The sequence below is a fragment of the Massilia sp. KIM genome (assembly GCF_002007115.1).
GTDB lineage: Bacteria > Pseudomonadota > Gammaproteobacteria > Burkholderiales > Burkholderiaceae_D > Telluria.
Window position 1 is genome coordinate 2,838,835 of the sequence record NZ_MVAD01000001.1, and the last position, 228,170, is coordinate 3,067,004.

The window sequence follows — 228,170 nt, forward strand, 5'->3', positions numbered from 1 at the left end:
AGCGAGAACGGGTCGGGCATGCCGCCGGTGCGCGTGATCGGCAGCATCAGGAAGGACAGCACCACCGCCAGCAGGGCCTTGACCGGGACCGGCACCATGCCCTCGCCCAGCACCGGGGCGGTCATCATCATCGCCATGATGCGTGCGAAGGGCCACCACAGGGCGCCCAGCAGCGGCAGCAGGAAGCCGACCAGTTCCATCGCGGCTCAGGTGGCCAGCGTCGCGGCGCGCTGGAACACCGAGATGCAGTAATCCATCAGGGTGGAGGTCATCCAGTGGCCGGCCAGGATCACCGCCAGCAGGGTGACGATCAGGCGCGGCAGGAAGCTCAGGGTCTGCTCGTTGATCTGGGTGGCGGCCTGCACCAGCGCCACCACCAGGCCCATGATCAGGCCGGGGACCACCAGCACCATCACCAGCAGCAGCACGATCTGCAGGGCTTCGACCACCAGGTCGACAGCGACATCGGGACTCATCGTTCGGTATCCGTTCGGTTCAGGGGCGCTAATAGCCGTGGATGCTGCCCACCAGGGTGTTCACCGTGAGGGTCCAGCCGTCCACCAGCACGAACAGCAGCAGCTTGAAGGGCAGCGAGATCACCAGCGGCGAGAGCATCATCATGCCCATCGCCATCAGCACCGAGGAGACCACCAGGTCGATGATGAGGAAGGGGATGAACAGCATGGCGCCGATCTGGAAAGCGGTCTTCAGTTCCGACAGCACGAAGGCCGCCAGCTTCACCGGGAAGCTGCGCTCCTCGGGTTTCATGTTCTCGGGCTCGCCCGCCAGGCGCGCGACCTGGGCCAGCGCGGTCTTGCTGGTCTGGGCCAGCATGAAGCGCGACACCGGCACCTCGGCGATCTTGAGGGCCTGTTCCAGGCCGATCTTGTCGCGGTCGTAGGGCAGGAAGGCGTCGCGCCATACGGCTTCGCCCACCGGACGCATCACCAGCAGGGTCAGGATCAGGGCGATGCCGGTGATGATGCGGTTCGGCAGGCCCTGCTGCAGGCCCAGGGCCTGGCGCAGCAGCGACAGGATGATCACGAAGCGGGTGAAGCTGGTCATCATCATGACCATCACGGGCAGCAGCCCGAGCAGGGTCATGAGGACCAGGATCTGCGACTTGACCGTCATGCCCTGGGTCGAACCGGGGATCACCCCGGGCAGCACGTCCCCCTGCTGGGCCAGCGCCGGCCAGGAGGCCAGCAGCAGCGCGCCGGCGAGCGGCGCGGCGCGGCGCAGAACAGCGCCGCTTCGCGACCGCGTCATGGAGCCAGCATGTCCAGGTTCAGGCCGTCGAGGTCGATGACCTTGAGGCCGTACTGCTCGCCGGCCACCACCACTTCGGCGCGGCCGATCGGGGTGCCGTTGACCTTGATGACCAGCGGCTCGCCGGCCATGGCGTCCAGCGGGACCACCGAGTTGGGGCCGATCGCCATCAATTCCTGCAGCGAGACGCGGGCCGAACCCACTTCCAGGGTCAGGGTCACCGGGATGCGCCGCATCATCTGCGGCAGCTGGCGGCCGGCCTTGTGGCCGGCGGCGGCGGTGGCGGCCTCGATCCCGTCGAGGTCGTCGATGATGACGTCGGCGCCAGTCAGTTGCTCATTCAGGTTCATGTCCATTATTCGGCGTCTTCAAAAGAAGTTAAACAGAGTTTGCCCTTGTGCTCGGCGACAAAGGCCGTGAACAGGCGCGATTCGTCCAGCAGCACGTCGGCGCGGCCGACCGACACCGGGATCACGTCCCCGACCTTCAGCTCGAACAGCGCGGCCAGGGTGATTTCCTTGCTCACCAGGCGTCCGTCCAGCTTGACGCTCAGGCTGGCGGCCAGGGGTTCGGCGCGCGGCTGCTTGCCACGTGCGCCGCCCTTGTCCGCCATCAGGCCGGCCAGCACGTGGCCCATCAATTCCTGGTCCAGGCCGATCCAGAACAGGCTGTCCTGCTCGGCCTGGGGAGCGCGCAGCGCCACCCGGATCACCCAGCCGGCCCGGCCCGGCGCGCTGGCCGGCACCACGGCGCCAACCGGCGCCGCGGGGACCTCGGCGGCGGCGCCGGCCGCGGCCAGGCCCTCGGCCACCTGGGCGTCGAGCAGCGCGGCCAGTTGCTGGGTCAGGCTCGCCGCCAGGCGTTCCTCGGTGGCGGTGACGCGCTCGGCCGCCAGGTCGCGCTGGGCCGGCGCCGGATTACGGCGCAGGTAGCGGCCTTCCAGCAGGCCGAGCAGCAGCACGCGCTCGAAGGCCACGGCGGCCATGCCGAAGCGGCCCGGGGCGCCCAGCCAGCGCAGGCCGGGGCCCTCGGGAGCGCGCTCGAAGGCGAGGCTGATCAAGCGGTAGGCGCCCCAATAGCGGCGCCCGGCCGGCGAGCCCATGGCTTCGCCCAGGGCGTCGGCGAAGCGCGCGGCGAAGGTCGGCAGCAGGTGCACGGGCCGTCCCAGCAGGCTGGGATCGAGCACCTGGACATCACGCGAACGGTCGGGTGGGTTGATGGGCATGTTTATTAGTTACGTAGTAACGGGGGATGACGATTTTTCATTCCCTAGGGCAACTATTATACAGGGATATTAGCGTACGACACTTTGACATTCTCCTTTGATTTCCTACTTGCCGTACGGTAAGATCACACCATCGCATCGCAGCATCAAGGGCCTCTCCCCTCTGGCCCATAGAGTGAAACCGAGCCGGAGGAAGCAGAATGAAACGAGCGTTCGTAGCAACGGATTTAACACTTTCGACCCTCATCGACGCTGCAAGCCGACAAAAACACGTCACACTTTGTCGTCTCCAAACAACACAGAATCTGAACGGGAACCGCAATGGCATCTGAACTCGCCGGCCTTATCAGGGCTGACCTGGCGCAACTGACCAACGAAGCAAACCGTCTCGCGATCCAGCCAGCGGCCGATTTCGCGGCCCAGGGCGCTCTCCCGAATGGCGGGGGCAATGCCTTTTCCTTCGCCCAGAGCATGAAGAATGCGATCGCCAGCGTGGACGCGGAAGACCGCGCCGCCGGCGAGCGCATGGCCGCCGTCGACGCCGGCAAGAGCGACGACCTGGTCGGCGCCATGCTGGCCTCCCAGCAGGCCAGCCTGTCCTTCCAGATGCTGATGCAAGTACGCAACAAAGTCATGGGCGCGGTCGACGAACTGCTCAAGCTCCCGGTCTGACCCCTTCTTAATAGATAACGAGACCTGCCAGTGATCTCTACCCTCAAGTCCGCATTCGGCGGCAAGCTCGCCGCGCCGGCGCTGCCGCCGGCCCTGCGCAACAACCTGCCCCTGCTGCTCGGCCTGGCCGTGGCCATCACCGCCGCCGTCATGATGTACCTGTGGCAGGACCAGTCCAGCTACAAGCCGGTGTTCGGCGCACGCGAGAAAGTCTCGTCCAGCGACATGATGAGCGTGCTCGAAGCCGAGCAGGTGCCCTACCGCGTCCACCCGGAAAGCGGCCAGGTGCTGGTGCCGGCCTCCGACCTGGGCCGGGTGCGCATGCTGCTGGCGGCCAAGGGCGTGACCGCCCAGCTGCCCTCGGGCCTGGAACTGATGGACCGCAACGACCCGCTGGGCGTGTCGCAGTTCGTGCAGGACGTGCGCTTCCGCCGCGGCCTGGAAGGCGAGCTGGCGCAAAGCATCCTGACCCTGGACGCGATCGCCTCGGCGCGCGTGCACCTGGCGATCGCCAAGACCAGCTCCTTCGTGTCCGGCGCCGGCGACCAGTCCTCGGCCTCGGTGGTGGTGGCCCTGAAGCCCGGCCGCAGCCTGTCGAACGAACAGATCGCCGCGATCGTCAACATGGTGGCCGGCAGCGTGCCGAACCTGGCGCCGACCCGCGTCTCGCTGGTCGACCAGGCCGGCAACTACCTGTCCGCACGGGTCGACCTGGCCGACGGCTTCGATGGCGCGGGCCAGGGCGGGGGCAGCGACGCCGCCAAGCGCTACACCGACGCGGTGCGCGCCAACGTCAACGAACTGCTGGCGCCCATCCTCGGCGCCCACAACTTCAAGGTCAGCGTCACCGCCGACGTCGACAACGACAAGATCGAAGAGACCCAGGAAAAATACGGCGAAGCGCCCAAGGTCACCAGCGAAGCGATGCGCGAGGAGATGGAGCGCAACCGCATGGCGCTGGGCGTGCCGGGCACCCTGTCGAACCGTCCGCCGCAGCAGGCCGACCCGGCCGACGCCGCCAACGCCGCCAATGCCGATCCGGCCGCCGCCAAGCCGGACGACGGCAGCGCGCGCAAGAACGCCACCACCCGCCAGTACGCCTACGACCGCGCGATCACCCAGATCAAGCGCTCGCGCGGCCGCCTCAAGAAGCTGTCGGTGGCGGTGGTGCTGAACAACGCCGTGGCGGCCAACGCCAAGGCCGGCTACACCCCGGCCGAACTGGCCAACATCGAGAAGATCCTGCGCGGCGGCCTGGGCATCGACGCCGCCCGCGGCGACGTGCTGGCCGTGTCGAGCCTGAACTTCCCGGCCCCGCCGGCGCCCCAGGAATGGTGGCAGGAGCGCGACAACGTGGTCGACATGACCAGCTGGGGCATCTATGCCCTGGGCGCCCTGCTCGCCTACTTCCTGCTGGCCCGCCCGCTGCTGCGCGCCGTGACCACCCGCCTGGCGCCCCAGGCCCCGCTGGCCCCGGCCACTCCGGCCCTGGCCGGCATGCCGGGCGCCGCCGCCGGCCTGCCCGGCGCGGACGGCGCGGTCCCGGCCCTGCCGGCTGGCGCCGCGCCCGCCCTCGGCGCCCCGCAAGGCGCGCCGGTGGCCGGCGGCCCGGGCGCCATGGTGCCCCTGCTCGAAAACTACGACCTGCCCCCGGCCGGTTCCCCGGTCGACGTCATGGTCGACCACCTGAAAGTCCTGGCCGGCAAGGAGCCTGAGCGCGTTGCCGAAGTCGTCAAACAATGGGTACAGAAAAAACATGGCCGAACTGAATAACTTCGATGGCGCCGAAGCCACGGTCCTGAGCCCGGTCGAACAGGCCGCCATCGTGCTGCTGTCGATCGGCGAGGAAGGCGCGGCCGCGGTGCTGCGCTGCCTCGAGCGCGACGAACTGCTGGAGCTGACCCAGGTGATGTCGCGCATGAGCGGCATGAAGGTCGACACCGTCAAGACCGCGATCCAGAACTTCTTCGACGACTATCGCCAACAGAGCGGCCTGCACGGCGCCTCGCGTTCCTACCTCAAGCGCTCGCTCGACCTGGCGCTGGGCAGCGACATCGCCAACAGCGTGCTGAACACGATCTATGGCGACGCCATCCGCCCGATGATGGCGCGCCTGCAGTACGCCTCGCCGAAGTGGCTGGCCGAGTTCATCTCGTCCGAGCACGTGCAGATGCAGGCCGTGTTCCTGGCCTTCCTGCCGCCGGCCCTGGCCTCGCAGATCCTGGAGGCCCTGCCCCAGGAAGGCCGCGAGATCGTGCTGCTGAACATGGCGCGCCTGGACGAGATCGACCGCGACGTGCTGAACGAACTGGAAGACCTGGTGGGCCGCTGCATGTCCGCGCTCGACACCCAGAGCGCCAGCGTGGAAGGCGTGCGCCAGGTGGCCGAGATCCTCAACCGCCTGCAGGACAACCGCGCCGGCATGGTCGAGCTGCTGCGCGCCCATGATCCGGAAGTGGTGTCCCAGATCGAGATGTCGATGTACGACTTCTTCATCCTGTCGCGCCAGACCGAGCAGGTCATCACCCGCCTGCTCGACGAAGTGCCGCTCGAGCAGTGGGCGATCGCGCTCAAGGGCGCCGAGCCGGCCCTGCGCGACGCCATCCTGACCGCGATGCCGCGCCGCCAGGCCCAGAGCTTCGAGGACCTGATGCGCCGTTCCGGCCCGGTGCCGATGTCGCGCATCGAGCAGACCCGGCGCGAGATCATGGTCACCGTCAAGCAGCTCGCCGACGCCGGCGAGATCGACATCCAGCTGTTCGCCGAGGCGACCGCGGAATGAAGCAGTTCCGGCCTTATCACTTCCCGCCGCTGCACCAGTTCACCAGCGCCCTGCCCAAGGGCGCAGGGACTGGCGGCGGCGCCGGCTCGCCCGAGGAATGGCAGGCGGCGCTGGCCGACGGCTATCGCCAGGGCCAGCGCGAAGGCTATGAGGCGGGCCTGGACCAGGGCCGCGCCGACGGCTTCCCGGTCGGCCAGGCCGAGGGCCTGCAGCGCGGCGTCGAGGAAGGCCGCGCCATGGCGCTGGAAGGGCTGGAGCAGCTCGGCCGGCCGGTCGACGCCATGCTCAAGAGCCTGAAGAAACTCAAGACCGAGATGCGCGCCGCCCAGCGCAAGGAAGTCGTGGACCTGGTCGGCAAGATCGCGCGCCAGGTGATCCGCGCCGAACTGGCCCTGCAGCCGGTCCAGCTCCTGACCCTGGTCGAGGAAGCCCTGGCCGTGATGCCGCCTTCGCGCGAGCAGGTCGAGGTCTTCCTCAATCCGGAAGAGCTGCGCCGCGTGATGGAACTGGATCCCAAGCGCGCCAAGAAATGGACCCTGCTGCCCGACCCCGAGCTCGAGCCGGGCGAATGCCGCGTGCGCTCCGGCGACCATGAGGTCGACGCCGGCTGCCAGGGCCGCCTGACGGCGGTGATGGACCAGGTGCGCGACCAGCTGCTGGTCGACGAGGAAGAGGAGGAGGAAGCGTGACCGCCCTCGCCCAGCGCCTGCGTTCGGTCGAACTCGGCGCCGTCCCGGTCGCCACGCCCACCGGCCGCCTGGTCGGCGCCCAGGGCCTGCTGCTCGAATCGAGCGGCTGCCGCCTGCACACCGGCCAGCGCTGCCGCATCGAGACCGTCGACGGCGGCTGGCTGGACGCCCAGGTGGTGGGCTTTCGCGAAAAGATCTCCTACCTGATGCCGTTCAAGAAGGCCAGTGGCCTGGTGACCGGCGCGCGCGTGATCCCTAGCCAGGAAAAGAGCGACCTGATGATCGGGCCGTCCTGGCTGGGCCGCATGGTCAACGGCCTGGGCGAGCCGATCGACGGCCTGGGCAAGCTGGGCGGCGACCAGCCGCTCTCGCCCACCCCGCCGCGCGTCAATCCGCTGCGCAAGGCCCCGGTCGAGGAACCGCTGGACGTCGGCGTGCGCGCGATCAACGCCATGCTCACCATCGGCAAGGGCCAGCGCGTCGGCCTGATGGCCGGCTCCGGCGTCGGCAAGTCGGTGCTGCTGGGCCTGATCACCCGCCAGACCGTGGCCGACGTGATCGTGGTCGGCCTGATCGGCGAGCGTAACCGCGAGGTGCGCGAATTCGTCGAGAAGTCGCTCGGCGCGGATGGCTTGAAACGCGCGGTGCTGGTGGTGGCCCCGGCCGACGAATCGCCCCTGATGCGGGTGATGGCGACCGAGATGTGCCACGCCGTCGCCGCCCACTTCCGCGACCGCGGCCAGAACGTGCTGCTGCTGTGCGATTCCCTGACCCGCTACGCGATGGCGCTGCGCGAAGTCGCGCTCTCGCTGGGCGAGCCGCCGGCCACGCGCGGCTACCCGCCCTCGGTGTTCTCGAACCTGCCGCAGCTGGTGGAATCGGCCGGCAACGGCGAGAACCCGAAAGGCAGCATGAGCGCCATCTACACGGTGCTGGCCGAAGGCGACGACCAGCAGGACCCGGTGGTCGATTCGGCGCGCGCGATCCTGGACGGCCACATCGTGCTGACCCGCGAGCTGGCCGAGCGCGGCCACTATCCGGCGATCGACGTGGCCCAGTCGATCTCGCGCTGCATGGCCCAGGTGGTCAGCCCCGAGCATTCGCTGGCCGCGCGCAAGCTCAAGGCCGCGATGGCGCGCCACGCGCGGGTGCGCGACCTGATCCCCCTCGGCGCCTACGTGCCGGGGGCCGATCCCGAGACCGACCGCGCGGTGCGCCTGCAGCCCCAGATCGAGGCCTTCCTGTGCCAGGGCACGCGCGAGGAAGCGCCGCTCACCGGCTGCGTCGACCAATTGAAAGCGATGATGGCATGAGCGCGAACGAGACCCGGCAGAACATGATCGCCAGCCTGGGCACCATGGTGCAGCTGCGCAGCACCGAGGTCGACCGCCTGCAGGCCGACCTGGCGAGCCAGGAAGCGACGCGCACGCGCTACCAGAACAACCTGGCGCGCCTGGCTGCGCTGGCCGAGGGCAGCGGCGCCTCCGGCAGCCTGGCCCGGGGCAATGCGCTGGCGCTGGCCCTGAACTGCGGCGCCTACAAGCAGAACGTGCTGGCCATGGCCGACGCCCACCGCGTCGACCTGCAGCTGCACGAAGCCAACATGGCCGTCGCCCAGCGCAAGCTGAGCGAGGCCTGGACCCGACGCGAACTGCTGGGCAAGGTGCTCGAGCAGAAGCAGGAACTGGTCGCACGCGACCAGGAACGCGCGCTGCGCAAGCGCGAGGACGACATCGCCACCCAATCCTGGATGGCAGGACGGGCGGCGTAAGCCGCAGGACACGACAAGGAGAACGACATGGCAACGGCAATCACCGCACCCACCTACGACCCGACCACCACCGCGCAGGCGCTGGCCGAGAAGTACGTGCTGGCGCGCCAGCAGATCCTGGATGCCCAGGGCAAGCAGGCGAGCGCCACCGAAGCGGCGCTCAACCAGCTGAGCTCGGCCATGAGCGCCTTCCAGACCAGCCTGGCCGCCCTGACCGGCATCGGCAAGACCGTGTACGCCCAGTCGGCGACCTTCAGCGACACCGCCATCGGCAGCGCCACCGCCTCCCCCAGCGCCGTCGCCGGCAGCTATTCCTTCTTCGTCAAGCAGGTGGCCACCGCCAGCCAGGTGTCCTTCACCGGTCTGACCGACAACGCCGGCGTGAGCGGCGACCTGAAGATCAACATGGGCGGCAACCCGGCCTTCACGGTCAACCTGGCGTCTGCCGACACCGACGCCAACGGGACCCTGTCGCCGCGCGAGCTGGCGGCCGCGATCAACGGCGCCACCGGCAACAACTCGAAGATCACGGCTTCGATCGTCACCACCGGCGGCACCTCGGAACTGGTGCTGACCTCCAAGGACACCGGCGCCAACACCGCGATCACGATCGACACCAGCGCGGTCAGCGTGTCCAACGATCCGGACACCGGCAACCCGCGCACCTGGAGCCTGATCCAGGCCAACGCCGACCCGGCGCGCCGCCGCACCCTAGTGGCGGCCCAGGACGCCATCATCCACGTCGGCAGCGAAGGCGGCACCCAGATCAGCCAGGCCAGCAACACCTTCACCGCCGTCGACGGCGTCAAGATGAGCTTCACCAAGGCCCAGGCCAGCGGCAGCGCCCCGGTCACCCTGACCGTCGGCGCCGACAACGCCGGCACCACCGCCAACGTCCAGGCCTTCGTCGACGCCTTCAACAAGCTCAAGGGGGTCCTGAACAAGCTGACCGACCCGGGCGACCCGTCCAAGAACGTGGCTGGCGGCGTCTTCGCCCACGACGGCGGCATCCGCGCCCTGAACGAGCGCCTCAATGGCCTGCTGCGTCCGACCGGCGGCGATTCGCTGGCCAGCTTCGGCATCATCGGCACCCGCGAAGGCACGCTCGAACTGAACTCGACCCGCCTGCTGAGCCAGCTGGCGCTCAAGCCCACCGGCCTCGACACCCTGATCGGCAGCAGCTCGGCCACCACCCCGACCGGCATCGCCGGCGCGCTCGACAAGTACCTCAAGACCTGGAGCAACAGCGTCGACGGCCAGATCAAGCAGCGCAAGGAAGCGACCAGCAAGCTGCAGTCCGAGCTCTCCAACCGCCAGGTGCGTCTGGACGACCAGTACGAATCGGCGCGCAAGCGCTACCTGGCCCAATTCACCCAGCTGCAGACCATGCAGGGCCTCATGAACCACAACGTCACCCTGTTCGACGCCCTGTTCAGCAACAGCAAAGACTGAAGAGAACACCCATGTCCTATCAAGAAGCCTACGGCAGCTATCACGCCGTCAACCTGGACGCGCAGACTTCGCGCGCGTCTCCGGTGGAACTGGTCCTGCTGCTCACCGACGGCCTGCTCGACGAGCTGGCCCGCGCCAGGGCCCACATCGTGGCCAGGCGCTACGAGCAGAAGGCCGCGAGCATCGACAAATGCGTCCAGATCATCAACGGCCTGTCGAGCTCCCTCGACTTCGACCAGGGCGGCGAGACCGTCGCCAACCTGGCGCGCATCTATGATTTCTGCGCCACCCACCTGCAGGGCGCGGGTATCAAGCTCGACCCCGACATGGTGGACGAGGTGATCCGCATCCTGAGCACCATCCGCCAGGGCTGGAAAGGCGTCCAGGAACGCAATGGCTAGGACCCGCGCCATCGACGGCCTGGCGGCCAGCCTGCAGGGCGCCGCCGCCCGCGCCGACTGGGACGGCCTGCACGCCGCCCTGCGCGAACTCGGTCCGCGCCTGGAGGCGCTGGCCGGCTCCGGTCCCTGGAGCGCCAGCGAGCGCGCCGCCCTGGCCCGCCTGCGCGAGGCGCACGAGCGCGCCCGCGCCGGGGTCGACGGCGCCGCCCTGCAGGTCCAGGCCAGCCTGAGCGACATGGCCGACAACAAGGAAGGCTGGATGGCCTACGCCCTCGCGGGCGAACCCGAACCCGAACAGAACTGACATGCAGATTTCAATGAACAGCGCCTTTACCGCAAGTCCGGCCGCCGCCGACAATCCGGCGCTCGCCGCCGTTCCGGGCGAGTTACCGGCAACGTTCCCGGTCACGGTCCCGGTCCCGGGCACGGTCACGGACGCCGCCGCCCAGGCGCCGGTGTTCGCCTTCGAGCAGTGGCTGGGACTCGAGCAGCCGCCCGTGGACGCCACGGTCCCGGCCGAGACCGGGCTGCCTTCCGGTGAACAGGCCACCCCGGCGCCCGAGGGCGCCGACACGGCGTCCAGCGGCGCCGAGCCCCTGCTGGCGGCCATGGCGCTGCCCCTGAATCCGGCTTCGCTGCCGGCCATGATGATGGCGATGCCGGGCGCGGCCCGCAATGCCGCGACCGGCCAGGACGTCGCCGCGCAGGCCGCCGAGGCCGGAACCGGTACCGCAAGCGGTACCGCAACCGGCGCCGCCGTGCCGGCCGCCGCCGCGCCGCAGCCGCAAGCCGCCCTGCCGCAAGGCGGCGCGCTGCCCTTCCCGGCCGCGCTTGCGGCCGCCATGCCGCAGCCGGCGTCCTCCGCCCAGCCGGCGCCGGACAGCGCTCCCGCCGCCCCTGCCGCCCAAGCCAACCAAGTGGCCGCCGCGCCGGCCGCCGCCCTCGCGCGCGACGCCCAGGCCGCCCCCGACGGCGCCGCCGGCGCCCCGTCCTGGCAGGTGAACGCGCCCGCCGCACCGGCCGCCCCGCGCGCCGAAAGCAGCGTGACCCTGGCCGGCCCGCCCACCGCCTGGCGCCAGACCCTCCAGGAAGCCCTGGGCGAGCGCCTCAACCTGCAGGTCGGCCGCGGCATGGAGCAGGCCACCATCCGCCTCGAGCCGCCGATGCTGGGCCGGATCGAGATCGCGATCCGCCACGCCGCCGGCAGCCTGGAAGTGAACATCACCGCCACCCATGCCGAGGTGCTGCGCCAGCTGAACACCGTCAGCGACAACCTGCGCAACGACCTGGCCGGACGCCAGTTCAGCGAGGTCTCGGTCAACGTCGCCGCGGCGCCGCGCGCCGCCGCCAACGCCCAGGCCGGCGGCCAGGCCGGCGCCGACTCCCAGGGCCGCGGCCGCCAGCCGGGCCAGGAGCAGGACGAGCGCACGCCCGGCCAGGCCCTGGCCGAGGCCAACGCCGCGCGCAAGGACAAGCCTTTTTCACTGAATGGTCGCAGCTAAGCGCCACCGGACGCCACGAGCCCCTATGAAAGCCAAACTGATCATCGCATTCGCCGGCGTCGCGCTGGCCGCCGCCGCCGCCGCGGGCGGCGCCATGTGGTACCTGAGCCCGGCCCCGGCCGGAACCGCCGCCGCCGAACAAAAACCCGCGCCGGAGAAGAAGCTCACCAAGTACGTCACCCTCGACAAGGTGATCGTCATGCTGCGCCGCGCGCCCAACGAGCAGGCCGCCCACTACCTGTCGGTCGACCTGGTGCTGGCCACCACGCCCGAGCTGGAAAAGGAAACCAAGGAGCACCTGCCGCTGCTGCGCAGCGTGGCGGTCGCGGCCCTGTCGCCGCGCACCCTGTCGGAAGCGTCCGCCATGACCGTGGACCAGTACGCCGAGCAGCTGAACAAGACCTTCGACGCCGCCTATGCCAAGGAAAACCACATCAAGCCGTTTTCCGAAGTCATGATCGGCAAGCTGATCATCGAGTGAGCACGCCAGCACACGAGGACCGACGTGGCCTATTCCGCCGACTACCTTGACACCGCCGCCGGCGACTACGGCGACGCCGCCGCCGGCGCCGGCATGAGCCCGCGCGAAGAGCAGCAGCACCTGCTGGCCTACGCGCCGCTGGTCAAGCGCATCGCGCGCCAGCTCAACTCGCAGGCGTCGAGCGTGATGTCGCGCGAGGACATGGAACAGATCGGCCTGATGGGCCTGCTGGAAGCGCTGCGCCGCTACGGCACGCCCGACACCGGCTTCGGCAGCTATGCCTCGCTGCGCGTGCGCGGCGCGATCCTGGACGAGCTGCGCCGCCAGGACTGGCGGCCGCGCGCGGTGCGCCAGGACAGCCACAAGCTGCGCGACGGCCTGCGCGCCCTGACCCGCCGCCTGGGCCGCGAGCCGAGCGAGAAGGAAGCGATCGAACAACTGGGGGTCGACCCCGAGGATTACCGCCAGCTGCTGCTGGACGAGAGCGCCGAAGAGATGCTGAGCTTCGACGAGGTGCTGCAGGAGGCCACCGAGCATGCGCACAGCGCGCCCGGCCCGGAGGACGCCTACCTGGTGCGGCGCAGCCTGGAGCAGGTGCTGGCCGGCCTGAACGAGAAGGAACAGCGGGTGATCCAGATGATCTACGAGTTCGAACTCAGCTACAAGGAAATCGCCGCCGTGCTCGACCTGTCGGACGCCCGCGTCTGCCAGCTCAACAAGAGCGCGCTTGCCAAGATGAAGGCCGCGCTGCAGCGCGCCTGACCACAAACAACAACCGAACGCCAGAGAGAGGCAAAACGTCATGCAGCAATTACTAGGAATCGCAATCGTGCTCGGCTGCGTGTTTGGAGGCTTCACCCTGATGGGTGGCACCTTCTCCGCGATCTTCCACCCGACCGAGCTTTTGATCATCGGCGGCGCCGCCCTCGGCGCCCTGGTGCTCGGCAATCCCAAGCACGTGCTGGCCGAACTGGCCCACCAGCTCAAGTCGATCGCCGCGCGCAAGAAGCACGACTCGGAATTCCAGCGCCAGCTGCTGCTCCTGATGTACGAACTGCTGCAGACCGCCGCCGGCGGCCTCAAGGCCCTGGACGCCCACGTCGAGGCCCCGGCCGAGAGCCCGCTGTTCCAGCGCTACCCGCGCATCCTGGACGAACCCAAGCTGCTGGCTTTCATCGTCGACAACTTCCGCCTGATGGCCATGGGTAAGATCAACGCCCACGAACTGGAAGGCGTGCTGGAACAGGAACTGGACGCCATCCACGAGGAACTGACCCAGCCGGCCAAGTCGCTGCAGAAGATCGCCGAGGCGATGCCGGGCTTCGGCATCCTGGCCGCGGTGCTGGGCATCGTGATGGCCATGTTCTCGGTCTCGGGCGGCGCCGATTCGGGCGAGATCGCCGAGAAGATCGGCGCGGCCATGGTCGGCACCTTCATCGGCATCTTCTTCTGCTACGGCCTGCTGGAACCGCTGGCCAACATGATGAAGCAGCTGGTGAACTCGGAAGCCTCGACCATGGAAACCGTGAAAGTGGTGCTGTGCACCCACGTGGCCGGCAAGCCGGCCCTGCTGGCGATCGACGCCGGCCGCCGCCTGATCCAGCTGAACACCAAGCCCAGCTTCGCCCAGCTCGAACAGTGGATCAACGCCATGGGCGGCGAGGATGAATCGCAGAACAAGCGGCGCCGCACCAGCGACCGCATGACGGGGTAATCGTGTCCGCGACCAAGAACGACAAGCACGAAGCCACCATCGTCAAGCGCGGCGGCGGCAAGCACGCGCACGACGAGCACGGCGGCGCCTGGAAAGTCGCCTTCGCCGACTTCTGCCTGGCCCTGATGGCCCTGTTCCTGGTGCTGTGGCTGATCGCCGCGCGCGAACAACAGAACCTCAAGAAGATCGTGCGCGACGCCACCGACAGCGGTATGCTGGAGGGTCTGGGTTCCAAGCCCCAGGTGGCTTCGGAGCAGACCGGCAGCATGATCGAGCGCTTCCAGCTGCCGATGGCCGGCCAGGGCGGCACCGGCGACCCGGGGGCGCCGAGCGCGCCGCGGGTGGCCTACGAGACCGCCTCCGACCTGGCAGCCCTGTCCAAGGCCCTGGGCGAGATGAGCGCCGAAGCCGGCCTGGCCTCGAACCTGGCGACCGTGGTCACGCCCTACGGCCTGCGGGTGATGCTGCACGATACCGACAAGCAGGGCATGTACATGCGCGGCAGCGCACTGCCCACCGGGCGTTTCGCGCGCCTGCTGCGCAAAATGGGGCCGCTGTTCGCCCAGATGAAGAACCAGATGCTGATCGTCGGACACACCGATTCCTCGCGCTTCGCCGGCCCCGACAGCGGCGGCTACTCGAACTGGGCGCTGTCGACCGACCGCGCGCTGTCGGCCCGCGCCGAGCTGCTGGGCGGCGGCATGCGCGCCGAGAGCGTGCTGCAGGTGGTGGGCATGGCCGACCGCGGTCCGCTCAATGCCGAGGAACCGCTGGCGGGCGTCAACCGCCGCATCGAGCTCCTGATACTGACCAGCGCCCAGTCGCGCGCGGTGTCCTCGATGTTCGGCACCCCGGGCAAGCCGGAAGCCCTGGGCAAGGAGGCTGCGATCGCCCTGCCCGACGCGGCCGCCCTGGAAGAACTGCGCCGCCAACTGCCGAAGTAAACATGACGATCCAATCGAAAACCCGAGCCAGCCGCATGAAGATCACCGGCACCACCGTCAGCACCGTCAATGTGGGCGGCCAGAGCGTCGCCGCTCCGGTCCAGCAGGAAGCGCCCCAGGCGAGCGCTCCCGCCCTCCAGTCCGAGGTCCTGAAACCGGCCGCCGAAGCCCTGGGCAGCCTGCCCGACTTCGACGCCGCCCGCGTGGCCGAACTGCGCGACCAGCTGGCGCGCGGCGAGCTGCCCTTCGATCCGGCGCGCCTGGCGGGCCTGATCCAGAAGTTCCACGGAGGCCGCTGAGATGGCCAAGCTCACCCGCCCCCAGGCCAATGCCCTGCTGCTCGACGGCGTCCAAGCCGACCTGCGCGACGGCCAGGAGGTCGCCGTCCTGCTCGAGCGCCAGTTCGAGGCCGCCGTGCGCCACCGCACCGCCGAGCTGAGCGAACTGGCCGGCCAGCTCACGCCCCTGCTGGACGCGATGGAAGCGCGGCGCCAGCAGCGCGTCTCGCTGGTGCGCGCCCTGCTCGGGCAGGACGCGGGCATGGACGCCTTCTTCGCCAGCCTCGAGCCAGGTGCGCGTGCGGCCGGCGAAGCGGCCTGGCGCGCACTGGAAACCCTGATCCTGGCCTGCAAGGCGGCCACCACCCGCAACGCCAGCCTGCTGGCCGAGCAGTATTCGGTGATGCAGCGCGTGCTGCACGGCGAGGACGACATCTATGCGCCCCGCTGAGATGCCGCGCATCGACGCGCTGGCGCCGACCGAAGCCACCCGCCCCACCGCCCCGCTCGCCAACGGTGGGGCCGGCGCCGGCTTCGGCCGCATGTTCGGCGAGCTGCAGGCCGAAGTGGCGGCCTTTATCCAGCACGGCGACGGCGCCGGCACGGGAGACGGCGGCGCCGGCGCGCTGAGCCCCGAAGGCGCCCTGCTGCGCGCCCGCGCCAACGGCCTGATCATGGGCGCGGAAGAGAACGACGAAGCGGCGCCGGTCGGCGGCGCCGGCCTGGAGTCGCCGCAGCAGCGTGCATTCCTGGACAGCATCGCGCCCTGGGCGCGCGAAGCGGCCGGGCAGCTGGGCGTGGCCCCGGAACTGGTGGCCGCCCACGCGGCGCTGGAATCGGGCTGGGGCCAGCGCCCCTTGAGCACCGCCGCCGGCGCCTCCAGCCACAACCTGTTCGGCATCAAGGCCGGCTCGAACTGGAACGGGGCGGTGACCGATTCCGCCACCACCGAATACGTGAACGGCAGCGCGCTCAAGACCCGCGAGCGCTTCCGCGCCTACCCGGACGCCGGCGCGGCCTTCCGCGACTACGCCCAGATGCTGATCGATAACCCGCGCTACCGCGGCGCGCTCAACGTGGGCGGCGACGCGCGCGCCTTCGCCCAGGGCCTGGCGCGCGGCGGCTACGCCACCGATCCGAACTATGCGGCCAAGCTGACGCGCCTGGCGAACCAGCTGCAGGGATCCTTCGACTGAGCGGCCGGCCGTCAGCGGCGCGACACCGGCAGGTCGACCGGTTCGACCGTGCCGGCGCCGGCCACCCGCATGCGCACCACCTGCCCGCTGGCGGCGTTGCGCACCCGGACCACGGCGCCGCGAGCACCGGCGTCCAGGGCTTCGCCGGCCATGCTGACTTCGATGCCCTCGTGGCGCGCCACCATCAGCACCTGGTCGCCGCGCTTGACCACCAGCGGCGCGGCCAGCTGGCCGCTGCGCAGGATCTCGCCGGCGCGCAGGCTGCGGCGCGGGCTCTGGCCCACCGCCAGCGCCAGGTCGCCGATCGCGTCCGGCGCCTGGGTGATGTCGCGCCGCTCGAGGGCGAGGTCGGCCTCGGCCAGCGGCTGGTTGGCGCCGACCGGGGCGGCGGTCACCGCCACCTGGGCCGAGATGCGGGCGCGCACCAGGAAATCCTGGCGCCAGCCCTTGCCCGCCGGGCAGCGCGCCACGAAGCGCATGCGCGCCGGCTGGCGGGTGTCGAGCGCGTCGACCTCGACCGGTTTGGCGCAGGGCGGCGCCGGGCGGCTGCTGAGGACCTCGAGGTCGAATTGTGGATCGGACAAGGCGCTGGCGCTGGCCATCTTGTCCAAATGATATCGGGCAGCCTGTTCTACCTCTGCAGTAATAGTTTGTGCCGACACGGTTGTGGCGTACAAAAGACAGGTTACAATGAACGGGGTTGCCGTACGGAAAGCAATCATTGGACAATGATGGACCAGCGAAAAAGACACATTCTAATTCACTGCAGTCACCCTACGAAGGATCGCCATGACGATTAATTTCAAAGAAGCCCTCGGTGTGCATGCCGACGCGCTGCAGCTGCGCGCCGAACGCACCCGCGTGCTTGCATCGAACATCGCCAACGAAAGCACGCCCGGCTATACCGCGCGCGACATCGACTTCGCCCAGGCACTGCAGGAGCGCATCGACGAAGAAGCCGGCGCGCCCACCCTGTCCGAGGACGGCCCGCTGTACCGCGTGCCCTACCACCCCAGCGCCGACGGCAACACCGTCGAGATCGGCGTCGAACAGGCCGCGTTCTCGCAGAACGCCTCGGACTTCCAGACCAGCCTCACCTTCATCAACATGAAGCTGCGCGGTCTGGCCAAGGCCATCAACGGTCAATAAGCAGGCCAACAAGGACCATTATGAGCTTCAAGGATATTTCCCAAATCGCCGGTTCGGCGATGGCGGCCCAGACCGTGCGCCTCAACACGATCGCCAGCAACCTGGCCAACGCCAACGCAGCGGCCGGTTCCGAGACCGAGGGCTACCGCGCGCGCAAGCCGGTGTTCGCCGCCATGATCGGCGACGAAGGCGTGGCGCGCGTGCAGGTGCTGGACGTGGTGCAGTCGGCCGAGCCGCTGCGCCGCATGCACGAACCCGACAATCCCCTGGCCGACGCCGAGGGCTATGTCTACTACGCCAACGTCAACGAAGTGGCCGAGATGGCGGACATGATGGCCGCCTCGCGCGCCTTCGAGACCAATGTCGAAGTGATGGGCCGCATCAAGTCCATGCAGCAGTCGCTGCTCAAGCTGGGAGAGGGCTGATATGGTCGCCGCAACCAATGCCTTCGGCTTCCCCTCGTCCGGCACGAACAACAACGGCGATACCGTCGCGCCGGGCGTCCAGATGAGCGAGAACAAGGACATGTTCACCAAGCTGCTGGTGGCCCAGATCCGCAACCAGGACCCGCTCGCGCCCTCCGATCCGAGCCAGTTCGTGAACCAGCTGTCGCAGCTGTCGCAGACCGAGGCCCTGGAGAACCTGGCCCAGACCACCACCGCCAGCGCCAGCATGCTGCAAAGCCTGCAGGTGCTGGGCATGGGCAGCCAGGTCGGTTCCGAGATCTCGGTCGAGACCGGCCGCGTGCGCATCGACGGCGCCAAGATCAACGCCAGCGTCCAGCTTACCGGCGCCAGCAACCTGACCGCCGTCACCCTGACCAGCGCCGGCGGCCAGACGACCCGCATCGAGCTGCCGGCGCACGGCAGCGGCCCCCAGAGCTTCACCATCGACCCGGAAAAGCTTGGCCTGCCTGCAGGCAGCTACAGCATCGCCGCCGAAGCCTCGGACGGCACCAAGCCCGCCATCGAAGTCACCGCGCGCCTGGACAGCGTGCGCCTGTCGGCCAACGGCGGCCTGCTGCTGAATGTGGCCGGCGTCGGCGAAATCGGTCCCGAATACATCACCAGCTTCAAAGGCAAACCCGCTGCCCAGGTGGCGGCCGTCTCGGATAACTGAAAGGATTCCCCATGAGCTTCAATATCGCCCTCTCCGGCATCCAGGCCATCAACGAGCAACTGACGGCCGTCTCGAACAACATCGCCAACGCCGGCACCTACGGCTTCAAGAGCAGCCGCGCCAACTTCTCGGCGGTGTACGCCGGCGACCAGGCCAATGGCGTCGAAGTCGGTTCGCTGACCCAGAACATCGGCAAGAACGGCAGCCTGCAGAACACCGGCCGCGGCCTCGACGCCGCGATCCAGGGCCGCGGCTTCTTCGCGGTGCGCGATTCCCAGGGCGTGATCAACTACACCCGCGTCGGCATCTTCAAGGCCGACAAGGAAGGTTTCCTGGTCGACCCGCAGGGCAAGAAGGTGCAGGGCTATGGCCCGGCCGTGGGCGGCGCCATGGGCGCCCTGGGCGACATCAAGGTGCCGACCGGCCAGATCCCGGCGGTCGCCAGCACCAAGCTGACCTATGTGGGCAACCTCTCGTCGGACTGGACCAACCCGACCGTGACCCCGTTCGACCCGAACAACAACAAGTCCTACAACATGGTCAAGCAGACCGTGCTGTACGACTCGCTGGGCGGCGAACACACCGTCTCGCAGTACTTCATCCGTACCGGCGCCAACACCGTGCAGGTGCGCTATGCCTTCGACGGCGCGGCCCCGGGCCCGACCGCGACCATGACCTTCGACACCAATGGCCAGCTGACCGCCCCGCTGCCGACGCCGACCCCGGCGCTGAGCATCCCGGCCGCCAACGGCGCCGCCGCGATCAACTTCACGATCGACTACACCGGCACCACCCGCTTCGCCGGCGAAGCCACCACCACCACCAACCGCGCCGACGGCTATCCCTCGGGCGCCTTCGTGGGCGTGGAAATGGCCGAAGACGGCTCGGTCGTGGCCAAGTACAGCAACGAACAGCAGCAGATCGTCGGCACCGTGGCCCTGGCCACCTTCCCCGACGAGGACGGCCTGACCCAGGTCAGCGACACCTCCTGGGTCGCCAACAACACCTCGGGCGCGCCGCTGTACACCACCCCGGGCGTGGGCCTGGCCGGCAAGCTGGCCAAGGGCGCGCTGGAAGGCTCGAACGTGGACATCACCTCGGAACTGGTGGGCCTGATGACCTCGCAGCGCAACTACCAGGCGAACTCCAAGGTCATCACCACCGAGAACCAGATGATGCAGGCCCTCATGCAGGCCCTGTAAGACTGAGCCATGGATAAACTGATCTTCACTGCCGTCAGCGGCGCCGAGCGCACCATGCGCGCCCAGCAGGTGCGCGCCAACAACCTCGCCAACGCCGACACTCCGGGCTTCCGCGCCAACATCGAGCTGGCCTCGGTGCAGGCGCTGGGCGGCTACGGCTACGACGACGTGCACCTGTCCAAGATCGAGGCCGACACGATCTCGACCCGCGCCGGCGCGGTGCGCGAGACCGGCCGCGCGCTCGACGTCGCGGTCAACGGCAACGGCTACCTGGCGGTGCAGTGGGGAGACGGCGAAGCCTATACCCGCGCCGGCGCGATCGACATCGACGCGCAAGGCAACCTGTCGGTGCAGGGCCGCCCCCTGCTGGGCGAAGGCGGCCCGATCACCCTGCCGCCCCACACCGCGGTCGACATCGCGGTCGACGGCACCATCTCGGTGATGCCGGAAGGCGGCACCCTGATGCAGGTGGTGGACCGCCTGCGCCTGGTGAGCGCCGAAGGCGCCGAACTGGCCAAGAACGAAGCCGGCCTGATCGTGCCGCGCGGCGGCGACCCGCTGCCGGCCGACCCCAACGTCACGGTGCGCGGCCGCGCCCTCGAGGGCAGCAATGTCTCGGCGGTGGAGGAGATGGTCGCCGTAATGAGCCTGAACCGCTCTTTCGAGATGCAGATGAAGCTGTTCAAGGCCAGCGACAGCATGAACGAGGTGGGCAACCGCCTCATCGGCGGCTAAGCCGCCGCCACAACCAATACTAGGGAGCCAACATGAATCCAGCAATGTGGATCAGCAAGACCGGCGTGCAGGCACAGGATGCCAAGCTGCAGGCGATCGCCAACAACCTGGCGAACGTGAACACCACCGGCTTCAAGCGCGACCGCGTCGTCTTCGAAGACCTGTTCTACCAGGTCGACTCGCAGCCGGGCGCCCAGAACGCGGACAACACCGTCACCAACGGCGTGCAGCTCGGTAACGGCACGCGCGTGGTCGGCACCCAGAAGGTCTTCAGCGACGGCAACGTCCAGATGACCAGCCAGCAGTGGGACGTGGCCATCATGGGCCAGGGCTTCCTGCAGGTGCGCCGTCCGAACGGCGAACCGGCCTATACCCGCGCCGGCAACCTGACCCTGGACCCGAACGGCACCCTGACCAATGCCCAGGGCCTGCCCCTGGTGCCCCAGATCACCGTGCCGGCCAACGCCACCAAGATCACCATCGGCGAGAACGGCATGGTCTCGGCCACCATCCCCGGCCAGGCCGCACCGACCGAACTGGGCCAGCTGACCCTGACCTCCTTCATCAACCCGGCCGGCCTGCTGGCCCTGGGCGACAACCTGTTCCAGGAAACCGCGGCCAGCGGCACCCCGAACGAGGGCCGTCCGGGCGACGCCGCCTTCGGCAAGCTCAAGCAGGGCGCGCTGGAAGGCTCGAACGTCCAGGTGGTCGAGGAAATGGTCGACATGATCGCCGCCCAGCGCACCTACGAGATGAACACCAAGGTGCTGTCGGCGGCCGACAACATGCTCCAGTACCTGGCGCAGGCTGCACGTTAAGAAAATGAAATACCTGACCGCGGCGCTGTGCGCCCTTCTGCTGGCCGGCTGCGCTTCGCGCGCGCCGGTTGCTTCCAACGACGACGACGACCTGGTGCCGATGCGCACGGCGTCGCGTGGCGGCGTCTCGGGTGGCGTGTTCGCGAGTGACATCGCGCCGCTGACCTCGGACAGCCGCGCCTACCGCGTGGGCGACGCGGTCACTGTCATCCTGCAGGAAACCACCCAGGCCAGCAAGCGCGCCGGGACCACCATCTCGAAAGACTCCTCGGTCGGCGTGAACCCGATCGGGGCGCTGGGCAAGACCTTCGGCAAGACCGGGATCGACATCTCGGCCGAGCGCGGTTTCCAGGGCGACGCCACCAGCACCCAGCAGAACGCCCTGTCGGGCGCGCTGACCGTAGTGGTGCAGGAAGTGCTGCCCAACGGCCTGCTGCGCGTGGCCGGCGAGAAGAACCTGACCTTGAACCAGGGCGAGGAATTCGTGCGCCTGAAAGGCTATATCCGCGCCGCCGACATCGACGCCGACAACCAGATCTCCTCGCTGCGCGTGGCCAACGCGCGCATCGCCTATTCGGCCAAGGGCGCGCTGGCCGACGCCAACCAGCCGGGCTGGCTGACCCGTTTCTTCAACAGCCCGCTGATGCCTTTCTGAGGACGACATGAAGCCATTCCTGAAGGCCGGCCGCCTGCTCGGCATCCTTTCCTGCCTGTTGTTCGCGGCATCGATGCCGGCCCAGGGCGCGCAGGCCCTGCGCAACCTGGTCAGCGTCGAGGGCGTGCGCGAGAACCCGCTGGTCGGCTACGGCCTGGTGGTCGGCCTGAACGGCAGCGGCGACTCGACCCAGGTCAAGTACGCCAGCCAGTCCGTGGTCAACATGCTCAAGCAGTTCGGCGTCAAGCTGCCGGAAGGCGAGGACGCCAAAAACAAGAACGTGGCCGCAGTCATGGTCTCGGCCGTGTTCCCGCCCGGCTACCGGCGCGGCCAGGCGATCGACGTCACCGTATCCTCGCTGGGCGACGCCAAGAGCCTGCGCGGCGGCACCCTGCTGCTGACCCAGCTGCGCGCGGCCGACAACGAAGTCTATGCGCTGGCCCAGGGCAACCTGGTGGTCGGCGGCCTGAACGCCACCGGCAAGAGCGGTTCCTCGGTCACGGTCAACACCCCGACCACCGGCCGCATCCCCAACGGCGCCATGATCGAGCGCGAGATCGCGACCGATTTCGCGACCCGTCCGCAGGTGATGCTGCGCCTGCGCCAGCCGCATTTCGAGACCGCCACCAACGTGGTCGAGGCGATCAACCGCAAGTACGGCCCGATCGCCACCACCAGCGACGGCACCAGCGTCGAGGTGATCGCCCCGGCCAACCCGACCGAGCGCGTGGCCTTCGTCGCCAAGCTCAACAACCTGCCGATCGAGGCCGGCGCCGAGGTGCCGAAAGTCGTGTTCAATTCGCGCACCGGCACCGTGGTCATCGCCGAAGGCCTGCGCGTCAAGGCCGCCGCGGTCACCCACGGCTCGCTCAAGGTGATCATTTCGGAGAGCTCGCGCGTGTCCCAGCCCGGCCCCTTCTCGCGCGGCCAGACCGCGGTGACGCCGGAATCGAAGCTGCAGGTGGACCAGGGCTCCGGCCAGATGTTCCGCTGGCCGGCCGGCGCCAGGCTGCAGACCATCATCGACGTGGTCAACAGCCTGGGCGCCTCGCCCGACGACATCATGGCGATCCTGCAGGCCCTGGACCAGGCCGGCGCGATCGAAGGCGAACTAGTGGTGATCTGATGCGCATCGACGAACACTCCCCCCTCCCCATTAACGGCTCCGGCGCCGGCGAGGCGCCGGTTGCGCCTGCGCAGGACAGCCAGGCCGCCGACCCGACCTACGTGGCCAAGGCCACCAAGGCCGCGGTCGAGTTCGAGCGTTTCTTTATTGGCAACATGCTCAAGCAGATGCGCGCCTCGACCCGCGAGATGGCCGGCGAGGACAGCGTCTTCAAGGACCGCGTCAACGGCGACATGCAGGACATGGCCGACGACCTGCTAGCCGGCCACCTGGCGGGCCAGCGCGCCTTCGGCATCGCCGACGTGATCCTGCGGCAGCTGGTTTCTGCAAAGAAAACTTAATAACCTGCAAGATTCGGTCGCCTTATTGGGTTAACAGCCTCCGGGACGCATATGACCATCATTAATAACGCACTGTCGGGCGCGCTCGCCGCCCAGGTAGCGCTTGCCGCAAGCAGCCAGAACATCGCCAACCTCCAGACCAAGGGCTATACCCGCCAGGGCGCCCTGCTGGCGGCGATCGGCCCCTATGGCGGCGGCCACTCGGCCGGCAACGGCGTCGAGGTGACCTCGCTGCTGCGCTTCTCGGACAACTACAAGAGCCAGGCCATGTGGCGCGCGGCCTCCGAAAAAGGCCTGTACTCGCAGAGCCAACCTTACCTCAGCCAGCTCGAGAACGTGATGGGCGACGAGGCCGCCAGCCTGTCGGCCGGCATCGACAAGTTCTTCAAGGCCCTGAACGCGGTCGCCGGCGATCCGGGCTCGACCCCGCTGCGCCAGTCCGTGCTGACCTCGGCCGGCCTGCTGGCCGAGCGCTTCAACGGCCTGAACAACGTCTTCAATTCCCAGCTCAACTCGGTGCGCCAGCAGCGCAGCGCGATCGTCGACTCGGCCAACGCCCAGATCGCCACCATCGCGCGCCTGAACCAGCAGATCATCGAAGCGAGGTCGAGCGGTACCTCGGCCTCCTCGCTGATCGACACCCGCGACCAGGCGATCGACGAACTGGCCAGCAAGATGGCGCTGGAAGTCTCGGACAATCCGGACGGCAGCCGCGACGTCGCGCTCAAGACCGGCCAGGCGCTGGTGCTGGGCAGCCTGCACGGCAAGCTGACCGCCGCCGCGACCGCCACCTCGCCCCAGGAATTCCGCCTCGAATTCGCCGGTACAAGCTACCTGCTGGACGCCGGCCTGATGGGCGGACAGCTGGGCGGCCTGGCCCAGTACGAGACCAATACCCTGGTCAAGCTGCAGGAAGACACCGCCGAACTGGCGCAGCAGGTCGCCGTGCGCATGAACGCCCAGCTCGCCCTCGGCTTCAAGCCGGACGGCACGGCCGGCGTGCCGCTGTTCGTCTACACCCCGGGCGGCGGCTCGGACATGCTCAAGGTGGTCGCCGGATTCAAGGCCGAAGACCTGGCCTTTTCCGCGGATGGCCAGCCGGGCGATACGGGTAACCTGCAGAAGCTGCTGACCATCAAGACCCAGTCGGTTTCTCTGCCCCACCTGGGCAATGTGCTGCTGAGCGACGCCGACACCCAGCTGGTGGGCAAGCTCGCCGTGGACAGCCAGCTCAACAAGGCGTCGCTGAAGACCTCCACCACGGTGCGCACCCAGTCGGAAGACGACTGGAAGTCGACCAGCGGGGTCAACGAGGACGAGGAAGCGGTCAATCTCGTCGAGTACCAGAGAATGTATCAGGCGAACATGAAAGTGATTTCTGTCGCCAACAGCCTGTTCGACGCCACCCTGGCGATGATGGGTTAAAGGAAAGAGCCATGCGTATCGCGACCTCGCAGTTCCAATCCACGATGAACCAGTCGCTCCAGGTGAACCAGGAGCGCATCTCGACCATCACCCAGCAGATGGCCAACCTGAAGCGCATCCTGGTGCCCTCGGACGACCCGGTGGACAGCGTGCGCCTGGCGCGCCTGGACCGCGAAGAGTCGACCGTGCAGCAATACCGCGACAACATCGGCGCGCTCAAGCTGCGCCTGACGAAGTCGGAAGGCTACCTGAGCAACATGGTCAAGGAAATGAACACCGGCCGCGACCTGCTGGTCTGGGCCTCGGACGGCGGCAATGCGCCGGACGACCTGAAGGCCATGGTGACGCCGCTCACCTCGCTGCGCGACAGCCTGTTCTTCACCGCCAACACCATCGACCAGGAAGGCAACTACCTGTTCTCGGGCACCGCCACCAAGACCGCGCCGCTGCGCTACGACGCCACCCAGCCGGTCGGTTCGCGCTACACCTACGAGGGCAACACCAACTCGCAGGACGTGATCGTCGGCAGCGGCATCACCCAGGGCTCGAACGAGAACCTGAAGGACCTGGAAAAGCTGCTCAACCGCCTCGACCGCAGCATCGAGACCCTGAAGGTGCCCGGCGCCTCGCCCAACGACCCGGCGGTGCGCGCCATCCTGGCCGACAACCTGGGCGGCTTCGACGAAGCCATGAACATGGTCTCGTCGAAAATCGCCACCATGGGCGGCGTGCAGAACATCATCGCCACCCTGGACGCCAACCACGCCAACGTCAGCCTGTCGAACAAGACCGCGATCCTCGACATCGGCCAGCTCGACATCGGCGTCGCCGCGACCGAGCTGAACGGCTACTCGACCGCCCTCCAGGCCACTTACAAGGCGTACAGCCGCATCGGCAACCTGTCGCTGTTCGCAGCCATCTGATCGTCATGGAAGCAAGTCTCCGCCCGGCCACCACCCTGGCCCCCACCACCACCAGCGGCAGCACCGGCGCCCAGAGCACGGCCGCCACCGGCCGCGCGACGGCGGTGCGCCCGGCGGATCCGGACAGCCGGGTCGTCACCCGTACTCCGCCCAGCGCGGCCCCGCTCAAGCGCGGGATCGACTGGAACCAGAACCTGCAGAGCGAGGTCGCACGCGCCCAGCAGGCGCTCGACTACCTCGAGCGCGTCGCCAGCCAGCTGGAAGCCCTCAAGACCGAACTGAGCGCGAAGCTCTCGGGCCGCAGCAACCCGTCACGCCAGATCGAGGCGCGCACCCGCCAGCTCGCGCAATCCCTGGAGGCCCGCCGCAGCCAGGGCGGCGACGGCATCGACGCCGAACTCGAGTTCAACGGCGGACAGCCGGCCCAGCGCCAGTTCCGCATCAGGGGCATGGACGTCGCCTCGCTCCAGGCCGCGGCCCCGCAGACCATGGGCTTCTCGGTCGGCGCCGCCGGCGGTCCGCAACTCTCGGCCACCATCCAGCCGGGCATGACCCCGGAGGAGATCGCCCAGCGCCTGGACCGGACCCTGTCGCCGGTCAAGGTGCGCGTATCGCTCGACGACAAGCGCGAGCTGGTGTTCGCCACCGATGAAAGCGACTGGGACAGCGTGCGCGACGCGATCGCCGTCACCGGCCGCGGCCGCGTCGACACGGTCGAGGAACCGGCCTCGCTGGCGCCCCAGGACTGGGAACTGGGCAATCCGGACGCGCTGCGCCAGAGCCTGCGCGAAGTGGTGCAGGCTCTGGCCCGGGTGCGCCGCTCCCAGGACGCCGCCGCCGCCGCCCTGTCCGCCGCGATGGCGCGCACCGCCCAGCCCGAGATCCCCGTCGCCGAACTGGAGGCGATCACCGGCGACTTCGCGGCCACCGCGGCCAGCCACGATTACGAGTCGCTGCTGGCGATCACCTCGGCCCTGGTCGGGGTGAGCCGGGATCGCGTCCAGGCCCTGCTCGGCTTGCGCTGATATCCGCTTTTTTCCGCCTCCAAGCTCCCGTGCATTTGCCGGGAGCTTTTTTCTTTTGGGGAATTAATATCGATCCAATAGGAAATTAATTTCCTATTGGACTCATATTTCCAAGCTCAGCAGCATTATTTTTATTGTCGCGTTCTTTTCGCACGGCGCACCAAATCGTGCTCCCAAAAGGATGTGTTATTTTAAAAAAGATACTGCCGCATGAAGCGACTTTGCGTGTCTATTGGGTAATATGAGCTTACAAAAAGAAACTCCGTATTCCGAGCAGCGGGCCGGCTCCTATCAGGGGCAGCTGCAGGAACAAATGGCCGATTATTTTGCCGGCTTGGCCTCCGCCTCGGCGTCTACCTCGGCTTCCGCCCTGGCGCCCCTGCCGCTGCTCTCGCTCGTCGTTCCCTTCTATAACGAAGAGGAAATGATCAGCCATTTTTTCGCGCGCGTGATCCCGATACTGGAAGAGATTCCGGAAATCCGTTTCGAGGTCCTGTGCGTGAATGACGGCAGCCGCGACCGTACACTGGAGCGCCTGATCGCCGTGTCCCAGCTCGACGCCCGGGTGCGGGTGATCGACCTGACCCGCAATTTCGGCAAGGAAGCCGCACTCACAGCCGCCATCTTCGAGGCGCGCGGCGACCTGATCGTGCCCTTCGACGCCGACCTGCAAGACCCGCCCGAAGTCATCGCCAAACTGGTCGATAAATGGCGCGAAGGAAATGAGGTCGTGCTGGCGAAACGCGCCGACCGCCAATCCGATTCCCTGCTCAAAAAATGGACGGCGCTGATTTTCTACCGTATCCATAATGAAGTGTCGGAAGTGCCGATTCCCGAGAATGTGGGTGACTTCCGCCTTTTTACCAGAAACGTCTGCGAATCATTAAAATCCCTGCCGGAATCCTGTCGCTTCATGAAAGGCCTGTTCGCCTGGGTCGGATATAAAACGGCGGTGGTCGAATATACGCGCGAAAAGCGGGCGGCCGGAAAAACCAAATTTTCCGGATGGAAGCTTTGGAATTTCGCGCTCGAGGGCATCACCAGTTTCAGCACCCTGCCGCTGCGGGTCTGGACCTATGTCGGCGTGACCGTGGCCCTGATCGCCCTGGTGCGCGCCGCCTGGCTGGTGGTGCGCACCCTGGTGTACGGCGTGGACGTGCCCGGCTATGCCTCGCTCGCCACCGCGATCCTGCTGCTCGGCGGCATCCAGCTGATCGGCATCGGCGTGCTGGGCGAATACGTCGGGCGCATCTACATGGAGTCCAAGGGGCGGCCGGTCTACCTGATCCGCAAACGCTACGAGCGCGCGGCGCCCCATGCGTGACGGCGCGATCACGGAGGTCGCCACGACCGGCACCTCTTCCCGCATGCGCCGTCTCAGGCTGGGGCGCTTCCTGCTGTACGCGATGGTCGGCGCGGCCGGCACGGCCGGCCACTACGCCCTCCTGATCGGCCTGGTCTCCTTCGGCCTGATGGCGCCGGCCCCGGCCTCGGTGCTGGGCGCCCTGCTCGGCGCCCTGATCAACTTCGTGCTCAACGCCACCCTCACCTTTGCCGGCGCCGGCCACAGTCACCTGCAATGGCGCACGGCGGCACGCTTCTTCGCCACCGCCGGCCTGGCGGCCCTGATCAACGGCCTGGCGATGTTCCTGCTGGTGGACGGGCTGGGCCTGGACTACCGGCTGGCCCAGCTCCTGGTGACGGCCGTGCTGCTGTGCGCGACCTATGCGATCAATGCGAAGTGGACTTTCCATGCAGGCAAAGACCGCTGACCCCAGCCTGACCGGCCTGCCGCCCGGTCCGCGCCTGGGCGCCTTCCTGGAGTGCAGCACGCCGGTGGCCCGCCTGTGGTCGCTGAGCCTGCTGGTCGCCCTGCTGGCCCTGCTGCTGCGCCTGCCCACGCTGGAGAGCCGCTCGCTGTGGCTGGACGAGACCTACAGCGCCTGGTTCGCCGCCCTGCCGCTGCGCGAGCTGTGGACCAGCGTGCCGCTCTACGAAACCCATCCCCCTTTCTACTATTCCCTGCTCAAGGGCTGGACCGTTTTGTTCGGCACGGGCGAGGTGGCGATGCGCAGCCTGTCGGTGCTGGGCAGCGTGCTCACGGTCCTCCTGATCCCGATCGGCGCCCGCCTGGGCCGGCTGGGGGGCAAGGCGGAGCGGGTGGCCTTGCTGGCCGCCCTGTTCCTGGCAGTCAATGCCAACAGCGTCCTGTTTGCCCAGCAGGCCCGGCCCTATGCCCTGCAGGCCCTGGGCGGCGCGCTGGCCGTGTACTGCTCGGCGATGCTGGTGCTGGAGCTGGCGCGCCGGCCGGAGGCGCCCTCGCGCCGGCTGTGGGCCTGGGTCGGCGGCCTGGCGGTCTCGACCGCGCTCACCATGTGGCTGCACAACACCGGCGTGTTCGCCGCCTTCGGCATCTGGACCGGCATGACCCTGGCCCTGCTCTTGAGCACTTCGGGACCGCGCCGCCTGCAGGCGCTGGCGGTGGGCCTGGCGGGCGTCGGTGCGCTGCTGCTGTGGTCGCCGATGCTGCCCATCCTGGCTGCCCAGAGCGCGGCCATGGGCAAGCTGTCCTACTGGATCAGCTTCAAGCCGGCCAACACGCTCGCCGCCTGGAGCGTGATCAGCGGCTGGCCGATCATGCACTACCCGGTGGCGGCCCTGGTGGCCCTGGCCTACTTCTGGCTGTGGCGCCATGCGCGCGCCCATTTCTGGCACCTGGGCTGCGTGATGAGCCTGCCCATCCTGGCCCTGGCCGGCTACAGCTGGCTGGTCAAGCCGGTGTTCCTGTCGCGCCTGTTCGAATGGCTGGCGCCGCTGGGCATGGTGCTGCTGGCTTTGGGCGTGTATGCGCTGCGGCCGCGCTGGCGGCTGCCGGTGGTGGCGGCGATCCTCGCCTTGTCGGCCTGGTCGGTGAATGCCTTTTACCACCTGCAGACCGAGAACTGGCGCGAGATGATGGCCCAGCTCACCCGCGAGAGCCGGCCGGGCGACCTGGTGCTTGCGGTGCCGAACGAGATCCAGATGCCGGTCGTCTATTACGGCGAGGCCGGCCGCACGCCCGAGGTGGTCTACCTGCCGGGGCCCTTCCCGGCGGTGGGGCTGGAGCGGCGTTATGTCGGGAATTCGGCGGCGCCGGGGCTGGGGCAGGCGGATGTGCCGGTTATCCGGAATCTGACTGAAGGGCGGCAGCGGGTGTGGCTGATCGAGCGCTCGGCGAATCTGTATGACCCGGAAGGGCTGGCGGTGAAGGAACTGGGGGCGCGGTATCGGCTGGTCAAGCAGATCGATGGGGTTGGGGCGCTGATTCGCCTTTACGAACTGTCGCAGAAGCCATAAGCGCAAAAACGTCGTCCCCGCGAAGGCGGGGACCCAAGTTGGACGCGTTACCGCGACACTAAACTTGGGTCCCCGCCTGCGCGGGGACGACGGTCTTGAGGTTGGCGGTTAAATCAGAAACCGTACTTCATGCCCACACTCCAGACATTCGGCTTCGCGCCGTAGTCCTTGCTCTTGCCGTAGCGCTCGAACTCGGCGGTCAGGGCCACGTTCTGGTTCACCTGGTACTGCAGACCCAAGCCGCCGTAGCCGCCGGTGTCGTCATCCTTGATACGGCCCAGGTTGGTGTTCAGCTTGCGCTCGCTGTGCGAAACGCCCAGCTTGCCGTAGGCCGAGACGCGCTCGTTCACCGGAACCGTGTACTTGGCCGCCACATAGGTGCCGTAGCCTTCGGTGCTGCCGTTCACGGCGCCACGGGCGAAGTCGGTCTTGTGGTGGTTGACCCAACCCGCTTCCACACCCATGTTCTGGTTGAAGTCGTAGCCGGCGAACAGCTTGCCGTCCGCCTTGTGGGCGTCGACGGTCTGGTTCTTGGCGCTCACGGCGGCGGCGCCCACATAGCCGCGTCCTGCGGTCGATTGGGCTTGCGCGGCGCCGACGATGGCGCTACCTGCGACGATGGCAAAAATCAGCTTCTTCATATAAAACTCCTTCAAAAACGTCAACTGTTGCGCAATTCACAGTAAATCGCGTTGTTGCCACCTTAACAGCTCAAGCCCGCTGATCCCAGAGGAAATCTGGTAAGAACTGTAACAAGATGAAAAATGCGGCCAAGTTCCGCACTTATGTGCGTGACTTGACCGACGATCGCGAATTCCCGGCTCACGCTGATGAAGGACGAAAAAAAACCCGCTGCAAGCAGCGGGTTTCTTGTGAGCCGGAAGGCTTATGCGTTTTCGCGGCTAGCCTTCTTGCGCTCGTGCTCCTTCAGGAAGCGCTTGCGCAGGCGGATGCTCTTCGGGGTGATCTCGACTAGCTCGTCGTCCTCGATGAACTCGACGGCGTATTCGAGCGACATCTGGATCGGCGGCACCAGGCGCACGGCTTCGTCGGTGCCCGAGGCGCGCACGTTGGTCAGCTGCTTGCCCTTGATCGGGTTCACGACCAGGTCGTTGTCGCGCGAGTGGATGCCGATGATCATGCCTTCGTACACCGGGGTGTTGTGCTCGACGAACATGCGGCCGCGGTCCTGCAGCTTCCACAGCGCGTAGGCGACGGCCTGGCCGTCGTCCTGCGAGATCAGCACGCCATTGCGGCGGCCGGCCAGTTCGCCCTTGCCGGTGTCGACCGGGGCGTAGGCGTCGAACACGTGGCTCATCAGGCCGGTGCCGCGGGTCAGGGTCATGAAGTCGCCCTGGAAGCCAATCAGGCCACGTGCCGGAATGCGGTACTCAAGACGCACGCGGCCCTTGCCGTCGCTTTCCATGTTCTGCAGGTCGCCACGGCGGCGGCCCAGTTCTTCCATCACGCCGCCCTGGTTCACTTCTTCCACGTCGACGGTCAGGTTTTCATACGGCTCGCACTTGACGCCGTCGATTTCCTTGAACACCACGCGCGGACGCGACACGGCCAGTTCGAAACCTTCGCGGCGCATGTTTTCCAGCAGAATGGTCAGGTGCAGTTCGCCACGGCCCGAGACTTCGAACACGGTGTCGTCGTCGGTCGGCAGCACGCGCAGCGCCACGTTCGACTTCAGTTCGCGGTCCAGACGGTCGCGCAGCTGGCGGCTGGTCACGAACTTGCCTTCGCGGCCGGCCAGCGGCGAGGTGTTGACCATGAAGTTCATGGTCAGGGTCGGCTCGTCCACGGTCAGCATCGGCAGCGCTTCCGGCACGTCCGGCGAGCACAGGGTCACGCCGATGCCGATGTCTTCGATACCGTTGATCAGGACGATGTCGCCGGCGACCGCTTCTTCCACCTGCACGCGCTCCAGGCCCTTGAAGTTCAGGACCTGGTTGATGCGACCCTTGATCGGGGCCTTGTCGTCCTGGCCGTTCATGACGATCACGTCCATGCCCGGCTTGATGCGGCCGCGGTTGATGCGGCCGATGCCGATCTTGCCGACGTAGGACGAGTAGTCCAGCGAGGTGATCTGCATCTGCAGGGGGCCGTCCGGGTTGTCGTCACGCACCGGCACGTATTTCAGGATGGCGTCGAACAGCGGCTTCATGTCGCCGCCACGCACGCTTTCGTCCATGCCGGCATAGCCGTTCAGGCCCGAAGCGTAGACGATCGGGAAGTCGAGCTGCTCGTCGGTGGCGCCCAGCTTGTCGAACAGTTCGAAGGTCTGGTTGATCGCCCAGTCGGCGCGCGCGCCCGGACGGTCGATCTTGTTGACCACCACGATCGGCTTCAGGCCCAGGGCCAGCGCCTTGCGGGTCACGAAGCGGGTCTGGGGCATCGGGCCTTCCTGGGCGTCGACCAGCAGCAGCACCGAATCGACCATCGACAGCACGCGCTCGACCTCGCCGCCGAAGTCGGCGTGGCCCGGGGTGTCGACGATGTTGATGTGGGTGCCTTCGTACTCGACCGCGCAGTTCTTCGACAGAATCGTGATGCCACGTTCCTTTTCGAGGTCGTTCGAGTCCATCACGCGGGTATCCACCGCCTGGTTTTCACGGAAGGTGCCCGACTGGCGCAGCAGCTGGTCCACGAGGGTGGTCTTGCCGTGGTCAACGTGGGCAATGATTGCGATATTACGGATCGCGCGTTTGGAGTTTGACATGTGTTCTCGAAAAGTTTCGTGTTGTACGACGGTGTACGGGTGCAGCCAAATACGGAAACCGACTAGTATAGCACGGATGCGGAAACATCCTAGGCTGCCTTGGAGAATTCCCCGAATTTTCAACAACTTGACTACCCCGCCAATCCTTTTGGCAGAGCCGCAGGCGCCAGACTAGCCGGCGCATGTGACCGCTTGTTGACGATTCAGGCCGGGCCGGCCGTGGAAATCAGGCGCTCGGGCGCCAGGATGGCGTAGTCGCCCAGCTGGCCGGTGCCCAGCAGGCGGCCTTCGTGGTAGACCCGCACGCGGCCGCCGTCAACCGGCACCATCACGGTTTCCTTGCGCAGGGCCAGGCGCTGGCCTTGCAGGAAGCGCTTGGCCAGTTCCGGCGTGAGCTCGACCGCGGGGAAGGTGGAGAGCAGCGCGTCGACCGGGCGCAGCAGCGAGAGCGGGTCCGGATGGGCCAGCAGGTCTTCCAGGGAAATCATGTGCTGGCCGTCCAGGTTGCCGACCTCGACCCGGCGCAGCGCGTTCAGGTGGGCGCCGCAGCCCAGGGCCGCGCCGATGTCCTCGCCCAGCACGCGCACATAGGTGCCCTTGCTGCAGGTCACGCGGATCCTGAGGAAAGGCGCTTCATAGCCGAGCAGTTCCAGGCCGTGGATGGTCACCGGGCGCGCTTCGCGTTCCAGGGTGATGCCTTCGCGCGCATATTCGTAGAGCGCCTTGCCGTCGCGCTTGAGCGCGGAATACATGGGCGGCACCTGCAGGATGGGACCGCGAAAGCGCGCCAGCGCCGCCTCGATCTGCTCCAGGCTCACGTCGACCGGCAATTGCTCGACCACCTCCCCTTCGGTGTCGCCGGTGCTGGTCATGATGCCCAGGTGCACCGTTGCCTCGTAGGTCTTGTCGGCCTCCAGCAAATCCTGGGAGAACTTGGTCGCCTCGCCGAAGCACAGCGGCAGGAGGCCGGTGGCGAAGGGATCGAGGGTGCCGGTATGGCCGGCCTTCTTGGCGTTGAATACGCGCTTGGCCTTGATCAGGGCGTCGTTCGAGGACAGGCCGACCGGCTTATCGAGCAGCAGCACGCCGTCGACCAGGTCGCGCGGCTTCTTGGGCGGACGCGCGTTCACTCCGAATCCTGCTGCTCGTCATAGTCGGCCGCGCGGGTGGCGTTGGCCTTGTCGATCAGGGCCGACATCTGCAGGCCGCGCGAGGTCGAGGTGTCGTGCACGAAGTGCAGCTGCGGCAGGGTATGGATGTGCAGGCGCTTGCCGAGCTGGTTGCGCAGGTAGCCGGCGGCCTTGGACAGGCCTTCCACGGTCTGCTTCACCTCGTCCGGGCTGTCCTTGAGCAGGGTGAAATACACCTTGGCGTGGGCGTAGTCCGGGGTGAGCTGGACTTCGCTGATGGTGACCATGCCGACGCGCGGGTCCTTCAGCTCGAAGGCGATCAGTTCGGACAGGTCCTTCTGGATCTGGTCGGCGACGCGCAGGCCGCGCGAGGGGATGCTTTTGCTGTGTTTTGCCATGATCTTGCTTGCTTGTGTTGTTTTGTCCTGCATTCGCGCCACTGCGGCTCAGCCCCGTGCCAGCGGCGATCCGGGATGCCCGTGAGACCAGCGCCTCGAACGCAGTCGGACGGCGAAGAAACTTGGGTCCCCGCCTCCGCGGGGACGACGTTGGGGCGGCTGCGCACTGCCCAGGCCGCGGCTCCTGCCGCGCGCGGGGGCTTCCAACAACAAGGGCCAGGTCCCCGCGGCTCGCGCCGCGGAGCATCCTGGCCCCATGGTACGCCTCCTGCCGGAATTACAGCGTACGCGCCACTTCTTGCACTTCGAACACTTCCAGGGTGTCGCCCACCTGGATGTCGTTGTAGTTCTTCAGCGACAGGCCGCATTCCAGGCCGGCGCGGACTTCCTTGACGTCGTCCTTGAAGCGCTTGAGCGAATCGATCTCGCCGGTCCAGACCACGATGTTGTTGCGCAGCAGGCGGACCGAGGAGGAACGCTTGACCACGCCATCGGTGACCAGGCAGCCCGCGATCGCGCCGACCTTCGAGACCAGGATGACCTGGCGAATCTCGACCTGGCCGGTGATGTGCTCGCGCTTCTCCGGCGCCAGCATGCCCGACATCGCGGTCTTGATCTCGTCGATCGCATCGTAAATGATGCTGTAGTAACGGATGTCGACACCGTTGGCTTCGGCCAGCTTGCGCGCCGAGGCGTCGGCACGGGCGTTGAAGCCGATGATGACCGCCTTCGAGGCCACCGCCAGGTTGACGTCCGACTCGCTGATGCCACCCACGGCGGCGTGCACGACCTGCACGCGCACTTCCGAGGTCGACAGCTTCTGCAGCGAACCGACCAGCGCTTCCTGCGAACCCTGTACGTCCGTCTTGATGATGAGCGGCAGGTTCTTGACTTCGCCTTCGGCCATCTGGTCGAACATGTTTTCCAGCTTCGCTGCCTGCTGCTTAGCCAGCTTGACGTCGCGGAACTTACCCTGACGGAACAGGGCGATCTCGCGCGCCTTGCGCTCATCCGCCATGACCATCGCTTCCTCGCCGGCGGTCGGCACCTCGGTCAGGCCCTGGATCTCGACCGGAATCGAGGGACCCGCTTCGGCGATCGACTTGCCGTTCTCGTCCAGCATCGCACGGACGCGGCCGAAGGACGAACCCGCCAGCACGACGTCGCCGCGCTTCAGGGTGCCCGACTGCACCAGGATGGTGGCGACCGGACCGCGGCCCTTGTCGAGGCGCGCCTCGACCACCAGGCCGCGCGCCGGGGATTCCACCGGCGCCTTCAGTTCCAGCACCTCGGCCTGCAGCAGCACGTTCTCGAGCAGGTCGTCGATGCCCTGGCCGGTCTTGGCCGACACCGGGACGAAAGGCGAATCGCCGCCGTATTCTTCCGGCACCACGCCCTCGCCCACCAGTTCCTGGGTGACGCGGTCGGTATTGGCGCCCTGCTTGTCGATCTTGTTGATCGCCACGACCAGGGGCACGCCGGCCGCTTTCGCGTGGGCGATCGCTTCCTTGGTCTGCGGCATCACGCCGTCGTCCGCCGCCACCACCAGGATGACGATGTCGGTCGCCTTGGCGCCGCGGGCACGCATGGCCGTGAAGGCCTCGTGACCCGGGGTGTCCAGGAAGGTGATCATGCCGCGCGGGGTGTCCACGTGGTAAGCACCGATGTGCTGGGTAATGCCGCCGGCTTCGCCCGCCGCCACTTTCGCGCGACGGATGTAGTCCAGCAGCGAGGTCTTGCCGTGGTCGACGTGACCCATGACGGTCACGACCGGCGCGCGCGGCTTGGACTCGAACTCGGCGTGTTCGCCCTGGTCGGCCAGCAGCGCTTCCGGATCGTCGACGGCCGCGGCATAGGCCTTGTGGCCCATTTCCTCGACCACGATCATCGCGGTTTCCTGGTCCAGCACCTGGTTGATGGTGCACATCTGGCCCAGCTTCATCAGCTGCTTGATGACCTCGGAGGCCTTCACCGACATCTTGTGCGCCAGTTCGGCCACCGTGATGGTCTCGGGCACGTGCACGTCCTTCACGATCGCCTCGGTCGGCGCCTGGAAGTTCGATTCACGGTCGTCGCCATGGCCGCCACGACGGCCGCGGCCACCGCCGCTGCGCCAGCCATCACGGCCGCCGGTCGCGCCGGCGCCTGCGCCGCCGCGCGTCTTCACGCTCGGGCCGCCACGCTTCTTGGCGTCGTCCGACCAGGTCGAGGAGACGTTCGCCGACTTGATCGACTTCTTGTCGCCCGGCTTCTTGTCATCGGCCTTCTTAACTTCGCCCGGCTTCTTGTCCGCCGGCTTGTGCAGGGTGCCGCCGGCCGGCGCGGCCGGGGTCGCGGCGGTCGCCGGCTTGGCGACCGGTTCCGGCGCCTTGATCACGCGGCGCGGCTGGCTCATCATGGCCTTGATCTGGGCCACTTCGTCGGCCACGGCCTTGCGCGCACGCTCGGTGGCGGCGGCGCGTTCTGCGGCTTCCTTGGCGGCCTGTTCGGCGCGCGCCTTGGCTTCCGCGGCTTCGCGCTTGGCGTTCTCGTCGGAGGCGTCGGCCTGGGCCGCACCGGCGTTCGGGGCGGCGGCAGCGGCTGCCTTGGCGGCTTCGCGCTTGGCCTGTTCTTCGGCTTCGCGCTTGGCCTGCTCTTCGGCGGCCTTGGCCTGGGCGGCCTTTTCTTCTTCCAGCTTGGCCAGGCGTTCCTGCTTCTCGCGCAGGTCGGCTTCCTGACGCGCGATCAGCTCGGCCTGGCGGCGGGCTTCTTCCTCACGACGCGCCTGCTCGGCGGCGTCGATCACCGGCGCCGCGGGGGCGGCCGGCTTGGTGGTGACCAGGTCGTCACGTTGCACGAAGGTACGCTTCTTGCGCACTTCGACCTGGATGGTCCGCGATTTGCCAGATGCGTCAGCCTGCTTGATCTCGGTGGTTTCCTTGCGGGTCACCGTGATCTTTTTCTTCTCACCGGTTTCGCCCGCGCCGTGGGTGCGGCGCAGGTGGTTGAGCAGCTTGTCCTTATCATCTTTCGACAATGGATCTGACGTCGAACTTTTCTCGACGCCGGCCGAGCGCAGCTGCGTCAGCAGCAGGTCTGCAGGCATCTTCAGTTCGGTGGCAAATTGGGCTACGTTGTTACTCGCCATTCAGTCCTCTTTTCTATGTGTCGCTGAGATGATAAAGATTTGCAAATTATGCCTTGGCCGTTTCTACCAGGCCCCAGGCTTTCGCCTGCAGAGCCTTGGCCCGGTCATCATATTTGCTGTCGACCAGCTTCATCTCGTCGTCGGTCACATCATTAAATTCGTTCTTGATCAGTTCGCGGGCACGGTCGGAGGACAACGCCAGGATGGCGCCGAACTCGTCGTATGCGAGGGCCGCGAATGCTTCCACCGTCTTGATACCGGCCAGGCCAAGTTTGCCGGCGGTCGTACGGTCCATGCCTTCCAGATTGACCAGGGCTTCTTCCATGCCCTCCAGGCCTTCCTCGGAAGCGATCGCTTCGGTCACCAGTGCGTCGCGGGCACGGGTGCGCAGTTCGTTGACGGTGTCTTCGTCGAACGATTCGATTTCCAGCATTTCGGAAATAGGCACGTAAGCGATTTCTTCAAGGCTCGAGAAGCCCTCTTCTACCAGGATATCGGCCACTTCCTGGTCGACGTCCAGTTTTTCCATGAACAGCGCGCGGATCGCGGCAGTTTCCTGGGCCACCTTGTTGGCCGATTCCTCGGCCGTCATGATGTTGATCTTCCAACCGGTCAGCTCGGAGGCCAGGCGCACGTTCTGGCCCGAACGGCCGATCGCGATTGCCAGGTTCTCTTCGTCGACCACCACGTCCATGGCGTGCTTTTCTTCATCGACCATGATCGAGGAAACATTGGCCGGAGCCAGGGCGCCGATCACGAACTGGGCCGGATCGTCCGACCACAGCACGATGTCCACGCGCTCGCCGCCCAGTTCGCCGGTCACGGCCTGCACGCGCGAACCGCGCATGCCGACGCAGGTGCCGATCGGGTCGATGCGCTTGTCGGCAGTGTAGACGGCAATCTTGGCGCGCACGCCGGCGTCACGGGCTGCCGATTTGATTTGCAGCAGGCCTTGTTCGATTTCCGGAACTTCCAGCTCGAACAGCTTCATGATGAATTCCGGCGCGGTGCGCGACAGGATCACCTGCGGGCCGCGCATATTGCGGTCCACGCGCAGGATGTAGGCGCGGACGCGGTCGCCGATGCGCAGGTTTTCCTTCGGGATCATCTGGTCGCGCGGCAGGCGCGCTTCGATCTTGCCCGATTCCACGATCGCATCGCCGCGCTCCATACGCTTGATGGTGCCGGTCACCAGCGAATCGCCGCGCTCCAGGAAGTCCTGCAGGATCTGCTCGCGCTCTGCGTCACGCACGCGCTGCAGCACGACCTGCTTGGTGTCCTGGGCAAAACGGCGGCCGAACTCGACCGACTCGATCGGTTCTTCGATGTACTCGTCCACCTCGATGTCCGGAATCTGTTCCTTCGCTTCGAAGTGCAGGATTTCCTGGTCGGGCAGCTGCAAGCCGGCCTCGTCGGGAACGACGTGCCAGCGGCGGAAGGTCTCGAATTCGCCGGTGTCGCGGTCGATCGCCACGCGAATGTCGACGTCGCCTTCGTAGCGTTTCTTCGTGGCCTGAGCCAGCGCGAACTCAAGCGCTCCGAAAACGACTTCCTTGTCGACGTTCTTCTCGCGCGCGAGCGCATCCACCAGTAACAAAATTTCGCGACTCATGCTTTGCGACTCCTAAAATCCACCTGTGGCACCAAACGTGCCTTGTCCAATTCGGCCAGCGTAAATTCCAACAACGCCGAACCATCTTTATTTTCAAATTCCAAACCGACCTTGTCGCCCTCGACGCCGCGCAGGATGCCGGTGAAGGTCTTGCGGTTCGCGGTGCCCGGCATCGGGACGCGCAGCTTGACCGTGCACTCGTAGCCCGCGAAGCGCGCGAAATCGGCCAGGGTCCGGACCGGACGGTCCAGGCCCGGCGAGGAAACCTCGAGCCGTTCGTAATCGACATTCTCGACCGTCAGCACGTGCGACAACTGGTGGCTCACCGTGGCGCAGTCTTCCACCGAGATCGCGCCTTTTTCCTCGGCCACGTCGGCCGGGAAATCGATGTACACACGCAGGATGCCGCGCTCGCCCCGCTCGACGTCAACGAGTTCGTAGCCGAGGCCACTGACTGTCTTGGCGATTAATTCAAACTGCTGCACGGCACTTCTCCAGGGCTCTAAAACGATTTACCAAAAAAAAAATGGGCTAATGCCCATCTTTTTGTATTCACAACCCAACCAGATGAAAGCACTTGCACCAAATACATAAATGGGAAGAACTTTGATTAGGCTGCAAATTATAACGCTTTCCGGCTTCTCTCGCAATCGCCATGCCAAATTAGAACAAAGAACAACAGTTGGCAGGCTGACACTATCGGGCACACCGGCATTCTACGGCGTTTGAGAGGGGAATGCGCGGCGCGCGCGGACGATGTGCGCGCGCCTTTCCCTGCGATCAGCCGCGGCGTCCGCGGCGCGGCAGGCCGTGCTCGGAACCGCGCGGACCCTGGCCGCCACGACGGCCACCGCCGGTGCCGGCGAAGCCGAAGGTCGTCTGCAGCGGGTCCGGCTGGCGCGGGCCTTTGCCGCCCTTGCCGCCGAAGCCGCCGCTGTTGCCGCCACGTCCACCTGGCCCGCCCTGGCCACCCTTGCCGCCATTGCCCGGATTGCCGCCGCGGCCGCCGGCCGGCTTGGCGAAGGGCTTGGCGAAAGGCGTGCCGAGCGGGCTGGTGGCCAGCGCGCCCGGACGGGTGCTGCCGACCCGGGGGACCGGTTGGCCGAAGGGATCGACGTTGCGGTTGGCGTCCGGACGGTCGATGCGGTTGCCGTCGGCGCGGCGCGACTCGTCGCGGTTGCCGCCCTTGGCCTTGCCTTTCGCCTCGGGCGCGGCCGCGCCCTTCTTCTCGATGCCGAAGGCGGCCATCAGGGCGCGCACGTCGTTCTCTTCCAGCTCTTCCCAGCGACCACGCTTGAGGCCGGTCGGCAGGGTCATGGCGCCGTAGCGGGTGCGGATCAGGCGCGAGACGGTCAGGCCGACCGCCTCGAACATGCGGCGCACCTCGCGGTTGCGGCCTTCGCCGATGACCACGCGGTACCAGTGATTGATGCCTTCGCCGCCGCCATCCTGGATCTTGGAGAAGGCGGCCTTGCCATCATCCAGCTCGACGCCGGACAGCAGCTTCTGGCGCATGCCCTCTTCCAGCACGCCCAGGGTACGCACCGCGTATTCGCGGTCGATGTTGTAGCGCGGGTGCATGAGGCGGTTCGCCAGGTCGCCCGAGGTCGTGAACAGCAGCAGGCCTTCGGTGTTGAAGTCCAGGCGGCCGACGGCCAGCCACTTGCCGGTCTTCATGGTCGGCAGGCGGTCGAACACCGAGGGACGGCCTTCCGGATCGTCGTGGCTGACGATCTCGCCGGCCGGCTTGTGGTAAACCAGCACGCGCGGCGGCTTGTTGTTGTTGACGCGGCGCTGCAGCAGCTTGCCGTTGATGCGCACGGCATCGGTCGGCAGGATGCGCTGGCCGATGTGGGCCGGCTCGCCATTCACAGACACGCGGCCGGCGATGATCAGCTCTTCCATGTCGCGGCGCGAGCCCAGGCCGGCTTCGGCCAGCACTTTGTGGAGCTTGGGCGCGTCGTCCTCGGCGGTCAGGTCGCGGCGCACTTTCGAGGGCTGGGCATTGCCGCGCGCGCCTTCGTTGGCGTCGAAGGCGTCCGAGGTGACGAAGGAGAACACGGCGTCGGCATCGTTGGGCTTACCGCCCTTCGCCTGCTGCCTGCCCTGCTGCTTGCCCTGCTGCTGCTTGCCCTGCTGCCTGGCTTGCTGCTTGCCTTCCGGCCTGCCTTCCGGCTTGCCTTCCTGCTGCTGCGGCTGCGCCTTGGCGTTCTTCTGCTTGCCCTGCTTCTGCTGGCCGGCGTTGCGGCCATCGCGGCGCCCTTCACGGCGGCCTTCCTGGGCCGGCGCGGGTGCGGCTTCGGCAACCGGCGCGGCATTGGCCTCGGCTTCGGCTTCGGCCGGCGCTTCCACGGCGCGGGCCTGCTGGCGCGCTTCGCGTTCCATGCGCTTCTCGCGCATCTGGCGCGGGCCACGCGGCTTCTTGTCCTCGAACCCGGTCTGGGCCTCGGCGGCCGGCGCTTCGGCGGCCACGGCCGGGGCCGGCGCGCTGTCGGCGACCGCCGGTGCGGCGCCCTCTTCCTTGGCCTTGACGGCGCGCGGCTTGCGGGGCTTGGCGGCCGGTTTCTCGTCGCCGGCAGGCGCCGTGTCGGCGGCCGGCGCGGCGGCCTCGGCCACCGGTGCGGCGGCCTTGCGGATGCGCTTGGGCTTGGCCGGTGCGGCTTCGGCCGCAGCCTCGGTAGCGGCAGCCTCGACGGCGGGCGCCTCGACCTTGGCGCGGGTGCGGCGCTTCGGCTTGGCGGCAGCCTCGTCCGCCGGGGCGGATTGGGTCTCGATTGGTTCAGTAGTCATCGTTCGTATCTTTATTGTGCAGACCTGGCCCAGCGTCGGCCGCCGTCTCCCGGTCATCAAGCGGGACTTCAACTGGTGAAGTGATCGTGTCGTCGGCGGGCGCCAGGGCGTCCGCCTTGTCAAAGTTTTCTTTCAGTGCCGCTTCCAGCGCCTCGAGGCTGCGGCCGTCCGGCACGTCGCTGACCGGCTGCAAGGGCGGCAGCTGGGACAGCGAGGCGAGGCCAAGGTCGTCCAGGAACTGCTTGGTGGTCCCGAGCAGGGCCGGCCTTCCGACCACCTCGCGGTGGCCGACCACGTCGATCCAGCCGCGGTCTTCCAGCATCTTGATCGTCTGCGAATTGACCGCGACGCCGCGGATCTCTTCGATGTCGCCGCGCGTCACCGGCTGGCGGTAGGCGATGATGGCCAGGGTTTCCAGGGTGGCGCGCGAATACTTGGGCGGCTTTTCCGGCGACAGGCGATCGAGGTAAGGCTTCATCTCGGGCCGGCTCTGGAAGCGCCAGCCGGAGGCCAGGCCCACCAGTTCGATTCCCCGGTCCTGCCAGTCCTGGCGCAGTTCTTCCAGCAGGATCTTGATGGTGTCGGCGCCGACGCCGCCGGTCTGGCGGCCGCCGGCGTCGACCTCGGCGAACAGTTTTTTCATCCCGTGGATCGACATCGGCTCCCGGGCGCACAGCAAGGCGGTCTCGAGGACGCGTTTGGCCTCGTCAGTATTCATATCACGATGTCGTCAGGCTCGAATGCAAGGAACATCAAACAAGTCGGGATCAGCACCTACCAGCCAGGCCGGCGCATGCCGCGGCTGCGTTCTACTGCAAGTCAACACTGGGATCCGCGGCAGTGGCGTGAAACGCATGGCCAGGCGGTCATCTCGGCGCCCGGCGTGCGACGCCTGGCGACATTGCTTGGCGGGTAAGGAACCCGCCCGTGCGGCCCGTCGGTGACCGGGCTGCGTTGTTGAGTTTCAAGCGAAACGCGGGCTCGGGGACCACTCGGAGGCCAGGCTCCGGGGTGCGCTGGGCGCGAGCGGACGTCGTCGTTTCTTCCAACTGGGGGCCATTGTAACCGATAAAACCCGTCATAGGACAAGGGTTTCAGGGGGACTGCCCCTGTATTTGCGTCAGTCGGACAGTTTTTCCGACAAAATCGCCGACACGCCGAGGAAAGCCGGGTAGTCGGCCGTGATCACATAGGTCGGCACCTGGGCCAGGTAGGCGGCGAAACGGCCCTTCTGCTCGAAGCGCTGGCGGAAGCAGGAGCGGGCGAAGCGCTCGCCCAGGCGCGGCACGATGCCGCCGCCGATGTAGACGCCGCCCTGGGCGCCGAGGGTGATCGCCAGGTTGCCGGCGGCGGTGCCGAGCATGCCGCAGAAGACTTCCAGCACCTGGTCGCACAGCGCGCACTCGCCCGCCAGGGCGCGGCGCGAGATTTCCGGCGCCGACAGACTCTCGCCCGGCCGCCCTGCCCGGTCGGCCAGGGCGCGGTAGATCAGTTCCACGCCCGCGCCCGAGAGCAGGCGCTCGGCCGAGACGTGCTCGAACTCGCGCCAGGCGTATTGCAGGATGGCCACTTCGACCTCGTTCGCCGGCGAGAAGCTGACGTGGCCGCCCTCGCTGCGCAGCGCGGTCCAGCTGTCGCCGCAGGGGATCAGGCCCGAGACGCCCAGGCCGGTGCCGGCGCCCAGCAGGCCCAGCGGCGTATCGGCCACGGGGGCGCCGCCGCCGATCTGCAGCTTCTGTCCGCCCAGGTGGGGCAGCGAGCGGGCCAGGGCCGAGAAATCGTTGACCACTTCCAGCACCTCGAAGCCGCACTCCTTGCGCAGGGCCTCGATCGAGAATTCCCAGTGGTGATTGGTCATGCGCACATAGTCGCCCACCACCGGGTTGGCGATGGCGATGGCGGCGTGGCGCACCGGACCGGAAAGGGCCGCGACCACGTTCGGCGAAGCCAGGTAGGCCCCGATGGCGGCGGCCAGGGTCAGGTGATCCTTGCAGGCCAGCACATCGATCAGTTCGATCCGCCCTGGCCCGGTCTCCAGGGCGAAGCGCGCATTGGTGCCACCGACATCGGCGAGCAGGCGGGCGCCTCCGGCATGGGTGAGGGACGCGGTGGTGAGGCTGGACAGGGAAGCGGTCATTGCAGATCAATAAGAAGTAAGGCTTTAGCTTACTAAACTTTTTGCCGCCCTTACAAGAACATTTTGTAGTTTAGGTACAGGCTTACGCCGGCAGACAACACTCACTACGGGAATGAGGCCACGTCATGTAGTAGTCCGACTACTTATGCTGAAAGTGCGAGGCAAAGCGAGACGCGCGGGTGCGTCCCGGGCGGCCGATCGATCAGGAGCGGGGGCTCAGCAGGTGGCCGGGTCGAGTTCGGGACCGGCGTTGTGATGGGCGTTCCAGGCCTCCAGGCCGCCCTTGAGCGGACGGGCGCGGTGGAAGCCGTTGGCAAGGAATTGCTTGGCCACTTCGGCGGCCGTGACGTCGTTCGGGCAGCTGCAGTAGACGACGATGTGGCGGTTGCGGTCGAGCGAAGCCATCAGTTGCTCGGGCTGGCAGGCGCGGTAGACCAGCGCGCCCGGGATGGCGGCTTCGAGCTGCTGGGCGGTCAGGCTGCGGGCGTCGATGATGAGGGGCTCGTGGCCGTCGTCGATCAGTTGCAGGACTTCGGCCAGTTCGATGCGTTCGATGTCCGAACGGGCGCGGGCGCGGCGGCGCTCGGCATACTTGAAGGCGATGAACAGGGCCAGCAGGCCGCCGACCACCATCAGGGCGGTGCTGCCCATAGTCGAGAGGAATTCCAGCACGCTGTCCACGCTGTTGTGGAACAGGAAGCCCAGCAGGATACCGGTGCCGCTCCAGAGGGCGGCGCCGGTGGCCGAGAACAGCACGAATTCGCGGGTCTGGGTGCCCATGGCGCCAGAGAGCGGCGCGGCGATGGTGTTAAAACCGGGAATGAACTTGGACACCAGCAGGGACTTCACGCCGAAGCGCCGGAAGCGGTCCTCGGTCTGGTTGACGCAGGAATCGGGGGACAAGGAGATGCGACACAGCAGGCGCAGGATGCGCTTGCCGTAGAAGCGGCCGGCGCGGAACCAGAAGTAGTCGCAGATCAGGCAGGCCGACACGGCGGCCACCAGGCACAGCTGCCAGCTGACGTCGCCGTCGACCGCGAGCGCGCCTGCCACGATGAGGATCGGGTATGCGGGAATGGGCAGGCCGAACTGTTCGACGAGGACGATGCCGAACACGATCAGCACGCCATACATCTGGATCAGGTCGGCTAGCTGGGGCATTCTTCTATATTAGCCGAATTCCGTACCCTTCACAGGCGGGGGGCTTCCCTCCTTTGGCATATTCGCAACGCGGATGGCCGGTAAAGCGCTGCGGTTGGCCGCCGGGCGGCAAGCCAAGCAAGCGACGCAAGCGAAGCCCGCAGCACCCACCGTCGTTCCCGCGGAGGCGGGAACCCAAGTTTGCTTGCTGGCCACTTCTGCACGCGCTGAAGGCTGAGCGGGCAAACTTGGATCCCCGCCTTCGCGGGGATGACGTTCAAAGTGCGGTGGCCTCGAGACGACGTGCGGGGCCGCGTGTTGGCGTGCGGATTACGCCCCGCGCGGAATCGCCGCCAGCAAGGACCGCGTATAGGGATGGCGAGGATCGCGATACAAAGCATCCGAGTCCGCCATCTCCACCACGCTGCCGTGATGCATCACCATCACCTGGTCCGAGATGTACTTCACCACCGACAGGTCGTGCGAGATGAAGATATAGCTCATGCCGTACTCATCCTGCAGGTCCTGCAGCAGGTTGAGCACCTGGGCCTGCACCGAGACGTCCAGCGCCGACACCGACTCGTCGCACACCAGGATCTCCGGCTTCATGGTCAGGCAGCGCGCGATCGCGATGCGCTGGCGCTGGCCGCCCGAGAATTCGTGGGGATAGCGGTGGTAGGCCTGCTCCGGCAGCCCCACCCGCTTGAGCAGGTAATGCGCCATCTCGATCCGCTCGGCGTCGTTGGCGCCGATCCGGTGGATGCGCATCGGCTCGAGCAGGATCTGCCCCACCGTGAAGCGAGGATTGAGCGAGGCGTAGGGATTCTGGAAGATGATCTGGATGCGCCGCTTGTAGGGCTGGTACTCGCGGTCCGACATGCCCAGCAGTTCGCGCCCGTCGAACAGGGCGCGCCCGCCCGTGGCGCGATGCAGGCGCAGCAGGGTCAGCCCGACCGTGGTCTTGCCCGAACCCGATTCGCCCACCACGCCCAGGGTCTTGCCGCGCCCCAGGCTGAAGGACACGTCCTTGACCGCCTTGAACTCGCGCTTGCCGAACAGGCCTTCGCGCAGCCAGAAACTCTTGGCCAGATTCTCGACCACCAGCAGCGGCTGGTCCGCCGGCGAACTGCCCCGCGCGCGCTGGGTGCGCAGCTCGCCCGGCGTCGCCGCGCCGCTGAGGAAATCGTCGATCACCGGCAGCCGGATCGGCCGCTCGTCCAGCTTCGGCCGGCAGTGCAGCAGCGCGCGCGTGTAGGCGTCGCGCGGCGCGCCGAACACCTGGGCCGCCTCCCCTTCCTCGCGCACCTCGCCGTGCCGCATCACGATCACGCGGTCGGCGATCTCGCCCACCAGGCCCAGGTCGTGGGTGATGAAGAGCACCGCCATCCGGTGCTTCTTCTGCAGCCTGGCGATCAGCTCCATGATCTGTTTCTGGATCGTCACGTCCAGCGCCGTGGTCGGCTCGTCCGCGATCAGCAGCCTGGGCTCGCAGGCGATCGCCATCGCGATCATCACGCGCTGCTGCTGCCCGCCCGACATCTGCGAGGGATAGGCATCGATCTTGTTGTCCGGATCGGGAATGCCAACCTCGGCCAGCAGCTCGAGGGTGCGGGCGCGCGCGGCGCGCTGGTCCATGCCCATGTGCAGGCGCAGCACTTCGCCGATCTGAAAGCCGACTGTGAACACCGGGTTGAGCGAGGACATCGGTTCCTGGAAGATCATGGCGATGTCACGCCCACACAGCTTGCGGCGCTCGGCGATCGGCAGGCCGAGCAATTCACGCCCTGCGAAGCGTACGCTCGAGCCCGGGCGCACGATGGTGGTGTCCGGCGGCAGCAGGCCCATCACCGCGAGCGAGCTGACCGACTTGCCGCTGCCGGATTCGCCCACCAGCGCCACGGTGGCGTCGGCCGGCACGTCGAAGGAAATGCCCTTGATCGCCTCGACCGTGGTCTTCTTGTCGACGCGGAAGGAAATGCGCAGGTCGCGCACCGAGAGCAGCATGCTGGAATCCTGGGTCATGGCGGTCACTTCAGTTTCGGGTCGAGCGCGTCGCGCAGGGCGTCGGCGAACAGCGAGAAGGCGGTCACCAGCAGCGCCATGGCGCCGGCGGCCGCGGCCAGTTGCCACCACTTGCCCAGGATGAGTTCGTTCTGTGCCTCGTTCAGCATGCTGCCCCAGGACACCACCCCGACCGGCACGCCGAAGCCGAGGAAGGACAGGATCACCTCGGCCTTGATGAAGCCGACCACCAGGATCGACATCTGCACCAGGGCCACGTGCGAGACGTTGGGCAGGATATGGCCGAACATGCGGCGCAGCGCCGAGGCGCCGATGGCGTCGGCCGCCATCACGTATTCGCGCGCCTTGTGCTTCATGTACTCGGCGCGCATCAGGCGGTAGGGCCCGGTCCAGCCGGTCAGGCCCAGGATCAGGACGATGGTGGCGACGCCCTTCTGCTGCAGCACGGCGGCCACCGTCAGGATCATCAGGATCGAGGGGATCGAGGTGAAGATGCTGTAGAACCAGTTGAACAGGTCGTCCACCACCCCGCCGTAGAAGCCCGACACCGCCCCGAACAGGGTGCCCAGCGCCACCGCCACGAAGGCCGCCACCAGGCCGACCACGATCGAGGTCTCGCCGCCCTTGATGGTCTTCTTGAGCACGTCATGGCCCCATTTGTCGGCCCCGAAGGGCAAGGTGCTGGCCTTGGGCGCCGGCGGCGCTTCGGCCGCCAGCTCCGCCCTGAGCTCGGCCAGTTCGCCAGCCAGCGGGTCGAAGGCGTTGGGCGGCGCCGGGCGCGGCGTCTGGGCCGCGGCCAGGGCGCGGGTGGCGGCGTCGGCGCCGACGAAGCTCGGGGGCGCATAGTTCACCGCCACCTCGTCTTCCCAGTCGGCGGCGACCAGGCCGCAAGCCGAGAGCAGCACCAGCAGCAGGAAGGCGGCCACCACGCCGAGCGCCAGCATGGCGACGCGGTCGGCGCGCAGGCGGCGCCAGGCAAGGGTCCAGAGACCGGCGGAGGAGGAAGGTGCGGGGTGGGTCAGCATGCTCGCATCACTTGAGTTGCACGCGCGGGTCGACCGCCTGGTACAGCAGGTCGGCCAGCAGGTTGAAGACCATGGTGGCGGCGGCCACGTAGACCGTGATCGCCTTGATCACCGGGAAGTCGCTGCGCTCCACCGCCAGGATCACTTCGCGCCCGATGCCGGGAATGCCGAAGAAGCGCTCCAGCAGGAAGGCGCCGATCAGCAGCGCCGGCAGGTTGGCCATGACGTGGGTGATGATGGGGATCGCCGCGTTCCTCAGCACGTGCACCCAGACGATGCGGCGCTCGGCCAGGCCCTTGGCGCGCGCGGTGCGCACGTAGTCCTGGCCGACCTCGTCCAGCACGAAGCTGCGATACAGGCGCAGGGTGGGCGCGATCGACACCGCCAGGCCGATGATGATCGGCAGCAGCGCGTAGCGCAGCAGGTTCTCGCCCAGCGACTCGCCCCAGCCCTGCACCGGGAACAGGCCCAGCTTGTAGGCGAAGAAGTACTGGAACACGATGATGTAGACCAGGATCGAGATCGACATGCCGACCGTGCAGGCGACCATCACGGCGCGGTCGGTCAGCGAGCCGCGCACGAAGGCGATGGCCAGCGCCAGCGCGATGCCGAACAGGGTTTCCAGCACGGTCAGCGGCACCAGCACGGTGAGCGAGGGACCGAGGCGGCTGGAGATGATGTGGGAGACCGGTTCGCCGGTGCTCCAGGCGTTGCCGAAATCGAAGGTGAGGATCTGCTTGACGAAGATCCACAACTGGACCCAGTAGGGCTGGTCGGTGCCGAGCTGGCGCCGGATGTTCTCGATCGCGGCCGTGTCGGCCATCTTGCCGGCCAGCAGATAGGCCGGGTCCCCGCCGACCCAGTTAAACAGCACGAAGACCAGCACGACGACGCCGGCCATGGTGGGCAGCATTTGCCATAGGCGGCGGAGGATGTAGGCAAGCATGGAACTCCTGATGGACAGGTCCGGGCCGGATCGATCACGACGGGTCGGCGCAGCACAAGCGTGCTCGGCGACCTCGCAGCTCTGCACGTTTGTACGGTGCGCGGTGCGCGGTGCACCATGCGCGGTGCGCGCTTGCAGGTTGCAGCTTGCAGGTTCCAGCTTGCAGCTTGCAGGTCGCACGCTTGCACGTTCGCACGGCCGCACGTTCGCACTTATGCACGTCGTTCCCGCGCAGGCGGGAACCCAAGTTTGCACGCACACCATCGGCGCAACGAACTTGGGTTCCCGCCTGCGCGGGAACGACGGGGAGCTGAGGGCGCCGTAACGCGCAGCCCTTCCCGGCTGAGCCAGCCCGAAAAGGCGTAACCATACCGCATATCCCCTGCACTGCACAGCACCGCGCCCTCGATGACGAAAAGTCAAACGTTGTTTTTGTGCAATATGCACGCGATTCGCGTTGACAGTCGCGCAAGCCGGATGATGTCATGGCGATGCAGCAGGAAAATATTTATACCAAAATTTTCCTACAGCAAGTAAGGCGTTGCGCTTCTCATGCATATGGAAGACTGAAACAACCATATGCATGCCAAAAGAAGAATATGTATTTCATACAGATGCAGTCCGCCGTTTCCCCACGCAACTTGTTGGAGACACCATGACCAAACCTACCGTCATTGCCCAAGCCGTATCCCTCGCCCTCGCAGGCGCGGCCCTGGGCGCCCATGCGCAGGAGGCCCCGAGCGGCCCCATGCAGCGGGTCGAAATCACCGGCTCGAGCATCAAGCGCGCCACCGCAGAAACCGCCTCCCCGGTCCAGGTGATCGGCCGCGAAGACCTGGCCAAATCGGGCAAGGGCACCGTCGCCGAATACCTGCAGACCCTGACCGCCGACGGCGCCGGCTCGCTGCCGACCGGCTTCGGCAACGGCTTCGCCGCCGGCTCGACCGCGATCTCCCTGCGCGGCCTGGGCGCCACCTCGACCCTGGTGCTGCTCAACGGCCGCCGCATGGCGCCCTTCGCGCGCGCCGACGACGGCCAGAAGAGCTTCACCGACCTCTCGACCGTGCCGATGGAAGCGGTCGAGCGCATCGAGATCCTGAAGGACGGCGCCTCCGCCACCTACGGCGCCGACGCCATCGCCGGCGTGGTCAACATCATCCTGCGCAAGGACTTCACCGGCCTGGCGCTCAAGGCCGAGGCCGGCCAGTCGCGCTACCGCGACGGCGAGAGCGGCAAGGCCACCCTGACCTGGGGCAAGGGTAACCTGGACCAGGACGGCTACAACCTCCTGGTCAACGCCGAGGTCTACTCGAACAAGGGCATCATGAACAAGGACCGCGCCGGCCGCCGCGAATGGATCGGCGCGGGCGACATCCGTCCCTGGGGCTATCCGCAGAACACCCAGTTCGCGGCCGGCTACATCACCCCGGGCAACGCCACCAACAGCCCGACCGGCTCGGTGCGCAATCCGGTCACCGGCAACTATGTCTCGCTGCCGGGCTGCGGCAGCCTGTCGCCGGTCAAGTTCCAGGATCCTGCCGGCGGCTGCCTGTGGTACGCCGACCAGTTCCGCTCCATGCAGCCGGACATCGACGGCTTCAACCTCTACACCCGCTTCACCAAGAACCTGGCGGGCGGCCACCAGGCCTACGCCGAACTGGGCTACTCGCGCCGCGACACCTCCTTCATCATGACCCCGCCGGGCGTCTCGGGCATCTTCGCCTTCCCGCCCAACGCCCAGAACCCGAGCGGCATCATCAACTACAACTCGGGCGCCAACGCCACCGTGCTCGACGCGACCCACCCGCAGAACCCCTTCGGCGCCGACGCCCGCCTGCGCTACGCCGCCTTCGACGTCGGCCCGCAGGTGCGTTCGGCCGACAACCAGTTCGCGCGCTTCGTGGTGGGCGTCAAGGGCCAGTTCGCCGGCTGGGACTACGACGCGGCCTACAACTACTCGCGCTCGACGCTCGACCTGGACTGGAGCAACATGCTCGACATGCGCGTGCTGACCGCCGCCCTGGGCGATCCGACCAGCCAGTACTTCCCCTACTACATCGGCAGCGAGTCGCACCGCAACCCGGCCTCGCTCTACCGCGCCCTGGTGCGCAATGCGCGTTCGCACTCGACCACCCAGCTCGACGTGCTCGACTTCAAGGCTTCGCGCGAACTGATGCAGCTGCCGGGCGGCGCCCTGGCCCTGGCGGTCGGCGCCGAATACCGCCGCGAGAAGCTGGACAACCCCTCGCTGTCGGGCACCGAGGACGGCTCGATCAACGCCTCCTACGTGGCAGCCAAGGGCGACCAGGACATCTACGCGCTGTTCGCCGAGATCGCCGCGCCGATCGTCAAGGACGTGGAGCTGAGCGCGGCGGTCCGCTACGACAAGTACGAGAACTTCAACTCGACCACGCCGAAGGTCGGCCTGAAGTGGACCCCGCTCAAGACCTTCGCCCTGCGCGGCACCTATTCGGAAGGCTTCCGCGCCCCGGGCCCGGCGGAATCGGGCATCGAGAGCCAGAGCACCGGCAACTCCTCGGTGCGCGATCCGGTCCGCTGCCCGGGCGGCACCCCGGCGCCGGGCGGCGCCACCGCGGCCGACTGCGCCATCACCATCGGCGCGGTCAAGGTCGGCAACCCCAACCTGCAGCCGGAAGAATCGAAGGGCTACACCCTGGGCCTGGTCTGGGATCCGTTCAACGGCACCAGCCTGGCGCTGGACGCCTGGAAGATCAAGCGCAGCAACGAGATCAACCCGCTGCCCTACAACGAGGCGGCCGCCCTGCCGACCGCGATCCGGGCCGACAACAACCTGGTCGTCAACGGCGTGGCGGTGCCCAACACCGGCACCCTGCTGCTGTCGCGCGCGCCCTACCGCAATTCGAGCTACACCGAAGTCAAGGGCATCGACCTCGACATCAAGCAGCGCTTCCGCCTGGGCGAGTACGGCCGCGCCAGCATCGGCCTGACCTGGACCCACATCTCGTCCTGGCTGCGCGCCGAGAGCGCGACTACCCAGTACCAGTACGCCGGCACCCACGGCAACTGCGACACCTCGAACTGCGCCGGCACGCCCAAGAACAAGGGCAGCCTGGTGGCGTCCTGGGACCGCGAGGCCTGGAACGTGACCGCGACCGCGAACTTCCGCAGCGAGATGGAGAACCGCTACTTCGCCGGCGACACCGCCTGCGCCTCCAGCTTCGCCAACGGCGCCCCGGCCCCGACCGGCTGCCGCCTGCCCTCGTTCACCACGGTCGACCTGTCGGCGCGCTACAACGTGACCGACAAGCTGCAGCTCTACGGCTCGGTGAGCAATCTGTTCGACAAGGTGGCCCCGCTCGACCCGCTGACCTATGGCGGCCTGAGCTATAACCCCATGGACGCCAGCGGCGCGATCGGCCGCTACTTCAAATTGGGCGCGCGTTACCAATTCTGATGGGCAGCCTCGCGTAAATACGGATTTATCCGAATAAAAGAAGGCGGTGAGCGATCACCGCCTTTTTTTATTTCAAATTCATAACACCAAATTCTGAACGTTGTAAATATCCTCGCGGAATTAGTTGTTTTTTTTGCTTGCCCAGTATTTATCGTTGACAACGTATGCATGCGAATGTTTCTATTGCCAAGTGGTAAAAGATGCCGTTTTAGCATCGACGGCTTGTGTCAACGACTGTCTGGAGGCACCACCTCCGGCAGGGTTAACTGGGAAACTTACATGATGGTTGAAACAGTTCTTTCTCGATCGGTTCGATTGATGTTTGCTGGCGGCATCGCGGTCGCCGCTTCCGCCGCCTACGCGCAGCAGGCCCCGGCCGAGGGCCAACAACTGCAGCGCGTCGAAGTGACGGGTTCGCGTATCGCGACCGCCAACCTCGAAAGCGTCAGCCCGGTGACCGTGGTGGGCGCCAAGGACATCAAGCTGGAAGGCGTGAAGTCCGTCGAAAACCTGCTGAACAACCTGCCCCAGGTGTTCGCTGACCAGGGTGGCCAGATCTCGAACGGCTCGACCGGTACCGCAACCGTCAACCTGCGCAACTTCGGCGCCAGCCGCACCCTGGTGCTGGTCAACGGCCGCCGCCTGCCGGCAGGCAGCCCGCGCAACACCGCAGCCGACCTGAACCAGATCCCGGCTTCGCTGATCAAGCGCGTCGAAGTGCTGACCGGCGGCGCCTCGGCCATCTACGGCTCGGACGCCGTGGCCGGCGTGGTCAACTTCATCATGAACGACAATTTCCAGGGCGTTCAGATCGAGAGCAACTACCAGTTCTACAACCACGACCAGAACGGCGGCCCGGCCGCCGACGCGGCACGCCGCCGCAACTACCCGGTGCCGGGCGATAAGAGCGCCGACGCCAAGGTCAAGGACGTCAACCTGCTGATGGGCGGTAACTTCGCCGACGGCAAGGGCAACGCCGTGGTCTACATCGGCTACAAGAAGGAAGATCCGCTGCTGCAGTCCGAGCGCGACTTCACCGCCTGCTCGCTGGACGGCTTCAGCTCGGGCAACACCTTCAACTGCGGCGGTTCGGGCACCAGCTTCCCTGGCCGCTTCTTCACCGACGCCGGCCAGCGCACCGTGGCCGACGCCAACGGCAACACCCGTCCGTACGTGGCCGCCACCGACCAGTACAACTACGGCCCGCTGAACTACTTCCGTCGTCCGTCGGAGCGCTACACCTTCAGCTCCTTCACCCACTACGACATCAACGAGAAGGTGCGCCTGTACACCGAGGCCAGCTTCCACGACGACCACACCGTGGCCCAGATCGCGCCGTCCGGCCTGTTCGGCTTCGACGCCTCGGGCGCCAACGCGATCCGTTGGGAAAACCCGTTCCTGTCCGACGCCTGGAAGCGCGACCTCGGCCTGACCGGCCCGGGCTCGACCGCCGACGCCATCATCTTCCGCCGCAACGTGGAAGGCGGCGGCCGCCAGGACGACCAGCGCCACACCTCCTACCGCGGCGTGGTCGGCCTGAAGGGCGACATCGGCAACTGGCAATACGACCTGTTCGCGCAAGTGGGCAAGGTCCTGTTCTCGGAAACCTATTTCAACGACTTCTCGAACGCCCGCATCGGCCGCGCGCTGGACGTCATCAGCGACGCCAACGGCAACCCGGTCTGCCGCAGCTTCGCCAACGGCACCGACCCGGCCTGCGTCCCGTACAACATCTGGCGCCTCGGCGGCGTGACTCCTGAAGCCCTGAAATACCTGCAGACCCCGGGCTTCCAGAAGGGCAGCACCCACCAGTCGGTCCAGGGCCTGAACATCAACAGCGACCTCGGCGAATACGGCATCAAGCTGCCGACCAGCAGCCAGGGCATCGGCCTGGCGCTGGGCTGGGAACACCGCACCGAGAAGCTCGACCTGGCCACCGACACCGCCTTCGAAACCGGCGACCTGGCCGGCCAGGGCGGCCCGACCAAGGGCGTGGCAGGCCAGTTCAGCGTGAAGGACTACTTCCTGGAGACCCGTATCCCGGTCCTCGAGAAGCTGCCGTTCGCCGAAGCGCTGACCCTGAACGCTTCCTACCGCAAGTCGGACTACTCGACCGGCCAGAAGACCGACTCCTACGGTGTCGGCGTCGAATGGGCGCCGGTGCAGGCCGCCAAGGTCCGCTTCAGCTACCAGCGCGCAGCCCGCGCCGCCAACGTGGTCGAGCTGTTCACCCCGTCCGGCCTGAGCCTGTTCGGCATGTCGTCCGATCCTTGCGCCGGCGCTACCCCGAGCGCCAGCCTGGCGCAGTGCGCCCTGACCGGCGTCACCGCTGCCCAGTACGGCAACATCGAGGATAGCCCGGCCCAGCAGTACAACCAGATCAGCGGCGGCAACCCCAACCTGGCGCCCGAGAAATCGGACTCCTACACCCTGGGCCTGGTCCTGACCCCGATGCGCAACCTGTCGATGACCATCGACGCGTTCGACATGAAGGTCAAGGGCGTGATCGGCGGCCTGCCGGCTTCGACCACCCTGACCCAGTGCCTCCAGACCGGTGACCCGCAGTTCTGCTCGCTGATCACCCGTGACCGCCTGGGCACCCTGTGGGCCCTGCCGACCGCGCAAGTGATCGCCACCAACCAGAACCTGGGCATGCGTTCGACCAAGGGTATCGACCTGGGCACCAACTACGGCATGAAGCTGGGCGCCTGGGGCAGCCTGGACCTGTCGCTGATCGGCACCTACCTGAAGGAGTTCAAGTCGGAAGACTTCCCGGGTTCGGGCGTGTACGACTGCGCCGGCCTGCACGGCACCACCTGCGGCACCCCGCTGCCGAAGTGGCGTCACAAGGTGCGCGCCGTCTGGGGCACCCCGTGGCGTGGTGTGGAGCTGGGCGCGACCTGGCGCTACATCCGCGGCGTGAAGCTGGACGCGACCAGCGACAACCCGCTGCTGTCGAGCGAGTTCGAGCCGGCTGACGAGCGCATCGGCGCCCGCAACTACCTCGACCTGGTGGGCAGCTGGGCGATCAACAAGACCTTCACCTTCCGCGCCGGCATGAACAACGCGCTGGACAAGGATCCGCCGGTGACCGGTGTCGTGGCTGCCGTGTTCGGCAACGGCAACACCTATCCGCAGGTCTACGACGCAATGGGCCGTCACGTGTTCCTGAACCTGACCGCCAAGTTCTGATCGCCTGATCGGAAAATGAAAACGGCGCACTTCGGTGCGCCGTTTTTTTATCGCTGTAGGGCGGCCGGGCCAGCCCGCGTCCCGCCTCAGTCCTGGCGCAGGCGCCGCTGGCGCACCGCCGCCGCCAGCCCTTCCAGCACCCCGATGCTGGTCTCCCAGTCGATGCAGCCGTCGGTCACCGACTGGCCGTAGGTCAGCTCGCGCCCAGGCACCAGGTCCTGGCGCCCGCCCACCAGGTGCGATTCCACCATCACGCCCACGATGCGGTCGTCCCCAGCCGCCACCTGGGCGCCGATGTCGGCGCACACCGGCACCTGGTTCTGCGGGTTCTTGCTGCTGTTGGCGTGCGAGGCGTCGATCATCAGGCGCCCGGCCAGGCCGTTGGCCGCCAGCTGCCGGCACGCGTCCTCGACGCTGGCCGCGTCGTAGTTCGGCGCCTTGCCGCCGCGCAGAATGATGTGGCAGTCCTCGTTGCCCGAGGTCGACACGATCGCCGAGTGACCGCCCTTGGTCACCGACAGGAAGTGGTGCGGCTGCGAGGCGGCCTTGATGGCGTCGGCCGCGATCTTGATGTTGCCGTCGGTGCCGTTCTTGAAACCGACCGGACAGGACAGGCCCGAGGCCAGCTCGCGGTGCACCTGGGACTCGGTGGTGCGGGCGCCGATCGCGCCCCAGCTGATCAGGTCGGCGATGTACTGCGGGCTGATCACGTCCAGGAACTCGGTGCCGGCCGGCAGGCCCAGCTCGTTGATGTCGCGCAGCAGCTCGCGCGCCATGCGCAGGCCGTCGTTGATGCGGAAACTGTTGTCCATGTAGGGGTCGTTGATCATCCCCTTCCAGCCCACCGTGGTGCGCGGCTTCTCGAAATAGACCCGCATCACCACCTCGAGTTCGCCGGCGAAGCGGGCGCGCTGCTCGACCAGGCGGCGCGCGTACTCGAGCGCGGCCTTGGGGTCGTGGATCGAGCACGGGCCGATCACCACCATCAGGCGGTCGTCCTGGCCGTGCAGGATGCGGTGCAGCGCCACGCGCGCGTTGGCCGCGGTCTGCTCGGCCGCGGGGCTGACCGGAAACTCGCGTATCAGGTGCGAGGGCGGCGTCAGTTCCTTCATTTCGCGGATGCGTAGGTCGTCGGTGCGAGGCATGCTGTTCTCCGTTGTCGATGCTTGGTGCCGGGGCTGGAAATAAAAAAACCGCCATCGCTGGCGGTTTGTCTGGATTTGCTGGGACTGTTCCGATATCGCGTGAACCTGCCGCTACTCCACCGCCAAGGGGCTGGAATGGCTAAAGTAAAAAAAGCAGGTAAAGAAAACAGGCTTGCGCATAGGTCGTCCGGTTGGTCGATTGACTATATCAACAAGCCGTGAAGATTGGCAAGCCTTTTATCCGCAAAATCCTGCTTGTACAGACAACAATAAGTTGCGACAAGCAGACAGCATCTCCCCATCCTTTTGGCGTCCTTGAGGCATATCAGCCTCCCGCGCCGCACGGATGCAAAAGTCCACCCAAGCCCCCGACCGCCACACGCAGGCTTGTTCTCGGACACGAAATGCTTAGAAAAGAATTGATTAGCAGCAAGCCTGCGCAGGGCCGGAGTTGGGACCCACCCATCCACTGGAGCCATCCATGACTGAAACCCCGCTCTCCCGCGCCATCCGCCGCCTGTTCGGCGGCGGCGGCGCCGTCGGCCTCGCGCTCTTGGCCCTGCCTCCCGCCGTCACGGCGCAGGACGTCGCGCCCAAGCCGGTTGCCCGTGTCGAGATCACGGGCTCCAACATCCGCCGCTCCGAGGCCGAGACCGCATCCTCGGTGCTGACCGTGTCCCGGGCCGACATCGAGCGCTCGGGCAAGACGACCGTGGCCGAGCTGCTGCAGACCCTGGCGGTCGACAACCAGGGCTCGGTCCCGGTCAACTTCGGCAGCGGCTTCGCCGCCGGCGCCTCCGGCATCTCGCTGCGCGGCCTCGGCACCTCGGCCACCCTGGTGCTGCTCAACGGCCGCCGCATGGCGCCCTACGCCCTGGCCGACGACGGCCAGAAGGTGTTCACCGACCTCAACGTGATCCCCACCGACGCCGTCGAGCGGGTCGAGATCCTGAAGGACGGCGCCTCGGCCATCTACGGCTCCGACGCCATTGCCGGCGTGGTCAACATCATCCTGCGGCGCGACTTCCGGGGCACCACCGCGCGCGCCATGCTCGGCACCGCCGAGGCCGGCGACGGCCAGCAGCAGAACGTCGCCCTTACCTGGGGCAAGGGCGAGCTGGAGGCCGACCGCTACAACATCCTGCTCAATGCCGAGTGGAAGAAGACCGACGAGATCTACAACCGCGAGCGCGGCAACCGGCGCTGGGTCGGCAAGGCCGACCTGCGCCACTGGGGCTTCTCGGCCCAGGAAGGCCTGGGCGGCACCGGCGCCATCACCGGCAGGAACGCCTCCGGCAATGCGATCAACGGCAACGTCCGCAACCCGGACACCCTCGACTACTACAACCGCGGCAACCTCGCCGGCCCCGGCTTCACCCGCTCGTTCCCGGGCGCGGCCTGCAGCAACTTCACCAACCACCCGCAGGGCGATCCGTTCGGCGGCTGCCTGGTCGACGCCCCCTTCCTGTACAGCCAGATCCAACCCGACACCGAATACCTGTCGCTGTTCGGCCGCGGCACCTTCAGGATCGGCCCCACCACCGAGGTCTATAGCGAACTCAATTACCACAACAACCTGACCCAGTCCTCGGCCACGCCCTCCCCGATCAGCGCCTCGGTCGTGTTCCCGGGCGGGCCGGTCAGCAATGCCGGCGTGCAGTTCGGCGCGGCCCATCCCGACAACCCCTACTTCGGCAGGGCGGCGCGGCTGCGCTACCTGGCGGCCGACGTCGGGCCGCGCCAGTCCGACATCGAGTCCAACTTCTACCGCGCCCTGCTCGGCATCCGCGGCCAGCACTTTGGCTGGGACTGGGACGCGTCCCTGCTCTACTCGCGCAACAAGGTCGAGAACGAGCGCACCGGCTACCTGCAGCGCGACGCGGTGTTTGCCATGCTCGACCCCTCGCCCGCCAACGTGGCCGCCGCCATCCTCGACAATCCGGGCTACCGCGCGCTCACGCCGGGCACCCTGTGGCGGATCGGCGAGAACGCCGGTCTCAACTCGCCGGCCGTGTACGCCGCGCTGTCGCCGCGGATCTCGAACGACGCCCGCACCGAGATCGCCCAGATCGACTTCAAGGCCACGCGCGAATTTGGCGCCTTGGCCGGCGGCCCGATCGGGGTCGCGGTCGGCTCCGAGTTCCGCCACGAAAAAGCCGAGCTGGAACCGACCCCGGGCACCGAGCGCGGCAAGATCATCGGCCTCGGCTACTCGGCCTACGACGGCCAGCGCAACGTGTTCGCACTCTACGGCGAAGTGCTGGCGCCGGTGCTGCCGGGCCTGGAGATCACCGGCGCGATGCGCTACGACGACTTCACCGACGTGGGCGACGCCTGGACCCCGAAGCTCGGCGTCAAATGGACGCCGCGCCGCGACCTGGCCCTGCGCGCCACCTGGGCGCGCGGCTTCCGCGCCCCCAACCCGGCAGAGAACGGCGTGGGCGGGCTGGCGGCCTTCGCCACGGCGGCCGATCCGCTGCGCTGCGCCCTCGGCGTGGCGATAGCCTGCAGCCCGACCTCCGTGGCCGTGATCACGTCGCCCAACCCGGACCTGAGCCCGGAACGCTCGCGCAGCTTCAACCTGGGCGTGATCTGGGATCCGCTGCCGCGCACCAGCTTCTCGATCGACGTCTGGCAGATCGAACGCAAGAACGAGATCAACCAGGAGCAGGTCGACACCGTGATCGCCACCGGTTCGGTGGCGCGCGACCCGAGCACGGCCGACCCGACCGTTCCCGGCGACCCGGGCGCCATCACGGCGGTACTGGCGCGCTACGTCAACTCGGCCAAGACCAAGGTGCGCGGGATCGACCTCGACGCCCGCCACAACATGCCGCTGCCGGGCGGCTGGGGGAGCCTGGTCTTCGACGCCAAGTACACCTTCCTCGACAAGTGGGAGCGCACCGAAGGTGACGGCTCGCGGCGCGACTACGCCGGCACCCACGGCAACTGCGACGTCACCAACTGCATGGGCACGCCCGACCACAAGCTCAACCTGCACGCCGGCTGGGAGCGCAGCGACTGGCGCGTGACGGCCAACCTGAACTACCGCGGACCGATCGACAACACCCTGTTCAAGGACGACCCGGCAGGCTGCGCAAGTCATTTCGCCGATGGCAGGGATGCGCCGGACGATTGCGAACTGGCGTCCTTCACCACGGTGGACCTGGTGCTGCGCTGGAAGCCGCAGCCGCGCTGGGAAGTGTTCGGCACCATCCAGAACGTGTTCGACAAGAAGCCCCCGCTCGATCCGCTGACCTATGGCGCGGTGTCGTATAACCCGCTGGATTACTACGGCGCGATCGGCCGCTTCTTCACGCTGGGAGCGCGCTATACCTTCTGAGCGCCGGGGCCCACAAGGCAAAACGCCCGGTGGCGACACCGGGCGTTGATGGGAGGGATGGGGCGGCCGCTCAGGCGGTGCCGCCCACCGTCACGCCGTCGATGCGCAGGGTCGGCTGGCCCACGCCCACCGGCACGCTCTGGCCTTCCTTGCCGCACACGCCCACGCCGGTGTCCAGGCGCATGTCGTTGCCGATCATCGAGATGCGGTTCATCACGTCCGGGCCGTTGCCGATCAGGGTCGCGCCCTTCACCGGATAGCTGATCTTGCCGTTCTCGATCATGTAGGCTTCGCTGGCCGAGAACACGAACTTGCCGTTGGTGATATCGACCTGGCCGCCGCCGAAGTTCACCGCGTACAGGCCGTTTTTGACCGAAGCCAGAATTTCCTGCGGGTCCTTGTCACCGGCCAGCATGTAGGTGTTGGTCATGCGCGGCATCGGCAGGTGGGCGAAGGATTCGCGGCGCGCGTTGCCGGTGACCGGCATCTTCATCAGGCGCGCGTTCATGGTGTCCTGGATATAGCCCTTCAGGATGCCGTCCTCGATCAGGGTCGTGCACTGGGTCGGGTTGCCCTCGTCGTCCATGTTGAGCGAGCCGCGGCGGTCCTTGAGGGTGCCGTCGTCAACCACGGTCACGCCCTTGGCGGCGACGCGCTGGCCGATCATGCCGGCGTAGGAGGACGAGCCCTTGCGGTTGAAATCGCCTTCCAGGCCGTGGCCGACCGCCTCGTGCAGCAGCACGCCGGGCCAGCCCGGGCCGAGCACGATGGTCATCGGGCCGGCCGGGGCCGGACGTGCCTCGAGGTTGACGCAGGCCGACTTGACCGCCTCGGTGGCGTAGAAGTCGAGCATCTCTTCGGTGAAATAGCCGTAGTCGTAGCGGCCGCCGCCGCCCGATGAGCCGACTTCGCGCCGGCCGTTCTGCTCGGCGATCACGGTCAGCGACAGGCGCACCAGCGGACGGATGTCGGCGGCCAGCACGCCGTCGCTGCGCACCACCAGCACCACGTCGTATTCTCCGGCCAGGCCGGCCATCACCTGGACCACGCGCGGGTCCTTGGCGCGCGCCATCTTCTCGACGCGCTCGAGCAGGCGCACCTTCTCGGTGGCGTCGAGCGAGGCCAGCGGATCGTGCGGCAGGTAGAGCGAACGGCCGCCGGTCGGGCGCGCCTGGCCCGCCACCTTGATCTTGCCGGCGCCGGCGCGCGCGATGGTGCGGGTGGCGCTGGCCGCGTCCAGCAGCGCGCCTTCCGAGATCTCATCGGAATACGAAAAGGCCGTCTTGTCGCCCGAGATCGCGCGCACGCCGACGCCCTGGTCGATCGAGAAGCTGCCGGTCTTGACGATGCCCTCTTCCAGGCTCCAGCCTTCGCTCTTGGTGAACTGGAAATACAGGTCGGCGTAGTCGACCTTGTGGGTGAACATGGTCCCGAGCGCGCGCAGCAGCTTGCCCTCGTCGAGGCCGAAAGGCGTCAGCAGCACGTCGCGTGCGACAGCGATGGAGGAAAGGTTCGGTTCGAATGGAGTCATTTTGCGCTCAAGCGTTCGTAGGGATAGGGCATTGTGCCATATCCGGGCGCAAGCTACCGGGCACAGGATGACCGACGCGCGCGGCATGCGCCATGCCTTGAGCAGCGGCAATGCCGGGCAGCGCATCACATGCGCCGCGCATTGCCTCGTCCTTGGCATGATGGCAAGATAGAAGCGACTCCTTTCCGCGAGGCTAGCTCATGCGCGTGCCTGTTCTGCCGCTGTCCCTGTGCCTGCTGCTTGGCGCTCCTGCAACTCCTGCCGCAGCGGCCGTCCCGGCGCCTGTCAAGGTCGTCATGCTCCACATTTGCGTCCTCGAGAAGGCGCCATCCCGGATCGAAGCCGAACTGGCCGCGCCGCTGGAACGCGAGCTGCGCGAAGTGCCCGGCGTGGGCAGTTTCTTCTCGATGAGCATGGAATATGGCGTGATTTTCGAACTGCAGTTCCACGGCGGCGCCAAGGAAGCGCACCGGGCCTACGTCGAGGAAACCGTCATGCGCAGCGCGGCCGGACGCGCGCTCGGGATCCGGCACCGGGCGGTGCGCCTGGCGCCGCTGGACGACAAGCGTTTCGCACCGATCCTGCCCTGCCGGGACGCGCCGCCCATGCAGCACTGACGCCCGCGCTGCCATCGCGCAGCGCTTACGTATAATGTGCGCTCCAAGGCGCCACTTCTCCGCGCGCCGGCACCAGCGAGGCCCTCTTGTCACACCAGTTCAGCCCAGCCGACATCCAGGCCGTCTACCGCGCCATCGGCGAGCGCCGCGACGTGCGCCATTTCCTGCCCGGCGCGGTCGACGAGGCCGTGCTGGCGCGCCTGCTGGCGGCCGCCCACCAGGCCCCCAGCGTGGGCATGATGCAGCCCTGGCGCTTCATCCGCATCCGCGACGCCGCCCTGCGCGACAGCATCACCGCCCTGGTCGAGGAAGAACGCCTGGCCACCGCCGAGGCGCTCGGCGAACGCGGCAGCGAATTCATGCGGCTGAAGGTGGAAGGCCTGCGCGAATGCGGCGAAGTGCTGGTGGCGGCCCTGATGGACGGACGCGAGCGGCACGTGTTCGGGCGCCGCACCCTGCCCGAGATGGACCTGGCCTCGGTCGCCTGCGCGATCCAGAACATGTGGCTGGCGGCGCGCGCCGAGGGCCTCGGCATGGGCTGGGTCTCGCTGTTCGATCCGGCCAGGCTGGGCGCCCTGCTCGGCATCCCGAAAGGCGGCAAGCCGGTCGCCGTCCTCTGCCTCGGCCACGTGGAAGCCTTCTATCCGAAGCCGATGCTGGAAGTGGAAGGCTGGGCCGAACGCGCGCGCCTGGAAGACCTGGTCTACCTCGACCGCTGGGACGCGCCGGCGCCGCCGGCCCCGCCCGCCGAGTGACTAGAGCTTGCGGTGCCGCAGCGCCGGCAGGCTCTCGCGCACGCCGGCGATGAAGCCGGCGTCGATCTCCCCGCACACCACGCCCTCGCCTTCCGCGATCACCGCCTTGACCTCGCCCCAGGGGTCGATCAGCATGCTGTGGCCGAAGGTGCGGCGGCCGTTGACGTGGGTCCCGCCCTGGGCCGCGGCCAGCACGTAGCACTGGTTCTCGATGGCGCGGGCGCGCAGCAGCACTTCCCAGTGCGCCCGCCCGGTGGTGTAGGTGAAGGCGGCCGGCACCACGATCAGGGCGCACTCGCCCATGGCGCGGAACAGCTCGGGGAAACGCAGGTCGTAGCAGATCGACAGCCCGACCCGGCCGAAAGGCGCATCGAAGCTGCCGATGCGCTCGCCCGGCACGATGGTGCGCGCCTCGTCGTAGGACTCGCTGCCCTTGTTGAAGCCGAACAGGTGGATCTTGTCGTAGCGGCCCACCGGCTGCCCTTGCGGGTCGTAGACCATGGTGGTATTGAGCACCTTGCCGGCCTCGGGCGAGACCAGCGGCAGGGTCCCGCCGATCAGCCAGATGCCATGCTCGCGCGCCAGCGCGGCCATGCAGTCCTGGATCGGGCCGCTGCCCGGCTGCTCGGCGTGGGCCACCTTGTCGGCGTCGCTCATGCCCATGATCGGCCAGTACTCGGGCAGGGCCACCAGCCTGGCGCCCTGCCCTGCGGCCTCGGCCACCAGGCGGCGCACGGTGGCCAGGTTGTCGCCGACCTGCGGGGTCGACACCATCTGAACGGCGGCTACGATCGTCATGTCACTCCTTCTTGGCGTTGGCGCGCGCCTGGGCTGCGGTGGCTGCGGCGGCCGCGGCGGCGGCGGGCGCGGGGTTCTCGATCTTGGTGATGGTCGGGGATTTCCAGGGTCCCGTGACCTGCATCTGGTAAGTCAGCGCCTTCATCACCGGCGCGCGCAGGAAGAGCTGGGCCAGGAAGCTGCCCAGGCCGATCACCGGATTGACCGCCAGGCCATACACCAGCGGGCCGGTGCCCAGGTTGAATTCAGGAATCACGACCACGCGCAGGTTGGCCAGTTCGTTGGCGATGTCGGCGGTGCCGTCCATCAGCACCGTAGCCGCCACGCCGTGCATCTTGAGATTGTCGGTGCGCAGCACGCCGCGCTGGATCATGGCGTTGGCGCTGATGCCGTCGAAGGCCAGGCCTTCCGAGAACACGTCGTGGAAATCGAGCTTGAGCAGGCGCGGCAGGGCCTGCAGGCTGAGCACGCCCAGCAGCTTGGCCGCGCCCGGATCCTGCTTCAGGAACTGGCCCGACTCGACGTTCATCTCGATCTGGCCCGACAGGCTCGGAATGTCGAGGGCATAGGGCAGCCCCGACCAGGCGATGTCGCCGCTCATCTTGCCCTTGCCCCGGCGCAGGGTTTCGGGGAAGCCGAGGCGGTCCAGCAGGCGCCCGGCGTCGTCGATGTCGAGCGCGAAGTTCAGGCTGGTGTTGCTCTTGCCGTCCTTGGTCAGCCAGCGGCCGTTGGCCTTGAGCTGGCCGTCCGGGTTGTTCAGCAGCAGGCGGTCGATGCGCCACTCGCGTCCGGCCAGGGCCTGCACGTTGCTGGCGCCCAGCTCGAGCCGGCCGAGGCGCTTGCCGAACAGCTCGAAGTTCTCAGCCACGATGTCGAGCGAAGGGATGGTGGCGGTGGCGCGCTGGGCCTCGACCAGCTCCTCGGATTCGGCCTCGGTCGACTCGGCGATGGTGAGCGAGGACAGGCGCGCCGTGACCTTGCCCACCCCGCCCGGGCTGTCGGCCCAGGAGATGTTGCCGGACGCTTCGCGTGAGGCCAGGTTGGCCTGCCAGGTGTCGCGCACATGGGTCACGCCGCCCACCACGTCGTGCAGCTTGCGCGCGCCGATGGTCAGCTCGGCCACCTTGCCGTTCACCGCGGTCGGCAGCACGTACTGGGCGACGCCGCCGGCCTGGGCCGGCGCGGCGGCCGGCGCCGGGGCCGGGCCGTCGTGGCCGGCAATCGCCTTGCCGGCCGCGATCCACTGGTCGACGTCGAGCGCCTTCATCTGCACGCTGATCATGGTGCCGCCGTCCGGCTCGGGCGCGGCCACGTTGACCCCGATCCCGCCGCGCGTCACGAGCCAGGGGCCGCGTCCCTGCTTCTCGCGCAGGTAGCGCGCCTGGATGTGCTGGCCCAGGTTGATGCGGATCTCGTCGCGCCCCTGCCCCGCCTGGGCCGGCTCGCCGCTCAGCACGAAGTGCAGCGGCAACACGTCCGGCGCCGGCTTGTTGAGCGGCGCCGGCAGCTCCAGGCCGAGGCCGGCCAGGGTCGAATCCAGGGTGACGGTGCGCCGGCCGTCGCGCACCACTACCGCGCCGCCGTAGCGGGTGCTGCCCGACAGGCGCTGGCCCAGGCGCGCCAGCTCGGGCACCGGGGCGGTGCGGCGCATGCCCTCGGCCGACAGGGTGCCGGCCAGGCGGATCGCGATACTGCCGTCGCGCTGGGTGCCGCCGGCAAGCGCCAGCGGGCCGCCCAGGAAGCTTGCGCCGACCCCGTTCAGGTTGACGCCACGCTCCCAGAATTCGATGCGCCCGAGCGCAGCCTGCAGCGGCGGCAGTTCCGGGAACAGGCTGACGTCGTTGCCCAGCAGTTGCAGGCTGCCCTGCACCTTGGTGTCCGGCAGGTGGGCGAGCGGCATGCGCAGCTTCAGGCCCAGGCGGGCGTTGCCGCTGCCGCGGCTTTCCTCGGTGAAGTGGCCGATCCACTCCAGCACCGGCGACACCGACACGTAGCGCAGGAATTCCTGCAGCGGGCCGGCGGCGTTGCCGTCGATTTCCAGCATCATCTGCTCGTGCGCGCCCAGGTCGGGGATCACGGCCTTGACCTTCGACAGGCCCACGCCCAGGGTGCGCAGGGTGTCGCCCTGGATCTCCATGCGCGCTCGGTCGAATTCGATGCGGCCGTTGATCTGCTCGGCCAGCGGCCACAGCGGCGTGCCGTCGGGGTGGCGGTGGCCGGGCGCGTATTCCAGGCGCGCGTTCTCCAAACGGCCGGCGACCCTGAATTCGCCGCGCGCCCGCTCCGCCATGTTGTTCGCGCGGAAGGGGAAATCGGCCAGGTCGCCGCGCAGGCGCAGGCTGGCCTCGCGCAGGCGTCCGCCCTGCAGGGCGTCGCTCAGCCAGTGGCGCAGGCCTTCGGGCGTGGCGAGCGGCAGGTAGCGTCCGACCTGGCCGATCTCGAAGCCGTCCAGTTCGCCCGTGAAGTCGGCCGTGCCGGGGCCGTGGCCCGGCGTCAGGGGCAGCAGGTGGCGCCCGGACAGGCGCGCGCTGAGCGGCCCCTGCTTGAGCGCCAGGTCCTCCACCTCGACCAGCAGCTGGCGCGCCGGCTCGTAGTTCCAGCGCGCCTTGAGCTGCAGGCGGTCGAGCGCCATGTCCGGCTCGGCGAACCAGGCCGGCATGCGCAGCACCAGCTCCTTCGAATCGAGTTCGACCAGGCCGCCGCGCTCGGTGGCGTCGATGTTGCCGCTCAGCTTGTCGAAGCCGGGCAAGGCCGCCCTAGCCGGCACGGCCGGCTGGCCGGGGCGCGCCGGCTGGGCCGCGCGCGCGGCCTGGGGATTGAAGCCCAGGTCCTCGACCTGGCCGCGAATGCGGTAGCCGCTCACTGCCGGCAGGCGCCCGCGCCACTCGGCGGTCACGTCCACCAGGCGCCCGCGCGGGGCGAAGTCGGCCAGCATCTGGCGCTGCAGCGGCGAGATCGGCATCGACTGGGCCAGCACTGCCAGCGCCCCGAGGTCGAGGTGGCGCGCCGTCAGCTCGCCCTGTTCCGGGCGGCCGCCGCGGGCCGGACGCCAGGTTTCTTCCAGGGTGGCCGGCGGCAAGGCCTTGCCGTCGCGGGTGACGACCGCGAAATCGGTCAGGCTGACCGTGTGGCCGTGGGCGCCGAAGGTCGGCTTGCCGTCGTCCGCGCCCGCGACCAGCTCTTCGCGCGCGGCGAAGCGCCCGGTGACGCGCGCCAGCGCCAGCGGGCTCGCGTCCTTGCCCAGGCGCGCCTCGACGTCGGCCAGCGCCAGGTCGGCGGTGAAGCCGGCCAGGCGCGCCTGGTCGAAGCTGAGCCAGGCGCGCAGCGAACCGCGCCCGCGCTGCAGCTGGACCGGATAGTCGACGTAGCGGCGCCAGGCGGCCAGGTCGGCCGACCGCAGTTCGGCGTACAGCTCGCCCTTCCAGCGCGAAACGTCGGAAGGCCGGGCGCCGAAGCGGTGGCGGAACTGGGCGCGCAGGTCGAGCGGCAGGCCGAGCTCGGCGGGCGGGGTGGCGTGCAGGGCGAAGTGGTGGGTGCCCCAGCGGTTCAGCAAGGCCATGGTGACATTGCTCAGGCGCAGGGGCTGGGTGCCGCGCAGCTCGTCGACCCAGTCGACCCGGCCGCCGCGGATGACGATCTCGCGCTGGCGGAACAACCAGTCGGCCCCGCCCTTGTCTTCCTGCTTCGGGTCCAGGCGCACCCCGGCGACCTCGATCACGCCGTCGCGCCCGCGGCGCACCGCCAGCTGGGGGTTGCGGATCTCGAGCTGCTCCAGGCGCGGCTCGAGCGCGGCCACGGTCCACCAGGACAGCGTGGCCGAGACCTGGGGCAAGGCCAGGGCCTGGCGGCCGGCGCGGTCGTGCAGGCGCACGTCGCTCAGGGCCAGGGCCGGGCGCAGGCCCTTCCAGGACGCCTCGATGCGGGCGATGGTGACCGGGCTGCCGAGCGCGCGGCTGGCGGCGCGCTCGATGTCGTCCTTGTACATGCCGATATTCGGCAGCACCGCGTAGCGCAGCACCAGGAACAGGACGGCCAGCGAAAAATAAATCAGGAGCAGGAGCTTGATGGCGAAGCCGAGCACGTGGTGCGAGGCCAGGTTGGCGACCCGATACGCGGCGCGCAGCCGCCGCCAGCGCGCCGCGAGCGGAAGATGCGCGGGCGCCGCCTGCGGTTCCTGGTTGTCCATCAAGGTGCTAATAAAAGGCTCGCCGTAGAGGAAATGCCCGGCCCGGCCCCGGGGCCTGCGCCGTCATTTTCCTGATTAATACTCTAGTAACAGATCGCTTGCAACAGTCGCGGCGTCTACCTTACCATCATGCTGACCCCAGGCAGCATGGCGGGCAATTCTACCGCATCGCACGCCTGCCGGAACGCAACATTCTTTCGGATCAAACGATGACCCCTGCATCTCCGGCGTGCGCGTCGCGCTTTTACCAACGGTGGCTGGCCGCCGCTCCCGACCGCGCCGCGCAGCTGGCCGGGTTCACCACATTATCGCTGGCTTGCGCCGATTTCGGCGCGGTATTGCAGCGCGAGCTGGACGCCGGCCTGCCCCCGGAACGGGCCATGCGCCGGGTGCGCAACCTGCTCGTGGCCGGCCTGATCGAACGCGACCTCGACGGCCGCGCCGACCTCGACGAGGTCGTCACCGCCATGACCGCCTTCGCCGATTTCGCGATCCGCACCCATGCCGAGGCCATCCACGCCGAGCTGGCCGCCGCCCACGGCGAGCCGGTGGGCGAGGAATCCGGGCGTCCCCAGCGCATGATGGTGCTGGCCATGGGCAAGCAGGGTGGCGGCGAGCTCAACGTGTCGTCGGACATCGACCTGATCTTCGTCTACCCGGAAGACGGCGAGACCGCGGCCGGCCCCGGCCAGCGCCAGCTCTCGAACCACGAATTCTTCGTGCGCCTGGGGCGCAAGCTGATCGCCGCCCTGTCCGAAGTGATCGAGGACGGCTTCACCTTCCGGGTCGACATGGCGCTGCGCCCCAATGGCAAGTCGGGGCCGCTGGCGGCCAGCCTGGCCATGGTCGAGGAATACCTGATCGTCCAGGGACGCGAGTGGGAGCGCTACGCCTGGGTCAAGGCGCGCGCGGTGACCGGCGAGCCGGAGGACATCGCGGCCCTGGACGCCATCGTGCGGCCCTTCGTGTTCCGGCGCTACCTGGACTTTGGCGTGATCGACGCGATCCGCAACATGCACGCCCAGATCCGCGCCGAGGTCAAGCGCCAGGAGCGCCTGCATCCCGAGCGCAGCCACAACGTCAAGCTGGGGCGCGGCGGGATCCGCGAGATCGAATTCCTGGCCCAGGTGTTCCAGCTGATCCGCGGCGGGCGCGACCCGGCCCTGCGCGAGCGCTCGACCCGCAAGACCCTGGCCCTGCTGGCCGAGCGTGAGCTGCTGCCGCCCGACACCGTGGCGCGCCTGCTGGAAGCCTATGCCTTCCTGCGCAATCTCGAGCATCGCCTGCAATACCTGGAAGACGCCCAGACCCACACCCTGCCCGCCAACGATGAAGACCGCGCGCTGGTCGCGCGCATGATGGGCCTGCCGGACGAAGCCACCCTGCTGGCGCGCATGGAGGAACAGCGCGCCTTCGTGGCGGCCCAGTTCGACGCGATCTTCGCCGACAAGGCCGAGGCCGCCGAGCCGGAAGCGGCGACCATCGGCGACGATCCGGAAAACCGCGAGGCGATCGCCGCCCGTCTGGCTCAGCTCGGCTTCGACGACGCCGGCGGCGCGGCCGGACGCGTGGTGGCGACCCTGGCCGGGCCGCGCCTGGCCAGCCTGCCGGACGCCAGCCGCGCGCGCCTGCTGGCCCTGCTCGACGCCGCCCTGCCCCAGGTCGCCACCGTGGTGCGCGAGGCCGGCATCGGCAGCCACGCCGCCACCCTGGGCCGCCTGCTCGACTTCTTCGAGGCCATCGCGCGCCGCTCAGCCTACCTGTCGCTGCTGACCGAGTATCCGCACACCCTCGAGCGCGTGATCCGCATGATCAACGCCAGCGGCTGGGCCGCGACCTTCCTGACCCAGCACCCGATCCTGCTCGACGAGCTGCTCGACGACCGCGGCAACGGCGCCGACGAGCTGCCCCAGCTGGCCGCCAGCCTGGACGCCCAGCTGCTCGAGGCCACCGGCGACACCGAGCGCCAGCTCGACATCCTGCGCGAGACCCACCACGCCCAGCTGTTCCGCCTGCTGGCCCTGGACCTGGCCGGCGAGCTCTCGGTCGAGCGCCTGGCCGACCACCTGTCGGCCCTGGCCGACACCATCGTCGGCGCCGCCGTGCGCCACGCCTGGCGCACCGTGGCCACCCGCCACCGCGAGGAACCGCGCTTCGCCGTCATCGCCTACGGCAAGCTGGGCGGCAAGGAGCTGGGCTATGTCTCGGACCTGGACGTGATCTTCCTGTTCGACGACGAGGACCAGGACGCGCCCGCCAACTACGCCAAGCTGGCCCAGCGCTTCATCACCTGGATGACGGCCCATACCGCGGCCGGCATCCTGTTCGACGTCGACACCGCCCTGCGCCCGGACGGGGCCAGCGGCATGCTGGTGTCCTCGCTGGCCGCCTTCGAGCGCTACCAGAACGGCGCGGCCTGGCTGTGGGAGCACCAGGCCCTGACGCGCGCGCGCTTCTGCGCCGGCGACGCCGCCATCGGCGCGCGCTTCGAGGCGATCCGCGAACAGGTGCTGCGCCAGGACAGGAGCAGCCGCGAGGCGGAAATGAAGGCCGAGATCGTGGCCATGCGCAAGCGCATGCGCGACGCCAACGTCAACCGCGGCGAGCTGTTCGACCTCAAGCACGATCCGGGCGGGATGATCGACATCGAGTTCATCGTCCAGTACCTGGTGCTGCGCTACGCCAGCGGCTGCCCTCAGCTCACTCTCAACTCCGGCAACATCGCCCTGCTGCGCCGCTGCGGTGAACTCGGTCTCATCGATGCGGGACTGGCGGCGGCGGTCGGCGACGCCTACCGGGCGATGCGCAAACTGCAGCATCAGGTTCGTTTGCAGGGCGTCGAAAAAGCCCGTGTGGAAACAGCGCTTGTCGGGCAGCATCCCGACGCAGTGATGCGTCTGTGGAAGGCCTGTTTCGGATAGGAATCGTCTTATTCCGTATTGACAATGTAAGTACGCAAATATACAACATGATCAAATCTATCTGCATGTTCAATTGACATTCCCTCATCGACTATCAAGAATGCAAGGCTTGTTTCACCTTAGGCAATCGTAGAGATTGCCGCGCGGCACAGGTGTACGGCTGCGTTTATCCTTCCCTAGGAGCATTCTTAAAATGATGGAAAAAATCCTGTCCCGCTCGATCCGGCTCATGTGCCTGGGCGGTGTCACTCTGGGCATGCAAGCTGCGTACGCGCAGACCGCACCGGCCGCGCCTGCCGCTGGCAACGCGTCGACCGCCGTCGTGCAGGTGACCGGTTCGCGCATCGCCGCGCCGGGCGCCGAATCGCCGTCCCCCCTGCAAGTGCTGAGCTCGGCCGATATCGCGGCCTCGGGCGCCACCAACCTGCAGGAACTGCTGCTGCAAAACCCGACCATGGGTACCCCGGCCATCAGCCGTACCAACTCGAACTTCTCGACCGCCAGCGCGGGCGTGGCCACCGTCGACCTGCGTAACCTGGGCACCTCGCGTACCCTGGTGCTGCTCAACGGCCGCCGCTTCGTCGCCGGTATCCCTGGCGAGTCGGCAGTCGACCTGAACACCATCCCGACCGACTTCATCGAGCGCGTCGAACTGCTGACCGGCGGTTCCTCGGCGACCTACGGCTCGGACGCCGTGGCCGGTGTGGTCAACATCATCACCAAGCGCGCCTTCAACGGCATCCTGCTCGACGCCCAGATGGGCGAGACCTACGAACAGGGCGACGACCAGAAGCGCAAGGCCTCGCTGACCTTCGGCACCAGCAGCGAAGACGGCGGCTCCTTCATCATGGGTCACCTGGGCTACTCGCGCCAGGGCGCCGTGATGTCGCGCGACCGCAAGTTCGCCGCGGTCGACCAGCAGTCGAAGATGACCATCGACGGCGATCCGGCCGGCGCCTTCGTCCCGGTGCGTCCGTTCTACTCGAGCTTCGCGCCGCAGGGCCGTTTCTTCCACGATACCGGCAGCTACACCTACGACGCCGCGGGCAACGTGATCCCGTTCAACACCAACGGCACCAACGGCCAGGCCGCCACCGGCTTCAACCGTTCGGCCTTCCGCGCGATCGCCGTGCCGACCGAGCGCTTCCTGCTGGCCACCACCGGCGAGCTGAAGCTGAACGACAACCACTCGGCCTTCTTCGAAGGTAACTACGCCTCGACCCGCGTCTCGACCAACATCGAGCCCTACCCGCTGGGCGCCGAGGACATCTACCCGGCCAGCGGTGGCCAGGTGCCGGCCGAATTCATGGTCGGCAACAGCCTGGTGCGCAACCCGATCGTCCCGCAATACCTGTACGACCGCATCAGCGACACCGACGGCGACGGTCTGCGCGACTACTACTTCACCCGCCGCATGGCCGACTTCGGCAACCGCACCAGCCGTGCCGAGCGCGACACCTTCCGCCTGGCAACCGGCCTGAAGGGCATCGTCCTCGACAAGTTCAACTACGAAGTCTACGGCGCCTACGGCCAGACCAAGGAAGCCCAGAGCTCCTCGGGCCAGGTCAACGTGCTGAACTTCCGCAACGCCCTGGAAGCCATCCCGGACGTCGACGACCTGAACGGCAACGGCCTGACCACCGACGCGATCTGCCGCGACGCCAACGCGCGCGCCCAGGGCTGCGTCCCGGCCAACGTGTTCGGCTTCAACGCCCTGAGCCCGGAAGCGGTCAGGTACATCGCTGCGCCGGGTTCGCTCGAAACCGTCACCACCCAGACCCTGGTGGGCGGCTCGGTCAACGGCGACCTGTGGGAACTGCCGGCTGGCGCCCTGTCGTTCGCGACCGGCTTCGAATGGCGCAAGGAAGAATCGCGCGCCACCCCGGACGCGCTGACGCAGGCTGGCCTAAACGCGGGCAACGCGATTCCGGAAACCCTGGGTGACTTCAGCGTCAAGGAAGTCTTCGTCGAAGCCCGCGTGCCGCTGCTGAAGGACGTGGCCTTCGCCAAGGCCCTGAACTTCCAGGGTGCATTCCGCGCCGGCGATTACTCGACCGTGGGCCGCACCAACAGCTGGAACGCCGGCCTCGAATGGCAGCCGGTCAACGACGTGAAGTTCCGCGCCACCCGCGCCCTGTCGACCCGCGCGCCGAACATCAACGAACTGTACCAGGCGCCGAGCCAGGACTTCCCGACCGGCATCCAGGATCCCTGCCTGGGCGTGACCGCCACCTCGCAAGGCACCTACGACGCGGCTTGCCGCGCCGCGCCGGGCGTGGCCGCGAACATCGCCGCCAACGGTTCCTTCACCCTGAACCAGTCGGACATCCAGGGCATCAGCGGCTACAACCGCGGCAACCCGAACCTGCGTGAAGAGAAAGGCCGCTCGACCACCGTCGGCGTGGTCTGGACCCCGCGCTCGATCGAGGCCCTGAAGCGCTTCACCTTCACCGCCGACTACTTCAAGATCAAGATTGCCGACGCGATCGTGGGCACCGACCGCCAGTACGCACTCGACCAGTGCTACGGCGGCGGCGACCAGTCGTTCTGCAACTTCATCACCCGTCGTCCGGCGGCCGTCGGCGCCAACAGCTCCGGCTCGCTGGAGTTCATCGACACCGCCGTCAGCAACAGCGGCGGCCTGGGCACCGAAGGCGTGGACATCACCGCGAGCTGGAACGACAAGGTCGGTCCGGGCCGCATGAATGCCCGCATCGCCTACACCTACGTGCGCGAAGGCTGGGATCGTCCGACTCCGGACGCCGAGCTGAACCCGTTCGCAGGCGAGATCGGCGCCGCGAAGAACAAGGCGATCGTCAACCTGGGCTACCAGTGGGGCGACTTCAACGTGCAGACCTCGATCGGCTACATCGGCAAGTCCTACCTGGACGACCAGTTCCAGGCCCAGTTCGACCTGCCGTCCAAAGCCCTGGGCGTCGGTTCGCGCACCTACACCGACCTGCAGCTGACCTACGCCCTGCGTAAGTCGACCGAGCTGTACTTCGGTCTGGACAACGTGTTCGACACCAAGGCTCCGCCGATCATCTCTGGCCTGCCGGGCAACTCGACCGGTACCGAGACCGATGCCGGCACCTACGACGCCATCGGCCGCCGCTTCTACGTCGGCCTGCGCTGGAAGCTGTAATCCCCGCCACGGGCAGCTTCGCCTGCCCGTCCGGACACCTGAAAACGCCCTCCGGGGCGTTTTCTTTTTGGCGCTGTCTCCGTTAGCTATGGATGAGTACTGAACTGCTGAGCTTCTTGATGGTCCAAGCCCTGTCATCTCTCGACAGGAGCGATCATGAAGGCGCCGGGGTTCCAGAAGTGGTTCGCCAAACTGACCTTGCTGAACCAGCCGCAGCGCCTGCGCGTGCTCGCGGCGCTGCGTCCCGCGGCCGGGCTGGCCGAGGTCGTCGGGCTGCTCACGGTAATCCGCGCGGCGGACCGGCGCTGTCCACGCTGCGCCAGTCCATCTTGGCACCGCCATGGTCACGCCAATGATCTGCAACGCTACCGCTGCCGCGAATGCGGCCGCACATACAACGACCTGAGCGGTACGCCGCTGGCGCGCCTGAGGCTGCGCGGTAAATGGCTGGATTATCTGCAAGCGCTGCTGGCTTCGCGTCCCGTGCGGGCGGCGGCCGGCGAGGTCGGCGTGCATCGCAACACCGCCTTTCGCTGGCGTCACCGCTTCCTGGACCGGGTTAAACATGACCGTCCGGCGCGCTTGAGCGGTATCGTCGAAGCCGATGAAATGTTCCTGCTCGAATCGCAAAAAGGAGCGCGCAAGCTCGGCCGGCCTGCGCGCAAGCGGGGCGGCGCGGCCAGAAGGCGGGGAATCTCGCGCGAGCTCGACTGTATTCTGGTGGCGCGTGACCGCGGCGGCCAGACCATCGACGCCGTCACCGGACGCGGCGCGCTCAGCGCACGGCAACTGACGCGCCATCTGCTGCCGAAACTCGACCCGAAGGCGCTCCTGGTCACCGATTCGAACGCCGCCTATCGCGCCTTTAGTCGCCAGCATGGCATCGCGCACGAGGCGGTGAACCTGCGCGCTGGCGTGCGGGTGCGGGCCGGCGCTTCAGGCGCCATCCATGTTCAGAACGTCAATGCCTATCACCACCGATTCCGGGACTGGCTGGCGCGCTTTCACGGCGTGGCCTCGCGCTACCTGCCGAACTATCTGGGCTGGCGTTGGGCGCTCGATGGCGGACGGATCAATACTGTCGAGCAATTGCTGCGCATCGCAATCGGAGTCATCAACACTGAACGGTGACAGCGCCTTCTTTTTGGCGCTGTCTCCGTTAGCTATGGATGAGTACTGAACTGCTGAGCTTCTTGGTGGTCCAAGCCCTGTCATCTCTCGACAGGAGCGATCATGAGGGTGCCACGGTTCCAGAAGTGGTTCGACAAACTGCCGTCGCTGAACCAACCGCAGCGTCTGCGCGTGCTCGACGCGCTGCGGCCGGCGGCCGGGCTGGCCCAGATCGTTGCGCTGCTCACGGTAATCCGCGCGGCGGACCGGCGCTGTCCCCGCTGCGCCAGTCCGTCTTGGCACCGCCATGGGCACGCCAATGATCTTCAACGCTACCGCTGCCGCCAGTGTGGGCGCACATACAACGACCTGAGCGGCACGCCGCTGGCGCGCCTGCGGCTGCGCGGTAAATGGCTGGATTATCTGCAAGCGCTGCTGGCGTCGCGGCCCGTGCGGGCGGCGGCAAGCGAGGTCGGCGTGCACCGCAACACCGCCTTTCGCTGGCGCCACCGCTTCCTGGACCAGGTTAAACATGACCGTCCTGCGCGCTTGAGCGGCATCGTCGAGGCCGATGAAATGTTCCTGCTCGAATCGCAAAAAGGAGCGCGCAAGCTCGACCGTCCGCCGCGTAAGCGGGGCGGCGCGGCCAGCAGGCGGGGAATCTCGCGCGAGCTCGACTGCATACTGGTGGCGCGCGATCGCGGCGGTCAGACCATCGACGCCGTCACCGGACGCGGCGCCCTCAGCGCCCGTCAGCTGACGCGCCATCTGCTGCCGAAACTCGACCCGCAGGCGCTGTTGGTCACCGATTCGAACGCCGCCTATCGCGCCTTTTGTCGCCAGCATGGCATCGCGCATGAGGCGGTGAACCTGCGCGCCGGCGTGCGGGTGCGGGCCGGCGCTTCAGGCGCCATCCACGTCCAAAACGTGAATGCCTATCACCACCGCTTCCGGGACTGGCTGGCGCGCTTTCACGGCGTGGCCTCGCGCTACCTGCCGAACTATCTGGGCTGGCGTTGGGCGCTCGATGGCGGACGGATCAATACGATCGAGCAGTTGCTGCGCATCGCAATCGGAGTCATCAACATTGAACGGTGACAGCGCCTTCTTTTTGGCGGCGCGGTATCATGTCGGTTTGTGCGGCTTGGCCGCTTATCAAGAACACCATGGCAATCAAACTCAAGAACGACAAGGACATCGCCAAGATGCGCGTCGCCGGCCGCCTGGCCGCCGAAGTGCTCGAGATGATCAAGGAACACGTGGTCCCCGGGGTCTCGACCGAGGAGCTGGACCGCCGCTGCAACGAATACATCCGCAAGGTGCAGAAGGCGACCCCGGCCAACGTCGGCTACCACGGCTTTCCCAAGACCCTGTGCACATCCATCAACGGCGTGGTCTGCCACGGCATCCCGAGCGAGCAGGAAGTGCTCAAGGATGGCGACATCATCAACATCGACGTCACCGTGATCAAGGACGGCTGGCACGGCGACACCAGCCGCATGTACTACGCCGGCACCCCGAGTCCCGAAGCGAAACGCCTGGTGGACACCACCTACGACGCCATGATGGCGGGCATCCGCGCGGTGCGTCCGGGCGCGCGCCTGGGCGACGTCGGCCACGCGATCCAGAAGCTGGCCGAGGCGGCCGGCTATTCGGTGGTGCGCGACTACTGCGGCCACGGCATCGGCCGCGTCTACCACGAAGACCCGCAGGTGCTGCACTACGGCCGGCCCAACACCGGCCTGCTGCTCAAGGAAGGCATGACCTTCACGGTCGAGCCGATGATCAATGCCGGCGCCGAGGAAGTCGACCAACTGGCGGACGGCTGGACCGTGGTGACCAAGGACGGCTCGCTGTCGGCCCAGTGGGAACACATGATCGCGGTGACCAGGGATGGCGCCGAGATCCTGACGCCCTGGCCCAAGGGCTGAGTCCGCGCGCGCGGCTGCGCGCCCGCCCGACAAAAAAAAACGCCCCTTGCGGGGCGTTTTCGTTTCTGCTTGCAGAGCTTACTTGGCGGCCATCAGCGCGACCGTGGTGTCCAGCATACGGTTCGAGAAGCCCCACTCGTTGTCGTACCAGGACGAGACCTTCACCAGGCGGCCCGAGACCTTGGTCAGGGTGGCGTCGAAGTTCGACGATGCCGGGTTGTGGTTGAAGTCGACCGACACCAGCGGCTCGGTGTTGTAGGTCAGGATGCCTTTCAGGGCGCCTTCCGAGGCGGCCTTCATGATCTGGTTGACTTCCTCGACGGTGGTGTCGCGCTTGGCGATGAAGGACAGGTCGACGATCGACACGTTGATGGTCGGCACGCGGATCGCGAAACCGTCCAGCTTGCCGTTCAGCTCAGGCAGCACCAGGCCCACCGCGGCGGCGGCGCCGGTCTTGGTCGGGATCATCGACTGGGTGGCCGAACGGGCGCGGCGCAGGTCTTCGTGCATCACGTCGGTCAGCACCTGGTCGTTGGTGTAGGCGTGCACGGTGGTCATCAGGCCGTTTTCCAGGCCGATCGCTTCATGCAGCGGCTTGACCAGCGGGGCCAGGCAGTTGGTGGTGCAGGACGCGTTCGAGATCACGGTGTCCGAGCTCTTGAGCACGTTCTGGTTGACGCCGAACACGATGGTGGCGTCGACGTCCTTGCCGCCCGGCGCCGAGATGATGACTTTCTTGGCGCCGCCCTTCAGGTGGGCCGAGGCCTTTTCCTTGGTGGTGAAGAAGCCGGTGCACTCCAGCACCACGTCCACGCCCAGCTCGCCCCACGGGATCTCGGCCGGGTTACGCTGCGCGAACACGCGGATCTTGTCGCCATTCACGATCATGTGGTCGCCATCGACCGTCACGGTGCCCGGGAACTTGCCGTGCGCGGTGTCGTAGCGGGTCAGGTGGGCGTTCGATTCGGCATTGCCGAGGTCGTTGATCGCCACGATCTGGATGTCTTGCTTCTTGCCGCCTTCGTAGAACGCGCGCAGGATGTTGCGGCCGATGCGGCCATAACCGTTGATTGCAACTTTGATCGTCATGCTTTGCTCCTGATTAGAAAAAAACTTTTTTTTCGTACCCGAGAACGAAACGGGCTGCCCGCAGGCAGCCCGCCGATATTTACGCGCCGATGACGCCCTTGGCTTTCGCCACGACGTTCTCGACGGTGAAGCCGAAGTGCTTGAACAGCACGCCGGCCGGCGCCGATTCACCGAAGGTGTCGATGCCCACCACGGCGCCTTCCAGGCCCACGTACTTGTACCAGAAATCGGTCACGCCGGCTTCGATCGCGACGCGCGGGATCCCGCGCGGCAGGACGCTGGCCTTGTAGGCCGCGTCCTGGCGTTCGAACACGTCGGTCGACGGCATCGAGACCACGCGCGCGGCGATGCCCTCGCCTGCCAGCGCGTCGGCCGCCTTGACCGCCAGTTCGACTTCCGAACCGGTGGCGATCAGGACCACCTTGGCGTCGGCGGCGTCGCGCAGCACGTAGCCGCCCTTGGCCACGTCGGCCACCTGGGCCGGGCTGCGTTCCATGAACGGCAGGTTCTGGCGCGAGAAGATCAGGGTGGTCGGACCATCCTTGCGCTGCACCGCCGCGCCCCAGGCCACCGCCGATTCGACGGTGTCGCACGGACGCCAGTTGTCCAGGTTCGGGATCAGGCGCAGCGAGGACACGTGCTCGATCGACTGGTGGGTCGGGCCGTCTTCGCCCAGGCCGATCGAATCGTGGGTGAACACCGAGATCGAACGCACCTTCATCAGCGCGGCCATGCGCAGGGCGTTGCGGCTGTAGTCCGAGAAGGTCAGGAAGGTCGCGCCGAAGGGGATGAAGCCGCCGTGCAGGGCGATGCCGTTCTGGATCGCGGCCATGCCGAACTCGCGCACGCCGTAGTTGATGTGGTTGCCCGGGATGCCGGAGCGCACCGCCACCGATTCCTTCCAGTTGGTCAGGTTCGAGCCGGTCAGGTCGGCCGAGCCGCCCAGGAATTCCGGCAGCACCGGGGCCAGGGCCTGGATCGCATTCTGCGAGGCCTTGCGGGTGGCGATGTTTTCCTTCTTCTCGATGCAGGACGCGATGGCGGCGTCCAGGGTCTGCGCGAAGTTGCCCGGCAGCTCACCCTTCATGCGGCGCTCGAATTCGGCGGCCAGTTGCGGGTGGGCGGCGCGGTAGCCGTCGAACATGGCGTTCCAGTCGGCTTCCAGCTTGGCGCCGCGCGCTTTGGCGTCCCAGGCCTCGTAGATCTCGCCCGGGATGTCGAAGGGGATCGGGTCCCACACCAGGTGCTGGCGCACGGCCGCGATTTCCTTGTCGCCCAGCGGGGCGCCGTGGACCTTGTCGCCGCCTTCCAGGTTGGGCGCGCCCTTGCCGATGATGGTCTTGCAGCAGATCAGGGTCGGACGGTCGGAGCCCTTGGCCTGCTCGATGGCGGCCGCGACCGCGGCGACGTTGTGGCCGTCGACCTTGGGGATCACGTTCCAGCCATAGGCCTCGAAACGCTTCTGGGTGTCGTCGGTGAACCAGCCTTCGACCTTGCCGTCGATCGAGATGCCGTTGTCGTCGTACAGCCAGATCAGCTTGTTCAGGCGCAGGGTGCCGGCCAGCGAGGCCACCTCGTGCGAGATGCCTTCCATCAGGCAGCCGTCGCCCAGGAAGGCGTAGGTGTAGTGATCGACCACCTCGTAGCCCGGACGGTTGAATTCATACGACAGCAGCCATTCGGCGAGCGCCATGCCGACCGAGTTGGCGATGCCCTGGCCGAGCGGACCGGTGGTGGTTTCCACGCCCGGGGTGATGCCCACTTCCGGGTGGCCCGGGGTCTTCGAGTGCAGCTGGCGGAAGTCGCGGATGTCGTCCATCGACAGGTCGTAGCCTGCCAGGTGCAGCAGCGCGTAGTGCAGCATCGAGCCGTGGCCGTTCGAGAGCAGGAAGCGGTCGCGGTTCATCCAGCCCGGATTGGCGGGGTTGTGGCGGTAGTGACCGTCCCACAGCGCAACGGCGATCTCGGCCATGCCCATCGGCATGCCCGGGTGGCCCGAGTTGGCTTTCTGGACGGCGTCCATCGCCAGCGCGCGGATCGCGTTGGCCATCAGGGTGGTGGTGTGCGTAGATTTCATTGGGGTACGAAGATCAGGGATTGGAAAGCGGTGGCGGTGCGTCAGGCCGTAGCCCGTTATTCTACCAGACGGCGCAGGGCAATCTTGAATTACGGGAAGGCAACAAAAGGCCGCACGGAACAGCGGGCAGCAAAAAAAAAGCCCGGCGCGAGCGCCGGGCTTTTCGGGGGGCCGTCAGGCGGTCAGAAGCGGACCGATGCGCCCAGGGTCACGTAGCGACCGATCACGTCGTAGCTCTGCGGGAAGGTGTTGCCGCTGTTCGGACCGGTGCCGCCGATCGAGCCGCCGACGATCGGCGGTTTCTTGTCGAAGGCGTTGGTCACGGACAGGGTCAGCTTCACGTTCTTGTGCACGTTCCAGTTCGCGTACAGGTCGACGTAGTTATAGGCCGAGATGTGCGAGAAGGCCGGCAGGAACACGGTGCCGCCCGGTTCTTCGATCACCGAGCTCACGTAGCGCCAGTTGTAGCCCATCGACCACTTGCCGACGTTCCAGGTGGTGCGCTGGTTGAACTTGCGCTTGTACACCGGGGCGTTGACCACGTTGTTGCAGGCGATCGAGTAGTAGCCCAGGCAGTCGCGGTTGACCGAGGTCGGGGTGGCCTGGTAGTCGTACTCGGTGACGAAGTTCGAACCCAGCGACAGGTCCAGGCTGCCCCAGCGGCTGTCTGCGCCGAGCTGGCTCAGGTTCAGGCGGTAGGCCACGTTCAGGTCGACGCCGGCGGTGCTCTGCTTGCCCAGGTTCGACAGCGGGGTCGAGACGCCGCGCGCCTCGTTGCCGTTGAAGGTGCCGTTGATGGTGTTACGACCCACCATGCCGCAGAACTCGTTGACGGTGAAGCCCGGGTTCTGGGCCGCGCTGTAGCAGCGGTCCAGGATGTCGGTGGTCGACGGCGACGAGACCGCTTCGGTGATCTCGATCTTGTAGTAGTCGACCGACACCGCCAGGCGCGGCAGCGGCTCCAGCACGAAGCCGAAGGTCTTGGTCTTCGCGGTTTCCGGTCCCAGGTTCGGGTTGCCGCCGGACAGGTTGTTGATCTGGCCCGAGGACGGCGCCGGCAGGCTGCCGATCTCGCTCAGCGGCACGCCGGTCAGGCGGCACAGGTTGGACAGGGTGCCCGGACGGTTGGCGTCGGCCTGGTTGATGTTGGCGCCCTGGCAGGGGTCGGTCGCGAGGTTCGACAGGCCGGTGACGGCCGGCGCGAACAGTTCGTTCACGTTCGGCGCACGGGTGGCCTTCTGGATCATGCCGCGCAGACGCAGCGGCTTGACCGGCGACCATTCGCCGCCCGCCTTCCAGCTGCCGTAGCTGACCTTGTTGGACGCGGTCTTGAACTCGGTCTCACGATAGCCCAGCTCGGCGTTCAGGCTGCGGATGAAGGGCTTGTCCGCGACCAGCGGGACGAACATCTCGAGCGCGTATTCCTGCAGCTTGAAGCTGCCCGAACGGTCCGGGGTCGGCGCGCCGGTGCCCAGCACCTCGCCCTGGATCTGGGAAGCGGCGTCGGACTGGGTGCCGGCGGTGACCTTGCGGCGCTCGGCGACCAGCGACACGGCGATCGGATCCTCGGCCCAGGGGCTGCGGATCTTCTCGCCCAGGTTGCCGCTGACCGAAGCCTGGGCCACGTCCTGCTCCACGCTCTGCATCAGCACCGCGGTCTGGTTGATGAACTTCGCCATTTCCGGGGTGATCGAGCCTTCGGCGCCGAACACGTTCAGCGGCACGCAGCCGTTGGCCGGATTCACGCAGGCGGTGGTCGAGAGCGCGTTCAGGGCCTGGCCGACCTTGGCCAGCGAGCCCCAGTTGCGGCGGGTCTGGGTCTGGTCCGAGGTGCCGCGGCTCCAGTAGGCGTCATAGGTCCATTCGCCGATCAGGTCGCCCTTCACGCCGATCGTGTACTGCAGGGTGTCGGTATCGAAGTCGTTGAAGCGCGGACCCAGTTCGGTGATGCGGCGGTTGACCAGCAGCGGCACCATGGTGTTGTTGCCGGGCACGCAGTTCGCGGCCGGAATGCCGCGACGGGCGCAGATCTGCTCGCGCGCCGGCTGCGGGATGTACGGATTGCCGATCGGCACCTGGAAGGTGTTGCCGAAGGTACCGGTCGATGCCAGGGCCGAGGCGACCTTGCTGGTGGTGTAGAACAGCTCGGCGTAGGCTTCGGCGTGGTCGTTGATCTTGTAGTTGCCCAGCGCGGTCGCCTGGGTGCGGTCGAGGCCGGTCTGATAGTAGTTCGGCGGATTGGTGTTCCAGGGCACGACGGGCTGCACGAGGCGGCCGGTGGCCGGGTCGATGCGCCATGCGCCGGACAGGGCGGTGGTGCCGCCAGGACCCTGGCCGGTCGAGAACTGGGCCGGCACGGCGGTCGCCGAACCGGTCGGAGCGCCGGTCACCGAGTTCAGGCTGACGATGCCGAAGTCGCGCTCGCCCTGGGTCAGCGGATCGGTCTTGGTCTTGCCGATGCTCAGGACCACGTTGCCCTTGCCGTCGGCCAGCGAGCTGCCGATGGTGATGTCGGTACGGCGGCGCTTGGCGTCGCGCTCGTCGGCGGTGGCGCCGTAGGTGCTGGTGACGTCGATGCCGGTGAAGTTGCGGCGCAGGTTGAAGTTGGCCACGCCGGCCACGGCGTCGGCGCCGTAGGCCACCGAGGCGCCGCCGGTGACCAGGTCGACGCGGTTGACCAGGGCCACGGGAATGGCGTTGGTGTCGACGGTGCCGCTCAGGTTGAACGGCACGAGGCGGCGGCCGTTGACCAGGACCAGCGAACGGTTGGAACCGAGGCCGCGCAGGTCGATCGTGGCGGCGCCGCCGGTGCCGTTGTTGGTGCCCGGGCCGATCGCCGGCACGGCGGCCGGCAGGGCCTTGAAGAACTCCTCGACCGCCACCGGCTGGGTCGAGCGGATCTCTTCCGCCGTGATCGAGGCGATCGGGCTGTTGGAGGTGATGCCCGGCGAGGTGATACGGGTGCCGGTCACTTCCACGACATTGACTTTCTCCTGGGCCAGCACGGGCTGGGCTGCGGCGCCGATACCGGCGACCACCAGGGCCAGGCGAACGGCGCGCGAAATGCTCTTCTCTTTGATCATTCTTCTCTCAATCCCACGTTGAAATGACTCCGGTACGGCCGTCCGGGGTGCGATGCAGCCGTCCACTCCCTCTTCAGCACATCGACGCTTGTTGAGCAAAAATCGTCATCCGCCTTTTGAGCAAACGTCATCGTATGTACTTGCAAATCAATCAAAACATTCGGGTTGATTTATGTCAATGTATATGTACCGCAATGTTCCCCGTATGTATCGAAAACGTGACAGTTCACCCCGATCGACGCGGGGGCCGGCCTTGGTTCGCGTCGTGGGAGCGCACTACAATACGGGTCCCTTCCCAAGCGCAAGGCAAGTCATGCCCCGTTTTTACTGTCCCCAGGTTCTCCATCCCGGCGTCCAGGTCGAGCTGCCGGCCGCCGTCGCCCACCACCTGCACGTGGTGCGCCTGCAGCCCGGCGCCACCCTCACCCTGTTCAACGGCGAGGGCGGGGAATACCGCGCCACCCTGGTCGAGGTCGGCAAGAAGCGGGCCGCGGCCCTGGTCGAGGCGCACGAGGCGGTCGAGGTGGAAGCGCCCTACGCCCTGACCCTGGCCCAGGGCCTGCCCGAGGGGGCCAAGATGGACTGGATCATCGAGAAGGCGGTGGAGCTGGGCGCGGCCGCGATCCAGCCGCTGGCGGCGCGCCGCAGCGTGGTGCGCCTGTCCGGCGAGCGCGCCGACAAACGCCAGGAGCACTGGCAGGGCGTGATCGTGGCCGCCTCCGAGCAGAGCGGACGCAACCGCCTGGCCCAGCTGCATCCGCTGGCCGAGTTCAAGACCTGGATCGCGGCGCCCTCCTCCGCGCCGCGCATCCTGCTCAGCCCGCGTGCGACGGGCTCGCTGGCGGAGTGGGCGCGCGCGACCGCGCCCGGCCCCGCCACCCTGCTGGTCGGACCGGAAGGCGGTTTCGCGCCCGAGGAAGAGGAAGCGGCGCGCGCGGCCGGCGCGCTGGCCTTGTCGATGGGGCCGCGGGTGCTGCGCACCGAGACCGCCGGGCTGGCGGCGCTGGCGGTGCTGGCGGCGGCCTGGGGCGGGATCTAGCCAGTCCGACAGAGGACGGGCCGCCGGCCCGTTCGCACGAACAAGAAAAAACCCGCCGGCGGATCGCTCCGCCGGCGGGTTTTTGCTTGACAGCGGCGTTGCCGCCGCTGCAAGTCTCAGCTTAGAAGGTGTAGTTCAGACCGAGGCTGAAGGAACGGCCGATGGCGCCGGCCTGGTGCATTGCCGAGTTGTACTGCGACAGGTTGTTACCCGCCGAGCCGTAGGTCGCCACGTCGATCGGCGGTTCGCGATCGAACACGTTCAGGACCGAACCCTTCAGGGTCAGGTTCTCGTTGAACTTGTAGGTGACGTTCAGGTTCGTGCTGGCGAACGAACGGATGGTGCAGTAGGACTCCGGCATGCCGTTCAGGTCGAACATGGTGCGGCCGGCCACGTCGTGGGCTGCGGTCGAGCAGTCGTTGGCGCCAACCGACGGGTCGAGTGCCGAGTACTTGTCAACCCAGTTCACGGTGGTGGTGACGGTCAGCGGGCCACGGTCCCAACCCAGGGTCAGGTTGGCGCGGTTCTTCGGGTTGCCGGTGTTGCCGCCGACTGCCGAAGGACCGTGGGTGCCTGCCAGCTGGATCTTCTCCGAGCCGGTGTCGATCTCGTAACCCATGGTGTGCGCGAAGTTCAGGCCGGCACGGAAGTTGCCCCATGCACCAGCGCGGTAGCGGTAGGACAGGTCCAGTTCCAGGCCGTGGGTTTCGACGCCGCCCACGTTGATGTACGGGGTCGGGCCGTACTGGATCGGGCCAACCGACGGGGTACCCAGGAAGGTACCGCCGTTGCCGTCAGCGATTTCGGTCGGCACGGCCGGGCTACGCACCCAGTTCGGGGTGAAGCCAGGCACCGACACGGCCGAGGTGATCTGGCCGGTCATCTTGATGCGGTAGTAGTCCAGGGTTGCGGACAGGCCCTGGAACGGTTCCAGGATCACGCCCAGGGTGTAGCTCTTGGCCTTTTCCGGCTGGACGTCGGCTTCGGTGGTCTGCACGTAGGTCGGCTGGATGCCGCAAGCTGCCGGCACGTTGCCGCGGGTGTTGCGGTTGCCGTCCGGGCACAGGATCGGGTCGTTGATACCGTTGAACAGGAAGAACGAACCGGCGTTGCCCACTTCCGAAGCGTTCGGAGCACGGAAGCCCTTGTCGAAGGAGCCGCGCAGCGCGAAGGTACGGGTCGGCGACCACTTGAACTTGGCCGACGGGGTGAACGAACGGCCGTAGGTGTCGTAGTGGTCGTAACGTGCCGAGGCGTTCAGTTCCAGCGACTTGATCGGGTTGGCGCTCAGCTCGGCGAACACCGCCTTGTTGGTCTCTTCACCGAACACGAAGGCCGAGGTGTTGGCCACGGCGCCGTTCGCGGTCAGCGGCGATGCCGGCGAGTTCTGTTCCTTGTTGTGGTAGTGGAAGCCCACTGCCGCCTTCAGGGTGCCTTCGCCCAGTTGCATCAGGTCGCGGCTGGCCGCGAAGTCGACATAGGTCAGGTCCGACTCGAGGGTGTTCGAGAAGCGCGGCGCGGTGAGTGCCAGCACGCCCGGGGTGTTGCCGCCCAGCGGGTTGAAGTTGCCGCTGATCAGGGCGTTGTACAGCTCAACGCGGTTGACGTAGCCGCTGTAGTCGATGTCGGTCTTGACCTTGCTGTAGCCGATCGCAGCGTTGATGTCCCAGCCAGCTGCGCTACCGTTCAGGTCAGCGGCGTAGCGGGTGGCGCGCGACTCGTTCTGCGAGGTGATGCCGGCGCCGGCTTCGTTGACGTAGCCGTACAGGCGGGCAGGCGCGCCCAGGCGGTTCAGCGGGTGGTTGGCCGGCAGGCGGGTGTCGGCGATACGGCCCACGCCCGGGGTCAGCACGCCGTTGTTGTAGGTGGTGAAACCGGCGAAGGTGCTGGCCGAGAAGGCCGGCGGGGTGCCACGGTTGTTCTCGTTGTTACGCTCGAACATCGAGGCCTTCAGCGACAGGGTCCAGTCGTCGTTCAGCTTCTTGGTGGCGCCGATCAGGACGTTCAGGTTGTCGGTCGGCGGAGCGATCCAGGACCAGGTGTCGCGCACCATGCACTGGCCGGCGCGGTACAGCTGGTAGTTGCAGCTCGGATCCAGGAACTGGAAGTTGGCCGGGTTGTTCACGCCGCCGGCGCCCGCTGCGTTGTACAGGAAGGGCGAGCTGGCCGGGGTCAGGAAGCTGTTCAGAGCGGTCGGGACGCCACGACGCAGGTCGTAGCCGCCGCGCGAGCGGTAGTCGCCGTTGGCCCATTCGCGGTCGTCGCGCTGGGACAGGCGCACGCCTTCCTGGTCGCGGTATTCGATGCTGCCGAAGACGTTGAAGCCCTGGGCTTCGAGGTCGCCGAAGCCGGTGGTGATCGAGGCCTTCTTGGTGCGCGCGCCGCCGTGCTGGGCATGGCCGGCTTCTGCGTTCAGGCGGGTGCCGGTGAAGCGCTTCTTCAGGATGATGTTGACCACGCCTGCGACTGCGTCCGAACCGTAGATCGAGGATGCGCCGCCCTTCAGGACTTCAACGCGGTCGATCAGGTCGAACGGGATGTTCGAGACGTCGACGAACGAGCGCTGGGCGTCGTCCGACAGCGGGTAGGAAGCGACGCGGTGGCCGTCGACCAGCACCAGGGTCAGGCCCACGGTCAGGCCGCGCAGCGAGACGCCCGAAGCGCCGTTCGCGAACGCGCCCGGGAAGCCGGTGCCCAGAGCGCCCTGGCCGTTGGCAGCCAGCTCGCCCAGGATCTCGGCGACCGAGGTCTTGCCGGTCTTCGCCATTTCGTCGGCGGTGATCACCTGGACCGGGGTCGGCGCTTCGATGTCCGAACGGCTGATCAGCGAACCGGTCACGACCACGCGCTGCGGCGCCTGGACGTTCGTCCCGGTGGTCGGGGCGGTCGTCTGCGCCATGGCGGAAACGCTGACCAGTGCGCCGCTGGCGACTGCGCATGCCACCGCGAATGGCAGGGACTTCATCTTAAACGTCATGAATACTTCTCCTTCTGGGCTTTCTTGAGTGGTTTTTAGCGCGCCTCGGGTCGCCCCTCCGCGCGTCTTTTTTATTCCCTGCCAACCTGGGCGCTTGGCACCCGCCGCCGGTGCTCCACGATCCGGCGTAGTTGTCAGGATTACCTGTTGCCTATGACTAAACTTCGTCTGCTACGTAAATCCGTCGCGCCCAAATTTACCCGGGCGCGAATTACGACGCATACTCTCAATGGATGTTTGGGAATTAGCCAAACATTATTTGAGTGGGGACATAAAACCATAGCAAAACCGTAAGTGTCAACAAAACGCCAAGCCGTCACGACGTTAAAAACAACACATTATTTTTCAGAAATTTCTTTCGCTCCGACTTGGTGCGCTGCAGCACCAAAATGGAAGGCGATAGCGTGAAGGGGCTCGAACGCCGCAGAATGTACGGGCCACGCCCCTCAGACTAGAGAGAAGTTAGGAAATGTGCGGCGCACCATTGACAATACATACTTGCAGAATTTTCCATTGTTCATATGTATGTTGTCTGTACATGTCGCCCCGTGTGCACCACCATGATGCATATGGTTTCGAGTTGCGGAGGCGCAACAACGAGCAAGGAAAATCCGCTTCATCCGGCCACGCCGCATCGCCGTTTCTCTCGCCATGAAACCGCCATGCTTGGGCTGGAAGGGAATTCGGTAAAATACGGGCTTTTTCCCGCCCCACTTTGTTGCCTCACTAGCAACCACCTCCCATGCTCCGAATCAACGAACTCAAACTGCCCCTGAACCACCCCGAACCCGCGCTGCGCGAGGCCATCCTGGCCCGGCTCGGCATCGCGGATGACGACCTGCTCGATTTCACCGTCTTCAAGCGCAGCTACGATGCGCGCAAGAAGAGCGCCATCGTGCTGATCTATTCGATCGACGCCGAGGTGCGCGGCGAAGCGGCCGTGCTGGCGCGCCTGACCAGGGACCAGCACGTGATGCCCTCCCCCGACACCAGCTACAAGTTCGTGGAGGCGGGCAAGCCGGCGCCCGGCACGCCGCGTCCGATCGTGATCGGCATGGGGCCGTGCGGCATGTTCGTGGCCCTGATCCTGGCCCAGATGGGCCTGAATCCGCTGGTGCTGGAGCGCGGCAAGATCGTGCGCGAGCGCACCGTGGACACCTTCGGCTTCTGGCGCAAGCGCAAGCTCAACACCGAGTCCAACGTGCAGTTCGGCGAAGGCGGGGCCGGCACCTTCTCGGACGGCAAGCTGTACAGCCAGATCAAGGACCCCAAGCACTATGGCCGCAAGGTGTTGACCGAGTTCGTCAAGGCAGGCGCGCCGGAAGAGATCATGTACGTCAGCAAGCCCCACATCGGCACCTTCCGCCTGGTCAAGATGGTCGAGCAGATCCGCGCCGAGATCATCGCCCTGGGCGGCGAGATCCGCTTCGAGACCCGGGTCGAGGACGTGCTGGTGTCGGAGGAGAACGGCGTGCGCCAGGTCCAGGGCGTGCGCCTGGCCAGCGGCGAGGAGATCCCGACCCGCCACCTGACCATCGCCATCGGCCACAGCGCGCGCGACACCTTCGAGATGCTGTACGAGCGCGGCGTCTACATCGAGGCCAAGCCCTTCTCGATCGGCTTCCGGGTCGAGCACCCGCAGTCGCTGATCGACGTCTGCCGCTTCGGCCCCAACGCCGGCAACAAGCTGCTCGGCGCGGCCGACTACAAGATCGTGCACCACGCCTCCAACGGTCGTTCGGTCTACAGCTTCTGCATGTGCCCGGGCGGCACCGTGGTGGCCGCGTCCTCGGAAGAAGGCCGGGTGGTCACCAACGGCATGAGCCAGTATTCGCGCGCCGAGCGCAACGCCAACAGCGCCATCGTGGTCGGCATCACGCCCGAGGACTACCCGGGCCACCCGCTGGCCGGCATCGCCTTCCAGCGCGAGCTGGAGTCGCGCGCCTTCGTGCTGGGCGGCTCCAACTACGACGCGCCGGGCCAGCTGATGGGCGACTTCGTGCGCGGCGTGGCCTCGACCGAATTCGGCTCGGTCATCCCCTCCTTCAAGCCGGCGGTGCACCTGACCGACCTGGCGAGCTCGCTGCCCGAATACGCGATCAGCGCGCTGCGCGAAGCCTTCGTGGCCTTCGACAAGCAGATCAAGGGCTACTACAAGGAGGACGCGGTGCTGACCGGGGTCGAGACCCGCACCTCCTCGCCGATCCGCATCAAGCGCCGCGACGACGACCTGCAGAGCCTCAACACGCGCGGCCTGTTCCCGGCCGGCGAAGGCGCGGGCTACGCGGGCGGCATCATGTCGGCCGCGGTGGACGGCATCCGCGTCGCCGAGGCGGTGGCGCTGGCGATGGGCGCCGATTGAGCCAGGTCCAGCCCCTCGGCGCGTTCGGGCCCGGGCTGGCGATCCTAGCCTCGATGGTGTCGGTCAATGCCGGCGCCGCCTGGGCCAAGGGCCTGTTCCCGGTGGTCGGCAGCGCCGGCGTGACCGCGTTGCGGGTGGGGCTGGCGGCCCTGATCATGCTGCTGGCCGTGCGCCCCTGGCGCGCGCTGCCGGCGCGCGCCGACGCCCGCAACCTGCTGGTCTACGGTGCCATGCTGGGCTTGATGAATCTCCTCATCTACGCCGCCTTCGCCCGCATCCCGATCGGGATCGCCGTGGCGATCGAGGTCACCGGGCCGCTGGCGGTGGTGATCCTGTCGTCGCGCCGGCTGCGCGACTTCGCCTGGGTGGCCTGCGCGGCCCTGGGCCTGGGTCTGCTGCTGCCGATCACGCAGGGCGCCAGCGCGCTCGATCCGCTGGGCGTGGCCTGCGCGCTGGGCGCGGCCTTCTGCTGGGCGATGTATATCGTGTTCGGCAAGCGCGTGTCCTCGCTCAGGGGCGGCGACGCGGTGGCCTGGGGCATGCTGGCGGCCAGCCTGTTCGCGGTGCCGGTCGGCGTGGCGCAGGCGGGCACGCTGCTGTTCACGCCGGCGATGCTGGGCGGGGGCTTGCTGGTGGCCTTGCTGTCCTCGGCCGTGCCCTACACGCTCGAGATGATGGCGCTGGCGCGGCTGCCGCGGCGGGTGTTCGGGATCCTGGTCTCGGCCGGGCCGGCGATCGCGGCGCTGGCGGGTTTCCTGATGCTGGGCGAAAGGCTCACCGGGCTGCAGTGGGCGGCGATCTTCCTGGTCATTTTCGCGTCCGCCGGGGCGGCGGCCACCGCTGGGCGGGGCGAAGCGAAATAGCCCGACGCTTCGGCGCCACCCGCAACATCGACCGCACCCTCAGCAGCACCCGCAGCATCAACAGCACCCGATGCATCAACAGCACCCGCACCGTCAAAACGTCATTCCCGCGAAGGCGGGAATCCAAGTTCGTCGCGTACCACTAGCGTTTGACGTAGGCGGCGTGCGGGCAAACTTGGATTCCCGCCTTCGCGGGAATGACGGTGCTAAGTTGAGCGGTGAATGGGGGAGCAGCCGGCAACTCAGGCGACGCGCCTAGATCCACCCCGCCTTCTTGAAGCGCCGATACAGATACCCGCACACCCCCACCATGGTCGCCAGCGCGAACGGATACCCCCACTTCCACTTCAGCTCCGGCATGAACTCGAAGTTCATGCCCCACACCCCCGCGAAGGCGGTGAACACCGCGAAGATCGCCGCATACGAGGCCAGCTTCTTGCTGATGTCGTTCTCCTCGATCGCCACCATCGACAGGGTCACCTGGATCGCGGTGTTGATCGTGTCGCGCACCGCGTCCAGCCTGCCGGCGATGCGGATCAGGTGGTCGTGCACGTCGCGGAAGTAGTCCTGGGTTTCCACCACCACGCCGGGAACACGCCCGCCGTACAGCCGCCCCACCGCGTCCAGCAGCGGGAACACGGCGTGGCGCAGTTGCTGGGCCTTGCGCTTCAAAGCGTACAGGCGCTCGACGTTGGCGCGCTGCTCGCCCTGCTGGCCGAAGATGTGGTCCTCGATCGACTCGAGCTCGGATTCGAGCGCGTCCAGCACCGGGAAGTAGCGGTCGACCACGGCGTCCACCAGCGCGTAGAGCACGAAGCCCGAACCCTTCCTCAGTTGGTGCGGTTCGCGCTCGGCGCGCGCACGCACGCCCAGGAAGCCCTGGCTCGAATCGCGCCGCACCGAAAGCACGAAATTGCAGCCGGCGAAGACGGCCAGCTGGCCGACGTTCAGCTCGTCCCCATTGAGCTCGACGATGTGCACCACCATGAACACCGTCTCGCCGTACTCCTCCATCTTCGGGCGCTGGTGGCCGCGCGCGGCATCCTCGACCGCCAGCTCGTGCAGGCTGAACTCGTCCTGCATGAGGGCGATCTCCTCCGTCGACGGGTCCTTGAGGGCGACCCAGACGAAGGTATCGGGCTGTTTCAGATGTTCGCTGATGTCCACGACCGGGACATCAGTCAGTTTCTTGCCTTCCTGGTAGGCGACGCAGTTGATCAGCATGGATGCGGGAAAAAACAGGCGGGTTGAGCCGATGCAAGAGCTTACACCATCGCCCGCCCCGCCCGCCTGCTCACTCGTCGCGTGCGCCGTCGATCCCCAGTTCCACGATCTTGCGGGTGATGGTGTTGCGCCCGATCCCGAGGCGCATCGCGGCGTCGTTCTTGCGCCCGTGGGTGTGCTTGAGCGCGGTGCGGATCAGGGCCGACTCGAACTGCCGTCCCAGCACGTCCATCACGTCCATCTGGCCGGCGCTGAGCATGCCGGCGGCCTGCAGCTCCAGCAGGCCGATCCAGCCCTCCGGCGAGATCGGCATGCCGGTCGGCGCGGCGCCGTTGCCAAGGCCCGCCGGGGCCAGGCTGGAGGCCCCGCCCAGGGTGCCGTCGGCCACCGGCACCGCCGGCTGCTGGCCCTGGGTCAGGTCGCGCGGCAGGTCCTTGATCTCGACGGTCTGGCCCGGGGCCATCACCGTGATCCAGTTGCACAGGTTTTCCAGCTGGCGCACGTTGCCCGGCAGTTCCAGCCCGGACAGGAAACGCATGGCCTGCTCGCTCATGCGCTTGGGCTCGACGCCCAATTGTCGTGCGCTCTGCACCAGGAAGTGGCGCGCCAAAATGGGGATGTCCTCGCGCCGCTCGCGCAGGGAGGGCAAGCGCAGGCGGATCACGTTCAGGCGGTGGTACAAGTCCTCGCGGAACAGGCCGTCGCGCACGCGCTGCTCCAGGTTCTGGTGGGTGGCGGCGATCACGCGCACGTTGGCCTTGACCGGCTGGTGCCCGCCCACGCGGTAGAAGTGCCCGTCCGACAGCACGCGCAAGAGGCGGGTCTGGAGGTCGAAGGGCATGTCGCCGATTTCGTCCAGGAATAGGGTGCCGTTCTCGGCCTGCTCGAAGCGGCCGCGCCGCATGGCCTGGGCGCCGGTGAAGGCGCCGCGCTCGTGGCCGAAGAGTTCGGATTCCAGCAGGTCCTTGGGAATCGCCGCCGTGTTCAGGGCGATGAAGGGCTGCTGGGCGCGCGGGCTGTGCTTGTGCAGGGCGCGCGCCACCAGTTCCTTGCCGCTGCCCGATTCGCCAGTAATCAAGACCGTCACGTTCGACTGCGACAGGCGGCCGATGGCGCGGAACACTTCCTGCATCGCGGGCGCGTGGCCCAGGATCTCGGGGGTCTCGGCCAGCTCGGCCTCGACGCTCGCTTCGCGCAGGCTCTCTTCCAGGGCGCGCCGGATCAGGGCCACGGCCTTGTCGATGTCGAAGGGCTTGGCCAGGTAATCGAAGGCGCCGCCCTGGAAAGAGGCGACCGCCGAATCGAGATCGGAAAAGGCGGTGATGATGATGACCGGCAGGCCCGGATGGCGGGCCTTGACCGCCTGCAGCAGGTCGATGCCGGATTCGCCCGGCATTCGGATGTCCGACACCAGCACCTGCGGCGTCTCGTGTTCAAAAGCGTCGAGGGCGTCGCGCGCGTTGGCGAAGCTGCGGGTCTCCAGGCTCTCGCGCGCCAGGGCCTTTTCCAGCACCCAGCGGATCGATGCATCGTCGTCGACAATCCAGATTGGTTTCATGTGTTCTTGCTTCCCGCAACATGGATTCAATGGAAGGACTGTCTTCTCCCCTCACCCGCCCGCTTTGCTTATGGCAGCGGCAGCAGGATGCGGAAATCCGTCAGTCCAGGCCGGCTTTCGCACTCGATCACCCCCAGGTGCTGCTGCACGAAGGTTTGCGCCAGCGTCAGCCCGAGGCCGCTTCCGCCTTCGCGCCCGGATACGAGCGGGTAGAAGATGCGGTCGCGGATATCGGGCGCGATGCCCGGTCCATTGTCGATGATATGCAAATCTAGTGCCAGCCCGTAACGGACCTTGGCCAGGGTGACCTGGCGCGCCACCCGGGTGCGCAGCACGATCTCGGCGTCGCCCGCGGCGATGCGTCCGGCCAGGGCCTGGGCGGCGTTGTGGGCGATGTTCAGGACCACCTGGATCAGCTGTTCCATGTCGCCGCGGAACTCGGGGATCGAGGCATCGTAGTCGCGCCGGATCGTCAAGCCTTGGGGAAACTCGGCCAGGATCAGGCTGCGCACCCGCTCGCAGACTTCGTGGATGTTGACGTCGCCCACGATATGGGGCTTGCGGTGCGGCGCCAGCAGGCGGTCGACCAGGGTCTGGAGGCGGTCGGCCTCCTTGATGATGACTTGCGTATATTCCTGCAGCTCGAGCAGGTGGTGGGGCGGCAGTTCGAGCTCGAGCAGCTGGGCCGCGCCGCGGATGCCGCCCAGCGGGTTCTTGATCTCGTGCGCCAGGTTGCGGATCAGTTCCTTGTTGGCCTGGCTCTGGTCGAGGATGCGTTCCTCGCGGTCGAGCTTGAGCTGCTGCACGTTCTCGCGCAGCTCGATCAGCAGCTCGCCCTCCCCAAGCGCGCTGACGATGCTGTTCACGTGCAGGGGCTCGCGACCGCTGCGCTGCAGGGTCAGGTCCTGGCGCAGGTCGGCATACTGGTGGGCCAGCACCTGGGAAGTCAGGGCCGCGAGTTCGGCGCCGTTGGTGAACAGCTCCGGCAGGCGGTAGCGCTGGAGCGACTTGAGCGAGAGTTCGAGGAGGTTCTCGGCCGCCGGGTTGGCATAACGCACCTGGCCCTGGCCGTCGGTCAGCAGCACGGCCGAGGCCAGCAGCTCGAGGCCGGCGTAGCGGGAGAGATCCTCGTCGCCGCTCATCGGATGTTGCCGATCTCGCGCCGCAGCGCCTCGACGTTGCGTTCGGTGCGGCTGATCTCGTCGCGCATGCTGGCCACCCTTTCCTGGTACTTGGCGTAGTTGCGTTCGTTGCCCTGGCGCTCGGGCTCGCCGTTGTTGAAATCGCGCTTGAGGTCGGCCAGTTTCTTTTCCTCGAAGCGCAGCTCGTCGTTCAGGATCTCGCGGCGTTCGTCGTCGCGGGCGCGCTGCTGGGCGCTGTCGACGCGCGGGAAGCTGGCCGGCGTCGCGGACGCGGGCGGCGGGCTGGCCGCACGCGCCGGGCCGGGCGCCGAACTGGTCGCCGGGATCGGCGCCGAGGCGCGCGGCGCGATATAGCCGAGGTCGAGCAGCTTGCAGCCGCGCCGGCTGGTGTCGGTGAACTCGATCCGGCCTTCGCCGTCGACGCATTTGTAGACCGGGGTCTGGGCCGCGGCCGCGTGGGAGAGCGCCAGTCCGGCCAGCACGGCGGCGCCGCGCAACATCATACTTGTCATTCGCATCAGAAACAGTTCTGCACAGGGAAGGTGCGCACAGTGTAGTGCAACGCGAGGATAACCGATCCCGCAAACAACAAGGGGAAAGCCGTGGCTTTCCCCTGCTTCGCGGCGCAGCCTTGGCATGCCGGCATGCCAGGGCTGCAACAGGCGAATTACGACGAGTAGTACATGTCGAATTCGGCCGGGTGCGGAGTCATGCGCATGCGCTGCACTTCCTGCATCTTCAGGTCGATGTAGGCGTCGATCATGCTGTCGCTGAACACGCCGCCGCGGGTCAAGAACTCGCGGTCCTTGTCCAGGGCTTCCAGGGCTTCTTCCAGCGAGGCGCACACGGTCGGGATCAGCTTGTCTTCTTCCGGCGGCAGGTGGTACAGGTCCTTGGTCGCGGCTTCGCCCGGGTGGATCTTGTTCTGGATGCCGTCCAGGCCGGCCATCAGCAGGGCGGCGAAGCACAGGTAGACGTTGGCCAGCGGATCCGGGAAGCGGGTCTCGATGCGGCGGCCCTTCGGGTTCGCCACGTGCGGGATGCGGATCGAGGCCGAGCGGTTGCGTGCCGAGTAGGCCAGCTTGACCGGGGCTTCGAAGCCAGGCACCAGGCGCTTGTACGAGTTGGTGCCCGGGTTGGTGATCGCGTTCAGGGCGCGTGCGTGCTTGATGATGCCGCCGATGTAGAACAGCGCGGTTTCCGACAGGCCGGCATAGCCGTCGCCTGCGAACAGGTTCTTGCCATCCTTCCAGATCGACTGGTGCACGTGCATGCCCGAGCCGTTGTCGCCGGCCATGGGCTTGGGCATGAAGGTCGCGGTCTTGCCGTAGCTGTGGGCCACGTTCCAGATCACGTACTTCAGGTTCTGGGTCCAGTCGGCGCGCTCGACCAGGGTCGAGAACTTGGTGCCGAGTTCGTTCTGGCCGGCGCCCGCCACTTCGTGGTGGTGCACTTCGACCGGGATGCCCATCGATTCGAGGATCAGCGACATTTCCGAACGCATGTCCTGGAAGCTGTCGACCGGCGGGACCGGGAAGTAGCCGCCCTTGACGGTCGGACGGTGGCCGCTGTTGCCGCCTTCGATTTCCTTGTCGGTCGACCAGGAGGCTTCATCCGAATCGATCTTGACGAAGCAGCCCGACATGTCGATCTTCCAGCGGACCGAGTCGAAGATGAAGAATTCCGGTTCCGGGCCGAAGTAGGCGGTGTCGCCGATGCCCGAGGATTTCAGGTAGGCTTCGGCGCGCTTGGCGATCGAGCGCGGGTCGCGGTCGTAGCCCTTGCCGTCCGACGGTTCGATCACGTCGCACTGCATGAACAGGGTGGTCTCTTCCATGAAGGGGTCGAGATTGGCGGTGTTCGGGTCCGGCAGCAGGAGCATGTCCGAGGCTTCGATACCTTTCCAGCCGGCGATCGACGAGCCGTCGAAGGCGTGGCCCGACTCGAATTTGTCGAGGTCGAAGTGCGACACGGGCACGGTCACGTGCTGTTCCTTGCCGCGGGTATCGGCGAAGCGTAAATCAACGAACTTGACTTCGTTGTCCTTAACCATCTGCATTACGTCTGCGGCGGTCTTTGCCATTCGGAATCTCCTAGTTGAAAAGGGGGTGTCGCCTGTGAAACGACCACTTGGCTTGTGTTAAAGCAGGAACCATGCCAAGTTCTGCGCATGAGCAAATGCGCAATTCGTTCTTTGGAAACGAGCGAGTTTACCCATAAAATTGCTGCAAGCGGATGTCTTGCCTATTTTTCAGGCTGCAATAGCCGCGCACCATCTTGGTGCAATCCATGCGCGACGCACCACGGCAGGGCAGCATACACTGATCCACGATGGTGCATCGCACCCTTTTGCTCGCACACGGACGGACTATCATGACTCCCGAACAAATTCTCGAAGCGGCAAACCAGCGTGCCACCGGCCAGCCCTATGCAGGCGCCGTGACGCCGCAGGAAGCCTTCGCCCTGCTCCAGGCCGATCCGCGGGTCAAGCTGGTGGATGTACGCACCAATGCCGAGCGCGACTGGGTCGGCCGGGTGGCGGTGCCGGACGCCCAGCACGTGGCGGTGCAGTGGGCGACCTACCCGGGCGGGGCGCCGAATCCCGAATTCGGTGCACAGCTCGAGCAGGTGGCGCGCAAGGATGAGGTGCTGCTGTTCCTGTGCCGCTCGGGGGTGCGCTCGCGCCATAGCGCGCGGGTGGCGACGGAGCTGGGTTTTGCCCAGTCGTACGACATTCTCGAAGGCTTCGAGGGCGATAAGGATGCCGAGGGGCACCGCAAGACGATTGGGGGGTGGTGCAAGGCGGGGTTGCCGTGGGTGGGGGCTTGAGGCGCTAGTGGCCGGTTGAGAAACTTGGGTTCCCGCCTGCGCGGGAACGACGGTCTTCTGGCTTGCCACTACGTTTACGTCGGTCTTTACCTCTAGCTGCAAAACCGTCATTCCCGCGTAGGCGGGAATCCAAGTTTGCTTGCAAACCTTCAGCGCATCACTGCGCCCCCACCATCACCCGCTTGCGCACGATATTGATATGACTGCGCAGCCCATACAGCGCATCCGCAAACGCCAGCGGAATCGAAATATGGTTCACGCTCTCCTCGATCTCATCGAGCCTGCGCAGCAGGTCCTTGCGCACCACTTCCTTCTTCTCCCCTTCCGCCCGCTCCAGCATCTGCTCCACCGCGCGCAGCTCGCCATACCAGCGGTAGATGCGCGACCTCACCCGCCACACGTACAGCGGCGGCACGATCTTCGATAAGGGAATCAGGAGCGCCGCCAGCGCCACCGCCACCACGCCCAGCCGGTCCAGCAAATTGGCCAGCCAGAAGCTCAGGTAGCGCTGCAGGAAGGGCGGCCCGTCGCGGTAGTAGCGCGCCGCCTCCGCCGCCACCGGGATCTCGGTGTACTTGGGCGAGGGGAACTGCCCCTGCTGCTGGAACCAGCCGGTCTTGCCGTGGATCTCGTGGGCCGCCTTGACGAACAGCCCCACCAGGGCCGGATGCAGCTCCTCGCGCGCGACCAGGGTCGCGGTGGGCGCGATCAGGTGGTAGTCCTGGGCCGGGATGTTGCGCCCCAGGTCGACGATCCCGCGCGGCAGCACCACGTGGGTCAGGAAAGGCAGGCGCCGGGTATAGGCCTCGGCCTGCGAGAAATCGAACAGCCGGATGCCCGGGGTCTGCAGCAGCATCTGGATCAGCGGCGCCTCGGGCGCGGAACTGAACACCAGGCCGTCGATGCGGCCCTCCAGCAAGGCCATGGTGGCCGGGGTGTTTTCCAGGTCGCCGATGCGCAGCGCGGCCGGATCGATGCCGTTCACGTCCAGCACCTGGCGGAACAGGCGCGGCACGCCCGTGCCTTCCGGCCCCAGGTTAATGCGCTTGCCCTTGAGGTCGGTGAGCTTGGCCACCCCAGCGCCCTCGCGCAGGAACAGCCAGACCGGTTCGGTGAACAGGCTGCCCAGCGAGACCAGGCCCAGGCGCGCGGCCTGCCCGTCCTCGGTGGAACCGCTTTGCACGAAGGCGATGTCGGCCTCGCCGCGCTCCAGGCGGCCGAGGTTGTCGAGCGAGCCGAGCGAAGGCTGGAGCTCGACCCGGATCTCGTCGCGCGCCAGGATCGCGGCGTACTGCTTGCCGAATTGCTCGTAGGCGCTGTTCTCCTGGCCGGTGGCCAGGCGCAGGCTGCGCGGCGGGGCCGGATCGACCCACCAGTAGGCCACCACCAGCGCCGCCAGCACCAAGAGGATGGTGGGGCCGGAGGCGACCAGCAGGTCGCGCAGCGACACGAAACTGAAGCTGCGCACCTTGGTGACGGCGCGCCCCACCACGCCCTTCCCGCTCAACGGACGCAGGCGCGGCGCGGGGCCGCAGGCAGGGGCAAGGGACCGGCCAGCACTTCCTCGCCCGGCGCGGCGCCGGTCTGGTCGGGTTTTGGCGGCGCCACCAGGCCCGGCACCGTGGTCATCGGGTTGCCGCCGGCGCCGTCGCCGATGATCGGCATCAGGCTCGGCGCCAGGTTGGCCAGCAACTGCACCGGCAGCGCGCTGGTGAAGTCGTAGTTGCCCGACTGCGGGCCGTGCACATAGGCGGTCATGCTGCCGAAGTAACGCTCGCCGATGTTGAAGACGAAGGTCGCCGAGCGGTTCACGTAGCGCGACTCGATCACCCGGCCGCCGCGCGCATAGACCTCGAAGCGCTGGTCGCCGGTGCCGGTCTTGCCGCCCACCGCGATCACGCTGCCGTCCGGCAGGGTGAAGGCGGTCTTGACGCGCTTGGCGGTGCCGTCCGAGACCACGCCGCGGATGGCGTCGGCTACGGCGCGCGCGACTTCCGGCGCCAGCACCTGCTCGCCGCCGCCGGCCTTGTTGCGCCGGACCAGGGTCTCGTAAGGCGTGTCCTTGGCGAAGTGCAGCGAATCGATGCGCTCCACCGGTTTGCGCAGGCCGCCGTTGACGATGATGCCCATCAGCTCGGCCAGCGCGGCCGGCCGGTCGGCCGAGGCGCCCAGGGTGGTCGCATACGAGGGCACCAGCGAGTCGAAGGGGTAGCCCATCTTCTTCCACTGGGCGTGGATCTTGAGGAAGGCTTCCACTTCCAGCAGGCCGGCGATGCGCTTGTCCTGGGCATGCTTGCGGTGGGTCTTGAACAGCCAGCTGTAGACTTCCTGGCGCTCGCGGACGCTGGCCTCGGTGACCTCGGTCCAGCCGGCCTTCGGGTGGGTGCGCAGATAGCTCACCAGCCACAGTTCGAGCGGGTGCACCGAAGCCACGTAGCCGCGGTCGGCCAGCGACATGTTCTTCGGATCGTACATCTCGTACATCTTCGGAATGCGCTCGGGATCGACTTCGTTCGAGGACGGCAGCGACTTGTCGATGAACTCGGCGAACTGGGCCATGGTCGCGTTCGGCGCCACGGTGCGGTAGGCCGCCGCCAGTTTCGAGGCCAGCGGACGCACGCCGGAGAACAGCAGCTGCTCGACCTCGGCCGGGGTCTTGCCCTTGTACTTGTTCCAGAACTTGGCGAGGAAGACCTTGCCTTCGGCGTCGGCGAAGCGCGCCAGGTAGTCGGCGCGGCGCGGGTCGTCGGCGTCGGCCAGCAGCTGGGCCGAGGAGCCCGGCAGCTGGAACATGTAGTAGCGCACCACGTCGCGCATCATGCGCACGAACACCAGGTTGGTCGACTGGCGCAGCGCCTCGTGCACCGTCATGATCTTGCTGTTGTCGAGCTTGCTGAAGTTGCCGAAGGTGTGCAGGCCGCCGCCGGTGAAGAAGGCTTCGCCGGGGTTGGCCGAGTACCTGCGCTCCATCGCTGCGGCCAGCATCGGCGCCAGGCCGCGGTCGGCGCCGTCCGGCAGGTTCATGAAGTACTCGACCGCCCATTGCGACATGCGGTCTTTCGGATCGATGTTCACGCCGTGCAGGCCGATCTTGTCCATCGGCTCGTAGCGCTTGTGCAGCTGGTCGACGATGTCGAGATAGGTCACCAGGGTGCGCAGCTTGGCGGTCGAACCGAGGTCGAGCTTGGCGCCCTCGTTGATGTCCAGGGGCTGGTCGTAGTTGTCGGTCTGGACCCGCAGGTAGTTGACGTGCTCGCCGCGCTCCATCAGGGTGAAGCTGTACACCACCTGGGCCGGGTCGCCGTTGCCGAGCAGGCCCTTGCCGGTCAGGCCGGTGGCCGCCGCGTGTTCCGGGTCGGACATCTGGCGCAGCGCGCTGGTGACGGCCTGCTGCACCTGGGCGTCCAGGGTCGAGACCACCGACAGGTCGAGGCGGTCGATGTTGTACAGGCGGTTATCGCCGATCAGGTAGCCGAGGTGGTTGCGCACCGCGTTGGCGGCCTTGCGCGACACGAAGGCGTCGGCCGGCGGCGGCGCCACGCCCGAGCCCTGGGCCGGGTGCAGCTGGACCTTGAGGGCGGCGTCGCGCAGCTGGGGCGAGATCACGCCGGCCTGGGCCAGCACGCGCAGGTGGCTGTTGGTCAGGGTTTCGAGGTCGTTCTCGCCCGCGCCCAGGTAATAGGCCGGGCGGCGCTGGGCGATCATCAGCGACAGCGCTTCCTTGTAGGCCAGCACGGCCTCGGGGCTGGTCATCGGACCCTTGAGCATGGCGTTGACCTTGTCGAAGTCGCGGCCGTACCAGACCCACAGGCCGTCGCCGATGCCGTTCACTTCGCCATAGCCGAGCTTGGCCGACAGCGGCACCGTGTTCAGGTAGTCGATCACGATGCGGCGCCGCGCCTTGGTGGTGTCCTCGCCATCCTGGTAGGAACGCAGGGTGGCCGAGGCCATCTGGATCAGCTTGTCGCCCAGGGAGCTGGTGCGCCCTTCCGGCGAGTGGCGGTACTTCTCGATCTGGGTCGCCAGGGTCGAGCCGCCGGCCACGCGGCCTTCGCCGCCCAGGCCGACGCTGGACAGGGTCTTGTCGAACACCGCCTTCGAGAAGCGGTCCCATTCGACCGCCGGATTACGGCGCGGGTATTTGGGGTCGAGCAGTTCGCGGTTCTCGATGAACAGCAGGCTTTGCACCAGCAGCGCAGGCGCATCCTCGAACTTGTGATAGTAGCGCTCAGGGAAGCGCGAGGCGAACAGGGGCTCGTTGCGGCAGTCGAGGATCTCGAGGCCGACCTTGGTCTTCTCGTGGAAGGTCGGATAAAGGCCCATGTCGGTGTATTCGACCATCTTGGGCGACATGCGGGCCTGGGCCGCGATGGCGTAATCGCGCGCCTTGAGCTTGTCGAGGTAGTGCGGCAGGCTGGCGTAGCCGAGCCGGGTGTCGTAGGGGCTCGCGGCCGGGAAGCGGATCGCGTCGCTGGGGCCCTTCTCGACCCGGAACGTGAGGTCGTCGGCCATCTCGGCGAAGATCTTGGCCTGCAGGCGCGAAGTACGCATCTCGAGCGCGCCCCAGGCGGCCAACAGGGCCGCCAGCGCGGCCGAGCCGAGGAAGAGCCACAGCTTCCAGCGGCGCTTGCGCGGCGCCGGTTCGGGCGCGCCGGCGCCGCCGCCCGGGGCGCCGCCCAGGTGGGGATAGGCTTCGACCAGCGGCACGTCGCTGCCGCCGTTCGCGGCGAGCGCGGGCGCGGCGGACGCGGCCATGGGAGCAGCGGGGCGATCGCGCCACCTGCCGAAGACTTCGAAGATACTGCTGGGCCGTCCTAAACGGCGGATACTTTCCATGATGGCTTAACCGGTTTGATTCGTTATGCTTGCAATCCCCGCCAACCTGCTCGCCATCTTGTTGCTGCTGGTCTGTTCGAGTGATTGAAATCGTCGTAAGTTCGCAAAAATTCGGCGGTGCGATCCCACTCCAGATGGCGCCGTCCACAAGCAATATTCCACCACATCAATACGACACGCGCGAGACACGGTTTAACAATTTTGATGTGCGTGGAGTATTTTCGCAAAAAAACAACGGACCGCCGGGCGAGGCGATATCGGTGTGACATGAGACTTATACAGACTGAAATTCGGCGCCGAGGCGGGCGAGCTCGGCGCACATGGCGGCAAAGGCCGCTTCCACCGCATCCGGCCTGCCTTTCACGCCCAGTTCGATGTGGCGGCGGGTCTCGGCGTCGCCCACGCTCGGCAGGCTGAACACGCGCACGCCGTCGAACTCGCGCTGCAGGCGCTCCATCAAAGGAGTGAGCGCGGCCTCCGCCTGTTCATAGACCAGCAGCGCGCGCTCGGCATGAGCGTCGCGGTGGAACAGGTCGCGGTAATGGGTGTCGAGCACCCAGGCGATCATGGGCCAGGCCATCACCGGGAAGCCCGGCACGAAATGGTGGTCGCGGATCGAGAAGCCGGCGATGCGGTTGTAGGGGTTCGGGATCAGGGCCGCGCCTTCGGGGAACTCGGCCATCTTGAGGCGTTGCAGGTTCTCCGGCAGGGAGAAGTCGGGTTCGCGGCCGGCATCGAGGGCGGTCTCGCGGATGCGTTCCTCGATGTTGCGCCTGCCTTCCGGATGCAGCAGCAGGGGCAGCCCGAGGGCCGCCGCCGCGCACTGGCGGGTGTGGTCGTCGGGCGTGGCGCCGATGCCGCCGCAGGAGAACACGGTGTCCGCGCCGGCGAAGCTGCGCCGCAGGGTGGCGGTGAGACGCGCCGGGTCGTCGCCGACAAACTCGGCCCAGGACAAGTGCAGGCCGCGCTCGGCCAGCAACTCGACCACCTTGGAAAAATGCTTGTCTTGCCGCTTGCCGGAGAGAATTTCGTCGCCGACGACGATGAGGCCGAAACCCATGCGCGCTCCCTGTTGTGGTACTTCCAGTGTGCCACAGCGGACGATCCGCCGCTGATGGCGGTTCAAGGGTTAACGCGTGCCGAGGCCGTCCCGTGTACAGGACGCTACACGACAGACTGGACCGGTGTTTCCGCGCGCAAATCTTCCAGCGCCTGCAGGCAGTAATACTGGAACCACAGGCCGGCGAACAGGAAGATCATCACGTACAGCCAGAGCGACAGCATGGCCAGCACCGGGAACAGCACGATCGACAGGATCGCCCCGCCCATCCAGGCGATGCCGGGCAAGGCGCCGGCCAGGCCGGTGGCCAGGCCGATCGCCAGCAGCGGCAGGCGGCGCTCGCGTACCAGGCGCTTGCGTTCCTCGAGGCTGGCGTGCGCGGCCAGCGCGTCGTAGCTCATCACGCGCGAGGTGACCCAGGCCCACAGGCAGGCCTGCACCAGCCAGGCCAGCGGCGGGATCGCGTAGAGCGGCAGGGTGAGCAGCCACAGCAGCGCGAACACGGCCGTGCTGCCGACGTTCACCGCCACGCTGCCGGCGAAGCTGCCGCCCTCCTTCTTCTCCAGCTTGGGGAACTGCTTGCGGCCGACGTGGCTCTCGATGGCCGGCATCGCGGCCACGCCCATGAACAGCAGGCTGGACGCGATCATCAGCGGCAGCAGAAGCGCGATCGCCAGCAGCGGCACGACCATGACCTTGAGCATGCCCATCCCAAGGGTGGTCAACACATTGCCGCTGGTCTCGAACGCGCTGTACTCGCGGAACAAGCCGCCCAGCCAGTCGAGCAGCGGCTGCATCCCGAAGTACAGGGCCAGGCCCCACATGAACAGCGACAGCAGCAGGGGCGCGGCGGACAGCAGCAGCATGCGGCCGCTGAACTGGGCGCGCAGGGCGCGCCGGTAGGCGGTGAGGACGCCGTTCATCGGGCGCCGCCGGCTGGACGGGGACGGACGGATCGCGGCATGGCATCTCCTGTGCAGTGAACGATGCCGCCATTCTACGGGACGCGCCGCCGGGGGCGGGAGCGCGCGCTGCGTGACGCCCTGCCCGGGCTTGGACTACAATCCTCCTTCAATTTGAACAACAAGGAAGATCATGTCCACCACTACCACTGCATCCGGCCTGCAATACGAAGACACCGTCGTCGGCAGCGGCGCCGAGGCCAAGGCTGGCCAGTACGTCACCGTCCACTACACCGGCTGGCTGCGCAACGACGACGGCAGCACCGGCGCCAAGTTCGATTCGAGCAAAGACCGCAACGATCCCTTCCAGTTCCCGCTCGGCGCAGGCCACGTGATCAAGGGCTGGGACGAAGGCGTGCAGGGCATGAAGGTCGGCGGCACCCGCCGCCTCACCATCCCGGCCAGCCTGGGCTATGGCGCGCGCGGCGCCGGCGGCGTGATCCCGCCGAACGCGACCCTGATCTTCGACGTCGAACTGCTGAACGTCTGATCGGCCGCTGTCCGCTGCCCGCCGCGGCGCCGTGCCTGCGGCGGGCATTCGAGCTTCCCCTCTAAAATGCGGCGGATTTCCCCGTCCGCGCCCTCCTCCTGCGCTAAGATGCCCCCGCCTTGCCAAGACGGCAAGCACAGCCAACCATTTACACAGGAGTTTTCATGAGCTTGCAGGATCAGTTCATCCAGGCCCAGCAGGATTCGAAGAATCTGTCCGAACGTCCGGACAACATGACCTTGCTGAAGATTTACGCCCTGTTCAAGCAGGGTTCGGTGGGCGACGTGAGCGGCGAGCGTCCGGGCATGACCGACTTCGTCAACCGCGCCAAGTACGACGCCTGGGCCGCGCTCAAGGGCACCTCGCAGGAAGACGCCCAGCAGCAGTACATCGACCTGATCGAAGAGCTCAAGGGCTGATCGGGCTGCGGCGCCGCGACGGCGCCGCGCGCAGGCTCCCGCTCAGGCGGGCGTAAACACCTTGCGCATCTTCTCCGTGACCTTTGCCTGGATCATGGGCGCGAAGGCGCTCATGAACATCCCCAGGCGGATGCTGAGCGCGGCGCTCTGCCCGTCCAGCACCAGGTCGCCGTCCACGCCGCTGCGCTCGAAGCGCAGCACGTCCCCGTCCCACCGGCACGCCAGTCCATATTCCGCCGCCAGGCGCTGCGCCACCTGCTCGGCCGCCGTGCGCGCCGCGTCGAGGCTGAGCGCATGCTGCTGGACGATCTTGAATTCCGCCATTGACCACTTCCTTCCACATCGATTGCAAGACAATCCGCAATGATGCCATTTGGAAGCGGTCTGTGCCAGCGGCTCTCTCCATCATTTTCTATTCCAAAGAAAGGCTATTCCCAAAAAAAATAGAGCGCACACAAAATAGAAAACGACGAATCCATAAAATGCGCCTGGCTGAACGCTAACTTCATAAACCGATCTGCCCGCTGTACGGGTGTCCACGACAACCCTTCCAACCACCAAGGCATAAGTTGCGTAGATCCCAGTCGCGATTCCGCCAATGGCGCTGCTCAAGGGAAGTAACTTAACGAGAAAATCAAACATAAATCAGCTGTGACCCCACTATTGTCCTTCCAACGTGTACTGAAGAGAAGCATCGATGGCGAAGCCAATAGCGCTGCTGCCGCTGGTTGCACCCATGTATCGGGATCGACGTCCTTCTGCGGGTTGTTGCTAGCGTAAGCCTACCTTGAAGCTGTTGCCTGTATTCGCGTCCGTCGCTGGTGCATCAATGCTCAGGAATCGTCCAGCTACACGATCATACTAGCGCTGCTGAACCCAGTCAGCCCGCTATCGCTCGCGGCGCCGTGTCCGGTGAAACCAATCCTTGTCGCCGCTTTCGATGCGACATTAGCGTACGGGTCATACATTGTCCCGCTCGCTGTCGACAGCAGCGCTCTCGTTGGTGCGGACTATCGGGCTGCCAAGCCCATCCGTATGAATCTACGCCAAGGTGACGCGCACGCGCTGTTGCCGGCGCTGACACCGGGGCCGCCTGGCGCCGGGCCGGCCCTGGCGCGGGCGGCTTTAGAGCGGCATCAATTGATGAGCCTCAATGCCAGCCTCGACGGGCGCGACACCATGGAGACGCAGCCACCAAGCAAGGAGTCGACATGGAACCACGTGCCCTGCTGCCGGTCGGTCCCGAGGCGCCGGAGCGCGCCCAGGCGCCGGTACGCCTCAATCCCACCCCGAGCGCCGCCTACCTCCCGCCCCAGCGCGCCGCGCGCCTGCTGGAAGGCATCGACCAGCCCGGCGAGGAGGAGCCGGCTGAGCCGCCGCCCCTGCCGCATGCCTTCGGCGCGCGCGTGCTGATGTGGAAGCAGGATCCCTCGGTGAGCGAAATCGGCACCCGTCACGCCTTCCTGCCGGGCGTGGTGCTGGCCGGCCCGCGCGACGCCCGCATCGCGCCGGGCGAGCCCGGCATCGCGGCGGTCGAGCCGAACGCCTTCGGCGACTTCGTCACCCAGCCCGACACCCCCCAGTTCGACGCCGTCCACACCTTCGCCGTGGTGCGCCAGACCCTCACCATGTACCAGCGCGCCCTGCTCGCGGCCGGCATCGACATGCCCCTGCCCTGGCAGTGGAACAGCAGCATCGACACCAGCCCGCTGCGCATCTACCCCTACGGCCTGCCGAACGTGATGAACGCCTTCTACAGCCGTTCCCAGGCCTGCCTCAAGTTCGGCGACTTCATTCCCAGCGGCGCCAGCGAGCGGGTGTATACCTGCCGCTCCTTCGACATCGTGGCCCACGAGACCGCCCACGCGGTGCTGGACGGGATCAAGCCGCGCTGGCTGCTGGCCGACGCCCCGCCCCAGACCGGCGGGCTGCACGAAGCCTTCGGCGACCTCACCGCGATCTTCCTGGCCCTGTCCCAGCTCGACCAGTGCGAGGCGGTGGTGGCCCAGACCAAGGCGCGCCTGCACGACAAGTCCTTCCTGTCCGACATCGCCGAGCAGTTCGGCATCGCCCTGGGTTCCGGCTCCAGCCTGCGCAACGCCGACAACGACCTCAGGCTGGGCGAAGCCGGCACCCAGGTGCACGCCATCTCCCAGGTCTTCACCGGCGCGGTGTTCGACGTGCTGGCCGACCTGTTCGCCCACGAACGCGATCCGGCGCGCGAGGACGACGCCGCCGTGCTGCACCGGGTCGCGGCCTACCTGCGCGGGGTGGTGCTGCGCGCCCTGATCGCCGCGCCCGAGGCCGCCGCCAGCTATGCCGACGTGGTCAACGAGATGCTGCGCATCGTCGGCGAGGACGGTCAGCCCCTCATCTACGCCAACTTCATCCGCAACCAGTTCGCCCGGCGCGAGGTGGTCGAGGCCGGCCCGGCCGCGCTCGACTACCAGCCCGGCACCCTGCTCGCGCCCTGCGTCTGCGACGCACCGGGGGCGCGCCAGGACCGCCATGCCTGCTGCGGCACCATGCAGTTGCCTGAATACCATCGTGCCGAGCGGGTGCTGGCGGGCGAGGTGCAGGCCCTGGCGCGCTGGTGCGCCCATAATGGACGCCTTGGCGGGGGGCAGCTGGCATGAAGATCAGCGCACGCGCCTGCGGCGGATTCGCCGGCCTTGCCGAGTCCTACGAGCTCGACACGACCGCCCGGCCCGAAGGTCCCGGGCTCGAGACCCTGCTGAGGCGTCTCGACTTCTTCAGGGCCGACCCGCGCTGCGCCCTGGGCGCGGACATGCCGCGCTGGGAAATCACGGTGGAGGACGGCGCACGCTGCCATACGGTGTTCGTGCGCGAGGACGGCAGCGACGAGGACTGGCAGGCCCTGCTCGACGGCCTGCGCCGCAGCGCCTGAACCCGGCGGCGGCGGCCCGGGGAGCGCCGCCCGGGTGGCCGGCGACGCGCGCCCGGCCGGGCCGAAGCGGGGACGCACAAGCCTGTCAAAATGGCACGATCGGTCGTCTTTTCCCCATTCGCGACGCGGGATAGCCCTTCATTTGCTTATGTGTATTGTGTATAAGGCTAATTTGTAGGAAAACCCGAATTGCCCTAAAATACAGTGCTTTGCCATGTCCCGCCGGCCCACCGTTCCGCCCGGCGACGCGACGCCCCACCATTGATAGGACTGTTATGACCCACGTTGTCACCGAATCGTGCATCCGTTGTCGTTACACCGACTGCGTCGATGTATGCCCGGTAGATTGTTTCCGGGAAGGCCCGAATTTCCTTGCCATCGACCCTGACGAGTGCATCGACTGCGCCGTCTGCGTGGCCGAATGCCCGGTGAATGCAATCTATGCCGAAGAGGACGTGCCTGGCGATCAGCAGCAATTTATCAAACTCAACGCGGACCTGGCGCGCCACTGGCCTTCGATCACCAAGACGAAGCCGGCCCTGCCCGACGCGGAAGAGTGGAAAGACGTCAAGAACAAGCTCGACCAACTGGCGCGCTGACGCGGCGCCGGCGTCCCCCAGCGCCCGCCTGCGGCGCGGCCGACGCCGGCAGGGTGTCGCTATCGATGGCACACTGGCTGCCATCGTCCCCCTCCATTCAAAATCACAGGAAGCAAGCGCATGACTATCAATGCCACCCCGGAAGCGGGCAGCATCGCTCCCAACAGCTCGTTTGCCGGCGCCATCGAAGCGGACGCCGTGATCATCGGCGCGGGCCCGGTCGGACTGTTCCAGGTCTTCGAACTCGGCCTGCTGGAAATCAAGGCCCACGTCATCGATTCGCTGCCGGCCGTCGGCGGCCAGTGCGTGGAACTGTATCCGGACAAGCCGATCTATGACATCCCGGCGGTGCCGGTGTGCACCGGCCAGGAACTGACCGACAACCTGCTCAAGCAGATCGAGCCTTTCGACCCGACCTTCCACCTGGGCCAGGAAGTCACGACCGTGCAGCGCCGCGAAGACCAGCGCTTCAACGTCGAGACCTCGACCGGCACCCGTTTCATCACCAAGACCATCTTCATCGCCGCCGGCGTGGGTTCCTTCCAGGCCCGCACCATCAAGGTGGACGGCATCGACAAGTTCGAGAACAGCCAGCTGTTCTACCGCGTCAAGGAACCTGCCCTGTTCGAGGGCAAGAACCTGGTCATCTGCGGCGGCGGCGACTCGGCCCTGGACTGGGCCCTGAACTTCGTCGGCAAGGCCGAGTCGGTCGTGCTGGTGCACCGCCGCGAGGACTTCCGCGCCGCCCCGGCCTCGGTCGCCAAGATGAAGCAGCTGTGCGACGAGTACGAGATGCAGCTGATCACCGGCCAGGTCACCGGCTTCGACGAGAAGGACGGCAAGCTGAGCGAAGTGAAGGTCACCGGCGCCGACGGCGTCACCCGCCGCGTGCCGCTGGACATGCTGCTGGTGTTCTTCGGCCTGTCGCCGAAGCTGGGTCCGATCGCCGAATGGGGCCTGGACATCGAGCGCAAGCAGCTCAAGGTCATGGATACCGAGAAATTCGAGACCAATGTGCCGGGCATCTTCGCGGTGGGTGACATCAACACCTACCCGGGCAAGAAGAAGCTGATCCTGTCGGGCTTCCACGAGGCCGCGCTGGCCGCCTTCGGCGCCGCGCCCTACATCTTCCCGGACAAGAAGATCCACATGCAGTACACCACCACCTCGCCAAAGCTGCACAAGATCCTCGGCGTCGAGACCCCAGTGTTCGACTGAGTGCCTTCCGCATAGCGACATGCCGCCCTTCTGGGCGGCATTTTTTTTGTCCTTAAGGAAGAGCATGTTGCGCTTTTGGTAAGGTCGGGACAATGCGGCAGGGTATGTACAGCCTTCTTGACGGCGCAATCCGCCTTATGTGGGACGCCTCACGGAACCGCGCTGCACAACTATGCTACAAGTGAACAAACGGTATCGCAGTCATTGAAAACGCCTATTTCCACAAGTAAATGACTATCCCATATAATTGACGATAGCTCAGCGCAAACGATTGCGACGCGACCTGTCCATTGAAGGAATTACCTATGCTTTACCAACTGCACGAGATGCAACGCTCCTTCCTGACCCCACTGATGCAGTGGGCCGATGCGTCCTCGAAACTGTTTTCCAACCCCGTCTCGCCGTTCGCGCACACCCCGTTTTCCCAGCGTATCGCCGCCGGCTACGAGCTGATGTACCGCCTGGGCAAGGATTACGAAAAGCCCGCCTTCGGCATCAAGACCGTCCCGATCAAGGGCGAAGAAGTCGGCATCATGGAGCGCACGGTGATCGAAAAGCCGTTCTGCAAGCTGCTCCACTTCAAGAAAGACATGAGCGACCAGGCCTTCCAGGCGCTCGACCAGCCCGCCGTGCTGGTGGTCGCTCCGCTCTCGGGCCACCACGCCACCCTGCTGCGCGACACCGTGCGCGCCCTGCTGGTCGACCACGACGTCTACATCACCGACTGGACCGATGCGCGCATGGTGCCGTTGTCGAACGGTCCCTTCCACCTGGCCGACTACATCTATTACGTGCAGGACTTCATCCGCCTGCTCGGCCCCGAGGTGCACGTGATCTCGGTGTGCCAGCCGACGGTGCCGGTGCTGGCCGCGATCTCGCTAATGGCCAGCAACAAGGATCCGAAGCTGCCCAAGACCATGACCATGATGGGCGGCCCGATCGACCCGCGCAAGTCGCCGACCGCGGTCAACGACCTGGCAATGCAGAAGCCCTACTCGTGGTTCGAGAACACCGTGATCTATTCGGTGCCGGGCAATTACCCGGGCTTCGGCCGCAAGGTCTACCCGGGCTTCCTCCAGCACGCCGGCTTCATTGCCATGAACCCGGGCCGCCACGCCCAGAGCCACCGCGAGTTCTACCAGCACCTGGTGCGCGGCGACGACGACTCGGCCGAGGCGCACCGTCAGTTCTACGACGAATACAACGCCGTGCTCGACATGCCGGCCGAGTACTACCTCGACACCATCAAGACCGTGTTCCAGGAATTCGCCCTGCCCAAGGGGACCTGGGAAGTGGGCGGCCAGCTGGTGCGTCCGCAGGACATCGAGAACGTGGCGCTCTTGACCGTCGAAGGCGAACTGGACGATATCTCGGGCCTGGGCCAGACCCGCGCCGCGCACGACCTGTGCACCGGGATCCCGCCGGAAATGCACCAGGATTTCGTGGTGCCGAAGGCAGGCCACTACGGCATCTTCTCGGGCCGCCGCTGGCGCGAGATCGTGTGTCCGAAGATCACCGAGTTCATCAAGGCGCACCGCTGAGCGGTTGCCGAATGGGGCGCCAGCGATGGCGCTTCATTCTCACGGTCATCCCACGTCATCAGCCGGTTATAGCACGTCATCAGCCGGCCATAGCACGTCATCAACCGGCAATAGCATGTCATCTGCCGGCCTTAGCACGTCATCAGCCGGCCATAGCACTTCATCCTGCAGCCCCAAAACGTCATCCCCGCGCAGGCGGGGATCCAAGTTCAGCACTGCCGTAACGCATGCAAACTTGGATCCCCGCCTCCGCGGGGATGACGTTTCGTAGCTAGCAGATGATATCCGCGCCGTAGTCGGCGACCGTTCACGCGTTCACCAGTTCAGGCGCGGGACGGCGCGTCATTCACTTCGCCACCACGACCTCTGTAACCACCCCAGTCGCAATCGCCACCAGCGCATACCGGCTCCCCGCCTGCACCCACTGATGCCCGCGCGGCGGCTCGCTGAGCCGATGCCCGCGCCAGTTCTCGATCACGTACTGATGAGCGCGATAGCGCGGCGGCAGCTGTTCGCCGCGCGTCAAATCGCCATTGCTGCGCACGCTGCGATAGCCTGCCCCCGGCTTGCCCTTGGCCGCCGCGGCCTGCGCCTCCAGTGCCGGCTTGCCGGCCTGTGGCCCCTGCTGTCCCCTCGCGTGCGCGCCCTGGCCGCCCGACAGGAGCGCGGCAAGCAAGACTGGTACGATCAACTCGTTCATCCTTACGCCCTCCCATGCGTCACCCGCGCCCACTACACCACGCACGCACGAGGCCGTCTGTTCGCTCGACCACCAAGTCGGCCGCGCGCTTCGCATCGCCCCGGGGTCGGCCGCGCGCCTCGCATCGCCCCGGGTTTTGGCGGATAATGTCGGCTTTACCGGAAGCGCCCCGCCCTGTGATCAAGACCCTCGCCGACCAGCTCGAAGACCTGCTGCCGCAGACGCAATGCACCAAGTGCGGCTACCCCGCCTGCCGTCCATATGCGGAGGCGATGGCGCGCGGCGAGGCGGAGATCAACCAGTGCCCGCCGGGCGGCATGGAAGGCGTGCGCCGCCTCGCCGCCGCCACCGGCCGACCGGTGATCCCGATCAACCCGGCCAACGGCGTCGAACGCCCGCGCCCGGTCGCCTTCATCGACGAGTCGCTGTGCATCGGCTGCACCCTCTGCATCCAGGCCTGCCCGGTGGACGCCATCCTGGGCGCGGCCAAGCAGATGCACACCATCCTGCCGAGCCTGTGCACCGGCTGCGACCTGTGCGTGGCGCCCTGCCCGGTCGACTGCATCAGCATGATCCCGGCCACCGGCGAACGCACCGGCTGGGACGCCTGGTCGCAGGTGGACGCCGACGCCGCCCGCGCGCGCCACGATTTCCGCGAGGCGCGCCTGCGCCGCGAGCGCGAAGAAAACGAAGCGCGCCTGGCCGCCAAGGCCCTGGAAAAGATGCGCGCGGTGACCGCCGAGGTGACCAATACCCCCGAAGAACTGGCCGAGAAAGAACGCAAGCGCGCCATCATCGCCGCCGCCATGGAGCGCGCGCGCCTGAAAGCCGCTGGCCAGGGCCCCGACAAGACCTGAGCCGATGAATCCCGCCAAACGCCTCGCCATCTTCACCCGCTTTCGCGACGCCAACCCCAAGCCGACCACCGAGCTGGAATACACGACGCCCTTCGAGCTGCTGATCGCGGTGCTGCTCTCGGCCCAGTCGACCGACGTGGGGGTCAACAAGGCCACGCGCCGGCTCTATCCGGTGGCCAATACCCCGCAGCAGATCCTCGACCTGGGGCTGGACGAGCTCAAGACCTATATCTCGACCATCGGCCTGTACAACACCAAGGCCAAGAACGTGATGGCGACCTGCCAGATCCTGGTCGAGCAGTACGGCGGCGAGGTGCCGCGCTCGCGCGAAGCGCTGGAAGCCCTTCCGGGCGTGGGCCGCAAGACCGCTAACGTGGTGCTCAACACGGCCTTCGGCGAACCGACCATGGCGGTCGACACCCACATCTTCAGGGTCGCCAACCGTACCAAGATCGCGCCGGGCAAGAACGTCGACATCGTCGAGCAGAAGCTGCTCAAGTTCGTCCCCAAGGACTTCCTGCACGACGCCCATCACTGGCTGATCCTGCACGGGCGCTACACCTGCGTGGCGCGCAAGCCCAGGTGCTGGAATTGCCTGATCGAGGATTTGTGCGAGTTCAGGGACAAGACGCCCGCGCCCCCTGGCGTCCTCGATCCGGCGGCCACGGCGGCCGAGGCCGGCGCCTAGGAAGCTCAGGCGGGCGCGAACAGGCGTTTTTCACCCGCCGCGAAGGAGGCGCGCACGATGCGGCCGTCTTCGACCTCGTAGATGCACAGCATCTCGAGGCTGCCCTTTCCTTCGGGGAAATTGCGGGTCACTACTTCGAGGTCGGTAACGAAATTGCCCATCACGCTACGGCTGAGCAGGCGCGCGTGCAGGTCGGGTTCGAGGAAGCGTTCCTGGTAGCGCGGACGGATCTGCGCGTGCCCCTCGGCCAGCAGGGCGCCGTGGATGGCGAACTGGCGGGCGTCCGGCGCATAGGTACGCATCAGGGCGTCGATGTCCTTGGCGTTGTAGGCGTCGAGCTGGGCCTGGACCACGGCGAGCGGGGAAGCGGGCATGGGTTTTCCTCGGTAACAAAGTTGAGCGGGAGACATCATACCGCGCCGCCCGCTCTGCCCACTAGGCCGCCAGGCGCAGCGCCTGCGGGCGCGCCGGCAGTGCGGTGGCCTCGTCCTCGAGCTTGAACACGCTGACCACCTCGGTCAGGGCCACGGTCTGCTGGCGCAGCGACTGCGCGGCGGCGGCGGCCTCCTCGACCAGGGCGGCGTTCTGCTGGGTCGCCGCATCCATCTCGCCGATCGCGGTGTTGACCTGGCCGATGCCGGCGCCCTGCTCCTGGCTGGCCGAGCTGATCTCGGCGATGATGTCCATCACGTGGCGCACGCTGGCCACGATCTCGCCCATCGTCGCCCCCGCCTCGCCGGCCAGGCGGTTGCCATCCGCGACCCGCTCGACCGATTCGCCGATCAGGGCCTTGATCTCCTTGGCCGCCGTGGCCGAGCGCTGGGCCAGGTTGCGTACCTCGCTGGCGACCACCGCGAAGCCGCGCCCCTGCTCGCCGGCGCGCGCCGCTTCCACGGCGGCGTTCAGGGCCAGGATATTGGTCTGGAAGGCGATGCCGTCGATCACGCCGATGATGTCCACGATCTTGCGCGAGGAGGCGCTGATCGATTCCATGGTGCCGACCACCTGCTCGACCACCTTGCCGCCGCGCGACGCCACGTCGACGGCGGAGGTGGCCAGCTGGCTGGCCTGGCGGGCGTTGTCGGCGTTCTGCTGCACGGTGGTGGTCAGCTCTTCCATCGAGGACGCGGTTTCCTCGAGTGCGCCGGCCTGGGCTTCGGTGCGCGCCGACAGGTCCAGGTTGCCTTGTGCGATCTGGCTGGAAGCCACCGCGATGGTCTCGGCGCCGCCGCGCACTTCGGCGACGATGCGCTGCAGGCTGCCCGACATCTCCTTGAGCGCCAGCAGCAGCTGGCCGGTCTCGTCGTCGCCGCGCACCTCGATGGCCGTGCGCAGGTCGCCGTTTGCGACGTTGCGCGCGGCCCGGACCGCTTCGCCGAGCGGGACCGTAATCGAGCGCGAGACCAGCACCCCGGCCACGACCGCCACGATCGCCCCCAGCAGCATCAGGGCGTAGCTCAGGATCGTCGCGCGCCGGGCCACGTCCTCCGCGCGGGCCGCGCTGGCGGCGCTCTGTGCGGACATCGTCTTCTCGGCCTTGCCCAGCAGTTCGGCGGGCGCGCGGTCCTTGCCCTTGACCGCGGCGTCGCCCGCCGCGCTGTCGAAGCCGGCCGTCACGAAGTCCTGGTAGCCGCGGCGGTAATCGGCGCCCATGGTGGCGTGGGCGGCGCCGAACTGGCCGACCAGCTCGCGCACCTCACCTTCAGGCAGCGTCGCCAGCAGCGATCTCACCTCGCCGGCCACGTCGGACTCGACCTTCTGGAAGGCTTCCCAGTATTTCTTGCGCTGCTCCTCATCCTTGCCGCGCAATAGCGTGTTCTTCCATTCCTGGAGCTGCTTGCGGAACTCGGCCAGCAATCCCTCCACCTGCTGCGCCTGTCCCGCCTCGCGCACCGCCACCTGGTAGGTGTCGAGCGAACGGTTCATCTGTTGCACGCCGAAAAATCCGGCACACGCGACGAGCAGCGTCACGGCGGCAAAACCCAGCGGCAGCTTGCGGCTCAGTTTCATGGGAAATCCTTTTGGGTGAGTAGCGGGGAGATCATTGTGCACATGCACATATGCAGCACGAGTAGAAGTCTAACGTGCCAATAGCCCTGCGGAAAAGTTAACGTAGGGCACTACCCAGTATTTCCCAATGAATGTGACTATCGCGCAACGACCAATCGTCGTTAGCGAGCACTCACCCACAGTTACAGGAGGACGAGATTGTCGCGATGCACCAATTCGGGGCCTTCGACGAAGCCCAGGATGCCTTCGATCTCGCTGGAGGCGTGACGCATGATGCGCCGCACTTCGCTGCTCGCGTAATTGCTCAGCCCGCGCGCCAGCGGGCGGCCGTTCTCGTCGACGCAGGTGATCACCTGGCCGCGCCCGAACTCGCCCTTCACCGCCACCACGCCGATCGGCAGCAGCGACTTCCCTTCGCGGGTGAGCTTCTGCGCCGCGCCGGCGTCGATCACGACTTCGCCGGTGGTGTGCAGGTGGTCGATCATCCACTGGCGGCGCGCAGTGAGGCGGCCGGTGGCGGCGCTCAGCTGGGTGCCGATCGCCTCGCCGCTCGCCAGGCGGGTCAGGACCTCGGGTTCGCGTCCCCAGGCGATCACGGTGTGGGCGCCGGAACGCGCCGCGCGGCGCGCCGCCAGCACCTTGGTCAGCATGCCGCCGCGCCCGATGCTGCTGCCGGCGCCGCCGGCCATGGCTTCCAGCGCCGGGTCGCCGGCCTGGGCCTGCTGGATCAGGCGCGCGTCCGGGTCCTTGCGCGGGTCGGCCGAGTACAGGCCGCGCTGGTCGGTCAGGATCACCAGCACCTCGGCCTCGATCAGGTTGGCCACCAGGGCGCCGAGGGTATCGTTGTCGCCGAACTTGATCTCGTCGGTGACCACGGTGTCGTTCTCGTTGATGATCGGGACCACGCCCAGGCGCAGCAGGGTGGTCAGGGTCGAGCGCGCGTTCAGGTAGCGTTCGCGGTCGGCCAGGTCGGCGTGGGTCAGCAGCACCTGGGCGGTCTTGATGCCGTGGGTGCGAAAGCTGGTTTCGTAGATCTGGGCCAGGCCCATCTGACCGACGGCGGCGCAGGCCTGCAGCTCGTGAATGTCGGTCGGGCGGCTGGAAAAGCCCAGGCGCAGCATGCCTTCGGCGATCGCGCCGGAAGACACCAGCACCACTTCCTTGCCGAGCGCGCGCAGGGCCGCGATCTGGGACGCCCAGCGGGCGATGGCGGTGTGGTCCAGGCCCTGGCCCTCGTTGGTGACGAGCGAGGAACCGACCTTGACGATGATGCGGGATGAGGTGTGGAGAACGGAATTCATGGCGACAGGATTTTCCCTTGCGGCCGCAAGGCCAGCAGGGCCAATCCCGCCAGCAGCTCAACCGCACAGACCAACAATAATACTCCCGTGGGCAGGCCGATCGCGAATGCCGCGACGGCGCGCCCGGCCGGCTGGGCCAGGAGGAACAATGCAGTCAGGTCGCCGAGGACGGGCTGGTCGGCCCGCCGGGACGCCATGAGCGCCAGCCCCGCGGTGGCGAGGCGCACTCCGACATAGATGGCGTAGAACTGGCTGTAGCCGTTCACGCCGACGAGGAACAGCCCCATCGCCGTGGCGATGCGGTCGGGGTCGAGCATGGCGGCGAGCGCGGCCAGCGAGCTGACGGTGGCGACCACCTGCAGCAGCTGGGCGCGCCACCAGGCGCGTTTCGATGATGCGCGTGCAGCCAAGTGCGCTGCCGAATCAGTCTTCAAGGATCTTGAAGCGGGGATCGTCCGGATCGATGGACGAGATGGTGCGCGCTTCCTCGGTCATCTGGGTTTCCTCGGAGCGCTGTTCGACGTGGCGCTTCTCTTCGAGGTGCTTGTAGATGGCGTGGACCAGGTCTTCGCAGCCCTCGCGGTTGAGCGCCGAGATCTCGAACACCGGGCCCTTCCAGGCCATGCGCTTGACGAAGTCCTTGACCGCCTTCTGGCGCTGGTCTTCCGGCACCACGTCCAGCTTGTTGAGCACCAGCCAGCGCGGTTTGTTGACCAGCTCGGCGTCGTATTTTTCGAGCTCCTTGACCAGGGCCTTGGCTTCCTTCACCGGATCGGTCTTGCCGTCCATGGGCGCGAGGTCGACGATGTGCAGCAGCAGGCCGGTGCGCGACAGGTGGCGCAGGAACTGGTGGCCCAGGCCGGCGCCTTCGGCGGCGCCCTCGATCAGGCCCGGGATGTCGGCGATCACGAAGCTTTTCGCGTGCGAGACGCGCACCACGCCGAGGTTCGGATGCAGGGTCGTGAACGGATAGTCGGCGATCTTCGGGCGCGCGTTCGACACGGCGGTGATGAAGGTCGACTTGCCCGCGTTCGGCATGCCCAGCAGGCCGACGTCGGCCAGCACCTTCAGCTCCAGGCGCAGCGCGCGGCGCTCGCCGTCCTTGCCCTCGGTCTTCTGGCGCGGCGCGCGGTTGGTCGAGGTCTTGAAGTGGATGTTGCCCCATCCGCCCTCGCCGCCCTTGGCCAGCAGTTCGGTCTGGCCGTGTTCGGTCAGGTCGGCGACGATCTCGCCGTTGGTGTCGTCCACGATCAGGGTGCCCACCGGCATGCGCAGGTAGACGTCTTCGGCGCCCTTGCCGTAGCAGTCCGAGCCGCGGCCCGGTTCGCCGTTGCGGGCGGTATGCACCTTGGAGTAGCGGAAGTCCACCAAGGTGTTGATATTGCGGTCGGCGACCACCCAGATCGAGCCGCCCTTGCCGCCGTCGCCGCCGTCGGGTCCGCCGAACGGGCGGAACTTCTCACGGCGGAACGAGGCGCACCCGTTGCCGCCGTCGCCGGCGATGACTTCAATTCTTGCTTCGTCAATAAACTTCATGTTGATCGCCAAAAAACTAAAAAGGCCCTACCGTGGGCAGAGCCTTTCGATGGAAGGCTTGCGCCTTACAAAGAGCGCCGCATGGGCGGCGCGATGCGTGATTACGCTGCGACTGCTTCGTTCGCGACGACGGTCACGAACTGCTTCGAACCGACGCCTTGCTTGACGAACTTGACCGTGCCGTCCACCAGGGCGAACAGGGTGTGGTCCTTGCCGGTGCCGACGTTGGCGCCTGCGCGCACCGGGGTGCCGCGTTGACGGATGATGATGCCGCCGGCGTTGATCGCCTGGCCGCCGTACACCTTCACGCCGAGGCGTTTGCTTTCTGAGTCACGGCCGTTTCGCGTAGTGCCGCCGCCTTTTTTGTGTGCCATTTAAATGCTCCTTGATGACTGAATAAGACCGCGCGGCGATTAGCCGTTGATCGAGACGATCTGGATTTCGGTGAAGTTCTGGCGATGGCCCTGACGCTTCTGGTAGTGCTTACGACGGCGCATCTTGAAGATGCGGACCTTGTCGTGACGACCATGCGAAACCACTTTCACCAGCACCGAAGCACCTTCGACCAGCGGAGCACCAAATTTGATGCTGTCGCCCGCGCCAACCGCGAGAACCTGATCGATCGTGAGTTCGGAACCAATGTCAGCCGGTATCTGTTCTACTTTGAGTTTTTCGCCAGCGACAACTTTATATTGCTTGCCACCGGTTTTTATGACCGCGTACATGATTGAAACCTCGTGAGTTGTTAATTGAATTCCCGCCGGCGCAAGAGCGCTACGCTGCGCGCGAAACTGTTCTAAAACCGGGGAACAGGGGATTATACATGGATTGCCGCGACGCGTCAAAACCCCGCTCAGCCCGGAAACGACCGTGGCGGCCCGCCAACGCCGCCCGGGACGACACACTCGTCCATACGGCCTTCATGCATGGCGGGCGCTGAGGTAACGCACGGGACGAGCCCCCCTTGCTTGTCGTATAATCGCCGCACTTAAACACAAAACTCACCGTTTATTGCAGGTTCGCCTTGTCAGCCGCCATCCCACACGCCCAACAGAATTCCATCACCCAATCGATCGCGCCTGACATGGAGGCCGTGAACACGGTGATCCGCCAGCGGCTGCATTCGGAAGTGAGCCTGGTGAACCAGATCGCCGAATACATCATCAGCGCCGGCGGCAAGCGCATCCGGCCGGTGCTGGTGCTGCTGCTCGCCAACGCCTACGGCTATCGCGGGACCGCGCATCACGAACTGGCGGCGGTGGTGGAGTTCATCCACACCGCGACCCTGCTGCACGACGACGTGGTTGACGAATCCTATATGCGGCGCGGGCGCCAGACCGCCAACGCCCTGTTCGGCAATGCGGCTTCGGTGCTGGTGGGCGACTTCCTGTATTCGCGCTCCTTCCAGATGATGGTGGGCCTGGACGACATGCGCGTGATGCGCATCCTGTCCGACGCCACCAACGTGATCGCCGAGGGCGAGGTGCTGCAACTGCTGAACATGCACGACCCGGACGTGAGCGAGGAGAGCTACCTGAAGGTGATCCGCTCCAAGACCGCCAAGCTGTTCGAGGCGGCGGCCGAGCTGGGCGCGCTGGTGGCCGGCGCCAGCGACGCGCAGATCGCCGCGGCGGGCGAGTACGGCCGCTCGCTGGGCACCGCCTTCCAGCTCATCGACGACGTGCTCGACTACGCGGGCGACGCCGCCGAGATCGGCAAGAACCTGGGCGACGACCTGCGCGAAGGCAAGCCCACCCTGCCCCTGATCTGGCTGATGGAACACGGCACCCCGCAGCAGCGTGAGCTGGTGCGCAGCTGCATCGAGCAGGGCGACGAAGAGCAGTTCGACGCGGTGCTGTCGGCCGTGACCGCGAGTGGCGCGCTGGCCTATACCCGCGCCCAGGCCGAGCAGGCGGCGCAGCGCGCCAAGGAGGCGATCGCCGGCCTGCCGGAGAACGAGTACAAGCGCAGCCTCCTGCAGCTCTGCAGTTTCGCTGTTGACAGGAACCACTAGAGCGACTATAGTAATGCCTTCCCGAGATGACGGAAACGGCATCTCACCAGTCGGGGTGTAGCTTAGCCCGGTAGAGCGCTACGTTCGGGACGTAGAGGCCGGAGGTTCGAATCCTCTCACCCCGACCACGAATTCGAAAGCCAGATCAGGTGCAAACCGGTCTGGCTTTTTTCATTTTCCCGCCCCCTGTCACCTTGCCGAAGGCAATATGGAAAAGCCACAGTATGTCAGTCCCAACGAGCAGGAGTGTTTCAACGAACTGCATTCCTGCTGCTGGCAATGTGGTCCTGGCGGTGTACGTTGGTGCTTGCGTAACGGATTTGATCCAAACGCTCGGGACGAGCGCGGCTGGACTCCACTCATCTGGCTCGTTCGTATGCACGACAAGCACACCAGGACGCGCAAGAAAATGTTCAGGTGGCTCATCCAGGCCGGCGCGGATATCGAATATCGCACGAAGAATGGCGATGGTCTTCTTGAGCTGGCGAAAGGATGCTGTTCAAAGGGTTTCTATCGTTTCGTACGTAGCGAGTACCAACGTTTGAGGCGTTCACGGATGGACGCAGGCAGGGGTTTGGCAGCGCGTCCATGAAGCGGCTTCACGGCGCCTTCGCGAGCATGAGAGAGGAAGACGCGCCGGCGCGTTCCGCAACGGGCGCCGTTTTACACAATTCAACAACGCCGCAGCCCGCTTCGTTGTAGAGTGCTTGGAGCAGGCGCCCATCGACGTCCTGGGTCGCCGCATTCCGACCACCGACGAAAGGAAGATCATGTCCGAGACACTCAGCATCCAGACCGAGGACGGCGAGTTCGATTGCTACGTCGTCCGCCCGGCAGGCCCCGGCCCCCACCCCGTCGTCATCGTCCTGCAGGAGATCTTCGGCGTGAACGCCGGCATCCGCAGCATCATGGAGAACTACGCCGCCAAGGGCTACATCGCCCTCGGCCCCGACCTGTTCTGGCGCGCCGAACGCGGCCTGTCGATGTCCGAGGACAAGGAAGGCGACTGGGCCAAGGGCTTCCAGCTCTACCAGTCCTACGACTTCGGCAAGGGCGTGCAGGACATCGTCGAGACCATCGACGCCGCCCGCGAGATGGCGGGCAGCAGCGGCAAGGTCGGGCTGACCGGCTATTGCCTGGGCGGCTTGCTGACCTTCCTGACCGCGGCCCATGTGGAGGCCGATGCCGACGCCTACGTCGCCTACTACGGCGGCGGCACCGACCAGCACCTGGAAGTGACCGATCGCATCAAGGGTCCCCTGCTCTACCACCTGGCCGGCGAGGACGAGTACATCGGCAAGGAAGCCCAGGAAAAGATCCGCGCCGCCTTCGCGCGCAATCCGAACATCGAGCTGCACACCTATCCGGGCCGCAACCACGCGTTCGCCCGTCCGGGTGGCAATCACTACGACGAGGCCGACGCCACCCTGGCCAACAGCCGCACCGACGCCTTCTTCGCGCGCCACCTGCGCTGAGGCGTCGCCGGGCGCAGGTTCCTTGCACGAGGGAACTGCGCCGATTTCCCCCTACGCATTCGATCCTCCGCAAGCGCCGGCGGCGCAATCCCGCCGCCGGCCATCCGCAACGCCTTCCTTTGAACTAAGCCAGCCTCCCCCAGCCTGCTCGCTTCTAAGCTTGTGCCTGCTACCACCGCCGTACCCGCAGGGGACGACGCGTAGCCCACCACATCAAAGGAGAACTCCATGGCAAGTTTCGGAGTGGAAGCGATCCGGTACTTCAATCATGCGCGCGCCGCCGGCGTGAGCACGGCGGGGGACCTGAGCTACACCTTCAACCGAAGTAATGGCTTCGACGCCAAGCTGCGTTCGGCCGGCCACAGCCGGGCCTTCTACTGGGCCAACACCGACGTCTGGGAAAACGACATCCGCGACGTCGACCAGGGCGGCGACGACCGCGCCTGGGTCGACAACGTGGACCTGTTCTGGATCGAGACCCACGGCGGCCACGAGGCCGACGGCCGCGCGCGCATGCTCTACGACATCGCACGCAGCAACTGGCGCACCTATTCCAATACCTGGCAGCTGGGCGAGGACTGGAACAACGAATGGGTGATGGCCTATTCCTGCGAGACGGTCAACCTGGAACGGGTCACCGGCCTGTGGAACATCTTCGCGCGCATGCACATCTATTGCGGCGCCTGGGGAAACATGTGGGACGGCGTCACTACCGACGAATGCGGAGAGGACGTGGCCGACAACCTGGTCGACGGCGATACCGTCTGCCAGGCCTGGCACGACGGCGTGGCCGACTGGTGGGTGGACAACCACCCGATCACGGTGTGCGTGGGCGACGCCGCCACCTGGAACGGCGGCGCGATCCGCTGGGACCGTTCCTACCTGAACCGCGACCACCTGTGGGGCGAAGGCGGCGTCCTGCCGGACCTGAGCCTGGCCGAGCAGGCTTGCATCCTGTGGTACTGGACGGAGGGCTGACCATGAACGACCAACACCTGATCGACAATCTGTGCCAGTCGGCCAGCGCCGGCCAGCCCGCCCGCGCCGACATCCTGGCCCTGCAGCCGCTCAGCACCGATGCGCTGCGGGCGCGCGCCCGCCGCTTCCTGTCCACCCTGCACGAAGCCGGGGCCTGCCCGAGCGACCGCGCCGACCTCGCCGAGCGGGGTGAACGCAGCGTGCTGCACCTGCCGGAAGGCGCGCGCGCCGTGGTCTATCACGCCTCGGGCGCGCTGCACTACGTGTCCGGCCTGGCGCCGCTCGACGCTCCCTTCGAGCGGCTCGAAGAAACGGCGGTGCTGCAGCGCCAGCTGAACGAGGCGGCGCAGCGCCTGAACGTGGCGTCCTGGGCGGCCGAGGGCGGCAGCCTGGCCTTCGAGCGCCTGTGGCGGACCAAGGCCCAGGGCGCGGACCGCGCGGGCCGCGTCGCCGAAGCGCTGCTGGTGCGCGCCACCGGCGCCTGGCGCCATGCGCTGGGCGGCATTCCCGTGCTGGGCGCGGCCTCGGTGGCGATCACCCTGGCCGGCAGCGGGGCGGTGGCGGCGCTGGGGGTGAACCTGCGGCCGCTGGCTTCCGAGGTGCTGGACAGCGCCATCGTGCTGGCGCCGGAAGTCGCCGCGCGCCAGGTGGCGGAGCGCCTGGCCACCCTGCTCGGCCGCGCCAAGGAGCCGCTGCCGCGCGACCTGATCGAGAGCGCGACCATGCGCTTCGGCTACCTGGACCTGGGCCGGCGCAAGGCCCAGCGCGTGCTGGCGCCGGCCTATGTGGCCCAGGTGGCGCTGCGCCACGCGCAGGAGCGCCAGGCTTACGTGATCGCGGTGCAGGGCACCGAGCGGCACTACATGGAACTGCCGCTGTACGGCAACGAAGCCGTGATCACGCGCGCCCGCGGCGAGCACTGCAAGCCGGGTCTTGCCTAGGGCCCCGGGGCCTCGATGGCGCGCCGCGCCGCCGGCTCAGGCCTCGGCGCAGCGCGCTTCGTCGAGCAGCTTGCGGATCTCCGGCACGCAGGAGCCGCAGTTACCGCCGGCGCGCACGCAGGCCGTCACCTCGGCCGCGGTCTTGAGGTCCTTGCCGCGCACCGCCAGCATGATGGTGTTGCGGCCCACGCCGAAGCAGGAGCACACGGTCGGCCCAGGGTCGGGTCCCTGCTGCGGCGCGCGCGCCGCCAACAGGGTCGCGCGTTCGGCCGGCCCCAGGCGCTCCTGCAGGAAAAGCTCGCCCAGCCAGGCGCGCGAAGGCAGGTCGGGCCGGCGCGCCACGAACAGGCAGGCCTGCAGCCGTCCGTCGACCACCAGCGCCGCGCGCAGCATGCCCTCCGCCTTGTCCTCGTACTCGATCCAGTCGGCCTCCTCGTCCGCCCCCAGCAAGGCGCGCGCCCAGCCCGGCGACACCGGCTCGCGCCCGCCCAGCTCGTAGCGCACGAAGCCGCTGCCGCGCACCCGGGTCCAGTTGGCCACCCGCCCCAGGTCGAGCTCCGCGCGGCTGAGGATGAAGCCATGCCAGGCCACGCCGAAGGGCTCGACGCGCACCGGCGTGTGCTTGAATTCCGGCTCGCCCGACACCGGATCGACCTCGGGATTGACCAGCGCCCCGACGCGCGCGTCGGACGCGGTCTGGCCGTTCCAGTGGATGGGCACGAACACCGCGCCGCGCGCGATCCCGCCGCCGTGCGCCACGCGCGCTACCATCGCGCCCCAGGGGCTGCTCACGCGCGCCAGCTCGCCTTCGCGCACCCCGGCCAGCAGGGCGTCGTGCGGATGCAGGTCGACGAAGGGCTCGGGCGCGTGGCCGGCCAGCCGCGCCGACTTGCCGGTGCGCGTCATGGTGTGCCACTGGTCGCGCAGGCGGCCGGTGTTCAGCGCCAGCGGGTACTCGCCGCCCGGCTTGTGGGCCGGCAGGCGCGGCCGGGTCGGCACGAAGCGCGCGCGTCCGCCCGGATGCGAAAAACCGCCCTCGGCGAACAGGCGCGCCGTTCCCTCGCCGCGGCTGCGCAGCGGCCACTGCACCGGCTCGAGCGCGTCGTAGTCGGCGCGCGTGAGTCCCACCAGCGGATCGAGCCGGAAGGCGCGCGGAAAGTCCCCGGGCGCGTTGCGCCACACCGACAGGCGCGCATGCTCGTCGAAGATCTCGTGCGCGCTTGCGTAATCGAAGCCGGCATGGCCCATGCGCTGCGCGACGCCGCACAGGGCCTGCCAGTCGGCGCGCGCCTCGCCCGGCGCCGGCAGGAAGGCGCGCTGGCGCGAGATGCAGCGCTCGGAATTGGTCACGGTGCCGTCCTTCTCGCCCCAGGCCAGGGCCGGCAGCAGCACGTCGGCGTAAGGCGCGCAGTCGGTATCGGCCACCACGTCCGAGACCACCACCAGTTCGCAGGCGGCCAGGGCGCGCCGCACCTGGTCGGCGTCGGGCAGGCTGACCACCGGATTGGTGGCCATGATCCACACCGCCTTGATCCTGCCCGCTTCCGCCGCGCGGAACAGGTCGACCGCCTTCAGGCCCTGCTGGTGCGCGATGCGCGGCGCCTTCCAGAACTCGCGCACCGCCTCGCGGTGGCCCGGGTTGTCGAGGTCGAGGTGGGCGGCCAGCATGTTCGCGAGGCCGCCGACCTCGCGCCCGCCCATGGCGTTGGGCTGGCCGGTGAGCGAGAACGGCCCCATGCCTGGTTTACCGATGCGGCCGGTGAGCAGGTGGCAGTTGATGATGCTGTTGACCTTGTCCGTGCCGCTGGTGGACTGGTTGACGCCCATCGAGAACGCGGTGACGGTCTTGTCGGTGGCGGCGAACAGGGCGTAGAACTCGCGCAGCAGGTCGGGGTCGAGGCCGCAGGCGCGCGCCACCTGGTCCGGGTCAAGGCAGGCTTCTTCCGCCACCGCCAGGGCCGCGTCCAGGCCCTCGGTATGGCGCGCCACCCAGGCGGCGTCACGCACGCCGTTGCGCGCCAGGTAGGCCAGCAGGCCGTTGAACAGCCAGACGTCGGTGCCGGGCTTGAGCGGCAGGTGCAGGTCGGCCAGCTCGCAGGTGGCGGTGCGGCGCGGATCGACCACCACGATGCGCAGGCTCGGACGCGCCTCCTTCGCTTTCGCGATGCGCTGGAACAGGGTCGGGTGGCACCAGGCGGCGTTGGAGCCGACCAGCACGATCAGCTCGGCCTCCTCGAAGTCCTCGTAGCAGCCCGGCACCACGTCTTCGCCGAAGGCGCGCTTGTGCCCGGCCACCGCCGAGGACATGCACAGGCGCGAATTGGTGTCGATGTTGGCGCTGCCGATGTAGCCCTTCATGAACTTGTTGGCGACGTAGTAGTCCTCGGTCAGGATCTGTCCCGAGACGTAGAGCGCCACCGCGTCCGGCCCGTGCTCGGCGATAACGGCGGCGAATTTGCCGGCCACCCTGTCGAGGGCCTCGTCCCAGCCGGCGCGGCGCAGCTTGCCGTCCTCGCGCAGCAGCGGGTGCAGCAGGCGGCCGTCGAGGTCGAGCGTGTCGCCCAGGGCCGAGCCCTTGACGCACAGGCGCCCGCGGCTGGCCGGGTGCAGCACGTCGCCCTCGATCAGGGCGCCCGCGCCGGCGGCGGGCGTGGCCTTGACGCCGCAGCCGACGCCGCAATACGGGCAGGTGGTGCGGACCGCTCCTTGATGCAGTTCCATACTTGCTCCTTCAGGCGGCTTGCGCCTCGCACAGCGCGGGACCGAACAGCAGGCGGTCGCGGAAACCCGAGACGTCGGCGCGCCGCTGGATCAGGTCAAAATACCACGGACCGTCCGAGACGTCACCGTACAACACCGCGCCGGTGACGCGGTTGCCAGCAAGCACCAGGCGCTTGTAGACGCCGGCGCGGCGGTCGCGCAGCACCAGGTCTTCGCTGCCCTCCCCGCCCACGATGTCGCCGGCCGAGTACAGGTCGATGCCGGTGACCTTGAGCTTGGTGGCGGTGGCCTGCTGCACGTAGCGGCGGTGGCCGAAGCCGGCCAGGTGGGCGGCGCAGACCCGCGCCTGGTCCCAGATCGGGGCCACCAGGCCGAAGGTGTGCTTGCGGTGCTGGACGCATTCGCCCACCGCGTAGATGCGCGGGTCGTAGGTCTGCAGGGTGTCGTCCACCACGATGGCGCGCTCGACGTGCAGGCCGGCCGCGCGCGCCAGGCCGACATTGGGACGCACGCCGGCCGCCATCACCACCAGGTCGGCGGCGCACTCGCTGCCGTCCGTGAAGCGCACGCCTTCCACGCGCTCCTCGCCGAGGATGGCCTCAGTCTGGCTCGACAGCAGGATGCGCAGGCCGCGCCCCTCCAGTTCGGCGCGCAGCAGCAGGGCGGCATCCGGGTCGAGCTGCTGGTTGAGCAGGCTGTCGGTCAGGTGCACCACGGTCACGTCCATGCCGCGGCGCTTGAGGCCATTGGCGGCCTCCAGGCCCAGCAGGCCGCCGCCGATCACCACCGCGCGCCCGCCCGCGCGCGCGGCGGCCAGCATGGCCTCGACGTCGTCCAGGTCGCGGAAACCCACCACGCCGAGCAGCTGCGCGCCCGGCACCGGCACGATGAAGGGGCTGGAGCCGGTCGCCAGCAGCAGGCGGTCGTAGGCGACTTCGAGCCCGCTTTCGGCGCGCACCACGCGGCGCCAGCGGTCGATCGCCACCACCGGGTCGCCCGCATGCAGCACGATGCCCTGCTGCGCGTACCACTCGCGGGTGTGCAGGACGATGTCCTCGAAGGCCTTCTCGCCCGCCAGCACCGGCGAGAGCATGATGCGGTTGTAGTTCACGCGCGGCTCGGCGCCGAACACGGTGATGTCGTACTGGCCGGGGGCCAGGGCCAGCAGCTCGTCGACGGTGCGCATGCCGGCCATGCCGTTGCCCACCACCACCAGCGAGGGTTTCAGGCGGCGATCCATACCTTGCCTCCCTCGAGGCGGGCCGGGTAGCTGGCCACCGAGCGCTCCGGCGCCTCCAGGCACTCGCCGCTCTGCAGGTCGAAGTGCTGCTTGTAGATGGGGGAGGCGACCACGATGCGCTCGCCCAGGCTGCCGACGATGCCGCGCGAGAGCACGGCGGCGCTGGAATGCGGATCGAAGTTGTCGATGGCGAACACGCGCGGCGCGTCCTCGCCGACGCGGAACACGGCCACCTGGCGGCCGTTCAGCAGTGCCGCCACGCCGGTGTCGGGCACGATCTCGTCGATATGGCAGACGGCGGTCCAGTTGTCGAGTTGCAGGTCACGGTGCATGCTGTTCTCCTTGATGACGATGAGCGCTGCGCCAGTCAGGCCGCGCTGGCGATCGGAATGGTGCGGCGGCGTTCTTCCGGCGCGGCCGGACGGATCTGGCCGCGCTCGGGCACGAAGACCACGTTGTCGTCGCCGGCCTCGCTGTTGACGAAGTGGCGGAAGCGGCGCCGCACGTTCGGGTCGGTGACGGCTTCCTTCCATTCGCAGGCATAGGTGTCGACCACGTGCTGCATCTGGGCTTCCAGCTCGGCGGCGATGCCGAGCTTGTCCTCGACCACCACCTGCTTCAGGTAGTCCAGGCCGCCCTCCAGGTTCTCGCGCCATACGCTGGTGCGCTGCAGGCGCTCGGCGGTGCGCACGTAGAACATCAGGAAGCGGTCGATGTAGCGCACCACGGTGGCGTCGTCCAGGTCGGAAGCGATCAGCTCCGCGTGGCGCGGCTTCATGCCGCCGTTGCCGCACACGTAGAGGTTCCAGCCCTTCTCGGTGGCGATCAGGCCCACGTCCTTGCCCTGGGCCTCGGCGCACTCGCGGGTGCAGCCGGACACACCGAACTTGATCTTGTGCGGGGCGCGCAGGCCCTTGTAGCGGTTTTCCAGGGCGATGGCGAAGCCGACGCTGTCGCCCACGCCGTAGCGGCACCAGGTCGAACCCACGCAGGACTTCACCGTGCGCAGCGACTTGCCATAGGCGTGGCCGGATTCGAAGCCGGCCGCGATCAGCTCTTCCCAGATCAGCGGCAGCTGCTCGACGCGCGCGCCGAACAGGTCGACCCGCTGGCCGCCGGTGATCTTGGTGTACAGGCCGTACTTCTTGGCCACCTGCCCCACCGCGATCAGGCCGTCGGCGGTGACCTCGCCGCCCGGCATGCGCGGCACCACCGAATAGGTGCCGTCCTTCTGGATGTTGCCGAGGAAGTAGTCGTTCGAGTCCTGCAGGCTGGCGTGCCTGGGCTTGAGCACGAAGTCGTTCCAGACCGAGGCCAGGATGTTGGCCACGGTCGGCTTGCAGACGTCGCAGCCCAGGCCGTGGCCGTGGCGCTCCAGCAGTTCGGGGAAGCTCTTGATGCCTTCCACCCGCACCAGGTGGTAGAGCTCCTGGCGCGAATAGGCGAAGTGCTCGCACAGGTGGTTGTTGACCGCCACGCCCAGCTTCTTGAGCTCCGCGTTCATCACCTGGGTCATCAGGGGCACGCAGCCGCCGCAGGAGGTGCCGCCCTTGGTGCAGCTCTTCAGGGCGCCGATGGTGGTGGCGCCGGCGGCTACCGCCTCGCACAGCGCGCCCTTGCTGACGTCGTTGCAGGAGCAGACCTGGGCGCTGGCCGGCAGCTTGTCCACGCCGATGGCCGGGCGGGCGCCGCCACCGTCTGGCAGGATCAGGAATTCGGGCGCTTCCGGCAGTTCGATCCGGTTGAGCATGGTCTGCAGCAGTTCGCCGTAGGGCGAGGCGTCGCCCACCAGCACCGCGCCCAGCAGGTACTTGCCGCAGTCGGATACCACGATCTTGCGGTAGACCTGCTTGCGCTCGTCCAGGAACTGATAGCTGCGGCAGCCCGGTGTGGCCGCATGGGCGTCGCCGATGCTGGCCACGTCCACGCCCATCAGCTTGAGCTTGGTGCTCATGTCGGCGCCGGAGAAGTCCGCTTCGACGCCCAGCAGGTCGCGCGCGGCCACGCGCGCCATGTCGTAGCCCGGCGCGACCAGGCCGAACAGCTGGCCCTTCCACAGCGCGCATTCGCCGATGGCGTAGATGTGCGGGTCGGAAGTCAGGCAGCGGTTGTCGATCACCACGCCGCCGCGCGGGCCGATGGCCAGGCCGGCGGCGCGCGCCAGCTCGTCGCGCGGGCGGATGCCGGCCGAGAACACGATCATGTCGGTGTCCAGGTGGCTGCCGTCCGCGAACTGCATGCGGTGGGTGCCCTCCTCGCCATCGACGATGGCCAGGGTGTTCTTCTGGGTGTGCACGCCCACGCCCAGCTCCTCGATCTTGGCGCGCAGCAGGCGCGCACCCGGATCGTCGACCTGCACCGCCATCAGGCGCGGCGCGAACTCGACCACGTGGGCGGCCAGGCCCATGTCGCGCAGGGCCTTGGCGCACTCCAGGCCCAGCAGGCCGCCGCCGACCACGACGCCGGTGCGCGAGCGCGCCCCGCACTCCTGCATCTTCTCCAGGTCTTCGATGGTGCGGTAGACGAAGCAATCCTTGCGCTCCGCGCCCGGCACCGGCGGCACGAAGGGAAAGGAACCCGTGGCCAGCACCAGCTTGTCGTAGTGGACCTCTTCGCCGCCGGCGAGGCTGACGCTGCGCGCCGCCGGGTCGATGGCCACCACCTTCGCGTTCAGGCGCAGGTCGAGGTCGTCCCGCTCGAAGAAGCCCGGCGCGACCAGCGACAGCTCGTCCGCGCTCTTGCCGGAAAAGTATTCCGACAGGTGGACCCGGTCGTAGGCCGGGCGCGGTTCCTCGCCCAGCACGGTGACGCGCAGGCCGGGGCGGCCTTCCTGGGCCAGGGTTTCGACGAACTTGTGGCCCACCATGCCGTGGCCGATGACGACGATATGCATGCTGCTGCTCCTTCCTAGGCTGCGGAGACGGCCGGCGCGCTGTCGGCGGCGGTCATGGTGAAGCGCGCGGCGATCGCGCAGATGCTGGAGGCCAGCACCAGCGCGCTCAGGATCATGAGGGTCTGGCGCACGTCGCCGGTGCCTTTCATCAGGAAGCCGGCCGCCACCGCGCCGACGTTGCCGCCGGCGCCGACGATGCCGGCCACGCCGCCCAGGGCCTTGGGCGCCACGAAGGGCACCAGAGCGTAGGTGGCGCCGCAGGCCATGTGGGTGAACAGGCCGAAGATCAGCATCGCGATCACGGCGTAGCTGACGGCGTCGGCGTTGGCGAACCACAGCAGGCCCAGGCCTTCGCCGATCATCAGCACGAACAGCACGGTGACGCGGCTGTTCAGGGTGCCGGCGTTGGCGGCGCGGTCCGAGACCCAGCCGCCGAGGGCGCGGGCGAACAGGGCCAGCAGGCCGAAACTGCCGGCCGCCAGGCCCGCTGCGCCCAGCGACAGGCCGAAGTGTTCGACGTAGTAGACGGCGGCGATGTTGTGGATGAAGATCTCGATGCCGAAGCAGGCGCCGTAGGTGACGAACAACAGCCAGGCGCGGTAGTTACGGCAGCCGGCCACGAAGCTCGCCCAGCCTCCCTTGCCCGAGCCTTCCGGCATCATGCCGACCTTGCGCAGGTCTTCGTAGTTACCGGCCGGGCAGTCCTGGGTGTAGCGCCAGTAGAAGAAGGCCATGATGATCATCATGATGCCGGGGACCACCAGGGCCACGCGCCAGCTCATGGACTGGCTCACGCCCAGCATGACGACGGCGGTGAGCAGCAGCGGCATCACCGCCTGCGCCGCGCCGCCGCCGGCATTGCCCCAGCCGGCCGCCGCCGCGTTGGCGGTGCCGACCACTTTGGAGGAGAACATCACCGAGGTGTGGTACTGGGTGATCACGAAGCTCGCGCCGACCGCGCCGATCCCGAGGCGGAACAGCAGGAAGCTTTCGTAGCTCTGCGCCATGGCCACGCCCAGCACGGGGATGGAGCCGAGCAGCAGCAGGCCGGTGTAGGTCTTGCGCGGGCCGAAGCGGTCGCACAGCGGGCCGACCAGCAGGCGCACGAAGATGGTGATGGCGACCGCCGCGATGTTGATGTTGGCGATCTGCTGCATCGACAGGCCGAATTCGCCTTTGATCACCGGCATCAGCGGTGCGCAGGCGAACCAGGCGAAGAAGCAGATGAAGAAGGCAACCCAGGTGAGGTGAAAGGCGCGCATCGGCGCGCCGGTGAACGAGAAGAGCTTGATGCTGTCCGCTTTGCTGGCCATGTTTCTTCCTTTGAAAACAAAAAGGCGTCCGCTGCCTTGCCGCACGGTGCGGGGGCTGCGGACGCCGTTGTCCAGGTTGCCGGCCCCTCGTTAGGCCGGCGGAGATATTTCGGGGATCGCCTTTGATCCTGTACAGGGTATGAGCAAGAGGCGTGCCAAGCGGGCCACAGAGGGAAGCGGGACAGGCGCACTGGCTTGGGCGCTACATTGCAGTGCACCATTCACCGAAATGATGCACGCCTATGCACTTATGGTGGGCCAAAGCGCCAAGCCGACCGTTTGACTTCGATTTGCCCAGCCAGCTTCAAAGCCGTCATTCCCGCGCAGGCGGGAATCCAAGTTTGCATGCGTCACCACTACGCTAAGAACTTGGATTCCCGCCTTCGCGGGAATGACGGGCAGGGGGCGCAAAACTCGAAGCGTAGCCCTCGGGATCACTACCATCCCACACCTTCCCATCCATCAGCGTGGAACTGCGCAGTTCCCCCTGCGGCAGCGGCGTCCCGCTCAGTTCCGCCGCTTCGCGATACAGCTTCACCCGGTTGACCGAGCGCGCCACCGCCAGGTAGTCCAGGTCTTCCCGCAGCAGGCCCCAGCGCCGGTGCTGGGTCATGAACCACATCCCATCCGACAGCCAGGGAAAGCTCGCCTCGCCGTCCGCGTAGAAGCGCAGGCCGTTATGACCGCGCCAGCCGCCGCACTCGCTGTGGCGCCCGGCCAGGCAATAGGTCAGCACTTCGCGCGCCGCGTTGACGTAGGCCGGGCTGGCCAGCACCTCGGCCGCCGCCTCGCGGTTGGTGCGCGAGGCATCCAGCCAGCGCGCCGCTTCCAGCAGGGCCGCGACCATCGCGCGGCAGGTGTTCGGATGCTTGTCCGCGAACTCGGCGCGCGTGCCCAGCACCTTGCCCGGATGGTTGGGCCACACCTGCTCGCTCGACGCGGCCAGCACGCCGGCCCCATCGCGCACCGCGCGCTGGCCCCAGGGCTCGCCCGCGCAGAAGCCGTCCATGTGCCCTGCCGCGAGACTGGCCGCCATCTGCCCCGGCGGCACCGTCACCAGCTGGCAGTCGATCCCGGGATCGATGCCGGCCGCCGCCAGCCAGTAATACAGGAACATCGCGTGGTTCCCGGTCGGGAAGGTGTGCGCCAGGGTCAGGCGGCGCCGCTCCGCGTGCAGCAGGCGCGCCAGCTGGGCCGGCTCGTGGGCGTAGTTCGCCAGCCGCCGCGACAGCGTGATGTTCTGCCCGTTCTGGTTCAGGTTCATGAGCGCCGCCATCGAGCGCTGCTGGGTGCCGATGCCGGTCTGGACTCCGTATAGCAGGCCATACAGCACCTGGCCCGCGTCCAGCTCCCCTCCCAGCAGGCGGTCGCGCATGCCGGTCCAGGACAGCTCGCGGCTGAGCGCGAACTTGACGCCGTACTTCTCGTCCAGCCCGAGCACCGAGGCCATCACCACCGGCGCGCAGTCCGCCAGCGGCATGAAGCCGATGCGAACGGTGTCGATCTCGGGTTGGTCCGATCCGGCGGCCCATGCGCCGCCTCCTGCCAGGTCTGCCATAACTCTCCTTTGCCCGCGGCCTCAGCCGAGCAGGTCTTCGACGTCGAGGATGCGCTGGGCGATCTCGGCCAGCTTCATGTTCTTGTTCATGGCCAGGGTACGCAGGCGCTGGTAGGCCTGTTCCTCGGTCAGCTTGTAGCGCGTCATGAGCAGGCCCTTGGCGCGGTCGACGACCTTGCGCTCGGCCAGCTTCTGGCGCGTGTCGGACAGCTCTTCCAGCAGCTTCTGCTCGCGCCGGAAGCGCGCCAGCGCCACGTCCAGCACCGGCTTCACGCGCTCCGGCTGCAGGCCCGCCACGATATAGGCCGAGACCCCGGCCGCCATCGCCGCGTCCATGCTGGCCGGGGCGTCGTCCTCGGTGAACAGGACGATGGGGCGGCGCTCGTCGCGGGTGGCGATCACGATGTGTTCGAGGACGTCGCGCGCGTCGGATTCGCTGTCGGCGATGATCAGGTCGGGCTGCAATTGGGCGATGCGCTCGGGCAGGAAGACGTCCGCCGGCAGCGAGGCGACCAGGTCGTAGCCCGACTCGAGCAGCCCAATGCGCAGCGCGGCGCTGCGCCGGGCCTGGGCGGCCAGGGCTTCGTCGGGGTCGGCGCCCGCGACCGTGGCGGGCAGCACGACGACGATGCGCAGGTGCGGCAAATGGGGTGAAGCACTGTCTGGCGATTTCATGCCAGCAGGTCATGCAAGATTCGCACCACCCACCAAAAGACACAGTTCCCTTCGCCCTTCTTATTCACGCCGGCTCGGGCGAGACATTCGCGCAACAAATAACTGCCGTGGAGCAACATCGACAACTATTCACCGTTCGTATCGATGGAATCACGAATCTAAAGTTTTCTTATGACGAAATTCTTCCTATACTGCAACGCAACATCGCAGCATTTACCGGAGAAACCCATGACCGCCACCACCAACTTCATCGCCGCCGCCCTCGCCGCCATCCGCGCTTTCTCGCAAGAGCTCTACGCCGCCCACGGCGGCTGGGCGCCTTCGGTGCGGGGTTGATCATGAGCCTGCTCGAATACGTCCCCATCGCCTTCGCCGTGCTGGTGATCGTCGGCCGCGTCGCCATGTTCCTGCCGCGTCCGCCGAAAGGCCCCTACACCGCGATCTGATCGCCGCCCGCGGCATTGCGCCGCAACATGGCTTTCCTCCCGAGCGCCGCCCATGCAGCCGCATGCGCGGCGCTACGTCTTTACGACAAAAATCCCGCCTGTATTGACGCATCGCAAAGAGTCGCCTGAGCTAGAATGCAGTTCGAATTTTCTGGCAAGAAAGCAAACCATGACGATGCGACCACCCGTATTCTTACTCGCTGCGCTGCTGGCGCTGCCGGCTGCGGCCTCCACCCCCATCACCCTCGACCAGGCCATGGCCCACCCGGACTGGATCGGCAACCCGGTCGAAGCGGCCTGGTGGAGCTGGGACGGCAAGCAGGTGTACTACAAGCAGAAGCGCACCGGCTCGCCGATCCGCGACACCTTCCAGGCCCTGCCCCAGCCGCGCCGCGTGGCGGACCCCGAGCTGGGCAAGCTCGACAGCCCGGACCTGATCTATAGCCGCGACCATAGCCGCATGCTGGTGCTGCGCAATAACGACCTGTTCGAGCGCGACCTGAAGAGCGGCGCCCTGGTGCAGATCACCCGCGGCGCCAGCAAGCTGGAAGCGGTGCAGTACACCGCCGACGAGCGCGGCGTGCACTACCGGGTCGGCAGCGACTGGTATCTGTGGGACCGCGCCAGCAAGGTGGTCGGCCCGGCCGCCCTGCCGCGCGCCGCCAAGGACCCGGCCGCGCCGGACGACGACAGCCTGCGCGCCATGCAACTGCGCCTGATGGCCACGCTCAAGCGCCAGAAGGACGAGCGCGACGCCCTGCGCGATCGCACCGACGAGCTGCGTCGCATCGACCCGAGCATGGCGCCGGCGCCGGTCTACCTGGGCGATAAGGTCGTGATCGAGGACAGCGGGCTGTCGCCGGACGGCCGCTGGCTGATCGTCGCCACCGCGCCCAAGGGCGCCGACAAGGGCCGCGTGGGCAAGATGCCGCGCTACGTGACCGAGTCGGGCTACGAGGAATTCGACGACCAGCGCACCCGCGTCGGCCGCAACAATCCGGCCGGCCACGCACTGAAGCTGATCGACCTGCGCACCAACAAGGTGCAGGACCTGTCTTTCGACGTGCTGCCGGGCGTGACCCAGGACCCGCTGGCCGAGCTGCGCAAGGCCGCCAAGCAGGACCCGCTGAAGGGCAACCGCGCTGTGCGCGTGGCCGACGGTCCGGGCACGATCAACTGGAGCGCGGATGGCGGCAAGGTCGCCATCATGCTGCGCTCGGTCGACAACAAGGACCGCTGGATCGTCGGCGTCGACCTGGCGGGCGCCAAGCTGCAGCCGCTGCACCGCCTGAGCGACGTCGCCTGGGTCAACTACGACAACAACGAATTCGGCTGGCTGCCGGACAACCGCAGCCTGTGGTTCCTGTCCGAGGAAAGCGGCTACTCGCACCTGTACACCCTGGACACCGCCGCCGGCGGCGCCGCGCGCGCCCTGACCTCGGGCAAGTGGGAAGCCTCGGAGGTGCGCTGGACCCGCGACGGCGGCACCGCCTACCTGATGTGCAACCGCGCCAACCCGGGCGACTACGAGGTCTGCGCCGTCAACGGCAAGACCGGCGCTATCCGCGAAGTGACCCAGCTCGACGGCGTCGAGCGCTTCCGCCTGTCGCCGCGCGAAGACAAGCTGCTGGTGCACTGGTCCTCGAGCTACACCCCGGTGCAGTTGGCCACCGTCGGCGTCGCCGGCGGCGCGGCGACCAAGCTGACCGACACCCGTACCGCCGAGTACAAGGCGCGCCAGTGGATCGAGCCGCAATACGTGGCCGTGCCCTCGAGCGCCGGCGGCGACCCGGTCTGGGCCAAGCTGTACCGCCCGGCCCAACTGGACCCGAACAAGAAGTATCCGGTGGTGATGTTCGTGCACGGCGCGGGCTACCTGCAGAACGTCAGCAAGCGTTATCCGAACTACTTCCGCGAGCAGATGTTCCACAACCTGCTGGTGCAGCAGGGCTACGTGGTGCTCGACATGGACTACCGCGCCTCCAAGGGCTACGGCGCCAAGTGGCGCACCGCGATCTACCGCCAGATGGGCCACCCCGAGCTGGAGGACTACATCGACGGCCTGAACTACATGGTCAAGCAGCACCAGGGCGACCCGGCCAATGTCGGCATCTACGGCGGCAGCTATGGCGGCTTCATGACCTTCATGGCCCTGATGCGCGCCCCGGACCAGTTCAAGGCCGGCGCCGCGCTGCGTCCGGTGACCGACTGGACCAGCTACAACCACGAGTACACCTCGAACATCCTGAACACGCCGGATCTCGATCCGCAGGCCTACAAGGTGTCGTCGCCGATCGAGTATGCGGAGAACCTGAAGGGCCACCTGCTCATCTCGCACGGCATGATCGACGATAACGTGTTCTACCAGGACTCGGTGCGCATGGCGCAGCGCTTGATCGAGCTGAAGAAGGATAACTGGGAGCTGGCGAGCTATCCGATGGAAAGGCACGCGTACGTGCAGCCGGAGGCGTGGTTCGATCAGTATCGCCGGATCTACAAGCTGTTCGAGCGCACGCTCAAGCAGTAAGCGGCGTCACAACCTTAGTCAGCCTAACAACCGTTGTTAGCCTCAAAACCGTTGTTAGCCTCAAAACCGTTGTTAGCCTCAAAACCGTCGTCCCGGCGCAGGCCGGGACCCAAGTTCCGCTGAGTAGTCGGTAATCTACTCAGGCTCGCCAGCCCTCGCACGTCGTTCCCGCGAAGGCGGGAACCCAAGTTTAGTTGGGTAGCCGTTTACGCAAACTTGGGTCCCGGCCTTCGCCGGGACGACGTTTCAAGGCTAACGATTTACGCGTGCTGCGGCTGAAGGAAGTCGAGCAGCGTCAAGGCCACCACCTTGGTCGCCCGCCTCAAATCCTCCAGCAACAAGCGCTCATCCGCCTTCTTGGCGTTCGACTCGAGCACCGTGCGCGGCCCCGCCCCGTACAGCACCGCCGGAATCCCCTTCTCCCCATACAAGCGCGCATCCGCATACAGCGGCGTCCCCTGCGCCACGATCTCTTCGCCGATCACCTCGCGCCCGTGCCGCTGCAGGCTCTGCACCAGCCGCTCCGACCCCGGCAACGGCCGCAGCGCCTGCGACAGCAGCAGGCGCCGGATCTCCAGCCGTATCCCCGGCGCGTCGCGCACCGCGTCCTCGATCAGCGCCCGCAGCGCCGCCTCGACCGCCACCGGGTCTTCCTCGGGAATCATGCGCCGGTCCATCTTCATGACCACCTTGCCCGGCACGACGTTGGTATTGGTGCCCCCATCGATACGCCCCACCAGCATGGTCGGCGAATCGATCCCCGGCACCCGGCTCTTGATCTTCTTCAGTTCAGGCAGCTGCCCATAGATCGCGTTCAGGATGCGCGTGGCCGCCTGCAAGGCATCGACCGCCGTCTCCGGCATCGCCCCGTGCCCCGCCTTGCCGTGCACCGTGATCTCGAGCTGCAGGCAGGCGTTGTGGGCGGTGACGATGTTGTACGCGAAGCCCGCGGCGATCACGTAGTCCGGCCTGGTCAAGCCCTGCTCCAGCAGCCAGCCCGGCCCCAGCAGCCCGCCGAATTCCTCGTCGTAGGTGAAATGCAGCTCCAGCGCGCCGCGCAAGGGAATGCCCAGCGCCTCCAGCGCGCGCACCGCGAACACATAGGTCGCGAAGTCGCTCTTGGACACGGCCGCCGCGCGCCCGTACAGGTAGCCGTCCTCCACCACCGCGCCATACGGCGGCTTGGTCCAGCCTTCGCCCGGCGGCACCACGTCGCCGTGCGCATTGAGCGCCAGCGTCGGCCCGCCCGCGCCATAGGGCCGGCGCACGATCAGGTTGGTGATGCTCTGCATGCCGTAGTCGCGCACCTGCTGCGCCGGCACCGCATGGCGCTCGGCCTGCCAGCCATAGGTCTCCAGCATCGCGGCCACCGCTTCGGCGTGGGGCGCGTTGTCGCCGGGCGGGGTATCGGTCGGAATGCGCACCACCTGCTGGAGGAAGCCGACCTCCTCGTCGAAATGCGCGTCGATCCACGCCAGCAGGCGCTGTTGCATTTGTTCGTCCATTTACTGTTTTCCTGTCTTGGCGCCGGCCTCGAACCATGCGCCGATCTGGGCGCGCTCGGCGTCGGTCATGTTGGTGAGGTTCGCCAGCGGCATGGCGTGGGTCTGCACCGTCTGCTGGTAGATGCGGGCCGCGTTCTGGCTCACGAGTTCGGGCGTGTGCAGCATGACGCCAGCCGGTGCGCTGGCGAAGCCGGGCTGGGTCGGCTGCTGGGCATGGCAGGCCACGCAGCGCTGCTCGACGATGCTTCGCACGGCGGCGAATTGGGCGCCCGCGTCCACGCCGGCCTGCGCCGGCGCCGCGTTGGGTGGCGGGGGCGCGATCACGACGGCCAGTCCCAGGAGCAGCGCGAGGCCCATGGCCGGATACTTCCATTCGATCCGGCCCTTGTGGCGCAGGTTGAAGAAATGCCGGATCAGCACCCCGGCCAGCATGATCACCGCCAGCACAGCCCAGGCATGCGGGTGACGATAGGTCATGGCGTAGTGGTTGCTGATCATGATGAACAGCACCGGCAAGGTGAAGTAGTTGTTGTGGACGCTGCGCTGCTTGGCCTTGATGCCGTAGGCGGGGTCGGGCTTCTGCCCGGCCAGCATCGCATTCACCATCTTGCGCTGACCGGGAATGATCACCATCGCCACGTTGGCCACCATCATGGTGCCGATCATCGCCCCCACGTGCAGGTAGGCCGCGCGTCCGCTCAGCAGATGGGTGAGCACCCAGCTCGACGCCACCAGGAAGACGAAGACCACCGCGCCGAAGGCCAGGTCGTGCTTGCCCAGCGGCGAGCGGCACAGCAGGTCGTAGACCAACCAGCCCACCACCAGGCTGCCCAGGCCGATGCCGACCGCCTGCCAGCTGGAGAGATCGGCCACGCTGCGGTCCACCATCATGGCCTGGGCATTGAAGTAATAGACGATGAAGAGCAGCGCGAAGCCCGACAGCCAGGTCGAATAGGCTTCCCATTTGAACCAGTGCAGCTCCTTGGGCAGTTCGCTTGGTGCCACCAGGTACTTCTGCGGGTTGTAGAAGCCGCCGCCGTGCACCGCCCACAGTTCGCCCGACACGCCCTTCCTGGCCAGCTCGGAGCCGGGCGCCGGCGGGCGGATGGTGTTGTCGAGCCAGACGAAATAGAAGGAAGCGCCGATCCAGGCGATGCCCGTGATGATGTGCAGCCAGCGCACCAGCAGGTTGAGCCATTCAAGGCCGTAGGGAGCGAGATAGCCGAGCACGTCCATTGAGCTTCCTGAAAAGGGAATGCGTCGAAGATAAACCGATTTCAATTTGTACAACATGAAAACTAGCGTATATTCAACATATCTGTATTGATATACGCAACGACGATGGCCAGCCTGCCCCAGCATCTCGACCTGCACCTGATCCGCATCCTGTATCTCTTGCTTGTGGAAAAGAACGTGTCGCGTGTCGCGCTCAAGCTGAACCAGCCCCAGCCTTCGATCTCGGCCTCGCTGCGCAAGCTGCGCGAACTGACCGGCGACCCGCTGCTGGTGCGCGGCGCGCGCGGGATGGTGCCGACCCAGCACGGCGAAAGCCTGCTGAAACCCGCCAAGCGCATCCTCGACGAGGCCGAGAGCCTGTTCATCAAGAAGTCGCCCTTCGTGCCCGAAGAGGCGGCGCGCACCTTCCACATCGCCGCGCCGGACTACCTTGACACCCAGTTCCTGCCCAACGTGGTGGCCGCCCTGCGCCGCGGCTCGCCCAACAGCAAGGTCGTGATCCACAGCCTGGGGCCGGGCCTGGACTACCTGCGCATGCTGTCCGACGGCGAGATGGACCTGGTGATCGCCAACTGGGACGAGCCGCCGGCCCACCTCCACATCTCCAAGCTGTTCGAGGACCCGATCATCTGCACCATGCGCGCGGACAGCCCCTATGCGCGGCGCACCGCGAGCGACGCCATGACGGTCGAGGACTATCTCAGCCTGCCCCACGTCGCGCCTTCGCAGATGCTGCCCGGCTACCACGGCGTGATCGACGCTTTCCTCGAGCGCCAGGGCATGCAGCGCAAGGTGGCGGTGGAGTCGCCCTACTTCGGCGTGATCCCCTACATGCTGACCCAGACCGACCTGGTGCTGACCACCGGCCGCCAGTTCATCCGCTTCTACGAAAAGACCCTGCCGCTGAAAAGCTTCGCGGTGCCGGTCAAGTTCCCGCCGATGCGCTTCTACCAGCTGTGGCACCAGCGGGTGCACCTGTCGACCGAGCACAAATGGCTGCGCGACCAGGTGAGCGCCGCCGCGCGCGCGCTGGCGACCGGCTAGCGCCCAGCTGTATATGCGGGCGCGCAGGACGCGCATGTGGCGCGGCATATGAAGCACCAGGCTTGACGGAGCTATCATCGAAGGCTGACAAGGACGGATTGCCATGACCTCTCTCGACCACCTCAACGCCTGCGCTACGCCGGATTTCGTCGCCGCCCTGGGCGGCATCTACGAGCACTCGCCCTGGATCGCCCAACGGGCCGCCGCAGAGCGGCCCTTCGCCAGCCTGGCCGCGCTCAAGCTGGCCTTGCAGCGCGTGGTCGACGCGGCGAGCGAAGACGAACGCCTCGCCCTGCTGCGCGCCCACCCCGAGCTGGCCGGCAAGGCGGCGATCGCGGGCGAACTGACGGCCGAGTCGACCAGCGAACAGGCCAGCTCGGGCCTGAACCGCTGCTCGCCCGAGGAATACGCCACTCTCCAGGACCTGAACGCCCGCTACAACGAGAAGTTCGGCTTTCCCTTCATCCTGGCCGTCAAGGGACCGACCGGGCGCGGCCTGCCGCGCCAGGCGGTGATCGACACCTTCGCCCGGCGCCTCAAGAACGGGCGCGCCGCCGAGATAGCCGAGTGCCTGCGCCAGGTGCACCGCATCGCCGAAATCCGCCTGAACGAACTGTTCAAGGTGGCGCCGGTTTTCGGGCCGCAGGTGATGGAATGGGCCGAGCGGCTGGGCGAGATCAGCGACAGCGACACCGATCTCACCTGCGCCTACATGACGCCGGCGCATCAGCTGACCGCCGCCATGCTGGCCAACTGGATGCGCGAGGCCGGCATGGAGGTCCACATCGACGCGGTCGGCAACGTGGTCGGGCGCTACGCGGCCGCCCGCCCGGGCGCGCCGGTCCTGCTCACCGGCTCGCACTACGACACCGTGCGCAATGGCGGCAAATACGACGGCCGCCTCGGCATCCTGCTGCCGTTGGCCATCGTGGGTCACCTGCACGCACGCGGCGAGCGCCTGCCCTTCGACCTCGAAGTGATCGGCTTCGCCGAAGAGGAAGGCGTGCGCTTTCGCAGCACCTTCCTCGGCAGCAGCGCGCTCACCGGCAGCTTCGACCCCGCCCTGCTGGAACAGCAGGACGCGGAGGGCATCAGCATGCGCCAGGCGCTTGAAGCGGCCGGGCACGACCCGGCCGCCATTCCCGCCATCGCCCGCGATCCGGCCACGCTGCTGGGCTTCGTCGAAGTCCACATCGAGCAGGGCCCGGTGCTGCTCGAACGCGGCCTGCCGCTGGGCGTGGTGACGGCGATCGCCGGCAGTTCGCGCTACCTGGTGGAGCTGGACGGCGTCGCCAGCCATGCCGGCACCACGCCCATGCACATGCGGCGCGACGCCGCGGCGGCGGCGGCCGAGATCGTGCTGCTGGTCGAACAACGCTGCCGCGGGCGCGGCGCGCTGGTCGGCACCGTAGGCCAACTGGAGGTGCCGGCCGGCTCGGTGAACGTGGTGCCGGGCGCCTGCCGCCTGTCGCTCGACATCCGCGCGGCCGACGACGCCACCCGGCTGGCGGCGGTGGACGACATCTTGGCCGGCATCCAGGCCATCTGCGCGAGGCGCGGCATCGAGGAAAGGCTGTGGAAGCTGGTCGAGGCCGAAGCCGTGCCTTGCGCGCCGCGCCTGATGGACATGCTCGGCGCGGCCGTGGAACGCGCCGGCCTGCCGCGCTACGACCTGCTGTCGGGCGCCGGCCACGACGCCATGCGCATGGCCGCCATCACCGAGGTGGCGATGCTGTTCACGCGCTGCGGCAACGGCGGAATCAGTCATAATCCCCTGGAGACGATGACGGCGGACGACGCCGAGATCGCCGGACAGGTGCTGCTCGATTTCCTGCGCAGCTACGCCTGACTCGTCCACGATCACGACAGACAGGAGACCCGATGAGCTACGATCAGAACAATCCTTTCGCCCGTATCCTGCGCGGCGAACTGCCCTGCGTGAAGGTGTACGAAGACGCGCACACCCTGGCGATGATGGACATCATGCCCCAGGCCGAAGGCCACGTGCTGGTGCTGCCGAAGCAGGCGGCCGCGGAGCTGCTGGCGCTGTCCGAAGAAAGCGCGGCGGCCTGCATGCGCACCGTGAAACTGGTCGCGCAGGCCGTCAAGACCGCCCTTGAGCCGCCGGGCATCATGATCGCCCAGTTCAACGGCCCGGCCGCCGGCCAGACGGTGCCGCACGTGCACTTCCACATCGTGCCGCGCCAGGAGGCGGCGCCGCTGCGGCCGCACGCCGCCGTCCCGGCCGATACCGAGCATCTGAAAGCGCTGGCCGGGCGGATCATCGCCGCCCTGCCCAGCGCCGGCTGAGGTGGACCCGGCCTCGCTTCCTTCCACGGCGGCCGCTTACGACCTGCTGGCCGAACGCTGGCTGGACGGGCAGCTGCCAGCCGATTACGGTTTGCCGCAACACGCCCGCGCGCTCGCCTTTCTCGCCGAGCACGCAGGTTGGGCCCTGCACGTGGGTTGCGGTTGCAGCACGCGTTTCAACGCCCTGCTGCGCGCGGCCGGCCTGCAGATCGAAGGCATCGACGTCTCGGCGCGCATGATCGCGCTGGCCCGGGCCGCCGATCCGGCGATGCTGCTGCACCATGCGGATGCCTGCACCTGGGAGCCGCCGCGCCGCTACCGCTTCATCTCCGCCTGGGACAGCCTCTGGCACGTCCCGCTCGGGCGGCAGCGGGACGTGATGTTCAAGCTCATGGGCGCGCTGGAGCCGGGCGGCGTCTTCATCTTCTCCACCGGCGGCACCGACGCGCCGGCGGAACACGTCGATAGCGCGATGGGGCCCGAGCTCTACTACGCGACGCCCGGCGTTCCCGCGCTGTTGGCGCTGGTCCAGGAGGGCGGCTGCATCTGCCGCCATCTCGAATTCGACCAGCACCCGGAACGGCACCTGTACCTGGTCGTCCAGCGCGCCTAGGCTGGATCAGCGCAGGTCGCCGGTCTCGAAGTAGACGGTGCCGACCACCGGGGCGAGCCGGCGCAAGGCGGCTTCCGGGTTCGCCATGCCGTCCTTGGCGACCGTCAGCGGCGCCGGCGCCGGGCCGGCCAGTTTGAGGATGTGATCGTAGTCGGGCCGGCTGTCCAGCCGCTTCACCAGATACTTCCCGACCGGCAGATAGTGCGCTTGCGCGCGGGCGCGCACGCTGGGGTCGAGGCGCTCGAACAGCAGGACCTTCTCGACCACGAAGCCGGCCTGCGCGATTTCCTCCTTGCCGTCGCGCTCGAAGTGCCCGCTGAATACCTTGGCCTGGAAGGCGCGGACGGGATTCGGTGCGCCCGGGCCGAGACGCGACAGTTCGAAGCGCTCGGGATCGATGGTCCACAGCGCGGTCGTGCCCTGCATGCGCTCGCGCAGGGTCCGGTCGAGCTTCGGATCGCTCAGGCGCACCTGGAGCACCATCTGGTGATCGTGCGGCGCGCGGAACATCGGCAGGTGCGAGGCGTACAGGCCGTCGCGGTCGCCGAACAGGGCCATGCCGTGGCTGCCATAGGTGGCGTCATGCTTGGCCTGTTGGGCGGCCCCGTGCGCAGCGTCGTGCCCGGGGTGGTGCGCGACGTGCTGCGCGAGCGCGGGAGCGGCGACGAAGCAGGCCAACATCAGCCAGCGTTGCAGAAAACGGATTGCTTTCATGGTGCTTGTTCCGAAGTCGATAGTCGGGCATAGTAAGCGCATTTTCGTTTCCATCAAAGCAACTAATATTCACCGATCGTGTCCAACGAGGAAACATGAACCTGGCTGACCTGCGCGTCTTCGTCTGCGTCGCGCGCCACGATTCGCTGCACGCCGCCGCCCAGGAGTTGCACCTGACGCCCTCGGCCGTCTCCAAGTCGCTGCGCCGGCTGGAGGAGGACGTCGGGCTGCCGCTGTTCGACCGCAGCGCGCGCCAGCTGGTGCTGAACGACAGCGGCAAGCAGCTCCTTCCCCAGGCGCGCACCCTGCTCGAGCTGGCCGAGAAGGCGCGCATCGACCTGCAGGGCGAACGCGCCGGCCTCGATTGCCGCATCGGCGGACCGGCCGTGCTGCTGTGGCGCCATGCCGACGCCATGGCCCAGGCCCTGCTGCCCTACCCGTCCGCGCGCCTGCACCTGAAAGCCGTGTTCGAAGGCGACGCGCTGGCGGCCCTCGCACGCGGCGAGCTGGATGCCGCGCTCGTCACCGACGAGGCGCTGGACGGCGCGCTCCATCCCGGACAGTGGGAAGTCACCGACCTCGGCGAACTCGCGCTGGCGGTGATCGCGGGCCGCGCCCATCCGCTGGCAGCGGCCGTCGGCAAGCGCCGCGCCCTGCGGGTGAGCGTGCGGGAGGTCCTGGCCCATCCTTTCGCCTCGCCGGCGCGCTCTCTGTTCTGTGGCCAGGAGAGGGGCAGCCGTTCCGACGGCTGGCGCGACGGTCCGCTGCCTCGCATCATCCGCTACTGGACCGACGACCTCCAGGTCCTGCTCGACTTCGTGCGCAGCGGCGCCGCGCTGGCCTACCTGCCCGCTTTCGCCGCGCAGGAGCCTGCGCTGCTGGCCCTGGAGGTGCGCGATCTCGGCTTTTCCTCGGTCGAGCGGGTACGCCTGGTGTGGAAGCGAGATACGGCGCCGCAATGGCTGCGCGCGCTGGCGCACGCCTTATCCACGGCGGATTGACCTGTCCGATCGCGCCGCCTAGACTGGCCAAATTACCCCTCCTCTCCTGCACAGGTGACCGACATGCCTTACTCCCGCGCCTTGTTGCTGTCGCTGTTGCTCGGCCTTGTACAGCCCGTGCACGCGACCGTGCTGGTGAGCGAAGAGGATCCGGCAACGATGCTGAAGCGGAGATTGGCCGCCGCCGAAGCCGGCGACGTCGAAGCAATGAGTGGCCTGGGGAGGAAGTATCTCCACGGCTACGGCGTCGAGCCCGATCATCCGACAGCGCTGATGTGGCTCGAGCGCGCCGTCAAGGCGGGCGACCGGTCGGCGGTGACCCATCTCGCCTGGTGCCTCGAGCGCTGCCGGGGTATCGAGCGCGATCTCGTACGCGCCAGCCAACTGTTGCGCGAGAACGCCGCGCGTGGCGACGGCGCCGCGCTCGCCTCGCAGCGTCTCGGCGTCGCGCGCCGGGTGGCGGACCAGGTACGCGACTGGTCCAGGACCAGCGCTTCGCTCGAGGCCCGCTCCGCAGCCGCCCCGCCCCCGCAGCCCTACGGCCCCGAAGCATATGAGCCGGTCGAAGAGGCAAGCGCGCAGACAGCCCCGATCATGGCGCTGGCGCGGCTCGATGTTGAGGAGTTGCTCGATGTGGAACAGGCGCACGAGCTGCTCGTCCGATGCAGCGCCCAGGACAACGAATTCTGCATGGTGCAGCTCGGCGCCCTGCATCTGGCGCGCGCCGTGGAGACGCCGGATATCAGGCTTGCGGCCGCGCTCTTCGAGCGGGCCGCCGCCCGGGGCTACGCCCCGGGACAGTATTACCTCGCGCGTATGCTGACGTCCGGCGACGGCCTGCCGCGCGACGATACGCGCGCCGCTGCGCTCTGCACGCTGGCGAGCGATGCGGGCTTCGCACCGGCCGAGGTGGCGCTGGTCGTGATGCTGCTCGAAGGACGGGGAAAGCAGCGCGACGAGGAGCAGGCGCTGGCGCGCGCCGACCGGCTGACCGGCGCCGGCCAGGGGCCCGAGCTGCTGGAAGCCGCCGCCGAACTGGCCGGACGCCATCCGGCCGCCGCCGCGCGGCTCGAACAACGGGTGCGCGCCGCGCGCGCGGCGTTCTAGCTGGCGCTGGCGGCGCGGCCGCGCATCATGAGGCCATAGACCACGGCGGCGATCGCCACGCCCACGAACCAGGCATAGGTGTAGATGGTCTTGAAGCCCTCGCCCACGTCCGGGAAGGAAGCCGGGAAGGCCGCGTTCAGGAAGCCCGGGATGTTCGGCAGCACGCCCAGGGCGAAGGCGACGATGGCCGCAAAGTTCCAGCCGTTCCCGTACGAATAAATGCCGTCGTGGCGGTACATCTGGTCCACCTCCAGGCGGGTCTTGCGCACCAGGTAGTAGTCGACCATCAGGATGCCGGCGATGGGACCCAGCAGGGCCGAGTAGCCGACCAGCCAGGTGAAGATGTAGTTCTGGGCCGTTTCGAGGATCTTCCAGGGCATCATCACCAGCGCCAGCCCGGCCGTGATGTAGCCACCGGTGCGGTAGCTGATGGCGCGGGGCGCCAGCGCCGAGAAGTCGTAGGCGGGGCCGACCAGGTTGGCCGCCAGGTTGACGCTCACGGTGTCGATCAGGAGCACGATCAGGGCCACCAGCACCGCGATGCCGGTCATGCGCGCTGCCAGGTCGACCGGGTCCCACAGCGCCTTGCCGTACAGGACGATGGTGGCCGAGGTGACGATCACGGCCAGGGCCGCGAGCAGGCCCATGGGCACCGGCAGGCCGACCGTCTGGCCCACCACCTGGTCGCGCTGCGATTTGGCGAAGCGGGTGAAGTCGGGAATGTTCAGCGCCAGCGTGGCCCAGAAGCCGATCATGGCGGTGAGCGAGGGCCAGAACACCGTCCAGAACTGCCCTTCCTTCTTGCCGCCGGCGACGAATTGCGAGGGCTGGTCGAGCAGCGGGCCGAAGCCGCCGGCCTTGTCGTGGACCCACCACAGCAGCACGAAGCAGATCGCGATCTTGAGCGGCGCGGTCCAGGTCTCGAGCTGGCGGATCGATTCCATGCCATGCACCACGAAATAGAGCTGGATCGCCCAGAACGCCAGGAAGCACAGCAGCTGGGCGAAATTGATGCCCAGGGCTGCGATGGGCTCGCCGCCGATCGGGGCGCCGTTCATCACGCCCAGCAGGGTGTAGATCATGCTGCCGCCGAACCAGGTCTGGATGCCGTACCAGCCGCAGGCCACGATGGCGCGCATCAGGGCCGGCAGCTTGGCGCCGCTGGTGCCGAAGGAAGTGCGCGCCAGCACGGCGTAGGGAATGCCGTACTTGGCGCCGGCATGGCCGATCAGGAGCATGGGCAGCAGCACGATGGCGTTCGCCAGGAACACCGTCCAGACCGCCTGCCAGCCCGACATGCCGCCCTCCACCAGGCTGGCCGACAGGGTGTAGGCGGGGATGCACATCACCATCCCCACCCACAGGGCGGCGAAGTGGTACCAGCGCCAGGTGCGCTGGGCGGCGCTGGTGGGCGCGAGGTCCTCGTTCCAGAGGTCGTTATGCTCAAGGCTGTTGCTGCTCAAGGGGATTCTCCATGCATGAATGCCCGCGAGTGTAGCGCAATCGGCCCCTGGCCGCCGTCCCCCGCTAGGACTGGAGATCGGCGTGGATCGCCTGGGCGGCCAGCACGCCGTGGCGCAGCGCCAGCGCGGTATCCTGCCCCGGCGCGACGCAGTCCCCGCCGGCATAGATGCCCGGCAGCGCGGTGCGCAGGCAGTCGTCGACCCGCACCCGCTCGCCTTCGCGCGAGATGCGCGCTACCTGCTCGTCGCGTTCGCATTGCTCAGGCGCGGCCCGCCCCACCGCCTTGAACACGGCATGGGCGGCGATCTCGGTGAAGCCGCCGGTATGGGTCAGGCGTCCGTCGACCACCCGGGTCTGCTCGAAACGCACCGCCTGCACCCCGCCGCGCTCGTCGCGCAGCACCTCGAGCGGCGAGGCCCAGGGACGGATGCGCACGAAATGGGCGCGCGCGGTCTGTTCGACGTAGCCGTCGGCCTCGACGCCGTGGCGCAAGGCCAGGGTCACGTCCTGGGCGCCCAGGCGCTTGAGGCGCACCGCCATGTCGATCGCGCTGCGCGCCGCCCCGAGGACGATCGCGCGGTGCGGCACCGGCAAGGCCAGCAGGTCCTCGAGGCAGTGCACCGCCGCCACCCGCTTGCCGGCGTCGAGCAGGCCCGGCGGCTCGGCGCCGGAGACGCCCAGCACCCGGCCGGCGGCCAGGCCGACGCCGAGGAAGACGGCGTCATGGCACAGATGCAGCTCGGACAGGTCGAGGTTCTGGCCCAGCTTGCGCCCGTGTTCGATGCGGATGCGGCCCAGCGCGATCATGCGCTCCAGTTGCGCCAGGGTCTCGTCCCCGTCCGGCAGGGGCGGCTGTTCCTGCATGCGCTGGGAGGAACGCGCCTCGAACACCAGCACGCTGTTGCCCAGCAAGGCCAGGCGCGCGGCGCAGGCCAGTCCGGCGGGGCCGCCGCCGACCACGGCCACCTGTTTGCCGGTTAGGGATGCCGCCATGCGCGGCGCGCCGCGCGCAGGTTGCGCGGTGCTTGCTGCTGACTCGATCATATGCCACTCTTTTTTCGTTGTTATGGACATGCGGGCCCGCTTTCGTGGGCAGGCCCGCGGCGCGCCCCTTGTGCGGGCGCGGCCAGCGACTGCGGTGGATCTACTTCATCTGCGGGAATGCGAATTCGGCGCCTGCGCTGGCGGTGTTGGGCCAGCGCTGCATCACGGCCTTGTGGCGGGTGTAGAAGCGCACGCCCTCCGGCCCGTAGGCGTGGTGGTCGCCGAACAGGCTGCGCTTCCAGCCGCCGAAGCTGTTGAAGGCCATCGGCACCGGCAGCGGCACGTTCACGCCGACCATGCCCACCTGCACCTGGCGCACGAATTCGCGCGCCACGCCGCCGTCGCGCGTGAACACGGCCACGCCATTGCCGTACTGGTTGGCGTTGATCAGTTCCAATGCGCTGCCGACGTCCGGCAGGCGCACCACGCACAGCACCGGCCCGAAGATCTCTTCCTGGTAGATGCTCATGGCGGGAGTCACGTGGTCGAACAGGGTGCCGCCGACGAAGAAGCCGTTCTCGCAGCCCGCCACGCGGTAGCCGCGGCCGTCCACCACCAGCGTGGCGCCCTGCTCAGCGCCCTCGCCGATCAGGCGCTCGATGCGTTCCTTGGCGGCGCGCGTGACCACCGGCCCCATCTCGGCGCCCTCACTCATGCCCGCGCCGATCTTGAGGCTGCGGGTGCGCTCGGCCAGGGCCGCCACCAGCCTGTCTCCGGCCTCGCCGATGGCCACCGCCACCGAGATCGCCATGCAGCGCTCGCCGGCCGAGCCGTAGGCCGCGCCGACCAGGGCGTCCACCGCCATTTCCATGTCGGCGTCGGGCATCACCACCATGTGGTTCTTGGCCCCGCCCAGCGCCTGCACGCGCTTGCCCTGGGCCGTGCCGCGCGCGTAGATGTATTCGGCGATGGGGGTCGAGCCGACGAAGCTGAGCGCCTCCACGTGCGGATGGTCGAGCAGCGCGTCGACCGCCGCCTTGTCGCCCTGGACCACGTTGAACACGCCGTCCGGCAGGCCGGCCTGCTTGAGCAGGCGCGCATGCAGCAGCGAGGGCGAAGGATCGCGTTCCGAGGGCTTGAGCACGAAGCTGTTACCGCAGGCGATGGCGACCGGGAACATCCACATCGGCACCATGACGGGGAAGTTGAAGGGCGTGATGCCGGCCACCACGCCCAGCGGCTGGCGCATCGACCAGGCGTCGATGCCGCGCGCAACCTGGTCGGTGAACTCGCCCTTGAGCAGTTGCGGGATGCCGACCGCGAATTCGACCACCTCGATGCCGCGCGCCACCTCGCCCTTGGCGTCGGCGAAGGTCTTGCCGTGCTCGCGCACGATCAGGGCCGCGAACTCGTCAACGTGCTGGCGGCACAGTTGCAGGTAGTCGAACAGCACCCGCGCGCGCGCCAGCGGCGGGGTGGCGGCCCATTCGGGGAAGGCGGCCTTGGCCGCCTGCACGGCCGCGTCCACGTCGGCTGCGTCGGCCAGGGCCACGCGGGCGCAGGGCTCGCCGCGCGCCGGGTCGTAGACCTCGGCGTAACGGGCTCCGGGGCGCTGCGCGACCTGGCCGCCGATGAAGTGGGAAATCAGGGTTTCGTCCATGTGCTTGTCATTCCAGGTTCTTCAAAAGGGTGGCCAGCTTGCCGAACAATTCGTCGACGTGGCGGCGCTCCAGGATCAGGGGCGGCGACAGCGCGATGATGTCGCCGGTGGTGCGGATCAGGATGCCGTCCGCGAAGGCTTTCTTGAGCGCGTTGTAGGCGCGCGCGCCCGGCTTGCCGGGTATCGGTTCGAGCTCGATGCCGGCCACCAGTCCGATCGAGCGCAGGTCGATCACGTGCGGCAGCCCGCGCAGCGCATGCAGGGCATCCTCGAAATAGGGCTGGATGGCCTTGGCGTTCTCGAGGATCCGCTGTTCGCGGAAGACCTCGAGCGTGGCCAGGGCGGCGGCGCAGGCCAGCGGGTGGCCCGAATAGGTATAGCCGTGGAACAGCTCGATGCCGGCCGGCGCGTCCATGAAGGCGTCGTGGATGTACCCCTTGGTGAACACGGCGCCCATCGGCACCGCGCCATTGGTGATGCCCTTGGCGGTGGTCATGATGTCCGGCTCGACGCCGAAGTAGTCGGCGGAAAACGGCGTGGTCAGGCGCCCGAAGCCGGTGATCACTTCGTCGAAGATGAGCAGGATGCCGTGCTTGTCGCAGATCTCGCGCAGGCGCTTGAGGTAGCCCTTGGGCGGCACCAGCACCCCGGTGGAACCCGACACCGGCTCGATGATGACGGCGGCGATGGTGGACGCGTCGTGCAGGGCCACCAGGCGTTCCAGTTCGTCGGCCAGTTCCGCGCCGAAGTCCGGCTCGCCGCGCGACCAGGCGTTCTTCGCCAGGTTGTGGGTGTGCGGCAGGTGGTCCACGCCCGGCAGCAGGGGCCCGAACTGCTTGCGGTTGGGACCGATGCCGCCCACCGACAGGCCGCCGAAGCCCACCCCGTGGTAGCCGCGCTCGCGCCCGATCAGGCGGGTGCGTCCGCCCTCCCCGCGCGCCTTGTGGTAGGCCAGCGCGATCTTGAGCGCGGTGTCCACCGCTTCCGAACCCGAGCTGGTGTAGAACACGTGGCCGAACCTGTGGCCGGTGTAGTCCATCAGCTGCTCGGCCAGGTCGAAGGCGGCCGGGTGGCCCATCTGGAAGGTGGGCGCGAAATCGAGCTGGCCGGCCATGGTGGAAATCGCCTCGACGATGCGGGGCTGGGCGTGGCCGCAGGGCACGCACCACAGGCCGGCGGTGCCGTCCAGGATGCGGTTGCCGTCCACGTCGCGGTAGTACATGCCTTCGGCGGACGCCAGCAGGCGTGGCGCGGCCTTGAAATCGCGGTTATTGGTGAAAGGCATCCAGAAGGATGCCATCGAGCGGGGCCGGGACTCGTTCATGCGCTCCTCCGTGGCTGGACTGGCAATCGATGAAGTGTGAACAATCATGGCACAAATGGCAACCATCCTGCAGCCATAGTGAATAGCAGTATTTTCTGATATCGCTAGCAATGAGCTGCTTGACAATCAAGTTGCTGCTGGCACAACTCTTAAGGAGTGGTATGCTTAGGGTAGAACATTGACAAGACGATGACATGTCGACCTACATCACCCCCGTGCTGACCACCCCGCGCCTGGTGCTGCGCCCGCTCACCCAGCAGGACGCGCCCGGCCTGTTCGCCGTCTTTTCCGACCCCGCCGTGGTGCGTTTCTGGAGCGCCGAGGCCTGGACCGACATCTCGTTCGCCGACACCGCCATCGCGCGCGCCATGGAGGCCTACCGCGACGAGACCGACATCCGCTTCGCGGTCGAGCTGGCCGACAGCCGCGAATTCATCGGCACGGTGAACCTGCACCACTTCTTCAACCAGAACAATCGCTGCGAGCTGGGCTACGCCATCGCCAGCCGCCACTGGGGCAAGGGCTACGCCACCGAGGCGATCGAAGCGGCTGTGGACTATGGCTTCCGCGAAGTGAGCCTGAACCGGATCGAGGCCGACATCGACCCGCGCAACGCCGCCTCCGGCAAGGTGCTGGAGAAGCTGGGCTTCCGCAAGGAGGGCTACATGCCGCAGCGCTGGCTGGTGCACGGCCAGTATGCCGACACCGTGTTCTATGGCCTGCTGCGCAGCTACTGGGAAGAGCGCGCCGGGAGCAAGGCATGAGGGACAGGGCTTGCGCGGTGCTGCTTGCGGCGCTCGCCCTGCTGGGCGCCCAGCCCTCGGCGGCGGCCCAGGCCACGGTGCCGGTCTGGCGCGAACTGGTGATCTACCCGGCCGACAGCAGCTACCCGGCCGAACTGGCGCGCCGCGGCGTGCAGGGCGAAGCGACGGTCGAGGTCACGGTGGGCGAACAGGGGCGGCGCGCGGCGGTGGTCCGTTCCTCCTCGCGCTCGGCGGAGCTGGACGCGCTCGCCGCCCGGCTCGCGGAGCGCCTGGAGATCGCCGGCAACGGCGCCACGACCGGCCTGGTGAGGATCCTGTTCCGCAAGGATCACGAATCGACGGTGGCCGGCAAGACCTGCGCCGATTTCAACGTCGACGCCGCCTACCAGGCCGCGGTCTTTCCCGAACGCGAGGTGCGCGGCATGCCGGTGATGGTCGACTCGATCGGCAAGCTGATCTACAGCCTGGCGCGCGAAGGCAGGTCGCGCTCCTTCCCCGCCATGTCCCAGGTGCTGGACGCCACCGTGGCGGCCTGCGCCCGCAGCCCGGAAGCGGGCATGCTGGACACGATGCGGCGCGAGGCGCTGAAGTTGCTCTCGCAATAAGACCGGCCTGGGCCTGGCGCGCGGCCCCCTTACCACTCATCCGCCATGCAGACCGTTAAACCCGGAAAATGCCCCGTTCATCGGATGCCTCTGGCGGCACGGCCGGCACGGCCCTACAGTGAAGCCACCCGAACATCCTGGAGGATTCACCGCATGAAAGCCGCAACGCACTTCAACGCCTTCGTCACCGACGTCAAAGTCATGGGCCGCGCCTTCGTCCGCGCAGTCAATGCCGGCAGCCGCACGCTGGCGGCACAGCCCTGGCCGGTCCTGCTGGTCGCGGCGATCCTGCTGGCCTGCGTGCTGACCATCATTCCGCTGGCCGTGACCCTGTTCATCGTCTTCATGCTGTTCAAGGTCGTGGCGAACGCCTTCTTCGACCGCCGCCCGCGCCCGGTCGCCCACCGCGACATGCAGTAAACGATGGTGGCCACCCAGATTAACCGCGCCGTGGACTTCCTGCGCGACGCCGTTAACGAAGCGAGCGTGCTGTGGTGGCGCTTCTTCGACTGGCTGGCCATGGTCGAGTGGCGCCAGCTCTACCTGGTCTGGTTCCTGGTGCTGGCCTTCGGCGTCGGCTTCCAGCTGGTCGACCCGGCCATCTGGTTCATCATGATCTCGCTCGGCGTCAAGGTGCTGGCCGGCGGCAAGCGCCGCGCCGAGCTGATGGCCAAGGAGGCCGACGAGAAGGCCAACGTGGCCACCCTCGAGCGGCGCCTGATGGAGGCCAAAATGGCCGCGCTCCAGGCCCAGGTCGAGCCCCACTTCCTGTTCAACACCCTGGCCCTGATCGGCCAGTTGATCGAGACCGACCAGAAGGAGGCGGCGCGCGTGCACGCCCACCTGGTCGAGTACCTGCGTTCTTCCCTGCCCCAGATGCGGGCCGGCGCCGGCGCCACCCTGGGCAAGCAGGTCGAGCTGTCGCGCGCCTACCTCGCCATCATGCAGGCGCGCATGAAGGAACGCCTGGCGGTGCGCTGGGAAGTCCCGGACTTCCTGGGCAGCTCGCCCTTCCCGCCGATGATGCTGCAGACCCTGATCGAGAATGCGATCAAGCATGGCCTGGAACCGAAGGTCGAGGGCGGCACGATCACCGTGCGCGCCCACGTGGAGCATGCGACCCTGCACGTCGACGTCTGCGACGACGGCGTCGGCATCGACCCGCACGCCGGCGAAGGCGTGGGCCTGGCCAACATCCGCGAACGCCTGGCCCTGCTCTATGGCCCGCAGGCCGAACTGGTGATCGAAGCGCCCCTGGCGGGCGGCGCCTGCGCCTCGATCCGCCTGCCCTACCGCATGACGGAGGATGGATGAGCCCTGCCCAACCCACCGCCCTGATCGCCGACGACGAGGCGCCGATGCGCGACCAGCTGCGCATGCGCCTGCAAGAGGCCTGGCCCGAGCTGCGCATCGTGGCCGAAGCCGCCAACGGGATGGAAGCGGTGGCGCTGGCCGAGCAGCACCGGCCCGACATCGCCTTCCTCGACATCCGCATGCCCGGCATGGGCGGGATCGAGGCCGCGCGCCAGCTCTACCCGCGCTGCCACATCGTGTTCGCCACCGCCTACGACCAGTACGCGGTGGACGCCTTCGAGCAGGGCGCGATCGACTATCTGCTCAAGCCGGTGACCCGGGAGCGCCTGGACACCACCCGCGAGCGCCTCGGCAAGCGCCTGGCGCGCGCCCCCCAGGACATCGGCGCCCAGCTGGCCCAGCTCGGACACCTGCTGCGCGACGGCGGCGCCCGGCGTCCCAACTACCTGCGCTGGATCCAGGCCCAGGTCGGCAGCAGCCTGCGCATGATCAGCACGCGCGAAGTGCTGTTCTTCCAGTCCGAGGACAAGTACACCCGGGTGCAGACCGCCACCACCGAACTCCTGATCCGCAAGACCCTCAAGGAACTGGCGGACGAGCTGGACCCGGACGAGTTCTGGCGCATCCACCGCTCGACCCTGGTGCGGGTGGACGTGATCGAAGAGGTCAGCCGCGACCTGCGCGGACGCCAGATGGTCAAGCTGCGCGGCTGGCCCGAGGCGCTGGAAGTGAGCCGCAACAACGCCCACCTGTTCCAGCAGATGTGAGGCTTGCCTAGCTGAACAGGCCTTCGTCGGAACCGTCGCCGTCGAAGAAGCCGCCCAGGCTGTCCTCGTTACCGTCCAGCAAGCCATCCCCGCCGAGCGACTGCTCGACCGATCCCAGGCCGGCCTGTTCGGCCAGCGCGCTGCCCGACTGGTCGCCCAGCAGGCCGCCAGCGCCGTCCGACAGCAGGTGCTGGCTGGCGCCGTGGTCGTGGAAGAAGTTGTCCAGGCCGTGGAACAGGAAACTGCCGGCCGCCACGCCGGCCGCCGTCGCCGCCATCGTGCCCAGGAAACCCGAGCCACGGCCGTAGGAACCCGGCAGGGCGTGCTGGTAGGAGGGCTGGTGGTGCTGGTAGTGCTGGGGCGTCTGCTGGCGGCGGCCGTGGCCCCAGACATTCTCCAGGAAGCCGCCGCGGCTCGGCTGCTGCCGGCCCTGCAAGGCGCTTTCCAGCTCGGCGATGTGGGCGCGGGCGCTGTCGAGCGCCTGCTCCATCAGCAGGGCGCGCTGCACCAGCAGGTAGGCGGCATCGGGCTGCTGCTGCACCGCGCGCTGGATCAGGGCGTCGGCCTCGGGATCTTTCTGCACGCCGCGCGCCTGGACCAGCTGGCCGAGGAAGTCGTGCAGCATCCGTTCGTCTTGCGGGCTCATGGAAATGCTCCTCATCATGGACGTCGATAAGAGAGCATGTTGTGCGCGCGGCGGGAATTTCAAGTTCGACAATCCGGTGCGCGCGCCGCACGCTTGCACCGACAGGTTATTGACTACGCGTTCCAGAACCTGCACACTAGGGTTATTGAACAAGCGTTTCATAACTACGGAACTCGGCGCCATGGCCAGGCCAAGGACATTCAACGAAGACGTCGTGCTCGACCGCGCAGCGGAGGTCTTCGGCCGCCTCGGCTATCACGCCTGCTCGATCGACGACCTGGTGGAAGCGACGGCGCTGCAGAGAGGCAGCCTGTACAAGGCCTTCGGTTCCAAACGCGGGCTGTTCGAGAAGATACTGGAGCGGGCGATGGTCGGCGAATGGTTCCGCGATCCCGCCGTGCTCGATCTATTGATCACCGCCTTGCGCGAACTGGCGCCGGGCGATCCGCCGATCGCCGCCCTCTGCCGCAAGGCCTTGCACGCCTATGGAGGCGACGCCGCCACACTGATCGGCACGCGTCTCCTCGAACGCTTGCCCTTTAGCGAACCCAGCAAGGAGTAGCCATGCCGCGTATCGAATTGACCGACAAGGAACTGGTCGTCCGCCTGACGCCGTGGGAATCGATCTGGGCGCTGCGTGCCAGCTTCGGCGTGCCGCTGGCGCAGATCCGCGGGGCGACCGAGGACAACGGCTTTCGCGGAAGTGCGCTGGGCCTGCGGATCCCGGGCACCCACGTGCCGGGCCTGATCACGGCCGGCACCTTCATCAAGTCGGGCGACCGGCAGTTCGTCTACACCACGCGCAAGTCGCAGACCGTCGTCATCGAACTGGCCGGCAACAAGTGGGCCCGGCTGGTGATCGGCGTGCCGGACGCGCGCGCCGAAGCGGCGCGCATCAATGCCGCCGTCGCCCTGCACTCCTAGCGTGCGCGACAGGGCCCGCCGGGAGCTTGTGTCACACTAGCGCGTTCGCACACGTTCAGCCGATCGCCGCCACCTTGGAGAAACTGATGAGCTCAACACTGATTCCCTGCCTGCGCTACCAGGACACGCAAGCCGCCATCGACTGGCTCTGCCACTGTTTCGGATTCCAGCAAAAACTCATCGTTCCCGGCAGAAACGGAAAGATCATGCACGCCGAACTGACCCTGGGTGGCGGCATGGTGATGCTCGGCACCCATGCCGACGACATCCTCGGCCAGGTGATCGCGTCGCCCGACCAGCTCGGCGGCCGGCAGTCGCAGACCACCTGGATCACGGTGGCGGACGCCGACGACACCTATGCGCGGGTGGTCGACAAGGGCGCCGCCATCGTCCAGGAAATCGACGACGCGCCCTTCGGCGGACGGGTGTTCGCCTGCCGCGACCTGGAAGGCCACGTGTGGCACGTCGGCACCTATGATCCCTGGGCTTCCGGTCCCGCCTGAGGCTTTGCTATGCTAGCGGCCTGACGTACACCAACCTAGGGAATACAACATGGTCTCGCTGCAGGAGCAGTTACTGAAAGCCGGCCTGGTCGACAAGAAGAAGGTCAAGCAGGTCAACCAGGACAAGAGCAAGCAAAAGAAGATCGAGCGCCGCACCGGCGTCGAGTCGGTCAACGAAGCGCGCGAAGCGGCGCTGGAAGCCCAGCGCAAGAACGCGGAACGCGCGCGCGAGCTGAACGCCCAGCGCGACGCCGCCGCGACCCAGAAGGCGATCATGGCGCAGATCGTGCAGATGGTGCAGCAGAACAAGCAGCCGAAGACGAAGAACGGCAAGGACGACGTGCCCTACAACTTCACTTTCGGCACCAGGATCGAGCGTATCTACGTCTCGCCCCAGGTGCAAGAGCACCTGGTCGCGGGTCGTCTCGTCATCGTCGGCATCAACGGTAGTTTTGAACTAGTGCCGCGCGTGATCGCCGAGAAGATCGCCGAGCGCGACGCCGCGCTGGTGGTGCAGGTCAAGAAGGCCAGCCAGGAAGTCGAGGAAGACGATCCCTACGCGGCCTACAAGATTCCCGACGACCTGATGTGGTAATGGCGGCGTCCCTCATCCGCCAGGCGGGACTTGGCGACCTGCCCCTGGTGGCGCCGCTGTTCGACGCCTACCGCCAGTTCTACGGCAAGCCGGCCGATCCCGCGCTGGCCGCATCCTTCCTGCGCGAACGGCTGGAGCGCGACGAGTCCACCATCTTCCTCGCCACCGACGCCGACGGCAGGGGCATCGGCTTCGTCCAGCTCTATCCGTCCTTCTCGTCGGTATCGGCGGGGCGCATCTACGTCCTCAACGACCTGTTCGTGGCGCCCGCCGCGCGCGGCGCCGCGGTCGGACGCGGCCTGCTGCAGGCCGCGGCGGACTTCGGCCGCCAGCGCGGGGCCTTGCGCCTGGTGCTGTCGACGGCCAAGACCAATACCAGGGCCCAGGCTTTGTACACGTCCGCCGGCTGGGTGCGCGACGAGGACTACTTCGAATACACGCTGGCCCTGCGAACCTGACACTCAGATCTGGAAGCCGCCGGCCACGTCCAGCACGCCGCCGGTGACGTAGCCAGCGTGGGGTCCGGCCAGGAAGCACACGATCTCGGCCACTTCTTCGAGCGTCGCGATGCGGCGAATGGCGTGCAGGTCCATGATGGCCGGAGGCAGCTCGGCGGCCACGGCGGCAGCCATGTCGGTCGGCATGATGCCCGGCTGGACCACGTTCACCGTGATGTTGCGCGGACCGAGGTCGCGCGCCGCGCCCTTGGCGTAGCCGGCGATGGCGAACTTGGTGGCGGAATAATCGGTCACGCCGGCGAAGGGGATGCGGGTGCCCAGGGCCGAGCCGATGAAGATGATGCGGCCGCCGTCGGTGATGCGCTGCGAGGCGGCACGGGTGGTCGCCACGACGCCCAGCACATTGGTTTTCCACTGGAGGTCCTGTCCCGCCACGTCGAGCTCGGGGTCGTCCACGCCCTTGCCCTGCACCGCGATGGCGGCGTTGTTGACCAGGATGTCCAGCTTGCCGAAGTGCTCCAGCACCGTATCGACCAGCCGGGGCGCGGCGGCCGGGTCGGCCTGGTCGCTCTTGACGGCGAGCGCGCGCACGCCGGTCTTCTTCAGTTCCTGGACCAGGGCCTCGGCCTTCTCGGCGGAGGCGACATAACTGATCGCCACGTCGGCGCCCTGCGCCGCCAGCGTGCGTGCGATGGCGGCGCCCAGGCCGCGCGAACCACCAGTTACCAGGGCAACCTTGCCCTTCAATGCATTCGACATGAAATCCCTTTCGATCGATGGCCGGCGCCAGGCCGGCCGGATGAGCACCGTGCTCTCTTTTTCGTAACGAGTGTTACGATAACGATCAGTATATAATCCGGCGAAGGCTTGTCAAGAGATTTCGTAACGATTGTTATTTCATAGGACGGACTGATTCGATGGGACGCCATCGCAAGATCGACATGGAAAAGGCGCTCGATTCGGTGCTCTGCGTGTTCTGGCGCAAGGGCTACGAAGGGGCGTCCTACGCCGATTTGACCGAGGCTGCGGGTGTGGAACGCCCTGCGCTCTACTCCGCCTTCGGGAACAAGGAATCGATGTTCGGCCTCGCGCTGGAGCGCTATTACGAGCGCTACATGGATTTCTATCCGGAGGCGCTGAAGCTGCCGACCTCGCGCGAGGTGGTGCGGGAGATCATGCTGCGCTCGATCGCACTGAACACCAGCGAGCAGCGGGGCTGCCTGGGTATCAATGGCGTGCTGGCGGGGTCGGACGAGGCCGAGCCGGTGCGGCAGGCCCTGATCGAGATGCGCGCCGGGGGCGAAATGCAACTCAGGGAGCGGCTCGAGCGGGCGAAGGCGGAAGGCGACCTGCCGGAATCGGCGCAGCCGGATGTGCTGGCCACCTACATCCTGGCGGTGCTGCACGGGATGGCGGTGCAGGCCAAGGCGGGGTTCCCACCCCAGGTGCTGGAGGCGGTGGCCGAGCAGGTATTGGCGGCCTGGCCCGGCAAGTGAAACTGTCCGGTCCCATGCGCGGGACCGGTTCTTTCGGTAAGCCTGACTGCGGCTTACCGGCCTAGATCGCGGCCGCCAAAGGCGTTCGGCAATTGCGCGGCCGCGGTGGTCTCGAACACCTCCCCTTCCAGGTTGCTGAGCACCACCGGCAGGGCGTTTCCGCCCAGTTCCAGGATCACCTGGCGGCAGGCGCCGCAGGGCGCGATCGGGCCTTCGGTCTGGCCGATCACCGCGAGCGCGGCGAAGTCGCCCGGCTTGTAGCCGCTGGCGATGGCGCTGAAGAAGGCGGTGCGCTCCGCGCAGTTGCACAGGCCATAGGACGCGTTCTCCACGTTACAGCCCCGGAAGATGCGCCCGTCCTTGCACTCCAGCGCCGCCCCGACCTTGAACTCCGAGTAGGGGGTATAGGCCATCTCGCGCGCCGCGCGCGCTTCCTCGATCAGTTTCGCGTACTTCATGGCCTCCCCTTACGGACGGATGCTGCGGTAGATCATCGGCTCGGCGGCTGGCTTGTCCGCCGCCAGCACGTAGGCCGCCTGCACCTGGCGCACCGCCTGTTCGGCGGCTTCGCGGGTGCGCGCATGGACCATGGCCAGCGGCTGCCCCAGGTCGAGCTTGTCGCCCAGTTCCACCAGCTTGGTGAGGCCGACCGCGAAGTCGATCGGGTCCTGTGGACGCACGCGCCCGCCGCCCAGGGCCACCACGGCCAGGCCCAGGCCACGGGTGTCGACGCGCGCGGCGTAACCCGCCTGCAGGGCCGGCACCGGCAGGATCACCGGCGCGCCGGCCAGGTGGGTATCCGGCTTGTCCATCAGGTCGGCCGGGCCGCCCAGCGCGGCGACCATGCGCGCGAAACGCTCGGCCGCTTCGCCCGAATCGAGGGCTGCCTGCAGGCGGGTGCGGGCCTCTTCATCCGATTTGGCGATGCCGGAGATGACCAGCATCTCGGCGCACAAGGCCATCGTCACCTCGTGCAGGCGCGCCGGGCGCGACTTGCCGCTCAGGTAGTCGATGGCGACGCGCACCTCGACCGCGTTGCCGGCCGCGTGGCACAGCGACTCGTTCATCCCGGTCAGGATGGCCGAGGTGCGGGTGCCGGCGCCGTTGCCGACGTGGACGATGCTTTCGGCCAGCTCCACCGATTTCTCGTAGCTCGGCATGAAGGCGCCGCTGCCCACCTTGACGTCCATGACCAGGGCGTCGAGGCCGGCGGCCAGCTTCTTGGACAGGATCGAGCCGGTGATCATGGCCACCGATTCCACGGTCGCCGTGGTGTCGCGGATGCTGTAGAAGCGCTTGTCGGCCGGCGCCAGCTGGGCGGTCTGGCCGATGATGGCGACGCCGACTTCCTTGACCACCTTGCGGAACAGTTCCGGATCGGGGACGGTGCAGTAGCCGGGGATGGAATCGAACTTGTCGAGGGTGCCGCCGGTGTGGCCCAGGCCGCGGCCCGAGATCATCGGGACGTAGCCGCCGCAGGCCGCGATCATCGGGCCGAGCATGAGCGAGACCACGTCGCCGACGCCGCCGGTGGAATGCTTGTCGACCACCGGGCCGGGCAAGTTCAGCGACTTCCATTCCATGACCTGGCCGGAATCGCGCATCGCCAGGGTGAAGGCGACGCGTTCGTCCATCGTCATGTCGTTGAAGTAGACGGCCATCGCCAGCGCGGCGATCTGGCCTTCGGTCACGCTGCCGTCGGGAATGCCGCGCACGAAGAACTGGATCTCCTCGGCGCTCAGCGTGCCGCCGTCGCGCTTCTTACGGACGATTTCTTGGGGGAGGAACATGATGCTTCCGTTTTCAGTGTTAGCTCTAAAACGTCATTCCCGCGCAGGCGGGAATCCAAGTTTGCGTGCTGATCCGCTGCGTTTGATTGTGCGGCATTGCGTCGGACTTGGATTCCCGCCTTCGCGGGAATGACGTTGGTTTAGGTTGTTGGCGATTCCGGTACGGTGGCGCTCCGGGCTATGGGGCGATCCCGTACGCAGGCGTATTACACGCCGTACGGAATCCACACGTTCTTCACCTGGCTCGCATGCTGCAGCACCGCGCGGCCGGCGGCCTGCTTCGGATCGAACCAGTCACGCCCCTTCGCCCCACCGGTCCAGGTGCGCTTGAGCGAATCGGCCGACAGGCGCTCCACTTCCGCGCAGCCTTCGGCCGAACCGTCGTGGCGCCACACGGCGTCCACGTCGGCATGCGAGGCCAGGGTGCGCGCCAGTTCGTCCGCGCTGCCGGTGACGATGTTGAGCGCGCCGCCCGGCAGGTCCGAGGTGTCCAGCACCTGGTACAGGTCGGTCGCGCTCAGCGGATGCGCTTCCGAGGGCACCGCCACCACGCGGTTGCCCAGCGCCAGGGCCGGGGCCACCAGCGAGACGAAGCCCAGCAGCGGGTTCTCGTTCGGGCAGATGATGCCGATCACGCCCACCGGCTCGTTCAGCGCCACGGTGATGCCGTGCATCGGCGGCTGGTGCGCCTGGCCGTCGTACTTGTCGGCCCAGGCCGCCCAGTAGAACAGGCGCTCGATCGCCGCCTGCACTTCGCGTTCGGCGTTCTTGCTGCCGGTCTGCGCCGCGATGCGGGCCGCGAATTCGCCAGCGCGGATCGCCAGGTTCTCGGCGATGTAGTACAGCACCTGCGCGCGGTTGTGCGCGCTCGCCTTGGCCCAGCCGGCCGCCTTGTGCGCGGCTTCCACCGCATTGCGGATGTCCTTGCGGTTGCCCTCGCCCACGTCGGCCAGGAAGGCGCCGTCCGCGCCGTGGATCGCGCGGCTGTAGGCGCCGTCCGGGCGCGCCTGCTTGCCGCCGATGTAGAGCTTGGCCGTGCGGTCGACCGCGAACGGATCGTCGCCCTCCGCCGGCTTGAGCTTGCCCTTCTCGGCCAGCACCGGCGCGGCGGGACGCGCGTCCTCGGACAGCGGGGTCAGGTACTCGTACATGCCTTCCTTGCCGCCCTCGCGGCCATAGCCCGATTCCTTGTAGCCGCCGAAGCCGCAGGCCGCGTCGAACTGGTTGGCGGTGTTGATCCACACCACGCCGGCTTTGATCTGCGGCGCCACGTCCAGCGCCAGCGAGATCGACTCGCTCCACACGCAGGCCGCCAGGCCGTACACGGTGTTGTTGGCCAGTTGCACCGCCTCGCCCGGGGTGCGGAAGCTCATCGCCACCAGCACCGGGCCGAAGATCTCGGCCTGGGCCACGGCGGCCGAGGTCGAGGCGCCGGTGATCAGGGTCGGCAGGTACCAGGAGCCCGAGGTCGGCATGTCGCCGGCCGGCTGCCACACTTCGCAGCCTTCGGCGCGGGCCGATTCCACCAGGCCGTGGATGCGCTGCTGCTGGACCGGGTCCACCAGCGCGCCGATGTCGTTCGACTTGTCCAGCGGCGAGCCGACGCGCAGGTTCTGCATGCGCGCCTTGACCTTGGCGATGAACTTCCCATACACCGATTCCTGCACCAGCAGGCGCGAGCCGGCGCAGCAGACCTGGCCCTGGTTGAACCAGATCGAATCGACCAGGCCTTCGACGGCGGCGTCGAGGTCGGCGTCGTCGAACACGATGAAGGGCGACTTGCCGCCCAGTTCCAGCGACAGCTTCTTGCCGCTGCCGGCGGTGGCCTTGCGAATCAGGCGGCCGACTTCGGTCGAGCCGGTGAAGGCCAGCTTGTCGATGCCCGGATGGTTGACGATGGCCTCGCCCACGCGGCCGTCGCCGGTGACGATGTTCACCACGCCGGCCGGCACGCCGGCGCGCTGGCAGATCTCGGCGAACAGCAGCGCGGTCAGCGGCGTGTACTCGGCCGGCTTGAACACCACGGTGTTACCGGCCGCCAGGGCCGGGGCGATCTTCCAGGCCAGCATCAGCAGCGGGAAATTCCAGGGCACGATCTGGCCCACCACGCCCACGGCGCGGTAGTCGGCGAATTCTTCCGACTGCAGCTGGGCCCAGCCGGCGTGATGGTAGAAGTGGCGCGCGGCCAGCGGCAGGTCGGCGTCGCGGGTCTCGCGGATGGTCTTGCCGTTGTCCAGGGTCTCGAGCACCGCGAACAGGCGCGCGTGCTTCTGCAGCAGGCGGGCCAGCGCGTACATCACCTTGGCGCGGCCATGGCCGCCCAGGGCCACCCAGCCCGGCTGGGCGCGGCGCGCGGCCTGCACCGCGCGCTCGACATCGGCGGCGGTGGCCTGGGTCACCTGGGCCAGTTCGCTGCCGTCGGCCGGGTTGTTGGAGGCGAAGGTCTCGCCTGCTTCGGTCCAGGCGTTGTCGATGAACAGTCCGAAACGGCGTCCATGCTGCTCCAGCCACGCTTGCGCTTCCTTGGTGCTTTCTGGTGCGGGGCCGTAATCCATGGTCTGAAGAATCTCTTTAATTGTTGGCATGACGAATCCGTGGGATGTTTAAGGTTGCGCGTGGCGGTGGGCAGCCGAGTAGTTGCCGGTCACGTAGTGCTCGAGCTGGCGCTCGATGTCGGTCAGCAGGCTCGAGGCGCCGATGCGGAACAGGTGCGGCTGCAGCCAGTCGTTGCCCAGCTCTTCCTTCATCACGGTCAGGTATTGCAGCGCGGCCTTGGCGGTCGAGACGCCGCCGGCCGGCTTGTAGCCGACCTGGAAGCCGGTCATCTCGTAGTACTCGCGGATCGCGCGCACCATCACCAGCGACACCGGGATGGTGGCGTTCACGCCTTCCTTGCCGGTCGAGGTCTTGATGAAGTCCGCGCCGGCCATCATGCACACCCACGAGGCCTTGGCCACGTTCTCCAGGGTCACCAGGTCGCCGGTGGCGAGGATGGCCTTGACGTGCGCCTCGCCGCAGGCCTGGCGGTAGGCCAGCATCTCGTCGTACAGGGCCTGCCAGTTGCCGGTCAGGACGTGCTGGCGGGTGATCACGATGTCGATCTCGGTCGCGCCGGCGGCCACCGACAGCTCGATCTCGCGGATCTTGGTCTCCAGGCTGGACAGGCCGGCCGGGAAGGCGGTCGACACCGCGGCGATCGGCAGGCGGCCCTGCAGCACCTTGACTGCCGGCTGGATCATTTCGTGGTAGACGCACACCGCGCCGGTCGACAGGCTGTCCAGGCCCAGGGCCTGCATCAGGTCGGTGCGGATCGGGCGCATCGCCTTCATGCACAGGCGCTCGACGCGGCCCGGGGTGTCGTCGCCCGACAGGGTGGTCAGGTCCATGCATTCGATGGCGCGGATCAGCCAGGCCGCCTGGTATTCCTTCTTGACCGTGCGGCGGTTCGCCAGGCTAGCGGCGCGGCGGTCGGCCGCATTGCGGTTGACCTTGATGCCGTTGACCAGGCCCAGGTCCAGGCCGACGGCGGTGTTACGTTTGAAATCCAGGGGCTGGGTCATAGCAGTGCGGTTCCGTTGGAAAGAGGTTTGACGCCCAGGTGCTTGGCCAGGGTGGCGCCGATGTCGGAGAAGGTAGAAGCGGTCGGCAGCTCGCGCGCCGGGACGGCCGGGCCGAAGAACAGCATCGGGATGTGCTCGCGGGTGTGGTCGGAGCCGGCGGCGGTCGGGTCGCAGCCATGGTCGGCGGTGATCACGACCATGTCGCCCTCCTTCAGCCTGGCCATGAATTCCGGCAGGCGCGCGTCCAGCTCGTGCAGGGCGTTGGCATAGCCCGCCACGTCGCGGCGGTGGCCGAAGTGCATGTCGAAGTCGACGAAGTTCACGAAGCTCAGCGATTTCTCGGGCGCGGTCTCGGTCACCTCGAGCAGGCGGTCGAACAGGGCCATGTTGTCCGGGCCCTTGATCAGCTGGGTCACGCCCTGGGCCGCGAAGATGTCGCTGATCTTGCCCAGTGCGATCACCTCGCCGCCGGCGTCCTTGACGTGGTCGAGCAGGGTCGGGCTGGTCGGCGGCACGGCGTAGTCGTGGCGGTTGGCGGTGCGCTTGTAGTTGCCGTTCTCGCCCAGGAAGGGACGGGCGATCACGCGGCCGATGTTGTAGGGCTTGACCAGCTCGTAGGCCGCCTCGCAGACCTGGTACAGGCGCTCCAGGCCGAAGTGCTCTTCGTGCGCGGCGATCTGCAGCACCGAGTCGGCCGAGGTGTAGAGGATGGGCTTGCCGGTGGCGACGTGCTCGTCGCCCAGCTCGGTGATGATGGTGGTGCCCGAGGCGTGGCAGTTGCCCAGCCAGCCCGGCACGCCCGTCAGCTCCTGCAGCTTGTCGGTCAGCTCCTTGGGGAAGGACGGCACGGTCTTGGGGAAGTAGCCCCAGTCGAACAGCACCGGCACGCCGGCGATTTCCCAATGGCCGCTCTGGGTGTCCTTGCCGGTCGACTGCTCGCGCGCGACGCCCCAGGCGCCGCTGAAGCCGTCGCGCAGGGCAAAGCCCGGCGCCCATTCGCCGCTGGCCTTGTGCGCGGCGGCCGCCAGGCCCAGGCGCTCGAGGTTGGGCAGGGACAGCGGCTTGCCCTCCTTCGCCGCCCACTGGGCGATGTGGCCGAAGGTGTTGGCGCCGGCGTCGCCGTATTTGTCGGCGTCGGGCAGCGCGCCCAGGCCGAAGGAATCAAGCAGGAGGATGAATGCGCGTGACATGGCGGGCCTCGCTAAATGGGTGGATCAGGCTGCGGCGGGCGGGGTGGCGCCCAGGCGCTCGATGAAGGACTGGATCAGGGTGACCATGTCCTTGGCGGCGATCGCGGCGTACTTCAGGGTCTGCTCGTGCGACAGCGCGAACGGGGTCAGGCCTTCGGCCAGGTTGGTGATGGCCGAGACGGCGGCGACCTTCAGGCCGCAGTGGCGGGCGGCGATCACTTCCGGGATCAGGGACATGCCGACCACGTCGGCGCCCAGGGTCTTGAAGGCGCGGATTTCGGCGGCGGTCTCGAAGTGCGGGCCGGCGGCGGCCAGGTAGACGCCCTCGTGCAGGGTGATGCCCTTCTCCACCGCGGTGGCTTTCACCAGCGCGCGCACCTCGGCGTCGTAGGCGTTGGCCATGCTGAAGAAGCGCGGGCCGAAGCGCTCGTCGTTGGGGCCGGCCATCGGGCTGCCCGGCAGGAAGTTGATGTGGTCGCTGATCGCGACCAGCGAGCCGGCATCGGCCTCGACCCGCAGCGAACCGGCGGCATTGGTCACGAACAGGAGTTCGGCGCCCAGCAGCTTGAGGGTGCGGATGGCCGAGGTCATCACGCCCGGGCCATAGCCTTCGTAGAAGTGGCCGCGGCCCTTCATGCAGGCGACCGGCACGCCGTTCAGCAGGCCCAGCACCAGCTCACCCGCGTGGCCGTGCACGGTGCTGATCGGGAAGCCCGGCAGGTCGGCGTAGCTGATCGACACCGCGTCGGTCATCTGCTCGGCCAGCACGCCGAGGCCGGAACCGAGGATCAGCGCCACGCGCGGCGTAAAGCCCGGCTTGCGGGCGCGGATGATGGCTTCGGCGTCGAATGGAGTCGTGCTGGACATGGGGCTTCCTTGTTGTGTGCGTGTCGGGGGAGATCGGGAAGGCTGTGACGCCGGCTTGCTGATGCGAAGTGTGGCCGGGTTAGCCGAATATTATAACTATGCATGAGGGTCGATATGTATGGCAAATACCATTTTTCTTGTCGATTTATATGGGAAATCAATAAATTGATGCATCGGATACAACTCATGCATACATCGCTGATTGACTTGCTCCAAACAGTTATCTAGTATCGACAAACATTTGTCAGAGATATCCCCGTGAGCGAGCCGCACAAGAAGGAACAGCTGTTCGAGCTGATCCGCGCCAACCCCTTCATCTCCCAGCAGGATCTTGCGAGCCAGCTGGGACTGTCGCGTTCCGCCGTCGCCAACTACATCGCGACCCTGGTGCGCGAGCGCCGCATCCTGGGCCGCGCCTACGTTCTGCCGGACCGCCGCCCCATCGTCTGCGTCGGCGCGGCCAATCTCGACCGCAAGCTGCGCAGCCTCGGTCCCCTGGGCCTGGGCACCTCGAACCCGGCGCGCCAGGACGAATCCTTCGGCGGCGTGGCGCGCAACATCGCCGAGAACCTGGCGCGCCTGGGCGCGCCGGTGGCCCTGGTCACCGCCGTCGGCGGCGACGCCTCGGGCCGCGCCCTGCTCGCCCACGCGGAAAGCGCCGGCATCGACACCCGCGCCGCCCTGCGCCTCGAAGGCGCCGCCAGCGGCACCTATACCGCGGTGCTCGACCAGGACGGCGAGATGGCGGTGGCCCTGGCCGACATGGCGATCTACGAGGCCCTCACGCCGGCCTTCCTCGCCAGCCGCGAACAGCTGCGCGCCGGAGCGGCCCTGGTGGTGGCCGACCTCAACCTGCCCCAGGACAGCGTCGCCGCCCTGCTGGCCGACGCCGAGCGCCACCAGACGCCCCTGGTGCTGGTGGCCGTGTCCGAGCCGAAGATGGCGCGCCTGCCGCGCCGCCTGGACGGCCTGCGCCTGCTGATCCTGAACGCCGGCGAGCTGGCGGTGCGCGCCGGCCGCCCGCTCGACACCGACGCCGAGATCGCGGCCGCCTGCGATGCGCTGCGGCGCGATGGCGCCCAGGACGTGATCGTCACGCGCGGCGCGGCCGGCGTGCTGTATACAACCGACGGCGGCCTGGCCCGACTGGACGCGCCGCCCGCCCGCGTGGTCGACGTCACCGGCGCCGGCGACGCCTTTGCCGCCGCCGTGTGCTGGTCGCTGCACGGCGGCGAAGCCGACCTGGCCCAGGCCTGCCGCCGCGGCCTGCAGCTCGCGGCCGACACCATCGCCTGCGAGCAGACGGTCTCGCCTGCGCTCGCGCCGGGCCGTTTCGACGCTCCCCTCAACGCCTCACCGCTTAACTGTCAGGACTGACCATGCACTCCTTCCTCCTGTTCTCGCCCGAAGTCGCCGCCGCGCGCGCCGCCGGCAAACCCATCGTCGCGCTCGAATCGACCATCATCTCGCACGGCATGCCCTACCCGCAGAACGTGCAGACCGCGCGCGAGGTCGAGACGGTGATCCGCGAGGCCGGCGCGGTGCCGGCCACCATCGCCATCATCGGCGGCAAGATCTGCATCGGCCTTTCCGAAGAACAGCTCGAACTGCTCGGCTCCTCGCCGGAGGCGATCAAGGTCAGCCGCCGCGACCTGGCCTATGTGCTCGCCCAGGGCAAGCTGGGGGCCACCACCGTGGCCGCCACCATGATCTGCGCGGCCCTGGCCGGCATCGAAGTCTTCGTCACCGGCGGCATCGGCGGCGTGCACCGCGGCGCCGAGACCAGCTTCGACATCTCGGCCGACCTGCAGGAACTGGCCCAGACCAGCGTGGCCGTGGTGTGCGCGGGCGTGAAGTCCATCCTCGACATCGGCCTGACCCTGGAATACCTCGAGACCCACGGCGTGCCGGTGGTGAGCGTGGGCCAGGAAGCCTTCCCCGCCTTCTTCACCCGCGACAGCGGCTTCAAGGCCGATTTCCGGATCGACGCGCCGGAAGACCAGGCCGCCTTCATCCGCACCAAGTGGCAGCTCGGCCTGACGGGCGGCGTGGTGCTCAGCAATCCGGTGCCGGAAGCCGCGGCCATGGCGCCCGCCGAGATCGACGCCATCATCGGCCAGGCGCTGGACGAAGCCGGGGCCCGGGGCGTGAGCGGCAAGGCGGTCACGCCCTTCCTGCTGGGCCGCATCAAGGAACTCACCGGCGGGCGCAGCCTCGCCACCAACATCGCCCTGGTCAAGCACAACGCCCTCATCGGCGCGCGCCTGGCCCTGGCCCTGCACCGCACCGCCCACGCCTGACGCGCCGCCCATGTCGATCGACCTCAAACAGCTCAAGTACTTCCTCGCGGTCGCTGAAGAGAAGAGCTTCAGCCGCGCCGCCGAACGCCTGCACATCTCGCAGCCGCCGCTGAGCCAGCAGATCATGAAGCTGGAGAGCGAGCTGGGAGTGCGCCTGTTCACCCGCACCACCCGCAGCTTCGAGCTGACCGTGGCCGGCAAGGCCTTGATGGTCGAGGCGGCCGAACTGCTGGGCAAGATGCGCATGACCATCGACACCATCCGCCAGATCGACCGCGGCGAGGTCGGCCGGCTGCGGGTGGGCATCGTCGGCTCCGCGATGTGGGGGCCGATCCCGCGCCTGCTGGAGCAGTTCCAGAGCCAGTTCCCGCGCGTGACCTGGACCATCCACGAACTGGGCCCGAACGACCAGTGGGAAGCGCTGCGCAACCGCCAGATCGACGTCGGCTTCTGGCGCGAGCCGCGCATCGAGCCCGAGGTGCTCAAGCAGGCCAACCTGCGCCAGGACCTGTGCTTCCCCGAGAACGTGTGCGTGGCGATCAACGAGCGGCATCCGCTCGCCGCCCGCGCCGACATCGAGCTGATCGACATCGCGAACGAGCCGATGCTGACCCTGCACCTGACCCAGTCGGCCGAGCCGCGCTACCTGATCCAGTGCTGCGTGAACGCCGGCTTCGAGCCGATGATCTTCCAGGAGGCGGCCGAACCCCAGACCCTGCTGGCCATGGTCGGCGCCGGCCTGGGCGTGGCCCTGCTGCCCGAGACCACCGGGCGCATCGGCTGGCCGGGCGTGAAGTTCATGCCGATCCGGACCAACCCGCCGTCGGCCAACCTGTACATCAGCTACCTGGCCCAGGACGACGCGCCCGTGGTGCGCGCCTTCCTCAAGATCCTGGCGCCCGATCCCCAGGCAGGCCCCCGGGCTGGCGGCTGATGCGGCTTCCTTGCTAGACTGTCAGGCCGACACGTCCAGCAAAGGAAGCCGATGCGCCACGACCTGCCCGCCACCCTGCCCGCTCCCCATCGCGCCTTCATCGACCGCGCACTGGCCCTGCTGCCGCAGGACCCGCGCCTGGTCGGCCTGGCCGCCGCCGGCTCTTTTCTGACCGGCGCGATGGACGAATTCAGCGACCTCGACCTGATCGTCGTCACCGAGCCCGCGCACCAGGAGGCCTTGCTGCGCGAGCGCGACGCCATCGCAGGACAGCTCGGCAACTACCTGGCCGGCTTCAGCGGCGAGCACGTGGGCGAGCCACGCGTGCTCATCACCCTTTACGACGATCCCCTGCTGCACGTCGATCTCAAGTTCGTCTCGCTCGACGACGTCCACGTGCGGGTCGAGGAGCCGGCCGTGCTGTGGGAGCGCGACGGGCGCGTGAGCGCCGCGCTGGCGCTCGGCGCCGGACGCTTTCCCCAGCCCGACATCGCCTGGATCGAGGCGCGCTTCTGGATCTGGGTCCACTACGGCGCATCCAAGATCGGACGCGGCGAACTGTTCGAGGCGATCGATATGCTCGGTTTCATGCGCTCCGCCGTGCTCGGCCCGCTGGCGCTGCAGCGTGCCGGGGCCCGCCCGCAAGGGGTGCGCCGCATCGAGACCCACGACCCGGCCTTCGCCCGGCAGCTGCGCGGCACCTTGCCGTCCTACGACGCGGCGGATTGCGTCCGCGCCCTGCGCGCCTGCGTGAGCCTGTACCGCGAACTGCGCCTGGCGTCGCCGGACGCGCGCCCGAATGTCCGCGCCGAGATGGCGGCGCTGCGCTACCTGGACCGGATCGCCGACGCTACCTGAGCTTCGGCCTGGCCGAAATGGCGCCGCGCCTCGTCGAGGAAGGCGTCGAGTTCGGCCGGCAGCCAGGGCGCGTCCGGGTAGAGCAGGTTCACCGCCAGCGGCTGCGGGCGCCAGGCGGCCAGCACCTCGACCAGCCGGCCCTGCTCCAGGTGGTCCTGCACCAGCAGCGCCGGCAGTTGCGCCAGGCCGAAGCCGGCCAGGACCGCCTGCACCAGGGCCTGGCCGTCGTCAATCACGGCGCAGCAGCGCCAGGCCGGGGCGGCTTCCGATAACTGCACCGGGCGCGTCTTGCCGGTGTCCGGCAGGCGGAACAGCAGGCCTTCATGCTCCCCCAGTGCCGCCGGCCTGTCCGGCGTGCCGGCGCGCGCCAGGTAGGCCGGCGCGGCGCACACCAGCAGCGGTGTGCTCCCCAGCGGCAGGGCGCGGGTGCGGCTGTCCTTCAGGTGGCCGAAGCGGATCGCCAGGTCGTTGCGGTCGCGCACCAGGTCGCTGTGGGCGTCGCTCACGTTCAGGCGCAGCTGCACCTGAGGATGGCGCGCGCGGTAGGCCCGCAGCAGGGGCGCCAGCCAGGCCAGGGTGCCGCCCGGCACCGACAACGCGAGCTGGCCGGTCAGGGCGGCCGGCGCGGCCAGGGTCGCCTGCAGGCGGTCGAGCTCGGCCAGCAGCGCGCCGTAGGCCTCGTAGGCGCGCAATCCCCTTTCGGTCGGCACCACGCGCCGGTTGTCGCGCGCCAGCAGCTGGACGCCGAGTTCGGCCTCCAGGCGCGAGATGTTCTTGCTCACCGCGGAAGGCGTCAGGCCGAGGGCGCGCGCGGCGCTGGCGATGCCGCCGGTGCGCACCGTCTGCACGAAGGAGCGCTGCTTCACCAGTTCGGGGGTGCTGACTTTTTGTCCATTCGATGATGACATGCGGTGTCGTTTTCGCGCCGCGCGGCGCGCTCTATCATGTGCTTCATTTTTGAGGAGCATCGCCATGGAAGTCAGCCACGTCGACACGATCGCCCCGGTCTCCCTGCCCGGCATCGAACACCGGACCCTTGCCGCCGGCGGGGCCATGGAAGTATGGCAGCAATCGCTGGCGGCGGGAACCGCCACTCCCATGCACCGCCACGACTGCGAGGAAGTGGTGATCTTCACCGGCGGGCGCGGCATGGTCCTGGCCGGCGGCCGCGAGCTGCCCTGCGCGGCCGGCACCGTGCTGCGCTGCGCGCCGAACGAGGTGCACCAGATCGTGAATACCGGCGACGAGGCCCTGACCCTGTATGGGATCCTGTCGGTGTCGCCGGTCCCGGTGCAGGACGCCGCCGGCCAGCCGATCCCCCTGCCCTGGTAAGCCTGCCTGCGACAGCCGCTAGGCGACCGTGGCCGGCTTCACCGTCGCCACCAGCTTCGCCAGGCTGTCGAGGTCGACCGGCTTGGTCAGGTGGTGGTCGAAGCCGGCCTCGCGCGAACGCTGGCGATCGTCTTTTGCGCCCCAGCCAGTGACCGCGGCCAGCACCGTGCACGCCAGCCCCGCTTCCTCGCGGATCGCGCGCGCCACCTGGTAGCCGTCCATGCCAGGCATGCCGATGTCGAGCAGCGCCAGGTCGGGCCGGAATGCGCGCGCAGCCGCCAGCGCCGAAAGGCCGTCCTGGGCGGTGCGCACCGTGTGCCCCTCCATCTCTAGCATCTGGGCCAGCAGCTCGGCGGCGTCCTGGTTGTCGTCGGCCACCAGGATGCGCAGGTTCTCGCGCTGCTCTTCGCCGCGCCGCTCGGCGGCTGGCGCCGATGCCGGCCCGCCCTCGCCGCGCGCGGCGGCCAGCGGCAGGCGCAAGCTGAAGGTGCTGCCCCCGTTCGGCCCTGGACTGGAGACAGAGACCGTGCCCCCGTGCTTCTCGGTCAGGCGCTTGACCAGGTTGAGCCCGATCCCCAGCCCGCCCTGGGCATAGTCCATGCCGTGGCGTCCCTGGTTGAACATCTGGAACAGCCCGGGCAAGGCCTCGGGCGGGATGCCGATGCCGTTGTCGGCCACCTCCACCACCGCCTGCTCGCCCTCGCGCTTCACGCTCAAGGCGATGCTGCCCTGCGGCGGCGTGTACTTGGCCGCATTGGTGAGCAGGTTGCCGATCACCTGGGCCAGGCGGTGGGCGTCCGCCTCCAGCCAGAGCGTCTCGCCGGCCGCGTTCACCCGCAGCGCGTGGCGCTTCTCCTCGATCAGCGGCATGGCCGTTTCGACCGCGCTGGCCACGATCTCGTCCAGGGCCACGCGCGCCTTCTTGAGCGCCACCTTGCCGCTCTGGACCCGCGCCAGGTCGAGCAGGTCGTTGACCAGGTGGACCAGGTGATTGACCTGGCGCTCCATCATGCCGCGCAGGCGCGCAATGGAGGCCGGGTCGCCGGAACCCAGGCGCATCAGGTCCAGGCCGGTGCGGATCGGCGCCAGCGGATTGCGCAGCTCGTGCGCCAGGGTGGCCAGGAATTCGTTCTGGCGCTGGTTGGCGCGCGCCAGGTCGGAGGCAAGCTGGCGCAGTTCCTCGTCCACCCGCTTTTGCTCGGTGACGTCACGGAACAGGATCGCGACCTTGTCGCGCGCATCGGGCTGGGCGCGCGCCACGAACACGTCGAACCAGCGCCCCAGCGGTTCGGCGTGGTCGAGCAGGCGCTCCGGCACGCCGCTGGCGGCCACCCGCGCATACAGCGCGTTCCAGCGCGGCTCGACGCCGGGCGCCATTTCGCGCGCGGTCTTGCCGACCGCGCCCGCCAGTCCGGTGTGGCGCTCGAACGCGGGGTTGGTCTCCAGGAAGCGGTGGTCGACCGCCGTGCCCGCCTCATCGAACACCAGCTCGACCACGCAGAAGGCTTCATCCATCGCCGTCAGCAAGGTGCGATAGCGCTCCTCGCGCGTGCGCAGGCGTTCCTCGATGTCGCGCCGCTCGGTGATGTCGAGCACCACGCCCGGCATCAGGGCCGGCGCGCCATCCTCGTATTCGATCTTGCCGCGCGCATGGAAGAAGCGGCACTGCCCGTCCGGGAGCAGGCTGCGGTAGGTCACCTGGTAGGGCGCGCCGCTGGCGATGCTGCGCTCGACATTGGCCAGCACGTTCTCGCGGTCCTCGGGATGGATGGTGCCGACCCAGACCTCGGGCGCGGCGCTGGCCGCGTCCTCGTCGCTGATGCCGTGCAGGCGCGCCATGTTGGCGTCCGAGTACAGCTTGCGCTCGCGCAGGTCGAATAGCCAGGTGCCGACTTCGCCGGCGTCGAGCGTCGCCTCGAGCCGGGCCTGGGCGTTGCGCAGGCGTTCCAGGCTCTCCTTGCGTTCGGTGACGTCGGCCGAGGTGCCGACGATGCGCAGGGGGCGGCCTTGCGCGTCGCGGTGCAGCAGGCCGGTGCACTCGAACCAGCGCAGCGCGCCGTCCGAGCGCCGGTAGAAGCGGCCTTCGACGTGCAGGCGCGCGCCGCTGTCCAGGGTGCGCGCCAGCGCCTGCCGGAACGCCGCCTCGTCGTCGCGGTGGATGACCTCGGCCATGAAGCGCGCCATGTTGGTCGGATCGCCATCGCGCGGGACGCCGAAGATCGTGTACATCATGTCGTTTTCCCACTGCGCCGTATCGCTGGCCACGTCCCAGCTCCAGATCCCGAGGTCGGCGGCCTCGCTGGCCAGGCGCAGGCGCTGCGCGCCCTCGCGCGCCTGCTCCTCGGCCGCCTTGCGGCGGGTGACGTCGACCACCACCGCCAGCACGCCCTCGACCGAGCGGCCATCGGCGCCGACCACCGGCGCCACCGTCTTGGCCACCCACACCACGGAGCCATCCTTGCGCAGGTAGCGGTTCTCGATCTCGAAGGGTTCGGCGCGCCGCGCCAGTGTGTGGAACTGGTGTATGTTGGCGGCGTAGTCATCGGGATGGATCAGCTCACGCAGGTGCCGGCCGATGGTCTCGTCCAGCGACCGCCCCAGGATGCGGCAATAGGCCTCGTTGGCGCGCACGATGCGGCCGTCCATGCCGGCTTCGGCGATCCCTGCCACGCTCTGTGTGAACAGGGACTGGAAATGCGCCTGGTTGCGGTCGCGCTCCTGCGCGCGGTCCTCGCCGCCCACGCGCATGACGCACATCCCTGCCGGCGCCCCGGCGTCGTCGCGCAAGGCAGAGCAGTGCAGCGTGCCTGCGCGGAACGGGATGCCGTCGCGCGCCTGCCGGGCCAGGGGAAGAAGTTCCGGCCAGGCCTCCTCGGCACTGCGGCCGAACGCGTCGGGGTGACGGTTGCCCAGGGTGCGGGCCATCGCCGCGTTGTAGAGCAGGATGTGCTGCGTTCCCCAGACCAGCGCCATCGGCAGCGCGGCGTCCAGCGCCAGGTGCATGGCGGCGCGCAGCGCCGGCGGCCAGCCACCCGGCTCACCTATGGGACAGGACGACCAGTCGCGCTGATTCAGCCAGGCGTGGAAAACCGACGCGTCGGGAAACGGGGTAGAAGTCGGCGATGGGCCCATGCGTCGCGTTCCGTGAAGTCGCTGTTGTTGTCGTTATGGCCGATCATAGCGCGAGTGACGGTAAACGCCTGTTCCCGCAGATTACGAACGCGCTCGCGCAACGGCTTCACCCATGCTGGCGCCGCGGCTTTACGGTCGGGCGGCGGCACCCCCTCCCATCCTAGCCGCCCGGGAGGCGCGCGCTGCGCCGCCGCGCCAGAGCGGCCAAGCCCAGCAGGCCGACGCCCAGCATTGCGTAGCTGCCCGGCTCCGGGATCGGCTGGATCGCAAAGCTGGTCTCCGCCGTCCAGCGGTATTCCTCCCGATCGTAGATGCCGGGCCTGGCCCAGATGCTTTCGGTGACGTAGGAATTACCGCTCGACAGCGTGTAATAGCCGTAACTGCCGAGCGGCGGGGTCGAGCGCGACATCCGGGTGTCCAACTGGAGCCCATCCGCTTCCGACCAGGAAAAGGCATTGATGTCGCAGTTCACCACCATGTCGCGCGGGGTCGGACAAACGATGTAGTCCACATTGAAGATTCTCAGTTCGGTGATCTCGGCCAGCTCGATGCTGGCGTTGCCGTTGAGGTCTTCACCCGTAAACCGCCCGTCGATCACGTAATCCGAGAGGAAAACATTGTCTTCGACGTCATGGAAGCCGGTCCACGAGAAGGCGTAGGTCTGGGGCGCGGCTGAGGCAAGCGCCGGCACGGCGCACAGGAAGATTGTGCAAAGCTGCTTCAGGTTCATGCTGAACTCCGTCATGGGAAACGCGAGTGAAAGGACGACCGGTCAGTGCCTGGCGCCGGCGCCTTGGCGGCGCCGCGCGAGCCCGGCCAGCCCCAGCAGGCCAGCGGCCAGCATCGCGGCGCTGCCCGGCTCGGGTACCGGCGACTGGATCTCGAAGCGTGTCTGGGCCGTGAAGCGGTATTCCGAGGTATCGACGACACCGGGGCGCGCCCAGGCGCTGGTATAGGTGAAGGAGTTGCCGCTCGACAGCTTGTGGTACTCGTAGTACGCGTTCGGCGTGCTCTCGTACGAGAGCTGGGAGCGCACCTCGAGCCCGCCGGCCTCTGACCAGGAAAAGTCGAAGATCTCGCAGCGCAGGATGCTGTCGCTGCTGCCGGTCGAGGGACAGGCCACGTGGTCGCGCTCGAACAGCGTGAGAGCGGTCAGCTCTGAGCGCTCGATGATGGCGTCGCCGTTGAGGTCCTCGCCGCTGAAACTGCCGGCGATCGTGTAGTCGGGCAGGAAAACGTCCTCTTCCACGTCATGGAAGCCGGTCCATGAGAACTGCCAGGTCTGGGGATCGGCCGCCGCGACGGCCGGGATGGCGAACAACAGGGAAACGCAAAGCCGCTTCAAGCTCATGGTGAACTCCGTTGTGGGTAACACACATTAGCGGCATGGCGCCCCTGCAGATTGCGCTTACCGCAGTGGCCGGAATGCTAGCGTGATCGCTACATTGACGGCGCAACCTTGACCATAGTCATTTTCACTTCCAGCAGATCCCGATCTGCGCGGCGACACGCCCGCGCGCCAGGCGCTACAGTCGGGCTAACAGTCGGGCTACTACATTGGAGGAAAAGGATGAGTTTGAGAAACCTGCTGTCTTCCGTACTGATCGGCGCCGTGGCCAGCGCGCGCTCGATGACGCCGATGGCGACCCTCGCCACGGCCCGCATGGCCCACCGCGACACGCCCGGCAAGCTGTTCCTGCTGGACCGCCCGCTGTTCAAGTACGGGGCGCTGGCCATGGGCGCCGGCGAACTGCTGGGCGACAAGATGAAGAGCGCCCCCGACCGCACGGTCTTCCTGGGCCTGCTGGCGCGCGTGGCCAGCGCGGGCATCGCCGGCGCGGCCCTGGCCAGGCCCGGCCGCGAGAAAGCCGGGGCCGCGGTGGCGGTCGCCACCGCCGTGCCGCTGGCCTACCTGACCCTGGCCGGGCGCAAGCGCGCCATGGCGCGCATCGGCCAGACGCGCAGCGGCCTGATCGAGGACGCGCTGATCGTGGCCGCAGGTTCGGCCATCGTGGCCCTGTCGACCCAGCCGCAGCGGCGCCCGGCCGGCGACCTCAGTGGGTGGCGCCGCCCGTCTCTGCCAGATCGCGCTCGACCGCCAGGCTGACCTCGACCGCGACGCGGATCGCGGCGATGATGTCGTCCAGCGCCATCGAGGGCGGCTGGTCCGGCCGGCCCTCGACCTGCTCGGGCAGGAAGGGGACGTGGATGAAGCCGGCCTTCAGGCCGCGCCCGGCCACGTGGTGCATCAGGCCATAGAACAGGTGATTGCAGACGAAGGTGCCGGCGGTCTGGGACACGCTGGCCGGAATGCCGCGCTCGCGCACCGCGCGCACGATGGCCTTGATCGGCAGGGTGGAAAAATAGGCGGCCGGGCCGCCGTCCACGACCGGCGTGTCGACCGGCTGCAGGCCGGCATTGTCGAGGATGGCCGCGTCGTCGACGTTGATGGCCACGCGCTCGACCGAGATGTCCGGACGCCCGCCCGCCTGCCCCACCGCGATCACGATGTCGGGGCGCAGCTCGTCGACCGCGCGGGCGATGCTCGCGATGGCCGCGCCGAACACGCAGGGCAGCTGGCGCACCTGCACTGCGAAGCCCTCGCCCCGCCAGCCTTCGAGGGCGCGCACGGCCTCCCAGGCGGGGTTGACGGTGGCCTGGTTGAAGGGCTCGAAGCCGGTGAGGAGGACGGTCTTGGTCATTGGTTCATCAGGAAGTAGAGCAGGACGATGTTCGCCGCCAGCAGCGGCAGCGCGGTCGGTATCTGGGCGCGGATGACGGCGTTCTTGTCCGGCAGGTCGAGCAGCACCGCCGGCACGATGTTGAAGTTGGCCGCCATCGGCGTCATCAGGGTGCCGCAATAGGCGCTGAACATGCCGATCGCCGCCATCACCGCCGGGTTGGCGCCGTAGATCCCGACCAGCACCGGAATCCCGACCCCGCCGGCCATCACCGGGAAGGCGGCGAAGCCATTGCCCATCACGATGGTGAACAGCGCCATGCCGATGCAGAATACCGCGACCGCCACGAAGCGCGAATCCATGCCGATGTAGGAGGTGGTGACCTGGGCCACGGCCTTGCCCACGCCGGCCTCGGTGAACAGCAGGCCGAGCACCGCCAGCATGTGGGGCAGCACCACGGCCCAGCTGATGCCGTCGATCAGGCGGCGCGCCTCGCGCACGCCCTGCAGCGGGGTCGCGCGGGTCAGCCAGCAGGCCACGCCCAGGGCCGCGAAGGCGCCGACGCCCAGGCTCACCAGGGTCAAATGCTTCGGGTCGAGCAGCGGCTGGCCGCCCAGCTGGACGTCCTTGAACAGGGTCGAGCCGAGCACGGTGACCAGGGGCAGCAGCAGGGCCGGCAGGAACAGCTTGTTGCCCAGGCGTGCGGCGCTGGCGCGGCGCTCGTCCTCGGGCGGCAGCGCTGGCTTGCCGCCGGCGACGCCGCCCAGGCCCGCCACCAGCGCCATCAGGATCATCAGGGCGCCCACGGCGGCGGCCGGCATGCGCTCGCCAGCGAGATACAGCAGCGCGTACAGCCCCCAGAACAGGCCGCTGGTGTAGCGGCGCGGATTGCTGCGGTCCAGCAGGTTAAGGATGCCGACCGCGCCCAGCAGCAGGCCGACGACGATGTAGAAATGGTCGATCGTGAGCGTCATGCGGAGCCCGTCTCGCGGCGGATCCGCGCATCCAGGCGGCGCAGGTTCCAGGCGTGGATGACGAAGGCGGTGATGGCGGTGGGAATGCCCCACAGCGCGATGTGCAGCGGGTCGACCGCGATGCCTTCGGCCTGCAGGATGGTCTGCATCAGCACGATGGCGCCGAAGGCCACGAAAATGTCCTCGCCGAAGAACAGGCCGACGTTGTCGGTGGCGGCGGCCATGGCGCGGATGCGGTGGCGCAGGTGCTCGGGCAGCTTGCCGGCGCGCGCCTCGGCGGCCGCTTCGGCCATCGGCGCCACCAGCGGGCGCACCATGGGGGCGTGTCCGCCCAGGCTGGTCAGGCCGGCGGCGGCCGTGGTCTCGCGCGCGAACAGGTAGACGATCAGCAGGCGCCCCGCGGTGGCCGAGCGCACCTTCGCGATCGCGGCCTGGGCCCGCTCGCGCAGGCCGAAGCGCTCCAGCAGGCCGATGGCGGCCAGGGGCAGCAGCAGGATCAGCGGCAGGTTGCGGGTCTTGAGGAAGGCGGCGCCGAGCGATTCGAGGATCGCCATCACCGGCATCGCGGCCGCCGCGCCGGTGACGCCGCAGGCGGCGACCACCACCAGCACCGGGTTGGCGCGCAGCAGGAAGCCCGCGACGATGACCGCCACGCCGAGCAGCGGCCACAGGTTGACGGCAGTTTGCATGGAGTCTCCGGCTGGTTGTTCTGAAAGCCGAGCAATATTACTCCATGTTCAGCCCGTTTCAGCCAGGGCGCACCGGGGTGAAGGCCAGGTCGCCGACCACGGTGTTCCACTGGCGCACGTGGAAGGCGCGCACCAGGCCGTGGGTGACGTAGGGGTCGCGCGCGGCGAACAGCTGGACCGGTTCCGGGGTGTCACAGCTGAAGACCAGCACCGCGTGGTCGGCCGGCTCGGCCAGGGCGCCTGCCAGCACCAGTTCGCCGCGCTGCTGGGCGTCCCAGGCGAGCTTCAGGTGTTCGTCGCGGAATTCGCCGCGGCGTTCGAGGTAGTCGGGGGCGAGGTCGTAGGTGAGAAGGTAGTGCACTGGAACTCCGGGCGTGGACGGGTGGAGGTCGATAGTAACGGAAAGCAGCCTGCGCGGCGAACGCGGGGCCGCGCCAAGCGTGCACCTCCCCCTTCCCCCCTGTGCCACACTGCGTTCAACTGATCAGCCAGGAGAACACCATGCCCAAGACCATGATCGCCGGCCACCTGCTCCACCCGATGTTGAACAAGGCCCCGGCCACCCTGATCCCCCTCGGCCTCGGCCTCGACCTGCTGCACCGCGCCACCGGCGACGCGCGCTACGCCGACGCCGCCTTCTACAGCCTGGCCGGCGGCCTGGCGGGCGGGATCGCGGCCGGCCTGGCCGGCGCGCGCGACTACGACACCATTCCCGAGGACACCCAGGCCAAGAGCGACGCCACCAAACACGGCATGCTCAACGCCGCCGCCATGGCCGCCACCGCCGCCAACCTGGTCAAGCGCCGCGCCACGCCCCACCACGCGCCGGCGTCCCTGGCCCTGTCCATCCTCGGCGCGGTCGCGGTGCTCGGCGCCGCCCGGCTCGGCAAGCGCATGCTGGGCGACCCCGGCATGCCGGTGGATGTCATCAAGCCGCCCGCCGGCGCCCTGCCGAACGAGGAGCGCTTCGACCACAGCGTGCTGGACGTCGACCAGTACGTCGCCACTGCGGCGGACGGCCAGCACCCGGTGCACACCTGATTCGTTGTATTAAAACAACTAAAACCCCGCACCATTTGCGTGCGCCCAGCAGTGATATGTGCCGCACAGAACAAAACTCAGCGGCGGGCGTAGACTGGAGGCATGTATACACCGAAGAAAATGGCTGCGGGGATCACGGGTTTCGCCAGCGTCTTGTGGCTGGGCCTGACCGCTGCGGTGGCGGCCAGCCAGCGCAAGCTGGTGTTCAATCCGACCATCGAGCGCGAGGTGAAAAGCCCGCGCAGCAGCGGCCACCGTACCCGCCAGATCGTCCTGCGTGGCAGCGACGGCACCCGGTTGAGCGGCTGGCTGATGACGCCCCAGGTCCAGGGCCCGCGTCCGGCCGTGATCTACTTCGGCGGCCGTTCCGAGGAGGTGTCCTGGGTGGTGCGCGACGCCGGCAAGCTGTTCCCCAACATGACGGTGCTGGCCATGAACTACCGCGGCTACGGCGAGTCGCACGGCGAGCCGGCCGAGAATTTCATGATCGAGGACGGCTGCCGTTTCTACGACTGGCTGGCCGCGCGCGGCATGGTCGATGCCCGCCGCATCGCGGTGGTCGGCCGTAGCCTGGGCTCGGGCGTCGCGGTGCAGGTGGCCAAACAGCGCCCGGTGCACTCGGTGGTCCTGATCACCCCCTACGATTCGATCCTGGCGATCGCCAAGCGGCGCTTCCGCGTGATGCCAATCGAGTACATGCTGCGCCACCGCTTCGAGTCGATCAAGTACGCGCCGTCCCTTACCGCCCCCACCTACGTGCTGCGGGCGGCCGAGGACGATGTGGTGCCCCACTCCCACACCGACGAACTGGTGGCCAAGCTCACCCAGCTGGTCGGCGACGAGATCGTGCCGGGCTCCGATCACATGAACATCCCCTACCTGGAAGCGACCCAGGCCCTGATCGCCAGCTTCCTCACCCGTCAGTTCGCCAAGCCGGTCGAGACGCCCGTGCTGGCGGCCGCCACCCCGGAACCCGAGCTCCAGACCGTGGCGGTCAAGGACGTGGCCGTCAACGACGTGGCCGTCAACGACGTGGAAATCGCCGCTGTTGGCAAATAATTGTCGATAGTTGCCAAGACTTATATTTCCCTCGAATAAATTGCCAAGTAAAATGGTATTTGCCATCAAACTGAGCTTTGATGCATATTTGACAGGCTGAGCTGCGTGGGTCCAGGACATGGCGAACCATGCGCGGCACGCGGCAGATTGCCCCTCGAAGGACGTGTTGCGGTAACGCTACATGGCAAGGCTTCCACCGGGGAAATCGCCGCCGCGATACAAATCGTAACCCCACGTGCTTTCCCAGGCTGACACAATCGCGCAGCGCGATTGCGATGCCCATGAACCGTGAACGATTGCAGCTTGCGCTGCCGGCCCCATCGGTAAGGATGCGGCGGGTACAATATCGCTATTCCAGGAGCCCATACATGAAATTCAAGCATCTCACCATGACCATCGCGGCGCTGTGCGTCGCCGGCAGCGCGGCTGCAGCTGATCCAAAGCTGGGCATGGTCTACGACGCGGGCGGCAAGTTCGACAAGTCGTTCAACCAGTCGGCTTTCGAAGGCCTGCAGCGCTTCACCAAGGAGACCGGCATCAAGGTCCTCGAGGTCCAGGCGAACAGCGATACCCAGGCCGAGCAGGTGATGCGCGGCCTGGCGCGCAAGAAGGTCGACCTGATCGCCGCCATCGGCTTCTCCCAGACCCAGGCGGTCCAGAAGGTCGCCAAGGAATTCCCCAACGTGCGCTTCGTGCTGATCGACAGCATCGCACAGGGCAACAACATCAACTCGGTGATGTTCAAGGAACAGGAAGGCTCCTACCTGGTGGGCGTCGCCGCCGCCATGGCCTCCAAGTCCAAGAAGCTGGGCTTCGTGGGCGGCATGGACATCCCCCTGATCCGCGCCTTCGCCTGCGGCTACGCCCAGGGCGCCAAGGCCCAGTATCCGAAGATCGAGATCATGCAGAACATGGTCGGCACCACCGCCGCGGCCTGGAACGACCCGGCCAAGGGCGGCGAGCTGGCGCGCGCGCAGTTCGACCGCGGCGCCGACGTGGTGTTCGCGGTGGCCGGCGGCAGCGGCATGGGCGCCCTGCAGATGGCCAAGACCAAGGGCAAGCTGGCGATCGGCGTCGACTCGAACCAGAACTACCTGCACCCGGGCACCATGCTGACCTCGATGATCAAGCGCGTCGACGTGGCGGTGTACGACTCCTTCATGGCCCAGAAGAACGGCAGCTGGAAGGCCGGCGTCACCTATAAAGGCCTGAAGGAAGGCGGCGTGGACTGGGTCCTGGACAAGGACAACCGCGCCGTGGTCAGCCCGGAGATCGAGAAGCGCGTGAACGCCGTGCGCACCGACATCATCAACGGCAAGATCAAGGTCATCGACTACCGCGCAGGCAGCAGCTGCCCGGTCTGACCGCCCTCTCCCCACGAAAAGCGCGCCGCGCCGGTGAACCCGGTCCGGCGCGCTTTTGAATAAAACGCAGCACAACAACACACATCGCAATGCAGCCAGCCGTAGAATTTCGCAACATCAGCAAGGCCTTCGGGGCCGTGCAGGCGAACGCTGACGTCAGCTTCTCGATCGCCAAAGGCTCGATCCACGGCGTGATCGGCGAGAATGGCGCGGGCAAGTCCACCCTCATGAGCATCCTGTACGGCTACTACAACGCCGACAGCGGCCAGCTCCTGATCGATGGCCAGGCGCGCGACATCCGCACCAGCCACGAGGCGATCGCGCTCGGCATCGGCATGGTGCACCAGCACTTCATGCTGGTCGAGAACATGACGGTGCTCGACAACGTCATGCTGGGCGCCGAGGGCGGATTCAAGCTGGCTGCCCGGCGCGCCGAGACCGAAGCCAAGCTGCGCGAGATCTGCGCCCGCTACCGCCTCGACGTCGACCCGCTGGCCACCATCCACGACCTGTCGGTGGGCGCCCAGCAGCGCGTCGAGATCCTCAAGCAGATCTACCGCAGCGCCGAGATCCTGATCCTGGACGAGCCGACCGCCGTGCTCACCGCCCAGGAGACCGCCTCGCTGTTCGAGATCCTGCGCCTGTTCAAGGAACAGGGCAAGACCATCATCCTGATCACCCACAAGCTGGGCGAGATCATGGAGATCACCGATCAGGTGACCGTGATGCGCGCCGGCCGCGTGGCGGGCGCCGTGGCCACCGCCGACACCTCCAAGGAGCAGCTGGCCAACATGATGGTCGGCCGCCCGATCGAGGGCAACCTGCCGCGCAAGCCCTACAATCCGGGCGCGCCGGTGCTCAAGGTCGAGAGCCTCCAGCTTGAGGACAAGAACAAGGTCAAGCTGCTGGCCGACATCGACCTCACGGTGCGCGCCGGCGAGATCGTGGCGATCGCCGGCGTCTCCGGCAACGGCCAGAGCGAGCTGATGGAAATCCTGGCGGGCATGCGCCTGCCGACTTCGGGCAAGGTCGAATTCCTCGGCCAGGACCTGCCCTACGCCGGCCGCGCCAACGCCGACGGCCTGCCCGCCGAGTTCCGCGCGCTGGGCATCGGCCACGTGCCGGAAGACCGCCTGCGCGACGGCGTGATCAAGGACTTCTCGGTGATGCAGAACACCGTGTTCGGCTACCAGGACCGGGTCAGGAACAAGTTCGGCCTGTTCGACTTCGAGGCCATCGCCAAGCGCTGCGCCCACCTGCTGGAAGCTTTCGACGTGCGTCCCAAGAACCCCGAGCTGCGCATCGGCCTGCTCTCGGGCGGCAACCAGCAGAAGGTCGTGATCGCGCGCGAAGTCTCGGCCAGCCCCAAGCTGATGCTGGTCGGCCAGCCGACCCGCGGCGTCGACATCGGCACCATCGAGAGCATCCACACCCAGCTGCTGCGCCTGCGCGACGAGGGCGTGGCGATCCTGCTCGTTTCCACCGAGCTGGAGGAAGTGCGCGCCCTGGCCGACCGCATCGTGGTGGTCTCGGGCGGACGCATCACGGGCGAACTGAAGATTCAAGAATTCGACACCACCCGCATCGGCCTGCTGATGGGCGGGATGCACAAATCATGAAAACCACTGAACTCCCACGCTGGGCGTCCGGCTTCGTCCTGCCCGTCCTGAACCTGCTGTCGGCCCTGCTGGTGGCGGCACTGGTGATCCACCTGCTGGGCGAGAGCCCGACGGAATCGCTGCAGATCCTGATCAACAGCGCCGTGATCAATCCGGAAGGCCTGAGCTACACCCTGTTCTACGCCTCCACCTTCGTGTTCACCGGCCTGGCCGTCTCGGTCGCCATGAAGGCGGGCCTGTTCAACATCGGCGCCGAGGGCCAGATGTACCTGGGCGGCCTGGGCCTGACCCTGGCCATGCTGGCCTTCGACGCCTCGCTCCCGGCCCTGCTCCTGATCCCGCTGGCGATGGTGGCCAGCGCGGCCTTCGGCGCCGGCTGGGCCTTCCTACCCGGCTACCTGCAGGCCAAGCGCGGCAGCCACGTGGTGGTCACCACCATCATGTTCAACTTCATCGCCGCCAGCCTGATGAACTTCATCATCGTGAAGTACCTCATTCCGGAGGGCGACCAGAACCCGGCCAGCCGCGTGTTCAGCGAAGCCTCGTGGATGCCGCGCCTGGTGGACTGGTTCCCGGCCCTGGGCGACACCCCGCTCAACATCTCCTTCCTGCTGGCGATCCTGGCGCTGGTGATCTATGGCGTGGTGATGTCGCGCTCGCCATGGGGCTACAAGCTGCAGGCCACCGGCCTGAACGCCCACGCCGCCCACTATGCCGGCGTGCGCATCAGCCGCACCATCATCGTGGCGATGCTGATCTCGGGCGCCCTGGCGGGCCTGGCGGCGGTCAACTCCATCCTCGGTTCGACCCACTATCTGAGCCTGAACTTCCCGGCCGGCGCCGGCTTCGTCGGCATCGCGATCGCGCTGATGGGGCGCCAGCATCCGGTCGGCATCTTCCTGTCCTCGGTGCTGTTCGGCGCCCTGATCCAGGGCGGCTTCGACCTCTCGCTGGAAAAGCCGAACATCCCGCAGGAGACCTTCATCTTCATTCAAGGCCTGATCATCCTGTTCTGCGGCGCGATGGAAAACCTGTACGCGCCGGCGGTCCTGAAACTGATTAACGCAACAAAGGCACGCAAGGGTTAAGCCATGGAAGACTTCCAGTTCGCCAGTATCGTCGTCTCGACGATCCGCAATGCGCCGGTCCTGATATTCGCGGCCATGGCCGGCCTGTTCGCCGAGCGCAGCGGCGTGATCGATCTCGGCCTCGAAGGCAAGATCCTGGCCTCGGCCTTCGTCTCGGCCGGCGTCGCCTATGCCTACCAGGACCCATGGCTGGGCATCGCCGCCGGCATCCTGGCCTCGGTCGCGCTGGCCATGGTGCAGGCCTATGTGTCGATCACGCAGAAGGGCAACCAGCTGGTGGCCGGCATGGCGATCAACATCGCCATGAGCGGCCTGACCTTCGTGGTGGCCCAGTACTTCTTCCAGCAGGGCGGACGCACCCCGGACCTGGGCGAAGCGCGCCTGGGCGACATCGTGCTGCCGGGCAGCGCCGCGCTGGCCGACATCCCCGTCATCGGCTGGCTGTACGGCAGCGTAATCGGCGGCCACACCCTGCTGGTCTACCTGGCCTTCCTGCTGCTGCCGGTGGTGCACTGGGTGCTCTACCACAGCCGCTTCGGCCTGCGCCTGCGCGCCTGCGGCGAGAACCCGCATGCGGCCGACGCGGCCGGCATCTCGGTGCAGCGCACCCGCTATGCCGCCATGCTGATCGCGGGCGTGCTGTGCTCCTTCTCGGGCGCCTACCTGGCGATCGTCCAGAGCGGCTTCTTCCTGCGTGACATGTCGGCCGGCGCCGGCTACCTGGCGCTGACCGCCATGGTGTTCGGCAACTGGCGTCCGCTGCACACGGTGCTGGGCTGCCTGATGTTCGGCTTCTTCGGCGCGGTGCAGGTGCAGATCGAGGGCGTCGAACTGCCGGTGGTGGGACGCATTCCGGGCGCGCTGATCCAGATGATCCCCTACGTGCTGACCGTGGTCGTGCTGGCGGGCCTGATGGCCAAGTCGGTGGCGCCCAAGGCGCTGGGCAAGCCCTTCGTCAAGTCACGCTGAGCGTTTCTTGCTCCACGAAAAGGCCCGCTACCCAGCGGGCCTTTTTATTTTCCACGATGCATAACTACCGCGCGGAAAGGGAAGTTGCACAATTTGTGAGCAAATGTGACTACCGTAAGCGTTTGTAAGGACCGTCAACAGCGTCTCGACGGGGCCCGTTGATAGGCAAGGTGACACGATAAACGTACGCCAGACACTCAATGAGAAAGGATTCACTCTATGAAGCGCACTATTGCTACCCTGATCGTCGCCCTGTCCGCCACCTCGGCATTTGCCCAGACCTCGGCCACTCCCGCCACGTCGGCAACTCCTGCCACCCCGCCGGGCGCTACCGTGCCGGCAACCCCGACCACCCCGGCCACCCCGGTTGACCAGACCGTGCCGCCTACCACCGACAGCACCTCGGGCGCGTCGGGCACCGCAGGCACCACCGCTGGTTCGACCACGACCGGCTCGGCCACCGCCGCTACCCCGGCTACCCCGGCAACCCCGGCCACCCCGGCATCGGCAGCAGACAAGACCGACGCGAAGAAGGATAAGCAATCCAAGCACGACAAGAAGTCCAAGGACAAGAGCAGCAGCTCGTCCATGTAATACCCTCTGACCGGGCGCAAGGCGCCCGGCGCTCCCCCCTCGAGCAGCGCCGCGCGGCAGGACGCCGTGCGGCGCTTACATCATGTTGGGATCGACCGTTTCCGCCCCGCTTGCCCGGCGGCTGGAACGCTTCCAGGTCCATGCGAATCCGAATCCTCCCGACACGCCGTGGTCGCGCACGTGCAAGGGACTATCGCGGTTGGCCGCCCCCTTGTAGCTCTCCAGTCTCAGGAAACCGAACAGGCGCAGGTCCCGGTTGATGCGGCGCGTGCCGAACACGCCCAGGCGGGTCAGCAGCAGTCCGGCGTCGGCGTCAAACGCTGGCCGGTTAGCGTTCGCGTACTGCGGCTGCACCTCGTAGAAATAGCGCTGGATGCGCTTGTCCCCCACCACCGCACTCACTTGCCCCTGGAAGGTCCAGGCCCCGCCCTCTCCCACCCGTTCGTAGACCAGGCGCGGCTCGAAGGTCCAGCCCTGCCGGCGCAGGCCGCCGCGCGCCTCGATCACGGCGCGCAACGGCAATTCCGCGCGCAAACGGCTGCTGCGGTCGAGGTCGGCGATCTTGACTTTCAGGCGCGGGCCGAACTCGAACAGGGTGCCGAGGTCGGGCATGCCGCGGCGCGCCTCGACGTCGTCGGAATCGGAAGGCAGGGCGCCGGCAAGGCCGATGTCGAATTCGACCCGGTCGGAACGGAAGAGGCGCGCACCGATGCCGGACTGGTCGGCGCGCAGGATTTCGCCGCGGTACAGGATGAAGGGCAAGGCCAGGGCGCGATTGTTCTGGTCGTCGGCGCCCGGGTAGGCAGGGGTGGAGATGGCGGCGGCGCCGATGCCCAGTTCCCACAGCGGCAGGCCGGCTTCGTCGGTGGATTGGGCGTGCACGGCAAGGGGCAGCGCCAGGATGCTGGCGAGTGGAACGGCCGTCAGGATCGATTTCATGGGGCCTCGGCGTAGTTGGGGTGCGTGCTCCGATTGTATCCAAGAGCTTTGCCGGCATGCGCGCCGCACGGGCCAAGCCGCGTCGCACATCGGACACCGTCAACTGCCCACTGCCCACTGCCCACTGCCCACTGCGCACCGCCCACCGCCCACCGCCCACCGCCCACGCACCCATCACTACGTACCCGTAAACGTCATCCCGGCGAAGGCCGGGATCCAAGTTCGCGGCACAGTGTTGACCTGACTCTATGCGGGGAAACTTGGATCCCGGCCTGCGCCGGGATGACGTACTGATGCAGCGGGCTGTCGATAGGCACCCCGGATTGCCGGCGTCGATCGGACCTCCACGGCCCTACATGAATCAGCCCTGTTCCGGAAAAATCGCCTGCAGCATCGCCGCCAGGTTATACCCGCCCTTGATCAGCTGGGTCTTCGCAATCGCCGAGCTCGGCACAGGATAATTGGCCGGCACCTCGAGCGTGAATGCGAAATAAGTCTCGCCTTTCTTGCTCGTCTGCGGCGTCAACTGGCCCGGCGTCACCTCGGCATAGGCCAGCTTGGACACCGCCAGCGCGTCGTCCGCCCACTGGTAAGGCCAGGTCGCCACCTCGCCCTGCCACTTCTGCACCGCCGGATTGCCGGCGATGGCCGCCTGCGCGAACTGCTCGGGCGTCTTCACGCCGATGCGGCGGAAGGCGTAGTCCACCGTGGTGCTGTCCCAATAGGAGTGGAAAGGCTTGGTCAGCGCCTTGGGCACGCCTTCCTTCACGGGCGCCGCCTCGCCCGGCGGGATCAGGCCCGCCGCCAGCGCGGCGATCTTCGCGTCGTCCAGCAGCAGGTTGTTGCCGCCGCGCGAATCGAAGATCGTGGCCTCGTCCACCTCGGCATGGGTCTTGGGCACCACGAACTTGCCGTCCTTGCTGACGAAGGCCGCGCCCACGTGCAGCGGCTGGTGGATGTCGCCGGCGAAGTGGGCCAGCAGGATCAGGGCCTGGCGCTTGGTGAACTTGTGCGGATTGAGCGCCGGATCGGTCTTGCCCTGCAGGACCGCGATGCACTGCTTCATGATCTGCACGATGTCGACCTCCGCGGTGCCCACGCCGTGGTCGTGGTAGCGCTCCAGCTGGAAGGGCACGTCGGTGTAGTGGTACTCGCTGTGCTTCGGATTGCCCGCCACGTACTCGATCATTTCCTGGGTCTGCGGGCCGCAGTACGTGCCCTTCACGCAGTCGGCCCAGTTGGCGAGCGATTCGAGGGTCTCGCCCGGCAGGAGCAGCGCGGCGATCTGCTTTTGCGCGTACGTCCCCTTCAGCAGTTTGTCGGCGATCGCGCCCACGGCGCGGTGGCCGTCGCGGCCCCAGGCCATGGCGTCGACGGAGGTGAAGGCGCTGCAGAGCGCCAGGACACAAGCTAGTTTTTTCATGCGTCGTGTTGGTCGGTCTAGGGTTTATTGCGCCTTGAGGACGCGCGGCGCGGCGGCAGACGGCGCGGCGCCCTGCCCTTCGTGCTTCTTCAGGTAGTCGGTAAAGGCGTCCAGGTCCAGCATGCCGGTCTCGACGCGCTGCGTGCCCTTGGCGAATTCGGGGAAGTTGTCGCCGCCCTCGGCCAGGAAGTTATTGGCGACCACGCGATAGCGCTTGCCGTCTTCCAGCGGCGCACCGTGGAGCCGGATCGAACCCGGGACCACGCGGCTGCCCGCCGGGCGTTTCCCGTCCCACTGGTAGCTGAAGCCCTGCGACACCTGCAGGATCGACGGGTCCGATGCCGCCGGGCGCGCCCACTGCTGCTCGAGCAGGCTGCGGATCTGCGCGCCGGTCAGGTCCATCACGACCAGGGTGTTCCCGAATGGGAGCACGGCCTGGGTCTGGCCGAAGCTGGCCACATTGCCCTCGCCGGCTTCCAGGTCCTTGCGGATGCCGCCTTCGTTCATGAAGCCGATCTGCGCGCCCTGGTCGCGGGTGGCGGCCAGCACGGCGTCCGCGATCAGCTTGCCGAGCTCGGACTCGCCGGCCTCGTTCTGCTTGCGCAGCACCGGCGCGGCCGGCAGGCGCGCGACCGGGCGGCCCAGCGCCGCGCGGCTGCGCTCCTTCACCGAGGCCACCAGCGCAGCCATCCTCGGATCGGCCGGATAGTCGCCCGGCTTCATCACCACATTGTTCGCCTGCAGCTCGAGCAGCTTGCCGCTACCCGGATCCACCTTCATCGCCACGCGCGTCAGGACCTGGCCGAAGGAAGCCGCCTGAGTCACGGTGCGCCCCTCGACCTGGCACACATAGCCGAAGTGCGAGTGGCCCGTGATCACCAGCCTGATCGCCGGATCCAGCTGCTTGACGATGGGGACGATCGCGCCCTGCAGGTTCAGGCAGCCGAGGCGGTCGTCGCGGTTGTCGACGGTCCCGCCTTCGTGCACCAGGGCGACGATCACCTGCGCGCCCTGCGCGCGCATCAGCGGCACGGCGCGGTTGATCGCCTCGGTTTCGTCACCGAAGCGCAGGCCGGCGATGCCCGAAGCCATCACCACCGCGTCGGTGCCCTTCAGCACCGCGCCCACCAGGCCCACTTTCACGCCCTTCACTTCCTCGATGCGGAAGGCCGGGATGAAGGGCTTGCCGGTGGCGCTGTCGATCACGTTGGCGGCCAGATAGGTGAACTTGGCGCCGCCGTAGTTGGGCGACCACTGGCAGGCCTTGGCCGGACGCGGCGAATCGCAGCCGCCGTGCTGCTGGCGCAGCAGCTCTTTGCGGCCGGCATCGAATTCGTGGTTGCCGACCGCGCTCACGCGCAGGTCCAGCAGGTTCATGGCCTCGATGGTCGGCTCGTCGGCCCACAGCGAGGACAGCGCCGGGCTGCCGCCCACCAGGTCGCCCGCTGAAACGAACAGCAGGTCCTTGTCTTCCTTGCGCCAGGCCTGCAGGGCGGCCGCCACGGCCTCGGCGCCGCCCGCGCGGATCGCCGGCGGCGTCACGCCGTTCACCGGCGGCAGCGCGTAGCGGCTCGGCTCGAGGTTGCCGTGGAAGTCGTTCATGGCGACCAGGTTGATGGTCACGGGTTCGCGCGGAGTACTGGCGCAGCCGGCCAGCACGCAGGCCGCAAGAGCAAGGGAGAGTCGTGCAGGCGCACGCAGGGAATTCGGCATGGGATCTTCTCAATCTGGGACGGGAGGCCTGCTGCGGGAGCGCGGCCCACCGGCATTATGGCATCAGCCATGGCGCGAAGCCATCTTTACAGCCCTGCAAAACCAGGGCCTTCACCCAATAAAAAAAACGGCCGGTGTCGCCACCGGCCGTTCTTCGACACGTCAAGCCCGGGAGATCAGAACTCGTACTTGACGGTTGCCTGGATCGCCCACTGCGACTCGCCGCGCGACTGGCGCACGTTCAGGTCTTCCACGTTGTTACGCACTGCGTACACGTAGCGGCCCTGCGGGTCGAGGCCGACGTAGTCGACGAAGCTGCGCGCCTGCGCGCCGGCGGACTGGAAGCCCACTTCCTCGATACGGCCCCACTTCTTGTTCAGCAGGTTGCCGAAGTTGAGGATGTCGAGCGCGAAGCTGGCCTTGTGCTTGGACGAGAAGCCCGGGATTTCCTGGGTGATCTTCACGTCGAAGCTGTTGGTCCAGCGCGAGAAGTCGCTGTTACGCTTGACCACGCCGCCGGCCGCCTTGCGCAGCACCTTGTTGGCGTTGACGATGTCCCAGAAACGCTGCTCGTTGGCGTGGTTGGTCGCGGTGTCGCCGTAGAACACGACTTCGCCCGAACCGAAGGCCGACGGGATGTACATCAGGTCGTTGCCGGCCAGGCCGTCGCCGTTCAGGTCGTTGTTGATGGTCCAGCTGTACGGCTTGCCCTCGCGGCCTTCATAGAAGACGCCCACGCGGGTGCGGTAGTTGCCGAAGAAGCGCTTTTCCCACGACAGGCGGGCATTGATACGCTCCTTGACCAGGTAGGACGAGTTGGCGGCCACTTCCTCGTTCGGGTTGAAGACCGAACGGCCCGACCAGTTCGAGTTCGAGGTCGAGGAGGTCAGCGGCGACACTTCGGTCGCTTCGGTGTAGGTGTAGGCCACCGACCAGCCGAAGCCCTTGCGGGTCGGGCTGGTGACCGAGACGGTCATCAGCTTGGCGTCGCCCTTGCTGGTGTGGTCGGCCAGCAGCACGTTGTTGAAGGCCAGGTTCGACAGCGCCTTGGTGGTGGCGGTGCAGTTGCGGGCCACGGTCACGGCGTTGTTGGTGAACGAGTAGCAGGAAGCATCCAGGCCCTGGGCGTTGTAGTACAGCTCGCGGCCATCCTTGCCGATACGGGTCGGGCCGCCGACGTTCAGGTTGCGGTAGAAGATCGCATCCTTGTTCTCGGTCAGCAGCACTTCCGCGCCCATCACCAGGCCGCCCACCGGCAGCTCATGCTCGAGCGCCAGGTTGGCTTTCCAGATCGAAGGCTGCTTCAGGCCAGGAGCCAGGATGTCGACGTTGGCGGCCGGCGGCGCGCCGTTGACGACTTGCTGGGTGTCCGGGTTCGGGCTGAACAGGTTGTCACCGGTCGGGCAGCGGGTCGAACCGGAGGTCGAGCAGGTGATGTTACGGGTAGCGACGCCCGGGTTCGAGAACGGGTTCGACATCCACACGGTCGCCGCGGCGCCCTGGAACAGGCCGATACCGCCACGCAGCTGGGTCTGGCGCTTGGTGTCGAACTTGTAGTTGAAGCCCGCGCGCGGCTGCCACAGCTTGTTGCCGTCGAAGGTCTTGGTGTTGTCGTAGCCAAAGCCGCCGGTCTGGCGCGCGAAGGTCGCGGCGTTGCCTGCGACGACAGGCGCGGCGGCGGCGCTGTTGCGGCGCGGGGTGCCGCCGACGTCGGTCAGGTCGACGCGCACGCCTGCGGTCACGGTCAGCTTGTTGTTGACGGTCCAGGTATCCTGCAGGAAGAAACCGGTGTTCTTCATGGTGAACTGGGCGATTGCGTCGTTCAGGGTGAAGCCCGGGGCTGCTTGCTGCAGGGTGTAGGAGGTCGGACGGCCGCGCGAGAAGTTCTCGTAGATGGCCGCGTCGATCTGCGACGCGCTGGCGTTGGCGCAGTTCAGGGTGCCGCCGCTGGCGACGCCCGGGACGGCGTTGTACGTGAAGTTGTTGTCGCAGGCGAAGGTGTAGTTGCCGAAGACGTTCTGCAGGAACGAGTTGTACACCTCGTTCTTGGTGTAGTCGGCGCCGCCCTTGATCTCGTGGTCGCCCCACAGGTAGTTCGCGCCCGCGTACAGGTCCAGGGTCTTGGTGCCCAGGACGTTGTTGTGGCGGCTGTTGTCAGTGCCGGTGTTCAGGAAACGGTTGCCGGTACGGGCGCCTGCCGGTGCGTCGGCCGGCAGCGGGCCGCTGAACTGGAAGGACATGGTCGGCAGGCGCGCGTTGTTGCGCGGGACCGAGTCGTAGTCACGGGTCGAAGCCTTGAATTCGGTCGAGAAGTTCGGGGTCCAGTCCGAGAACACCTGGGCCACCATGGTCTCGATGCTCTTCTGCTGGTTGTAGAACTGCGAGCTCAGCGAAACGCCGGTTGCCGAGAAGTTCGGGTAGATCGGCTCGTCCTGCTCGGTCTTCGAGTAGCGGAAGTTGGCACGGTGGTCGTCGTTGATGTTCCAGTCCAGCTTGACGGTGCGCTCTTCCGAGGTCATGAAGGCGCCGGTCGGGCCGGTGCCCAGGTCGATGCCATAACGGTCGCGGGCGATGCGCTGCACAGCGCCGATCTGGTTCTGGCTGACCGGCACGGTGGTGCCTGCGCCGCTGCCGATGGCGCCGAAGTCCGGGGTGCTGCGGCTGCTCTTGAAGTTTTCGGCCAGGGCGAAGATGAACAGGCGATCCTTGATCAGCGGGCCGCTGGCCCAGATGCCCTTGGTGGTGTCCTTGAACTTCGGCGGTTCCGAGTACTTGTCGGTGGTGCGGTCGTAGCGGTCGCCGGCCAGGGTGTCGTTACGGAACACGTAGTAGGCGCCGCCGTGGTACTGGTTGGTGCCCGACTTGGTGACGGCGTTGATGTTGCCGCCGGTGTAACCGCGCTGGGTCACGTCGTAGTTGGCGACGTTCACCTGCACCGAAGCGATGGCTTCCATCGAGATCGGCTGGCGCGCGGTCGGGCTGCCGTTCGATTCGAGGCCGAAGGTGTCGTTGACGGCCACGCCGTCGATGGTCAGGGTGTTGTAGCGCGAGTTCTGGCCGGCCACGGACAGTTCGCCGCGTTCCTTGTCGGTCTGCGAGACGCGCGGGTCGATACGCGCGAAGTCCTGCAGGTTGCGGTTGATCGAGGCCTGGGTCTCGAGGTCGGCGCGCGAGATGCTGGTCACCGAACCCATGTTGTTGCGTGCGAACAGCTCCGAACGGGCGGCCGAGCCGACCACGTTCACGGTCTGGATCGCCTGGCCGATGGTCGCGTCCACCGCGGCGGTTTCCGCCAGCTCGGTGAACACGTTTTCACGGCGCTCCGTGACGCCATCCTTGGTGATGACGATCGTGTAGGGACCACCCACGCGCAGGCCGCGCGCGATGTAGCGGCCTTCGGCGTCGGTGGTGACATTGCTGACAGAGCCGGATTCAGCGTGAATGATCTGCACCTGGGCATTCGCCGCGGGCTTGCCGTCCGCGCTCGAGATGCGGCCGCCGATGGCGGAGGTGGTGTTCTGCGCGAACGACGGCGTCGCCGCCAGTGCAACCGACAAGGCCAGCGCCAACTTGGTGAGCCGGAGCTGTTGTTGAGTGATCATCGATAACCCCAAAAAGAACTAATAGTTATATACGGGAACCCAGTGGGCGCCCTCTTTCAGTACTGCAAACCTGATTTGCTGCTGAATACACGGTGGCCTGGGAGCAGGCGGCGGGCGATTGTAGCGTTCCAATATGACAACGAAGTTACGTGCCCTACAACAACTGATATGACGAATTCCTTCGGCAATATGCATTAGTTGTTAACAAGGCGGCAAATTCGATTTCGCTTAGCTATTTATACGTTTGACCTATAAATAGCCGAAGTTAGGTTGTAATTACGCTACAAACTAGATGTTTCTTCAAGCAAATTCCAAGGCGCGATTATACGTATCGAGCAAGAAGGCGAGATTGTTTTGCTGAAATATTCAGCAAACCGAAAGTTTGGCGGGATTTTTTGTCGCGACTTGGCCACAAATGATGACACGGCGATAAGTTGTGGCCGAAAAGTCAGCCTTCCGGCGTAACCGGAAGGCGATCCGGGCGAGCGCCCGGACCTGTAGGACGACTCAAGGCGCCTTGGCGGCGGTCTTGGCGAGACGGGCGATTTTCGCCTCGAAATCAGCGAAACGTTGATCCAGTTGGCGGGTCAAACGTTGCTTTTCTGCCACTGGCAGGAAGGCGTAGCGGATGCTGTTGTACGAGGTCTTCTTCATCTCCGCATAGCTCGGCTTGTAGCGGCTGGCGAACAGCACGTACTCGTTCGACAGCGTGTGGCGGGTGACGCCGGCGTCGTCGGTCGAGATCACGTAGGGCACGCCATACTTGCGGTACAGGTTGATCGGATGATGGCTACCTTCGACCCCGTTGATGAAGGCGTTCGAGGTCAGGTTGATCTCGACCGGGATGTCCTTCTCGCGCATGGTCTGCATGATGCCGGTGGCATTGGTCTCGTGGGCGAGGTCCAGGCCGTGGCCGATGCGGTTGGCCCCCGCCACCGTCAGCGCCTGGTCGATGTGGAACTTCAGGCCCTCGGGCGGCACGTCGCCCATGGCCAGCTCACCCGCGTGCAGGGCCACCTTGACGTCCGGGTAGACCGACTTCAAAAAGCGGAACATCTTCATGTGCAGGGCGTAGTCGCGCATCGAGATGTTGGTGCTTTCCTGGCCGACGATGTTCACGCCGACGATCTTGTCGCTGCTCTTGGCCGCCTTGAAACCCGAGACCATGGACGAGAACACCAGCGACGGGTTCAGCAGGCGCAGCACATAGGTCTGGTAGCGCATGGTGAAGCGCTCGTCGTCGATGCCTTCCGAGGAATCGACGATCCTGGCGACGAAGTCGGCGATGGTCTTGTTGAAGGCCGGGTCCTTGTCCAGCACCGCGAACCAGGCGCGCATCTGGGCATCGAAAGCCGCGTCGTCGTTCGCGTTCTGCCAGGCCTTGGCGTCGAAGTCCGGGTTGGCGACGGCCGGCGACAGCTTGAACATGGTCTCGATGTAGCTGACGTTCTCGGCGATGGCGCGCTTCTTGAGTTCCTGCAGGCCTTCCTTGAAGTTCGAATTTGACACCGGGCCGAAGTAGCCGAAGGTCTGGAAGAACAGGCGGTCCGGCGGCGGCTGCAGGGCGCCGTGGTTGAAGAAGTCCTTGTTCGACCAGCGCTGCAGCAGCTCGCGCCAGGTGTGATCGTCGGCATAGATCTCGGCGCTGCTCAGGCAGTTGCGTTCGGCGGCCGGCTTGGCGCGTTCGGCCGCGACCAGGGCCTTGTCGGTTTCGATGCGGTAGGTCTGCTTGTTGACGCAATAGCCCTGGCGGTCGACGAAGTCGACGTACTGCTCGACGTAGATCGCGCCCGAATAATGGTGGTGCAGGTCGCCGCCCTTGGGCATCTGGGTGAAGAACAGGGTCAGCTCGGCCATGTTGGGCTGGCTGCCGGCGATCAGGGAGGCGTAGTGGCGGGCGGTGGCGGCCTCGTTCGGGCTGGTCGCCGGGCCTTTGGCCAGTGCCGGCTGGGCGGCGAGGGCCAGCGCCAGCAGCGCGCCGGCGGTCAGGGGTGTGCGCATGGGTGTGGTCTTTCCGGATCGTTAACTCGGCAGCAGGGCTGCCTGGACCGCGTCACTCTAACTGCTTGGGGTGGGGTTTGCAATATGGCAGGGGTTGGGGCTGGGGGTGGGCGGGCAAACTTGGATCCCGGCCTCCGCCGGGATGACGTTCTAACGGACGTAGCCGAAGCCGCGCGGCCAGGTGTGCCCTCCAACTCCAAACAACGTCATCCCGGCGGAGGCCGGGATCCAAGTCCTACGCGCGCCGATGCACCCGCTCGCCCCCCGAGTACGTCTCGAACACCGCCCTATCATCCCCCAGCAAAGCCAGCGCGAACAGCAGCTCCTCCAGCGACTCGCAACGCCCCGTCCTGCGCGCCATCAGCGGCGTCGCCTTCGGATCGAGCACCACGAAGTCCGCCTCCCTCCCCGGCGCGAAGCTGCCGATCGTGTCCTCCAGCCGCATCGCCCGCGCCGCCCCCAGGGTGGCGAGATAGAACATGCGCAGCGCCGGCAGGTAGCTGCCCTTCAGGCGCGCCACCTTGTAGGCCTCGTTCATGGTCTGCAGCATCGAGAACGAGGTCCCCGCCCCCACGTCGGTCCCGAGCGAGAGCAAGGCCCCGGCGCCGTCGGCGCGCTCGAAGTCGAACAGGCCGCTGCCCAGGAACAGGTTGGACGTAGGGCACACCGCCGCCGCCGAACCCGTGGCCGCCATGCGCGCGAAGTCCTCGTCGTCCAGCCAGATGCAGTGGCCGAACAGCGCGCGCGGGCGCATCAGCCCGAAGCGCTCGTAGACGTCGAGGTAGCTGCGCGCCTGGGGGAACAGTTCGCGCACCCAGCTGCACTCGTCCTTGTTCTCGGAGACGTGGGTCTGGATGAAGGTGTCCGGGTACTGGGCCGCCAGCTCGCCCGTCAGGCGCAACTGGGTGTCGGTGGAGGTCGGCGCGAAGCGCGGCGTGATCGCGTACAGCGAGCGGCCGCGCTTGTGCCACTTCCGGATCAGGGACTCGCTCTCGCCCAGTTCGCCTTCGGCGTCGCGCAGGAAGTCAGGGGCGTGGCGGTCCATCAGCACCTTGCCGGCCACCATGCGCAGGCCGCGCGCCTCGCTCGCCTCGAAGAAGGCGTCCACCGAACCCGGATGCACGGTGCAATAGACCACCGCCGTGGTGGTCCCGCAGCGCAGCAGCTCCTCGAGGAAGAAGTCGGCCGTGGCGCGCGCGTGCGCCGGGTCCTCGAAGCGGCGCTCGGTCGGGAAGGTATAGGTCTCCAGCCAGGGCAGCAGGCCCGGCGCCGGCGAGGCGATCATGTCCGTCTGCGGGTAATGCAGGTGGGTGTCGATGAAGCCCGGCGTGATCAGCTTGCCGCGCAGGTCGACCGGTTCGAGGCCGGGCGGCAGGCTCGCTACGAGCCGCGCATGGTCGCCGGCGGCCTTGACGCGGCCGTCCTCGACCACCAGCAGGCCATCCTCGTGCCAGGCGTAGGCCTCGCCGTCGAAGGCCGGGTCGGCGTGAAAATGCAGCAAGCTCGCTCGGTAGGCTTGCACGGTATGCGGTGCGGTGGACATCAGTTGGATTCCGAAGATAGATCAGGGTGTGCGGCGGCTTCCCACACGGTGAGCAGCTGGGCCGCGCAGGACGCGGCGATGACCGCCGGCGCCTTGCCGGCGATGCCCGGCAGGCCGATCGGGCAGACCATGTCGGCCAGGCGGGCTTCCAGGATGCCGCGTTCGCGCAGGCGGTGCTCGAACTGGCGGCGCTTGGTCTCGGAGCCGATCAGGCCGAACCAGTCGCCGGCAGGCCGCGACAATATCGCGTGCGCGAGGCGCAGGTCAAGTGCGTGGCTGTGGGTCATGACGAGGAAGCTGGCGCCGGGCGGCGCGCTGTCCACCAGGGCTTCCGGGGTATCGGTCGCTTCCAGCCTGACGTTGGGCGGGACCTCGGCCGGGAACAGGTCCTCGCGCTGGTCGACCCAGGTGACGCGGCAGGGCAGCTCGGCCAGGGCGCGCACGATGGCCGCGCCGACGTGGCCGGCGCCGAACAGCACCAGATGCGCGCGCGGCGCGCGCACGGCGTCGACCAGCCAGCGCCGGCCGCCCTCCTCGATCACGCGGGTCTCGCCTTCAAGGCTGAAGGCCGGGCCGGCCTGGCCGGCCAGCAGCCGGCCCTGGGCATCGACCAGGCCCCATTGCGCCTGCCCGTCGAGCGCGACCACGCGCCAGCTGTCCTCGTCGCGGCGGGCGGCCAGCAGCGCGAGCTGGGAATCGTCGGCCGGCTCGAAGGCCAGCCAGGCGATGCCGCCGCAGCACTGGCCGAGGCTGGGGCCGAGCGGGAAGCGTTCCAGGCAGGGTCCGCGCCCATCCTCCAGCATCGCGCGCGCGATGTCGAGGGCGCGGTGCTCCAGGTGGCCGCCGCCGATGGTCCCGTCGAAGCTGTCGCGCCGCACCAGCATGCGCGCGCCCGGCTCGCGCGGCACGGAGCCCTCGACCCGCGCCACGGTCACCAGCACCGCCGGGGCCTGCTCCCCGTGTGTGAGCCAGTCGCGCATCAGGCGCCCTGCTCCATCGTCGCGGCAGCCGCCTCGACCGCGGCCACGGCATTCAGTATTTCCTCGCAGGTCGCCGGCGCGTTGAGCGGCGGGTTGATCCTGTGGCCGCCGACCGCCGAGATGGCGTCGCGGATCGCGAAGAACACCGAGAAGGGCAGCAGCAGCGGCGGTTCGCCCACCGCCTTGGAGCGGTGGATGCTGTCCTCGACATTGGCGTTGTCGAACAGGCGCACGCGGAAGTCCTCCGGGCAGTCCGAGACGCTCGGGATCTTGTAGGTCGAGGGCGCGTGCGTCATCAGCTTGCCCGCCTCGTTCCACTTCAGTTCCTCGGTGGTGAGCCAGCCCATGCCCTGGATGAAGGCGCCCTCCACCTGGCCGATGTCGAGCGCCGGGTTGAGCGAGCGGCCGGCGTCGTAGAGGGCGTCCACGCGCGCCAGCTTCCATTCGCCGGTGAGGGTGTCGACGATGACTTCGGACACCGCCGCGCCATAGGCGTAGTAGGAGAAGGGATGGCCGCTCATGGTCTTGGGGTCCCAGTGCAGGCCGGGGGTGGCGTAGAAGCCGTCCGACCACAGCTGCACGCGCGCGAGATAGGCCTTGGCCACCAGCTCCGCGAAGGGCAGCGCCAGGCCGACCACGAACACGGTGTCGGCCGCGAAGCGCACTTCATCGGCCGCGCCGCCGTACTGCCGCGCGGCGAATTCGGCCAGGCGCTGGCGGATGGTGCGCGCGGCGTCCTGCGCGGCCTTGCCGTTCAGGTCGGCGCCGGTGGAGGCGGCGGTGGCCGAGGTATTGGCGACCTTGCCGGTGTGGGTGGCGGTGGCGCGTACGCGCGCCATGTCCACGCCCAGCTCATGGGCCACCACCTGCATCACCTTGGTGTTGATGCCCTGTCCCATCTCGGTCCCGCCGTGGTTCACCAGGATCGAGCCGTCCACGTAGACGTGCACGAGGGCGCCGGCCTGGTTCAGGTGGGTCACGTTGAAGGCGATGCCGAACTTGACCGGCGTGAGCGCCAGGCCCTTCTTGAGCACCGGGCTGTCGCGGTTGAAGTCGGCGATGGCGGCGCGGCGCGCGCGATAGGCGCTGCTTTCCTCCAGTTCGGCCACCAGCTCGTGGATCACGTTGTCGACGATCTCCTGGCCGTAGGGCGTGACATTGCGCTCGCCCCGGCCATAGAAATTCAGGCGCCGGATGTCGAGCGGATCGCGGCCGAGATGGCGCGCGATCTCGTCGATCGCGTATTCGATCGCGATCGCGCCCTGCGGCCCGCCGAAGCCGCGGAAGGCGGTGTTGGACTGGGTGTTGGTCTTGCCGCAGGCGGCGCGGATCTCGACGTCGGACAGGTAGTAGGTGTTGTCGAAGTGGCAGACGGCGCGCGTGGCCACCGGCCCCGACAGGTCGGCGGAGAAGCCGGCGCGCGAGACCATGTCGACCTTGGCGGCCAGGATCCGGCCCTCGGAGTCGTAGCCGATCTCGTACAGGTAGTGGAAGCAGTGGCGCTTGCCGGTGACCAGCATGTCGTCGTCGCGGTCGGCGCGCAGCTTGACCGGGCGGCGCAGGCGCGCGGCGGCGATGGCGGCAGCCGCCGCCCACAGGGCCGACTGCGATTCCTTGCCGCCGAAGCCCCCGCCCATGCGGCGGCACTCGACCGTCACGTGGTGCGAATGCAGGCCGAGCGCGTGCGCCACCACGTGCTGCATCTCGCTCGGGTGCTGGGTGGAGCAGTACACGTGCATGCCGCGGTCTTCGCCGGGAATCGCGTAGGCGATCTGGCCTTCGAGGTAGAACTGCTCCTGGCCGCCAACGTGCAGCTCGCCCTTGAGCAGGTGCGGCGCGCGTGCGAAGGCCTGTTCGGCGTCGCCGCGCGCCAGGCGCATCGGCGGCAGGACCCAGGACTGGGCGGCGCGCGCTTGCTGCGGGCTCAGGATGGCCGGCAGGTCCTCGTAGGAGACCTTGGCCAGGCGCGCGGCGCGGCGCGCGTTGTCATGGCTGTCCGCCACCACGATGAAGATGGGCTGGCCCACGTACTGGACCAGGCCGTCGGCCAGGATCGGATCGTCATGGATGATCGGCCCGCAATCGTTCAGGCCCGGAATGTCGGCGGCGCTAAGCACCGCCACCACGCCGCGGCTGGCGAGCACCGGCTCCAGGTCGATGGCGGCGATGCGCGCGTGCGGACGGCTGGAGAGGCCGAGCGCCGCATGCAGGGTGCCGGCCAGCTCGGCGATGTCGTCGGTGTAGGTGGCCTGCCCCAGCACGTGCAGCTCGGCCGATTCGTGCGGCCGCGCGCGGCCCACTTCGCGCCAGGCGGCCAGGCTCGGGATCGTGGAATCGTTCATGCCAGCTTCTCCAGCGCCGCGAAGGCGTTGACGCTGCGCGCCGGCAGCGGGTTGTCAAGGCGCGTCTCCAGCCAGAAGCGGCGCAGCAGGTTCTGCGCCGCCCGCATCCGGTAGCCGCTGGAGGCGCGCATGTCGCTCAGCGGCGCGTAGTCGCGCTCCAGCGCCGCCATGGCTTCGCGCAGCGCGGCTTCATCCCAGCGCCTGCCCACCAGCAGGGCCTCGGCGTTCGGCGCGCGTTTCGGGGTCGCGGCCATGCCGCCGAAGGCGATGCGCGCGCTGGCGACGGTGTCGCCGATCAGGGTCAGGGCGAAGGCCGCGCACACCGCCGAGATGTCCTGGTCGAAGCGCTTGGCCAGTTTATAGGTTCGCAAGCGCAGGCCGGCGCGCGGCAGCGGCACCCGCAGGGCCTGCACGAACTCGCCGGCGCGCAGGTCCTTCTGCTGGTAGCCGAGGTAGAAGTCTTCCAGCGCCAGCACGCGCTGGCCGCCGCCGCTGCCCAGCACCACCTGGGCGCCGAGGGCGATCAGCCAGGGCATGGAGTCGCCGATCGGCGAGCCGTTGGCGACGTTGCCGCCGAGGGTGCCGGCATGGCGGATCGGCAGCGAGGCGAAGCGCTGCCACAGCTCGGACAATTCATCCGGATAGTGGCGGCAGACGGCGGCGTAGGCGTCCTCCAGGCTGACCCCGGCGCCGATCTCCAGCATGCCGTCCGCTTCGGCGACGGTCTTGAGCGCCTCGACCTGGCCGAGGTAGATGATCTCGTTCAGCTCGCGCATCTGCTTGGTCACCCACAGGCCGACGTCGGTGGAGCCGGCCAGCAGCACGGCGGCCGGATGGGCGGCCTTGAGCGCCGCCAGTTCCGCGAGCGTGCGCGGCACGTGGAAACGCTGGCCCTGGGCGCCGTAGCTGAAGCCGTGGCTGCGCTGCAGGTCGCGCAGGCGCGCGGCCAGGGCGGCGCGGTCGAAATCGACCTTGGGCAGTTCGACCATGCGGCGCGCGGCGTCGATGATGGGCCGGTAGCCGGTGCAGCGGCACAGGTTGCCCGAGAGTGCGTCATCGATCTCGCAGCGCGCCGGCGGGCGCCCGTCCTGCTTGAGGTACATGCCCCACAGCGACATGGCGAAGCCGGGCGTGCAGAAGCCGCATTGCGAGCCGTGGCACTCGACCAGGGCTTGCTGCACCGGGTGCAGGCCGCCGTCGGGCCGGGCCAGGTCCTCGACCGTGAACAGCGCCTTGCCGTCCAGGGTGGGCGTGAACTGGATGCAGGAATTGACCGCCTTGAGCTGCAGCTCGCCGTCCTCGAGCGACCCGATCACCACCGTGCAGGCGCCGCAGTCGCCCTCGGCGCAGCCTTCCTTGGTGCCGGTGCAGCGCAGATCCTCCCGCAGGTGCTGCAGGATGGTCTGGGTGGGCGCCGCGTCCCGGACTTCGTGGACGGCGCCGCGGTAGAAGAAACGGATCGGTTCTGACATGCTGGTCTCGCTGTTCGCCAAGGGCGGAAGGCTACCACCGGGGGCCGCCCCTCATATAATCAAAAAGTGATATTGCTTATCACTAAAAACAAATAACAAGATGGGCGTCCTTTCTTCTCATTCTAGGTAAGGGTGCGCGCTTTTCCAGTGATTGGCGATATCGATGCGGCGCGCGACCCAGACATGCTGGTGGCGCTGCACGTAGTCGAGGAAACGCGCCAGCGCCGCCGCCCGCCCCGGCCGCCCGACCAGGCGGCAGTGCAGCCCGATCGACAGCATCTTTGGCTGGTTCGGGCCGTTTGGGTCGCCCTCGGCGTACAGCAGGTCGAAGGCGTCCTTCAGGTAGTCGAAGAACTGGGTCCCGGAATTAAAACCCTGCATCGCGGCGAAGCGCATGTCGTTGCTGTCCAGGGTATAGGGCACGACCAGGTGGGGGGCGCTGGCAGGCTGGCCGTCGGGGCCGGTGTAGTCGACCTTCTGCCAGAACGGCAGGTCGTCGCCGTAGTGGTCGGCGTCGTAGGCGAAGCCGCCGTGCTCGACCACCAGGCGCCGGGTATTCGGCGAGTCGCGCCCGGTATACCAGCCCAGCGGCGCGGCGCCGGTCAGTTCGCGGATGATGGCCACCGCCTCGCGCATGTGGGCGCGCTCGGTGGCCTCGTCCACGTTCTGGTAGGAGATCCAGCGCAGGCCGTGGCAGGCGATCTCGTGGCCCAGCTCGCGGAAGGCCGCGATCGCCTCCGGGTTGCGCTTGAGCGCCATCGCCACGCCGAACACGGTGAGGGGCAGGCGGCGTTCCTCGAACAGGCGCAGCACCCGCCACAGGCCGGCGCGCGAACCGTATTCGTAGAGCGACTCCATGCTCATGTGGCGCATCGGGAAGGCCGCGGCGCCGATGATCTCGGACAGGAAGGTTTCCGAGGCCGGATCGCCGTGCAGGACGCTGTTCTCGGCGCCCTCCTCGTAGTTGAGCACGAATTGCAGGGCGACCCTGGCCTGGCCGGGCCACTGGGGGTGAGGCGGAGTGCGGCCGTAGCCGACCAGGTCGCGCGGGTAATTGGCGTAGGAATCCATGTTCGATGCTAGGGGTGGGTATATGCCCGACTATATATTGCAGGAAGCACAACGGTATATGATGGGCCGCATACGGCTGTTCACCGATCACATATAGGAGGCGTATGGGCAAGCTTTCCACTCACGTTCTTGATACCGCGCATGGACGGCCCGGGGCGGGCCTCAGGGTCGAGCTCTACGCCGTCGAGGCCGGCGGACGCAGGCTGCTCAAGCGCGAGACCACCAACGCCGACGGACGCTGCGCGGCGACCCTGCTCGAAGGGGATGCCCTGCGCGCCGGGCGCTACGAACTGGTGTTCCACGCCGGCGACTACTTCGCGGCCCAGGGCCTGGCCTTGCCGGAACCGCGCTTCATCGACGTGGTGACGATCGCCTTCGGCGTGGCCGACGCGGGCCAGAACTACCACGTGCCGCTGGTGTTGACGCCCTGGTCCTACTCCACCTACCGGGGCAGCTGAAACCCCGCTGGAAGCCGTACGCTACCGGGCAACGATTCTTGCTATCCTTGAGACAAGACCTCAGGAGAGCCCATGTCTTTGCACATCGTTCATTTCATCGGACCGATCAACCACAGCTCCGCCTGCGCGGTGCGCAACTGCTGCCTGCAGGCGCTGCAGAACGGCGCCACCGAAATCGAACTGCACATGTCCACCGAAGGCGGCAACATGACCGCCGGCTTCGCGCTCTACTTCTTCCTGAAGTCCCTGCCCCTGCCCCTGACCACCCATAACATCGGCAGCGTCGAATCGATCGGCGTGGCCATCTTCCTGGCCGGCCAGAAGCGCTACGCCTGTCCCGGCACCCGCTTCCTGATCCACCCTCTGCACTGGGGTTTCGGCAACCTGGTCGCCGCCGACCATTCACGCGTTTCGGAATGGCGCGATTGCCTCGACTTCGACGCCGAGCGCTACGCGGCCATCTTCCTGGAAGCCACCCGCGAAGCCGGGCACGAGACCGACATCCGTCACAACCTCACCGGCAACGCACGCATCTTCACCGCCGAAGAAGCCGTCCAGGCCGGCATCGTGCATGAAGCCGTCCAGGCCCGCCTGCCGGCCGCCGGCCCCACCTGCCACTGGTGGAATTAATTGCTAAGCTTCCGCGTATAAATCAGACACGGCCTTGTTTCAATCACACAACATCGCGTGGAGTCATCACTCTAAAGTGTCACCAATTGTCATAAAAGTGTTGCGCCAAAAATTGCCGCGTGGATAGAATCATTTCCGTCAAAACCGGCGCTTTTTTGTTTTGCTGCCCGCCTGCGGCGCCGGACCTTCCCACGAGCAGCTCACGCAACGACATCCTTTTATGAACAAGAAAATTTTGGCTACCCTGCTGGCTTTCCCGCTGGCCGGGACCGCAGTGCACGCCCAGGAGACAACCGGTTTCCCTCCCATCAAAGTCAGCGGTTTCGGCACCGCCGCGCTGACCTGGACCGATGAAGATCGCGCCCAGTTCGCCCGTCCCAACCAGTCCAGCGGCGCCGCCGACAGCGTGCGCACCGGCGTCGATTCCAACCTCGGCCTGCAGGCCGACATGACGGTCAACAGCTGGCTGTCCTTCACCGCCCAGGGCCTGGTGCGCAAGGACGCTGAAGAGCACTACGGCGCCGAGCTGACCTGGGCCTTCGCCAAGGCCCGCATCAGCGACGAGCTGAGCGTGCGCGTGGGCCGTGTCGGCCTGCCCGTGTTCATGATTTCCGACTACCGTAACGTCGGCTACGCCAACACCATGCTGCGTCCGCCGGCGGAGATGTACTCGCAGGTGCCGTTCAACAGCATCGACGGCGTCGACCTGAGCTGGCAGCGCGGCTTCGGCGACACCAGCCTGAGCGCGCAGCTCGCCCTGGGCAGCATCAAGTCGCCGCTGTCCGGCGACATCCACGCCAAGGGCAAGCAGATCGTGGCGCTGAACGTGTCGGCCGAACACGGCCCCTTCACCTTCCGCGTCGGCCACGCCAAGACCAAGATCAGCATCGACGATTCGACCTCGCTCAACACCCTGCTCGGCGGACTGCGCGCCGCCGGCGCCGGCTACCGCTTCCCGCAGCTGGTCACCCTGGCCGCCGAGATCGAAGCCAAGGACAAGGATGCCCACTTCAGCTCGCTCGGCATGGCCATGGACTGGAACAACATCGTGCTCCAGACCGAGTTCGCCAAGCGCAAGACCAAGGCCTACATCAACGACACCACCTCCTGGTACCTGATGGGCGGCTACCGCATCGGCAAGTTCCTGCCTTACTACAGCCACGCCAGCCTGAAGGTCGACAGCGCCATCGTCAACACCGTGCCGGCTTCCTGCCCGCCGGGCTACCCGGCGGCCTGCACCCCGACCCTGCAGCAGCTGGGCGCCGGCGTGCGCCGCCTGCCCAACACCGGCGTCGGCCAGGGCGAGCAGACCACCGACACCATCGGCCTGCGCTGGGACTTCGCCAGCTCGGTCGCGCTGAAGGTCCAGGTCGACCGCGTCAAGCCGAAGAACGGCAACGGCCTGTTCGTCAACGTCCAGCCGGGCTTCAAGGGCCCGGTGACCGTGGGCGCCGTCGCCCTCGACTTCGTGTTCTAAGGAGCGACCATGAAACGACTGATGCTCGCCGCCCTCGCGGCAACCGCATTCTCCGCCGCGCCGGCCATGGCCGAAGTGGCCGTAGTGGTCAGCGCCAAGGCCGCAGAAACCAGCTTCACCAAGGAGCAGGTGGCCCAGTTCTTCCTGGGTAAGTCCACTGCCATGACCCCGGTCGACCAGGCCGAATCGAGCCCGGTGCGCGCCGAGTTCTACAAGAAGGTGGCGGACAAGGACGCGGCCCAGGCCAAGGCCCTGTGGTCCAAGCTGGTCTTCACCGGCAAGGCCACGATGCCGAAGGAAGTCGCCGACAACGCCGCCGTCAAGGCCGCCGTCGCCGCCAACCCGAAGGCCATCGGCTACATCGACAAGAGCGCCGTCGACGCCACCGTGAAGGTGGTCTACACGGCGCCGTAAGCGGCTCCACCATCTAGGCATCACCCGCCGCCTGCATTCGCTGGCGGCGGTTTTCGCACTCTGGAGAACCCATGAGCATCAAGCGCAGGATCTGGGCACTGCCCGTCATTTCCGCCATCGTCTTCGGTCTCGGCGCCTTTGCCAGCGCCATGATCGCGACCAGGGCGCTGGATTCGATCACCACCACCGAAAGCGTCGACTATCCGATGCTGGACGCCTCCAAGGCGCTGGCGCTGGACGTCGCCGCCATCACCGACGGCCTGCAGGACGCGGTCGCGGAAGGCGACAAGGACAAGGTCGCCCAGGTCGGCGAGCAGGCCGCCAAGCTGCGCGCCAGGCTCGAGAAGTACGGCCAGATCCCGGGCCAGCGCGAGACCTTCGCGCGCCTGGGCAAGGAATTCGAGAACTACTACGCCCCCGCCCTCTCGTCGGCGCGCATCATGCTCGAGATGGAGCAGGGCGACCCGCAGGCCACGGTGGGCAAGATGCAGGCGGCCCTGTCCAGCCTGCAGGCCGACCTGGCCAAGACCCACGAAGCGGCGCAGCGCCAGTTCGCGTCCGGCATCGCCAGCAGCAAGGACAGCGTCAACCGGGTGCTGAGCGCGATGTTCCTCACCGCGCTGGTGGTGATCGCCTGCCTGGCGCTGGTCTCCTGGTTCGTGGTGCGCACCATCTGGCAGCAGCTGGGCGGCGAGCCGGCCTATGCGCGCGAGATCGCGCAGGCGGTCGCCTCGGGCGACCTGTCGATGGACATCCGGATCGAGGCCGGCGACAGCGGCAGCCTGCTGGTGGCCCTGAAGGAAATGCGGGCGCGCCTGGCGACCCTGGTGGCGGAGATCAAGGCCTCGGCCGACACCATCGCCAGCGCCAGCTCCGAGATCGCGACCGGCAACGCCGACCTGGCGCGCCGCACCGAATCGCAGGCTTCGAGCCTGGACCGCACCACGCGCGCCATGGAAGAACTGACCGGCGCCGTGCGCCAGAACGCGCTCAACGCGAGCGAGGCCAACACCCTGGTGGAGACGGCCAGCAGCATCGCCACCCGCGGCGGCCAGGTGGTGGGCGGCGTGGTGAGCACCATGGGCGACATTAATACCTCGGCCAACAAGATCGTCGAGATCATTTCGGTGATCGACGGGATCGCCTTCCAGACCAACATCCTGGCGCTGAACGCCGCGGTCGAAGCGGCGCGCGCCGGCGAGCAGGGACGCGGCTTCGCGGTGGTCGCGGGCGAGGTGCGCAACCTGGCGCAGCGCTCGGCCGCCGCCGCCAAGGAGATCAAGGAACTGATCGGCGACTCGGTGGCGAAGGTGAGCGCCGGCAGCGCGCTGGTGGACGAAGCCGGCGTGACCATGGGGCAGATCGTGGAATCGGTGCGCAAGGTGCAGACCATCATGGCCGAGATCAGCGCCGCCGGCGCGCGCCAGAGCGCGGGCATCGAGGACATCGGCCGTTCGATCGGCAGCATCGACGAGATGACGCAGCAGAACGCGGCGCTGGTGGAAGAGGCGTCGGCAGCGGCGGAATCGCTCACCGAGCAGACCGGGCAGTTGACCGGGGCGCTGGGGGTGTTCAAGCTGGAGCAGGCTGCGCTGCCGGGGGCGGGGAGGCAGAGGTTGGCGTTGTCGCGGTGATCATCACTGCTCACCTGTCTTTGCATCCAAGGTCAGGCTTGATTTAGTGGAAAGCCGCTCGTTTGAGCGGCTTTTTTCTTGTTCGTGGCGGGCTAACGAACTTGGGTCCCCGCCTTCGCGGGGACGACGTGCTATGGCAGCGGCGGAAGACAGACCGTATCGGTTCTCCCCGTTAACCGGTAAACGTCGTCCCCGCGAAGGCGGGGACCCAAGTTTGCAAACCGACCACGAACTCTCACCCTCCCCCCACCAGCCCCGGCAGACACCCGGCCAGCCCCCCGCTTGCACCACCCCAACACTTAACTTAGAATCAACTCCCCCAGCAAGCACTTTCCCGGTGAGCCTTGGATACCGTCCCGCTTTGGGTGCTCGTCCTCGCACTCGTCCTCCTGATCCTGCTGTCCGCCTTCTTCGCCATGGCCGAAACGGCCCTGATGGCCTCCAACAAGTACCGTCTGCGCCACCTGGCCGAGCGCGGCAACCGCGGCGCGGTTACCTCGCTCTGGCTGCTGGCCCGCACCGACCGCTTCCTGTCCCTGGTCCTGATCGCCAACATCCTGCTCAACGCCATGGCCGCCGCCCTGGTCACCGTGGTGGCGATCGACCTGTACGGCGACGAGGAAGGCGTGATCGCGGCCGCCGCCGCCACCGTCGCCTTCCTCCTGATCGTGTTCGCCGAAGTCTCGCCCAAGGTGATCGGCGCCACCTACCCGGAACCGATCGCGGTCGCCACCAGCCTGCCGCTGCAGGCCCTGCTGCGCATGGCGCGCCCGGTGGTGGGCATCGTCAACCTGTTCGTGCGCGGCCTGCTGCGCCTGCTGGGCATCCGCACCGGCGCCGACGCCCCACCCGCCCGCCTCTCGCCCGAGGAACTGCGCTCGATCGTGCTGGACAGCGGGCCGACCGGCGCCCAGAAGCACCGCAGCATCCTGCTCAACCTGTTCGACCTGGAATCGGTCAAGGTCGACGACATCATGGTCCCGCGCGCCCAGATCGAAGCCCTGAACCTGGCCGCGCCGCTCGACACCATCCTCGACCAGCTCACCACCTGCTACCACAACAAGCTGCCAGTCTATGAAGGCGAGATCAACCGCATCGTCGGCATCCTGCACGTGCGCAAGGCGGTCGGCCTGCTGCGCCAGGCGGACGAACTGGACAAGGACCACCTGCGCGAACTGCTGGTCGCGCCCTACTTCGTGCCCCAGGAAACCCACGCCCTCGACCAGCTCCAGCAGTTCCAGGAACAGCGCGAGCGGCTCGGCATCATCGTCGACGAGTACGGCGAGGTGCAGGGCCTGGTCACCCTCGACGACATCATCGAAGAGATGATCGGCAACTTCACCACCTCGATGCCGGGCGCCGCGCGCGGCGAGGCGGTGGCATGGAACGCCAGGGGCGAATGCCTGCTCGAAGGCAGCACGCCGCTGCGCGACATCAACAAGAAGCTCGGGCTCTCCCTGCCCCTGGACGGCCCCAAGACCGTCAACGGCCTGCTGCTGGAACAGCTCCAGGACATCCCCGAGGCCCCGATCTCCCTCAAGATCGGCAATTGCATCATCGAGGTGGTGCAAGTCCAGAACCAGGCGATCAAGGTCGTCAAGCTGCTGCGCCCGGTTAGCGCAAGGCGGCTGCTGCCCTTCTGAGGCATGCTCCCGCTGCCATGCCATTTCGTCTACGTGGCGTGGATGCATCTTCATGCAACGCAAATACTTTACAAATTTAGTGCCTGTAGGCATCATCAGGAGACTCCGCCGGCGGGTCGCGTCCGCCCGGCGCCCTTGTCGTTTCTCTAATTCCACGGCTAAGTACGGCTCTTTATGGCAGCAGTCCTCCCGAACACGACCACAGGCACGCCGCTGTCCGGCTTGGCGCGCGCCCTGGTCCAGGCGGGACGCCTGACACCGGCCCAGGCCGACGCCCTGCAGAAGAAGGCGACCCAGGACAAGACCCCCTTCATCGACGCCCTGCTGGCCGGCGGCGCGATCGAACCGGGCGCCCTGGCCGCGTTCTGCGCCGAGACCTTCGGCTATCCCCTGCTCGACCTGGCTTCCTTCGCGCCCGAAGCGCTGCCGGCCAACGCCATCGACGACAAGCTGATGCAGGCCCAGCGCGTGATCGCGCTCGCCAAGCGCGGCAACAAGATGTCGGTGGCCCTGTCCGACCCGACCAACAGCCAGGCCCTGGACCAGATCAAGTTCCAGAGCGAATCGTCGGTCGAGCCGGTGATCGTGCCCCACGACGCCCTGCTGGCCCTGCTGGCCAAGCTGTCCAAGAACGCCGAGCAGAGCCTGAACGAGCTGGCCGGCGACGATGGCGAGATCGAGTTCGCCGAGGAAGACGCCCAGCCGCTGGCGGCGGTCGACACCGCCAACGAGGTCGAGGACGCGCCGATCGTGCGCTTCCTCAACAAGATCCTGCTGGACGCGGTGCAGATCGGCGCTTCGGACATCCACTTCGAGCCCTACGAGAAGTATTACCGGATCCGCATGCGCGTGGACGGCGTGCTGCGCGACCACGCCAGCCCGCCGCTCTCGATCCGCGAAAAGCTGGTCTCGCGCATCAAGGTGCTGGCGCGCCTGGACATCGCCGAGAAGCGCGTGCCCCAGGACGGCCGCATGCGCCTGATCCTCTCGCCCACCCGCACCATCGACTTCCGGGTCAGCACCCTGCCCACGCTGTTCGGCGAGAAGACCGTGATGCGTATCCTCGACGCCACCCAGGCGCAGATGGGGATCGACGCGCTCGGCTACGACCCGGACCAGAAGGCCCTGCTGCTGGACGCCATCACCCGCCCCTACGGCATGGTGCTGGTGACCGGCCCGACCGGCTCCGGCAAGACGGTGTCGCTGTACTCCTGCCTCAACCTGCTGAACAAACCCGGCATCAACATCTCGACCGCGGAAGACCCGGCCGAGATCAACCTGCCTGGCGTCAACCAGGTCAACGTCAACGACAAGGCCGGCCTGACCTTCCCGGTGGCGCTCAAGTCCTTCCTGCGCCAGGACCCGGACATCATCATGGTCGGCGAGATCCGCGACCTGGAGACCGCCGACATCGCGATCAAGGCCGCCCAGACCGGCCACATGGTGTTCTCGACCCTGCACACCAACGACGCGCCCTCTACCCTGACGCGCTTGATGAACATGGGCGTGGCGCCGTTCAACATCGCGTCCTCGGTGATCCTGATCACGGCCCAGCGCCTGGCGCGCCGCCTGTGCGGCTGCAAGCAGCCGATCGAGATCGGCCATGAGGCCCTGCTGGCCGCCGGTTTCCGCGAGCAGGACATCGACGATAGCTGGAAGCCCTACGGCCCGGTCGGCTGCGACCGCTGCCTGGGCTCGGGTTACAAGGGCCGGGTCGGCATCTACCAGATCATGCCGATCTCGCCCGCGATCGAGGAGCTGATCCTGGCGCACGGCAATGCGATGCAGATCGCGGCCCAGGCCGAGAAGGAAGGCGTGAATTCGCTGCGCCGCTCCGGCCTGATGAAAGTGAAACAGGGGCTGACCAGCCTCGAAGAAGTGCTCGGCTGCACCAACGAATAGGAACACTATGGCTAGCTCCCTCCAATCCAAACGCGGCGGCGTCCAGATCAAGGAATCGGTCTACGCATGGGAAGGCAAGGACAAGACCGGACGCATCGTGCGCGGCGAGGTGCGTGCCGGCGGCGAGGCGATCGTCAACGTCACCCTGCGCCGCCAGGGCATCATGGTGACCAAGATCAAGAAGAAGGTCTACCGCAGCGGGCGCAAGATCACGGACAAGGACCTGACCATGTTCACCCGCCAGCTGGCGACCATGATGAAGGCCGGGGTGCCGCTGCTGCAATCCTTCGACATCGTCGGCAAGGGCCACGCCAACCCTGCGATGGCCAAGCTGATCAACGACCTGCGCGCCGACGTCGAGACCGGCACCAGCCTGAACCGCGCCTTCCGCAAGTACCCGCTGTACTTCGACCCGCTGTTCTGCAACCTGGTGGGCGCCGGCGAACAGGCCGGCATCCTGGAAGACCTGCTCACCCGCCTGGCCATCTACAAGGAAAAGACGCTCGCCATCAAGGCCAAGATCAAGTCGGCCCTGATGTACCCGATCTCGATCCTGGCGATCGCCTTCGTGGTCACGGCCGTGATCATGATCTGGGTGGTGCCCGCCTTCAAGTCGGTGTTCGAGAGCTTCGGCGCCGACCTGCCGACCCCGACCCTGGTGGTCATGGCGATGTCGGACTTCGTGGTCGAGTGGTGGTATCTGATCTTCGGCAGCCTGTTCGGCACCCTGTATTTCTTCTTCCAGGCCTGGCGCCGCTCGCTCAAGATGCAGCAGGCCATGGACCGGGTGCTGCTGCGCGTGCCGATCTTCGGCGAGGTGGTGCGCAAGGCCACCATCGCGCGCTGGACCCGCACCCTGTCGACCATGTTCGCGGCCGGCGTGCCGCTGGTGGAGGCCCTGGACTCGGTCGGCGGCGCCTCCGGCAATGCGGTCTACCTGGAAGCGACGCGCAAGATCCAGAGCGAAGTCTCGACCGGCACCAGCCTGACCGCCTCGATGCAGAACGCCAACGTGTTCCCCAATCTGGTGACCCAGATGGTGCAGATCGGCGAGGAATCTGGCTCGCTCGACGCCATGCTGGGCAAGGTGGCCGACTTCTTCGAGGCCGAGGTGGACGAGGCGGTGGCCGCCCTGTCCTCGCTGATGGAACCCTTGATCATGGTGGTGCTGGGCGTGCTGATCGGCGGCCTGGTGATTGCCATGTACCTGCCGATCTTTAAGCTGGGTTCGGTGGTCTGAAGCGCATGGGCGCCGGCCGGGCCGGCGCCTTCTCCGCCTAGCCGCGCTTGCCCGCAGGCTGGGCGCGCAGGAAAGCCAGCAGCTCCGCTTCGTTTCCCTCGGCCGCCAGCTGGGCCGGGGTCTTGCCGCCGAAGTCCGCCAGCGGCGCATTCATCCACGCGTTCGCGGCCTCGTCCGAGCCGGCCAGGGCGCGCGCCGCGTGCATGAGGTTGTAGTAGGCCTGCGCCTTGCGCGATTGCTGCTCGAAGCGCGCGCGCAGCGCATCCATCGATGCCGGGCTGAGTTGGTCGTCCTTGTCCATGGCAATATGCTGTGTCGAAAATGCCGCCATCATACCCCTTGCCGCGATCAGCGCAGCGCGGCTCCCATCCGGCGCGCGATGCCTCCCAGGCCCGCGCGCAGCAGCAAGCCCCCCATCGCCAGCGGCCTGCGCCGGTCCAGCCCGCGCCGCGCCATGCGCTGCGGCAGGAAAAACCTGCCGAAGCGTGACAGGCCCTCGGGCCGCATCACCCAGAAGCAGCCGCCGGCATAGGTGGCGTCGAAGCCGTCCTCGGCCTTGAGCAGGTAGAGCGCGGTGCCGGAGCACATGGCCAGGTCGGCTGGCGCCTCGCGCGCCAGCAGGCGCACGCCATGGCGGTAGGACAGTTCGAGGGTCTGGCGCAGGTCAGCCAGGTGCAGCACCAGCGGGCGCAGCAGGCCCACGCCTTCCAGGGCGCGCGGCAGCCCATGCAAGGCCGCGCCCGCGCGTTCGCCGTAGCGCGCGAATGCGCTCTTGAGCTCGGCAAGGCTGGCGGCCTGCGGGCGTGGGGCCGGCGGCCGCTGCGCGCGCCAGCAGGCCGACCAGTGCGCGAGCGCGAGTTCGTCGCGCAGCGCCAGGCTGGCCGCGCTGTCCCGCTCGAGATCGATGCTGGCGCCCGGCTGCAGGAAACGGATCGCCGCGCGCAGCGGCTCGAGGCGCGGCGACTCCAGCACGCCGGCCGGGCTGCGCCGTCCGTGATTGAGCCAGGCGTTGTCGGCGCGGGCAAAACGCGCGAAGGACGCCACCGGCACCACCAGGCGCGGCCGCAGCACCTCGATCTGGCTGGCCAGGCGCTCGATGCCGCGCGCGGCCGCCGCCTCGCGCTGGGCGAAGCCGTCCGGGTTGCCGCACCAGCCCATGTCCGCGAAGCCGCTCAGCAGCAGGTCGATGCGCGGCGCGCGCCGGCGCAGGCGCTCGGCGGCGAGGCGGCAGGCGGCGCGGGTCGGCAGGGCCCGTTCGCCGAGGTTGAGGATGTTGCGGCGCCCGGCCTGGAGCAGGCACCAGCTGTCCGCCTCGCCATTGGCGAAGGCGGTCAGGCGCAGGTCGGCGCCCAAGGCCACCGGCTGGCCCTCGCGGCATTCGGCCGTGGCGAAGCGCTGGCGGCGCAGCTCGTCCGCCAGGCGCCAGTCGCGGCCCTGGCGGTAGAGAAAGGTGACGATGCCGCGGAACCCGTCGCGGAAACGCCTGAGGAAAGACAGCGACAGGCGGTCGGGCTGGGCGCCCGAATGCCAGACGAAGACCGGCAGCCCGCAGGCGTTGAGCTGCGCGATCAGGGCCGCGTCGCTGGTCGAGCGGTCGACCAGGCGCCAGGCCCCGCCCAGCACCTCGCCTTCGAGCCAGGGATCGCACAGCAGCAGGGCCGTGTCGGTGCGCAGCAGGAAGCCTGCATGGTTGAGAAAGGTGAAGGTCGTGCGTGGCATGGCGGGGGCCCGGCAAGGTTTCGGTCGGGCTCCAGCGTAGCGGCGCGCCACGATCCGCCCCTGATCCGTCACAATCGTGCGCATATTGCAGGATTTAGCGCCTTGCGGCCTTCGCCAAAAGGCAGAAAACCCCTACAATAAGGTTGACGTAAGGAATCATCTTACGAACATCTTTATTGACGGATCGACAGCACATGCCTTTGGAATCCCTCTTGTCCGCGCCGCCGGCCAACCTCGGCGCCGCCCTGGCCGCCGCCCTCTTCGGCCTGCTGGTCGGCAGCTTCCTCAACGTGGTCATCTACCGGATCCCGAAGATGATGCAGCGCGAGTCCGACAACTACGTGGCCCAGGAAACCGGCAAGGAGCCGCCGCACCAGGACCGCTTCAACCTGATGGTGCCGCGTTCGAGCTGCCCCGGCTGCGGGCACCAGATCACCGCGCTGGAAAACGTGCCCGTGATCAGCTGGCTGGCCCTGGGCGGCAAGTGCAGCTCGTGCAAGACGCCGATCCCGAAGCGCTACCCAGGCGTGGAGCTGCTGACGGCAGTCGTGTCGGGCCTGCTGGTATGGACCTTCGGCAGCGGCGCGCTGGGCGCGGCGACACTGATGTTCGCCTACCTCCTGATCGCGATGACCTTCATCGACTTCGATACCCAGCTGCTGCCGGACGACCTGACCTATCCCTTGATCTGGACCGGCCTGCTGGTGAACATGAACGGCAACTTCGTCCCCTTGCGCGACGCCGTGATCGGCGCCGTGGCCGGCTACCTGGTGCTGTGGGCGGTGTACTGGCTGTTCAAGCTGGCCACCGGCAAGGAAGGCATGGGCTATGGCGACTTCAAGCTGCTGGCCGGCCTGGGCGCCTGGCTGGGCTGGGCCAAGCTGCCCGCCATCATCCTGCTGTCCTCGGTGGTGGGCGCGGTGGTCGGCATCTGCCTGATCGTGTTCGCCAAGCGCAGCCGCAACAAGCCCATCCCCTTCGGCCCCTACCTGGCGGCCGCCGGCCTGATCACCCTGCTCTGGGGCGAGCAGATCAGCCTGTTCATCCAGAGCGTGGTCGCCGGGGCATGAAAACCGCCTTCTCGGTCGGCCTCACCGGCGGCATCGGCTGCGGCAAGACCACCGTGGCCGACATGTTCGCCGCGCTCGGCGCCTCGGTGATCGACACCGACCAGATCGCCCACAGCCTGACCGCCCCCCACGGCGCCGCCATGCCGGCCCTGCTGGCCGAATTCGGCCCCGGCTACGCCACCCCGGACGGCGCCCTCGACCGCGCCGCGATGCGCACCCTGGTGTTTTCCGACCCCGGCGCCCGCGCCCGCCTCGAAGCCATTTTGCATCCGCGCATCCGCGAGGCCACGGCGGCGGCCGCGGCCATCGCCACCGGCCCCTACGTGATCTTCGTCGTGCCCCTGCTGATCGAGTCGGGCAGCTGGCGCGAGCGCGTCAGCCGTGTGCTGGCGATCGACTGTTCCGAGGAAACCCAGGTGGCGCGGGTCATGACGCGCAGCAAGCTATCGGCCGAGCAGGTGCGTGCCATCATGGCGACCCAGGTGACGCGGGAACAAAGGCTGGCTGCGGCCGACGACGTGATCGTCAACGAGGACGGCCTCGAGGCATTGCGGCCCCAGGTGGAGCGCCTGCACGCCCGGTATCTGGCGCAAAGCGTATGAATGTAACAAGATCGATGCAGGGTTTGTAATTTTGCGCAGCATGGTTCAGAATCACGGGGTTGCCAGCCCGCCTACATTCAGAGGAATGTCATTTTGATCGTCTACGAATATCCATTCAACGAGCGGATTCGCACGTTGTTGCGGCTGGAAGACCTGTACGAGAAGTTCAAGTTCTTTGTGCATCAGGAACACCCGATGCAGCATCACGTCGCGCTGGCGACGATCTTCGACATGCTCGAAGTGGCGGGACGCGCCGACCTCAAATCCGACCTGCTGCAGGAACTCGAGCGCCAGAAGCAAAGCCTGCTGGCCTACCGCAGCAATCCCGCGGTGGCGGCCGAGGCCCTGGACGCGGTGCTGGGCGAGCTGGACGCGGTGAGCAGCGCCCTGGTGGCGAGCCAGGGCAAGACCGGCCAGAACGTGCGCGAGAACGAATGGCTGATGAGCATCCGCGGCCGCACCATCATCCCCGGCGGGGCCTGCGAGTTCGACCTGCCCTCCTACTACGCCTGGCAGCGCCGTCCGGCCGAGCAGCGCCACGCCGACATCATGACCTGGTTCGCCCCGCTGGCCCCGCTGCTGGACGCCTTGTCCCTGGTGCTGCGCCTGCTGCGCGATTCGGGCAGCCCGGTGAAGATGATCGCCACCAGCGGCAGCTACCAGCAGATGCTGCAGGGGAAGGTGTACCAGATGCTGCGCCTCTCGCTGGACGAATCCCTGGGCGCGATTCCCGAGATTTCGGCAAACAAGTATATGCTGTGGGTACGCTTCACCACCCAGGGCGGCGACCTCAAGCCCAAGCCCCTGGAAGAAGACGTGCCTTTCGACCTGACACTGTGTAATTTTTGATTGATTCTTGATTGATGCTGCAATGACCGTCGTATCCTGCCCCACCTGCGGCAAGAAGGTCGAGTGGAGCGCGAAAAACGCCTTCCGCCCGTTCTGCTCCGAGCGCTGCAAGAAGATCGACCTGGGCGCCTGGGCCGAAGAGAAGTACACGATTCCCGGCGGCCCGCCAACCGATCCGCAAGATCTCCCGCCCGAGGACCGCTGAACCGGCCCCCAGGCCGGCTCTCGCCTGCCCAGCAGGATCGCGCCGCAGGCGCTACACTGGCAGCGGCGCCTCTCCCTCGATCCCGCACCGCCCGCCGGCCTGCGGCGCCACCGCCGGGCGCACAGGAGTCCCCGCATGCCCCTGGTTACCCTCACCGTCCGCAAACCCAAGACCTCCGCCTTCAAGACCCAGGTGCTGGACGCCGTCCACCAATCCCTGGTCGCCAGTGGCGTCCCCGAGACCGACCGCTTCCAGCGCGTGCTGGAACTCGAGGCCGACGACTTCCGCTACGACCCCGGCTACCCTGATCTACAGCGCCCGCGCACCGAGGACTTCGTGCTGATCGAGATCCTGTGGTCGGTCGGCCGCAGCGTCAAGGTCAAGAAGAAACTCCTCACCGACCTGATGCAGCGCTTGCAGCAGGCCGGTCTCGATCCCGAGAACGTGATGGTGGCCTTCAAGGAAACCAGCTGGGAGAACTGGGCCTTCGGCGGCGGCCGCCTGCTGCACGCGGGCGACTAGGCCGGCATGCGCGCCGGCGCCGCGAGCGGCCGCCGGCCCCGGTAGCGGTCCATGCCCAGGCCGTCCAGGCCGATCTCGGGCCTGCGCCCCGCCAGCAGGTCGGCCAGCACCCGGCCCGAGCCGCAGGCCATGGTCCAGCCTAGGGTGCCGTGGCCCGTGTTCAGGAACAGGTTGCGGTAGGGCGTCGGCCCCAGCACCGGCGGGCCGTCCGGCGTCATCGGCCTCAGCCCGCACCAGAAGGAGGCCTCGGCGAGATCCGCGCCGTCCGGGAACAGGCTGCCCGCCGAATGCTCCAGCGCCGCCCGCCGCGCGGCGCGCAGGCCCAGGTCGTAGCCGGCCAGCTCCGCCGTGCCGCCGATGCGGACGCGGTCCCCCAGGCGCGTGATCGCGACCTTGAAGCTCTCGTCCATCACCGTCGATTCCGGCGCGCCCCCGGCGTCGCGGATCGGGGCGGTGAGCGAATAGCCCTTCACCGGATAGACGGGAAGATGGATGCCGAGCGGGCGCAGCAGGAGTGGCGAATAGCTGCCCAGCGCCACCAGGTAGCGGTCGGCGCGCAGCTCGCCGCGCGAGGTGCGCACGCCGGTGAGCTGCTGCCCTTCGGCCAGCAGGCCCTCGACCCGCACGCCATGCTCGAAGCGCACGCCGAGTTCCTTGGCCAGTTCGGCCAGCCGGGAGGTGAACTTGAAGCAGTCCCCGGTCTCGTCCTTGGGCAGCAGCAGGCCGCCGGCCACGCGCTCGCGCACCCGCGCCAGGGCCGGTTCCTGGCGCACGCAGCCGGCCGCGTCCAGCACCTGGTAGGGCACGCCGTGGCGGTCCAGCACCGCCGTGTCCTTGGCGCAGGCGTCGAGCTGGCGCTGGGTGCGGAACAGCTGCAGGGTGCCGCGGCTGCGCTCGTCGTAGGCGATGCCGGTGTCGCGCCTGAGCTGCACCAGCACGTCGCGGCTGTACTCGGCCAGGCGCAGCATGCGCTCCTTGTTGCGGGCGTAGCTGGCGCCATTGCAGTTGGCCAGGAAGCCGAGCAGCCAGCGCCACTGCGCCGGGTCGATGCGCGGGCGGATCACCAGCGGCGAAAACGGCTGCAGCATCCAGCGCAAGGCCTTGGCCGGCATGCCCGGCCCGGCCCAGGGCGAAGCATAGCCGGGCGAGATCTCGCCGGCGTTGCCGAAGCTGGTCTCCATGCCAGCGCCCGGCTGGCGCTCGATCACCGTGACTTCCATCCCCTGCCGCGCCAGGAAGTAGGCGCTGGCGGTGCCGACCACGCCGCTGCCGAGGATCAGGACCTTCATGCTAGGACGGGGAACGGTCGGGGGAAGGGTCCGTGAAGCGCACCCGGTCCAGCCATTCGAGCAGCGGGATGGTGGCCGGCAGCAGCGGGCTGACGCTGTAGGCGCCCTGCCAGGCGAAGGCCTGGCCTTCCAGGCTCTGCGGCTCGCCGGCCCACTCGCGGCAGATGTAGAAGTAGAGCCGCACGTGGGCGTGCTCGTAGACGTGCTCGACGCAGCACCAGGCCTCGCCCGCCAGCACCCGCACGCCGAGTTCCTCGACGAACTCGCGCTGCAGGGCGGCGAAGATGTCCTCGCCCGGCTCCACCTTCCCGCCCGGGAATTCCCAGTAGCCGGCATAGGGCTTGCCCTCGGGGCGCTGGCCCAGCAGCACGTCGCCGTTGGAACGCATCAGGATCCCGACCGCGACGTCGACCGGGCGCTTGGCGGCCGCGTCACGCATGGCCCTCACCTTCCGGCAGCCGGCCGGCATAGTCTTTCGCGAATTGCCAAGCCACGCGGCCCGAGCGCGAGCCGCGCTGCAGCGCCCATTGCAGGGCTTCCTGGCGCGCCGCCGCGATCTGTTCGGCGCTGCAGCCGAAACCGGCCAGCCAGTGGCCGACGATGTCGAGGTAGTCGTCCTGGCGGAAGGGATAGAAGGACAGCCACAGGCCGAAACGCTCGGACAGCGAGATCTTCTCTTCCACCGTCTCGCCCGGATGCAGGTCGCCGTCCTCGCCGTGGGTGTAGCCGGCGTTGTCCGACATCTTCTCGGGCATCAGGTGGCGCCGGTTCGAGGTCGCGTAGATCAGCACGTTGTCCGACTGGGCGCTGATGCTGCCGTCCAGCGCCACCTTGAGCGCCTTGTAGCCGGCCTCGCCCTCCTCGAAGGACAGGTCGTCGCAGAAGATCACGAAGCGCTCCGGGCGCCCGGCCACCAGGTCGACGATGTCGGGCAGGTCGGCCAGGTCGGCCTTGTCGACCTCGATCAGGCGCAGGCCCTGGTCGGCGAAGCCGTTCAGGCAGGCCTTGATCAGGGACGACTTGCCGGTGCCGCGCGCGCCGGTCAGCAGCACGTTGTTGGCGGGCCGGCGCAGCACGAACTGGCGGGTGTTCTGCTCGATCTGGCGCTTCTGCGCCTCGACGTGGCGCAGGTCCTCGAAACGGATGGTCGAGGCGTGCAGCACCGGCTGCAGGTAGTTGCCGGCCCCGCCGGCGCGCTTGCGCCAGCGGAAGGCGAAGCTGCGCTTCCAGTCCGGCTCGCGCGGATTGGCGGGCGGCAGCAGCGCCTCGACGCGCGCGAGCAGGGCCTCGGCGCGGTGCAGGAACTGTTCCAGCGGCGACATCGGCTCAGGAACGGTAGTCGGCGTTGATCGAGACGTAGTCGTGCGACAGGTCGCAGGTCCAGACCGTGGCGGTGGCGTCGCCGCGCGCCAGCTTGACGCGCACCGTGATCTCGGACTGCTTCATCACGCGCTGGCCGTCCTCTTCCTTGTAGTCCGGGTTGCGGCCACCGCTCTTGGCCACCCAGACGTCGTCCAGGTAGAGATCGAGCTTGGTCACGTCGAGGTCGTCGACGCCGGCGTAGCCGACCGCAGCCAGGATGCGGCCCAGGTTGGGGTCGGAAGCGAAGAAGGCGGTCTTGACCAGCGGCGAGTGGGCGATCGCGTAGGCGATCTTGCGGCACTCGGCCACGTCGCGGCCTTCGTCGACGGTGATGGTGATGAACTTGGTCGCGCCTTCGCCGTCGCGGATGATCTGCTGCGCCAGGTTGCGCGAGATCTCGGTCACGGCTTCCTTCAGCGCCTCGTAGTCGGGGCCGCTGGCGCTGTCGATGCGCAGGCTGCCAGCGCCGGTGGCGATCAGCATGAAGGAATCGTTGGTCGAGGTGTCGCCGTCGATGGTGATGCTGTTGAAGGAGTGGTCGGCGGCGTGCTTGACCAGTTCGTCCAGCACCGGCTGGGCGACCTTGGCGTCCAGGGCCACGTAGCCGAGCATGGTCGCCATGTTCGGCTTGATCATGCCGGCGCCCTTGCTGATGCCGGTCAGGGTCACGCTGTGGCCGCCGATGTTCACGCTGCGCGAGGCCGCCTTGGGCTGGGTGTCGGTGGTCATGATCGCCTCGGCGGCGTTGAACCAGTTGTCGGCCTTGAGGTTGGCGACGGCCGCCGGCAGGCCGGCGACGACCTTCTGGATCGGCAGCTGCTCGAGGATCACGCCGGTCGAGAACGGCAGCACCTGCTGGGGCTGCAGGTCCAGCAGGCGCGCCAGCTCGGCGCAGGTGGCCTGGGCGTTGGCCAGGCCCTGCTCGCCGGTGCCGGCGTTGGCGTTGCCGGTGTTGACCACCAGCGCGCGGATCGGGGCGCCGCCCGCCCGCACGGCCGAGAGATTGGCCTTGCTTACCTGCACCGGCGCGGCGCAGAATCGGTTCAGGGTGAACACGCCCGACACGGTGGCGCCTTCCGCCAGCTTCATCACCAGGATGTCCTTGCGATTGGGCTTCTTGATGCCGGCTTCGGCGAAGCCGATCTCGATGCCGTTGACGGGTTTCAGGTCGGCTGCGACGGGCAGAGGGGAATTGACGGCCATGGCGATCTCGTTGGAAAGATTGTCGAATCCGTTATTGTACCGCCAGCGGCGCGAGGACGATGCAGCGTCCCGCGCTTGCGTCCCCCGCCTGCGTCCCGCGCTTGCGCCGCGCGCTTGTCCCGCTGGGATGATCAACTCACCCTTATGCCGTCTTGACCTTCAATTAGTTTTTGCTAATTTGTAAACACACACAACCGTGAGGTACATGATGGTGAGCGCGCGAGATATCGAGGCGGGCATGGCGAACCAGGAATTCTGCCTGTTCTACCAGCCCAAGTATTCGCTGCGCCATTCCGGCGTGGCGGGCAGCGAAGCCCTGCTGCGCTGGCGGCGCGCGGACGGCAGCATGCTGCCGCCCGCCGAATTCATTCCGGTGGCCGAGCGCGCCGGCCTGCTGCCCCGCCTGACTTCGCACATCGTGCCGCTGCTGTTCAACGACATGGCGACGCTGCACAAGACGCCCTACACCCCGGTCTCCTTCAACGCCACCGCCAGCGACTTCCGCGACGACCGCCTGGTGCGCCAGATCCTCGGCGAGCTCTCCGCCAGCGGCATCGCGCCCGAGCAGCTCGAGGTCGAACTCACCGAGGGCGAGGCCATGCACAGCGGCGCCCAGGTGCAGGAGAACGTCCAGTACCTGCGCGACGCCGGCCTGGGGCTGGCGATGGACGATTTCGGCACCGGCTACTCCTCGGTCGACACGCTCTCGCGCTGGCCCTTCTCGACCATCAAGATCGACCAGGGCCTGATCGGACGCATGCTCACGTCCGAGAAGAACGCCCACATCGTGCGCTCCGCGATCCGGCTGGCGCACGAACTCGACATCGACCTGGTGGCCGAGGGCGTGGAACAGGAGGCGCAGTACCACTTCCTGCTGGAGGCGGGCGCCTCCAAGGTCCAGGGCTACCTGATCAGCCGCCCGCTCGGCCTGCACGAGCTGATGGCGCAGAGCCAGTTCACCGGCTGCCCGGTGTCGATCGCGGTCGGGACCATCCACATGGCGATCATGGACCACATCCAGTGGCGCAAGCGCCTGGTGAGCTTCGTGGTGCGCTCGGCCATGTTGGCGCCGGGCGCGCCCTCGCGTCAGCTGGCCGACCATCCACAGCTTACCGCCAGCCTGTGCGCGATCGGCCGCTGGTTCGACAGCGCCGGCCCGGGACTGGCCTGGCTGGCCGACTTCGAGCGCGCGAAGCTGGTCCATGACGAACTGCACGCGGTCGGGGCGCGCGCGGTCGCCAGGGTGCGCGAAGGGGCGGGCCTGGCCGAGGTCACGCCCCTGATCGACGAGCTGCAGCGCGTGTCGCTGGGCCTGCTCGACATCCTGATGCGGCTGGAGAACCAGGCGCTGGTGGCCCTCTACGGGCCGAAATGCGCGACGCATTGAGCAGGCCTTTCTTCCTGTCGAGGATCAACACGCTTTCCGCCCGTCCGGCGAAATATTGCACAGGACGCTAAGCACGGGGGGCGAGCATGAAGCTGCACGCATGGGCATGGCTGGGCGCGGCGCTGGCCTGGGGGGCGCCTTGCCACGCCGGCGCCGAGGCTCCCGCGCTCGACGCCGCGGCGCAGCGCTACCAGCAATGGTTCCGCGCCGCCGCGGAAGAATTCGGGGTGCCGGTCGAGCTGCTCGAAGCGATCGCCTATGCCGAGACGCGCTGGCAGCCGCATGTGCCGCGCGGCCGGCGCAAGGGGGCCGGGGAACCCGAGGTCGAGGTCGAACCCCACCACGGCATGCCGATCGGCTACGGCATCATGGGCCTGCGCGACGACGTCTTCTTCGGCCGCTCGCTGCGCCAGGGCGCCGCCCTGATCGGCCTCACCCCGGCCCAGGCGGCCGAGGACACGCGCAGCAACATCCGCGCCGCCGCCGCCCTGCTCGCCCGCCACGGCGCACCGGGCTCGCGCGCCGCTGCGCTCGAGGACTGGGAAGCCGCCGTCGCCCGCTACAGCGGCATCGCGCAGGCGGACATCTCACGCATCTATACCTACGAAGTCTTCGCCGCGATCCAGGAGGGACGCGCCGGGCAGCGCTATCGCATCGGCAAGCGGCCGGTGGCGCTCGAAGCCATCTATGGCAAGGCGCTGCTGGACAGGCTGTCCGCCCCGCGCGCCACCCTTGCCGCCGACCACCCCTCGGCCATCTGGCGGCCGGCGGCGAGCTGCAACTACTCGGCGCGCAGCACGCCGGTCAGCCACCTGACGCTGCACACCACCCAGGGCTCCTACGCGGCCGCGATCTCCTGGTTCCAGCATTGCGGCGCGGGCGTAAGCGCCCATTACGTGATCCGTTCCTCGGACGGCCAGGTCACCCAGATGGTGCGCGAGGCCGACAAGGCCTGGCACGCCGGCAACGCCAACGGCTACACGGTCGGCATCGAGCACGAGGGCTATGTCGACAGCCCTAAGGCCTGGTACAGCGAGGCCATGTACCAGGCCTCGGCGGCGCTGGCCCGCGACATCCTCGCCGCGCGCGGCCTGGCGCCCGCCGTCTACGACGGCGCCCTGGGCTGGGACGCGGTGCCGGCCGATGCGCTGTACAACGTCAAGGGCCACGTCAACTACGCCAGGCAGACCCACAGCGACCCCGGGGCGGGCTGGGACTGGCCACGCTACCGGGCGCTGGTCGGCGCCGCCGGTCCCGGCGACCGGTGACCGGGACCGGCGCTGAGCGCGCGCGGGCGCGCTATGATGCGACACACGCTGTCATCCAGTGCTTGACCCTCACGCCGCGTGAGGCCGGAGACTGGCGCCACGCTGAAGAAAGGACGCAACCGATGCTGAAAGTAGGAGAACTCGCCGCGCTCGCCCGGCTTACCGTGCGCACGCTGCACCATTACGACAGCATCGGCCTGCTCCGCCCTTCCGCGCGTTCCGACGCCGGCTACCGGCTCTACGACCGCGACGACGTGGCCCGCCTGCACCAGATCCAGGCCCTGCGCGTACTCGGCATGAGCCTGGCCGACATCGGCCTTTACCTGGACAGCCCGGAGGCCTCGCCGCTGGCGGTGGTCGATCGCCAGCTCGCCGCCGTCGAACGCCGGCTGCGCGAAGCCACGCACATGCGCGGGCAACTGCTGCGCCTGCGCGAAGCGCTGGCGAGCGGCGCCAGCCCGGATCTGTCCGACTGGCTCAGCACACTGGAGGTCATGACCGTGTACGAACACTATTTCACCAAAGACGAACTGGAACAACTCCCGCTCTACAGCGATCCCGCCGTGCGCGCCGACTGGCAGGCGCTGGTCGAGCAGGGAACGGGCCTGATGCGCTCGCAGGTGGCGCCATCGAGCGAGGCCGCGAAATCCTTCGCCGGACGCTGGCTGGAAGCCTTTCGCCGCGACACCGGCGGCAACGAGGACTTCGCCAGCCGCATCAACCTGATGGCGGCGCGCGAGCAGCAGGCCATGCAGGAGCAGTTCGGCATGTCGCCCGAACTGATGGCCTATGTGCTGGCTGCGGTGGCGGAACTGCGGCGCGACGTGTACGCGCGCTACCTGCCGCACGAGGTGCTGGAGCGCATGGCGCGCCACGGGCGCGAGCACGGCCACGAGTGGACTGGCCTGATCGGCGCGGTGCGCGAGCAGATGGGCGCCGATCCCGCCGCGACCGGACCTGAAGCGCGCGCGCTGGCGCGGCGCTGGATGGCGATGTTCCAGGACATGGTCGGCACCGACCCGGCCGCCGTCGAGGCCTTCCGCCTCGCCAGCGCCAGCGAACCGGTGCTGCGCATGGGCAGCGGCATCGGCGACGACATGCTGGACTACCTGCGCCGGGCGATGACGCCGGCCTGAACCCGCGGGCAGGCCTGGCCTGCCCTTCTACTGACCGACACCACAGGAGGCAGGATTGTTTTCGCATGTGTTCGTGGGCGTGCGCGATTTCGAGCGCGCGCTGGCTTTCTACACCCCCTTGATGGCGCTGCTCGGCAACGCCCCGCGCTTCTGCGACCGCGCGCGGCCCTGGGCCGGCTGGCAGTCCGAGCCCGGTCCACGGCCCCTCTTCCTGATCGGCGCCCCCCATGATGGCGCGGATCACGCTCCCGGCAACGGGCAGATGACGGCCTTTCTGGCCGCATCGCACGCGCAGGTGGACGAGGCCTACCGCCTGGCGCTTGCGCATGGCGGCAGCCCGGAAGGCATGCCGGGACTACGGCCGGAATACCACGCGGATTACTACGGCGCCTATTTCCGCGACCCCGAGGGCAACAAGCTGTGCGTCGTCTGCCACGCGCCTAAGGGCTGAGGGGCGC

201 protein-coding genes and 1 tRNA gene (2 of these 202 only partly in view) are annotated in these 228,170 nt (G+C 67.5%); 109 read left to right on the forward strand and 93 right to left on the reverse strand.

Features of this window, described 5'->3' with window-relative positions:
- The 5 genes in view from B0920_RS12370 to B0920_RS12390 are tightly spaced (at most 28 nt apart) and all read right to left on the reverse strand, a layout consistent with a single transcriptional unit that may run on beyond the window.
- Positions 1-200 carry the 5' end (the start) of a flagellar biosynthetic protein FliR gene (locus B0920_RS12370; protein WP_078032781.1) on the reverse strand. The gene continues 580 nt to the left of window position 1, outside the view, so 200 of the gene's 780 nt are visible here — the first part of the coding sequence; the start codon lies at positions 198-200; its stop codon lies off the left edge, out of view.
- 6 nt (positions 201-206) lie between these two features.
- Complete coding sequence (fliQ, locus tag B0920_RS12375) at positions 207-476, reverse strand: flagellar biosynthesis protein FliQ (RefSeq protein WP_078032782.1); 270 nt, start codon at positions 474-476, stop codon at positions 207-209.
- 28 nt (positions 477-504) lie between these two features.
- Positions 505-1,269: a flagellar type III secretion system pore protein FliP gene (gene fliP / locus B0920_RS12380; protein ID WP_078032783.1), complete on the reverse strand. Its 765-nt coding sequence runs from the start codon at positions 1,267-1,269 to the stop codon at positions 505-507.
- Positions 1,266-1,625, reverse strand: a complete 360-nt coding sequence (locus B0920_RS12385) for a FliM/FliN family flagellar motor switch protein (protein ID WP_179119148.1) — start codon at positions 1,623-1,625, stop codon at positions 1,266-1,268. The genes fliP and B0920_RS12385 overlap by 4 nt, the downstream gene beginning before the upstream one ends.
- Positions 1,625-2,494, reverse strand: coding sequence for a FliM/FliN family flagellar motor switch protein (locus tag B0920_RS12390; protein ID WP_078032785.1), 870 nt, complete (start codon positions 2,492-2,494; stop codon positions 1,625-1,627). The genes B0920_RS12385 and B0920_RS12390 overlap by 1 nt, the downstream gene beginning before the upstream one ends.
- Positions 2,495-2,815: 321 nt before the next feature.
- Here B0920_RS12390 and B0920_RS12395 point away from each other — a divergent pair, with 321 nt between their 5' ends.
- The 17 genes from B0920_RS12395 to B0920_RS12475 are packed head-to-tail and all read left to right on the forward strand — an operon-like array spanning position 2,816 to position 16,376.
- A complete protein-coding gene (locus tag B0920_RS12395) occupies positions 2,816-3,166 on the forward strand; it encodes a flagellar hook-basal body complex protein FliE (protein WP_078032786.1) in 351 nt (116 codons plus the stop codon).
- A 30-nt stretch (positions 3,167-3,196) separates the two neighbouring features.
- Positions 3,197-4,939 (forward strand): flagellar basal-body MS-ring/collar protein FliF, encoded by a 1,743-nt coding sequence (fliF, locus tag B0920_RS12400; RefSeq protein WP_078032787.1) that lies wholly within the window; start codon positions 3,197-3,199, stop codon positions 4,937-4,939.
- Positions 4,923-5,948 (forward strand): flagellar motor switch protein FliG, encoded by a 1,026-nt coding sequence (locus B0920_RS12405; RefSeq protein ID WP_078032788.1) that lies wholly within the window; start codon positions 4,923-4,925, stop codon positions 5,946-5,948. The genes fliF and B0920_RS12405 overlap by 17 nt, the downstream gene beginning before the upstream one ends.
- On the forward strand, positions 5,945-6,637 hold the full coding sequence (fliH, locus tag B0920_RS12410; RefSeq protein ID WP_078032789.1) for a flagellar assembly protein FliH: 693 nt from the start codon (positions 5,945-5,947) through the stop codon (positions 6,635-6,637). The genes B0920_RS12405 and fliH overlap by 4 nt, the downstream gene beginning before the upstream one ends.
- Positions 6,634-7,950 carry a flagellar protein export ATPase FliI gene (gene fliI / locus B0920_RS12415; protein WP_078032790.1) on the forward strand — a complete coding sequence of 439 codons (1,317 nt, stop codon included), beginning with the start codon at positions 6,634-6,636 and terminating at the stop codon, positions 7,948-7,950. The genes fliH and fliI overlap by 4 nt, the downstream gene beginning before the upstream one ends.
- Positions 7,947-8,408, forward strand: coding sequence for a flagellar export protein FliJ (locus tag B0920_RS12420; RefSeq protein WP_078032791.1), 462 nt, complete (start codon positions 7,947-7,949; stop codon positions 8,406-8,408). The genes fliI and B0920_RS12420 overlap by 4 nt, the downstream gene beginning before the upstream one ends.
- A gap of 27 nt (positions 8,409-8,435) precedes the next feature.
- Positions 8,436-9,860: a flagellar filament capping protein FliD gene (gene fliD, locus B0920_RS12425; protein ID WP_078032792.1), complete on the forward strand. Its 1,425-nt coding sequence runs from the start codon at positions 8,436-8,438 to the stop codon at positions 9,858-9,860.
- A gap of 11 nt (positions 9,861-9,871) precedes the next feature.
- On the forward strand, positions 9,872-10,261 hold the full coding sequence (gene fliS, locus B0920_RS12430; protein WP_078032793.1) for a flagellar export chaperone FliS: 390 nt from the start codon (positions 9,872-9,874) through the stop codon (positions 10,259-10,261).
- Positions 10,254-10,565: a hypothetical protein gene (locus B0920_RS12435; protein WP_078032794.1), complete on the forward strand. Its 312-nt coding sequence runs from the start codon at positions 10,254-10,256 to the stop codon at positions 10,563-10,565. Before fliS ends, B0920_RS12435 begins: the two co-directional genes overlap by 8 nt.
- A gap of 13 nt (positions 10,566-10,578) precedes the next feature.
- The gene (locus tag B0920_RS12440; protein WP_078032795.1) at positions 10,579-11,763 is read left to right on the forward strand and encodes a flagellar hook-length control protein FliK; all 1,185 of its coding nucleotides are present in this window, start codon (positions 10,579-10,581) and stop codon (positions 11,761-11,763) included.
- 25 nt (positions 11,764-11,788) lie between these two features.
- On the forward strand, positions 11,789-12,244 hold the full coding sequence (gene fliL / locus B0920_RS12445; RefSeq protein ID WP_078032796.1) for a flagellar basal body-associated protein FliL: 456 nt from the start codon (positions 11,789-11,791) through the stop codon (positions 12,242-12,244).
- Between the two features lie 24 nt (positions 12,245-12,268).
- Positions 12,269-13,006 carry a FliA/WhiG family RNA polymerase sigma factor gene (locus tag B0920_RS12450; RefSeq protein WP_078032797.1) on the forward strand — a complete coding sequence of 246 codons (738 nt, stop codon included), beginning with the start codon at positions 12,269-12,271 and terminating at the stop codon, positions 13,004-13,006.
- A 40-nt stretch (positions 13,007-13,046) separates the two neighbouring features.
- Complete coding sequence (gene motA / locus B0920_RS12455) at positions 13,047-13,958, forward strand: flagellar motor stator protein MotA (protein WP_078032798.1); 912 nt, start codon at positions 13,047-13,049, stop codon at positions 13,956-13,958.
- A gap of 2 nt (positions 13,959-13,960) precedes the next feature.
- Positions 13,961-14,902, forward strand: a complete 942-nt coding sequence (locus B0920_RS12460) for a flagellar motor protein MotB (protein WP_229455449.1) — start codon at positions 13,961-13,963, stop codon at positions 14,900-14,902.
- A 2-nt stretch (positions 14,903-14,904) separates the two neighbouring features.
- The gene (gene flgM, locus B0920_RS12465) at positions 14,905-15,201 is read left to right on the forward strand and encodes a flagellar biosynthesis anti-sigma factor FlgM (protein WP_307188905.1); all 297 of its coding nucleotides are present in this window, start codon (positions 14,905-14,907) and stop codon (positions 15,199-15,201) included.
- Between the two features lies 1 nt (position 15,202).
- On the forward strand, positions 15,203-15,631 hold the full coding sequence (flgN, locus tag B0920_RS12470) for a flagellar export chaperone FlgN (RefSeq protein WP_078032801.1): 429 nt from the start codon (positions 15,203-15,205) through the stop codon (positions 15,629-15,631).
- Entirely contained in the window at positions 15,618-16,376 is a 759-nt protein-coding gene (locus B0920_RS12475) for a glycoside hydrolase family 73 protein (protein WP_078032802.1), read from the forward strand. The genes flgN and B0920_RS12475 overlap by 14 nt, the downstream gene beginning before the upstream one ends.
- An 11-nt stretch (positions 16,377-16,387) precedes the next feature.
- On the opposite strand, the gene flgA is transcribed toward B0920_RS12475, so the two are convergent.
- Positions 16,388-16,978, reverse strand: coding sequence for a flagellar basal body P-ring formation chaperone FlgA (gene flgA, locus B0920_RS12480; protein ID WP_229455614.1), 591 nt, complete (start codon positions 16,976-16,978; stop codon positions 16,388-16,390).
- A 187-nt stretch (positions 16,979-17,165) separates the two neighbouring features.
- On the opposite strand from flgA, the gene flgB reads away from it, so the two are divergent.
- The 15 genes from flgB to B0920_RS12555 all read left to right on the forward strand — a co-directional run bounded on the left by flgB (position 17,166) and on the right by B0920_RS12555 (position 30,230).
- The gene (gene flgB / locus B0920_RS12485; protein WP_078032804.1) at positions 17,166-17,525 is read left to right on the forward strand and encodes a flagellar basal body rod protein FlgB; all 360 of its coding nucleotides are present in this window, start codon (positions 17,166-17,168) and stop codon (positions 17,523-17,525) included.
- Between the two features lie 20 nt (positions 17,526-17,545).
- Positions 17,546-17,950 carry a flagellar basal body rod protein FlgC gene (flgC, locus tag B0920_RS12490; RefSeq protein WP_078032805.1) on the forward strand — a complete coding sequence of 135 codons (405 nt, stop codon included), beginning with the start codon at positions 17,546-17,548 and terminating at the stop codon, positions 17,948-17,950.
- A 1-nt stretch (position 17,951) separates the two neighbouring features.
- Positions 17,952-18,644: a flagellar hook capping FlgD N-terminal domain-containing protein gene (locus tag B0920_RS12495; protein WP_078032806.1), complete on the forward strand. Its 693-nt coding sequence runs from the start codon at positions 17,952-17,954 to the stop codon at positions 18,642-18,644.
- An 11-nt stretch (positions 18,645-18,655) separates the two neighbouring features.
- On the forward strand, positions 18,656-19,846 hold the full coding sequence (locus tag B0920_RS12500; protein ID WP_078032807.1) for a flagellar hook protein FlgE: 1,191 nt from the start codon (positions 18,656-18,658) through the stop codon (positions 19,844-19,846).
- Positions 19,847-19,855: 9 nt separating this feature from the next.
- On the forward strand, positions 19,856-20,581 hold the full coding sequence (locus tag B0920_RS12505) for a flagellar basal body rod protein FlgF (RefSeq protein ID WP_078032808.1): 726 nt from the start codon (positions 19,856-19,858) through the stop codon (positions 20,579-20,581).
- A gap of 32 nt (positions 20,582-20,613) precedes the next feature.
- The gene (gene flgG / locus B0920_RS12510; RefSeq protein ID WP_179119149.1) at positions 20,614-21,399 is read left to right on the forward strand and encodes a flagellar basal-body rod protein FlgG; all 786 of its coding nucleotides are present in this window, start codon (positions 20,614-20,616) and stop codon (positions 21,397-21,399) included.
- Between the two features lie 4 nt (positions 21,400-21,403).
- Complete coding sequence (gene flgH, locus B0920_RS12515) at positions 21,404-22,054, forward strand: flagellar basal body L-ring protein FlgH (protein WP_078032810.1); 651 nt, start codon at positions 21,404-21,406, stop codon at positions 22,052-22,054.
- Between the two features lie 73 nt (positions 22,055-22,127).
- Positions 22,128-23,180 (forward strand): flagellar basal body P-ring protein FlgI, encoded by a 1,053-nt coding sequence (locus B0920_RS12520; RefSeq protein WP_373887898.1) that lies wholly within the window; start codon positions 22,128-22,130, stop codon positions 23,178-23,180.
- Entirely contained in the window at positions 23,180-23,521 is a 342-nt protein-coding gene (locus tag B0920_RS12525; protein ID WP_078032812.1) for a rod-binding protein, read from the forward strand. Before B0920_RS12520 ends, B0920_RS12525 begins: the two co-directional genes overlap by 1 nt.
- Positions 23,522-23,572: 51 nt before the next feature.
- Positions 23,573-24,946, forward strand: a complete 1,374-nt coding sequence (gene flgK / locus B0920_RS12530) for a flagellar hook-associated protein FlgK (RefSeq protein WP_078032813.1) — start codon at positions 23,573-23,575, stop codon at positions 24,944-24,946.
- An 11-nt stretch (positions 24,947-24,957) separates the two neighbouring features.
- Positions 24,958-25,869, forward strand: coding sequence for a flagellar hook-associated protein FlgL (flgL, locus tag B0920_RS12535; RefSeq protein WP_078032814.1), 912 nt, complete (start codon positions 24,958-24,960; stop codon positions 25,867-25,869).
- Positions 25,870-25,874: 5 nt separating this feature from the next.
- Positions 25,875-26,894, forward strand: coding sequence for a hypothetical protein (locus B0920_RS12540; RefSeq protein WP_078032815.1), 1,020 nt, complete (start codon positions 25,875-25,877; stop codon positions 26,892-26,894).
- A gap of 313 nt (positions 26,895-27,207) precedes the next feature.
- Positions 27,208-28,218 (forward strand): glycosyltransferase family 2 protein, encoded by a 1,011-nt coding sequence (locus tag B0920_RS12545; protein ID WP_078032816.1) that lies wholly within the window; start codon positions 27,208-27,210, stop codon positions 28,216-28,218.
- A complete protein-coding gene (locus B0920_RS12550; RefSeq protein ID WP_218669359.1) occupies positions 28,211-28,666 on the forward strand; it encodes a GtrA family protein in 456 nt (151 codons plus the stop codon). Before B0920_RS12545 ends, B0920_RS12550 begins: the two co-directional genes overlap by 8 nt.
- Positions 28,647-30,230, forward strand: a complete 1,584-nt coding sequence (locus B0920_RS12555) for a glycosyltransferase family 39 protein (protein WP_143745721.1) — start codon at positions 28,647-28,649, stop codon at positions 30,228-30,230. The genes B0920_RS12550 and B0920_RS12555 overlap by 20 nt, the downstream gene beginning before the upstream one ends.
- 113 nt (positions 30,231-30,343) lie before the next feature.
- Here the strand turns inward: B0920_RS12555 and B0920_RS12560 are convergent, their stop codons facing one another.
- The 14 genes from B0920_RS12560 to B0920_RS12625 all read right to left on the reverse strand — a co-directional run bounded on the left by B0920_RS12560 (position 30,344) and on the right by B0920_RS12625 (position 49,282).
- A complete protein-coding gene (locus B0920_RS12560; protein WP_078032818.1) occupies positions 30,344-30,871 on the reverse strand; it encodes a porin family protein in 528 nt (175 codons plus the stop codon).
- 245 nt (positions 30,872-31,116) lie between these two features.
- The gene (typA, locus tag B0920_RS12565) at positions 31,117-32,955 is read right to left on the reverse strand and encodes a translational GTPase TypA (protein ID WP_078032819.1); all 1,839 of its coding nucleotides are present in this window, start codon (positions 32,953-32,955) and stop codon (positions 31,117-31,119) included.
- A 203-nt stretch (positions 32,956-33,158) separates the two neighbouring features.
- Positions 33,159-34,085 carry a tRNA pseudouridine(55) synthase TruB gene (truB, locus tag B0920_RS12570; protein ID WP_078032820.1) on the reverse strand — a complete coding sequence of 309 codons (927 nt, stop codon included), beginning with the start codon at positions 34,083-34,085 and terminating at the stop codon, positions 33,159-33,161.
- Positions 34,082-34,483, reverse strand: coding sequence for a 30S ribosome-binding factor RbfA (gene rbfA, locus B0920_RS12575; protein WP_078032821.1), 402 nt, complete (start codon positions 34,481-34,483; stop codon positions 34,082-34,084). Before rbfA ends, truB begins: the two co-directional genes overlap by 4 nt.
- Positions 34,484-34,760: 277 nt before the next feature.
- Complete coding sequence (gene infB / locus B0920_RS12580) at positions 34,761-37,610, reverse strand: translation initiation factor IF-2 (RefSeq protein WP_078032822.1); 2,850 nt, start codon at positions 37,608-37,610, stop codon at positions 34,761-34,763.
- A gap of 46 nt (positions 37,611-37,656) precedes the next feature.
- Positions 37,657-39,222, reverse strand: coding sequence for a transcription termination factor NusA (gene nusA, locus B0920_RS12585; protein ID WP_078032823.1), 1,566 nt, complete (start codon positions 39,220-39,222; stop codon positions 37,657-37,659).
- The gene (gene rimP, locus B0920_RS12590; RefSeq protein WP_078032824.1) at positions 39,219-39,707 is read right to left on the reverse strand and encodes a ribosome maturation factor RimP; all 489 of its coding nucleotides are present in this window, start codon (positions 39,705-39,707) and stop codon (positions 39,219-39,221) included. Before rimP ends, nusA begins: the two co-directional genes overlap by 4 nt.
- Before the next feature lie 295 nt (positions 39,708-40,002).
- A complete protein-coding gene (rluB, locus tag B0920_RS12595) occupies positions 40,003-42,012 on the reverse strand; it encodes a 23S rRNA pseudouridine(2605) synthase RluB (RefSeq protein ID WP_078032825.1) in 2,010 nt (669 codons plus the stop codon).
- Positions 42,002-42,730, reverse strand: a complete 729-nt coding sequence (gene scpB, locus B0920_RS12600; RefSeq protein ID WP_078032826.1) for an SMC-Scp complex subunit ScpB — start codon at positions 42,728-42,730, stop codon at positions 42,002-42,004. The genes rluB and scpB overlap by 11 nt, the downstream gene beginning before the upstream one ends.
- 402 nt (positions 42,731-43,132) lie before the next feature.
- Positions 43,133-44,149 carry a glucokinase gene (locus B0920_RS12605; protein WP_078032827.1) on the reverse strand — a complete coding sequence of 339 codons (1,017 nt, stop codon included), beginning with the start codon at positions 44,147-44,149 and terminating at the stop codon, positions 43,133-43,135.
- 216 nt (positions 44,150-44,365) lie between these two features.
- Complete coding sequence (locus tag B0920_RS12610) at positions 44,366-45,310, reverse strand: VTT domain-containing protein (protein WP_078032828.1); 945 nt, start codon at positions 45,308-45,310, stop codon at positions 44,366-44,368.
- 309 nt (positions 45,311-45,619) lie between these two features.
- Positions 45,620-47,311 carry an ABC transporter ATP-binding protein gene (locus tag B0920_RS12615; protein WP_078033405.1) on the reverse strand — a complete coding sequence of 564 codons (1,692 nt, stop codon included), beginning with the start codon at positions 47,309-47,311 and terminating at the stop codon, positions 45,620-45,622.
- Between the two features lie 5 nt (positions 47,312-47,316).
- Entirely contained in the window at positions 47,317-48,336 is a 1,020-nt protein-coding gene (locus B0920_RS12620) for an ABC transporter permease (protein WP_078032829.1), read from the reverse strand.
- Positions 48,337-48,343: 7 nt separating this feature from the next.
- Positions 48,344-49,282, reverse strand: coding sequence for an ABC transporter permease (locus B0920_RS12625; protein WP_078032830.1), 939 nt, complete (start codon positions 49,280-49,282; stop codon positions 48,344-48,346).
- Positions 49,283-49,937: 655 nt separating this feature from the next.
- Between B0920_RS12625 and B0920_RS12630 the strand changes: the two genes are divergently transcribed.
- Positions 49,938-52,718: a TonB-dependent receptor gene (locus B0920_RS12630; protein WP_078032831.1), complete on the forward strand. Its 2,781-nt coding sequence runs from the start codon at positions 49,938-49,940 to the stop codon at positions 52,716-52,718.
- Between the two features lie 318 nt (positions 52,719-53,036).
- On the forward strand, positions 53,037-55,910 hold the full coding sequence (locus B0920_RS12635) for a TonB-dependent receptor domain-containing protein (RefSeq protein ID WP_078032832.1): 2,874 nt from the start codon (positions 53,037-53,039) through the stop codon (positions 55,908-55,910).
- Positions 55,911-55,996: 86 nt separating this feature from the next.
- On the opposite strand, the gene aroG is transcribed toward B0920_RS12635, so the two are convergent.
- Positions 55,997-57,055 (reverse strand): 3-deoxy-7-phosphoheptulonate synthase AroG, encoded by a 1,059-nt coding sequence (gene aroG, locus B0920_RS12640; protein ID WP_078032833.1) that lies wholly within the window; start codon positions 57,053-57,055, stop codon positions 55,997-55,999.
- A gap of 481 nt (positions 57,056-57,536) precedes the next feature.
- Between aroG and B0920_RS12645 the strand changes: the two genes are divergently transcribed.
- Positions 57,537-60,398 (forward strand): TonB-dependent receptor, encoded by a 2,862-nt coding sequence (locus B0920_RS12645; protein ID WP_078032834.1) that lies wholly within the window; start codon positions 57,537-57,539, stop codon positions 60,396-60,398.
- 70 nt (positions 60,399-60,468) lie between these two features.
- Here the strand turns inward: B0920_RS12645 and tldD are convergent, their stop codons facing one another.
- Complete coding sequence (gene tldD / locus B0920_RS12650; RefSeq protein WP_078032835.1) at positions 60,469-61,929, reverse strand: metalloprotease TldD; 1,461 nt, start codon at positions 61,927-61,929, stop codon at positions 60,469-60,471.
- 296 nt (positions 61,930-62,225) lie between these two features.
- Here tldD and B0920_RS12655 point away from each other — a divergent pair, with 296 nt between their 5' ends.
- Both B0920_RS12655 and bluB read left to right on the forward strand, forming a co-directional pair.
- Positions 62,226-62,546: a hypothetical protein gene (locus B0920_RS12655; RefSeq protein WP_078032836.1), complete on the forward strand. Its 321-nt coding sequence runs from the start codon at positions 62,226-62,228 to the stop codon at positions 62,544-62,546.
- Between the two features lie 86 nt (positions 62,547-62,632).
- Positions 62,633-63,301 carry a 5,6-dimethylbenzimidazole synthase gene (gene bluB, locus B0920_RS12660; RefSeq protein ID WP_078032837.1) on the forward strand — a complete coding sequence of 223 codons (669 nt, stop codon included), beginning with the start codon at positions 62,633-62,635 and terminating at the stop codon, positions 63,299-63,301.
- Here the strand turns inward: bluB and B0920_RS12665 are convergent, their stop codons facing one another.
- Both B0920_RS12665 and B0920_RS12670 read right to left on the reverse strand, forming a co-directional pair.
- A complete protein-coding gene (locus tag B0920_RS12665; RefSeq protein WP_078032838.1) occupies positions 63,302-64,099 on the reverse strand; it encodes a carbon-nitrogen hydrolase family protein in 798 nt (265 codons plus the stop codon).
- A 1-nt stretch (position 64,100) separates the two neighbouring features.
- Positions 64,101-68,285, reverse strand: coding sequence for a YhdP family protein (locus B0920_RS12670; RefSeq protein WP_078032839.1), 4,185 nt, complete (start codon positions 68,283-68,285; stop codon positions 64,101-64,103).
- A 209-nt stretch (positions 68,286-68,494) separates the two neighbouring features.
- Between B0920_RS12670 and glnE the strand changes: the two genes are divergently transcribed.
- The 5 genes from glnE to map all read left to right on the forward strand — a co-directional run bounded on the left by glnE (position 68,495) and on the right by map (position 77,392).
- A complete protein-coding gene (gene glnE / locus B0920_RS12675) occupies positions 68,495-71,206 on the forward strand; it encodes a bifunctional [glutamate--ammonia ligase]-adenylyl-L-tyrosine phosphorylase/[glutamate--ammonia-ligase] adenylyltransferase (RefSeq protein ID WP_078032840.1) in 2,712 nt (903 codons plus the stop codon).
- Positions 71,207-71,399: 193 nt separating this feature from the next.
- Positions 71,400-74,351 (forward strand): TonB-dependent receptor domain-containing protein, encoded by a 2,952-nt coding sequence (locus B0920_RS12680; RefSeq protein WP_078032841.1) that lies wholly within the window; start codon positions 71,400-71,402, stop codon positions 74,349-74,351.
- A gap of 156 nt (positions 74,352-74,507) precedes the next feature.
- Entirely contained in the window at positions 74,508-75,482 is a 975-nt protein-coding gene (locus B0920_RS12685; RefSeq protein WP_078032842.1) for an IS1595 family transposase, read from the forward strand.
- Between the two features lie 102 nt (positions 75,483-75,584).
- Positions 75,585-76,559, forward strand: coding sequence for an IS1595 family transposase (locus B0920_RS12690; protein WP_078032843.1), 975 nt, complete (start codon positions 75,585-75,587; stop codon positions 76,557-76,559).
- A gap of 68 nt (positions 76,560-76,627) precedes the next feature.
- The gene (gene map / locus B0920_RS12695) at positions 76,628-77,392 is read left to right on the forward strand and encodes a type I methionyl aminopeptidase (RefSeq protein WP_078032844.1); all 765 of its coding nucleotides are present in this window, start codon (positions 76,628-76,630) and stop codon (positions 77,390-77,392) included.
- 78 nt (positions 77,393-77,470) lie between these two features.
- Here map and gap read toward each other — a convergent pair whose 3' ends face one another.
- The 3 genes from gap to B0920_RS12710 form a co-directional block, all read right to left on the reverse strand.
- Complete coding sequence (gene gap, locus B0920_RS12700) at positions 77,471-78,481, reverse strand: type I glyceraldehyde-3-phosphate dehydrogenase (RefSeq protein ID WP_078032845.1); 1,011 nt, start codon at positions 78,479-78,481, stop codon at positions 77,471-77,473.
- 79 nt (positions 78,482-78,560) lie between these two features.
- Positions 78,561-80,558: a transketolase gene (gene tkt / locus B0920_RS12705; protein WP_078032846.1), complete on the reverse strand. Its 1,998-nt coding sequence runs from the start codon at positions 80,556-80,558 to the stop codon at positions 78,561-78,563.
- A gap of 182 nt (positions 80,559-80,740) precedes the next feature.
- Entirely contained in the window at positions 80,741-83,641 is a 2,901-nt protein-coding gene (locus B0920_RS12710; RefSeq protein ID WP_078032847.1) for a TonB-dependent receptor domain-containing protein, read from the reverse strand.
- Positions 83,642-83,954: 313 nt separating this feature from the next.
- Between B0920_RS12710 and B0920_RS12715 the strand changes: the two genes are divergently transcribed.
- Positions 83,955-84,680 carry a 16S rRNA (uracil(1498)-N(3))-methyltransferase gene (locus B0920_RS12715; protein WP_078032848.1) on the forward strand — a complete coding sequence of 242 codons (726 nt, stop codon included), beginning with the start codon at positions 83,955-83,957 and terminating at the stop codon, positions 84,678-84,680.
- A gap of 121 nt (positions 84,681-84,801) precedes the next feature.
- On the opposite strand, the gene B0920_RS12720 is transcribed toward B0920_RS12715, so the two are convergent.
- Positions 84,802-87,657 carry a TonB-dependent receptor gene (locus tag B0920_RS12720; RefSeq protein ID WP_179119150.1) on the reverse strand — a complete coding sequence of 952 codons (2,856 nt, stop codon included), beginning with the start codon at positions 87,655-87,657 and terminating at the stop codon, positions 84,802-84,804.
- A 742-nt stretch (positions 87,658-88,399) separates the two neighbouring features.
- Here B0920_RS12720 and B0920_RS12725 point away from each other — a divergent pair.
- Both B0920_RS12725 and B0920_RS12730 read left to right on the forward strand, forming a co-directional pair.
- Positions 88,400-90,019, forward strand: coding sequence for an NAD(P)/FAD-dependent oxidoreductase (locus tag B0920_RS12725; protein WP_078032850.1), 1,620 nt, complete (start codon positions 88,400-88,402; stop codon positions 90,017-90,019).
- A 53-nt stretch (positions 90,020-90,072) separates the two neighbouring features.
- On the forward strand, positions 90,073-90,882 hold the full coding sequence (locus B0920_RS12730) for an EamA family transporter (protein ID WP_078032851.1): 810 nt from the start codon (positions 90,073-90,075) through the stop codon (positions 90,880-90,882).
- A 255-nt stretch (positions 90,883-91,137) separates the two neighbouring features.
- Here B0920_RS12730 and corA read toward each other — a convergent pair whose 3' ends face one another.
- The 5 genes from corA to glnA form a co-directional block, all read right to left on the reverse strand.
- Complete coding sequence (gene corA / locus B0920_RS12735) at positions 91,138-92,106, reverse strand: magnesium/cobalt transporter CorA (RefSeq protein WP_078032852.1); 969 nt, start codon at positions 92,104-92,106, stop codon at positions 91,138-91,140.
- 70 nt (positions 92,107-92,176) lie between these two features.
- Positions 92,177-93,664 carry a nitrogen regulation protein NR(I) gene (ntrC, locus tag B0920_RS12740; protein WP_078032853.1) on the reverse strand — a complete coding sequence of 496 codons (1,488 nt, stop codon included), beginning with the start codon at positions 93,662-93,664 and terminating at the stop codon, positions 92,177-92,179.
- A gap of 68 nt (positions 93,665-93,732) precedes the next feature.
- The gene (glnL, locus tag B0920_RS12745) at positions 93,733-94,806 is read right to left on the reverse strand and encodes a nitrogen regulation protein NR(II) (protein ID WP_078032854.1); all 1,074 of its coding nucleotides are present in this window, start codon (positions 94,804-94,806) and stop codon (positions 93,733-93,735) included.
- The gene (locus tag B0920_RS12750) at positions 94,803-95,318 is read right to left on the reverse strand and encodes a DUF4124 domain-containing protein (protein WP_078032855.1); all 516 of its coding nucleotides are present in this window, start codon (positions 95,316-95,318) and stop codon (positions 94,803-94,805) included. Before B0920_RS12750 ends, glnL begins: the two co-directional genes overlap by 4 nt.
- A 155-nt stretch (positions 95,319-95,473) precedes the next feature.
- Entirely contained in the window at positions 95,474-96,889 is a 1,416-nt protein-coding gene (gene glnA, locus B0920_RS12755; RefSeq protein WP_078032856.1) for a type I glutamate--ammonia ligase, read from the reverse strand.
- 290 nt (positions 96,890-97,179) lie between these two features.
- Between glnA and B0920_RS12760 the strand changes: the two genes are divergently transcribed.
- Positions 97,180-97,635: a rhodanese-like domain-containing protein gene (locus B0920_RS12760; RefSeq protein WP_078033406.1), complete on the forward strand. Its 456-nt coding sequence runs from the start codon at positions 97,180-97,182 to the stop codon at positions 97,633-97,635.
- Between the two features lie 157 nt (positions 97,636-97,792).
- Here B0920_RS12760 and B0920_RS12765 read toward each other — a convergent pair whose 3' ends face one another.
- From B0920_RS12765 to B0920_RS12780, 4 genes are all read right to left on the reverse strand, one after another.
- Positions 97,793-99,142 carry a TAXI family TRAP transporter solute-binding subunit gene (locus tag B0920_RS12765; protein WP_229455452.1) on the reverse strand — a complete coding sequence of 450 codons (1,350 nt, stop codon included), beginning with the start codon at positions 99,140-99,142 and terminating at the stop codon, positions 97,793-97,795.
- Entirely contained in the window at positions 99,139-102,390 is a 3,252-nt protein-coding gene (locus B0920_RS12770; protein WP_229455455.1) for a transglycosylase domain-containing protein, read from the reverse strand. Before B0920_RS12770 ends, B0920_RS12765 begins: the two co-directional genes overlap by 4 nt.
- A gap of 355 nt (positions 102,391-102,745) precedes the next feature.
- A complete protein-coding gene (locus B0920_RS12775) occupies positions 102,746-103,531 on the reverse strand; it encodes a molybdopterin-binding protein (protein ID WP_078032858.1) in 786 nt (261 codons plus the stop codon).
- Positions 103,532-103,635: 104 nt separating this feature from the next.
- The gene (locus B0920_RS12780) at positions 103,636-104,454 is read right to left on the reverse strand and encodes an EI24 domain-containing protein (protein ID WP_078032859.1); all 819 of its coding nucleotides are present in this window, start codon (positions 104,452-104,454) and stop codon (positions 103,636-103,638) included.
- 172 nt (positions 104,455-104,626) lie between these two features.
- Between B0920_RS12780 and B0920_RS12785 the strand changes: the two genes are divergently transcribed.
- Positions 104,627-104,983 carry an FKBP-type peptidyl-prolyl cis-trans isomerase gene (locus tag B0920_RS12785; RefSeq protein ID WP_078032860.1) on the forward strand — a complete coding sequence of 119 codons (357 nt, stop codon included), beginning with the start codon at positions 104,627-104,629 and terminating at the stop codon, positions 104,981-104,983.
- A gap of 164 nt (positions 104,984-105,147) precedes the next feature.
- Entirely contained in the window at positions 105,148-105,402 is a 255-nt protein-coding gene (locus B0920_RS12790) for an acyl-CoA-binding protein (RefSeq protein WP_078032861.1), read from the forward strand.
- 42 nt (positions 105,403-105,444) lie between these two features.
- Here B0920_RS12790 and B0920_RS12795 read toward each other — a convergent pair whose 3' ends face one another.
- A complete protein-coding gene (locus B0920_RS12795) occupies positions 105,445-105,726 on the reverse strand; it encodes a polyhydroxyalkanoic acid system family protein (RefSeq protein ID WP_078032862.1) in 282 nt (93 codons plus the stop codon).
- Positions 105,727-106,613: 887 nt separating this feature from the next.
- On the opposite strand from B0920_RS12795, the gene B0920_RS12800 reads away from it, so the two are divergent.
- The 5 genes from B0920_RS12800 (at position 106,614) to B0920_RS12820 (ending at position 111,668) form a co-directional block, all read left to right on the forward strand.
- Positions 106,614-108,038, forward strand: coding sequence for a hypothetical protein (locus tag B0920_RS12800; protein WP_078032863.1), 1,425 nt, complete (start codon positions 106,614-106,616; stop codon positions 108,036-108,038).
- Positions 108,035-108,310, forward strand: a complete 276-nt coding sequence (locus tag B0920_RS12805; protein ID WP_078032864.1) for a protealysin inhibitor emfourin — start codon at positions 108,035-108,037, stop codon at positions 108,308-108,310. Before B0920_RS12800 ends, B0920_RS12805 begins: the two co-directional genes overlap by 4 nt.
- A gap of 275 nt (positions 108,311-108,585) precedes the next feature.
- Complete coding sequence (gene fdxA / locus B0920_RS12810; RefSeq protein WP_078032865.1) at positions 108,586-108,909, forward strand: ferredoxin FdxA; 324 nt, start codon at positions 108,586-108,588, stop codon at positions 108,907-108,909.
- Between the two features lie 120 nt (positions 108,910-109,029).
- A complete protein-coding gene (locus tag B0920_RS12815; RefSeq protein ID WP_078032866.1) occupies positions 109,030-110,127 on the forward strand; it encodes an NAD(P)/FAD-dependent oxidoreductase in 1,098 nt (365 codons plus the stop codon).
- A 305-nt stretch (positions 110,128-110,432) separates the two neighbouring features.
- Positions 110,433-111,668 carry a polyhydroxyalkanoate depolymerase gene (locus B0920_RS12820; protein ID WP_078032867.1) on the forward strand — a complete coding sequence of 412 codons (1,236 nt, stop codon included), beginning with the start codon at positions 110,433-110,435 and terminating at the stop codon, positions 111,666-111,668.
- A 346-nt stretch (positions 111,669-112,014) separates the two neighbouring features.
- On the opposite strand, the gene B0920_RS12825 is transcribed toward B0920_RS12820, so the two are convergent.
- Positions 112,015-112,368: an RcnB family protein gene (locus tag B0920_RS12825; protein WP_078032868.1), complete on the reverse strand. Its 354-nt coding sequence runs from the start codon at positions 112,366-112,368 to the stop codon at positions 112,015-112,017.
- Between the two features lie 146 nt (positions 112,369-112,514).
- Between B0920_RS12825 and rsxB the strand changes: the two genes are divergently transcribed.
- Both rsxB and nth read left to right on the forward strand, forming a co-directional pair.
- Positions 112,515-113,225: an electron transport complex subunit RsxB gene (gene rsxB / locus B0920_RS12830; RefSeq protein WP_078032869.1), complete on the forward strand. Its 711-nt coding sequence runs from the start codon at positions 112,515-112,517 to the stop codon at positions 113,223-113,225.
- Positions 113,226-113,229: 4 nt separating this feature from the next.
- Positions 113,230-113,913, forward strand: a complete 684-nt coding sequence (gene nth, locus B0920_RS12835) for an endonuclease III (RefSeq protein WP_078032870.1) — start codon at positions 113,230-113,232, stop codon at positions 113,911-113,913.
- A 5-nt stretch (positions 113,914-113,918) separates the two neighbouring features.
- Here the strand turns inward: nth and B0920_RS12840 are convergent, their stop codons facing one another.
- The 7 genes from B0920_RS12840 to rplU all read right to left on the reverse strand — a co-directional run bounded on the left by B0920_RS12840 (position 113,919) and on the right by rplU (position 119,485).
- A complete protein-coding gene (locus tag B0920_RS12840) occupies positions 113,919-114,287 on the reverse strand; it encodes a nuclear transport factor 2 family protein (RefSeq protein WP_078032871.1) in 369 nt (122 codons plus the stop codon).
- Between the two features lie 61 nt (positions 114,288-114,348).
- Positions 114,349-115,923: a methyl-accepting chemotaxis protein gene (locus B0920_RS12845; RefSeq protein WP_078032872.1), complete on the reverse strand. Its 1,575-nt coding sequence runs from the start codon at positions 115,921-115,923 to the stop codon at positions 114,349-114,351.
- A 182-nt stretch (positions 115,924-116,105) separates the two neighbouring features.
- Positions 116,106-117,224, reverse strand: coding sequence for a glutamate 5-kinase (proB, locus tag B0920_RS12850; protein ID WP_078032873.1), 1,119 nt, complete (start codon positions 117,222-117,224; stop codon positions 116,106-116,108).
- The gene (locus tag B0920_RS12855; RefSeq protein WP_229455460.1) at positions 117,221-117,658 is read right to left on the reverse strand and encodes a hypothetical protein; all 438 of its coding nucleotides are present in this window, start codon (positions 117,656-117,658) and stop codon (positions 117,221-117,223) included. The genes proB and B0920_RS12855 overlap by 4 nt, the downstream gene beginning before the upstream one ends.
- Positions 117,648-118,760 carry an Obg family GTPase CgtA gene (cgtA, locus tag B0920_RS12860; RefSeq protein WP_078033408.1) on the reverse strand — a complete coding sequence of 371 codons (1,113 nt, stop codon included), beginning with the start codon at positions 118,758-118,760 and terminating at the stop codon, positions 117,648-117,650. Before cgtA ends, B0920_RS12855 begins: the two co-directional genes overlap by 11 nt.
- Before the next feature lie 101 nt (positions 118,761-118,861).
- Positions 118,862-119,134: a 50S ribosomal protein L27 gene (gene rpmA / locus B0920_RS12865; protein ID WP_005668438.1), complete on the reverse strand. Its 273-nt coding sequence runs from the start codon at positions 119,132-119,134 to the stop codon at positions 118,862-118,864.
- Positions 119,135-119,173: 39 nt separating this feature from the next.
- On the reverse strand, positions 119,174-119,485 hold the full coding sequence (gene rplU / locus B0920_RS12870) for a 50S ribosomal protein L21 (RefSeq protein WP_078032875.1): 312 nt from the start codon (positions 119,483-119,485) through the stop codon (positions 119,174-119,176).
- Positions 119,486-119,784: 299 nt separating this feature from the next.
- Here rplU and ispB point away from each other — a divergent pair, with 299 nt between their 5' ends.
- The 6 genes from ispB (at position 119,785) to B0920_RS12895 (ending at position 124,168) form a co-directional block, all read left to right on the forward strand.
- On the forward strand, positions 119,785-120,774 hold the full coding sequence (ispB, locus tag B0920_RS12875; RefSeq protein WP_078032876.1) for an octaprenyl diphosphate synthase: 990 nt from the start codon (positions 119,785-119,787) through the stop codon (positions 120,772-120,774).
- A 51-nt stretch (positions 120,775-120,825) separates the two neighbouring features.
- A tRNA-Pro gene (locus B0920_RS12880) sits at positions 120,826-120,902 on the forward strand.
- A gap of 80 nt (positions 120,903-120,982) precedes the next feature.
- Positions 120,983-121,366: a hypothetical protein gene (locus B0920_RS26535; RefSeq protein WP_373887884.1), complete on the forward strand. Its 384-nt coding sequence runs from the start codon at positions 120,983-120,985 to the stop codon at positions 121,364-121,366.
- 178 nt (positions 121,367-121,544) lie between these two features.
- Positions 121,545-122,249 carry a dienelactone hydrolase family protein gene (locus B0920_RS12885; protein WP_078033409.1) on the forward strand — a complete coding sequence of 235 codons (705 nt, stop codon included), beginning with the start codon at positions 121,545-121,547 and terminating at the stop codon, positions 122,247-122,249.
- A 228-nt stretch (positions 122,250-122,477) separates the two neighbouring features.
- Complete coding sequence (locus tag B0920_RS12890; protein ID WP_078032877.1) at positions 122,478-123,227, forward strand: DUF6345 domain-containing protein; 750 nt, start codon at positions 122,478-122,480, stop codon at positions 123,225-123,227.
- 2 nt (positions 123,228-123,229) lie between these two features.
- Entirely contained in the window at positions 123,230-124,168 is a 939-nt protein-coding gene (locus B0920_RS12895; RefSeq protein WP_078032878.1) for a hypothetical protein, read from the forward strand.
- A gap of 36 nt (positions 124,169-124,204) precedes the next feature.
- Here the strand turns inward: B0920_RS12895 and B0920_RS12900 are convergent, their stop codons facing one another.
- The 7 genes from B0920_RS12900 to B0920_RS12930 all read right to left on the reverse strand — a co-directional run bounded on the left by B0920_RS12900 (position 124,205) and on the right by B0920_RS12930 (position 134,568).
- Positions 124,205-126,889: a nitrate reductase gene (locus B0920_RS12900; protein ID WP_078032879.1), complete on the reverse strand. Its 2,685-nt coding sequence runs from the start codon at positions 126,887-126,889 to the stop codon at positions 124,205-124,207.
- A gap of 10 nt (positions 126,890-126,899) precedes the next feature.
- The gene (locus tag B0920_RS12905) at positions 126,900-128,129 is read right to left on the reverse strand and encodes an NAD(P)/FAD-dependent oxidoreductase (protein ID WP_078032880.1); all 1,230 of its coding nucleotides are present in this window, start codon (positions 128,127-128,129) and stop codon (positions 126,900-126,902) included.
- The gene (gene nirD / locus B0920_RS12910) at positions 128,114-128,461 is read right to left on the reverse strand and encodes a nitrite reductase small subunit NirD (protein WP_078032881.1); all 348 of its coding nucleotides are present in this window, start codon (positions 128,459-128,461) and stop codon (positions 128,114-128,116) included. Before nirD ends, B0920_RS12905 begins: the two co-directional genes overlap by 16 nt.
- Before the next feature lie 35 nt (positions 128,462-128,496).
- Positions 128,497-131,022: a nitrite reductase large subunit NirB gene (gene nirB / locus B0920_RS12915; RefSeq protein ID WP_078032882.1), complete on the reverse strand. Its 2,526-nt coding sequence runs from the start codon at positions 131,020-131,022 to the stop codon at positions 128,497-128,499.
- 14 nt (positions 131,023-131,036) lie between these two features.
- Positions 131,037-132,335: an MFS transporter gene (locus B0920_RS12920; RefSeq protein ID WP_078032883.1), complete on the reverse strand. Its 1,299-nt coding sequence runs from the start codon at positions 132,333-132,335 to the stop codon at positions 131,037-131,039.
- Positions 132,336-132,696: 361 nt separating this feature from the next.
- Positions 132,697-133,893 carry a CmpA/NrtA family ABC transporter substrate-binding protein gene (locus tag B0920_RS12925; RefSeq protein ID WP_078032884.1) on the reverse strand — a complete coding sequence of 399 codons (1,197 nt, stop codon included), beginning with the start codon at positions 133,891-133,893 and terminating at the stop codon, positions 132,697-132,699.
- Positions 133,894-133,914: 21 nt separating this feature from the next.
- On the reverse strand, positions 133,915-134,568 hold the full coding sequence (locus B0920_RS12930; protein WP_143745722.1) for an ANTAR domain-containing response regulator: 654 nt from the start codon (positions 134,566-134,568) through the stop codon (positions 133,915-133,917).
- Positions 134,569-135,183: 615 nt separating this feature from the next.
- On the opposite strand from B0920_RS12930, the gene B0920_RS12935 reads away from it, so the two are divergent.
- Entirely contained in the window at positions 135,184-137,541 is a 2,358-nt protein-coding gene (locus B0920_RS12935) for a S9 family peptidase (RefSeq protein ID WP_143745723.1), read from the forward strand.
- A gap of 260 nt (positions 137,542-137,801) precedes the next feature.
- Here B0920_RS12935 and B0920_RS12940 read toward each other — a convergent pair whose 3' ends face one another.
- Entirely contained in the window at positions 137,802-139,046 is a 1,245-nt protein-coding gene (locus B0920_RS12940; RefSeq protein WP_078032886.1) for a M20/M25/M40 family metallo-hydrolase, read from the reverse strand.
- Positions 139,047-140,282 (reverse strand): urate hydroxylase PuuD, encoded by a 1,236-nt coding sequence (locus B0920_RS12945; protein ID WP_078032887.1) that lies wholly within the window; start codon positions 140,280-140,282, stop codon positions 139,047-139,049.
- A gap of 105 nt (positions 140,283-140,387) precedes the next feature.
- On the opposite strand from B0920_RS12945, the gene B0920_RS12950 reads away from it, so the two are divergent.
- From B0920_RS12950 to B0920_RS12965, 4 genes are all read left to right on the forward strand, one after another.
- Complete coding sequence (locus B0920_RS12950; RefSeq protein ID WP_078032888.1) at positions 140,388-141,326, forward strand: LysR substrate-binding domain-containing protein; 939 nt, start codon at positions 140,388-140,390, stop codon at positions 141,324-141,326.
- Positions 141,327-141,429: 103 nt separating this feature from the next.
- The gene (locus tag B0920_RS12955) at positions 141,430-143,175 is read left to right on the forward strand and encodes an allantoate amidohydrolase (protein WP_078032889.1); all 1,746 of its coding nucleotides are present in this window, start codon (positions 141,430-141,432) and stop codon (positions 143,173-143,175) included.
- 32 nt (positions 143,176-143,207) lie between these two features.
- A complete protein-coding gene (locus tag B0920_RS12960; protein ID WP_078032890.1) occupies positions 143,208-143,636 on the forward strand; it encodes an HIT family protein in 429 nt (142 codons plus the stop codon).
- Position 143,637: 1 nt separating this feature from the next.
- Positions 143,638-144,249: a class I SAM-dependent methyltransferase gene (locus B0920_RS12965; protein ID WP_078032891.1), complete on the forward strand. Its 612-nt coding sequence runs from the start codon at positions 143,638-143,640 to the stop codon at positions 144,247-144,249.
- Between the two features lie 6 nt (positions 144,250-144,255).
- On the opposite strand, the gene B0920_RS12970 is transcribed toward B0920_RS12965, so the two are convergent.
- Positions 144,256-144,963 (reverse strand): hypothetical protein, encoded by a 708-nt coding sequence (locus tag B0920_RS12970; protein WP_179119151.1) that lies wholly within the window; start codon positions 144,961-144,963, stop codon positions 144,256-144,258.
- 95 nt (positions 144,964-145,058) lie between these two features.
- Between B0920_RS12970 and B0920_RS12975 the strand changes: the two genes are divergently transcribed.
- Positions 145,059-145,964 carry a LysR family transcriptional regulator gene (locus tag B0920_RS12975; RefSeq protein ID WP_078032892.1) on the forward strand — a complete coding sequence of 302 codons (906 nt, stop codon included), beginning with the start codon at positions 145,059-145,061 and terminating at the stop codon, positions 145,962-145,964.
- Between the two features lie 63 nt (positions 145,965-146,027).
- Complete coding sequence (locus B0920_RS12980; RefSeq protein WP_078032893.1) at positions 146,028-147,071, forward strand: tetratricopeptide repeat protein; 1,044 nt, start codon at positions 146,028-146,030, stop codon at positions 147,069-147,071.
- Here B0920_RS12980 and B0920_RS12985 read toward each other — a convergent pair.
- The 4 genes from B0920_RS12985 to B0920_RS13000 all read right to left on the reverse strand — a co-directional run bounded on the left by B0920_RS12985 (position 147,068) and on the right by B0920_RS13000 (position 152,503).
- A complete protein-coding gene (locus B0920_RS12985) occupies positions 147,068-148,534 on the reverse strand; it encodes an NCS1 family nucleobase:cation symporter-1 (RefSeq protein ID WP_078032894.1) in 1,467 nt (488 codons plus the stop codon). The two genes, B0920_RS12980 and B0920_RS12985, sit on opposite strands and share 4 nt — an antisense overlap.
- 64 nt (positions 148,535-148,598) lie before the next feature.
- Positions 148,599-149,528, reverse strand: coding sequence for an FAD-dependent oxidoreductase (locus tag B0920_RS12990; RefSeq protein WP_229455471.1), 930 nt, complete (start codon positions 149,526-149,528; stop codon positions 148,599-148,601).
- A 151-nt stretch (positions 149,529-149,679) separates the two neighbouring features.
- Positions 149,680-151,179 (reverse strand): CoA-acylating methylmalonate-semialdehyde dehydrogenase, encoded by a 1,500-nt coding sequence (locus B0920_RS12995; RefSeq protein ID WP_078032896.1) that lies wholly within the window; start codon positions 151,177-151,179, stop codon positions 149,680-149,682.
- Between the two features lie 7 nt (positions 151,180-151,186).
- Positions 151,187-152,503 carry an aspartate aminotransferase family protein gene (locus tag B0920_RS13000; RefSeq protein ID WP_078032897.1) on the reverse strand — a complete coding sequence of 439 codons (1,317 nt, stop codon included), beginning with the start codon at positions 152,501-152,503 and terminating at the stop codon, positions 151,187-151,189.
- Positions 152,504-152,697: 194 nt separating this feature from the next.
- Here B0920_RS13000 and B0920_RS13005 point away from each other — a divergent pair, with 194 nt between their 5' ends.
- From B0920_RS13005 to B0920_RS13025, 5 genes are all read left to right on the forward strand, one after another.
- Positions 152,698-153,267, forward strand: coding sequence for a GNAT family N-acetyltransferase (locus B0920_RS13005; RefSeq protein ID WP_078032898.1), 570 nt, complete (start codon positions 152,698-152,700; stop codon positions 153,265-153,267).
- The gene (locus B0920_RS13010) at positions 153,264-153,872 is read left to right on the forward strand and encodes a TonB family protein (RefSeq protein WP_078032899.1); all 609 of its coding nucleotides are present in this window, start codon (positions 153,264-153,266) and stop codon (positions 153,870-153,872) included. The genes B0920_RS13005 and B0920_RS13010 overlap by 4 nt, the downstream gene beginning before the upstream one ends.
- A gap of 153 nt (positions 153,873-154,025) precedes the next feature.
- Positions 154,026-154,292: a hypothetical protein gene (locus B0920_RS13015; RefSeq protein WP_078032900.1), complete on the forward strand. Its 267-nt coding sequence runs from the start codon at positions 154,026-154,028 to the stop codon at positions 154,290-154,292.
- 3 nt (positions 154,293-154,295) lie between these two features.
- Positions 154,296-155,186, forward strand: coding sequence for a sensor histidine kinase (locus tag B0920_RS13020; protein ID WP_078032901.1), 891 nt, complete (start codon positions 154,296-154,298; stop codon positions 155,184-155,186).
- Complete coding sequence (locus B0920_RS13025; RefSeq protein ID WP_078032902.1) at positions 155,183-155,953, forward strand: LytTR family DNA-binding domain-containing protein; 771 nt, start codon at positions 155,183-155,185, stop codon at positions 155,951-155,953. The genes B0920_RS13020 and B0920_RS13025 overlap by 4 nt, the downstream gene beginning before the upstream one ends.
- Positions 155,954-155,960: 7 nt before the next feature.
- On the opposite strand, the gene B0920_RS13030 is transcribed toward B0920_RS13025, so the two are convergent.
- The gene (locus B0920_RS13030; RefSeq protein ID WP_179119152.1) at positions 155,961-156,599 is read right to left on the reverse strand and encodes a DUF2076 family protein; all 639 of its coding nucleotides are present in this window, start codon (positions 156,597-156,599) and stop codon (positions 155,961-155,963) included.
- Between B0920_RS13030 and B0920_RS13035 the strand changes: the two genes are divergently transcribed.
- The 5 genes from B0920_RS13035 to B0920_RS13055 all read left to right on the forward strand — a co-directional run bounded on the left by B0920_RS13035 (position 156,598) and on the right by B0920_RS13055 (position 159,079).
- Positions 156,598-157,161, forward strand: a complete 564-nt coding sequence (locus B0920_RS13035; protein WP_229455475.1) for a TetR/AcrR family transcriptional regulator — start codon at positions 156,598-156,600, stop codon at positions 157,159-157,161. The genes B0920_RS13030 and B0920_RS13035 overlap by 2 nt on opposite strands.
- Positions 157,162-157,163: 2 nt before the next feature.
- Positions 157,164-157,523: a hypothetical protein gene (locus B0920_RS13040; protein ID WP_078032905.1), complete on the forward strand. Its 360-nt coding sequence runs from the start codon at positions 157,164-157,166 to the stop codon at positions 157,521-157,523.
- A gap of 86 nt (positions 157,524-157,609) precedes the next feature.
- Positions 157,610-158,026 (forward strand): VOC family protein, encoded by a 417-nt coding sequence (locus B0920_RS13045; protein WP_078032906.1) that lies wholly within the window; start codon positions 157,610-157,612, stop codon positions 158,024-158,026.
- Between the two features lie 49 nt (positions 158,027-158,075).
- Positions 158,076-158,621, forward strand: coding sequence for a DUF2058 domain-containing protein (locus B0920_RS13050; protein ID WP_078032907.1), 546 nt, complete (start codon positions 158,076-158,078; stop codon positions 158,619-158,621).
- Positions 158,621-159,079 carry a GNAT family N-acetyltransferase gene (locus B0920_RS13055; protein WP_078032908.1) on the forward strand — a complete coding sequence of 153 codons (459 nt, stop codon included), beginning with the start codon at positions 158,621-158,623 and terminating at the stop codon, positions 159,077-159,079. Before B0920_RS13050 ends, B0920_RS13055 begins: the two co-directional genes overlap by 1 nt.
- Before the next feature lie 3 nt (positions 159,080-159,082).
- Here the strand turns inward: B0920_RS13055 and B0920_RS13060 are convergent, their stop codons facing one another.
- On the reverse strand, positions 159,083-159,838 hold the full coding sequence (locus tag B0920_RS13060) for an SDR family NAD(P)-dependent oxidoreductase (protein ID WP_078032909.1): 756 nt from the start codon (positions 159,836-159,838) through the stop codon (positions 159,083-159,085).
- A gap of 158 nt (positions 159,839-159,996) precedes the next feature.
- Between B0920_RS13060 and B0920_RS26400 the strand changes: the two genes are divergently transcribed.
- Positions 159,997-160,575 (forward strand): TetR/AcrR family transcriptional regulator, encoded by a 579-nt coding sequence (locus B0920_RS26400; RefSeq protein WP_078032910.1) that lies wholly within the window; start codon positions 159,997-159,999, stop codon positions 160,573-160,575.
- 53 nt (positions 160,576-160,628) lie between these two features.
- Here the strand turns inward: B0920_RS26400 and B0920_RS13070 are convergent, their stop codons facing one another.
- The 6 genes from B0920_RS13070 to xapA all read right to left on the reverse strand — a co-directional run bounded on the left by B0920_RS13070 (position 160,629) and on the right by xapA (position 167,982).
- Positions 160,629-161,033: a cytidine deaminase gene (locus B0920_RS13070; protein WP_078032911.1), complete on the reverse strand. Its 405-nt coding sequence runs from the start codon at positions 161,031-161,033 to the stop codon at positions 160,629-160,631.
- Positions 161,034-161,042: 9 nt separating this feature from the next.
- Positions 161,043-162,365, reverse strand: a complete 1,323-nt coding sequence (deoA, locus tag B0920_RS13075) for a thymidine phosphorylase (RefSeq protein WP_078032912.1) — start codon at positions 162,363-162,365, stop codon at positions 161,043-161,045.
- A gap of 206 nt (positions 162,366-162,571) precedes the next feature.
- A complete protein-coding gene (locus B0920_RS13080; RefSeq protein ID WP_373887885.1) occupies positions 162,572-164,950 on the reverse strand; it encodes an aldehyde dehydrogenase family protein in 2,379 nt (792 codons plus the stop codon).
- 18 nt (positions 164,951-164,968) lie between these two features.
- Positions 164,969-165,925, reverse strand: a complete 957-nt coding sequence (deoC, locus tag B0920_RS13085; RefSeq protein ID WP_078032914.1) for a deoxyribose-phosphate aldolase — start codon at positions 165,923-165,925, stop codon at positions 164,969-164,971.
- Positions 165,922-167,115 carry a phosphopentomutase gene (locus B0920_RS13090; protein ID WP_078032915.1) on the reverse strand — a complete coding sequence of 398 codons (1,194 nt, stop codon included), beginning with the start codon at positions 167,113-167,115 and terminating at the stop codon, positions 165,922-165,924. Before B0920_RS13090 ends, deoC begins: the two co-directional genes overlap by 4 nt.
- 24 nt (positions 167,116-167,139) lie before the next feature.
- A complete protein-coding gene (xapA, locus tag B0920_RS13095; RefSeq protein WP_078032916.1) occupies positions 167,140-167,982 on the reverse strand; it encodes a xanthosine phosphorylase in 843 nt (280 codons plus the stop codon).
- A gap of 258 nt (positions 167,983-168,240) precedes the next feature.
- Here xapA and B0920_RS13100 point away from each other — a divergent pair, with 258 nt between their 5' ends.
- From B0920_RS13100 to B0920_RS13115, 4 genes are read left to right on the forward strand one after another with little or no spacing between them, the layout of a single operon-like run.
- Positions 168,241-169,359, forward strand: coding sequence for a carbohydrate kinase (locus B0920_RS13100; RefSeq protein ID WP_078032917.1), 1,119 nt, complete (start codon positions 168,241-168,243; stop codon positions 169,357-169,359).
- Positions 169,360-169,361: 2 nt separating this feature from the next.
- Positions 169,362-170,282 (forward strand): pseudouridine-5'-phosphate glycosidase, encoded by a 921-nt coding sequence (locus tag B0920_RS13105; RefSeq protein ID WP_078032918.1) that lies wholly within the window; start codon positions 169,362-169,364, stop codon positions 170,280-170,282.
- A gap of 10 nt (positions 170,283-170,292) precedes the next feature.
- On the forward strand, positions 170,293-171,216 hold the full coding sequence (locus B0920_RS13110; protein ID WP_078032919.1) for a LysR family transcriptional regulator: 924 nt from the start codon (positions 170,293-170,295) through the stop codon (positions 171,214-171,216).
- Between the two features lie 51 nt (positions 171,217-171,267).
- A complete protein-coding gene (locus B0920_RS13115; RefSeq protein WP_078032920.1) occupies positions 171,268-172,074 on the forward strand; it encodes a nucleotidyltransferase domain-containing protein in 807 nt (268 codons plus the stop codon).
- On the opposite strand, the gene B0920_RS13120 is transcribed toward B0920_RS13115, so the two are convergent.
- Positions 172,044-172,982, reverse strand: coding sequence for a LysR family transcriptional regulator (locus B0920_RS13120; RefSeq protein WP_179119153.1), 939 nt, complete (start codon positions 172,980-172,982; stop codon positions 172,044-172,046). The genes B0920_RS13115 and B0920_RS13120 overlap by 31 nt on opposite strands.
- A gap of 64 nt (positions 172,983-173,046) precedes the next feature.
- On the opposite strand from B0920_RS13120, the gene B0920_RS25965 reads away from it, so the two are divergent.
- Positions 173,047-173,406 carry a cupin domain-containing protein gene (locus B0920_RS25965; RefSeq protein ID WP_179119154.1) on the forward strand — a complete coding sequence of 120 codons (360 nt, stop codon included), beginning with the start codon at positions 173,047-173,049 and terminating at the stop codon, positions 173,404-173,406.
- 18 nt (positions 173,407-173,424) lie between these two features.
- Here B0920_RS25965 and B0920_RS13130 read toward each other — a convergent pair whose 3' ends face one another.
- From B0920_RS13130 to B0920_RS13140, 3 genes are all read right to left on the reverse strand, one after another.
- Positions 173,425-176,538, reverse strand: coding sequence for a PAS domain-containing sensor histidine kinase (locus B0920_RS13130; protein ID WP_078032922.1), 3,114 nt, complete (start codon positions 176,536-176,538; stop codon positions 173,425-173,427).
- Between the two features lie 160 nt (positions 176,539-176,698).
- Positions 176,699-177,268, reverse strand: coding sequence for a PEP-CTERM sorting domain-containing protein (locus tag B0920_RS13135; protein ID WP_179119155.1), 570 nt, complete (start codon positions 177,266-177,268; stop codon positions 176,699-176,701).
- Positions 177,269-177,310: 42 nt separating this feature from the next.
- Positions 177,311-177,889 (reverse strand): PEP-CTERM sorting domain-containing protein, encoded by a 579-nt coding sequence (locus B0920_RS13140; RefSeq protein ID WP_078032924.1) that lies wholly within the window; start codon positions 177,887-177,889, stop codon positions 177,311-177,313.
- 219 nt (positions 177,890-178,108) lie between these two features.
- Here B0920_RS13140 and B0920_RS13145 point away from each other — a divergent pair, with 219 nt between their 5' ends.
- On the forward strand, positions 178,109-178,645 hold the full coding sequence (locus tag B0920_RS13145; protein WP_229455479.1) for a hypothetical protein: 537 nt from the start codon (positions 178,109-178,111) through the stop codon (positions 178,643-178,645).
- Here the strand turns inward: B0920_RS13145 and pcp are convergent.
- Genes pcp through B0920_RS13165 form a run of 4 tightly spaced genes read right to left on the reverse strand, consistent with a single transcriptional unit; the run spans position 178,593 to position 181,243 of the window.
- Entirely contained in the window at positions 178,593-179,240 is a 648-nt protein-coding gene (pcp, locus tag B0920_RS13150; protein ID WP_078032925.1) for a pyroglutamyl-peptidase I, read from the reverse strand. The two genes, B0920_RS13145 and pcp, sit on opposite strands and share 53 nt — an antisense overlap.
- Positions 179,237-180,193, reverse strand: coding sequence for a DUF979 domain-containing protein (locus B0920_RS13155; protein WP_078032926.1), 957 nt, complete (start codon positions 180,191-180,193; stop codon positions 179,237-179,239). The genes pcp and B0920_RS13155 overlap by 4 nt, the downstream gene beginning before the upstream one ends.
- On the reverse strand, positions 180,190-180,882 hold the full coding sequence (locus B0920_RS13160; protein WP_078032927.1) for a DUF969 domain-containing protein: 693 nt from the start codon (positions 180,880-180,882) through the stop codon (positions 180,190-180,192). The genes B0920_RS13155 and B0920_RS13160 overlap by 4 nt, the downstream gene beginning before the upstream one ends.
- A 58-nt stretch (positions 180,883-180,940) precedes the next feature.
- Positions 180,941-181,243, reverse strand: coding sequence for a YciI-like protein (locus tag B0920_RS13165; protein ID WP_078032928.1), 303 nt, complete (start codon positions 181,241-181,243; stop codon positions 180,941-180,943).
- Between the two features lie 140 nt (positions 181,244-181,383).
- Between B0920_RS13165 and B0920_RS13170 the strand changes: the two genes are divergently transcribed.
- The 7 genes from B0920_RS13170 (at position 181,384) to B0920_RS25620 (ending at position 188,616) form a co-directional block, all read left to right on the forward strand.
- Positions 181,384-181,923, forward strand: a complete 540-nt coding sequence (locus B0920_RS13170; RefSeq protein WP_078032929.1) for a DUF2231 domain-containing protein — start codon at positions 181,384-181,386, stop codon at positions 181,921-181,923.
- 120 nt (positions 181,924-182,043) lie between these two features.
- Complete coding sequence (locus B0920_RS13175; RefSeq protein ID WP_229455482.1) at positions 182,044-182,982, forward strand: alpha/beta hydrolase; 939 nt, start codon at positions 182,044-182,046, stop codon at positions 182,980-182,982.
- Positions 182,983-183,350: 368 nt separating this feature from the next.
- Positions 183,351-184,346: a BMP family protein gene (locus B0920_RS13180; protein ID WP_078032930.1), complete on the forward strand. Its 996-nt coding sequence runs from the start codon at positions 183,351-183,353 to the stop codon at positions 184,344-184,346.
- Positions 184,347-184,435: 89 nt separating this feature from the next.
- Complete coding sequence (locus B0920_RS13185) at positions 184,436-185,965, forward strand: ABC transporter ATP-binding protein (protein WP_078032931.1); 1,530 nt, start codon at positions 184,436-184,438, stop codon at positions 185,963-185,965.
- Complete coding sequence (locus tag B0920_RS13190; protein WP_078032932.1) at positions 185,962-187,053, forward strand: ABC transporter permease; 1,092 nt, start codon at positions 185,962-185,964, stop codon at positions 187,051-187,053. The genes B0920_RS13185 and B0920_RS13190 overlap by 4 nt, the downstream gene beginning before the upstream one ends.
- Positions 187,054-187,056: 3 nt before the next feature.
- Positions 187,057-188,022 carry an ABC transporter permease gene (locus B0920_RS13195; protein ID WP_078032933.1) on the forward strand — a complete coding sequence of 322 codons (966 nt, stop codon included), beginning with the start codon at positions 187,057-187,059 and terminating at the stop codon, positions 188,020-188,022.
- A 219-nt stretch (positions 188,023-188,241) separates the two neighbouring features.
- Positions 188,242-188,616, forward strand: a complete 375-nt coding sequence (locus tag B0920_RS25620) for a hypothetical protein (RefSeq protein WP_143745725.1) — start codon at positions 188,242-188,244, stop codon at positions 188,614-188,616.
- A 75-nt stretch (positions 188,617-188,691) separates the two neighbouring features.
- On the opposite strand, the gene B0920_RS13205 is transcribed toward B0920_RS25620, so the two are convergent.
- From B0920_RS13205 to puuE, 10 genes are all read right to left on the reverse strand, one after another.
- The gene (locus B0920_RS13205; RefSeq protein ID WP_078032935.1) at positions 188,692-189,555 is read right to left on the reverse strand and encodes a MipA/OmpV family protein; all 864 of its coding nucleotides are present in this window, start codon (positions 189,553-189,555) and stop codon (positions 188,692-188,694) included.
- Between the two features lie 361 nt (positions 189,556-189,916).
- The gene (locus tag B0920_RS13210) at positions 189,917-190,978 is read right to left on the reverse strand and encodes a S1/P1 nuclease (RefSeq protein ID WP_078032936.1); all 1,062 of its coding nucleotides are present in this window, start codon (positions 190,976-190,978) and stop codon (positions 189,917-189,919) included.
- Positions 190,979-191,002: 24 nt separating this feature from the next.
- The gene (locus B0920_RS13215) at positions 191,003-192,691 is read right to left on the reverse strand and encodes a bifunctional UDP-sugar hydrolase/5'-nucleotidase (protein ID WP_078032937.1); all 1,689 of its coding nucleotides are present in this window, start codon (positions 192,689-192,691) and stop codon (positions 191,003-191,005) included.
- Positions 192,692-192,867: 176 nt separating this feature from the next.
- Entirely contained in the window at positions 192,868-196,293 is a 3,426-nt protein-coding gene (locus tag B0920_RS13220) for a TonB-dependent receptor (RefSeq protein WP_078032938.1), read from the reverse strand.
- Positions 196,294-196,800: 507 nt separating this feature from the next.
- Positions 196,801-198,294, reverse strand: a complete 1,494-nt coding sequence (locus tag B0920_RS13225; protein ID WP_078032939.1) for an adenosine deaminase — start codon at positions 198,292-198,294, stop codon at positions 196,801-196,803.
- Between the two features lie 235 nt (positions 198,295-198,529).
- Positions 198,530-199,837, reverse strand: coding sequence for a guanine deaminase (guaD, locus tag B0920_RS13230; protein WP_078032940.1), 1,308 nt, complete (start codon positions 199,835-199,837; stop codon positions 198,530-198,532).
- On the reverse strand, positions 199,837-200,817 hold the full coding sequence (gene xdhC / locus B0920_RS13235; RefSeq protein WP_078032941.1) for a xanthine dehydrogenase accessory protein XdhC: 981 nt from the start codon (positions 200,815-200,817) through the stop codon (positions 199,837-199,839). Before xdhC ends, guaD begins: the two co-directional genes overlap by 1 nt.
- Positions 200,817-203,159, reverse strand: a complete 2,343-nt coding sequence (gene xdhB, locus B0920_RS13240) for a xanthine dehydrogenase molybdopterin binding subunit (RefSeq protein ID WP_078032942.1) — start codon at positions 203,157-203,159, stop codon at positions 200,817-200,819. The genes xdhC and xdhB overlap by 1 nt, the downstream gene beginning before the upstream one ends.
- Entirely contained in the window at positions 203,156-204,631 is a 1,476-nt protein-coding gene (gene xdhA, locus B0920_RS13245) for a xanthine dehydrogenase small subunit (RefSeq protein WP_078033412.1), read from the reverse strand. Before xdhA ends, xdhB begins: the two co-directional genes overlap by 4 nt.
- 117 nt (positions 204,632-204,748) lie before the next feature.
- The gene (gene puuE, locus B0920_RS13250; protein ID WP_078032943.1) at positions 204,749-205,702 is read right to left on the reverse strand and encodes an allantoinase PuuE; all 954 of its coding nucleotides are present in this window, start codon (positions 205,700-205,702) and stop codon (positions 204,749-204,751) included.
- A 104-nt stretch (positions 205,703-205,806) separates the two neighbouring features.
- Between puuE and uraH the strand changes: the two genes are divergently transcribed.
- The 8 genes from uraH (at position 205,807) to B0920_RS13290 (ending at position 215,100) form a co-directional block, all read left to right on the forward strand.
- Complete coding sequence (uraH, locus tag B0920_RS13255) at positions 205,807-206,160, forward strand: hydroxyisourate hydrolase (RefSeq protein WP_078032944.1); 354 nt, start codon at positions 205,807-205,809, stop codon at positions 206,158-206,160.
- Between the two features lie 72 nt (positions 206,161-206,232).
- Positions 206,233-206,790 carry a ClpP family protease gene (locus B0920_RS13260; protein WP_078032945.1) on the forward strand — a complete coding sequence of 186 codons (558 nt, stop codon included), beginning with the start codon at positions 206,233-206,235 and terminating at the stop codon, positions 206,788-206,790.
- Positions 206,791-207,010: 220 nt separating this feature from the next.
- Positions 207,011-208,267: a hypothetical protein gene (locus B0920_RS13265; protein WP_078032946.1), complete on the forward strand. Its 1,257-nt coding sequence runs from the start codon at positions 207,011-207,013 to the stop codon at positions 208,265-208,267.
- Between the two features lie 9 nt (positions 208,268-208,276).
- Positions 208,277-208,681: a hypothetical protein gene (locus tag B0920_RS13270; RefSeq protein WP_078032947.1), complete on the forward strand. Its 405-nt coding sequence runs from the start codon at positions 208,277-208,279 to the stop codon at positions 208,679-208,681.
- Positions 208,682-208,752: 71 nt separating this feature from the next.
- Entirely contained in the window at positions 208,753-210,315 is a 1,563-nt protein-coding gene (locus B0920_RS13275) for a methyl-accepting chemotaxis protein (RefSeq protein WP_078032948.1), read from the forward strand.
- Between the two features lie 344 nt (positions 210,316-210,659).
- The gene (locus B0920_RS13280; protein WP_078032949.1) at positions 210,660-211,958 is read left to right on the forward strand and encodes an HlyC/CorC family transporter; all 1,299 of its coding nucleotides are present in this window, start codon (positions 210,660-210,662) and stop codon (positions 211,956-211,958) included.
- A 174-nt stretch (positions 211,959-212,132) separates the two neighbouring features.
- A complete protein-coding gene (gene pilB, locus B0920_RS13285) occupies positions 212,133-213,860 on the forward strand; it encodes a type IV-A pilus assembly ATPase PilB (protein ID WP_078032950.1) in 1,728 nt (575 codons plus the stop codon).
- Positions 213,861-213,867: 7 nt separating this feature from the next.
- A complete protein-coding gene (locus B0920_RS13290; RefSeq protein WP_078032951.1) occupies positions 213,868-215,100 on the forward strand; it encodes a type II secretion system F family protein in 1,233 nt (410 codons plus the stop codon).
- A gap of 37 nt (positions 215,101-215,137) precedes the next feature.
- Here B0920_RS13290 and B0920_RS13295 read toward each other — a convergent pair whose 3' ends face one another.
- On the reverse strand, positions 215,138-215,401 hold the full coding sequence (locus B0920_RS13295) for an MbcA/ParS/Xre antitoxin family protein (RefSeq protein ID WP_229455485.1): 264 nt from the start codon (positions 215,399-215,401) through the stop codon (positions 215,138-215,140).
- 47 nt (positions 215,402-215,448) lie between these two features.
- Positions 215,449-216,819: a hypothetical protein gene (locus tag B0920_RS13300; RefSeq protein ID WP_078032952.1), complete on the reverse strand. Its 1,371-nt coding sequence runs from the start codon at positions 216,817-216,819 to the stop codon at positions 215,449-215,451.
- Between the two features lie 194 nt (positions 216,820-217,013).
- Between B0920_RS13300 and B0920_RS13305 the strand changes: the two genes are divergently transcribed.
- The 5 genes from B0920_RS13305 to B0920_RS13325 all read left to right on the forward strand — a co-directional run bounded on the left by B0920_RS13305 (position 217,014) and on the right by B0920_RS13325 (position 220,067).
- Positions 217,014-217,889 (forward strand): A24 family peptidase, encoded by an 876-nt coding sequence (locus B0920_RS13305; RefSeq protein ID WP_078032953.1) that lies wholly within the window; start codon positions 217,014-217,016, stop codon positions 217,887-217,889.
- A complete protein-coding gene (coaE, locus tag B0920_RS13310; RefSeq protein WP_078032954.1) occupies positions 217,886-218,491 on the forward strand; it encodes a dephospho-CoA kinase in 606 nt (201 codons plus the stop codon). Before B0920_RS13305 ends, coaE begins: the two co-directional genes overlap by 4 nt.
- Before the next feature lie 93 nt (positions 218,492-218,584).
- Positions 218,585-219,340 (forward strand): cell division protein ZapD, encoded by a 756-nt coding sequence (gene zapD / locus B0920_RS13315; protein WP_078032955.1) that lies wholly within the window; start codon positions 218,585-218,587, stop codon positions 219,338-219,340.
- Positions 219,341-219,362: 22 nt separating this feature from the next.
- Entirely contained in the window at positions 219,363-219,545 is a 183-nt protein-coding gene (yacG, locus tag B0920_RS13320) for a DNA gyrase inhibitor YacG (RefSeq protein ID WP_078032956.1), read from the forward strand.
- Between the two features lie 135 nt (positions 219,546-219,680).
- Positions 219,681-220,067, forward strand: a complete 387-nt coding sequence (locus tag B0920_RS13325) for a tautomerase family protein (RefSeq protein WP_078032957.1) — start codon at positions 219,681-219,683, stop codon at positions 220,065-220,067.
- Here the strand turns inward: B0920_RS13325 and B0920_RS13330 are convergent.
- Genes B0920_RS13330 through argJ form a run of 4 tightly spaced genes read right to left on the reverse strand, consistent with a single transcriptional unit; the run spans position 220,064 to position 223,921 of the window.
- Positions 220,064-221,356 carry a D-amino acid dehydrogenase gene (locus tag B0920_RS13330; protein ID WP_078032958.1) on the reverse strand — a complete coding sequence of 431 codons (1,293 nt, stop codon included), beginning with the start codon at positions 221,354-221,356 and terminating at the stop codon, positions 220,064-220,066. The two genes, B0920_RS13325 and B0920_RS13330, sit on opposite strands and share 4 nt — an antisense overlap.
- Before the next feature lies 1 nt (position 221,357).
- Positions 221,358-221,795 (reverse strand): NUDIX domain-containing protein, encoded by a 438-nt coding sequence (locus B0920_RS13335; RefSeq protein ID WP_078033414.1) that lies wholly within the window; start codon positions 221,793-221,795, stop codon positions 221,358-221,360.
- Positions 221,788-222,678, reverse strand: coding sequence for an ATP-binding protein (locus B0920_RS13340; RefSeq protein ID WP_078032959.1), 891 nt, complete (start codon positions 222,676-222,678; stop codon positions 221,788-221,790). Before B0920_RS13340 ends, B0920_RS13335 begins: the two co-directional genes overlap by 8 nt.
- Before the next feature lie 4 nt (positions 222,679-222,682).
- On the reverse strand, positions 222,683-223,921 hold the full coding sequence (gene argJ / locus B0920_RS13345) for a bifunctional glutamate N-acetyltransferase/amino-acid acetyltransferase ArgJ (protein WP_078032960.1): 1,239 nt from the start codon (positions 223,919-223,921) through the stop codon (positions 222,683-222,685).
- Positions 223,922-224,129: 208 nt separating this feature from the next.
- On the opposite strand from argJ, the gene B0920_RS13350 reads away from it, so the two are divergent.
- From B0920_RS13350 to B0920_RS13365, 4 genes are all read left to right on the forward strand, one after another.
- The gene (locus tag B0920_RS13350; protein ID WP_267873375.1) at positions 224,130-225,308 is read left to right on the forward strand and encodes an EAL domain-containing protein; all 1,179 of its coding nucleotides are present in this window, start codon (positions 224,130-224,132) and stop codon (positions 225,306-225,308) included.
- Positions 225,309-225,394: 86 nt separating this feature from the next.
- The gene (locus B0920_RS13355) at positions 225,395-226,576 is read left to right on the forward strand and encodes an N-acetylmuramoyl-L-alanine amidase (RefSeq protein WP_078032962.1); all 1,182 of its coding nucleotides are present in this window, start codon (positions 225,395-225,397) and stop codon (positions 226,574-226,576) included.
- A 122-nt stretch (positions 226,577-226,698) separates the two neighbouring features.
- Positions 226,699-227,712: a MerR family transcriptional regulator gene (locus B0920_RS13360; protein ID WP_078032963.1), complete on the forward strand. Its 1,014-nt coding sequence runs from the start codon at positions 226,699-226,701 to the stop codon at positions 227,710-227,712.
- Between the two features lie 55 nt (positions 227,713-227,767).
- On the forward strand, positions 227,768-228,163 hold the full coding sequence (locus B0920_RS13365; protein WP_078032964.1) for a VOC family protein: 396 nt from the start codon (positions 227,768-227,770) through the stop codon (positions 228,161-228,163).
- Here B0920_RS13365 and B0920_RS13370 read toward each other — a convergent pair.
- A protein-coding gene (locus B0920_RS13370; protein WP_078032965.1) for a HAMP domain-containing sensor histidine kinase crosses the window boundary here: on the reverse strand, positions 228,153-228,170 show its final stretch. Its footprint extends 1,281 nt past the window's final position; only the last 18 of its 1,299 coding nucleotides appear in the window; its start codon lies beyond the right edge, outside the window; its stop codon occupies positions 228,153-228,155. The genes B0920_RS13365 and B0920_RS13370 overlap by 11 nt on opposite strands.

What these genes read in the sequence shown, in the direction of transcription:
- rluB (WP_078032825.1), bottom strand. Translation starts at nt 42,012, where the DNA reads ATGACTACTGAACCAATCGAGACCCAATCCGCCCCGGCGGACGAGGCT.
- cgtA (WP_078033408.1), bottom strand. Translation starts at nt 118,760, where the DNA reads ATGAAGTTTATTGACGAAGCAAGAATTGAAGTCATCGCCGGCGACGGC.
- uraH (WP_078032944.1), top strand. Translation starts at nt 205,807, where the DNA reads ATGGGCAAGCTTTCCACTCACGTTCTTGATACCGCGCATGGACGGCCC.
- flgC (WP_078032805.1), top strand. Translation starts at nt 17,546, where the DNA reads ATGAGCTTCAAGGATATTTCCCAAATCGCCGGTTCGGCGATGGCGGCC.
- B0920_RS13210 (WP_078032936.1), bottom strand. Translation starts at nt 190,978, where the DNA reads ATGAAAAAACTAGCTTGTGTCCTGGCGCTCTGCAGCGCCTTCACCTCC.
- B0920_RS12495 (WP_078032806.1), top strand. Translation starts at nt 17,952, where the DNA reads ATGGTCGCCGCAACCAATGCCTTCGGCTTCCCCTCGTCCGGCACGAAC.
- B0920_RS12620 (WP_078032829.1), bottom strand. Translation starts at nt 48,336, where the DNA reads ATGCTGACCCACCCCGCACCTTCCTCCTCCGCCGGTCTCTGGACCCTT.
- B0920_RS12815 (WP_078032866.1), top strand. Translation starts at nt 109,030, where the DNA reads ATGACTATCAATGCCACCCCGGAAGCGGGCAGCATCGCTCCCAACAGC.
- flgM (WP_307188905.1), top strand. Translation starts at nt 14,905, where the DNA reads ATGACGATCCAATCGAAAACCCGAGCCAGCCGCATGAAGATCACCGGC.
- B0920_RS13270 (WP_078032947.1), top strand. Translation starts at nt 208,277, where the DNA reads ATGAAACGACTGATGCTCGCCGCCCTCGCGGCAACCGCATTCTCCGCC.
- rbfA (WP_078032821.1), bottom strand. Translation starts at nt 34,483, where the DNA reads ATGGCAAAACACAGCAAAAGCATCCCCTCGCGCGGCCTGCGCGTCGCC.
- B0920_RS13060 (WP_078032909.1), bottom strand. Translation starts at nt 159,838, where the DNA reads ATGTCGAATGCATTGAAGGGCAAGGTTGCCCTGGTAACTGGTGGTTCG.
- xdhC (WP_078032941.1), bottom strand. Translation starts at nt 200,817, where the DNA reads ATGCGCGACTGGCTCACACACGGGGAGCAGGCCCCGGCGGTGCTGGTG.
- B0920_RS12925 (WP_078032884.1), bottom strand. Translation starts at nt 133,893, where the DNA reads ATGGCAGACCTGGCAGGAGGCGGCGCATGGGCCGCCGGATCGGACCAA.
- B0920_RS13185 (WP_078032931.1), top strand. Translation starts at nt 184,436, where the DNA reads ATGCAGCCAGCCGTAGAATTTCGCAACATCAGCAAGGCCTTCGGGGCC.
- B0920_RS13190 (WP_078032932.1), top strand. Translation starts at nt 185,962, where the DNA reads ATGAAAACCACTGAACTCCCACGCTGGGCGTCCGGCTTCGTCCTGCCC.
- B0920_RS12890 (WP_078032877.1), top strand. Translation starts at nt 122,478, where the DNA reads ATGGCAAGTTTCGGAGTGGAAGCGATCCGGTACTTCAATCATGCGCGC.
- B0920_RS13330 (WP_078032958.1), bottom strand. Translation starts at nt 221,356, where the DNA reads ATGAAGGTCCTGATCCTCGGCAGCGGCGTGGTCGGCACCGCCAGCGCC.
- B0920_RS12560 (WP_078032818.1), bottom strand. Translation starts at nt 30,871, where the DNA reads ATGAAGAAGCTGATTTTTGCCATCGTCGCAGGTAGCGCCATCGTCGGC.
- B0920_RS13350 (WP_267873375.1), top strand. Translation starts at nt 224,130, where the DNA reads ATGGTGAGCGCGCGAGATATCGAGGCGGGCATGGCGAACCAGGAATTC.
- B0920_RS12615 (WP_078033405.1), bottom strand. Translation starts at nt 47,311, where the DNA reads ATGACCCAGGATTCCAGCATGCTGCTCTCGGTGCGCGACCTGCGCATT.
- tldD (WP_078032835.1), bottom strand. Translation starts at nt 61,929, where the DNA reads ATGACTCCATTCGAACCGAACCTTTCCTCCATCGCTGTCGCACGCGAC.
- B0920_RS13005 (WP_078032898.1), top strand. Translation starts at nt 152,698, where the DNA reads ATGTCGACCTACATCACCCCCGTGCTGACCACCCCGCGCCTGGTGCTG.
- B0920_RS13070 (WP_078032911.1), bottom strand. Translation starts at nt 161,033, where the DNA reads ATGAAGTACGCGAAACTGATCGAGGAAGCGCGCGCGGCGCGCGAGATG.
- tkt (WP_078032846.1), bottom strand. Translation starts at nt 80,558, where the DNA reads ATGAAATCTACGCACACCACCACCCTGATGGCCAACGCGATCCGCGCG.
- B0920_RS12670 (WP_078032839.1), bottom strand. Translation starts at nt 68,285, where the DNA reads ATGGACAACCAGGAACCGCAGGCGGCGCCCGCGCATCTTCCGCTCGCG.
- B0920_RS13130 (WP_078032922.1), bottom strand. Translation starts at nt 176,538, where the DNA reads ATGGGCCCATCGCCGACTTCTACCCCGTTTCCCGACGCGTCGGTTTTC.
- scpB (WP_078032826.1), bottom strand. Translation starts at nt 42,730, where the DNA reads ATGAATACTGACGAGGCCAAACGCGTCCTCGAGACCGCCTTGCTGTGC.
- map (WP_078032844.1), top strand. Translation starts at nt 76,628, where the DNA reads ATGGCAATCAAACTCAAGAACGACAAGGACATCGCCAAGATGCGCGTC.
- B0920_RS13030 (WP_179119152.1), bottom strand. Translation starts at nt 156,599, where the DNA reads ATGAGCCCGCAAGACGAACGGATGCTGCACGACTTCCTCGGCCAGCTG.
- B0920_RS12720 (WP_179119150.1), bottom strand. Translation starts at nt 87,657, where the DNA reads ATGACGTTTAAGATGAAGTCCCTGCCATTCGCGGTGGCATGCGCAGTC.
- B0920_RS12820 (WP_078032867.1), top strand. Translation starts at nt 110,433, where the DNA reads ATGCTTTACCAACTGCACGAGATGCAACGCTCCTTCCTGACCCCACTG.
- flgB (WP_078032804.1), top strand. Translation starts at nt 17,166, where the DNA reads ATGACGATTAATTTCAAAGAAGCCCTCGGTGTGCATGCCGACGCGCTG.
- coaE (WP_078032954.1), top strand. Translation starts at nt 217,886, where the DNA reads ATGAAAACCGCCTTCTCGGTCGGCCTCACCGGCGGCATCGGCTGCGGC.
- B0920_RS12500 (WP_078032807.1), top strand. Translation starts at nt 18,656, where the DNA reads ATGAGCTTCAATATCGCCCTCTCCGGCATCCAGGCCATCAACGAGCAA.
- flgG (WP_179119149.1), top strand. Translation starts at nt 20,614, where the DNA reads ATGAATCCAGCAATGTGGATCAGCAAGACCGGCGTGCAGGCACAGGAT.
- infB (WP_078032822.1), bottom strand. Translation starts at nt 37,610, where the DNA reads ATGGCGAGTAACAACGTAGCCCAATTTGCCACCGAACTGAAGATGCCT.
- pcp (WP_078032925.1), bottom strand. Translation starts at nt 179,240, where the DNA reads ATGACCAAGACCGTCCTCCTCACCGGCTTCGAGCCCTTCAACCAGGCC.
- guaD (WP_078032940.1), bottom strand. Translation starts at nt 199,837, where the DNA reads ATGTCCACCGCACCGCATACCGTGCAAGCCTACCGAGCGAGCTTGCTG.
- xdhB (WP_078032942.1), bottom strand. Translation starts at nt 203,159, where the DNA reads ATGAACGATTCCACGATCCCGAGCCTGGCCGCCTGGCGCGAAGTGGGC.
- B0920_RS12555 (WP_143745721.1), top strand. Translation starts at nt 28,647, where the DNA reads ATGCAGGCAAAGACCGCTGACCCCAGCCTGACCGGCCTGCCGCCCGGT.
- B0920_RS12630 (WP_078032831.1), top strand. Translation starts at nt 49,938, where the DNA reads ATGACCAAACCTACCGTCATTGCCCAAGCCGTATCCCTCGCCCTCGCA.
- flgK (WP_078032813.1), top strand. Translation starts at nt 23,573, where the DNA reads ATGACCATCATTAATAACGCACTGTCGGGCGCGCTCGCCGCCCAGGTA.
- B0920_RS26400 (WP_078032910.1), top strand. Translation starts at nt 159,997, where the DNA reads ATGGGACGCCATCGCAAGATCGACATGGAAAAGGCGCTCGATTCGGTG.
- fliD (WP_078032792.1), top strand. Translation starts at nt 8,436, where the DNA reads ATGGCAACGGCAATCACCGCACCCACCTACGACCCGACCACCACCGCG.
- B0920_RS12970 (WP_179119151.1), bottom strand. Translation starts at nt 144,963, where the DNA reads ATGAAAGCAATCCGTTTTCTGCAACGCTGGCTGATGTTGGCCTGCTTC.
- B0920_RS12395 (WP_078032786.1), top strand. Translation starts at nt 2,816, where the DNA reads ATGGCATCTGAACTCGCCGGCCTTATCAGGGCTGACCTGGCGCAACTG.
- B0920_RS12520 (WP_373887898.1), top strand. Translation starts at nt 22,128, where the DNA reads ATGCCGGCCCAGGGCGCGCAGGCCCTGCGCAACCTGGTCAGCGTCGAG.
- flgL (WP_078032814.1), top strand. Translation starts at nt 24,958, where the DNA reads ATGCGTATCGCGACCTCGCAGTTCCAATCCACGATGAACCAGTCGCTC.
- B0920_RS25620 (WP_143745725.1), top strand. Translation starts at nt 188,242, where the DNA reads ATGAAGCGCACTATTGCTACCCTGATCGTCGCCCTGTCCGCCACCTCG.
- B0920_RS12420 (WP_078032791.1), top strand. Translation starts at nt 7,947, where the DNA reads ATGAGCGCGAACGAGACCCGGCAGAACATGATCGCCAGCCTGGGCACC.
- B0920_RS12435 (WP_078032794.1), top strand. Translation starts at nt 10,254, where the DNA reads ATGGCTAGGACCCGCGCCATCGACGGCCTGGCGGCCAGCCTGCAGGGC.
- glnL (WP_078032854.1), bottom strand. Translation starts at nt 94,806, where the DNA reads ATGAGCGGCGACGAGGATCTCTCCCGCTACGCCGGCCTCGAGCTGCTG.
- B0920_RS13220 (WP_078032938.1), bottom strand. Translation starts at nt 196,293, where the DNA reads ATGATCACTCAACAACAGCTCCGGCTCACCAAGTTGGCGCTGGCCTTG.
- fliL (WP_078032796.1), top strand. Translation starts at nt 11,789, where the DNA reads ATGAAAGCCAAACTGATCATCGCATTCGCCGGCGTCGCGCTGGCCGCC.
- B0920_RS13225 (WP_078032939.1), bottom strand. Translation starts at nt 198,294, where the DNA reads ATGCGCACACCCCTGACCGCCGGCGCGCTGCTGGCGCTGGCCCTCGCC.
- B0920_RS13260 (WP_078032945.1), top strand. Translation starts at nt 206,233, where the DNA reads ATGTCTTTGCACATCGTTCATTTCATCGGACCGATCAACCACAGCTCC.
- B0920_RS13355 (WP_078032962.1), top strand. Translation starts at nt 225,395, where the DNA reads ATGAAGCTGCACGCATGGGCATGGCTGGGCGCGGCGCTGGCCTGGGGG.
- B0920_RS12505 (WP_078032808.1), top strand. Translation starts at nt 19,856, where the DNA reads ATGGATAAACTGATCTTCACTGCCGTCAGCGGCGCCGAGCGCACCATG.
- B0920_RS13045 (WP_078032906.1), top strand. Translation starts at nt 157,610, where the DNA reads ATGAGCTCAACACTGATTCCCTGCCTGCGCTACCAGGACACGCAAGCC.
- B0920_RS12645 (WP_078032834.1), top strand. Translation starts at nt 57,537, where the DNA reads ATGACTGAAACCCCGCTCTCCCGCGCCATCCGCCGCCTGTTCGGCGGC.
- rplU (WP_078032875.1), bottom strand. Translation starts at nt 119,485, where the DNA reads ATGTACGCGGTCATAAAAACCGGTGGCAAGCAATATAAAGTTGTCGCT.
- B0920_RS13025 (WP_078032902.1), top strand. Translation starts at nt 155,183, where the DNA reads ATGAGCCCTGCCCAACCCACCGCCCTGATCGCCGACGACGAGGCGCCG.
- B0920_RS13090 (WP_078032915.1), bottom strand. Translation starts at nt 167,115, where the DNA reads ATGTCACGCGCATTCATCCTCCTGCTTGATTCCTTCGGCCTGGGCGCG.
- B0920_RS12385 (WP_179119148.1), bottom strand. Translation starts at nt 1,625, where the DNA reads ATGGACATGAACCTGAATGAGCAACTGACTGGCGCCGACGTCATCATC.
- B0920_RS13020 (WP_078032901.1), top strand. Translation starts at nt 154,296, where the DNA reads ATGGTGGCCACCCAGATTAACCGCGCCGTGGACTTCCTGCGCGACGCC.
- B0920_RS12635 (WP_078032832.1), top strand. Translation starts at nt 53,037, where the DNA reads ATGTTTGCTGGCGGCATCGCGGTCGCCGCTTCCGCCGCCTACGCGCAG.
- B0920_RS12475 (WP_078032802.1), top strand. Translation starts at nt 15,618, where the DNA reads ATGCGCCCCGCTGAGATGCCGCGCATCGACGCGCTGGCGCCGACCGAA.
- B0920_RS13300 (WP_078032952.1), bottom strand. Translation starts at nt 216,819, where the DNA reads ATGCCACGCACGACCTTCACCTTTCTCAACCATGCAGGCTTCCTGCTG.
- B0920_RS13170 (WP_078032929.1), top strand. Translation starts at nt 181,384, where the DNA reads ATGCCCAAGACCATGATCGCCGGCCACCTGCTCCACCCGATGTTGAAC.
- gap (WP_078032845.1), bottom strand. Translation starts at nt 78,481, where the DNA reads ATGACGATCAAAGTTGCAATCAACGGTTATGGCCGCATCGGCCGCAAC.
- B0920_RS12975 (WP_078032892.1), top strand. Translation starts at nt 145,059, where the DNA reads ATGAACCTGGCTGACCTGCGCGTCTTCGTCTGCGTCGCGCGCCACGAT.
- B0920_RS13010 (WP_078032899.1), top strand. Translation starts at nt 153,264, where the DNA reads ATGAGGGACAGGGCTTGCGCGGTGCTGCTTGCGGCGCTCGCCCTGCTG.
- B0920_RS12930 (WP_143745722.1), bottom strand. Translation starts at nt 134,568, where the DNA reads ATGAAATCGCCAGACAGTGCTTCACCCCATTTGCCGCACCTGCGCATC.
- B0920_RS13180 (WP_078032930.1), top strand. Translation starts at nt 183,351, where the DNA reads ATGAAATTCAAGCATCTCACCATGACCATCGCGGCGCTGTGCGTCGCC.
- motA (WP_078032798.1), top strand. Translation starts at nt 13,047, where the DNA reads ATGCAGCAATTACTAGGAATCGCAATCGTGCTCGGCTGCGTGTTTGGA.
- B0920_RS12665 (WP_078032838.1), bottom strand. Translation starts at nt 64,099, where the DNA reads ATGACGATCGTAGCCGCCGTTCAGATGGTGTCGACCCCGCAGGTCGGC.
- B0920_RS13135 (WP_179119155.1), bottom strand. Translation starts at nt 177,268, where the DNA reads ATGAACCTGAAGCAGCTTTGCACAATCTTCCTGTGCGCCGTGCCGGCG.
- B0920_RS12525 (WP_078032812.1), top strand. Translation starts at nt 23,180, where the DNA reads ATGCGCATCGACGAACACTCCCCCCTCCCCATTAACGGCTCCGGCGCC.
- B0920_RS12710 (WP_078032847.1), bottom strand. Translation starts at nt 83,641, where the DNA reads ATGATCAAAGAGAAGAGCATTTCGCGCGCCGTTCGCCTGGCCCTGGTG.
- B0920_RS13205 (WP_078032935.1), bottom strand. Translation starts at nt 189,555, where the DNA reads ATGAAATCGATCCTGACGGCCGTTCCACTCGCCAGCATCCTGGCGCTG.
- deoC (WP_078032914.1), bottom strand. Translation starts at nt 165,925, where the DNA reads ATGACCCAGCCCCTGGATTTCAAACGTAACACCGCCGTCGGCCTGGAC.
- B0920_RS12920 (WP_078032883.1), bottom strand. Translation starts at nt 132,335, where the DNA reads ATGGCCAGCAAAGCGGACAGCATCAAGCTCTTCTCGTTCACCGGCGCG.
- B0920_RS12770 (WP_229455455.1), bottom strand. Translation starts at nt 102,390, where the DNA reads ATGGCCGCGTCCGCCGCGCCCGCGCTCGCCGCGAACGGCGGCAGCGAC.
- B0920_RS13335 (WP_078033414.1), bottom strand. Translation starts at nt 221,795, where the DNA reads ATGCGTGACGCGGCCGCCAAGCGCCCGGTCGACGTCGCGGTCGGGATC.
- B0920_RS13035 (WP_229455475.1), top strand. Translation starts at nt 156,598, where the DNA reads ATGGAAATGCTCCTCATCATGGACGTCGATAAGAGAGCATGTTGTGCG.
- flgN (WP_078032801.1), top strand. Translation starts at nt 15,203, where the DNA reads ATGGCCAAGCTCACCCGCCCCCAGGCCAATGCCCTGCTGCTCGACGGC.
- B0920_RS12690 (WP_078032843.1), top strand. Translation starts at nt 75,585, where the DNA reads ATGAGGGTGCCACGGTTCCAGAAGTGGTTCGACAAACTGCCGTCGCTG.
- proB (WP_078032873.1), bottom strand. Translation starts at nt 117,224, where the DNA reads ATGAATTCCGTTCTCCACACCTCATCCCGCATCATCGTCAAGGTCGGT.
- B0920_RS12780 (WP_078032859.1), bottom strand. Translation starts at nt 104,454, where the DNA reads ATGAACGGCGTCCTCACCGCCTACCGGCGCGCCCTGCGCGCCCAGTTC.
- B0920_RS13325 (WP_078032957.1), top strand. Translation starts at nt 219,681, where the DNA reads ATGCCCCTGGTTACCCTCACCGTCCGCAAACCCAAGACCTCCGCCTTC.
- B0920_RS12885 (WP_078033409.1), top strand. Translation starts at nt 121,545, where the DNA reads ATGTCCGAGACACTCAGCATCCAGACCGAGGACGGCGAGTTCGATTGC.
- B0920_RS12805 (WP_078032864.1), top strand. Translation starts at nt 108,035, where the DNA reads ATGAAGATCAGCGCACGCGCCTGCGGCGGATTCGCCGGCCTTGCCGAG.
- B0920_RS13080 (WP_373887885.1), bottom strand. Translation starts at nt 164,950, where the DNA reads ATGCCAACAATTAAAGAGATTCTTCAGACCATGGATTACGGCCCCGCA.
- B0920_RS13155 (WP_078032926.1), bottom strand. Translation starts at nt 180,193, where the DNA reads ATGACGCTCACGATCGACCATTTCTACATCGTCGTCGGCCTGCTGCTG.
- B0920_RS12785 (WP_078032860.1), top strand. Translation starts at nt 104,627, where the DNA reads ATGTCCACCACTACCACTGCATCCGGCCTGCAATACGAAGACACCGTC.
- B0920_RS12605 (WP_078032827.1), bottom strand. Translation starts at nt 44,149, where the DNA reads ATGACCGCTTCCCTGTCCAGCCTCACCACCGCGTCCCTCACCCATGCC.
- yacG (WP_078032956.1), top strand. Translation starts at nt 219,363, where the DNA reads ATGACCGTCGTATCCTGCCCCACCTGCGGCAAGAAGGTCGAGTGGAGC.
- B0920_RS12725 (WP_078032850.1), top strand. Translation starts at nt 88,400, where the DNA reads ATGCTCCGAATCAACGAACTCAAACTGCCCCTGAACCACCCCGAACCC.
- B0920_RS12655 (WP_078032836.1), top strand. Translation starts at nt 62,226, where the DNA reads ATGCTCCACATTTGCGTCCTCGAGAAGGCGCCATCCCGGATCGAAGCC.
- flgA (WP_229455614.1), bottom strand. Translation starts at nt 16,978, where the DNA reads ATGGCCAGCGCCAGCGCCTTGTCCGATCCACAATTCGACCTCGAGGTC.
- B0920_RS13140 (WP_078032924.1), bottom strand. Translation starts at nt 177,889, where the DNA reads ATGAGCTTGAAGCGGCTTTGCGTTTCCCTGTTGTTCGCCATCCCGGCC.
- corA (WP_078032852.1), bottom strand. Translation starts at nt 92,106, where the DNA reads ATGCTGATCAACTGCGTCGCCTACCAGGAAGGCAAGAAACTGACTGAT.
- nth (WP_078032870.1), top strand. Translation starts at nt 113,230, where the DNA reads ATGAATCCCGCCAAACGCCTCGCCATCTTCACCCGCTTTCGCGACGCC.
- aroG (WP_078032833.1), bottom strand. Translation starts at nt 57,055, where the DNA reads ATGCCTCGCACCGACGACCTACGCATCCGCGAAATGAAGGAACTGACG.
- B0920_RS12800 (WP_078032863.1), top strand. Translation starts at nt 106,614, where the DNA reads ATGGAACCACGTGCCCTGCTGCCGGTCGGTCCCGAGGCGCCGGAGCGC.
- B0920_RS13175 (WP_229455482.1), top strand. Translation starts at nt 182,044, where the DNA reads ATGGCTGCGGGGATCACGGGTTTCGCCAGCGTCTTGTGGCTGGGCCTG.
- glnE (WP_078032840.1), top strand. Translation starts at nt 68,495, where the DNA reads ATGACCCCTGCATCTCCGGCGTGCGCGTCGCGCTTTTACCAACGGTGG.
- B0920_RS12390 (WP_078032785.1), bottom strand. Translation starts at nt 2,494, where the DNA reads ATGCCCATCAACCCACCCGACCGTTCGCGTGATGTCCAGGTGCTCGAT.
- B0920_RS12760 (WP_078033406.1), top strand. Translation starts at nt 97,180, where the DNA reads ATGACTCCCGAACAAATTCTCGAAGCGGCAAACCAGCGTGCCACCGGC.
- B0920_RS13120 (WP_179119153.1), bottom strand. Translation starts at nt 172,982, where the DNA reads ATGTCATCATCGAATGGACAAAAAGTCAGCACCCCCGAACTGGTGAAG.
- B0920_RS12685 (WP_078032842.1), top strand. Translation starts at nt 74,508, where the DNA reads ATGAAGGCGCCGGGGTTCCAGAAGTGGTTCGCCAAACTGACCTTGCTG.
- B0920_RS13055 (WP_078032908.1), top strand. Translation starts at nt 158,621, where the DNA reads ATGGCGGCGTCCCTCATCCGCCAGGCGGGACTTGGCGACCTGCCCCTG.
- B0920_RS12950 (WP_078032888.1), top strand. Translation starts at nt 140,388, where the DNA reads ATGGCCAGCCTGCCCCAGCATCTCGACCTGCACCTGATCCGCATCCTG.
- ntrC (WP_078032853.1), bottom strand. Translation starts at nt 93,664, where the DNA reads ATGAAACCAATCTGGATTGTCGACGACGATGCATCGATCCGCTGGGTG.
- B0920_RS13040 (WP_078032905.1), top strand. Translation starts at nt 157,164, where the DNA reads ATGCCGCGTATCGAATTGACCGACAAGGAACTGGTCGTCCGCCTGACG.
- xdhA (WP_078033412.1), bottom strand. Translation starts at nt 204,631, where the DNA reads ATGTCAGAACCGATCCGTTTCTTCTACCGCGGCGCCGTCCACGAAGTC.
- B0920_RS12940 (WP_078032886.1), bottom strand. Translation starts at nt 139,046, where the DNA reads ATGGACGAACAAATGCAACAGCGCCTGCTGGCGTGGATCGACGCGCAT.
- B0920_RS13110 (WP_078032919.1), top strand. Translation starts at nt 170,293, where the DNA reads ATGTCGATCGACCTCAAACAGCTCAAGTACTTCCTCGCGGTCGCTGAA.
- typA (WP_078032819.1), bottom strand. Translation starts at nt 32,955, where the DNA reads ATGTCAAACTCCAAACGCGCGATCCGTAATATCGCAATCATTGCCCAC.
- pilB (WP_078032950.1), top strand. Translation starts at nt 212,133, where the DNA reads ATGGCAGCAGTCCTCCCGAACACGACCACAGGCACGCCGCTGTCCGGC.
- B0920_RS12895 (WP_078032878.1), top strand. Translation starts at nt 123,230, where the DNA reads ATGAACGACCAACACCTGATCGACAATCTGTGCCAGTCGGCCAGCGCC.
- B0920_RS13265 (WP_078032946.1), top strand. Translation starts at nt 207,011, where the DNA reads ATGAACAAGAAAATTTTGGCTACCCTGCTGGCTTTCCCGCTGGCCGGG.
- B0920_RS26535 (WP_373887884.1), top strand. Translation starts at nt 120,983, where the DNA reads ATGGAAAAGCCACAGTATGTCAGTCCCAACGAGCAGGAGTGTTTCAAC.
- B0920_RS13050 (WP_078032907.1), top strand. Translation starts at nt 158,076, where the DNA reads ATGGTCTCGCTGCAGGAGCAGTTACTGAAAGCCGGCCTGGTCGACAAG.
- fliP (WP_078032783.1), bottom strand. Translation starts at nt 1,269, where the DNA reads ATGACGCGGTCGCGAAGCGGCGCTGTTCTGCGCCGCGCCGCGCCGCTC.
- nirB (WP_078032882.1), bottom strand. Translation starts at nt 131,022, where the DNA reads ATGCATATCGTCGTCATCGGCCACGGCATGGTGGGCCACAAGTTCGTC.
- B0920_RS12980 (WP_078032893.1), top strand. Translation starts at nt 146,028, where the DNA reads ATGCCTTACTCCCGCGCCTTGTTGCTGTCGCTGTTGCTCGGCCTTGTA.
- B0920_RS12540 (WP_078032815.1), top strand. Translation starts at nt 25,875, where the DNA reads ATGGAAGCAAGTCTCCGCCCGGCCACCACCCTGGCCCCCACCACCACC.
- argJ (WP_078032960.1), bottom strand. Translation starts at nt 223,921, where the DNA reads ATGGCCGTCAATTCCCCTCTGCCCGTCGCAGCCGACCTGAAACCCGTC.
- B0920_RS12945 (WP_078032887.1), bottom strand. Translation starts at nt 140,282, where the DNA reads ATGGACGTGCTCGGCTATCTCGCTCCCTACGGCCTTGAATGGCTCAAC.
- B0920_RS12990 (WP_229455471.1), bottom strand. Translation starts at nt 149,528, where the DNA reads ATGGCGGCATCCCTAACCGGCAAACAGGTGGCCGTGGTCGGCGGCGGC.
- B0920_RS12775 (WP_078032858.1), bottom strand. Translation starts at nt 103,531, where the DNA reads ATGGGTTTCGGCCTCATCGTCGTCGGCGACGAAATTCTCTCCGGCAAG.
- fliQ (WP_078032782.1), bottom strand. Translation starts at nt 476, where the DNA reads ATGAGTCCCGATGTCGCTGTCGACCTGGTGGTCGAAGCCCTGCAGATC.
- B0920_RS12440 (WP_078032795.1), top strand. Translation starts at nt 10,579, where the DNA reads ATGAACAGCGCCTTTACCGCAAGTCCGGCCGCCGCCGACAATCCGGCG.
- flgH (WP_078032810.1), top strand. Translation starts at nt 21,404, where the DNA reads ATGAAATACCTGACCGCGGCGCTGTGCGCCCTTCTGCTGGCCGGCTGC.
- B0920_RS12845 (WP_078032872.1), bottom strand. Translation starts at nt 115,923, where the DNA reads ATGAAACTGAGCCGCAAGCTGCCGCTGGGTTTTGCCGCCGTGACGCTG.
- B0920_RS13115 (WP_078032920.1), top strand. Translation starts at nt 171,268, where the DNA reads ATGCGCCACGACCTGCCCGCCACCCTGCCCGCTCCCCATCGCGCCTTC.
- B0920_RS12405 (WP_078032788.1), top strand. Translation starts at nt 4,923, where the DNA reads ATGGCCGAACTGAATAACTTCGATGGCGCCGAAGCCACGGTCCTGAGC.
- B0920_RS13305 (WP_078032953.1), top strand. Translation starts at nt 217,014, where the DNA reads ATGCCTTTGGAATCCCTCTTGTCCGCGCCGCCGGCCAACCTCGGCGCC.
- B0920_RS13360 (WP_078032963.1), top strand. Translation starts at nt 226,699, where the DNA reads ATGCTGAAAGTAGGAGAACTCGCCGCGCTCGCCCGGCTTACCGTGCGC.
- puuE (WP_078032943.1), bottom strand. Translation starts at nt 205,702, where the DNA reads ATGGATTCCTACGCCAATTACCCGCGCGACCTGGTCGGCTACGGCCGC.
- B0920_RS12905 (WP_078032880.1), bottom strand. Translation starts at nt 128,129, where the DNA reads ATGGATCGCCGCCTGAAACCCTCGCTGGTGGTGGTGGGCAACGGCATG.
- fliH (WP_078032789.1), top strand. Translation starts at nt 5,945, where the DNA reads ATGAAGCAGTTCCGGCCTTATCACTTCCCGCCGCTGCACCAGTTCACC.
- B0920_RS12900 (WP_078032879.1), bottom strand. Translation starts at nt 126,889, where the DNA reads ATGGAACTGCATCAAGGAGCGGTCCGCACCACCTGCCCGTATTGCGGC.
- B0920_RS12610 (WP_078032828.1), bottom strand. Translation starts at nt 45,310, where the DNA reads ATGCCCCAGCTAGCCGACCTGATCCAGATGTATGGCGTGCTGATCGTG.
- nirD (WP_078032881.1), bottom strand. Translation starts at nt 128,461, where the DNA reads ATGCACCGTGACCTGCAACTCGACAACTGGACCGCCGTCTGCCATATC.
- B0920_RS12840 (WP_078032871.1), bottom strand. Translation starts at nt 114,287, where the DNA reads ATGCCCGCTTCCCCGCTCGCCGTGGTCCAGGCCCAGCTCGACGCCTAC.
- B0920_RS13000 (WP_078032897.1), bottom strand. Translation starts at nt 152,503, where the DNA reads ATGAACGAGTCCCGGCCCCGCTCGATGGCATCCTTCTGGATGCCTTTC.
- B0920_RS12825 (WP_078032868.1), bottom strand. Translation starts at nt 112,368, where the DNA reads ATGAACGAGTTGATCGTACCAGTCTTGCTTGCCGCGCTCCTGTCGGGC.
- xapA (WP_078032916.1), bottom strand. Translation starts at nt 167,982, where the DNA reads ATGTCCAGCACGACTCCATTCGACGCCGAAGCCATCATCCGCGCCCGC.
- B0920_RS13145 (WP_229455479.1), top strand. Translation starts at nt 178,109, where the DNA reads ATGAGTTTGAGAAACCTGCTGTCTTCCGTACTGATCGGCGCCGTGGCC.
- B0920_RS12680 (WP_078032841.1), top strand. Translation starts at nt 71,400, where the DNA reads ATGATGGAAAAAATCCTGTCCCGCTCGATCCGGCTCATGTGCCTGGGC.
- B0920_RS12955 (WP_078032889.1), top strand. Translation starts at nt 141,430, where the DNA reads ATGACCTCTCTCGACCACCTCAACGCCTGCGCTACGCCGGATTTCGTC.
- B0920_RS13340 (WP_078032959.1), bottom strand. Translation starts at nt 222,678, where the DNA reads ATGTCGCCGCTGGAACAGTTCCTGCACCGCGCCGAGGCCCTGCTCGCG.
- B0920_RS13295 (WP_229455485.1), bottom strand. Translation starts at nt 215,401, where the DNA reads ATGGACAAGGACGACCAACTCAGCCCGGCATCGATGGATGCGCTGCGC.
- B0920_RS13160 (WP_078032927.1), bottom strand. Translation starts at nt 180,882, where the DNA reads ATGCAAACTGCCGTCAACCTGTGGCCGCTGCTCGGCGTGGCGGTCATC.
- B0920_RS13215 (WP_078032937.1), bottom strand. Translation starts at nt 192,691, where the DNA reads ATGCCGAATTCCCTGCGTGCGCCTGCACGACTCTCCCTTGCTCTTGCG.
- fdxA (WP_078032865.1), top strand. Translation starts at nt 108,586, where the DNA reads ATGACCCACGTTGTCACCGAATCGTGCATCCGTTGTCGTTACACCGAC.
- B0920_RS13105 (WP_078032918.1), top strand. Translation starts at nt 169,362, where the DNA reads ATGCACTCCTTCCTCCTGTTCTCGCCCGAAGTCGCCGCCGCGCGCGCC.
- B0920_RS13015 (WP_078032900.1), top strand. Translation starts at nt 154,026, where the DNA reads ATGAAAGCCGCAACGCACTTCAACGCCTTCGTCACCGACGTCAAAGTC.
- B0920_RS12995 (WP_078032896.1), bottom strand. Translation starts at nt 151,179, where the DNA reads ATGGACGAAACCCTGATTTCCCACTTCATCGGCGGCCAGGTCGCGCAG.
- B0920_RS12550 (WP_218669359.1), top strand. Translation starts at nt 28,211, where the DNA reads ATGCGTGACGGCGCGATCACGGAGGTCGCCACGACCGGCACCTCTTCC.
- B0920_RS25965 (WP_179119154.1), top strand. Translation starts at nt 173,047, where the DNA reads ATGGAAGTCAGCCACGTCGACACGATCGCCCCGGTCTCCCTGCCCGGC.
- nusA (WP_078032823.1), bottom strand. Translation starts at nt 39,222, where the DNA reads ATGAGTCGCGAAATTTTGTTACTGGTGGATGCGCTCGCGCGCGAGAAG.
- B0920_RS12790 (WP_078032861.1), top strand. Translation starts at nt 105,148, where the DNA reads ATGAGCTTGCAGGATCAGTTCATCCAGGCCCAGCAGGATTCGAAGAAT.
- B0920_RS13275 (WP_078032948.1), top strand. Translation starts at nt 208,753, where the DNA reads ATGAGCATCAAGCGCAGGATCTGGGCACTGCCCGTCATTTCCGCCATC.
- rpmA (WP_005668438.1), bottom strand. Translation starts at nt 119,134, where the DNA reads ATGGCACACAAAAAAGGCGGCGGCACTACGCGAAACGGCCGTGACTCA.
- B0920_RS12960 (WP_078032890.1), top strand. Translation starts at nt 143,208, where the DNA reads ATGAGCTACGATCAGAACAATCCTTTCGCCCGTATCCTGCGCGGCGAA.
- B0920_RS12935 (WP_143745723.1), top strand. Translation starts at nt 135,184, where the DNA reads ATGACGATGCGACCACCCGTATTCTTACTCGCTGCGCTGCTGGCGCTG.
- deoA (WP_078032912.1), bottom strand. Translation starts at nt 162,365, where the DNA reads ATGTTCCTCCCCCAAGAAATCGTCCGTAAGAAGCGCGACGGCGGCACG.
- B0920_RS12545 (WP_078032816.1), top strand. Translation starts at nt 27,208, where the DNA reads ATGGCCGATTATTTTGCCGGCTTGGCCTCCGCCTCGGCGTCTACCTCG.
- B0920_RS13195 (WP_078032933.1), top strand. Translation starts at nt 187,057, where the DNA reads ATGGAAGACTTCCAGTTCGCCAGTATCGTCGTCTCGACGATCCGCAAT.
- fliS (WP_078032793.1), top strand. Translation starts at nt 9,872, where the DNA reads ATGTCCTATCAAGAAGCCTACGGCAGCTATCACGCCGTCAACCTGGAC.
- glnA (WP_078032856.1), bottom strand. Translation starts at nt 96,889, where the DNA reads ATGGCAAAGACCGCCGCAGACGTAATGCAGATGGTTAAGGACAACGAA.
- B0920_RS12795 (WP_078032862.1), bottom strand. Translation starts at nt 105,726, where the DNA reads ATGGCGGAATTCAAGATCGTCCAGCAGCATGCGCTCAGCCTCGACGCG.
- rsxB (WP_078032869.1), top strand. Translation starts at nt 112,515, where the DNA reads ATGTCGGCTTTACCGGAAGCGCCCCGCCCTGTGATCAAGACCCTCGCC.
- B0920_RS12715 (WP_078032848.1), top strand. Translation starts at nt 83,955, where the DNA reads ATGCCCCGTTTTTACTGTCCCCAGGTTCTCCATCCCGGCGTCCAGGTC.
- B0920_RS12625 (WP_078032830.1), bottom strand. Translation starts at nt 49,282, where the DNA reads ATGCTTGCCTACATCCTCCGCCGCCTATGGCAAATGCTGCCCACCATG.
- B0920_RS12730 (WP_078032851.1), top strand. Translation starts at nt 90,073, where the DNA reads ATGGTGTCGGTCAATGCCGGCGCCGCCTGGGCCAAGGGCCTGTTCCCG.
- B0920_RS13290 (WP_078032951.1), top strand. Translation starts at nt 213,868, where the DNA reads ATGGCTAGCTCCCTCCAATCCAAACGCGGCGGCGTCCAGATCAAGGAA.
- B0920_RS12750 (WP_078032855.1), bottom strand. Translation starts at nt 95,318, where the DNA reads ATGACAAGTATGATGTTGCGCGGCGCCGCCGTGCTGGCCGGACTGGCG.